At 70.2% G+C, this 229335-nt stretch carries 194 protein-coding genes and 2 pseudogenes (1 of these 196 only partly in view); 87 read left to right on the forward strand and 109 right to left on the reverse strand.

The window, feature by feature from the left end:
• The first annotated feature begins 324 nt into the window (after nucleotides 1-324).
• The 3 genes from OP79_RS49635 to OP79_RS06155 all read left to right on the forward strand — a co-directional run bounded on the left by OP79_RS49635 (nucleotide 325) and on the right by OP79_RS06155 (nucleotide 3098).
• Nucleotides 325-1437, forward strand: a complete 1113-nt coding sequence (locus OP79_RS49635; protein WP_157857285.1) for a hypothetical protein — start codon at nucleotides 325-327, stop codon at nucleotides 1435-1437.
• Complete coding sequence (locus OP79_RS06150; RefSeq protein WP_245685232.1) at nucleotides 1434-2474, forward strand: aminoglycoside phosphotransferase family protein; 1041 nt, start codon at nucleotides 1434-1436, stop codon at nucleotides 2472-2474. Before OP79_RS49635 ends, OP79_RS06150 begins: the two co-directional genes overlap by 4 nt.
• 87 nt (nucleotides 2475-2561) lie before the next feature.
• Complete coding sequence (locus OP79_RS06155) at nucleotides 2562-3098, forward strand: GNAT family N-acetyltransferase (RefSeq protein ID WP_245685233.1); 537 nt, start codon at nucleotides 2562-2564, stop codon at nucleotides 3096-3098.
• Nucleotides 3099-3288: 190 nt separating this feature from the next.
• Here the strand turns inward: OP79_RS06155 and OP79_RS06160 are convergent, their stop codons facing one another.
• The 5 genes from OP79_RS06160 to OP79_RS06180 all read right to left on the reverse strand — a co-directional run bounded on the left by OP79_RS06160 (nucleotide 3289) and on the right by OP79_RS06180 (nucleotide 7488).
• The gene (locus tag OP79_RS06160; protein ID WP_033318965.1) at nucleotides 3289-4140 is read right to left on the reverse strand and encodes an alpha/beta fold hydrolase; all 852 of its coding nucleotides are present in this window, start codon (nucleotides 4138-4140) and stop codon (nucleotides 3289-3291) included.
• 195 nt (nucleotides 4141-4335) lie between these two features.
• Entirely contained in the window at nucleotides 4336-4815 is a 480-nt protein-coding gene (locus OP79_RS06165; RefSeq protein ID WP_033318966.1) for a cupin domain-containing protein, read from the reverse strand.
• 33 nt (nucleotides 4816-4848) lie between these two features.
• The gene (locus OP79_RS06170) at nucleotides 4849-5832 is read right to left on the reverse strand and encodes an alpha/beta fold hydrolase (protein ID WP_211270744.1); all 984 of its coding nucleotides are present in this window, start codon (nucleotides 5830-5832) and stop codon (nucleotides 4849-4851) included.
• 28 nt (nucleotides 5833-5860) lie between these two features.
• The gene (locus OP79_RS06175) at nucleotides 5861-6649 is read right to left on the reverse strand and encodes an SDR family NAD(P)-dependent oxidoreductase (protein WP_033318967.1); all 789 of its coding nucleotides are present in this window, start codon (nucleotides 6647-6649) and stop codon (nucleotides 5861-5863) included.
• 41 nt (nucleotides 6650-6690) lie between these two features.
• Entirely contained in the window at nucleotides 6691-7488 is a 798-nt protein-coding gene (locus OP79_RS06180; RefSeq protein ID WP_033318968.1) for an alpha/beta hydrolase, read from the reverse strand.
• A gap of 233 nt (nucleotides 7489-7721) precedes the next feature.
• On the opposite strand from OP79_RS06180, the gene OP79_RS06185 reads away from it, so the two are divergent.
• The 3 genes from OP79_RS06185 to OP79_RS06195 all read left to right on the forward strand — a co-directional run bounded on the left by OP79_RS06185 (nucleotide 7722) and on the right by OP79_RS06195 (nucleotide 12425).
• Nucleotides 7722-10514: a helix-turn-helix transcriptional regulator gene (locus OP79_RS06185; protein WP_063741878.1), complete on the forward strand. Its 2793-nt coding sequence runs from the start codon at nucleotides 7722-7724 to the stop codon at nucleotides 10512-10514.
• Nucleotides 10515-10664: 150 nt separating this feature from the next.
• The gene (locus tag OP79_RS06190) at nucleotides 10665-11399 is read left to right on the forward strand and encodes a hypothetical protein (RefSeq protein ID WP_051744439.1); all 735 of its coding nucleotides are present in this window, start codon (nucleotides 10665-10667) and stop codon (nucleotides 11397-11399) included.
• 216 nt (nucleotides 11400-11615) lie between these two features.
• Nucleotides 11616-12425: an SAM-dependent methyltransferase gene (locus OP79_RS06195; RefSeq protein ID WP_033318969.1), complete on the forward strand. Its 810-nt coding sequence runs from the start codon at nucleotides 11616-11618 to the stop codon at nucleotides 12423-12425.
• A 64-nt stretch (nucleotides 12426-12489) separates the two neighbouring features.
• On the opposite strand, the gene OP79_RS06200 is transcribed toward OP79_RS06195, so the two are convergent.
• The 3 genes from OP79_RS06200 to OP79_RS06210 form a co-directional block, all read right to left on the reverse strand.
• A complete protein-coding gene (locus OP79_RS06200; RefSeq protein ID WP_033318970.1) occupies nucleotides 12490-13473 on the reverse strand; it encodes an aldo/keto reductase in 984 nt (327 codons plus the stop codon).
• A gap of 101 nt (nucleotides 13474-13574) precedes the next feature.
• Nucleotides 13575-17246, reverse strand: coding sequence for a substrate-binding domain-containing protein (locus OP79_RS06205; RefSeq protein WP_033318971.1), 3672 nt, complete (start codon nucleotides 17244-17246; stop codon nucleotides 13575-13577).
• A gap of 193 nt (nucleotides 17247-17439) precedes the next feature.
• Entirely contained in the window at nucleotides 17440-18411 is a 972-nt protein-coding gene (locus OP79_RS06210; protein WP_033318972.1) for a pectate lyase family protein, read from the reverse strand.
• Between the two features lie 237 nt (nucleotides 18412-18648).
• On the opposite strand from OP79_RS06210, the gene OP79_RS06215 reads away from it, so the two are divergent.
• The 6 genes from OP79_RS06215 (at nucleotide 18649) to OP79_RS06240 (ending at nucleotide 23690) form a co-directional block, all read left to right on the forward strand.
• Nucleotides 18649-20028 (forward strand): TrkH family potassium uptake protein, encoded by a 1380-nt coding sequence (locus OP79_RS06215; RefSeq protein ID WP_051744440.1) that lies wholly within the window; start codon nucleotides 18649-18651, stop codon nucleotides 20026-20028.
• The gene (locus tag OP79_RS06220; protein ID WP_078491637.1) at nucleotides 20021-20743 is read left to right on the forward strand and encodes a potassium channel family protein; all 723 of its coding nucleotides are present in this window, start codon (nucleotides 20021-20023) and stop codon (nucleotides 20741-20743) included. Before OP79_RS06215 ends, OP79_RS06220 begins: the two co-directional genes overlap by 8 nt.
• A gap of 148 nt (nucleotides 20744-20891) precedes the next feature.
• Complete coding sequence (locus OP79_RS55200) at nucleotides 20892-21305, forward strand: hypothetical protein (RefSeq protein ID WP_033318973.1); 414 nt, start codon at nucleotides 20892-20894, stop codon at nucleotides 21303-21305.
• A gap of 45 nt (nucleotides 21306-21350) precedes the next feature.
• Nucleotides 21351-21812, forward strand: a complete 462-nt coding sequence (locus OP79_RS06230; RefSeq protein WP_033318974.1) for a CBS domain-containing protein — start codon at nucleotides 21351-21353, stop codon at nucleotides 21810-21812.
• A 188-nt stretch (nucleotides 21813-22000) separates the two neighbouring features.
• Nucleotides 22001-23299, forward strand: coding sequence for an ArsB/NhaD family transporter (locus tag OP79_RS06235; RefSeq protein ID WP_033318975.1), 1299 nt, complete (start codon nucleotides 22001-22003; stop codon nucleotides 23297-23299).
• 121 nt (nucleotides 23300-23420) lie between these two features.
• Nucleotides 23421-23690, forward strand: a complete 270-nt coding sequence (locus OP79_RS06240) for a DUF1876 domain-containing protein (RefSeq protein ID WP_033318976.1) — start codon at nucleotides 23421-23423, stop codon at nucleotides 23688-23690.
• Between the two features lie 108 nt (nucleotides 23691-23798).
• Here OP79_RS06240 and OP79_RS06245 read toward each other — a convergent pair whose 3' ends face one another.
• A complete protein-coding gene (locus OP79_RS06245) occupies nucleotides 23799-26675 on the reverse strand; it encodes a SpoIIE family protein phosphatase (protein WP_033319148.1) in 2877 nt (958 codons plus the stop codon).
• Nucleotides 26676-26966: 291 nt separating this feature from the next.
• Nucleotides 26967-27563: a DM13 domain-containing protein gene (locus OP79_RS06250; RefSeq protein WP_033318977.1), complete on the reverse strand. Its 597-nt coding sequence runs from the start codon at nucleotides 27561-27563 to the stop codon at nucleotides 26967-26969.
• A 200-nt stretch (nucleotides 27564-27763) separates the two neighbouring features.
• On the opposite strand from OP79_RS06250, the gene OP79_RS06255 reads away from it, so the two are divergent.
• Nucleotides 27764-28135: a nuclear transport factor 2 family protein gene (locus OP79_RS06255; protein ID WP_033318978.1), complete on the forward strand. Its 372-nt coding sequence runs from the start codon at nucleotides 27764-27766 to the stop codon at nucleotides 28133-28135.
• A 93-nt stretch (nucleotides 28136-28228) separates the two neighbouring features.
• Here the strand turns inward: OP79_RS06255 and OP79_RS06260 are convergent, their stop codons facing one another.
• The gene (locus tag OP79_RS06260; RefSeq protein WP_033318979.1) at nucleotides 28229-28891 is read right to left on the reverse strand and encodes a TetR/AcrR family transcriptional regulator; all 663 of its coding nucleotides are present in this window, start codon (nucleotides 28889-28891) and stop codon (nucleotides 28229-28231) included.
• 169 nt (nucleotides 28892-29060) lie between these two features.
• Here OP79_RS06260 and OP79_RS06265 point away from each other — a divergent pair, with 169 nt between their 5' ends.
• Nucleotides 29061-30332 (forward strand): PQQ-binding-like beta-propeller repeat protein, encoded by a 1272-nt coding sequence (locus OP79_RS06265; RefSeq protein ID WP_033318980.1) that lies wholly within the window; start codon nucleotides 29061-29063, stop codon nucleotides 30330-30332.
• Between the two features lie 152 nt (nucleotides 30333-30484).
• Here the strand turns inward: OP79_RS06265 and OP79_RS06270 are convergent, their stop codons facing one another.
• Together OP79_RS06270 and OP79_RS06275 are read right to left on the reverse strand one after the other, a co-directional pair.
• On the reverse strand, nucleotides 30485-32344 hold the full coding sequence (locus OP79_RS06270; RefSeq protein WP_033319149.1) for a cellulase family glycosylhydrolase: 1860 nt from the start codon (nucleotides 32342-32344) through the stop codon (nucleotides 30485-30487).
• A gap of 126 nt (nucleotides 32345-32470) precedes the next feature.
• The gene (locus tag OP79_RS06275; RefSeq protein WP_033318981.1) at nucleotides 32471-34453 is read right to left on the reverse strand and encodes an elongation factor G; all 1983 of its coding nucleotides are present in this window, start codon (nucleotides 34451-34453) and stop codon (nucleotides 32471-32473) included.
• 295 nt (nucleotides 34454-34748) lie between these two features.
• Between OP79_RS06275 and OP79_RS51380 the strand changes: the two are divergent.
• Nucleotides 34749-34985: pseudogene (locus OP79_RS51380) on the forward strand (hypothetical protein); the annotation flags it as partial.
• A gap of 33 nt (nucleotides 34986-35018) precedes the next feature.
• On the opposite strand, the gene OP79_RS06280 reads toward OP79_RS51380, so the two are convergent.
• Together OP79_RS06280 and OP79_RS06285 are read right to left on the reverse strand one after the other, a co-directional pair.
• Entirely contained in the window at nucleotides 35019-35567 is a 549-nt protein-coding gene (locus OP79_RS06280; protein WP_342669495.1) for a metallophosphoesterase family protein, read from the reverse strand.
• A gap of 35 nt (nucleotides 35568-35602) precedes the next feature.
• On the reverse strand, nucleotides 35603-38056 hold the full coding sequence (locus tag OP79_RS06285) for a SpoIIE family protein phosphatase (protein WP_033318982.1): 2454 nt from the start codon (nucleotides 38054-38056) through the stop codon (nucleotides 35603-35605).
• A gap of 190 nt (nucleotides 38057-38246) precedes the next feature.
• On the opposite strand from OP79_RS06285, the gene OP79_RS06290 reads away from it, so the two are divergent.
• Nucleotides 38247-40448 (forward strand): SpoIIE family protein phosphatase, encoded by a 2202-nt coding sequence (locus OP79_RS06290; RefSeq protein ID WP_051744442.1) that lies wholly within the window; start codon nucleotides 38247-38249, stop codon nucleotides 40446-40448.
• Between the two features lie 202 nt (nucleotides 40449-40650).
• Here the strand turns inward: OP79_RS06290 and OP79_RS06295 are convergent, their stop codons facing one another.
• Entirely contained in the window at nucleotides 40651-41940 is a 1290-nt protein-coding gene (locus OP79_RS06295) for a S1 family peptidase (protein ID WP_211270746.1), read from the reverse strand.
• 582 nt (nucleotides 41941-42522) lie between these two features.
• Here OP79_RS06295 and OP79_RS06300 point away from each other — a divergent pair.
• The 4 genes from OP79_RS06300 to OP79_RS06315 all read left to right on the forward strand — a co-directional run bounded on the left by OP79_RS06300 (nucleotide 42523) and on the right by OP79_RS06315 (nucleotide 48783).
• Nucleotides 42523-42738 (forward strand): hypothetical protein, encoded by a 216-nt coding sequence (locus tag OP79_RS06300; protein ID WP_033318983.1) that lies wholly within the window; start codon nucleotides 42523-42525, stop codon nucleotides 42736-42738.
• A 135-nt stretch (nucleotides 42739-42873) separates the two neighbouring features.
• Complete coding sequence (locus OP79_RS06305; protein WP_033318984.1) at nucleotides 42874-43680, forward strand: HlyD family efflux transporter periplasmic adaptor subunit; 807 nt, start codon at nucleotides 42874-42876, stop codon at nucleotides 43678-43680.
• The gene (locus OP79_RS06310; protein WP_425428552.1) at nucleotides 43677-45941 is read left to right on the forward strand and encodes an NHLP family bacteriocin export ABC transporter peptidase/permease/ATPase subunit; all 2265 of its coding nucleotides are present in this window, start codon (nucleotides 43677-43679) and stop codon (nucleotides 45939-45941) included. The genes OP79_RS06305 and OP79_RS06310 overlap by 4 nt, the downstream gene beginning before the upstream one ends.
• 1 nt (nucleotide 45942) lies before the next feature.
• Nucleotides 45943-48783 (forward strand): NHLP bacteriocin export ABC transporter permease/ATPase subunit, encoded by a 2841-nt coding sequence (locus tag OP79_RS06315; RefSeq protein ID WP_051744444.1) that lies wholly within the window; start codon nucleotides 45943-45945, stop codon nucleotides 48781-48783.
• A gap of 85 nt (nucleotides 48784-48868) precedes the next feature.
• Here the strand turns inward: OP79_RS06315 and OP79_RS06320 are convergent, their stop codons facing one another.
• Nucleotides 48869-51934, reverse strand: coding sequence for a helix-turn-helix transcriptional regulator (locus OP79_RS06320; RefSeq protein WP_078491639.1), 3066 nt, complete (start codon nucleotides 51932-51934; stop codon nucleotides 48869-48871).
• A 232-nt stretch (nucleotides 51935-52166) separates the two neighbouring features.
• Between OP79_RS06320 and OP79_RS06325 the strand changes: the two genes are divergently transcribed.
• The 3 genes from OP79_RS06325 to OP79_RS06335 all read left to right on the forward strand — a co-directional run bounded on the left by OP79_RS06325 (nucleotide 52167) and on the right by OP79_RS06335 (nucleotide 54200).
• Nucleotides 52167-52805, forward strand: coding sequence for a hypothetical protein (locus OP79_RS06325; RefSeq protein WP_051744445.1), 639 nt, complete (start codon nucleotides 52167-52169; stop codon nucleotides 52803-52805).
• A 34-nt stretch (nucleotides 52806-52839) separates the two neighbouring features.
• A complete protein-coding gene (locus OP79_RS06330; protein ID WP_051744446.1) occupies nucleotides 52840-53595 on the forward strand; it encodes a dienelactone hydrolase family protein in 756 nt (251 codons plus the stop codon).
• A 107-nt stretch (nucleotides 53596-53702) separates the two neighbouring features.
• A complete protein-coding gene (locus OP79_RS06335) occupies nucleotides 53703-54200 on the forward strand; it encodes a methyltransferase family protein (protein ID WP_033318986.1) in 498 nt (165 codons plus the stop codon).
• Between the two features lie 33 nt (nucleotides 54201-54233).
• On the opposite strand, the gene OP79_RS06340 is transcribed toward OP79_RS06335, so the two are convergent.
• Both OP79_RS06340 and OP79_RS06345 read right to left on the reverse strand, forming a co-directional pair.
• A complete protein-coding gene (locus OP79_RS06340) occupies nucleotides 54234-54770 on the reverse strand; it encodes an SRPBCC family protein (RefSeq protein ID WP_033318987.1) in 537 nt (178 codons plus the stop codon).
• A 6-nt stretch (nucleotides 54771-54776) separates the two neighbouring features.
• Nucleotides 54777-55118 carry an ArsR/SmtB family transcription factor gene (locus OP79_RS06345; RefSeq protein ID WP_033318988.1) on the reverse strand — a complete coding sequence of 114 codons (342 nt, stop codon included), beginning with the start codon at nucleotides 55116-55118 and terminating at the stop codon, nucleotides 54777-54779.
• 206 nt (nucleotides 55119-55324) lie between these two features.
• Here OP79_RS06345 and OP79_RS06350 point away from each other — a divergent pair, with 206 nt between their 5' ends.
• A complete protein-coding gene (locus tag OP79_RS06350; protein ID WP_033318989.1) occupies nucleotides 55325-57301 on the forward strand; it encodes an RICIN domain-containing protein in 1977 nt (658 codons plus the stop codon).
• A gap of 47 nt (nucleotides 57302-57348) precedes the next feature.
• Nucleotides 57349-58695, forward strand: coding sequence for a glycoside hydrolase family 43 protein (locus OP79_RS06355; protein WP_051744465.1), 1347 nt, complete (start codon nucleotides 57349-57351; stop codon nucleotides 58693-58695).
• Here the strand turns inward: OP79_RS06355 and OP79_RS06360 are convergent.
• The 4 genes from OP79_RS06360 to OP79_RS06375 all read right to left on the reverse strand — a co-directional run bounded on the left by OP79_RS06360 (nucleotide 58689) and on the right by OP79_RS06375 (nucleotide 63963).
• Nucleotides 58689-60014 (reverse strand): MDR family MFS transporter, encoded by a 1326-nt coding sequence (locus OP79_RS06360; RefSeq protein WP_078491641.1) that lies wholly within the window; start codon nucleotides 60012-60014, stop codon nucleotides 58689-58691. The two genes, OP79_RS06355 and OP79_RS06360, sit on opposite strands and share 7 nt — an antisense overlap.
• The gene (locus tag OP79_RS06365) at nucleotides 60011-61852 is read right to left on the reverse strand and encodes an ABC transporter permease subunit (protein WP_245685234.1); all 1842 of its coding nucleotides are present in this window, start codon (nucleotides 61850-61852) and stop codon (nucleotides 60011-60013) included. Before OP79_RS06365 ends, OP79_RS06360 begins: the two co-directional genes overlap by 4 nt.
• A gap of 15 nt (nucleotides 61853-61867) precedes the next feature.
• Complete coding sequence (locus tag OP79_RS06370; RefSeq protein WP_033318991.1) at nucleotides 61868-63361, reverse strand: ABC transporter substrate-binding protein; 1494 nt, start codon at nucleotides 63359-63361, stop codon at nucleotides 61868-61870.
• Nucleotides 63362-63429: 68 nt separating this feature from the next.
• Entirely contained in the window at nucleotides 63430-63963 is a 534-nt protein-coding gene (locus OP79_RS06375; RefSeq protein ID WP_033319159.1) for a GNAT family N-acetyltransferase, read from the reverse strand.
• Nucleotides 63964-64176: 213 nt separating this feature from the next.
• On the opposite strand from OP79_RS06375, the gene OP79_RS06380 reads away from it, so the two are divergent.
• Nucleotides 64177-64617 (forward strand): STAS domain-containing protein, encoded by a 441-nt coding sequence (locus tag OP79_RS06380; protein ID WP_033318992.1) that lies wholly within the window; start codon nucleotides 64177-64179, stop codon nucleotides 64615-64617.
• Here OP79_RS06380 and OP79_RS06385 read toward each other — a convergent pair.
• From OP79_RS06385 to OP79_RS06410, 6 genes are all read right to left on the reverse strand, one after another.
• Entirely contained in the window at nucleotides 64535-66505 is a 1971-nt protein-coding gene (locus OP79_RS06385) for a DUF2264 domain-containing protein (RefSeq protein WP_051744447.1), read from the reverse strand. The genes OP79_RS06380 and OP79_RS06385 overlap by 83 nt on opposite strands.
• Before the next feature lie 18 nt (nucleotides 66506-66523).
• Entirely contained in the window at nucleotides 66524-67591 is a 1068-nt protein-coding gene (locus OP79_RS06390; RefSeq protein ID WP_033318993.1) for a LacI family DNA-binding transcriptional regulator, read from the reverse strand.
• 79 nt (nucleotides 67592-67670) lie between these two features.
• On the reverse strand, nucleotides 67671-69329 hold the full coding sequence (locus tag OP79_RS06395; RefSeq protein WP_033318994.1) for a type 2 periplasmic-binding domain-containing protein: 1659 nt from the start codon (nucleotides 69327-69329) through the stop codon (nucleotides 67671-67673).
• 109 nt (nucleotides 69330-69438) lie between these two features.
• Entirely contained in the window at nucleotides 69439-70326 is an 888-nt protein-coding gene (locus OP79_RS06400) for a carbohydrate ABC transporter permease (protein WP_033318995.1), read from the reverse strand.
• Nucleotides 70323-71177, reverse strand: coding sequence for an ABC transporter permease (locus tag OP79_RS06405; RefSeq protein ID WP_033319161.1), 855 nt, complete (start codon nucleotides 71175-71177; stop codon nucleotides 70323-70325). The genes OP79_RS06400 and OP79_RS06405 overlap by 4 nt, the downstream gene beginning before the upstream one ends.
• A 422-nt stretch (nucleotides 71178-71599) precedes the next feature.
• Nucleotides 71600-72037 (reverse strand): protease inhibitor, encoded by a 438-nt coding sequence (locus OP79_RS06410; protein ID WP_033318996.1) that lies wholly within the window; start codon nucleotides 72035-72037, stop codon nucleotides 71600-71602.
• 334 nt (nucleotides 72038-72371) lie between these two features.
• Here OP79_RS06410 and OP79_RS06415 point away from each other — a divergent pair, with 334 nt between their 5' ends.
• A complete protein-coding gene (locus OP79_RS06415; RefSeq protein ID WP_033318997.1) occupies nucleotides 72372-72956 on the forward strand; it encodes a hypothetical protein in 585 nt (194 codons plus the stop codon).
• Between the two features lie 52 nt (nucleotides 72957-73008).
• Here the strand turns inward: OP79_RS06415 and OP79_RS06420 are convergent, their stop codons facing one another.
• From OP79_RS06420 to OP79_RS06430, 3 genes are all read right to left on the reverse strand, one after another.
• Complete coding sequence (locus OP79_RS06420) at nucleotides 73009-74664, reverse strand: RICIN domain-containing protein (protein ID WP_033318998.1); 1656 nt, start codon at nucleotides 74662-74664, stop codon at nucleotides 73009-73011.
• A gap of 367 nt (nucleotides 74665-75031) precedes the next feature.
• Nucleotides 75032-75412, reverse strand: coding sequence for a hypothetical protein (locus tag OP79_RS06425; RefSeq protein ID WP_033318999.1), 381 nt, complete (start codon nucleotides 75410-75412; stop codon nucleotides 75032-75034).
• A gap of 3 nt (nucleotides 75413-75415) precedes the next feature.
• Nucleotides 75416-75661: a hypothetical protein gene (locus OP79_RS06430; RefSeq protein ID WP_033319000.1), complete on the reverse strand. Its 246-nt coding sequence runs from the start codon at nucleotides 75659-75661 to the stop codon at nucleotides 75416-75418.
• A gap of 242 nt (nucleotides 75662-75903) precedes the next feature.
• On the opposite strand from OP79_RS06430, the gene qcrB reads away from it, so the two are divergent.
• Nucleotides 75904-77595, forward strand: coding sequence for a cytochrome bc1 complex cytochrome b subunit (gene qcrB, locus OP79_RS06435; RefSeq protein ID WP_051744448.1), 1692 nt, complete (start codon nucleotides 75904-75906; stop codon nucleotides 77593-77595).
• A 306-nt stretch (nucleotides 77596-77901) separates the two neighbouring features.
• Complete coding sequence (locus OP79_RS06440) at nucleotides 77902-80316, forward strand: SpoIIE family protein phosphatase (protein WP_051744449.1); 2415 nt, start codon at nucleotides 77902-77904, stop codon at nucleotides 80314-80316.
• Between the two features lie 42 nt (nucleotides 80317-80358).
• Here OP79_RS06440 and OP79_RS06445 read toward each other — a convergent pair whose 3' ends face one another.
• Nucleotides 80359-82218: a ricin-type beta-trefoil lectin domain protein gene (locus OP79_RS06445; protein WP_051744450.1), complete on the reverse strand. Its 1860-nt coding sequence runs from the start codon at nucleotides 82216-82218 to the stop codon at nucleotides 80359-80361.
• A 257-nt stretch (nucleotides 82219-82475) separates the two neighbouring features.
• Nucleotides 82476-83396, reverse strand: a complete 921-nt coding sequence (locus OP79_RS06450; protein ID WP_033319001.1) for a helix-turn-helix domain-containing protein — start codon at nucleotides 83394-83396, stop codon at nucleotides 82476-82478.
• A gap of 64 nt (nucleotides 83397-83460) precedes the next feature.
• On the opposite strand from OP79_RS06450, the gene OP79_RS06455 reads away from it, so the two are divergent.
• Nucleotides 83461-84291 (forward strand): phytanoyl-CoA dioxygenase family protein, encoded by an 831-nt coding sequence (locus tag OP79_RS06455; RefSeq protein WP_033319002.1) that lies wholly within the window; start codon nucleotides 83461-83463, stop codon nucleotides 84289-84291.
• Nucleotides 84292-84832: 541 nt separating this feature from the next.
• Here OP79_RS06455 and OP79_RS06460 read toward each other — a convergent pair.
• On the reverse strand, nucleotides 84833-85480 hold the full coding sequence (locus OP79_RS06460) for an HAD-IA family hydrolase (RefSeq protein WP_033319003.1): 648 nt from the start codon (nucleotides 85478-85480) through the stop codon (nucleotides 84833-84835).
• Nucleotides 85481-85490: 10 nt separating this feature from the next.
• On the reverse strand, nucleotides 85491-86507 hold the full coding sequence (locus tag OP79_RS06465) for a hydroxyacid dehydrogenase (protein ID WP_033319004.1): 1017 nt from the start codon (nucleotides 86505-86507) through the stop codon (nucleotides 85491-85493).
• Between the two features lie 146 nt (nucleotides 86508-86653).
• Between OP79_RS06465 and OP79_RS06470 the strand changes: the two genes are divergently transcribed.
• The 3 genes from OP79_RS06470 (at nucleotide 86654) to OP79_RS06480 (ending at nucleotide 89748) form a co-directional block, all read left to right on the forward strand.
• The gene (locus tag OP79_RS06470) at nucleotides 86654-87493 is read left to right on the forward strand and encodes an endo alpha-1,4 polygalactosaminidase (protein WP_033319005.1); all 840 of its coding nucleotides are present in this window, start codon (nucleotides 86654-86656) and stop codon (nucleotides 87491-87493) included.
• A 254-nt stretch (nucleotides 87494-87747) separates the two neighbouring features.
• Nucleotides 87748-89208, forward strand: a complete 1461-nt coding sequence (locus tag OP79_RS06475) for an aldehyde dehydrogenase family protein (RefSeq protein WP_033319006.1) — start codon at nucleotides 87748-87750, stop codon at nucleotides 89206-89208.
• A gap of 90 nt (nucleotides 89209-89298) precedes the next feature.
• The gene (locus OP79_RS06480) at nucleotides 89299-89748 is read left to right on the forward strand and encodes a nitroreductase family deazaflavin-dependent oxidoreductase (RefSeq protein WP_033319007.1); all 450 of its coding nucleotides are present in this window, start codon (nucleotides 89299-89301) and stop codon (nucleotides 89746-89748) included.
• A gap of 152 nt (nucleotides 89749-89900) precedes the next feature.
• Here the strand turns inward: OP79_RS06480 and OP79_RS06485 are convergent, their stop codons facing one another.
• Complete coding sequence (locus OP79_RS06485; RefSeq protein ID WP_078491643.1) at nucleotides 89901-90923, reverse strand: cation diffusion facilitator family transporter; 1023 nt, start codon at nucleotides 90921-90923, stop codon at nucleotides 89901-89903.
• A 48-nt stretch (nucleotides 90924-90971) separates the two neighbouring features.
• Here OP79_RS06485 and OP79_RS06490 point away from each other — a divergent pair, with 48 nt between their 5' ends.
• The 3 genes from OP79_RS06490 (at nucleotide 90972) to OP79_RS06500 (ending at nucleotide 92892) form a co-directional block, all read left to right on the forward strand.
• Complete coding sequence (locus OP79_RS06490) at nucleotides 90972-91988, forward strand: glutathione S-transferase family protein (protein ID WP_033319008.1); 1017 nt, start codon at nucleotides 90972-90974, stop codon at nucleotides 91986-91988.
• Between the two features lie 65 nt (nucleotides 91989-92053).
• Nucleotides 92054-92359, forward strand: coding sequence for a DUF4235 domain-containing protein (locus OP79_RS06495; protein ID WP_033319009.1), 306 nt, complete (start codon nucleotides 92054-92056; stop codon nucleotides 92357-92359).
• A gap of 71 nt (nucleotides 92360-92430) precedes the next feature.
• Nucleotides 92431-92892, forward strand: a complete 462-nt coding sequence (locus tag OP79_RS06500) for a peroxiredoxin (protein ID WP_033319010.1) — start codon at nucleotides 92431-92433, stop codon at nucleotides 92890-92892.
• A 34-nt stretch (nucleotides 92893-92926) separates the two neighbouring features.
• Here OP79_RS06500 and OP79_RS06505 read toward each other — a convergent pair whose 3' ends face one another.
• Complete coding sequence (locus OP79_RS06505) at nucleotides 92927-93319, reverse strand: VOC family protein (protein WP_033319011.1); 393 nt, start codon at nucleotides 93317-93319, stop codon at nucleotides 92927-92929.
• Nucleotides 93320-93642: 323 nt separating this feature from the next.
• On the opposite strand from OP79_RS06505, the gene OP79_RS06510 reads away from it, so the two are divergent.
• Nucleotides 93643-94674, forward strand: coding sequence for a 7-epi-alpha-eudesmol synthase (locus OP79_RS06510; protein WP_033319012.1), 1032 nt, complete (start codon nucleotides 93643-93645; stop codon nucleotides 94672-94674).
• Between the two features lie 94 nt (nucleotides 94675-94768).
• On the opposite strand, the gene OP79_RS06515 is transcribed toward OP79_RS06510, so the two are convergent.
• From OP79_RS06515 to OP79_RS06535, 5 genes are read right to left on the reverse strand one after another with little or no spacing between them, the layout of a single operon-like run.
• Nucleotides 94769-96022: a cytochrome P450 gene (locus OP79_RS06515; protein ID WP_033319013.1), complete on the reverse strand. Its 1254-nt coding sequence runs from the start codon at nucleotides 96020-96022 to the stop codon at nucleotides 94769-94771.
• On the reverse strand, nucleotides 96019-96639 hold the full coding sequence (locus tag OP79_RS06520; RefSeq protein WP_033319014.1) for a GTP-binding protein: 621 nt from the start codon (nucleotides 96637-96639) through the stop codon (nucleotides 96019-96021). The genes OP79_RS06515 and OP79_RS06520 overlap by 4 nt, the downstream gene beginning before the upstream one ends.
• Entirely contained in the window at nucleotides 96620-96991 is a 372-nt protein-coding gene (locus tag OP79_RS06525; RefSeq protein ID WP_033319015.1) for a DUF742 domain-containing protein, read from the reverse strand. The genes OP79_RS06520 and OP79_RS06525 overlap by 20 nt, the downstream gene beginning before the upstream one ends.
• On the reverse strand, nucleotides 96988-97398 hold the full coding sequence (locus OP79_RS06530; protein WP_033319016.1) for a roadblock/LC7 domain-containing protein: 411 nt from the start codon (nucleotides 97396-97398) through the stop codon (nucleotides 96988-96990). The genes OP79_RS06525 and OP79_RS06530 overlap by 4 nt, the downstream gene beginning before the upstream one ends.
• A 5-nt stretch (nucleotides 97399-97403) precedes the next feature.
• Complete coding sequence (locus OP79_RS06535; protein ID WP_033319017.1) at nucleotides 97404-99089, reverse strand: ATP-binding protein; 1686 nt, start codon at nucleotides 99087-99089, stop codon at nucleotides 97404-97406.
• A 370-nt stretch (nucleotides 99090-99459) separates the two neighbouring features.
• Here OP79_RS06535 and OP79_RS06540 point away from each other — a divergent pair, with 370 nt between their 5' ends.
• Nucleotides 99460-100965, forward strand: coding sequence for a cytochrome P450 (locus OP79_RS06540; protein WP_033319018.1), 1506 nt, complete (start codon nucleotides 99460-99462; stop codon nucleotides 100963-100965).
• A 37-nt stretch (nucleotides 100966-101002) separates the two neighbouring features.
• Here OP79_RS06540 and ccrA read toward each other — a convergent pair whose 3' ends face one another.
• Genes ccrA through OP79_RS06560 form a run of 4 tightly spaced genes read right to left on the reverse strand, consistent with a single transcriptional unit; the run spans nucleotide 101003 to nucleotide 109255 of the window.
• Nucleotides 101003-102307, reverse strand: coding sequence for a crotonyl-CoA carboxylase/reductase (gene ccrA / locus OP79_RS06545; protein WP_033319019.1), 1305 nt, complete (start codon nucleotides 102305-102307; stop codon nucleotides 101003-101005).
• 28 nt (nucleotides 102308-102335) lie between these two features.
• Nucleotides 102336-103340, reverse strand: coding sequence for an alpha/beta hydrolase (locus OP79_RS06550; RefSeq protein WP_033319020.1), 1005 nt, complete (start codon nucleotides 103338-103340; stop codon nucleotides 102336-102338).
• Between the two features lie 24 nt (nucleotides 103341-103364).
• The gene (locus tag OP79_RS06555) at nucleotides 103365-107558 is read right to left on the reverse strand and encodes a type I polyketide synthase (RefSeq protein WP_033319021.1); all 4194 of its coding nucleotides are present in this window, start codon (nucleotides 107556-107558) and stop codon (nucleotides 103365-103367) included.
• A complete protein-coding gene (locus OP79_RS06560; RefSeq protein WP_245685236.1) occupies nucleotides 107555-109255 on the reverse strand; it encodes a fatty acyl-AMP ligase in 1701 nt (566 codons plus the stop codon). Before OP79_RS06560 ends, OP79_RS06555 begins: the two co-directional genes overlap by 4 nt.
• A gap of 271 nt (nucleotides 109256-109526) precedes the next feature.
• On the opposite strand from OP79_RS06560, the gene OP79_RS06565 reads away from it, so the two are divergent.
• From OP79_RS06565 to OP79_RS06575, 3 genes are all read left to right on the forward strand, one after another.
• Nucleotides 109527-111008, forward strand: coding sequence for an MFS transporter (locus tag OP79_RS06565; RefSeq protein ID WP_051744451.1), 1482 nt, complete (start codon nucleotides 109527-109529; stop codon nucleotides 111006-111008).
• Between the two features lie 161 nt (nucleotides 111009-111169).
• Nucleotides 111170-111532 carry a DUF1304 domain-containing protein gene (locus OP79_RS06570; RefSeq protein ID WP_033319023.1) on the forward strand — a complete coding sequence of 121 codons (363 nt, stop codon included), beginning with the start codon at nucleotides 111170-111172 and terminating at the stop codon, nucleotides 111530-111532.
• On the forward strand, nucleotides 111529-112092 hold the full coding sequence (locus OP79_RS06575; protein WP_033319024.1) for a TetR/AcrR family transcriptional regulator: 564 nt from the start codon (nucleotides 111529-111531) through the stop codon (nucleotides 112090-112092). The genes OP79_RS06570 and OP79_RS06575 overlap by 4 nt, the downstream gene beginning before the upstream one ends.
• A gap of 97 nt (nucleotides 112093-112189) precedes the next feature.
• Here the strand turns inward: OP79_RS06575 and OP79_RS06580 are convergent, their stop codons facing one another.
• Together OP79_RS06580 and OP79_RS06585 are read right to left on the reverse strand one after the other, a co-directional pair.
• Complete coding sequence (locus OP79_RS06580; protein WP_033319025.1) at nucleotides 112190-113296, reverse strand: NAD(P)-dependent alcohol dehydrogenase; 1107 nt, start codon at nucleotides 113294-113296, stop codon at nucleotides 112190-112192.
• Between the two features lie 166 nt (nucleotides 113297-113462).
• Nucleotides 113463-114917, reverse strand: a complete 1455-nt coding sequence (locus OP79_RS06585) for an aldehyde dehydrogenase family protein (protein WP_033319026.1) — start codon at nucleotides 114915-114917, stop codon at nucleotides 113463-113465.
• 103 nt (nucleotides 114918-115020) lie between these two features.
• Here OP79_RS06585 and OP79_RS06590 point away from each other — a divergent pair, with 103 nt between their 5' ends.
• The gene (locus OP79_RS06590; protein WP_033319027.1) at nucleotides 115021-115461 is read left to right on the forward strand and encodes a MarR family winged helix-turn-helix transcriptional regulator; all 441 of its coding nucleotides are present in this window, start codon (nucleotides 115021-115023) and stop codon (nucleotides 115459-115461) included.
• Nucleotides 115462-115642: 181 nt separating this feature from the next.
• Nucleotides 115643-116023, forward strand: coding sequence for an anti-sigma factor antagonist (locus tag OP79_RS06595; RefSeq protein WP_033319028.1), 381 nt, complete (start codon nucleotides 115643-115645; stop codon nucleotides 116021-116023).
• Between the two features lie 43 nt (nucleotides 116024-116066).
• Here OP79_RS06595 and tuf read toward each other — a convergent pair whose 3' ends face one another.
• A complete protein-coding gene (tuf, locus tag OP79_RS06600) occupies nucleotides 116067-117260 on the reverse strand; it encodes an elongation factor Tu (RefSeq protein WP_033319029.1) in 1194 nt (397 codons plus the stop codon).
• A 484-nt stretch (nucleotides 117261-117744) separates the two neighbouring features.
• Between tuf and OP79_RS06605 the strand changes: the two genes are divergently transcribed.
• A complete protein-coding gene (locus OP79_RS06605; protein WP_033319030.1) occupies nucleotides 117745-118395 on the forward strand; it encodes a DUF4230 domain-containing protein in 651 nt (216 codons plus the stop codon).
• Nucleotides 118396-118429: 34 nt separating this feature from the next.
• Here the strand turns inward: OP79_RS06605 and OP79_RS06610 are convergent, their stop codons facing one another.
• Genes OP79_RS06610 through OP79_RS06635 form a run of 6 tightly spaced genes read right to left on the reverse strand, consistent with a single transcriptional unit; the run spans nucleotide 118430 to nucleotide 122214 of the window.
• On the reverse strand, nucleotides 118430-120199 hold the full coding sequence (locus OP79_RS06610; RefSeq protein ID WP_033319031.1) for a complex I subunit 5 family protein: 1770 nt from the start codon (nucleotides 120197-120199) through the stop codon (nucleotides 118430-118432).
• Nucleotides 120199-120549: an NADH-quinone oxidoreductase subunit K gene (locus tag OP79_RS06615; protein WP_033319032.1), complete on the reverse strand. Its 351-nt coding sequence runs from the start codon at nucleotides 120547-120549 to the stop codon at nucleotides 120199-120201. Before OP79_RS06615 ends, OP79_RS06610 begins: the two co-directional genes overlap by 1 nt.
• 7 nt (nucleotides 120550-120556) lie before the next feature.
• Nucleotides 120557-121330, reverse strand: a complete 774-nt coding sequence (gene mbhE / locus OP79_RS06620; protein ID WP_033319033.1) for a hydrogen gas-evolving membrane-bound hydrogenase subunit E — start codon at nucleotides 121328-121330, stop codon at nucleotides 120557-120559.
• A complete protein-coding gene (locus tag OP79_RS06625) occupies nucleotides 121327-121581 on the reverse strand; it encodes a Na(+)/H(+) antiporter subunit B (protein ID WP_033319034.1) in 255 nt (84 codons plus the stop codon). Before OP79_RS06625 ends, mbhE begins: the two co-directional genes overlap by 4 nt.
• Nucleotides 121574-122032: an MrpF/PhaF family protein gene (locus OP79_RS06630; RefSeq protein ID WP_033319035.1), complete on the reverse strand. Its 459-nt coding sequence runs from the start codon at nucleotides 122030-122032 to the stop codon at nucleotides 121574-121576. Before OP79_RS06630 ends, OP79_RS06625 begins: the two co-directional genes overlap by 8 nt.
• Complete coding sequence (locus tag OP79_RS06635) at nucleotides 122029-122214, reverse strand: hypothetical protein (protein ID WP_033319036.1); 186 nt, start codon at nucleotides 122212-122214, stop codon at nucleotides 122029-122031. The genes OP79_RS06630 and OP79_RS06635 overlap by 4 nt, the downstream gene beginning before the upstream one ends.
• Before the next feature lie 229 nt (nucleotides 122215-122443).
• Here OP79_RS06635 and OP79_RS06640 point away from each other — a divergent pair, with 229 nt between their 5' ends.
• On the forward strand, nucleotides 122444-123097 hold the full coding sequence (locus OP79_RS06640; protein WP_078491645.1) for a VanZ family protein: 654 nt from the start codon (nucleotides 122444-122446) through the stop codon (nucleotides 123095-123097).
• 30 nt (nucleotides 123098-123127) lie between these two features.
• Here the strand turns inward: OP79_RS06640 and bla are convergent, their stop codons facing one another.
• Together bla and OP79_RS06650 are read right to left on the reverse strand one after the other, a co-directional pair.
• Nucleotides 123128-124051, reverse strand: a complete 924-nt coding sequence (gene bla, locus OP79_RS06645; RefSeq protein WP_033319168.1) for a class A beta-lactamase — start codon at nucleotides 124049-124051, stop codon at nucleotides 123128-123130.
• Nucleotides 124052-124156: 105 nt separating this feature from the next.
• On the reverse strand, nucleotides 124157-124393 hold the full coding sequence (locus OP79_RS06650; protein WP_033319037.1) for a hypothetical protein: 237 nt from the start codon (nucleotides 124391-124393) through the stop codon (nucleotides 124157-124159).
• A 273-nt stretch (nucleotides 124394-124666) separates the two neighbouring features.
• Here OP79_RS06650 and OP79_RS06655 point away from each other — a divergent pair, with 273 nt between their 5' ends.
• On the forward strand, nucleotides 124667-125848 hold the full coding sequence (locus OP79_RS06655; RefSeq protein ID WP_033319169.1) for an FUSC family protein: 1182 nt from the start codon (nucleotides 124667-124669) through the stop codon (nucleotides 125846-125848).
• Between the two features lie 165 nt (nucleotides 125849-126013).
• Here OP79_RS06655 and OP79_RS06660 read toward each other — a convergent pair whose 3' ends face one another.
• Nucleotides 126014-126991, reverse strand: a complete 978-nt coding sequence (locus OP79_RS06660; RefSeq protein WP_033319038.1) for a phosphotransferase family protein — start codon at nucleotides 126989-126991, stop codon at nucleotides 126014-126016.
• Nucleotides 126992-127161: 170 nt separating this feature from the next.
• On the opposite strand from OP79_RS06660, the gene OP79_RS06665 reads away from it, so the two are divergent.
• The 3 genes from OP79_RS06665 (at nucleotide 127162) to OP79_RS06675 (ending at nucleotide 130383) form a co-directional block, all read left to right on the forward strand.
• A complete protein-coding gene (locus tag OP79_RS06665) occupies nucleotides 127162-127656 on the forward strand; it encodes an FBP domain-containing protein (RefSeq protein WP_033319039.1) in 495 nt (164 codons plus the stop codon).
• A 147-nt stretch (nucleotides 127657-127803) separates the two neighbouring features.
• Nucleotides 127804-129054 carry an aromatic acid exporter family protein gene (locus tag OP79_RS06670; protein ID WP_033319040.1) on the forward strand — a complete coding sequence of 417 codons (1251 nt, stop codon included), beginning with the start codon at nucleotides 127804-127806 and terminating at the stop codon, nucleotides 129052-129054.
• Nucleotides 129055-129144: 90 nt separating this feature from the next.
• Nucleotides 129145-130383 (forward strand): lactonase family protein, encoded by a 1239-nt coding sequence (locus OP79_RS06675; RefSeq protein WP_033319170.1) that lies wholly within the window; start codon nucleotides 129145-129147, stop codon nucleotides 130381-130383.
• On the opposite strand, the gene OP79_RS06680 is transcribed toward OP79_RS06675, so the two are convergent.
• Nucleotides 130351-131076 (reverse strand): DUF2470 domain-containing protein, encoded by a 726-nt coding sequence (locus tag OP79_RS06680; protein WP_033319041.1) that lies wholly within the window; start codon nucleotides 131074-131076, stop codon nucleotides 130351-130353. The two genes, OP79_RS06675 and OP79_RS06680, sit on opposite strands and share 33 nt — an antisense overlap.
• Nucleotides 131077-131290: 214 nt before the next feature.
• Between OP79_RS06680 and OP79_RS06685 the strand changes: the two genes are divergently transcribed.
• Nucleotides 131291-133363 (forward strand): zinc ribbon domain-containing protein, encoded by a 2073-nt coding sequence (locus OP79_RS06685; RefSeq protein ID WP_157857286.1) that lies wholly within the window; start codon nucleotides 131291-131293, stop codon nucleotides 133361-133363.
• An 83-nt stretch (nucleotides 133364-133446) separates the two neighbouring features.
• Here the strand turns inward: OP79_RS06685 and OP79_RS06690 are convergent, their stop codons facing one another.
• Nucleotides 133447-134277 (reverse strand): pentapeptide repeat-containing protein, encoded by an 831-nt coding sequence (locus tag OP79_RS06690; RefSeq protein WP_033319042.1) that lies wholly within the window; start codon nucleotides 134275-134277, stop codon nucleotides 133447-133449.
• Between the two features lie 175 nt (nucleotides 134278-134452).
• Here OP79_RS06690 and OP79_RS06695 point away from each other — a divergent pair, with 175 nt between their 5' ends.
• Nucleotides 134453-134653, forward strand: a complete 201-nt coding sequence (locus tag OP79_RS06695; protein ID WP_033319043.1) for a DUF5999 family protein — start codon at nucleotides 134453-134455, stop codon at nucleotides 134651-134653.
• A gap of 26 nt (nucleotides 134654-134679) precedes the next feature.
• Here OP79_RS06695 and OP79_RS06700 read toward each other — a convergent pair whose 3' ends face one another.
• From OP79_RS06700 to OP79_RS06740, 9 genes are all read right to left on the reverse strand, one after another.
• On the reverse strand, nucleotides 134680-135423 hold the full coding sequence (locus OP79_RS06700; RefSeq protein ID WP_033319044.1) for a PIG-L deacetylase family protein: 744 nt from the start codon (nucleotides 135421-135423) through the stop codon (nucleotides 134680-134682).
• Nucleotides 135424-135487: 64 nt separating this feature from the next.
• Nucleotides 135488-136789, reverse strand: coding sequence for an alpha/beta fold hydrolase (locus OP79_RS06705; RefSeq protein ID WP_033319045.1), 1302 nt, complete (start codon nucleotides 136787-136789; stop codon nucleotides 135488-135490).
• A gap of 53 nt (nucleotides 136790-136842) precedes the next feature.
• Nucleotides 136843-137868, reverse strand: a complete 1026-nt coding sequence (locus OP79_RS06710; protein ID WP_033319046.1) for a LacI family DNA-binding transcriptional regulator — start codon at nucleotides 137866-137868, stop codon at nucleotides 136843-136845.
• A gap of 79 nt (nucleotides 137869-137947) precedes the next feature.
• A complete protein-coding gene (locus OP79_RS06715) occupies nucleotides 137948-139372 on the reverse strand; it encodes a BNR repeat-containing protein (RefSeq protein WP_033319047.1) in 1425 nt (474 codons plus the stop codon).
• A 54-nt stretch (nucleotides 139373-139426) separates the two neighbouring features.
• A complete protein-coding gene (locus OP79_RS06720; protein WP_033319048.1) occupies nucleotides 139427-139747 on the reverse strand; it encodes an L-rhamnose mutarotase in 321 nt (106 codons plus the stop codon).
• A gap of 17 nt (nucleotides 139748-139764) precedes the next feature.
• Entirely contained in the window at nucleotides 139765-140850 is a 1086-nt protein-coding gene (rhaS, locus tag OP79_RS06725) for a rhamnose ABC transporter substrate-binding protein (protein ID WP_033319049.1), read from the reverse strand.
• Between the two features lie 113 nt (nucleotides 140851-140963).
• Nucleotides 140964-141974, reverse strand: coding sequence for an ABC transporter permease (locus OP79_RS06730; RefSeq protein ID WP_033319050.1), 1011 nt, complete (start codon nucleotides 141972-141974; stop codon nucleotides 140964-140966).
• Entirely contained in the window at nucleotides 141967-143004 is a 1038-nt protein-coding gene (locus tag OP79_RS06735; protein WP_033319051.1) for an ABC transporter permease, read from the reverse strand. Before OP79_RS06735 ends, OP79_RS06730 begins: the two co-directional genes overlap by 8 nt.
• Entirely contained in the window at nucleotides 143001-144518 is a 1518-nt protein-coding gene (locus OP79_RS06740) for a sugar ABC transporter ATP-binding protein (protein WP_033319052.1), read from the reverse strand. The genes OP79_RS06735 and OP79_RS06740 overlap by 4 nt, the downstream gene beginning before the upstream one ends.
• A 274-nt stretch (nucleotides 144519-144792) precedes the next feature.
• On the opposite strand from OP79_RS06740, the gene rhaI reads away from it, so the two are divergent.
• The 8 genes from rhaI to OP79_RS06780 all read left to right on the forward strand — a co-directional run bounded on the left by rhaI (nucleotide 144793) and on the right by OP79_RS06780 (nucleotide 154050).
• The gene (gene rhaI, locus OP79_RS06745) at nucleotides 144793-145953 is read left to right on the forward strand and encodes an L-rhamnose isomerase (protein WP_033319053.1); all 1161 of its coding nucleotides are present in this window, start codon (nucleotides 144793-144795) and stop codon (nucleotides 145951-145953) included.
• Nucleotides 145954-146090: 137 nt separating this feature from the next.
• Complete coding sequence (locus OP79_RS06750; protein WP_033319054.1) at nucleotides 146091-148130, forward strand: bifunctional rhamnulose-1-phosphate aldolase/short-chain dehydrogenase; 2040 nt, start codon at nucleotides 146091-146093, stop codon at nucleotides 148128-148130.
• An 8-nt stretch (nucleotides 148131-148138) separates the two neighbouring features.
• Nucleotides 148139-149602 carry a rhamnulokinase gene (locus OP79_RS06755; RefSeq protein ID WP_211270747.1) on the forward strand — a complete coding sequence of 488 codons (1464 nt, stop codon included), beginning with the start codon at nucleotides 148139-148141 and terminating at the stop codon, nucleotides 149600-149602.
• Nucleotides 149603-149699: 97 nt separating this feature from the next.
• Nucleotides 149700-150455: a (Fe-S)-binding protein gene (locus OP79_RS06760; protein ID WP_033319055.1), complete on the forward strand. Its 756-nt coding sequence runs from the start codon at nucleotides 149700-149702 to the stop codon at nucleotides 150453-150455.
• A gap of 40 nt (nucleotides 150456-150495) precedes the next feature.
• On the forward strand, nucleotides 150496-151974 hold the full coding sequence (locus tag OP79_RS06765; protein ID WP_211270748.1) for a LutB/LldF family L-lactate oxidation iron-sulfur protein: 1479 nt from the start codon (nucleotides 150496-150498) through the stop codon (nucleotides 151972-151974).
• Entirely contained in the window at nucleotides 151971-152666 is a 696-nt protein-coding gene (locus OP79_RS06770) for a LutC/YkgG family protein (RefSeq protein ID WP_033319056.1), read from the forward strand. The genes OP79_RS06765 and OP79_RS06770 overlap by 4 nt, the downstream gene beginning before the upstream one ends.
• 116 nt (nucleotides 152667-152782) lie before the next feature.
• The gene (locus OP79_RS06775) at nucleotides 152783-153091 is read left to right on the forward strand and encodes a hypothetical protein (RefSeq protein WP_033319057.1); all 309 of its coding nucleotides are present in this window, start codon (nucleotides 152783-152785) and stop codon (nucleotides 153089-153091) included.
• Between the two features lie 149 nt (nucleotides 153092-153240).
• Nucleotides 153241-154050, forward strand: coding sequence for an SAM-dependent methyltransferase (locus OP79_RS06780; RefSeq protein ID WP_033319058.1), 810 nt, complete (start codon nucleotides 153241-153243; stop codon nucleotides 154048-154050).
• 40 nt (nucleotides 154051-154090) lie between these two features.
• On the opposite strand, the gene OP79_RS06785 is transcribed toward OP79_RS06780, so the two are convergent.
• On the reverse strand, nucleotides 154091-155173 hold the full coding sequence (locus OP79_RS06785) for a sugar ABC transporter substrate-binding protein (RefSeq protein ID WP_033319059.1): 1083 nt from the start codon (nucleotides 155171-155173) through the stop codon (nucleotides 154091-154093).
• A complete protein-coding gene (locus OP79_RS06790) occupies nucleotides 155170-157596 on the reverse strand; it encodes a SpoIIE family protein phosphatase (RefSeq protein WP_425428553.1) in 2427 nt (808 codons plus the stop codon). Before OP79_RS06790 ends, OP79_RS06785 begins: the two co-directional genes overlap by 4 nt.
• Nucleotides 157597-158256: 660 nt before the next feature.
• Here OP79_RS06790 and OP79_RS06795 point away from each other — a divergent pair.
• Genes OP79_RS06795 through OP79_RS06805 form a run of 3 tightly spaced genes read left to right on the forward strand, consistent with a single transcriptional unit; the run spans nucleotide 158257 to nucleotide 161447 of the window.
• Nucleotides 158257-159345: a substrate-binding domain-containing protein gene (locus tag OP79_RS06795; protein WP_033319061.1), complete on the forward strand. Its 1089-nt coding sequence runs from the start codon at nucleotides 158257-158259 to the stop codon at nucleotides 159343-159345.
• A gap of 39 nt (nucleotides 159346-159384) precedes the next feature.
• Nucleotides 159385-160167, forward strand: coding sequence for an ATP-binding cassette domain-containing protein (locus OP79_RS06800; protein WP_078491646.1), 783 nt, complete (start codon nucleotides 159385-159387; stop codon nucleotides 160165-160167).
• A 5-nt stretch (nucleotides 160168-160172) separates the two neighbouring features.
• A complete protein-coding gene (locus tag OP79_RS06805) occupies nucleotides 160173-161447 on the forward strand; it encodes a sugar ABC transporter permease (protein WP_033319175.1) in 1275 nt (424 codons plus the stop codon).
• Between the two features lie 23 nt (nucleotides 161448-161470).
• Here OP79_RS06805 and OP79_RS06810 read toward each other — a convergent pair whose 3' ends face one another.
• Complete coding sequence (locus OP79_RS06810; protein ID WP_033319062.1) at nucleotides 161471-162436, reverse strand: pirin family protein; 966 nt, start codon at nucleotides 162434-162436, stop codon at nucleotides 161471-161473.
• A 134-nt stretch (nucleotides 162437-162570) separates the two neighbouring features.
• Between OP79_RS06810 and OP79_RS06815 the strand changes: the two genes are divergently transcribed.
• The gene (locus tag OP79_RS06815) at nucleotides 162571-162918 is read left to right on the forward strand and encodes a tetratricopeptide repeat protein (protein WP_033319063.1); all 348 of its coding nucleotides are present in this window, start codon (nucleotides 162571-162573) and stop codon (nucleotides 162916-162918) included.
• 6 nt (nucleotides 162919-162924) lie between these two features.
• On the opposite strand, the gene OP79_RS06820 is transcribed toward OP79_RS06815, so the two are convergent.
• The 8 genes from OP79_RS06820 to OP79_RS06855 all read right to left on the reverse strand — a co-directional run bounded on the left by OP79_RS06820 (nucleotide 162925) and on the right by OP79_RS06855 (nucleotide 174665).
• The gene (locus tag OP79_RS06820) at nucleotides 162925-164142 is read right to left on the reverse strand and encodes an MFS transporter (RefSeq protein ID WP_033319064.1); all 1218 of its coding nucleotides are present in this window, start codon (nucleotides 164140-164142) and stop codon (nucleotides 162925-162927) included.
• Nucleotides 164139-164705, reverse strand: coding sequence for an ArsR/SmtB family transcription factor (locus OP79_RS06825; RefSeq protein ID WP_033319065.1), 567 nt, complete (start codon nucleotides 164703-164705; stop codon nucleotides 164139-164141). Before OP79_RS06825 ends, OP79_RS06820 begins: the two co-directional genes overlap by 4 nt.
• A gap of 128 nt (nucleotides 164706-164833) precedes the next feature.
• Nucleotides 164834-166249, reverse strand: a complete 1416-nt coding sequence (locus tag OP79_RS06830) for a PepSY-associated TM helix domain-containing protein (RefSeq protein ID WP_033319066.1) — start codon at nucleotides 166247-166249, stop codon at nucleotides 164834-164836.
• 362 nt (nucleotides 166250-166611) lie between these two features.
• Nucleotides 166612-167139: a hypothetical protein gene (locus OP79_RS06835; protein ID WP_033319067.1), complete on the reverse strand. Its 528-nt coding sequence runs from the start codon at nucleotides 167137-167139 to the stop codon at nucleotides 166612-166614.
• Complete coding sequence (locus OP79_RS06840; protein WP_033319068.1) at nucleotides 167136-168350, reverse strand: hypothetical protein; 1215 nt, start codon at nucleotides 168348-168350, stop codon at nucleotides 167136-167138. The genes OP79_RS06835 and OP79_RS06840 overlap by 4 nt, the downstream gene beginning before the upstream one ends.
• Nucleotides 168347-171328, reverse strand: a complete 2982-nt coding sequence (locus OP79_RS06845) for a DEAD/DEAH box helicase (protein ID WP_033319069.1) — start codon at nucleotides 171326-171328, stop codon at nucleotides 168347-168349. The genes OP79_RS06840 and OP79_RS06845 overlap by 4 nt, the downstream gene beginning before the upstream one ends.
• A gap of 20 nt (nucleotides 171329-171348) precedes the next feature.
• A complete protein-coding gene (locus OP79_RS50355; RefSeq protein ID WP_078491647.1) occupies nucleotides 171349-173061 on the reverse strand; it encodes a phosphorylase family protein in 1713 nt (570 codons plus the stop codon).
• 173 nt (nucleotides 173062-173234) lie between these two features.
• The gene (locus tag OP79_RS06855; protein ID WP_033319070.1) at nucleotides 173235-174665 is read right to left on the reverse strand and encodes a dihydrolipoyl dehydrogenase family protein; all 1431 of its coding nucleotides are present in this window, start codon (nucleotides 174663-174665) and stop codon (nucleotides 173235-173237) included.
• Nucleotides 174666-174805: 140 nt separating this feature from the next.
• Between OP79_RS06855 and trxA the strand changes: the two genes are divergently transcribed.
• Nucleotides 174806-175183, forward strand: a complete 378-nt coding sequence (gene trxA, locus OP79_RS06860) for a thioredoxin (protein ID WP_033319071.1) — start codon at nucleotides 174806-174808, stop codon at nucleotides 175181-175183.
• Between the two features lie 10 nt (nucleotides 175184-175193).
• Here the strand turns inward: trxA and OP79_RS06865 are convergent, their stop codons facing one another.
• Together OP79_RS06865 and OP79_RS06870 are read right to left on the reverse strand one after the other, a co-directional pair.
• Nucleotides 175194-176378: a 4-hydroxybenzoate 3-monooxygenase gene (locus OP79_RS06865; protein ID WP_033319072.1), complete on the reverse strand. Its 1185-nt coding sequence runs from the start codon at nucleotides 176376-176378 to the stop codon at nucleotides 175194-175196.
• A 27-nt stretch (nucleotides 176379-176405) separates the two neighbouring features.
• The gene (locus tag OP79_RS06870) at nucleotides 176406-177440 is read right to left on the reverse strand and encodes a LacI family DNA-binding transcriptional regulator (protein WP_033319177.1); all 1035 of its coding nucleotides are present in this window, start codon (nucleotides 177438-177440) and stop codon (nucleotides 176406-176408) included.
• A gap of 178 nt (nucleotides 177441-177618) precedes the next feature.
• Between OP79_RS06870 and OP79_RS06875 the strand changes: the two genes are divergently transcribed.
• Nucleotides 177619-179061 carry an amidase gene (locus tag OP79_RS06875; protein ID WP_051744454.1) on the forward strand — a complete coding sequence of 481 codons (1443 nt, stop codon included), beginning with the start codon at nucleotides 177619-177621 and terminating at the stop codon, nucleotides 179059-179061.
• A 47-nt stretch (nucleotides 179062-179108) separates the two neighbouring features.
• A complete protein-coding gene (locus tag OP79_RS06880; protein WP_033319073.1) occupies nucleotides 179109-179570 on the forward strand; it encodes a type II toxin-antitoxin system PemK/MazF family toxin in 462 nt (153 codons plus the stop codon).
• Here OP79_RS06880 and OP79_RS06885 read toward each other — a convergent pair.
• Nucleotides 179555-180481 (reverse strand): TIGR02452 family protein, encoded by a 927-nt coding sequence (locus OP79_RS06885; protein WP_078491648.1) that lies wholly within the window; start codon nucleotides 180479-180481, stop codon nucleotides 179555-179557. The two genes, OP79_RS06880 and OP79_RS06885, sit on opposite strands and share 16 nt — an antisense overlap.
• 234 nt (nucleotides 180482-180715) lie before the next feature.
• On the opposite strand from OP79_RS06885, the gene egtA reads away from it, so the two are divergent.
• The 5 genes from egtA (at nucleotide 180716) to OP79_RS06910 (ending at nucleotide 185463) form a co-directional block, all read left to right on the forward strand.
• Nucleotides 180716-182092 carry an ergothioneine biosynthesis glutamate--cysteine ligase EgtA gene (gene egtA / locus OP79_RS06890; RefSeq protein ID WP_078491649.1) on the forward strand — a complete coding sequence of 459 codons (1377 nt, stop codon included), beginning with the start codon at nucleotides 180716-180718 and terminating at the stop codon, nucleotides 182090-182092.
• Nucleotides 182089-183417: an ergothioneine biosynthesis protein EgtB gene (gene egtB, locus OP79_RS06895; protein ID WP_033319074.1), complete on the forward strand. Its 1329-nt coding sequence runs from the start codon at nucleotides 182089-182091 to the stop codon at nucleotides 183415-183417. The genes egtA and egtB overlap by 4 nt, the downstream gene beginning before the upstream one ends.
• On the forward strand, nucleotides 183417-184208 hold the full coding sequence (gene egtC, locus OP79_RS06900) for an ergothioneine biosynthesis protein EgtC (protein ID WP_033319075.1): 792 nt from the start codon (nucleotides 183417-183419) through the stop codon (nucleotides 184206-184208). The genes egtB and egtC overlap by 1 nt, the downstream gene beginning before the upstream one ends.
• Nucleotides 184205-185167, forward strand: a complete 963-nt coding sequence (gene egtD / locus OP79_RS06905) for an L-histidine N(alpha)-methyltransferase (protein WP_033319076.1) — start codon at nucleotides 184205-184207, stop codon at nucleotides 185165-185167. The genes egtC and egtD overlap by 4 nt, the downstream gene beginning before the upstream one ends.
• Nucleotides 185168-185247: 80 nt before the next feature.
• Nucleotides 185248-185463, forward strand: coding sequence for a dodecin (locus OP79_RS06910; RefSeq protein ID WP_033319077.1), 216 nt, complete (start codon nucleotides 185248-185250; stop codon nucleotides 185461-185463).
• 50 nt (nucleotides 185464-185513) lie between these two features.
• On the opposite strand, the gene OP79_RS06915 is transcribed toward OP79_RS06910, so the two are convergent.
• Nucleotides 185514-186005 (reverse strand): phosphatase domain-containing protein, encoded by a 492-nt coding sequence (locus tag OP79_RS06915; RefSeq protein ID WP_033319078.1) that lies wholly within the window; start codon nucleotides 186003-186005, stop codon nucleotides 185514-185516.
• A gap of 593 nt (nucleotides 186006-186598) precedes the next feature.
• Nucleotides 186599-189004 (reverse strand): SpoIIE family protein phosphatase, encoded by a 2406-nt coding sequence (locus OP79_RS06920; protein ID WP_051744455.1) that lies wholly within the window; start codon nucleotides 189002-189004, stop codon nucleotides 186599-186601.
• A gap of 183 nt (nucleotides 189005-189187) precedes the next feature.
• On the opposite strand from OP79_RS06920, the gene OP79_RS06925 reads away from it, so the two are divergent.
• Nucleotides 189188-190195, forward strand: a complete 1008-nt coding sequence (locus tag OP79_RS06925) for an LLM class flavin-dependent oxidoreductase (RefSeq protein ID WP_033319079.1) — start codon at nucleotides 189188-189190, stop codon at nucleotides 190193-190195.
• On the opposite strand, the gene OP79_RS06930 is transcribed toward OP79_RS06925, so the two are convergent.
• From OP79_RS06930 to OP79_RS06950, 5 genes are all read right to left on the reverse strand, one after another.
• Entirely contained in the window at nucleotides 190192-190971 is a 780-nt protein-coding gene (locus tag OP79_RS06930) for a lysophospholipid acyltransferase family protein (protein ID WP_051744468.1), read from the reverse strand. The two genes, OP79_RS06925 and OP79_RS06930, sit on opposite strands and share 4 nt — an antisense overlap.
• A gap of 257 nt (nucleotides 190972-191228) precedes the next feature.
• Nucleotides 191229-191999 (reverse strand): GNAT family N-acetyltransferase, encoded by a 771-nt coding sequence (locus OP79_RS06935; RefSeq protein WP_033319080.1) that lies wholly within the window; start codon nucleotides 191997-191999, stop codon nucleotides 191229-191231.
• A gap of 255 nt (nucleotides 192000-192254) precedes the next feature.
• Nucleotides 192255-193004 carry a succinate dehydrogenase/fumarate reductase iron-sulfur subunit gene (locus OP79_RS06940; protein WP_033319081.1) on the reverse strand — a complete coding sequence of 250 codons (750 nt, stop codon included), beginning with the start codon at nucleotides 193002-193004 and terminating at the stop codon, nucleotides 192255-192257.
• Complete coding sequence (locus tag OP79_RS06945; RefSeq protein WP_033319082.1) at nucleotides 193001-194953, reverse strand: fumarate reductase/succinate dehydrogenase flavoprotein subunit; 1953 nt, start codon at nucleotides 194951-194953, stop codon at nucleotides 193001-193003. The genes OP79_RS06940 and OP79_RS06945 overlap by 4 nt, the downstream gene beginning before the upstream one ends.
• A gap of 1 nt (nucleotide 194954) precedes the next feature.
• A complete protein-coding gene (locus tag OP79_RS06950) occupies nucleotides 194955-195662 on the reverse strand; it encodes a succinate dehydrogenase (protein ID WP_078491651.1) in 708 nt (235 codons plus the stop codon).
• 83 nt (nucleotides 195663-195745) lie between these two features.
• Here OP79_RS06950 and OP79_RS06955 point away from each other — a divergent pair, with 83 nt between their 5' ends.
• Nucleotides 195746-196639 carry a LysR family transcriptional regulator gene (locus OP79_RS06955; RefSeq protein WP_033319084.1) on the forward strand — a complete coding sequence of 298 codons (894 nt, stop codon included), beginning with the start codon at nucleotides 195746-195748 and terminating at the stop codon, nucleotides 196637-196639.
• 251 nt (nucleotides 196640-196890) lie between these two features.
• Here OP79_RS06955 and OP79_RS06960 read toward each other — a convergent pair whose 3' ends face one another.
• The 3 genes from OP79_RS06960 to OP79_RS06970 form a co-directional block, all read right to left on the reverse strand.
• Entirely contained in the window at nucleotides 196891-199029 is a 2139-nt protein-coding gene (locus OP79_RS06960) for a putative bifunctional diguanylate cyclase/phosphodiesterase (RefSeq protein ID WP_033319085.1), read from the reverse strand.
• A complete protein-coding gene (locus tag OP79_RS06965) occupies nucleotides 199026-199838 on the reverse strand; it encodes an SAM-dependent methyltransferase (protein WP_033319086.1) in 813 nt (270 codons plus the stop codon). The genes OP79_RS06960 and OP79_RS06965 overlap by 4 nt, the downstream gene beginning before the upstream one ends.
• Before the next feature lie 333 nt (nucleotides 199839-200171).
• Nucleotides 200172-201161 carry an SCO0930 family lipoprotein gene (locus OP79_RS06970; protein ID WP_033319087.1) on the reverse strand — a complete coding sequence of 330 codons (990 nt, stop codon included), beginning with the start codon at nucleotides 201159-201161 and terminating at the stop codon, nucleotides 200172-200174.
• A gap of 341 nt (nucleotides 201162-201502) precedes the next feature.
• Here OP79_RS06970 and OP79_RS06975 point away from each other — a divergent pair, with 341 nt between their 5' ends.
• Nucleotides 201503-202021, forward strand: coding sequence for a hypothetical protein (locus OP79_RS06975; protein ID WP_033319088.1), 519 nt, complete (start codon nucleotides 201503-201505; stop codon nucleotides 202019-202021).
• A gap of 71 nt (nucleotides 202022-202092) precedes the next feature.
• Here the strand turns inward: OP79_RS06975 and OP79_RS06980 are convergent, their stop codons facing one another.
• Entirely contained in the window at nucleotides 202093-202587 is a 495-nt protein-coding gene (locus OP79_RS06980) for a hypothetical protein (protein ID WP_033319089.1), read from the reverse strand.
• 332 nt (nucleotides 202588-202919) lie between these two features.
• Between OP79_RS06980 and OP79_RS06985 the strand changes: the two genes are divergently transcribed.
• Nucleotides 202920-203582, forward strand: a complete 663-nt coding sequence (locus tag OP79_RS06985) for a class F sortase (RefSeq protein ID WP_033319090.1) — start codon at nucleotides 202920-202922, stop codon at nucleotides 203580-203582.
• 93 nt (nucleotides 203583-203675) lie between these two features.
• Here OP79_RS06985 and OP79_RS06990 read toward each other — a convergent pair whose 3' ends face one another.
• Entirely contained in the window at nucleotides 203676-204524 is an 849-nt protein-coding gene (locus tag OP79_RS06990; RefSeq protein WP_033319091.1) for a polysaccharide deacetylase family protein, read from the reverse strand.
• Nucleotides 204525-204717: 193 nt separating this feature from the next.
• Between OP79_RS06990 and OP79_RS06995 the strand changes: the two genes are divergently transcribed.
• Entirely contained in the window at nucleotides 204718-205191 is a 474-nt protein-coding gene (locus OP79_RS06995; protein ID WP_033319092.1) for a universal stress protein, read from the forward strand.
• Nucleotides 205192-205279: 88 nt separating this feature from the next.
• Nucleotides 205280-206734, forward strand: a complete 1455-nt coding sequence (locus OP79_RS07000) for an amino acid permease (RefSeq protein WP_051744456.1) — start codon at nucleotides 205280-205282, stop codon at nucleotides 206732-206734.
• 8 nt (nucleotides 206735-206742) lie between these two features.
• Here the strand turns inward: OP79_RS07000 and OP79_RS07005 are convergent, their stop codons facing one another.
• The gene (locus OP79_RS07005) at nucleotides 206743-207837 is read right to left on the reverse strand and encodes a CapA family protein (RefSeq protein WP_051744457.1); all 1095 of its coding nucleotides are present in this window, start codon (nucleotides 207835-207837) and stop codon (nucleotides 206743-206745) included.
• A gap of 336 nt (nucleotides 207838-208173) precedes the next feature.
• On the opposite strand from OP79_RS07005, the gene OP79_RS07010 reads away from it, so the two are divergent.
• From OP79_RS07010 to OP79_RS07020, 3 genes are all read left to right on the forward strand, one after another.
• Nucleotides 208174-208719, forward strand: a complete 546-nt coding sequence (locus tag OP79_RS07010) for a sigma-70 family RNA polymerase sigma factor (protein ID WP_033319094.1) — start codon at nucleotides 208174-208176, stop codon at nucleotides 208717-208719.
• A gap of 135 nt (nucleotides 208720-208854) precedes the next feature.
• Complete coding sequence (locus OP79_RS07015) at nucleotides 208855-209370, forward strand: hypothetical protein (RefSeq protein ID WP_033319095.1); 516 nt, start codon at nucleotides 208855-208857, stop codon at nucleotides 209368-209370.
• A 219-nt stretch (nucleotides 209371-209589) separates the two neighbouring features.
• A complete protein-coding gene (locus tag OP79_RS07020) occupies nucleotides 209590-210234 on the forward strand; it encodes a zf-HC2 domain-containing protein (protein ID WP_033319096.1) in 645 nt (214 codons plus the stop codon).
• 130 nt (nucleotides 210235-210364) lie between these two features.
• On the opposite strand, the gene OP79_RS07025 is transcribed toward OP79_RS07020, so the two are convergent.
• Entirely contained in the window at nucleotides 210365-212443 is a 2079-nt protein-coding gene (locus OP79_RS07025; protein WP_033319097.1) for a SpoIIE family protein phosphatase, read from the reverse strand.
• 149 nt (nucleotides 212444-212592) lie between these two features.
• Here OP79_RS07025 and OP79_RS07030 point away from each other — a divergent pair, with 149 nt between their 5' ends.
• On the forward strand, nucleotides 212593-214011 hold the full coding sequence (locus OP79_RS07030) for a lipase maturation factor family protein (RefSeq protein ID WP_033319098.1): 1419 nt from the start codon (nucleotides 212593-212595) through the stop codon (nucleotides 214009-214011).
• On the opposite strand, the gene OP79_RS07035 is transcribed toward OP79_RS07030, so the two are convergent.
• The 8 genes from OP79_RS07035 to OP79_RS07070 all read right to left on the reverse strand — a co-directional run bounded on the left by OP79_RS07035 (nucleotide 213999) and on the right by OP79_RS07070 (nucleotide 222016).
• A complete protein-coding gene (locus OP79_RS07035; protein WP_033319099.1) occupies nucleotides 213999-214850 on the reverse strand; it encodes an amidohydrolase family protein in 852 nt (283 codons plus the stop codon). The genes OP79_RS07030 and OP79_RS07035 overlap by 13 nt on opposite strands.
• A complete protein-coding gene (locus tag OP79_RS07040) occupies nucleotides 214847-215161 on the reverse strand; it encodes an L-rhamnose mutarotase (RefSeq protein WP_033319100.1) in 315 nt (104 codons plus the stop codon). Before OP79_RS07040 ends, OP79_RS07035 begins: the two co-directional genes overlap by 4 nt.
• A complete protein-coding gene (locus tag OP79_RS07045; RefSeq protein ID WP_033319101.1) occupies nucleotides 215158-216171 on the reverse strand; it encodes an aldo/keto reductase in 1014 nt (337 codons plus the stop codon). Before OP79_RS07045 ends, OP79_RS07040 begins: the two co-directional genes overlap by 4 nt.
• 5 nt (nucleotides 216172-216176) lie before the next feature.
• Entirely contained in the window at nucleotides 216177-216941 is a 765-nt protein-coding gene (locus OP79_RS07050) for an SDR family NAD(P)-dependent oxidoreductase (protein ID WP_033319102.1), read from the reverse strand.
• Entirely contained in the window at nucleotides 216938-218311 is a 1374-nt protein-coding gene (locus tag OP79_RS07055) for an L-fuconate dehydratase (protein WP_033319103.1), read from the reverse strand. Before OP79_RS07055 ends, OP79_RS07050 begins: the two co-directional genes overlap by 4 nt.
• A gap of 72 nt (nucleotides 218312-218383) precedes the next feature.
• On the reverse strand, nucleotides 218384-219421 hold the full coding sequence (locus tag OP79_RS07060) for an ABC transporter permease (RefSeq protein WP_033319104.1): 1038 nt from the start codon (nucleotides 219419-219421) through the stop codon (nucleotides 218384-218386).
• A complete protein-coding gene (locus tag OP79_RS07065; protein WP_033319105.1) occupies nucleotides 219414-220943 on the reverse strand; it encodes a sugar ABC transporter ATP-binding protein in 1530 nt (509 codons plus the stop codon). The genes OP79_RS07060 and OP79_RS07065 overlap by 8 nt, the downstream gene beginning before the upstream one ends.
• A complete protein-coding gene (locus tag OP79_RS07070) occupies nucleotides 220940-222016 on the reverse strand; it encodes a sugar ABC transporter substrate-binding protein (protein ID WP_033319106.1) in 1077 nt (358 codons plus the stop codon). The genes OP79_RS07065 and OP79_RS07070 overlap by 4 nt, the downstream gene beginning before the upstream one ends.
• A 164-nt stretch (nucleotides 222017-222180) precedes the next feature.
• Here OP79_RS07070 and OP79_RS07075 point away from each other — a divergent pair, with 164 nt between their 5' ends.
• Both OP79_RS07075 and OP79_RS07080 read left to right on the forward strand, forming a co-directional pair.
• A complete protein-coding gene (locus OP79_RS07075) occupies nucleotides 222181-222921 on the forward strand; it encodes a FadR/GntR family transcriptional regulator (RefSeq protein ID WP_211270750.1) in 741 nt (246 codons plus the stop codon).
• Between the two features lie 71 nt (nucleotides 222922-222992).
• The gene (locus tag OP79_RS07080) at nucleotides 222993-223505 is read left to right on the forward strand and encodes a MarR family winged helix-turn-helix transcriptional regulator (RefSeq protein WP_033319107.1); all 513 of its coding nucleotides are present in this window, start codon (nucleotides 222993-222995) and stop codon (nucleotides 223503-223505) included.
• A 77-nt stretch (nucleotides 223506-223582) separates the two neighbouring features.
• On the opposite strand, the gene OP79_RS07085 is transcribed toward OP79_RS07080, so the two are convergent.
• Nucleotides 223583-224353 carry a DUF4142 domain-containing protein gene (locus OP79_RS07085; RefSeq protein WP_033319108.1) on the reverse strand — a complete coding sequence of 257 codons (771 nt, stop codon included), beginning with the start codon at nucleotides 224351-224353 and terminating at the stop codon, nucleotides 223583-223585.
• A gap of 414 nt (nucleotides 224354-224767) precedes the next feature.
• Here OP79_RS07085 and OP79_RS07090 point away from each other — a divergent pair, with 414 nt between their 5' ends.
• A complete protein-coding gene (locus tag OP79_RS07090) occupies nucleotides 224768-226111 on the forward strand; it encodes an amidase (RefSeq protein ID WP_033319109.1) in 1344 nt (447 codons plus the stop codon).
• 67 nt (nucleotides 226112-226178) lie between these two features.
• Nucleotides 226179-226676, forward strand: a pseudogene (locus OP79_RS58445) (alpha/beta fold hydrolase); the annotation flags it as partial.
• A gap of 395 nt (nucleotides 226677-227071) precedes the next feature.
• On the opposite strand, the gene OP79_RS07100 reads toward OP79_RS58445, so the two are convergent.
• Together OP79_RS07100 and OP79_RS53725 are read right to left on the reverse strand one after the other, a co-directional pair.
• Nucleotides 227072-227554, reverse strand: a complete 483-nt coding sequence (locus OP79_RS07100; protein ID WP_033319110.1) for a GNAT family N-acetyltransferase — start codon at nucleotides 227552-227554, stop codon at nucleotides 227072-227074.
• Nucleotides 227555-227613: 59 nt separating this feature from the next.
• On the reverse strand, nucleotides 227614-227790 hold the full coding sequence (locus tag OP79_RS53725) for a hypothetical protein (protein ID WP_106972312.1): 177 nt from the start codon (nucleotides 227788-227790) through the stop codon (nucleotides 227614-227616).
• Between the two features lie 405 nt (nucleotides 227791-228195).
• On the opposite strand from OP79_RS53725, the gene OP79_RS07105 reads away from it, so the two are divergent.
• Complete coding sequence (locus OP79_RS07105) at nucleotides 228196-229284, forward strand: S-(hydroxymethyl)mycothiol dehydrogenase (protein ID WP_033319111.1); 1089 nt, start codon at nucleotides 228196-228198, stop codon at nucleotides 229282-229284.
• Nucleotides 229284-229335 carry the beginning of an MBL fold metallo-hydrolase gene (locus OP79_RS07110; protein ID WP_033319112.1) on the forward strand. 578 nt of this gene lie beyond the right edge of the window, so only the first 52 of its 630 coding nucleotides appear in the window; it begins with the start codon at nucleotides 229284-229286; its stop codon lies beyond the right edge, outside the window. Before OP79_RS07105 ends, OP79_RS07110 begins: the two co-directional genes overlap by 1 nt.

The following is a 229335-nucleotide window of genomic DNA, read 5'->3' on the forward strand; positions in this document are numbered from 1 at the left end:
TCCGGCGGTTGGGCGGGGCGCCTACGGGGGTGGTGGGTTCGGTTTGTTGGCGACTGCGGGCCGTCTGTGGCTGGTCGCGCAGTTCCCCGCGCCCCTGGGGTGGGTGGGGGGTGCGGGGTCGTGGGCCGGTGCGTCAGCCCGTCGCAGGGCGGGCATACGGCCCTGGACTGGTACAAGGGCCTGGTTCTCCGAGACCGGAGCTACGCGACGGGCATACGACGCACCGGCCCACGACCCCTCCCGCCGGAGGGAAACCGCGGGCACATCGTGGCTGGTGGTGAGTGGAGCCGCGGGCTTTTGCTTTTCAGCAAGGAGACCAAGGACTTGCCCGGCGCCCGGGAGAGTCCGGCGCGCCGGTCCGCCACCGTGACCACGGCCATGTTCGAACACGCCGTCCGTGCCCACCTCGTCAGTGGCGAGCCTCTGGACCAGGACGAGGAATGGGCCGTCGCGCGGAAACTCGCCAAAGGGTGGGATCCTCGTGATCCTCTTCTCCAGGTCAGCCTCACGGCGCTTGCCCGCGAGAGCGGGGCCTGCTCCCGCTCCGGCGGTCCGTTCAAGCCCGCAGCGGGCTTCAGGCAGGACCCGAGGTTCACGGCCCTGCGCCCACTGATCGAACAAGCCGTCCAGCAGGTCGGCCTCACACCCCGCTGGGGCCGGCAGGCGGCACTGATCACCCGCGCAGACGGCCAGGGCGACGTCCCCTGGACCCTGCCCACCACTCGCGAAGGACTCGCACGGCTCCTCATCCACATCCGCACCGGCTGCATCATCACCATTGCCGCCCTCAGCGGGATGCGCAGCAGCGAGCTCGTCGAACTCCCGGCGGACTGCCAGCTCCCGCTGCAACCCCTGGGGCCCGGCCGGGTCCGGCACCGCCTCAAGAGCAAGGTCCTCAAAGGGCGAGGACCCGGCGGCACGTGGGACGAATGGGTCGTCATCCCGGAGGCATACGAGACCGCCGGCATCGCCCGTGCCCTGGCCAGGCCCGGCGCCGCCCACCTGGATCTGTGTCGCCACTACCGGGACCTGCGGGCGTGGATCAACGGGCCCGAGGGACAGCGTCTGGGCTTGCCGCCCCTCCCGGACGAGGTCGTGCACCTGCGGATCCTGCGCCGCACCCTGGCTCTCGAACTCGCCCACCGCCCCGGCGGGTTGTTCGCCGCCAAGCTCCAGCTCAAACACCTGTCCGTGACCACCACCGAGGGCTACGCGCGACCCGGCGGAGCCCAAGCCAAGCTCCTGGCCGAGGTCGGCAAGGAAGAAGAGACCCGCAACCTCTCGCTGACCTTCAAGCGTTCCGCGACTTCCAGGACGGCAAGCATCCCTCCGGGCCCGGAGTTCGCGACCTGCTCGCTTTCTTCAACGCCGTCGAGACCCAGCTCCACGATCTGGCTCCCACGGCGCCAGCCGTCAGGCACAGCGACCAGGAAGTGATCAACCTGCTCGCGCAGCGAGCCAGCGCTCTGCATCTCGGACTGGCAAACTACTGCTGGCTCCTCGACCTGGACAAGGCCCTCTGCCTCAAGCTCGCCAACGCCAACGCCACCGACCGCAGCCGGCCGCTGGCCGGGATGTGCGACTCGGCCCGCTGCCCACAGGCCACCCACCACCTCTGCCACCGCCCGGTCTGGGCCGACTCCGCCGCCCACACCTGCGATATCGAGATGCCGGTGCTCGGCCGGACCTGTAACTTCACCGGGATGGCGCGCGAGGAAGTAATGCAGGACGGGGCTCATCGGCAGGTCGTACGGATCGGTGACACCGTCCGCAGGCCCGCCCAACCATGGACGCCCACCGTCCACGCGCTCCTGCAGCACCTGGAGGAGGTCGGCTTCCGCTACGCACCCCGCCCGCTGGGATTCGACGACGAGGGCCGCGAGGTCCTCACCTACATCGACGGCGATGCCGGGCCGCTGGCCTGGGAGAAAGTCGTGTCCGACGACGGCCTGCGCGCTTTCGCCCGGCTGCTGCGTGACTACCACGAAGCGTGCGCGGACTTCTCGCCCCCGTCCGGGGCGACGTGGTCCGGGGGCGGTGCCGACCTCGGCGACGAAGACGTCGTCTGCCATGGAGACTTCGGCCCCTGGAATGTCGTCTGGCAGGGTGACCGGCCGGTGGGAATCATCGACTGGGACTTCGCCCGCCCCGCGCCGCGGCTGCACGACGTGGCCTACGCGCTGGAATACGTTGCCCCGTTCCGCGACGACGCCGAGTGCCTGCGCTGGCTGCACTACCCCGCGCCGCCCGACCGCCGCCGACGGCTGGAACTCTTCTGCACCGTCTACGAGATCAACTCGACTGAGGGGATCGTCGACGCCGTCATCACCCGACAGCGCGACAACGCCGACCTCGTGCGCCGCCTTGCCGAGCAAGGACACGAGCCCCAGGCCACTTGGGCATCCAACGGCCTGCTGAGCCAACTCGGCGACAGAATCACCTGGAGCCTGACCCACCGGCACCTGTTCGAGTAGCGGGTCGCCCGTCACGAACCGTACTTCCGGCCCTTCAGCCCGCATATTCCATTGCGCGTGACGAGCCAAGGAGTTGAGAGTCGGCACGTGCATGATCTGATGTTGACCGACGGCGCCATCACGCTGTCCCCCCTGAACCTGGACGACGTCGACGACCACCTGGCAGGCGAGGACGAACGCCTGGTGCGCTGGCTCAACGGAGGGCCGGGAACCAGGGCCGGCATCGAGGCATACATCCGCCACTGCCTCGAACAGTGGGCAGACAGCGGACCGTTGCGGGCCTTCGGAGTCCGCACAGGCACCCCGCCCAGCCTCGCCGGCACAATCGACCTCCGCTTCCAGGCGCCGGACCTGGCCCCCGGGCAGGTCAACATCGCCTACGGGCTCTACCCCAGTTGGCGAGGGCAAGGGCTGGCGACACGTGCGGTCCATCTGGTCTGCCGGTACGCGGCAGCCGAAGGAGCGGCCGAAGGGGTGATCCAAGTGGACCCGGAAAACCCCGGGTCGGCGGCCGTCGCACGACGCGCGGGCTTCACCTACGTCAAGCGAGCCCGGGAAGCGGAAGGCAACCGACTCGACTGGTACGTCCGCGACTTCACCATCGGCACCGTCCCTGGGCGCTGACCACAGCACGGGATCGATCGTCTTGGATTCCAGTGCCAGGCCGTCCTGACACGCCCATCCCCGGAGGGGATTCCGCAGGCCGCGACAGCCGGGCTTACCGATACTTGCGCGGAGGATCCCGGCGATGGATCGGCGTGCCGCAGCGCGAGGCCACGTCGCCTGAGCGGCGCGGCCCCGCTGGGAGTGCTGATCAACGGGTCGCTTTGGCGGCGGTGGTGATCAGCTCCGCGGTACGGCGAGGGTGGGAGATCATGACGGCGTGCGAGGCGTCTTTGATCTTGACGGTGTGGGCGTTGGCGCGCTTGGCCATGAACTCCTCGGCCGCAGCCGGGATGGCCTGGTCGGATCCGGCGACCATGTACCAGGACGGGATGGTCTTCCAGGCAGGGACGCCGCTGGGGGTCTGGAGGGCAGCCAGGCTCACCGGCCGCTGGGTCGCGGCCATCAGGTCGGTGGTGGCGACCGGCAGGTCGGCCGCGAACACCGCGTGGAACTTGGCCGGGTCGACGTAGCCGTCCGCGCCACCGCCTCCAGCCCCCTCGTAAGGCCGGACGAGCAGCGCCGCGCCGAGCCGGCTGCCCGGGAACCGTGTGGTCAGTCCCAGCCCGGTCTCTCCCTGGTCGGGTGCGAAGGCCGCGATGTAGACCAGGGCCTTGACGTTGGCGTGCCCGACCGCGGCGTTGGTGATGACTTCGCCGCCGTAGGAGTGGCCGACCAGAATCACCGGGCCGGGGATGGTGTCCAGGAGGCTGGAGACGTACGCCGCGTCGTTGTCCAGGCCGCGGAGCGGGTTGGCGGCGGCGATGACCGGGTAGCCGTCGTGCTGGAGCCGGGCGATGACGCCGTTCCAACCGGAGGAGTCTGCGAAGGCGCCGTGGACCAGGACCACGGTGGGCTTGGGACTGTGCTGCGCCGGTGCGGCAACGGAGGCAGGAACACGCTGCGCCGCGGCCGAGGCCGGGGAGACGACGGGGACGACCAGCGCGGCGACGGCCAGCGCGGCCGGGAGCACCAGTCTCCTGTCGGACCAGCGGTGGGACATGCTCGCTCTGGTTGAGAGCTTTTCGAACATGGCGGAACCTTTCGGTTCGGTCTGCGAGAAGGCCAGGAATGGGCCGAGAGGAAGTCAAGAAGACTCAGCCAAGGCCGAGTTGAACTCCTCCGGGTGGTGATGCCGAGCCTGTGTGAGCCGAGTCGCTGCGGTCTGCGGGGCCCGGCCCCGTTCGTCCGGTCGCGGTCACTCTGTCGGCGGGGGTCCCTCGACGCGCAGGTGGAAGGCTTCGGCGGACGCGATGATCGTCGCGATGTCGAAGGCCGCGGGCGCCTCGTCGATGCTGGAGACGGGCGTGCCGTTCGCGGTGAACCACTCCTCGATGCACGAGGGTGCGAAGGCCACGGCCATCCGCGCGGTCTGCGAGCGGACAAGGTAGCTGTGGGGAACGCCGCGCGGACCGTAGGCGACCTCGCCGGGCTGCAGGTCGTGGCGTTGGTCGCCGACGAAGAACGAGATTTTCCCGTCGAGCACGATCCAGATCTCCTCTTCGTCCTCGTGGACGTGGTGCGGGGGGCTGTGGCCGGCCGTCTCGGAGAACTCCATGATGCTCAACGCACCCCTGGTCTCGCTGCCGGGCACGAGAACCCGGGTCCGGGAGCCGAGGAACCAGAAGGGCTCATGCGCGGTGCCGGTGCGGGCGTCGGGGAACCACAGGTCAGTCATGATCTCTCCCTGGTGATTCGGCGGGATGGGCGGTCACCTGTTCAGGAAGCCGAGGAGTGTGCGGGTGAGCTCCTCGGGGTGTTCTTCGTAGATCCAGTGGCCGGAGTCCGGGACGACGACGCCGGTCACGTTCGTCGCGTACCGGCACACCTGGCGTACCACTTGGGCACCGAGGCTGCCGTCGGCGCCGATCGCCAGCACCGGCATGGTGAGCTTGGTCTGCCGGTAGACCGCGTTGTCCTGGATGTCCTGGGGGAAAGCCCGGAACCAGGCGAAGCTCGCCCGCAGATGGGCGGGGTCCTTCAGGTAGTGCGCGAACACCGCAACGTCACCGGGGGTCACGGAGCCCTTCTGGACTTCGAGGCCGTCGATGAACTTACGGACCCACAGCGCCTCCCGCCCGCTCACAACCCCCTCCGGGAGGCCGTTGACCAGGGAGAAGAAGCCGAAATTCCAGACGCCCGGGCCCCGCGCGGTGAGAGCCGGGAACTGGTAGATGCCCGGGTCCGGTATCGGGGCCTCACTGAGGACGAGTTGGGTGACGTCCGCCCGATGCGCGGCGGCGTAGGAGTAGGCGACCATGGTGCCGATGTCGTGCCCGACCAGCCGGATGTCATGGTCGCGCCCGATGCTGGCGAGCATCGCGTGGATGTCCGCGGCCATGGACTTCTTGTCGTAGCCGGCGGCCGGGGCGTCGCTTTGGCCCGCACCGGGCAGGTCGGGTGCGATGACGGTGTAGTGCCTGGCGAGAGCGGGAAGGATGTCGTGCCACTCGTACCAGGTCTGCGGATAACCGTGCAGGAGGACGAGGGTCGGGCCGTGGCCGCCGATCACATAGTGGATGCCGACGGCCTTGTGCTCGCTGAAGCCGGCCGGCATCTTCTCGGCGGCCGGGGACGCCGCCCCGGACGTGACGCGTGCGTCCGCGCTGACGCTGGTGGTTGCCAGTCCGATCGCCGCGGCCATCGCGAGGGGCAGCAGGACCCTGCGCCGGAAAACGGCGTACGAGTACTTCACCGGGAACTCCAGAGGGTTCAGGGGGGTACTACAGGGTGCTGACGAGGCCGCCGTCGATGACGAAGTCGGCGCCGGTGATGTTCGCGGCGCGCTCGCTCGCCAGGAACAGGACGAGGTCGGCGACCTCCTCGGGGCGGGTGAAGCGGCTGGTGGGTGCGTCGGCTGCGGCTTGCTCGGCGATGTCCGCCGCAGTGCCGCCCGCTGAGCGCGCCACCGTCGCTGCGACGCCTTCGTCGGCCAGCCACAGGGCGGTGGAGACCGGGCCCGGGCTGACGGTGTTGACCCGCACCCGCTGGGGACCGACCTGCTTGGACAGCGCCTTGCAGAAGTTGGACAGGGCGGCCTTCGCGGCGCCGTAGTCGATGACGAGGGGGTCGGGCAGGAAGGCGTTGACGGAGGAGACGGTGACGATGCTCCCTCCGTCACGCTCCAGCAGGTACGGGAGGGCGGCGCGGGTGGTGCGCACGGCGGCCAGGAAGTTGACGGCCAGGGTCCACGTCCAGTCGTCGTCGGTCACCGCCAGGAAGCCGTCGACACGTGGTCGGACGGCGCCGACGTTGTTGACGAGGATGTCCACGCCGCCGAATGCCGAGACGGCAGCCTCGACAAGCGTGGCGGGGCCGTCCCGGTCGGTCAGGTCCGCCTCGACCGGGAGCACGCCGCGGTCGTCGGCGAGCGCCTTCAGCTCAGCGGTGATCTCACGTGCCCCGGCGACGACGCGCACGCCCGCGTCGAGCAGGCCGCGGGTGACGGCCAGGCCGATGCCCCGGCTCGCGCCGGTGACGACAGCGGTCCGGCCGGTCAGCAGGAGGTCCATGTCAGCTCCCTGAGGGGTGGGGTGAATCAGTGGGCCGCGGTTCACAGGGACTGCCGCCTCAGCCAGGCCAGCGCGGTTTCGGCGATCTCGCGCCAGCCGCCGTCGATGGTCAGGGAATGGCCGCGGTCGGGGAAGCCGACGATGTCGGAGATCGCCTCGGAGTGCCGGTACTGCTTGAGAGTGGCCCGGACGACGACCTCCGGCACCGTGTGGTCCTTGCCGCCGGCCATCAGCAGCAGCGGTCCGCGCCCCTGGTTGCCGGTGGCGACCTTGGCGGGCGAGTGCGGGTTGAAGTTGGCGGACGCCGCCTCGAACAGCGGCTTGCCGGGCGCGGGGATCGTCCACCTCTCGTAGAGCCGCGTGGACTCCTCTTCCGACAGTGCGTTGCCGAACGCGAAGCGGAACTGCTCCACCGTCAGCGACACCGCCCGGTGCTTGTTGCCGGGGTTCTTGAACACCGGCAGCGTGGCGCGCAGTGCCGACAGCGGCAGCGGGAGCACGCCCTTGATCTGGGCGGCGTCGATCGCGATGGCCGCGGCCGCCAGGTCTTGGCCGAGTAGTTTCTGCGCGATCATGCCGCCGAAGGAGTGGCCGATCAGGATGGGCTTGGTGTCCAGCTCGCGGATGATCGTGGCGTAGTGGTCGACGACGTCGTCGATGCCGTGGTCGGCGATGCTCTCGGGATTGTCGCGTGCCTCCTGCACGGTGTCGGGGTCGCCCGGCCAGCCCGGGGCGCACGGTGCGTAGCCCTCGTCCCGGAACCGGTCGATCCACGGGTCCCAGGACGTGCCGTGCAGCCACAGTCCGTGGATGAAGATGACGGGGAGCGCAGTCGTCATGTCGGCCTCTCAGTGCGGCGGGGGTCCTCGGCGTAGGGCCAGTAGGGCCAACAGACCACACGGATACGGGCGTTCGTACTGGGGAAACTCCCCAGTCCCGCGAAGTCACCCCTGGGGTTCGACTGGGGTGGACCTGCGGCGGAACCCCTGGAGTGCTCTGCCCGCCCCGTGAGCGGTGGACCGCAGTCGTGCAACGCCCCGCGAAGTCCGCATGTGCTCCGTAATGTAGCCTTATGACCTCTCTCCGCTCTTCGGACCAACAGCCCTCTGCGCCGCGGCAGTTGCTGGGTCGGGATGAGGAGAGGCAGACGCTCGACGAGCTGATCGACGCGGTCCGCGAAGGGCTGAGCGGCGCCCTTGTGCTGGCCGGCGAGGCCGGCATCGGCAAGACGCGTCTCCTGGAGTACGCGCTCGAGGCCGCCGACGACCTCCGCACGGTGAAGGTCGTCGGCATGGAAGCGGAGGCGCGGCTCGGTTTCGCCGCACTGCACCGCCTGCTGCTGCCGTTCCTGGGCGGGCTCGACCAACTTCCCGCCCCGCAGCAGGACGCGCTGCGCTCCGCGTTCGGACTGGTCGCGGGTCCTCCGGCGGACCGCTTCCTCACCGCCCTGGCCACACTCACCCTGCTGTCGGACGCCGCCCGGCCCCGTCCGCTGCTCTGCCTCGTCGACGACGCCCAGTGGCTGGACCGGGAGTCCATGGAGGTGCTGGCCTTCGTCGGTCGCCGCCTGCACGCGGACGGCATCGGACTGCTGCTCGGCGTCCGGGACGGTACGGACGGCCGGACAGGCTTCGCCGTCCTCGACGGACTGCCCGCCCTTCGGCTGAAGGGGCTGCCCGAGCCGGATGCCCGCCGTCTGCTGGCCTCCACCTCCACCGGACCGTTCGCCACCCCGGCGTTCACGCGGATCGTCGCCGAGACCCAGGGAAACCCGCTCGCCCTGATCGAACTCGCCGGGGAGCTGATGGCCGGACCCCTGCCGTCCGCACCGCTGCCGATCGGCCCGCGTCTGGAAGCCCACTTCCTGCGTCAGGTCCGTGCGATGCCACAGGAAACGCAAGCGCTGCTGCTCGTCGCCGCGCTCGCGCCCTCCGACGACCCCGCGGTGCTCTGGCGGGCGGCCGCGCAGCTCGGCCTGTCGGCTCACGCCATGGATCCGGCCATGACCGATGGCATCCTGGCTCGCGGCCGCCACCCCGCCTTCCGCCATCCCCTCATCCGCTCGGCGATCCATGCCGGCGCGCAGCCGGCGGAGCGCCGTCAAGTCCACCGGGCGCTCGCTGCGGCGACCGATCAGGACGCCGCACCCGACCGGCGGGCATGGCACCTGGCAGAGGCCGCCCTGGGACTCGACGAAGAGATCGCGGCGGAGCTGGAACGCGCATCCGAACGCGCGAAAAGTCGTGGCGGCTACGCGGCGCAGGCGAACTTCCTGGCCCGCGCGGCCGAGCTGACACCCAATCCGCGCAGCCGTGCCGAGCGCTACTTCACCGCCGCCCAGGCGCACCTCGTCATCGGCGACGTGCCCATGGCCCGGGCGGTGCTCCAACAGGCGGTGCCCGGGCTCGGCACGCCCGTCACGCGCGCCTCCGCGCAGCGGTTGCACGCGACGATCGAATGGTTTCAGGGCCGTGCGCAGAAAGCTCCGTCCATCCTGATGGCCGCGGCTGCGGAGGTCCTGCCGTTCGACGAACGGCTGGCCCGCGACATGGTCTTCGAGGCCCTCGCCGCCGCGACGATGATGCGTCAGCACATGGTCGGCATGACCCTCGACGAACTCGCTCGTACGGTACTCGCCCTGCCCTGGAACCATGCCCTGCCCGCATTGCCCCCCGACACGGTCGTCGACGCCTACAGCACACGCATCGCGGGAGGGTACGCGCCTGCTGTGCCCAAGCTTCGAGCCGCGGTCGAGTCCATGAGCACCGGTGAACTGGTGGAGACCGGCATGCCCATCGCCCTGCTGGGCTACGTCGCCGCAGAAGAGCTCTGGGACGACCGGGGGCTCAGGGCGGTGGTCGAGCGCCTGTCCGCGGCCAGCCGCGCGCAGGGTGCCCTGCACGCTCTCCACGCCACGCTCAACACCCTTGCGGCCACCGAACTCTGGGCCGGCCGGTTCAAGGGCGCTGAAGCGTGCTTCGACGAGGCGGACGAGATTTCCCGGGCACTCGGGATGCCGCCGCAGGGCACCGCGCATCGTGTAGAGCTGCTGGCCTGGCAGGGCCGTGACGCGGAGACCCGGGCGGGCGCGGACATCGCGGCTCATGTGTGGGACGAACAGCTCGGCTACGCAACCATGGCCAACCACGCGCACTACGCGCTGACCATTCTGGAACTCGCCTCCGGCCGCTATCCGGAGGCACTGGCCTGGGCTCTTCTCGGCTACGACAACGACGTGCCGGGGCAGGGCAGCCGCCTGCTCCCCGACCTGGTCGAGGCCGCCACCCGGGCCGGTAACCTCGCGGCCGCCTCGGCGGCCATCGCCCGGCTCTCCGAGCGAGCGACGCTCAGCGGTACCCCGTGGGCACTCGGCGTGCTGGCCCGCAGCCGCGCGCTTCTGACTGACGGTGACGAAGCCGAAACCCTGTACGAGGAGGCCGTGAAGCACCTGGGCAACACCAGGGTCGTCACCGAACTCGCCCGGACCCACCTGCTCTACGGCGAGTGGCTGCGGCGTCGCAAACTCCGTACGCATGCGCGTGCGCAACTGCGGACCGCTCACGACATGTTCACCACCATGGACGCCCACGCGTTCGCGGAGCGGGCCCGCCTGGAACTCATGGCCACCGGCGAACACGCCCGCAAGCGCACAGGACCGGGGCAGAGCGACCACGCCCTGACACCCCAGGAGAGACAGGTCGCCGGCCATGCCGCCGCCGGATCCACGAACGCCGAGATCGCCACGCGGCTCTTCATCACCGCATCGACGGTCGAGTACCACCTCAACAAGGTCTTCCGGAAGCTCAGTATCACGTCCCGTCGCCAGCTGGCCACTCTGCTCCGCGACGAGGATCAGCCGAGGTGACACCGAGTCGATGGATCGCCACAACGCGGCACACACGATGGCCTCCGGCCTCGTGTAAGCGACACGACATGCATGGGACGCGGTGTGTGCTGACACAAACAGGGAGACAAGGGCCTGGTGGGGAAAAATTGAAAATGTCAGGGTTGGTGCATGCCAACTGCCGGGCTGCTCGGCTGGACCTGCCGCCGCACCACGGGCGGTACGGCGGCGGAGGCCGTCGGCCGCCTGCGGGAGGCGACCGGGCAGGGGCCGGTGCTGGTCGGCCCCGTGGACGTCGGACTGCTTCTGCACCAGCCCTGGTCGAGTGGCACCGCCAACGGCGGCGACCACTGGGTGGCGGTACTCGGCGTCGACGACCGTACGGTCCTCTTCCACGATCCCGCCGGCTTCCCCTTCGCCACGTTGCCCATCGATGCCTTCGTCGCGGCCTGGCAGGAGCAACTGCCGGACTGTGCGGGCCCGTTCATCATGCGCAGCGGCTTCCGGCGTAACGAGCAGGTAGACGTGACCACAGCTCTTCGTCGGTCCCTGCCCGCCGCCTTGGGATGGCTCACGGGGCAAGGCAGCGGAGTTGGCAGGCCCTTGAAGGACGGCGGTGCCGCCGCGGTGGAGCGGCTCGCAGACGACGTACAGGCCGGGTTGGCCGACCGTACCCTCACCCACCTCACCGAATTCGCTGTCCGGGTCGGCACCGGGCGTCTCGCCGATGCCTCGCTCTGGCTGGCCGAGATCGGCGAGATACGCGCCTCCCAAGTTGCGGAGCGTCAAGCGCGGCTGCTCGGCAGCGTGCAGTACGGATTCGTCGTGGGCGACACGCGGTCGGCCGCCAGCGCGCTGCGGCAACTGGCGGACGGGTACGACGAGTTGGGCGCCGCGCTGATGTGATCCCTTGGCGCGGCTACACCAGGAAGAGCAGTTCGACGGCGACGAGTACGTCTATGACGCCGCTATGACGCCGCACCACTCGGCGAAGGGCCGTACTCGACCTGGAGATGCCGCCCACCAGGTCTGGCAGCAGGGCTGGATCCGACCTGCAACTCCCCCTCGTTCGACTAAGTTTGGTGTTCGTTGACCGCACAACGATGCGCAGGAGGCACTTTCGTGTCCGATCAAGACCCCCAGCTCGCCGCCGCTGCCGAGATACGTTCCCGGATCGACACGAGCAAGCCGCACTCCGCGCGTTTCTGGAACTACTTCGTGGGCGGCAAGGACAACTACGAGGTGGACCGCGAGATCGGGGACCACATCAAGGAGATCTTCCCCGGCCTCGTGGACGTGGCGCGCACGAGCCGCCAGTTCCTCGGGCGGGCCGTCCGGCACCTGGCCGGCGAACAGGGCATCCGGCAGTTCCTCGACATCGGCACCGGCCTGCCGACCGCCGACAACACCCACGAGGTGGCCCAGAGCGTGGCGCCGGACTCACGGATCGTGTACGTCGACAACGACCCCATGGTGCTCGCCCACGCCCGCGCGCTGCTCACCAGCACGCCCGAGGGCGAAACGGCGTACATCGACGCCGACTTCTACGAGCCCGAGGCCATCCTCAAGGCGGCGGCGAGCACGCTGGACTTCTCGAAGCCCGTCGCCCTGATGATCCTCAACACCCTGGGCCACGTGGCTGATTACGACCAGGCCCGGGCACTGGTCGCGCGTCTCATGGCCGGTCTGCCGTCCGGCAGCTACCTGGTCATCAGCGACAGCACGGCCACCAGCGAGGGCATGATCGCCGCGTCGAACGCGTACAACGAGAGCGGGGCCGTTCCGTACTACGTACGCAGCGTCGAGGAGATCGCCGGGTTCTTCGACGGGCTGGAACTGGCCGAGCCCGGCGTCGTCCAGGTCACCGAGTGGCGCCCGGAGTCCGGCGTGTCGGTGGTCGACGCCTACGGCGGGGTGGGCCGCAAGCCGTAGCGGTACGGCGCCGGGGCGGTCAGGTGGCGAGAGGGTCCGTACGCCTGCTGACCGCCCCTCCCCGCTACCAGCGGTGGTGGACCTGCGCCCGGATGCTGCGGTCGTACAGCTCCCGTACGGCGTCGAGCGTCGCGTCCGGCAGTGGCGCCAGCGCGGCAGCCTCCGCGTTCGCCCGTGCCTGCTCGGGAGAGCGGGCGCCGGGGATGACCGAGGTCACGCCGGGCTGCTGGATGATCCAGCGCAGAGCGGTCTGCGCGGGCGTGGCTCCCTCCGGGGCGAGTGCCGCGAACTCCGCGGCCGCTTCGAGCCCTGACTCGTAGTCGACGCCGGAGAACGTCTCGCCCTGGTCGAAGGACTCGCCGTGCCGGTTGAACGTGCGGTGGTCGTCGGCCGGGAAGACGGTGTCCTTGGTGTACTTGCCGGACAGCAGCCCGGAGGCCAGCGGCACGCGCGCGATGATGCCCACGCCCGCCTCGGCGGCGGCCGGGAGCACCGCCTCCAGCGGCTTGAGCCGGAAGGCGTTGAAGATGATCTGGACGCTGGCCGTGCCGGGCCTGGCGATCGCGGTCAGCGCCTCCTCACAGGTCTCCACGCTGACGCCGTACGCGGCGATGCGCTGCTCCTCGACGAGGGTGTCCAGGGCGTCGAAGACCGCGTCGGATGAATAGACGGGTGTGGGCGGGCAGTGCAGCTGTACGAGATCGAGCGTGTCCACACCCAGGTTCGTACGCGAACGGTCCGTCCAGGCACGGAAGTTGTCCAGGATGTAGTGCGCCGGCTCCTGCGCCACACGGCGGCCCATCTTCGTCGCGACGAAGAGGTCCGCGTCCGGGCGTTCGCGCAGATAGCGGCCGATGAGCTGCTCGCTGCGCCCGTCGCCGTACACGTCGGCGGTGTCGAAGAAGGTCACACCGCTGTCGACGGCGGCGTCCAGCACGGCGAGCGCGTCCTCCTCCTTGACCTCGCCCCAGTCGGCGCCCAGCTGCCAGGTGCCGAGGCCGACGACGGAGACCTGCTGATCGATCCTGCCGATTACCCGCTGTTCCATGGTGTCTCTTTCAGTGGTGCCCGTGGGACTTCAGTGCGATGCCGAGCCTCCAGCATCGGGCCTGAGAAGATCGCCCGTCCAACAGAAGAACCCGCACGCATTCATGAGCCGGCCTTCTCAATGAGCCCCGTGTCCGCGTCCCGCGGCTGAGGGCCGACCGCGGGACAGGCCGTGCGGTAGGCGTGCGGCGCGACGCCGGTCACCCTGCGGAACACACGGCTGAAGTACGCCCGGTCGGTGAAACCCACCGCCCGCGCCACGCTCTGGATGCTGTCCTCGCTGCCGCGCAACTGCTCGCACGCCCGCTGGATCCGAAGGCGCGTCAGGTACTCCCACACCGTGAGGCCGTACTGCTGGTGGAAGAGCCGGCCCAGGTGATCGGCGCTGACGCCGACGGCCTGGGCGATCTGCCAGCGGGAGATCCGCCGGCGGTAGTGCGTCTGGAGGCAGACCAGGGCCTGGTGGACGAGAGCCCGGTTCCGTCCGGCGGCCTGCGCCCCGTCGCCCGTCATCGCGACGACCAGCCGGACGGTCTCGTCCGGGGTGAGGATGTCGCGGTCGAGGAGGACGAGACCGGGATGGGACTTGGCGCGGTGGGCGTCGGCGTGGGTGAACCCTTCGGTGCTGAGCAGCAGTACGGGGCACGGCGGTCGTCCTCCGAGAAGGTGCCCGCCGGCCAGTCCCTGTCCCTGTCCCGGTCCCTCGAAGCTTCCTTCGGCGAGCCGCCCTTCGGAGAGGCGTCCTTCCGCCACCCGTATCCGGTCGACGAAGTCGAACCCGTCCATGTCCGCGAGCGTCCGCTGCGCGATCACCAGGTGCGGTTCCTCCTCGGCGATCAGGGCGAGCGCCGTGGTGCCGTCGGCCGCGGTACGGACCGGGTGGCCGCGTAACGCCGTGGCCACCGAGCGTCTGAGACGTTCCCGCGACGGTGTCGCTCCATCGACGACGATGACCGGCCGCGGACTCTTGCTGGGCCGCTGTCCCCGTAGCGCCTGCGCGAGGTCCTCGCCCGTCGCCCCGAACAGCACGAACGGGGTGCCGCTCAGCGCCGGTTCGTCGTGCAGGCGCTGTGCCACCCACCACTCCTCGGGCCCGGCGGCTTCGGCGTCCCACACCACCGCGGCCACCGTGCGCTCGCCGGTGGGCGGGCCGGCGTCCGCGTCGGGGTCGGGGTCGGGGTCGACCGGACGGAGCCGTAGCCGGTGCTGCCTGGCGAGGGCGGCGACATCCCCGGCGGGCCTGCCCGCACCGACGGCCAGCAGGGTGCGCCCGGCTCCGGCCGAGGGCGCCCGTGGCCCCGGCGCGGCGGGCAGCGGCAGGTCCACGGTCAGCCGGATGTGCGGCGGGCTGTCGCCGACCGCGTACGAACCGCCGTGCAGCATCACCAGACGACGTGCCGTGGCCGACCCGAGGCCCGCCCCTTCGGCCTCGCCGGAGCGCGGGTCCGCGGACGGATCGGCCACCGCCGTGACGGTGACCCTGACGGACGTCGGCGCGGTGCGCGCCGTCAGCACCACGCCTCCCTGCGTGTCGGCTCGCGCCGCGGCGTCCAGTACATGACAGACAGCTCTGGTCAGCTGTTCCCGGTCGGCGAGCACGGCGGGCAGCCTACGGGGCAGTACGAGTGACCAGTCGGCCCCGCCAGGTGCGGTGGCGGCGACGGCACGGAACGCCTTCACCAGTACGGGACGCGGGTCGATCAGCCGTGGGGACAGGCCGAGTTCGTCCGTCCCGGTGCGGGACCACTCCAGCAGATCGTCGACCAGCCGCAGCAGCCGGTCGGCATCGCGATGCACCAGCTGAAGCGCTTCGCCCTCGCCCGCTTCGGTGCCCGCATGCCGCCGGATCTCCTCCAGCGGTCCGCGCAGCTCCTGGGTGACCTGGGTCAGCAGCCGCGTCTTGAACGTGCTGGCCCGTTCCGCGGCGTCACGGGCCCGGCGCACCTCCGCGAACAGCCTGATCCCCTTCAGCGCCGCGCTGATCTGGTCACCCAGCGCCCGGTAAAGGCTTCCTCGCCGGTCCGCCTCGTGCCCCGTGCCGGATTCGAAGACGGCGAAGCCCAGTTGCTCGTCACCGACGTGGAGGGGTTCGAGCACGAAGGTGAACCGGTCGGCCTCGGGCAGCAGTTCGTCGGGAAGCAGCAGGTGCGCGGGGTACGGATCCGGCTCGGGGCGCGCCCCGTCACGGTCGCCCGATGCGGACGGGACCGGCAGGACCCGCGCCAGTCCGCGGCCGGGGCCAGGGCCGGAGAGCCGGTCCCACGCATCCTCGTAGAGCGCCACCCGGCACCCCGGCAGCCCGCCCGCCACCGCGTGCCGCTCCAGCACCTTGCCGAGCCCGTCGAGATCGACCACCGTGGCCAGCGCCGTGCCGAACTCCCGTAGTCGGCCCGCCTCCTGAGCATCCAGCCACCGCTCGTACTCCAGCAGCCGCCGGGAAGCATCGGCCGCCAGCAGCCGCGCCTGCGCGAGGAGCCGCTCCCCACGGACACGCGCGGGCTCTGGCAGACACCTCACCGCGTCGTCCCGTATCTCCAGCAACGCCCGCTCCCATGCCGCCACCGTGTCCGGCCTGCGCACCTGCTGGCCCAACAGGCGCTCCAGCATGGGCAAGAAGCCCTGGGGGCCGGGGCCATGCACGCCGGGGCCATCGGCGTCAGCCGCGGGACCGGCATCCGCCGGCGCGGGATCGGCATCCGCACGGAACGCCGCCGCCAACTCCCGCCCGGCGCAGGGAAGCACCGCGAACACCTCGTCGTACGAGCCCGGCCCTTCCGAGCCCGACCCGTCCGAGAGCCGCCCGTCCGCGGGCGACCCACCGCCCACCGACGCCTGCGCCACCAGCGGCGAAGGGCACCCACAGGAACGGCGTACGACCACGGCACCCGCGACCGCCGTACGGTCCGGCGCGCGATCGCCCCGCAGCCGAGCCACCAGCGTGTCCACGGCCAGCCCGCCCAACTCCGCGAAGGGCAACGAGACCGAGGTCAACGGCGGCTCGGAGAGCCGGGCTTCAGGGGAATCGTTGAAGCCGACCACGGCGACGTCCTCGGGTACCCGGATACCCCGCTCGGCGAGCAGCCGCAGCGCGTCCGCCGCCAGTACGTCGCTGCAGGCGACCACGGCGTCGAAGTCGATGCCGGGCCGCAGCCCGCGGGCGTCCAGCAGCACCCGCATCGCCGAGGCGCCGGCGCCCGCCGCGAAGTCGCCCGCAGCGCAGACGAGTTGGCGTTCCGCGGGCAGACGGTACTGGGCCAGGGCCTGGGTGTAGGCGCGGTAGCGCCCGAAGGAGACCGGGTTGGTGAGCGGCCCGCGGATGCACGCGGGGCGCCGTACACCGTGCCGTGCGACCAGATGACCGACGAGTTCCCGCATACCCGCGTACGAGTCAAGTGTCAGGGTTTCGTGGTCGTCGACGCCCTCCAGGGCGTGGTTGAGGCTGACGACCGGCAACTGTCTCAGCGAGCGCAACAGCCGTTCGGCGTGGTCGCCGGACGCCGGCAGGCCGAGGGTGGAGCTCCAGCAGACGACGCCGTCGAGCCGTGCCTGGTCGACCAGTTCGTACAGTGCGCTCCGCGACGCCTCGCCGCCCGGGCGCAGCGGTCCTCCCGGGAAGCACACGAGGTTCACGTCGCCGCGTTCCGCGGCCCTCAGCGCCCCGGACCACAACGTGGCTCCGACTCCGAGATGGATGTTCGCCGTGACCAGCCCGATCGTGAGCCGTTCCGCTGCCTCCCGCCGCCCCGCGGCTGCGGCGGGTCCATGTTCCGCCATAGGTTGCCTCACTCGTCAGGGGTGCTCCCGGGTGCCTGCCCGGGGATGTCCCGTCGGGTGGAGGAACGTAGGGGAAAGCGCTTACCGGGGCAAGACCTGCGGCACGGCTCGTCCGCGGGTCCTGCCCCGGTGTCCGTGCGGCCATCAGGTGCCGCACGGTGGGAATCCGGCGTGTACCGGATCGAATGGTGCGTCAGATCTTGCCCACTCCGGCGCCCGCCATCACCGCGGCCTTCACGCCGGAGGCGGCGTCGGCGGTGTAGTCGTACGGGATGCTCGCCACGCTGCCGCCGGCCTGGCCCTCGCCGGAGCCGACGAAGTGGTTGTCCTTGGCCACGAGCGTGCCGGGTCCGGAGTCGCCCTCGCCGAGATGGAAGGGGTCCTCGGTGTTCTCGAAGTAGTTCCCCTCGACGAACACACCCGCACCCTCGGTGGACGCCACGCCGTAGGACCCGATGTCGCTGAAGTAGTTGTTCAGCACGTGGACCGGGTTGCCGAAGCGGACGCGGGGGTTGCGCTGGCCGGTGCCGTCGAACCAGTTGTGGTCGTACGTCACCTTCAGCTTGCCGCTGTCCTCACTGCCGTTGTCGTCGGAGTGGCCCAGCAGCATGTTCTTGTCCTGGTCATGACTGCGGTTCCACGAAACGGTGATGTTGTTCGAGGCCCGCTTGATGTCGACTCCGCCGTCTTTGGCGCCGGAGATCTCGTTGTGGTCGATCCAGACTTTCTCGGCGTACTCGACGTTGATCGCGTCGTCGCCGGAGCCCGAGAAGGCCAGATTCTGGATGATCACGTTGTTGACCTTGCTGACGTTCAGACCGCCACCGGTGATCTTGCCGTTGGTGCCGACGCCGACGATGGTCTTGTTGCCGGCGACCTTCGTCATACCGCTCAGCGAGATGGTGCCGTCGACCTTCACGATCGCGGCGCCGCTGCCCTGAACGGCCTCGGTGAAGGCGGAGGCGTTGGACACGGTGACCGTGCTGCCGCCCGCGCCTCCCGTCGTACCGGCGCCGAAGCCGATGGGGCCCGCTGCCGCTACCGCTTTGTCGCTTTCCGACTCGGTCGGGGCTCCGTTCGCGGTGGTCGCCGCGGTGACGGCCAGTACGACGGCCGTACCGGCGGCGACGCTCATCAAGGTGAACCTTGCGCTCGTCCTGCGCATGGGTTTCTCCATCCGTGGGGGTTTGGAGAGCTGATGTACGCGTACGTGTGAGTGAGCCGCGCGACTGGCTTTGCACGATGCTAGAGCGACCGTTGTGGACGATGACGGCGGCTGTGTGGACTATTGCGCGCAGCGGACGAAGTAACGTGTGCGGCGGGATCTTGACGAGCCTTTGACGAGTGCTTGACGCCGGGGATACACGGCGACAGCTTTCGGGATACGGGGAAGGAACGGGCGGTGGCGGGACTGCTGACGCGGCTGCGGTCATGGTCGTCGCTGCTCGCGGCGCATCCCGCGCGTGCGGTCGTGGTGGCGTTCGCCGTCGTGGTGCTGGGCGGTGCGGTGCTGCTGACGCTGCCGGTCGCCGCCGAGGACCGCTCCGCCACGGCCTTCGTGACGGCGTTGTTCACGTCCACCTCCGCGGTCTGCGTCACCGGTCTGGCGGTGGTCGACACGGGAACGTACTGGAGCGGCTTCGGCGAGGGCGTGATCCTCGCGCTGATCCAGGTCGGCGGCTTCGGGATCATGACGATGGCCTCGCTGCTGGCGCTGCTGGTCTCGGGCCGGCTGCGGCTGCGGCTTCAGCTGACCGCGCAGGCCGAGACGAAGAGCCTCGGCATCGGGGACGTACGCCGGGTGCTGATCGGTGTCGCCGGTACGACCCTGATCGTCGAGCTCGCGGTGAGCGCCGTCCTCGCGCTGCGTTTCCGCTTCGGATACGGCAACGGCTTCGGCGAGGCGGCGTATCTGGGCTACTTCCATGCCGTGTCGGCGTTCAACAACGCCGGGTTCGGGCTGCACGCCGACAACCTCACCCGCTATGCGCAGGACGCCTGGGTCACGCTGCCGATCGCCGCCGCCGTGATCCTGGGCGGCATCGGCTTCCCCGTCATGCTGGAGCTGCTGCGCCATCGCAACCGGCGGCGGACGACCGGGCGCCGCAACTGGACGCTGCACACCAGGCTGACGCTGATCATGACGGCTGTCCTGCTGGTCACGGGGGCCGTGCTGACGTGCCTGCTGGAGTGGACGAATGCGGCGACGCTGGGCCCGCAGGGCGTGGCGCACAAAATCCTCAACGGCTTCTTTCACTCGGCCGTGTCGCGCACCGCCGGGTTCAACTCGCTCGACATCGGCGCCCTGCACGCCTCGACGCTGCTGATGACCTGCGTGCTGATGTTCATCGGCGGCGGCAGCGCCGGAACCGCGGGTGGCATCAAGGTCACCACCTTCGCCGTCCTGTTCGCCGCGATCATCGCCGAGGTGCGCGGCGAGAGTCACTCCGTGGTGCTGGGCCGTCGGCTGTCCCCGCAGGTGCTGCGTCAGGCGCTGACCGTGGCGCTGCTGGGCATCGGCCTGGTCATCGCGTCCACGCTCGCCCTGCTCACGCTCACCGAGGAGCGGCTGGAGGCGGTGCTGTTCGAAGTGGTTTCCGCCTTCGCCACGGTGGGCCTGTCCACCGGCATCACCGCCGATCTGCCGACGACCGGTCAACTGCTGCTGATCGCCCTGATGTTCGTCGGCCGCCTCGGCCCCATCACCCTCGTCTCGGCCCTCGCCCTGCGCGAGCGCACCCGCCGCTACGAACTGCCCGAGGAGCGACCCGTCATTGGCTGACTACCTACGCTCTCTGCGTGAGCGGCGCCGCAAACGCCGCGCCGACACCCACGCCCGCGGCGGCGCCGACCAGCGCGTCGCCGTCATCGGCCTGGGCCGCTTCGGCTCCTCACTGGCCGGCGAGCTGATGCGGCGCGGCTGGGACGTCCTGGGGATCGACACCGACGCCCGGCTGGTGCAGAAGTACAGCGACAGCCTCACCCACGCCGCCGTCGCCGACTGCACCGAAGCCGAAGCGCTGCATCAGCTCGGTGTCCACGAGTTCACCAGTGCCGTCGTCGCCATCGGCAACGACGTCGAGGCGAGCATCCTGGTCAGCTCGAATCTGCTGGAGGCGGAGGTGCCCAACCTGTGGGCCAAGGCCATCAGCCGCCAGCACGGCCAGATCCTGGAACGCCTCGGTGTGCACCATGTCGTCCTGCCCGAGCACGAGATGGGCGAACGCGTCGCGCACCTGGTCACCGGCCGGATGCTGGACTTCATCGAGTTCGACGACGACTACGCCCTGGTGAAGACCGTCGCCCCTCAGGTCGTCACCGGCATGCCGCTCGGCGAGAGCCGGGTCCGCGCCAGGTACGGCGTCACGGTCGTCGGTATCAAGCGGCCCGGCGAGGGTTTCACGTACGCGACCGCCGACACCGTCGTCCAGAAGGGCGACGTCCTCATCGTCACCGGCAAGACCCACGCGGTGGAGTCCTTCGCCGAGCTGAGTTGAGGCTCAGCTCCGTGACGTACGTAATCCGTCAACGAGCCGTACGGGATCCATCAAGCCGGCCCGAGGTGGTCGACGAACGAGGCTCGCGGTGCGTATCTATGGGAGAGCGGCAACCGCGTACGGACAGCGACGGGTGAGGAGAGCAGTCATGGTGGAGTGGTACCCGCTGCGGACTCCCGTCGTCAGGCCCGTGCCCGAGCCGGTGGCGACCGGCTTCGTCTGGATGGCGGCCTTCGCGGGGTCCTGTCTCCTGGTGGCCGTGCTCGGTGCCGTAGGCGGACTGTCCAGCCCGTCCTTGGCGCTGGGTGCGTTGTGCGGGCTGGCGGTGCTGCTCGGGTTGCCCGCCCGTTTCCGCGCGGCACCCGGTATCGCTCTCGTGTGCTGGCTGTTCCTCAACAACTTCGCCATCGCACCCCGCGGCGAACTCACCTGGGACGGCCACCTCGACGCCGCCCGGCTCGTCCTGCTCCTGTCCGCCGCGTTCCTCGGCACGGTCGTCGCCCGGATCATGCACGCCCGCGGCGCTCACCACCGCGTCACCCCGAGGCGGGAGGGACAATGAGCAGTACGGCGGCCGAGGAGGAGACAGAGGAGACAGGAGCCGATCGTGCGGGCACGTGACCTGGCAGTGGAGTACGAGACGGTCGGTCTCGACACCGACGCCTTGGAGGCGGCACGGCTGATGGCCAGGCACCGGCTGCCCGCGCTCCTGGTGGTCGACGAGTCGGGCGCGCCGAAGGCGATCCTGCCGGCCTCCCAGATGATCAAGATCCTGGTGCCGGAGTACGTCATAGAGGACCCGACGCTGGCCGCCGTGGTCGACGAGCGCCACGCCGACCGGCTGTGCCAGGCACTCAAGGGCCGGACCGTACGGGACTGCCTGTCGAAGTCCGTGCCCGCACCGCCGGTCGCCGCGCCGGACGACACCGCCCTCGAGGTCGCGGCGCTGATGGCACAGGTGCGCAGCCCGCTGGTGGCGGTGGTGGAGAAGGACAAGGCCGGTCTGCATCTGCTCGGAGTGATCACTGCCTCGCATCTGCTGGACCGGCTGCTCGGCGCCGTGTCGTAAGGGCGGCATCCCGTTCCGTACTTCCGGAACCCGGTCCGTAATGCCGGAACCCGGCAGGATTCCGGCTACTCCCCTACGCAGAGGCCATCTGCCGAAGACGCGTCAAGGACGGGTAGGGTTTCTCCCGGTGTGCCGGGAAGTCTGGTCGGCGAGCAGAGGATCACTCTCTCTTCCGATCGGTGTGAATCGTGAACGACTGGCACAGCTGGGCCGCGATCGTCGTGTTCGTCGGCGCGTACGCCCTGATCATCAGCGAGAAGATCCACCGCGTCGCCGTGGCCCTGGGCGGTGCGGGCCTGATGCTCGCGATCGGGGCGACCGACGACGTCTCGGCGTTCTACTCCGAGCACTCCGGCATCGACTGGAACGTCATCTTCCTGCTCATGGGCATGATGATGATCGTCGGTGTGCTGAAGAAGACCGGCATGTTCGAGTACCTGGCGATCTGGTCCGTGAAGAAGGCACGCGCCAAGCCGTTCCGGGTGATGGCGATGCTCGTCGTCATCACGGCGGTCGCCTCGGCACTCCTCGACAATGTCACCACGGTCCTGCTGATCGCCCCCGTCACCCTGCTGGTCTGCGAGCGCCTCGGCCTGCCCGCCGCGCCGTTTCTGATCGCCGAGGTGCTGGCCTCCAACATCGGCGGCACGGCCACCCTCGTCGGCGATCCCCCGAACATCATCATCGCCAGCCGCGCCGGTCTGACCTTCAACGACTTCCTGATCCACCTCGCCCCGCTGTCCGCGTTCCTGATCGTCGTACTCGTCCTGCTGTGCCGGGTGATGTTCCGCAAGACCTTCGTGTACGACGAGGACCGGGCCGCCGAGATCATGGCGCTGGAGGAGCGGGAGGCCATCCGACATCCACGGCTGCTGATCCAGGGGCTGGTCGTGCTCACCCTGGTCGTCGCCGGGTTCGTCCTCCACCCGGTGCTGCACTACGAGCCCAGCATCGTGGCCCTGCTCGGCGCCGGGCTCCTCATCGCCATCTCCTCGGTGGAGACCAACGAGGTCCTGGCCGAGGTCGAATGGCCCACGCTCGCCTTCTTCGCCGGCCTCTTCATCATGATCGGCGGACTGATCGACACCGGCGTCATCGGCGAGGTCTCCAAGACCCTGGCCGACGCGATCGGTGACAACGAACTGGGCGGATCCCTGACGATGCTGGGCGCCTCCGCGGTCCTGTCGGGTGTCGTCGACAACATTCCGTACGTCGCCACGATGGCGCCCATCACCGGTGACCTGGTCGAGAACATGGGCGGCGGCAGCGATCACGTCATGTGGTGGTCCCTGGCCCTGGGCGCCGACCTGGGCGGCAACGCCACCGCGATCGGCGCCTCCGCCAACGTCGTCGTCCTCGGCATCGCCGAACGGAACCGCCAGCCCATCTCCTTCTGGCAGTTCACCAAGTACGGCCTGATCGTCACCGCGGTCACCGTGGCGTTCGCCCTCGTCTATGTGTGGCTGCGGTACTTCGCCCTCGCGTGACGTACGTGCCTGACGTACGGGTGGTACGCCGATGCCTGCAAGCCCCGACGCATACGGCCCCGGGATCCGGGCACTCGTCGCGACTGCACGGAACCTCGGCGGGTGCGAAGGGGCGAGCGCCATGCAGGCACACCTCAACTGGCATATCGACCTGGACATCGAGCAGTCCGACATCGAGAGCGAGGCGACCGCCACCCTGCGGTTGCCCGACGCCACGCGGCTGACGACCCGCGGTCATGCCCGGCGCAACCCCAGCGATCCGGAACAGGACCGGGTCGGTGAGGAGCTCGCCGCGGCCAGGGCGCTCAACGACCTGGCCCGACGGCTGCTGCGCAAGGCCGCCCACGAGATCGAGGAGACCACGCACGCCCCGGCCCACCCACACCTGTGACGTGGGCTGTTGACCGTCTCGTCCGCAGACCGCGCGGTCGATCAGCTCGATGATGGCCTTGGCCTGCTGGACGACCCGGTTCTCAGAGCGATCACGTTCTCAAAGCGATCACGGCAGTGGCTGTTCGGTCCAGATGATCTTTCCGTTGGTGGTGTAGCGGGTCCCCCATCGCTCGGTGAGCTGGGCGACGAGGAAGAGGCCGCGCCCGCCCTCGTCCTCGTTCCTGGCGCTGCGCAGCCGGGGCGAGGTGCTGCTGCCGTCGGAGATCTCGCAGATCAGCGCCCGGTCGCGGAGCAACCGCAGCTGGACGGGGCCGGTCGCGTGCCGGATGGCGTTGGTGACCAGTTCGCTGGCGATGAGTTCGGTGCTGAAGGCCAGTTCGTCGAGACCCCAGGCGGTCAGCTGGTCGGTGACCGCCGCACGGCAGCGGGAGACGACCGCCGGGTCGCTGGGCAGCTCCCACTGGGCGACCTGCTCGGGCCCCATCGCTTTCGTACGGGCGACGAGCAGGGCCACGTCGTCGCTCGACCGGCTCGGGAGGAGGGCGTCGAGGACCGCCTCGCAGGTGTCCTCCGGGGCGCGGTCGGCCTGGGCCAGGACGGTGCGGAGCGTGTTCAGTCCGGCGTCGATGTCCCGGTGCCGGTCCTCGATCAAGCCGTCGGTGTACAGCACCAGTTGGCTGCCTTCGGCCAGTTCCAGCTCGACGGTCTCGAAAGGCAGCCCACCGAGACCGAGCGGCGGCCCCGAGGGCAGATCGACGAAGTCCACTGCTCCGTCGGGTCCGACGACCGCGGGGACCGGGTGCCCGGCGCGGGTGAGGGTGCAGCGCCGGGAGACCGGATCGTAGACGGCGTACAGGCAGGTGGCGCCGACGATTCCGGCGTCCGCCTGGGCGTTCTCCACGGCCCAGCCCTCGCCCCGGTCGAGCCGTCCGACCAGGTCGTCGAGATGGGTGAGAAGTTCGTCGGGCGGCAGGTCCAGGGCGCAGAAGTTGTGCACGGCGGTACGCAGCCTGCCCATGGTGGCCGCGGCGTGCAGGCCGTGGCCGACGACATCGCCGACGACCAGCGCGACCCGGGCGCCGGACAGCGGGATGACGTCGAACCAGTCGCCGCCCACCCCGGCCTGGGCGGGCAGATAGCGGTAGGCGACCTCGACGGCGTTCTGCTCGGAGCGGCCCCGGGGCAGCAGGCTGCGCTGCAGGGCGAGTGCGGTGTTGTGCTCGCGGGTGTAGCGGCGGGCGTTGTCGATACAGATCGCCGCGCGGCCGACCAGCTCCTGCGCCAGGTAGAGGTCGTCGTCCTCGAAGGGGCTGGGCTTCTCGGAGCGGTAGAAGCTGACCACGCCGAGGGTGGCGCCGCGGGCCCGCAGCGGCACGGTGATCAGGGAGTGGATGCCGGCCTCCAGCACCCGTTCGAGCCGTGGCGGGTCCTGGGCGATCCAGCCGCCGGCCTCGGCCAGTACGGGTTCGAGTACGGGCTGCCCGCTCTCCAGGCAGCGCGCCTGCGGCGTGGAGGGGACGTACCGGACCGCATCGCCGACGCCGTACAGATGGGATTCCTCATGAACGGCGCCCATCGCGATCCGGCGCAACGCGCTGTCCCCGCCGATCGGTTCCGGCTCCTCGCCACGCAGTACGCATTCCGGCAGGTCTACGGCGGTGACGTCGGCGAACCGGGGAACGGTCACCTCCGCCAGTTCCTCCGCGGTGCGGGTGACGTCCAGGGTGGTGCCGATCCGGACGCCGGCGTCGTGCAGCAACTCCAGCCGCCTGCGGGCGAGTACGGCCAGCCGGCCGACGCCTGGCTCGCCGACGAGCAGCGGCCAGCCGTCGGCTCCGGCTCCGTTGCCGTTGCCGTTGCCGTCCGTTCCGGCCCGGCCGTGGGGTGCCGGCCCGGCCGTGACAGGCGTCTGCGGGACGGTGATACCTACGCCGACCGGGGGCGTTCCGGTCGGCCACGGCGCCTGCGAAGCCGAGGCGACGGGCACGGCCGGGGCGTTCACCGGAGTTGAGCCGGCCGGCGTGGCCTGTGCCTCGAGTGCGGGATGACGTAGCCGGGGGCCGCCGAGAAGGCGGGCCTCGACGACCACGCCCGTCTCCCCCGCCGCTCCCCTGACCTGGCGACGCAGCAGGGTGGCGATCCGCCCGCCGGACAGGCGCACCTCGTCGAGGGTGCGGTTCGGTGAGGCGATGAGTTCCTCGGCCCTCTCCCTCAGCACGGCCAGGTCGACCGGGCGGAGGTGGCCGCCGTCGTCGGCGCTCCCGTGCCTCGAAGGCGCGTGCCCGGGCCGCCCGAGCCAGCCGCCGGCGCCGCCCGTGGTGTGGGAGGCCCGCCGGTACGCGGCGAGCAGCGCCCGCTCCCGTGCCGTGGCCTGCTCCAGCAGTCGTGTCTCTATGTCGCGGGCGGCTTCCCGAACCAGCCGCACCATGGCGGGGTCGCCGTTGTCGCGCAGGCAGGTGATGTCGAGGACGGCCTCGATGCGTCCGCTGAGCGGGTCCCGGACGGGCGCGCCCGCGCAGGCGAACGGCTGGAGGCAGTCGGCGAAGTGCTCGCGGCCCATCACGTAGCAGGGACTCCGCTCCGCCAGCGCGGTGCCGACGCCGTTGGTGCCCGCGGTCTGCTCGGAGGCGTCGAAACCAGGAGCGAAGCTCACCTCGTCGAGGCGTTCGCGCAAGCGCCGGTCACCGCCGAGGCGCAGGACCATGCGGGCCTGCGCATCACAAAGGGCGACCGTCATGCTGACCTGGGTGAGCGCCGCGCTCAGGCCCTTCAGCACCGGGTCGGCCGCGCGCAGGAACCGTTCGTCCAGCGCCAGCCCCGGCGCGTACGGGACCACGAGGCGGTGCGGCTCCACCCCCGCGGACCGGCTCCGCTTCCAGGAGTCGAGTACCGGACTCCGGACGTCCGAGTCGACCCGTACACCGGCCATGAAGCGCTCGTGGGCATCGACAAGTCCGCCGATGTCGTCCCAGACGACGGACAACGGGATCACTTCCTCGCCTGAAGGCGTCCCCGCAGCACACCGCTCCTCGGCTCGCCGCCGGGGTGAGCCTCCAAGTGGTTTCACCCTAGACCTATTGTAATACAAATCACAAGTTTGTCCGCTTATGGATTCAGTCCGGCCTTGGTGAAGTCCGGTGCGCTACCACGCTCTAAAGGAGGCCGCAGGCCTTCCTTTAGGGGCGCGGGGCTGTTTCGATATGCGGCTCCGCCGCGTGGGCGCGACCAGCCCCCACCGGCCCGCAGCCGAATCACTGCACCCCCAGCGGAGCGCCTACGCACGGGCCAGTTCCGCCGCGCCGAACGAGACGTTGAAGCGGTCGCACCAGATGCTCACGCTCGTGTACGCGGCCGGGTCGGTGTCGGCGGGCAGGACGTAGTTCTGGTCGCCTTTGTTCCCCTTGAGCTTGCCGAGGCTCACGTACTTCCCGTCGTCGAAGACACCCCAGCCGGCCCTCCCCTCCTTGACCGGCGCGTCGGTCAACCACACCCGCAGATCAGGGCCGTTGCTGGTGTCGAGGTTCTCCAGCCGCAGTACGTGGGAACCGTCGGCCAGCCGCAGCACCGTCGCCGTACCGGACGTCGTGTGCTCGTGGCTGATCAGGTCGCCGCGCGCCAGCGTCCGGGGTCCGGCCGGTTCCGGTGGCGTGGAGGCGGCCTTCGAGGGTTCGGCCGCGGGGGGTTCGGCCGCGGGATCCGATGTGGAGGGGGCCGGTGTGGCGGCAGCAGCGGGCAGGGACTCCTGCACGGTCTCGTCCTGCCACAGCTTCCACGGCTGGAACCAGTACAGCCCCGCGCCGACCGCCACGACGGCCATCACCACAAAACCCGCGATCACCGGCCTGCTCAACACCCTGCGCACGCGCTCCACCCTGCCTTCCACAAGCTCAGAACATCTCTCCCTCATTCAAACCGACCGAAGCCCCCACAACACCGATCAAGAGATGACGGAAGACTTACGGCTGCGCTTGCTGAGGCCCGGAAGCGGGAGGAGCCTCGAAGGGAGAGGCCGTTCGCGGCCCGTTCCCCGCCGGGCCCGGCCTTCGAAGACGGTCCACCAGGAGGTTCCTCATGGGCACAGCCGCAGCCCCCGGCTTCGACACCGAAACTCTGCGCCGGGCCATCGAAGACCAGAACGCGGAGGCACTCCTCGCGCTGTACGACGACAACGCCGAGCTCCGCGTCGTCGACCGCAACACCCAGCCCAGCCACCCGAAAGTCATGCACGGTCGCGACCAGATCAGCGACATGCTCAACGACGTGTACAGCCGCGACATGACCCACAAGGTGGAACAGTGCGTCGTCCAGGGCGACCACCTCGCGTACACGGAGTCGTGCCAGTACCCCGACGGCGTCAAGGTCCTCGCCAGCTCGATGGTGGAGCTGCGGAACGGCAAGATCGTCGACCAGACGCTGCTCCAGGAATGGGACGACGAGAGTTAGAAAGCGACGCACCCGGGGCCCGGGTCACCTCCCGTCCGACCCGGGCCATCTCCGCTCGCCAGGACAGGGCGACATCCGCCCCCGGAGCGGGACTTACGCTTCCTCCACCCGCCACCACACCGGCCGCAGAACCCCCAGAAGCAGCTGCACGAGTTCGTCGACGACCTCGTCGAGCGTCGCGTCGACCCAGCCCGAACTCCAGTCGTGCAGCAGGCCGTTGACGCTGCCGATGAAGGCCGCGGCGGCGACGCGGTAGTCGCGGGGAGCCGCCTCGCCGCGTTCGGCGGCGGCCTTGGCCTCGCCGCAGATGAAGTCGATCCAGCGGGAACGGCGGGCCAGCCGCTGGCGTTCCAGGCGAGGGCTGACGCCGATGATCTCGACGAAGGCGATACGCAGGCGTCGTGGATCGCCGGTGACATTGGCGGCGTAGGCGCGGAAGGCCGCGGTGGTGCGCTCATCGACGGGTCGGCCGTCCGCCTCGGCGAGTCCGGACAGGGCGGCTTCCTCGGCCCAGTCGTTGACCTGAAGGTGGAGGGCGGCCAGTACGTCCTCCAGGTTGCGGAACTCCTCGTAGAACTGACGGGTCGACAGCCCGGCCGCCTCGCTCAGGGCTGCGACGGTCGTGGCGCGGTAGCCGGGGCTGTCGCCGAAGAGCTGTAACCCGGCGTCCAGAAACCGTCGGCGTCGCTCGGCCTGCCGCTCCTGAGCGGATTTGCCGCCATAGCGGCCGGTCGGCGCTTTGAGCTTGCCCGCCACTGGGGCCTCCCAGGTCTCAGTTGTCACTCAGGTGACCAATTTTGTCGCCTTCGACGTCTTGTGTAGAGCGGCTTCGACTCCTTACTTTCCAGTAAGTAACTCTGAACGCCCGTGTCTTCAGATTCCCCTCCCGTGCCCCTTGTCATGCGCCAAACAATCAGGAGTAGTCATGACCGCCTTCAAAGCCCGGCACGTCGGCTCCCTCGCAGCCGCCCTCGCCCTGACCGTCGCCGGGTCGGCGGCGGCCACGGCCGAAACTCAGGACGCCTCCGACAGCACCAGGAAGGCCGCCGCCGACCTGCGCGAGGTGATGTTCGTCGGCAACAACTGGGACGGCACCGCCGACGTCATCAAGTCCGGCGGCGACCTCGCGAAGATCGGCCGGATCAACGTCATTCCGGACAAGGAGGAGCGGCTCGCGGAGATCAACGCCGACCCGATCAAGTGGATCTACTTCACCGCCATCCGCAACGGCGTCGGCGAAGGCCACGACCAGTACGTCGACGACATGTACTCCACGCCGGACGGCTCGGCCATGGTGGTCTCGCGGCCCAGCTTCGCCGATGTCGTCTCGATCGACCTCGCCACCGGGAAGATCAACTGGCGCTTCCCCGTGTCCGGTTACCGCTCCGACCACATGGCGGTCTCCCCCGACGGCAAGCGCGTCGCCGTGTCGGCCTCGATCTCCAACACCGTGCACGTCCTCGACATCGCCACCGGCAAGCAGCTCGGCTCGTTCAAGACCGGCGACAAGCCGCACGAGAACGTCTTCTCCGCGGACGGCAAGTACTTGTGGAACATGTCGATCGGGGACGTGAACACCGGCCTCGACGACTCGTGGCTGGACTGGACGAAGGGCGACCGCAAGATCACGGTCGTCGACGCGAACACGTACGAGCAGGTCAAGGTCATCGACATGCGCGAGCGGCTCGACGCCTTCGGCCGCAAGGACCTGTCCGACGCCGTACGTCCCGTCGCCTTCACCCCGGACGAGTCGAAGCTCTACTTCCAGGTGTCCTTCTTCAACGGCTTCGCCGAGTACGACGTCGCCACCGACAAGATCACCCGAGTGAAGACACTGCCCAAGAACCCGGCGACCAGCGAGGACCGTACGACCTGGGTCAACGACTCGCGCCACCACGGCATGTCGATGAGCCCCAAGGGCGACAAGCTGTGCATCGCCGGGACGATGGACGACTACGCAACCGTCGTCAACCGCTCCACCCTCCAGGAGGGCCCGCTCGTCACCGCCTCGAAGCCCTACTGGGCCACTGTCAGCGGTGACGGCAAGTCCTGCGTCATCTCCGAGAGCGGCTCCGACCGGGTCACCGCCATCGACTTCGCCACGGGGCAGAAGACGGCGTCGGTGGAGGTCGGCGACCACCCTCAGCGCGTACGCCTGGCGAAGGTGCCGGCGGACTGGACGGGCCCGTCCACGTAAGCGCTCCGCTGGTTAGGCAGTTCAAAGCTGCGGGCCCGTCGTGGCTGGTCGCGCCCGCGCGGCGGAGCCGCAAATTTGATACAGCCCCGCGCCCCTAAGAGGCCTGCGGCCTCTTAGGGGCGCGGTACCGCAACGGATCTCAGTAGACCCGTTTAACCGGCCTTCGACGCGGCCCAGTTGGCCAGCTCCGTCCGCGCGGCGCTCAGCAGCTCCGCGGACGGAGCCTTCGCGCCATTGGCGACCAGGGCGTAGTGCGTGCCCGAGCCGGGTGCGGTCAGAAGCAGTCGACGGCTGCCGGTGCCGCCCGGCTCGTCCGCGACCGCGATCGGGGTGGTCTTCGTGTACGAGGGCGGGGCCGCCGTCGTACCGAGGTCCGAGACCACCGTGGTGGACGAGGTCGGGAAGGACGCGGGCAGGTGCAGTTCGGTGGGGGCCGAGCTGCCGTCGGAGCGCCACATGTGGAGGGCGTACTGGCCCGAGCCCACGAGCTCCTTCACGCGCGGGAGCGAGTTCGGCACCGGGTTCCAGGTCAGGGTCGTGGAGCCGTCGCGGGAGCGGTCCTCGTAGGTGAACGCGACGGTGCTGCCCGCGGTGGCGGTCGGGTAGACGCGGTCGAGGAGCCGGGCGTCCTGGCGCAGCACGGCCTTGCCGGAGTCGTCGAGGCGTACGGCGGACAGGTCCTCGTCGTTCCAGGCGTCGCCGTGGGTGAGCACCTTGTCGGGGTTGCCGTTCATCAGTTCCTTGTGGCGACCGTTGTAGATGTCCCACTGCCACTGCGAACCGGAGAGCACCGGCCCGGAGTCGGTGGGCTTGGACCACCAACTGGCGCCCGGCAGACGGGAGTCGAGAGCCTGGTACATCCCCTTGAGGACGGTCGGGGCCTTGTCGGACACGCCGCCCGCCAGCGGATGGCCGAACTCGCTGATGATTCCCGCCGTGCCGGCCGCGGCGGCACGGTCACGCACCACCCCGAAGTCGGTGGAGTACTGACCGTCGCCCGCCTTGCCCGGCATGAAGATGCCCGAGATCGCCTTCTGGTCGTAGAAGTGCGTGTTGAAGACGTAGTCCGGACCGATCTTGCCCGCGTCGAGGAGGCCGCCCTCCTGCTTCTGGAAGTCGAGGTTGGCGTTCCAGAAGAGGTTCGGCTCCACGAAGGCGGGCTTGTCCTGCCAGCCGGCCGCGTCCATCCGGGCGCGGAACTTCTCGTAGAACGGCCACAGCACGTCCTTCTCCCACGTCCGGCTGGTCTGCCCGGAGTCCAGCGTGCCCGGGTGCGGTTCGTTGTACGGGTCGAAGCCGATGACGCCTGCGAACTGGGCGTCGGTCAGGTTCTGTTGGACGTACGCCATGGTCTTCTGGGCGGTGGTGAGGAAGGCCTCCTGGAGGCCGTGCTTGTTGTGCCAGAAGTCGTGGGTCGCCTGCGTCACGGCCGCGTTCTGAGTGATGTTCTGGCCCCAGAAGGGACAGATCCCGCAGTACTCGTCCGGGTAATTGCCCGCGTCCACGGCCCACTTGGGGGCTCCGTCGCCGGTGTACCAGCTGTCCGGGTCGAAGAGGTGGCGCGAGTAGAGGTCCTGGTGGAAGTCCGGGTACACGCGGATTCCGGCGTCGAGGAAGGCGCGCATCTGGTCGGTCGCGGCGGCGAGGTACTTGGTGTCCACCTGACCGCGCACCGGCTCCGCGTATGCCCAGGAGAGCAGGAATCGGACCGAGTTGCCGCCGCCCAGTTCCCGGAGCGCGGTCGCGGACTTCTTGGCGTCGGCGACCGAGGCGAAGGGCAGGCCGTTGTTCTCCGCCAGTTTCGTCTCGCCGGAGACGTTGTAGCCGCGGAGCACCACCTCGCGGCCGAGGCCGTCGGTGAAGCGGCCGTTCTTGACCGTGAGGGTGGCCGCGGCGGGTCCGTCGAACCAGAGGTCGCCGGGGAGAGCGGTGGCGCGCTGGGCGCCCGCCGTGGTCAGCAGGCCGGTGAGCAGCAGGAACACACCGAGCACAGGCATACGCAATCGGAACATGTCCGTCATCTTTGACATGCGCATTACATTCGCAATGCTTCAGCGGCCCGTCAACACCTCTGACTCCAGAGTAAGTACCCAATTTACTCGGGAGTAAGTGACCTTTCCCTCAAGGGGAGTTCGCGTTCACCCGCCGACACGTCGCGTCACGTTGAGTAGGTACTCCTTCCGGTCCAGGGGGTTGTGATCGGTCCGCTCACGCTCGGGGACCACGCCTCGGGCGGCCGGTGCGTAGTGGTCGAAGGCGGTCTCCAGCTCGCCCTCGCCGCGGGTCAACGCCGGGAGCTGCTGCTCCAGTTGGTGCACCTGGGCTGCCGGGATCCGGCCCTCGAGGACGGACGCCGTGCCCCGCGCCTGAGTCGTCTGCGGTACGGCGCGCAGCTTCGCCAGGACGGGCAGCACCGCGCCCAGCGTGTCCGCCGGGGCCTCAAGGCGGAAGGCGTGCATCGGCTCGTGCACCAGGGTGCCCGCCTGCCGCAACGCGTCCATCAGCACGAGCGGCGTCAGTCCGCGGAAGTCCGCGCCCGTGCTCGACATGCTCTTGTCGAAGCCCTGGTGCGCATGGCTCTGCCGCGGCGAGTAGCCGGAGTGCGTCATGGTGACCGTGCAGTCGGTGACCTGCCAGCCGTGCGGTCCCTGGCCGAGCGCCTCCCGCACGGTGTCCTCGACGGCCTTGAAGAAGGCGTACGGCATCGACCCCAGCTCGACCTCCAGCCGGAACTCCACGCCGGAGCCGACCGGCGCCGGATCGACGCGCAGTCCGACGGTCGCGAGAAACGGGTTCGGGTCCTTGCCGTTGAACTCCACGGCCGCACCGGTTCCGACCGGCCGCTCGATGCACAGGGGCGTCGTCTCACGGAAGCCGACGTCGAGGCCGAACTCGTCGGCCAGGGTGGCCTGGATGACCTCCTTCTGCACCTCCCCGTACAGGGACACCGAGGTCTCCTGCCGGATCTCGTCCTGCCGCAGGTTGATCAGTGGGTCCTGCTCGGCGAGTTGGGTGAGCGCGAGATGCAGGGCACCCTTGTCGGTCTTGTCGCGGGGCACGACGACGGTTTCCAGGGTCGGTGGTGCGAAGTAGTGCTCGTCCGTCCCTTTCCGCGGTACGCCGAGGGTGTCGCCGATACGGATGCCGGTCAGCCCCCAGAGCCTGCCGATCCGGCCCGCGGGCACCTGACCGTCCCTGAGGTCCGAGCCCCGGTCGAAGACGGTGATGCCGGTGACCTTCCCGTCCTCGCCGTCGCCGAAGGTCACGCGGTCGCGGGTGCGCAGCGTGCCCGAGAACATCCGCACATACGCGATCTTCTCGCCCGCCGGTCCGCGCTCGACCTTGAAGACGGTGCCCGAGACCGGACCGTCTGCGTCCCCCTCGGCCGAGGGCAGCAACTCCCGGATCCCGCCGATGAGTTCATCGACCCCCGCGCCCGTGACAGCCGAGCCGAAGAACACCGGGTGCACCAGTGACTGCCCGGTCTGCACGGCGAGTTCGGTGCGCAGCCGTTCCTGCGAGACGGTTGCCTCGTCGTCGATGTACGCGGCCAGCAGCGCGTCGTCGTGCTCGGCGAGCAGTTCGAGCAGGCGTGGCGGGAAGCCGTCGTACGGGGTGAACTGGGCACCCCGGGTACCCAGTTCGCCGACCTCGCCCATCGGGACGATCGCCGGGGTGAGCCGCGTGGAGATGCTCTCCAGCAGGTCCGCGTAGCGTGCTCCGGCGCGGTCGATCTTGTTCACGAAGATCAGGGTCGGAATGCGCAGGCGTTGCAGCGTCCGCATGAGGACACGGGTCTGTGCCTGTACGCCTTCCACGGCCGAGATCACCAGGACCGCGCCGTCGAGCACGCTCAGTACCCGTTCGACCTCGGCGATGAAGTCGGGGTGGCCGGGGGTGTCGATCAGGTTGACCGTCACGTCGTCGATCGCGAAGGAGACGACGGCGGACTTGATCGTGATGCCGCGCTGCCGCTCCAGCGCGAGGGAGTCCGTCTGCGTACTGCCGTCGTCGACGCTGCCGATCTCGTCGATGACCCCGACAGTGTGCAGGAGCCGCTCGGTCAGGCTGGTCTTACCGGCGTCTACGTGGGCGAGAATTCCCAAGTTCAGCGAGTACAACTGGCGTCATGTCCTTTGGAGTGAGGAGGATTCCTTCCTGGGGGGACATAAACGCTGCTCGCATCGCTGCTCCTTGATCTTCCGGACGGCTCGTCCCCCGTAGTGCAGCAGGCGGTCATAGGCGACAGCAACGGATTAACGCTCAACAAGACCTGTCGCAGCACTCGCCGCCCTCGCGACGCGGTCATAGAGTGACGTATGTCACGCCATGTGGCTGATTTTCCCTCGCGTTCCTTGGGAGGGCACATGACCCGAATCCCGGTGACGGGAGGTCGGCCGCGCCCGGCCCCGCCCCATGGCGCACGCCCGTATCGACCGGATCGACGTCTCGCCCGCGCTTGAGTGGCCGGGTGTGATCGCTGCGTTCAGCGGTGGTGATCTCGCGGAGGGGATGGGATCGCTGCCGTGCGCGTGGCCGGTGACCGAGGACATCATGCTGCCGCCCGACCACCCGCCGATCGCTGTCGACGAGGTGCGCTACGCGGGCGATCCGGTGGCGGTCGTGGTGGCCAGCGACCAGTACGCCGCGGCAGCCGTCTCCGTGGTCCTCGCCCTCCTGAGCGGCTCAGGCGTCGTCGCGGAAGTCGGCGGTAAGCGCGCCGTCTGCCGGGTTGCGGGGCGGCAGCCGGTGCAGGCGTACGTCCGTCAGCCGGCCGCCGTCCACGAGCGCGGTCATGTACGTGCAGTGGGGCTGGCGGCGGCGGTCGGTGGGTGAGCCGGGGTTGAGCAGGCGCAGGCCGGTCGGTGCCGTGGTGTCCCAGGGGATGTGGCTGTGGCCGAAGACAAGGACGTCGAGGTCTGGGAAGCGGGCGGCGCAGCGGCGTTCGCGGCCGGCGGCGGCGCCGGTCTCGTGGACGACGCCGAGACGCAGACCGTCCAGTTCGGCACGGGCCACTTCGGGCAGGCGAGCCCTGAGTTCGGGGCCGTCGTTGTTGCCGTACACGCCGATCAGCCGCTGCGACCGGCTTTCCAGGAGGTCGAGGGTGACGGCGTCCACCCAGTCGCCTGCGTGGATCACGGCGTCGGCGCGCGGGAGTTCGGCGAGGAGCGGGGCCGGGAGTTCCTTGGCGCGCTTGGGGAGGTGAGTGTCGGACATCAGCAGGAGGCGGAGCACGCCTCAAAGCGTAGGCCGGTCAGGGGGCGTACGCCTCAGTCCAGGGCGATCTCGCTCCAGACCTGTTTGCCACCGCTGACCGGGACTGTTCCCCAGGTCGCCGACAGGGCCTCGACCAGGAGGATGCCTCGGCCGCCGGTTGCCTCCCAGCCGATGCTGGTGGGCTTGATGGGTGTGCGGGGTGAGATGTCGGCGACCGCGACGCGGAAGCGGTTGTTGATGAGGGTGAGGTCGAGGCGGACCTGGCCGTCGGTGTGGACGAGGGCGTTGGTGACGAGTTCGGAGACGACCAGGAGGATGGCGTCGGTCTGCTCGGTCACGCCCCAGGCGCGCAGGGTGCGCTTGGTGAAGCGGCGGGCGTGGCCGACGGCCTGGGGTACGCGCCACACCGTCCAGCTTTCGCGCTCGGGGCGCAGCGCCATGCCGTCGTAGCGCATGAGCAGCAGGGCGACGTCGTCACTGCGGTTGGCGTAGGTGAGCAGGGCGTCGGCCACGAGGCCGAGGTGGGTGGGGTCGGAGGCGGTCATCTGGTCGGCCATGCGGCGCAGGCCGTCCTCGAGGTCGAGTTCGGCGGACTCGACGAGACCGTCCGTGGTCAGTGCCAGCAGCGCGCCGGGGCGCAGCGGTATCCCGGTCATCGGGAAGTCGGCCTGGGTGACGACGCCGAGCGGGGGTCCGCCCTCCGTGACCACGATCTCGGTGCTGCCGTCGGGATGGCGAAGGAGCGGGGGCAGATGTCCGGCCCGTACGCACCAGGCCATGCCCTCCTCCATGTCGACGTCGACGTAGGCGCAGGTGGCGAAGAGGTCGGTCTCCATGTCCACGAGCAGCCGGTTGGCGTGCGAGACCACCACGTCCGGGGGGTGCCCTTCGACGGAGTACGCGCGCAGGGCGGTGCGCATCTGACCCATGAGGGTCGCGGCTCCGGCGTTGTGCCCCTGGACATCGCCGATGACGAGGGCGACATGGTTGTCGGGCAGCGGGATCACGTCGTACCAGTCACCGCCGACCTCCAGGCCCGCGGTGGTGGGCAGGTAGCGGGCGACGGCGACCGCGCCGGGCAGGGTGGGCAGCCGACGCGGGAGCAGGGTGCGCTGGAGGGTGCCGACCAGTTCGTGTTCGGCGTCGAAGGCGTGGGCACGCATCAGAGCCTGGCCGGCGAGCCCGGCGGAGGCGGTGAGCAGGGCGCGCTCGTCGGGGCCGAAGTCGTGCGGGGTGTCCCAGCCGATGAGGCAGGCTCCTGCCATGCGTCCGCCGGCCGGCAGTGGGAGGACGGCGAGGCCGCCGGGCCCGACGTCGGCGAGCGCGGGTTCCAGCGGTGTCCCGGCGGGCCAGATCGCGGCGCGGCCCTCGCGCAGGGCGGCGGCGAGGGTCGGCATGGTGCGTACGGGCGCGTCGGGCCACTCCGAGCGCCATTCGCTGCGCCACAGCTCGGGCCAGGCCTCCGGTTCGGGCGGGTCGAGGACGGTGACGACGAGCCGGTCGCCCTCCAGTTCGGCCAGCGCGATCCGGTCGGCCAGCAGGGGCTGGCGCAGGGCGGTGACGACGGCCTGGCTGACGTCGCGGACGGTGCCCGCGGTGGCGAGGGCGGCGGCGAGGCGCTGGACGCGGGCCACCTCGTTGACGCCGGACCGCAGTTTGGAGGCGTCCGCGACGGTGCCCACGAGCCGGTCCGGGCCCCCGTCACCGGCGATCAGCAGCCGTCCGCGCAGCCTGAGCCACTTCTGCTCGCCGGAGGGTCGGCGGATACGGAACTCCAGCTCGCGGTCGCCGGTGGACATGTGGTCCGCCTCCACCACGGACATCAGCGAGGGCAGGTCCTCCGGCACGGTCATGCCCAGCAGGGTCTCGACCTTGCCGTCGAAGTCCTCGCGGCCTATGCCGAACAGCTCCAGCGTCTCGTCGTCGACCTCGACGCGCCCGGTGTCCATGGCCAGGCTGAACGAGCTGTGGGGCAAGTCGTCCTCGGCGTTCTGCGGCGGGGGCCGGGCCGACTCCGGGCAGACCATGGCCTCGGCCAGCAGCCGGAGGCACTGCCGGTCCTCGATGTCGAAGCCGCCGGGGCTGTCGCTCACGGCGAGCAGACAGCCGCCGTCGCGCGGAGCCGGGGGCAGCGGCACGGCGGCCAGCCAGAAGTCCCCCATGGACGTCCGCCGGGTGTCGGGGCTCACGGCGAGTTCCTCGGGGCCGAGCCACTGCGGCTGTCCGAGGCGGTACGCGTCCACCGCGGGCGAGCCGTCGGCGAGCGGATAGCTGTCGCGCAGCCCGTACAGGATCCGCGGTACGCCCGCCGACTCGACGAGGGTCAGCCGGTCGTCGTCCTCCTCCGGCGCGTACACGGCGGCGACGACCGCGCCGCTGAAGACGAGGGCCAGCTCGATGACGCTGTGTAGCCGCTCGCGGGAGCCGGGCTCCGTCTGGAGGGTCTTGAGGGCAAGTTCGGCACGCAGCGTTCTCCTTCTGCGTCCGGCGCCGCCCTCACTGACCACGTCCGCAATTACAGCGCGTCCTGGACGCTTGCGCAGCCCCTGTGACTGTTCGGAGATCCCGGGCCCGGGTCAGGCAGCGGTATGCGGCGGTATGTGGACTGATCGTCACCCTGGGTACTCCCTATGCGGGAACCGCGTGCAAGGAGGAGCCTTGACGCCTGGGGCTGCTTCACAGCTGCCGTGGGAGGAGGTGGTCGGCGTGTCCGACCAGACGTCCGGACGGCAGTCGGAGCGCCCGGCGGCACCGGTGGGCCGGCCGCTGCTGTCGCTGACGCTGGCCGCGATCATGGACGATGTCGGCGCCCACTCCGGCGCCGTCTATCTGCTGACCCCGGGCGAGCAGGTCCTGGAGATGGCCGTGATGGCCGGTCTGCCGCGGGCCTTCGCGGCGCCCTGGGAGCGGGTGGGGCTGAGCGCTCCGGTACCGGTGGCGAAGGCGGCGCGCGACCGGCGGCTCGTCTGGGTCGGCGGCGAGGAGGACATGGCCCGCGACTATCCGCGGATCGCCGTCGTCCTGCCGTATCCCTTCGCGCTGGCCTCGGTACCGGTGGCGACCGAGCGTGCCGTGTACGGGGCGATCTTCGTGACCTGGCCGGGCACGCGTCCGGCGGAACTGTCCGACCGGGAGCGGGACCATCTCACCGCCGCCTGCGGCCGGCTCGCGCTGCGCCTTGAGCGGGCCGCCGAGGAGGGCCACCCGGTACGCCCCGAGCCGGATCTGCTCGCCCCCGCGTCGGCGGCCACCGTGACGGGGACGCTCGGCGCGGTGGAGGCCGTGCGGATGGTGGCGCGGCTGCCGTACGGGCTGTGCGCGCTCGATCTGCACGGCCGGATCAGCTTCGCCAACGCGGCGGCGGGCGAGTTGCTCGGCCTGCCGGTCAGCGCTCTGCTGGGCTCGCATCTGTGGGCCTGCCTGCCATGGCTGAACGACCCGGTCTTCGAGGACCGATACCGTGCCGCGCTGTTCGGCCAGCAGGTGACGTCGTTCGTGGCGCTGCGCCCACCGGCCGACCGGCTGTCGTTCCGGCTGTATCCCAGTACGAATGGGCTGAGTCTGCGGATCTCCCGGGCGCGGGCGGCGGAGGGGGCCGACCGCACCGAGCAGCAGCCCGGAGACGGTGCCGAGGGCGGTGGCTCGCGTCTCGTCACCATCTCGCACGTCCTGAACCTGACCGGCGCGCTCACCCAGGCGGTCGGCGTCCAGGATGTGGTGCAGCTGGTCGCGGACGAGATCGCGCCCGCCGTCGGCAGCCAGGCACTGGTCCTGCTCGGCTCGCAGGGCGGCCGGCTGCATGTGCTCGGGCACCGCGGCTATCCGGACGCGCATGCCGTGGAGCGGTTCGACGGGATGCCGCTCACCGCGCAGACCCCCGGGACCCACACGCTGACCAGCGGTGTGCCCGCCTTCTTCGAGTCCCGACGACAGCTGGACCGCCTTTATCCGGAGCTGCCCGCGGCGGCCGGCGACATGAAGGCCTGGGCGTTTCTGCCGCTGATCGCGTCCGGCCGGCCGGTGGGCACCTGTGTCCTCGCGTACGCCGACCCGCATCCCTTCCCCGCCGACGAACGTGCCGTGCTGACCAGCCTCAGCGGGCTGATCGCGCAGGCGCTGGAGCGGGCGCGGCTGTACGACGTGAAGCACCAGCTGGCGCACGGCCTGCAGGCGGCCCTGCTGCCGCACTCGCTGCCCTCGCTCCCCGGCATCGAGGCCGCTGCCCGCTATCTGCCCGCCACCCGGGACATGGAGATCGGCGGCGACTTCTACGACCTGGTGCCGACGCCCGGCGGAGCCGTCGCGGTGATCGGCGACGTACAGGGTCACAACGTCACCGCCGCCGGGCTGATGGGACAGATCCGTACCGCCGTACGCGCGTACACGACCGTCGGCAAGCCGCCCGAGGAGGTCATGAGGAGCACCAACCGGCTGCTGATCGACCTGGGCAGCGATCTCTTCGTCAGCTGCATCTATCTGCGTCTGGACCCCGCGCACGGCCAGGCCGTGATGGCCCGGGCCGGACATCCGCCGCCCCTGCTGCGAAGGCCCGACGGGCAGGTTCGGGTGCTCGATCTGGCCGGCGGTCCGCTGCTGGGAATCGACGCGGCGGCCACGTATCCGACGACTCGGGTGTCGCTCGCCCCCGGGTCCGTACTCGCCCTCTACACCGACGGGTTGGTCGAGTCCCCCGGTGTCGACATCGAGGACGCGCTGGCCGGGCTCGCGGGGCGGCTCACCGAGATCGGCGACCAGCCGCTTCAGGAGCTGGCCGACGCGCTCGTACGGCACAGCGGGACGGAGCGGGAGCGGGTCGACGACGTGGCGCTGCTGTTGCTCCGGGCGACGGCGCTCCGCGGCGGCGCTCCGCGGGGCGCTCCGCTGGAGACCGGTGATTAACCTGCGGGCCGGTGGGGGCTGGTCGCGCAGTTCCCCGCGCCCCTGGGGGCCTACGGCCCCCACAGGACGCGGTATTGCGCCCCCATACGCGGGGCGGCCCGGCCCCCCCCCGCCCATACGCGGGGCGGCCCTGCCCTCCCGCCGGAGAGCCGGACCGCCCCGCCACGGCCGCTGTGAACGTACGGCCGGAATCTGTGGCGCGTCAGCCTGTCAGGCCCTCGATCAGACCGGTTTCTTCGTCGGCGTCCGCTTCTTCACCAGTACCGGCTTCTTCACCCATGCCTGCCTCTTCACCAGCGCCCGCTTCCTCACCGGCACCGGCCTCTTCACCGGCGCCCGCGCCATCGCCACCGGCTTCTTCGCCGCCACCGGCACCGCCGTCGCCGATCGTCGCGCCGACCGCCTCGAGGGCGGTGGTGACCGGCTGGAAGAAGGTCTCGCCGCCGACGGTGCAGTCGCCGCTGCCGCCGGAGGTCAGGCCGATCGCGCTGTTCTCGTTGAACAGCGAGCCGCCGCTGTCGCCCGGCTCGGCGCAGACGTCGGTCTGGATGAGACCGGTGACCGTGCCCTCCGCGTAGTTCACGGTGGCGTTGAGGGCGGTGACCGTGCCGGAGTCCTGGCCGGTGGTGCTGCCCATACGGGTGACCGGCATACCGACCTCGGCCTCGGCGGCCTGCGCGATGTCGACCTGCTCGCCGCCGAGGTTCACCGTGCTGGGCGCCTCGGTGGCCGGGTCGTCGTAGTTGACGAGCCCGAAGTCGCCCTCACCGGGGAACGTGGCCGTCTGAGCGTCGACCGTGCCGATCGGCGCACCGCCCTCTTCCTCCGACCACTCGGCGGCCGCGACAGCACAGTGACCCGCGGTCAGGAACGCGGGGTTGCCCTCGGAGTTGGTGACGTTGAAGCCGAGCGAGCAACGCGAACCGCCACCGAAGATGGCGTCGCCGCCCGCGGCGAACGTCTTGAACTCACCGGCGGACCTCTTGACGGACGCCATGTCCGAGCCGAGCGACTTGACCGTCGACTCCACCTGGTCCCAGTTCGAGCCCGTGACCGTGCTGTCGGCGGTGACCTGGATCTTGTTGGTCCTCGGGTCGACGGACCAGGCCGTACCGGGGACGGTGGCCTCGGACTTCAGGGTCTGCTCGGCGGCCTTGAGTTCGGACATGCTGTTGTCGACTTCGCGTACGACCGCGCCTGCCTGCTCGGCCCCGACGATGACGTTGTTGTTGTCGCCCACGACGTTGATGATCAGCTGCTGCTGGTCCTTGTCGTAGTACGAGCCGGCGAACGCCTCACCGAGCAGCGACTCCAGCTGCGAGGACAAGTCGGACGCCTGCGCGGCATTGACCGTCTTGGGGGCGGCGGAGGAGTCGGTTCCTTCGTCCTGCGACGCCATCGCGTTGGGCAGTATCAGTGCCGCCGCTCCGAGCGCCACCACGCTGCCCGCAGCTATTACGGCCTTGCGCTTTGGTGTTCGCTTGTGACTCAACTTCTTGACCTCCTGTGGGGACGGGGTCCGCGCTACCGCTAGGCAGCTGATGGCGGCGCCTGGATGCCGACTGGTACGGATGCGGCGTGTGGGGTGTTCAACTCCCCTGCCGAACTTCCTCGTTCACTCGCCCTCCGCTACCGCGAAGTGACAGCGCGTCCCCGCGAGCAACCGGAATCCTGGCTTCAGGAAATCTGCACACCGATTACGCAGCCGGGTCACGGCCGGTGGTGAATCTGCACAGCGGATCGGCGCCTGCCGCCTCATTGGTTCGGGAGTGTCTGTTTCGCCAGTACGTCCGCAAGGGCATCGGAGCGATCACACCGGGGATCGTGTGAAGAAGTCGCTACCGAGCCGTGCGCAGGCATGCACGCTTGGGCTTCTTCGGGCCGCAAACGCCCTGATCACATGGGCCGTTGATTGGAAGCGTGGCGCGGCAGCGTGCTTTGATCCATCGCACCGCAGGGTCACCCCACGGTTCCCGGCAACGGGTGCCTGATGCCTGCGGACGCGGCCGACCATCTGTCCCCCAGAGGGGGCCGCTCCCCCCTTGTGAATACCAATAGGAAGGGAAGTTCCATCATGAACTCCACCCCCCAGGTCGAGACCGTCGAGATCTCTGACGCCGACCTCGACACCGTCTCCGGCGGCCTGTCCGTCAACGCCCTGGGCACCGTCACCGGCGCGCTGGACTCCGTTGCCCCGGTCTCGGGCATCGTGGACACCGCCGTCGGCACCGTCGAGGGCGCGACCGGCCTGAACACGGCCCCGGTCACCAGCCTGGTCGCCGGTCTCTGATCGCATCAGCGTGCCGTGAGTCCCGGAACCGCTCCATGGTTCCGGGGCTTCCGGATGTCGTAAACCAACTGGCCGTACGGCAGGCGTCCGCCGTGGCCGTACGTCACGTCGTCCGCAGGTGAGGGAAAGTTCCCCGTGCAGTTCCGCCAACAGGCCCTCGCCAAGCTCCAGTCACCGGAGGAGCTCGACCTTCCGGTGCGCTTCGCCCGCCCGCAGGGCTGGCTCGTGCTGTCCGTGACGGTGGTCGTGATGGCTGCCGCCTCCGTCTGGGCCGTCACGGGATCCGTCGCCTCCACGGTGACCGCGCCCGCCGTCCTCACGCACGGGCAGGGCAGTTACGTTCTGCAGAGCCCCGTCTCCGGCCAGGTCACCGCGGTTCTCGCCGAGCAGGGCGAGCGGCTCGCCGCCGACGCCCCCGTACTGAAGGTCCGTACGGCGAAGGGCGAGGCGGTCGTGCGCACCGTCGCCGCGGGCCGGGTCAACGCCTTCGCCGCCACGATGGGCGCCATCATCCAGACCGGCGCGAACGTCGCCTCCGTCGAGAAGGTCGCAGGCGCCAAGGACCCGCTGTTCGCGACGGTGTACGTGCCCGCCGAGAACGCCGCCACGATTCCCGACGACGCGGCCGTGGACCTTACCGTCCAGTCGGTGCCCACACAGGAGTACGGCGTGCTGCGCGGCCGGGTGAAGAAGGTCGACCGCAACGCCCAGACGCCGCAGCAGATCGCCGCCTTCCTCGGCGACGACCAGCTGGGCGAGCAGTTCACCAAGGACGGCAGGCCGGTGGCCGTGCTCGTCCGCCTCGACCGTTCGTCCGGCACGAAGTCCGGCTACAAGTGGTCGTCCGACAAGGGCCCGCCGTTCCGGCTCGACTCCATGACCATGGCCTCCGGCTCGATCCGGATGGCCGACGAGCGCCCGATCGATTGGCTGCTGCCGTGACCGCCCCCCAGGAAACCGGCACCGGCACCGGCACCGATCGGTCCCAACTGCCGCCGCCCGTACGGGGCCGACGCCGCGCCGCGCCGCCGAAGCGCACCGTCCCCAAGGGCCGCAAGAGCGTCCGCACGCCCACCGTGCTCCAGATGGAGGCCGTGGAGTGCGGCGCCGCCTCTCTCGCCATGGTGCTCGGCCACTACGGGCGGCACATCCCGCTCGAAGAGCTGCGCATCGCCTGCGGTGTCTCGCGGGACGGCTCGCGGGCCAGCAACCTGCTGAAGGCGGCGCGCAGTTACGGCCTCACGGCCAAGGGCATGCAAATGGACACGGCGGCGCTCGCCGAGGTGCGCGCCCCGGCGATCCTGTTCTGGGAGTTCAACCACTACGTCGTCTACGACGGCATGGGGCGCCGCTTCGGCCGGCGCGGAGTGCACATCAACGACCCCGGCAAGGGCCGCCGCTTCATACCCATGGAGGACTTCGACACCAGCTTCACCGGTGTCGTCCTGGTCATGGAGCCGGGTCCCGACTTCGAGAAGGGCGGCCGCAAACCGGGTGTCCTGGGCGCCATGCCGGCCCGGCTGCGCGGGACTTCGGGCACCATGCCCGCCGCAGTGCTGGCGAGTCTGCTGCTGGTCGCGGTCGGGGCCGCGGTGCCCGCGCTCAGCCGTACGTACATCGACATGTTCCTGATCGGCGGGCAGACCTCGCTGCTCACCGTGCTGTTCGCCTCGATGGGCGCGACCGTGCTGCTCACGGTCGTGCTGACCTGGTTGCAGCAGGCGAACCTGCTGCGCGGGCGCATCATCTCCTCGACGCTGAGCAGCGCGAAGTTCCTGCGGCATCTGCTGCGGCTGCCCGTCACGTTCTTCGCCCAGCGCAGTCCGGCCGACCTGGTGCAGCGGCTCCAGTCGAACGACGCGGTGGCCGAGACGCTGGCCCGGGACCTCGCGGCGGCGGGCGTGGACGCGGTCGTGGTGGTGCTGTACGCGGTCCTGCTCTACACCTACGACCCGCAGCTCACAGCCGTGGGCATCGGGGTCGCGCTGCTCAACCTGGTGGCGATGCGGGTGGTGATCCGGCTGCGGGCGACGCGTACCGCCAAGCTGCGCGCGGACAGCGCACGGCTCACCAACACGGCGTACACCGGGCTGCAGTTGATCGAGACGATGAAGGCGACCGGCGGTGAGGACGGCTACTTCCGCAAATGGGCCGGGCAGCACGCCACCACGCTCGAGGAGCAGCAGCGGCTCGGGGTGCCGAGCGCCTGGCTGGGTGTGGTCGCGCCGACGCTGGCGACGCTCAACAGCGCGCTGATCCTGTGGATCGGCGGAATGCGCGCCGTGGAGGGCCACATATCCGTCGGTCTGCTCGTGGCGTTCCAGGCGCTGGTGACCCGCTTCACCGCGCCGATCACCCGCCTCAACGGCGTCGCGGGCCGCATCCAGGACTTCGCCGCCGACGTGGCCCGCCTCAAGGACGTCGAGAACTTCGCGGCGGACCCCCTCTACTCACGACCGGGCGCGGGCGACAGCACCCGCCGGCTGCACGGCCATGTGGAGCTGGAGAACATCACGTTCGGCTACAGCCCGCTCGACAAGCCGCTGCTGTCCGGCTTCTCGCTGACGGTCGGGCCGGGTCAGCAGGTGGCGCTCGTCGGCGGTTCCGGCAGCGGCAAGTCGACCGTGTCCAGGCTGATTTCGGGACTCTACGCTCCCTGGGAGGGCGTGATCCGGATCGACGGACAGCGGCTGGAGGACATCCCCCGCGGCGCGCTCGCGGCCTCCGTGTCCTTCGTCGACCAGGACGTCTTCCTCTTCGAGGGCACGGTCCGCGACAACATCGCACTGTGGGACCCCTCGGTCCCGGACGACGCCGTGGTCGCGGCGCTCCAGGACGCGGCGGTGTACGACGTCGTGATGCGCCGCCCCGGTGGCATCCACAGCAAGGTCGAGCAGGACGGCCGTAACTTCTCCGGCGGCCAGCGCCAACGCCTGGAGATCGCACGGGCGTTGGTGCGCAGGCCCAGCATCCTCGTCCTCGACGAGGTGACCAGCGCCCTGGACGCGGAGACCGAGCAGACCGTGATGGACAACCTGCGCAAGCGCGGCTGCGCCTGCGTGGTGATCGCGCACCGGCTCAGCACCGTGCGCGACAGCGACGAGATCGTGGTCCTCCAGCACGGCACGATCGTGGAACGCGGGCGTCACGACGCCCTGGTGGCGGCCGGCGGCCCGTACGCCGAGCTGGTCAGGGAGCGCTGAGATGACATCCGTACCCGACCAGCAGCATCAACAGCCCGTCGCCGAGGGCGACTACGTGCTCGCCGCGCTCGGCGGCATGGGCACTCCGGTCGACGGCTCCGGCCTCACCCGCCTGGACCTCGAAGGCCCGCACGTGCTGTGGCTCGTCGCCTCCGGCGCCATGGACCTCTTCGCGGTCGACGCGGTCCAGCAGGGCCACTGGCACCACCTCGGCCGCCTCGAAGCGGGCACACTGCTGCTCGGCCCGGTCGCGGGACCGCAGCACAGCCTCGTCGGCAGGCCCCTGCGCGAGTGCGTCCTGCGCCGTATCGAAATGCGCGAGCTGTACCAGCCGCCGCAGACCGAGACATGGACGTACGACCCGTACGGCAACCCCGTGTTCGTACCCCCGGCCACCAGCCCCCTGGAGTACGCCCTCTCCCTGGGTGTCGGCCGGGGCCTGGCCATCCTCTTCGAGGCGCCCCTCGCGACCGAGCGGGGCGCGGCCCTGACCGACGACGACATCCTGTGGATGCAGGTGCCGCCGGGCAGTGTGCAGTACGGGGCGGTGTACGGCGCCGAGGCCGCCGCCGATCTGCTGGTGGACCCGGCGATGTGGCAGGCCATGGTCGACCAGCAGTACCGGCTGCTCGCCACCCTCGACCGCTGGATCGAGCAGCTGGAACGCACCCACGAGGACCGTACGGCCGAGGGCATCAAGGCCGGTGAGGAGGTCCGCGCTCGGGCCGACCGCACCCTGATCGCCTCCATCTCCAAGCGCTCGTCATCGACCGGGCCCGCGGCGGACGCCGACGCCACCTACGCCGCCTGCAAGCTCGTCGCCCGCGCGGCCGGGCTCGCGCTCGCGGACCCCGCGCAGAGTGGCACGGAGAGCGACCGGCTCGACCCCGTCGAGCGGATCGCGCTCGCTTCCCGCGTCCGCACCCGGGCCGTACGCCTGGACGGGCGCTGGTGGCGCGACAACATCGGTCCGCTGGTCGGCCACCGGTCCGCGTCCGGCGCCCCGGTCGCCTTGCTGTGGCGGCGCGGCGGCTATGTGGCCGTGCACCCGAGCGGTCGTGAGACACCGGTCGAGAAGGCCAACGTGGCGGAGTTCGAGCCGCGCGCCGTCATGTTCTACCGGCCGCTGCCGGAACGCCGGCTGGGCCCGCTCGGTCTGCTGCGGTTCAGCCTCCGCGGCACCGGCGGCGATCTGCGCAATCTCGCGCTCAGCGGACTTGTCACGGTGGCGCTGGGCGCGCTGGTGCCGATCGCGACCGGGCAGGTGCTCGGGGTCTATGTGCCGAAGGCCCAGGAGAACCTGATCGTGCAGTTCTGTCTGGCCATCATGATCGCCAGTGTGGTGTCGGCGGCGTTCATGCTGATGCAGAACCTCACCATCCTGCGGATGGAGGGGCGTATCGAGGCCACGCTCCAACCCGCCGTGTGGGACCGGCTGCTCAGGCTGCCCACGAAGTTCTTCACCGCGCGCTCGACCGGCGAACTGGCCAGCGCCGCCATGGGCATCAGCTCGATGCGCCGGATGATGGCGGGCATCGGCCCGGTCGTCGTCCAGGCGGGCACGGTCGGCCTGATGAACCTCGTCCTGCTGCTCGTGTACAGCGTCCCGATGGCGCTGGCCGCGATCGGCATGCTCGTCGTGATCGCCGCGGTGTTCCTCGGGCTCGGACTGTGGCAGGTGCGCTGGCAGCGCCGCCTCGTCGTGCTGAGCAACAAGCTCAACAACCAGGCCTTCCAGACGCTGCGGGGCCTGCCCAAACTGCGGGTCGCGGCGGCCGAGAACTACGCGTACGCGGCCTGGGCGAGCGAGTTCGCCCGCAGCCGTGAGCTGCAGCAGCGGGTCGGGCGGATCAAGAACCTCAACACCGTGCTGGGCGCGGTGTATCTGCCGCTCAGCTCGCTGATCATCTTCATGCTCCTTGCGGGACCGGCACGCGGGTCGATGTCGGCCGGCGCCTTTCTGACCTTCACCACCTCGATGACCATGCTGCTGACCTCGGTGACCCAGCTGACCGGCGCGTTCGTCTCGGCGGTCGCCGCGCTGCCGATGTTCGAGGAGATCAAGCCGGTCCTCGACGCGACGCCCGAGGTCCGTGTGGCGAGCACCCGCCCCGCCGCGCTGTCCGGCGCCATCGAGGCGAAGAAACTGTCCTTCCGGTACACCGACGACGGCCCGCTCGTCCTGGACGATGTGTCCTTCGCGATCCGGCCGGGCGAGTTCGTGGCGATCGTCGGCCCGAGCGGCTGCGGCAAGTCCACTCTGCTGCGGCTGCTGATCGGCTTCGACAAACCGGTCTCGGGCAGCGTCCTGTACGACGGTCAGGACCTGGCGGCCCTCGACCAGTCGGCCGTACGCCGTCAGTGCGGTGTCGTCCTCCAGCACGCGCAGCCGTTCACCGGCTCGATCCTGGACTGCATCTGCGGCACCGAACCGTACACACCCGAGGAGGCCATGGCCGCCGCCGAGATGGCCGGACTCGCCGAGGACATCAAGCGCATGCCGATGGGCCTGCACACCATCGTCTCCGGCAGCGGCGCGATCTCGGGCGGCCAGCGCCAGCGGCTCATGATCGCCCAGGCGTTGATCCGCCGACCGCGCATCCTCTTCTTCGACGAGGCCACCAGCGCCCTGGACAACGAGACGCAGCGCACCGTCATCGAGAGCACCCACGCCCTGAACGCCACACGTGTCGTGATCGCGCACCGACTGTCGACCGTGCTCGACGCGGACCGCGTCATCGTCATGTCCGAGGGCCGCGTGGTGCAGCAGGGCCCGCCCGCGCAGCTGCTCGCCGACACGGGCGGACGCCTGCACGAGCTGGTACGACGCCAGATGGCGTGAGCGCTACTCAAGTCCCGTACGAGCGCTGCGGGTTCAGGCACTGGGATGCGTTCCCCGGGCGGTCGGGTGCCGGCGCGCACCGGAGTCACTGCCCGTGCGCGTACCGGCGAGCCAGGGTGCGCAGGGCGGTCCTGCTGTTCTGGCCGGTGCGGTCGCGGAGACTCGCCAGGTGCTTTTCGACGGTGCGTGGCGAGAGGAAGAGCTGCTCGGCGATCTCCTGGTTGCCCAGCCCCCGGCCGAGCAGGCGCAGCACCTCGTACTCCCGGGCCGTCACCCCCGTCCGCCGCAGCTCCTGCGGAATCGTGTCGTGGCCCTCACGGCGGCGGGGAACGGGAGAGCCCGCTTCCCGTAGCAGGGCGCGGCAGGCCGCCGACACCCGTGTCGTGCCCCGGTCATGGAAGAAGTGCTCGGCGGCGCGCAGCCACTCGACGGGCCTCCCCCAGTTGTCGGTGAGTGCCGCCTGAGCGCCCAGGCGCAGACACAGGTGGCGGGCCAGGGGTATGACGTCCGTCCCGGCCAGGGCCTCCTCGGCCGCCTTGGCGGCCTCGGCGGCGCGGCCTTCGCGGCCCAGGAGCACGGCCCGGGACCAGCCGACGTAGGGCCGGTCCGAGTGGGCCTCGGAGAGCCGGCCGGCGACGGCCCCGTCCAGCTCTGCCCAGCCGGCCGCGCCCCGTACAGTCCGCAGGAGCAGGTACGGGCCCAGGAAACCGGTGACTCCCCGGGTGCTGGGCAATGCCTTCATGACCTGGTCCGCGTCGGTGAACTCGGCCATCGCCCGGTCGTGTTCCTCCCTCAGCAGGGAGCAGATGCCCTGGGCCCAGCCCCACACGGAGGTGTCGGCGTAGCCCCAGACCGCTCCGGCGCTCCCGCCGGCCAGTGCGTTCTGAAGGACGTGCAGCGCGGTCTGAAGTTTCTCCCGCTCCCCACGGACGGCGGCGATGATGCCGTCCACTCCGGCACCGAGCAGCTCCACTTCGTCCAGCCGCAGTCTGCGAGCCGTCACCCGGAGCCGCCGGGCGGAATCCGCGGCCTCGTCCAGTTCGTCGCGCAGCACATGGGCCAGCGTCAGATGCATGTCGGCCCAGGCCGTCATCAGCACCGCGCCGGTCTCGTCGGCCGCCTTCCTCGCGGCCAGCAGCCGTTCGATCCCCGTGAACCGGACCCGGTCGAGCGCGCCGAGTTCCAGCAGGCCGCGTATCCGCCAGACCGGCAGCCCATGGGTCTCGGCCGTGGCCACCAGGCGTTCAAACACCTTTTCCGACTCGGCCAGGTCCAGGGGCCTCAGGCAGTACCCGAGCATGTTCAGCGCCTTGCAGCTCACTTCCGGCAGCCCGACCGCCTCGGCGGTCGCCACGGCTCCTTCGGCCAGGGCTCTGGCGCTCTCCAGCCGGTCCGGGCGCTGCGAATTGAGCATCAGGTGCGCGGCGACCGCGTCCAGGGCCGCGCGGGACGCCGGGTCGGGCTCGGCGCCGAGCAGCTCTCGGGCCCGCCGGACGGCGGTCAGTCCCTCCTCCCAGCGCTGGACGGTGGCCGCGGCCCCGGCCTGCGTCAGGAAACCCGCGGCTCGCCGGGCGGGCGGCGCGCCCCACGCGGTCAGAATGTGGTCCAGCCGGTCGCCGAGTTCCGGGACGCGCTGGACGTCGCCCGTGAGGACGAGTGTCCGCAGCAGTTCCTCCAGCAGCCGGGCCACGGCCTCGGGCGGGGCGTCCGTGGCGTCGGCGGTCAACTCCAGGCCCCGGTCGAGGAGTTCCACCGCGGTCAGCAGCGCGCCCCGCTGGACCGCCTGCCGGCCGGCTCGGGTGAGCAGTACGGCCGCCCGTGCCCGCTGCCCACCGGCGACGCACAGCTCCGCGGCCAGGCGGTACAGGTCGTCGCCCGAGTCACCGCCGATCAGACCGTGGGGCTCGCCGGGCCGGCCTGCGCCTCCCGTCCTCCGCTCCGACGCGTCGGTGGACTCGGTCGCGTGGTTCGCGTGGGCGGACTCGGCCGCGTGGCCGGACTCGATGGCATCGGCGGCGGCGAGACAGAGCGCCGCCCGTTCCGCGGGCAGCAGCCGGTGGGCGATGGCGTCGGCGGTCAGGGCGTGGCGGAAGGTGTGCCAGCCGGGTTGCTCCGCGGTGGGGCCGTGGGTGGTGCCGTCGGCGACCAGGTGAGCGCGTGCCGCGTGCCGCAGCTGGCGGTGTGCCGTCGGCCGGTCGAGTCCGGCGACACGGGCGGCGACGTCCACGGGGAAGCGCCTGCCCAGGACGGCCGCCGCTTCCAGGAGCGTGACTCCGGGCGGTTCCAGGTGGTCCACGCGCTGGAGGACGGCGGCGGCGACCGTCGCGGGTACTCCGGCGTTCAGCGCGCCGGTCACCGTCCAGCCGGCGCCCTGCCGCTGGACGAGATCGCCGCTGTCGACCATGGCCCGCAGTAGTTCCTCCACCACGAAGGGGACGCCATCGGAGACGGAGTGCAGCCGGTCCAGTACGGCCGCCGGTACCGCGCCCGCGTCGTCGTTGCCCAGACAGCGGGCGGCCAGTTCCGCCGTTTGGGCGGGCCCGAGACGGGCGAGGCGCACGGTGCGGGCCGTACGGCGGGAGGCCGCGGCCTCGGCGAGGTCGAGGGCGGGTCCGGGCCCGCCGCGCAGGGTGGCCAGCAGGACGGCACGCTGGCCGGGGAGGTTGTCTGTGAGGTAGTCGACGATGGTGAGCGTGTCGGCGTCCGCGTCGTGCAGGTCCTCCAGCACCAGCACGCAGCCGCCGGTGCGTCCGAGGACATCCAGGAGCCGCAGCACCGCCTCCGCGTAGCCCACCAGCGGCGCACCGTCCTGCGGCGCCAGCCCGCACAGCCGCGACAGCAGCGGCTCGTAGGGGCCCAAGTCCCCGTCCGCGGGTGCCCCTTCACCCCGCAGCCCGGAGAACACGGCCTCCGCCAGCGGGCGCAACGGCACCGCGCGCCCGGCGGACGCGGCCCGCCCGCGCAGCACCCGTAACCCGGTGCGTACGGCCGCGGCCGCGGCCTCCTCGACCAGACGCGACTTGCCGATGCCCGGCTCGCCCAGCACGAACACCGACGAGCCCCGCCCTTCGCCCGCCGACCGGCCTGCCTCGGTCAGCAGGTCCAGCTCCGGTCCTCTGCCGACCAGCGTCGGTGACGACAACGACGACACTCAGGCCCCCTGCGCCCTCTTCCGGGATGCCCCGGCCGCCCCCTCGAATGCTCCTTCGAGTTCAGACAGCGTAATACCCACGAGTCACAGGGGCCGCACCACTAGATGGGGGCTCTTCCCCCATGCCCGCGGCCGAGGCGCACGGCACGCTCTTCTCCAGCAGGTAGGGGGGACAGGGCATGTCCGGGGGACATGCCCTGCTGCTGTTCTTTCTTCGATGGGGGGGGTCCCAATGTCTGTGCTTTCAAGGTCTTCGATTCTGGTCACCGCCGGGGTTCTGGGTGTGGTCCTGTGCGGATGCTCGTCGCTCACCGAAAGCTCGGAAGTTGGTGCCGACACGTCGTCGAAGGGTTCGGCAGCGGACGGGCCGGAGGTGCCGGACTCCGTCCTGGATCTGGAGCGGGTGTGCGCGGACGGGCTCGGTTTCTCGGGGATGCCCACCTACGACCGTACGAAGAAGACCGTGCACCCGGCGATGCTCATGAACAACCCCGGCGACGACTGGTCACAGTTCGAGCCGCCCGCCGGAGACTTCCCCAAGGGCTGGTTCCTCGGCTACTCCGACAAGCCGGCCGCCGCCGAACTGGTCGTCTGCCTCGAGCGCACCAAGGCGACCGCGACCGGCAAGGTGTGCGACATGGAGACCGAGGACGGCAAGCCGCTGAAGATAAGCACGTACAACACCTCGTACCAGCTGAAGGTCGTCGAAGCGCGGACGGGCAAGGCACTGCACGAGTACAACGGTGAGGTCAAGTCCGACGAGTGCCCGGTGTACATCCTCACCTCGGAGGGCGAGGACAAGAACAAGTACTACAACGAAGTGCGGCCCAAGGACTACCGCAAGCGCGTCCAGCCCTTCATCGCGCCGTAAGCCGTCCCGCCCCCACCCTCCCCTGGAGGACAGCGTGCCCGCCACGACCACCACCGTCGATCTCACCGAGTTCAGCGCCGCCCTCGGCGGCTCCCGTCAGCTCAGAGGCCATCTCACCCGGCCCACCGGGCCGGGCCCCTGGCCCGGTGTCGTCGTGATCCATGAGGCCTTGGGCGTCAACGACGTGATGCACCGTCAGGCGGAACGACTGGCGAGAGCCGGGTACCTCGTCGTCATGCCCGACCTGTTCACCGACGGAGGCGCCGTACGCTGCCTGGTGCCGACCTTCCGGGCCGCCCTGTCCGGACATGGCCGAGCCTTCCATGACATCGAGGCGGCCCGTACCCACCTCGCTCGGGATCCCGACTGCACCGGGCGGATCGGCATCATCGGCTTCTGCATGGGCGGTTCCTTCGCCCTCCTCGCCGTGGCCGGCGGCGACTACGACGCCGCCTCCGTCAACTACGGCCGCCTGCCGAAGCATCTCGAACAGGCGCTCACCGGTTCCTGCCCCGTAGTCGCGAGTTACGGAGCCCGCGACCGGACGCTGAAGGGCGCGGCCTCCGATCTGGAGGCGTCACTCGACCGGCTCGGCATCGTCCACGACGTCAAGGAGTATCCGGAGGCCGGCCACTCCTTCCTGAACGACGCCGAGGTCGGGCCACGCGCCCTGCGTCCGCTGATGCGTGTCGCCGGAATCAGGCCGCACCCGGAGTCCGCCGTCGATGCCTGGCGACGCATCGACGGCTTCTTTGCCACGCACCTCAAGTCGGAAAGCCAGGAGGGCTGATCGACCGAGGGGCGGCTGCACGAGCTGGTGCGGCGGCAGATGGCCTGATGGAGCGAAAGAGCCCCACCAGGGTTCACAACTTGTCGTGCGGCGCCCATGGTGACGGTATGCGCAGATCCGCGGCGGCTGTCGGCAGTTCGCTGTTCCTCGCACTCGCGCCCGGCACGGTGGCCGTACTGGTTCCGTGGTGGCTGACGGGTTGGCGGGCAGGGGACTGGTGGCCACCCCTGCGAGGGCTGGGGATCGTGCCGCTGGTGGCGGGCGCGGTGGTACTGCTGTCCGCGTTCGTGCGGTTCGTGGTGGAGGGGCTGGGCACGCCCGCCCCCGTCGCGCCCACCGAGCACCTCGTCGTGGGCGGGCTCTACCGGCACGTACGCAATCCGATGTACGTGGCGGTCGTCGCCGTCATCGCGAGTCAGGCACTGCTGCTGGCGCGGCCGGTGTTGTTCGTCTACGGCGCGCTCGCCGGGCTGGGGATGTGGGCTTTCGCGAGGGGGTACGAGGAGCCGGCGCTCTCGCGGCAGTTCGGCGAGGAGTACGAGCACTACCGGGACGCGGTGCCCGGCTGGTGGCCCCGGCTGCGCCCCTGGCGCGAGCCTGAGTGACGCGCACTCGTGTACGGGCGGTAGCCGACAAGGTCAGCTCGCGTCGTCCATACCGGGGACCGATGCGCCCGAGGGGACTCCGGCCCCGATGTAGCCGCGGTAGAACTCGTGCCACGGCGCGGTGTCACCGGCGTGCGGCCCCTCGAACCGCTCGCCGCGGGCCCATGCGTCAAGGGCCCTGAGGCACACCTCCCAGCCGGCGCCGTTGCGGGCGGCGGTGTTCTCGTCCACCAGCACGTTGGTGAGCGTGAAGCGGGTGCGCTTCTCATCCAACTCCTCGAGGTGGAAGTGGAGTTCGTCGCCTTCCCAGCTGAAGGAGAGGTGCCGGGGTGCGTCGACGGCGAGCACCCGGCCCGTCGAGTCCACCGTGTTGGGGTCGTCGCTGAACTTGATCGTGCCGCCGACGCGCAGCTCGATCTCGGCGCGGGACGGGAACCAGTGGGCCAGTTCGTCCGCGTCGGTCACGAACTGCCAGACGCGGTCGATGGGGTGGTTGTAGGTGCGGGTGAACCGGACGGCCGGGCGGCCGTCGTCCAGGGTGAGGTAGGTGCCGGTGAGTTCGGCGGACATGGTGGCTCAGTCCTTCGGTGAGGGGTCCTCGGTGTCGTCCGGCGGTTCATCGAGGCGTCGGCCCAGCGCGTCGAGGCTTTCGTTCCACAGCTTCCGATAAGGGGCGAGCCAGGCGTCGAGCTCGGCGATGGGCGCCGGTTCGAGTGCGTACACCCGCCGCTGCGCGTCCTGCCGTACGCGCACCAGGCCCGCGTCGCGCAGCACCTTCAGGTGCTTGGACGTGTTCGGCTGGCTCAGTCCACACGCTTCGACGATCTCCCGTACGGGCCGTGGCCGCTCCAGCAGCAGACCGACGATGGCCCGCCGGTGCGGGTCGGCGAGTGCGGTCCACGGGGAGGCGTCGGACATGGATTCAATATGCCCCGTCAGTTATATGCCAGTCAAGTCATACAGGGCTCTGAAGTAGATCGAAACAGCATGTGCCACATTCGTTGACATCCGCCTCACGCGGCTCTACGTTCAGCGCGCTCGGCCGTTCGGTTCACCGATCTGCGTTCGACATATCGACCACACCTCCCGGAGGCCCGCCCCCCTGCCCTCCGGAAAGGAGCCGCATGTTCCCCCCTCGGTTCAGATCCGCCGCCTTGAGAGCACTCTGCCTGGCGACCGTCGCAACGGCCGCCCTGCTCTTCGCCCAACCGGGCCAGAGCCCCGCACCCGAGACCGAACTCGACGCCAGACCCGTCGCAGTGACGAACCGTCAAATAGCCGTACCGGAGGCTCCCATGGGCTGGGCCTCCTGGAACGCCTTCGCCGCGAAGGTGGACTACAACGTCATCAAGCAGCAGGTCGACGCGTTCGTGGCGGCGGGGCTGCCCGAGGCCGGCTACGAGTACATCAACATCGACGAGGGCTGGTGGCAGGGCACCCGCGACAGCGCCGGCAACATCACCATCGACGAGGCCGAGTGGCCCGGCGGCATGAAAGCCATCGCCGACTACATCCACAGCAAGGGCCTGAAGGCGGGCATCTACACCGACGCCGGCAAGGACGGCTGCGGCTACTACTTCCCCACCGGCCGCCCCGCCGCGCCCGGCAGTGGCAGCGAAGGCCACTACGAGCAGGACATGCTCCAGTTCTCCCGGTGGGGCTTCGACTTCGTCAAGGTCGACTGGTGCGGCGGTGACGCCGAGGGCCTCGACCCGAAGACGACCTACCAGGCGATCAGCGACGCCGTGGCCGAGGCCACCGCGACGACCGGACGCCCGCTCGCTCTCTCCCTGTGCAACTGGGGCTACGAGAACCCCTGGAACTGGGCGCCCGGCATGGGCCCGATGTGGCGGACGAACACGGACATCTTCTTCCACGGCAACACACCGTCGTACAGCTCGGTCCTGACCGCCTTCGACCGCAACATCCACCCCACGGCCCAGCACACCGGCTACTACAACGACCCAGACATGATGGTCGCCGGGATGACGGGCCTCACCGCCACCCAGAACCGCAGCCACATGAACCTGTGGGCGATCTCCGGCGCCCCGCTCCTCACCGGCCTCGACCTCACCACCATGACCACCGAGACGGCCAACATCCTCAAGAATCCCGAGGTCATCGCCGTCGACCAGGACACCCGCGGCCTTCAGGGCGTCAAGGTCGCCGAGGACACCTCCGGTCTCCAGGTGTACGGCAAGGTCCTGTCCGGCAACGGCAACCGTGCCGTCGTCCTCCTCAACCGAACGTCGACCACGCAGAACATGACGGTCCGCTGGTCCGACCTCGGTCTGACGAACGCCGCCGCCACGGTCAGGGACCTCTGGGCGCGGCAGAACGTCGGGACGCCCGGCACCAGTTACACCACCAGCGTCCCGGCGGGCGGCTCCGTGATGCTCACGGTCACCGGCGGCACCGAGCAGTCGGCGAGCACGTACAACGGCACGTCCAGCTTCTCCGGCGTGGTCGCCGGGAGCACCGGTCTGAAGACCGTCGACGTCTCCTACACCAACAACACGTCCGCCGCCCGCGTCGGCACCCTCACGGTCAACGGCAGCCAGACCCCCACCAAGGTCTCCTTCCCGCCGACCGGTTCGACCCCCGGCAACATCTCCGTCCAGGTCGGGCTCTCCAAGGGCTCCACCAACACGATCGCCTTCTCCGGCGCGCCCACTCTCGAAGGCATCGTCGTACGGCCACTGCCCGGCACCAACAGCACTCTCATCACCGGTACGGGCTCCGGCCGGTGCGCGGACATCAACGACAACACCCTCGTCAACGGCACCGACGGCCAGCTGTGGGACTGCAACGGCGGCCAGAACCAGGCGTGGACGTACAACACCTCCCGCAAGCAACTGGTGGTGTACGGCAACAAGTGCCTCGACGCCTACAACCGCGGCACCACCAACGGCACCCGGGTCGTCATCTGGGACTGCAACGGCCAGACCAACCAGCAGTGGAACGTCAACAGCGACGGCACCATCACGAACGTCAACGCCGGGCTCTGCCTCGACGCGTACGGCGCGGCCACGGCCAACGGCACCAAGCTCGTGCTGTGGGCCTGCAACGGTCAGAACAACCAGAAGTGGAGTCTGACGTGACCAGCGGACCTCTCTCCTCCGGCCCCTCCCGGCGGCTCTTCCTGAGCATGGCGGCGACCGTTCCCCTGGCCGCGACCGGCGCGCTGACCCTCGGCGCCGGCACCGCCCACGCCGCCGACTCGGCGTACGCCATGGTCTACTTCACCGAGTCCAACACCATGCTGGAGGCCAACTACGGCCTTCACCTGGCCGTCAGCACCGACGGCCTGCGCTGGACGCCGCTGAACCAGAACGCCCCCGTGGTCACCCCGACCGCCGGCGCCGGCGGGCTGCGCGACCCCTTCGTGATGCGCAAGCAGGACGGCACCTTCGTCGTGCTGGCGACGGACCTGAGCGGCACCGACTGGACCCGCAACAGCGTCAACATCCACGTCTGGGACTCGACCGACCTGCGGACCTTCACCGGCTACCGGCTGCTGAAGCTGCACGACATGACCAACACCCACAGCTGGGCGCCGGAGGCGTACTGGGACGCGGGGCGCGGCCAGTACGGCATCCTCTATTCGTCGGTGAACAGCAGCGGCCACAACGTGATCATGGTCAGCTACACCACCGACTTCCGGACCACCACCAACCCCCAGGTCTTCTTCGACCCCGGGTACGACATCATCGACGGCAACCTCACCATCGGTGTCAACGGCGTCAACTACCTGTACTACAAGAGGAACCAGCAGCTCGTCGGAGCGCGGTCGACCTCCCTGAACCCCGGCAGCTTCACCCCGTTCAGCACCCCCGTCGCGCACGGCGGCACCGAGGCGCCGACGGTCGTGAAGTCGCTGACGTCCAACGCCTGGTACCTGTGGGGCGACACCTACACGCCCAACGGCGTCTTCTACGTCTGGCAGTCCAACGACCTCGCCTCCGGCGCCTGGACGGCACTCGACCAGAAGCTCTACACCCAGCCGCTCAACTCCAAGCACTGCGGCATCCACCCGATCACCTCCACCGAGTACACCAACCTGCTCGCGAAGTGGGGCGCGCCCACCTGGAACCGGCTCAAGTCCTACAACTACCCGGCCCATTACGTCCGGCACAGCGGCTTCGCCGGCCGGATCGACGAGTACCCCTTCGACCCGTTCCCGGACTCCCAGTGGAAGCTGGTGCCGGGCCTGGCCGACTCCTCCGGCATCTCCTTCCAGTCCGTCAACTACCCCACCCGCTACCTACGGCACTACAGCTACAACCTGCGGCTCGACGAGAACAACGGCACATCGTCGTTCGCCGCGGACGCCACCTTCGTACGAACGGCCGGGCTCGCGGACTCCTCCTGGGCGTCCTTCCGTTCGTACAACCTCCCGACCCGCTACATCAGGCACAGCGGGTTCGCGCTGCGGATCGACCCGGTCTCGACGGCGACGGAGCGGGCGGACGCGACGTTCCAGGTCGGCTACTGACGCCTGGCCGCCGCTGCCCTCTTCTGGGTGCGGCGGCCCCGTCGCGACGACTCCGGGTGACGAGGCAGCAGGGCGACGGACGCGACGGGGATCGCGGCGAGGACCAGCCAGGGCACGGCGGGTGGCAGGCCCACGTCGAGCAGTGAGCCGGTGCCCGCGCTGCCGACCAGGACGATCAGGCCGGATACGGAGGACAGGGCGCCCATGTAGAGGCCGAGGCGCCCGTCCTCGGCGAGATCCGGCACCCAGGCGCGGGCGGCGGGCGCGACGAGCATCTGGCCGAGCGTGAGCAGCACGACGAAGCCCGCCGCGGGCAGCAGCCCGGCGTTCCCGGTCCACGCGGCGGGCCGCGCCGCGGCCACCACCGCGAACCCGGCGGCGATCAGCAACAACCCCGCGGCCATGGACCGGCGCAGGTCGAGCCGGTCCCCGGCCCAGCGGGTGAGGGGCAGTTGGGCAGTCACGACGAGCAGCGAGGACAGCGCGAACAGCCACGCCAGCGGCGCCTGCGAGCCCGCCGCCCGCTCCACCTCGTCGGGGAGGATCAGATACAGCTGGTTGTACGCCAGCAGGTAGGCGCCGTACGCACAACACAGCGCCAGGAAGCGCCGGTTGCGTACGAGCACGCGGGCCCCGCCCTTGACGGCGACCCGCTGCCGCCCCGGGATGTGCTGGGGCAGCAGCCGGAGATGCCCGGCCAGGACGAGGACGAAGACCCCCGCTCCCGCGAGGCACGCCACCCGGAAGTCCACCCCGAGCAGCAGCGCACCGAGGAACGGACCGACGAACGCCCCGGCCTGCCCGGCCACGGTGAACAGCGCGAGCACGTTCGTACGGGAGCCACCGCCCGCCTCCTCCCACACCACAGCCTGACGGGCGACCTCCGACTCGACGGCCGGGGAGAACAACGCGGCGGCGAACCCGATCAGCAGGACGGCCCCGATGACCGCCCAGGTCCGGTCCGCGTACCCGAGCCAGACGAACCCGGCGATGCGCAGGACACAGCCCGCGAGCACCACGGGCCGTACGCCGTAGCGGTCAGCCAGCGCGCCGCCCACCACGAACAGGCCCTGCTGGCTGAAGGTCCTGAGGCCCAGGACGAGTCCGACCATCCAGCCCGCCATGCCGATCGCGGTGCCGAGGTGTTCGGCGAGGAAGGGCAGAACGGCGTAGAAGCCGATGTTGAAGGCGAGTTGGGTGAGGATCAGCAGGCGGAGCAGCGGGTTCAGCCTGCTCCAGGTACGCAGGCGCGAAGTACCGGCGGCGGCACCGGTCGGCCGGTCCGCCGCCTTGGCCTGCTTGGTGGGCTGCTGGGTCATCGCGACTCCTTGATTGCGGTGGTGGCGGGTTGCTGTGCGGCGGGCGAGGACACGAGTGCGACGCGTGTGGCTGGTGGCTGCGCGGCCAGTGACTTCACGGAGCGTCGGCGTCGCGGCCGACCGGGCCACCGCACCTCTCCCCCTGCCGTCACCGCCACCGCCCCCAGCAGGGCGAGCACGGCGGCCGGGGCCAGGACGGCCCAGGGGGCGCGTTCGGCGTACGGCTGGTTCTCGGCGAGGAGCAATCCCCATTCGGGGGACGGCGGTTGGGCGCCCAGGCCGAGGAAGCCGAGGGCCGCGAGGGCGAGGGCCACGCCCGGCAGGCGCAGGAGGGCGTGGCGGGTGACCGGGGGCAGGACGGCGGGGAGGAGTTCGTGGCGGAGGAGGTAGAGCCGTCCTGCTCCGAGGCCTCGGGTGGCGGTCAAGTGGGTGGTGGCGCGCTCTTGTTGGAGCAGGGCCGAGGTGTGGGCGGAGAGGGGCGCCCAGGCGACGGCGGCCACGGCGAGGGCCGGAGTGGAGGCACCGCTCCCCGAGACTCCGGCGACGAGGAGGCCCGCGAGGACCGGCGGTACGGCGTTGACCGTGTCGAGCAACGGTCCGGACAGCCGCGGCAGCAGCCCCAGTACGACACCCAGCACGAGCGCCGCCGCGCTCACCGCGACGGCCAGGGCCAGCGTGTCCAGCGCGCCGTGTCCGACCCGGGCCAGCACATCGCGGCCGAGCGCGTCCGTGCCGAACGGGTGTGCCCAGGAAGGCGGTTGGAGCCGTGCCGTGGTGTCCAGCTTCTGCGGGTCCCGTGCCAGTCCGAGCGCGATGACGGCGAGCAGCAGCGCGCCGTAGAGGAGGGGCAGTGTCGTGGGACGCGGCGGCGTCGGGCGGTGCAGCGAGGAGAGCGCGCCGTCGCGCAGGGCCGGTCCGACGAGGAGCCGTGCCGCGAGCCGGGCGAGGCCTCCGGCAGCCGCCGCGAGGAGGACGAGGGCAAGGGTGCCGACCTGGAGTACGGGCAGGTCCTGCGCCACCGCGGCCTGCAGGCTCAGCCGTCCGAGCCCGGGGATGTCGAAGATCTGCTCCACGGCGACCGCGCCGCCGGTCAGGCCGACGACGAACAGCCCGAAGTTCGGCAGCAGTCCGGGCACGCAGCGGCGCAGTGCCTGCCGGGCGATGCTCCGGCCGCGGACTCCGCGGGCGGCGGCCGCCAGCGCCCAGGGTTCGGCGAAGGCGCCCGGCAGCATGTCGTCGAGCAGCCGCCCGAGCAGCGCTCCCGCGGGCAGACCCAGCGACAGCGCGGGCAGCACCATCCACTGGGGCCCGTACCAGCCGAGCGCGGGCAGCCAGCCGAGTTGTACGCCGACGACGGCGGCCAGCACGGACGCGGTCAGGAAGTCGGGCAGCGTGGACAGGAGCGCCGAGCCGGTGCCTCCAGAGGGACGCCCGTCGAGTTGCCGCCGCGCCCCGAGCCTCAGCGTCCGCGCGCACACGGCACCCGCCGTGACCACCGCGACGGCCAGTGCCCCGGCCATCAGCAGCAGCGAGACCCCGAGCGCCTGGAGGACCGCGGGCGTGACCTCCGCCCCGGAGATCCACGACCGGCCCGCGTCACCGCGCAGCAGCCCGCCGAGCCAGCTCCCGAGCAGATGCAACGGCCCTGCGTCCAGGCCGAGTTGGGACCGAACGGCCTCCAGTGCCTCGGGCGTGGGGTCACGTTCCGCGGACCGCGCCTTGAGCACGGTGAGCGCCGGATCGGTGCGCGACAGCCACGGCAGTAGCCCGACCCCGCACAACAGCGCACCGACGAGCACGGCACGCCACAGCGGAACGAGCCCCCGTACGACAGTCACGTACTCCGCCGCCCGTCAGCGCCGCGTCCCGACCCCGACGAGACCGCGCTCGTACGGGTCGAGCTGCACACCGCTCACCTCGGCGCCGACGCCGGTGATGATCCGCTGATGGACGAGCGGCACGACCGCGTCCGTGCCGAGGACCGCCGCCTCCGCGGCCATCGCCGCGTCCTGCCGCTTCGCGGTGTCGGTGATCGACTCTGCCGTGGCGACGGCCTTGTCGACCGTCTTGTCGCACAGCAGCGGCAGGTTGTAGCTGCCGTCGCAGGTGAAGTCGCTGGCGAGGACGGAGACGGGGTCGCCGGTGTCGAGCATGGTGTTGCGGGCGGAGACGACCGCGTCGAACTTCCCTTCCAGGGCGTCGCTTTCGAGCCGTGAGTACTCCCGCACCTCCAACTCGACCTTGAATCCGGCCCGTTCGAGCTGCTGCTTGAGCACCTGGGCGGCCTCGGGCAGTTCGGGCCGGTTGTCGTACGTCGCAACGGTGACCGAAGTCCCGTCCGCGCTCCCGGCATTGGCCCGACCGACCGGCTTGACGCGCTTGTCGGCCGCCCAGGTCAGGGCGGGTCCGTAGATTCCGGCGCCAGGATCGGCGTACCCCTCGTACACGCCCTTGGCGAAGGCGGAGGTGTCGATCGCCTCGCGTGCGGCGGCGCGTACCTTCGGGTCCTTGAAGGGGCCTGAGTCGGTGTTGAGCAGCAGGCTCGTGGTGCGTGTGGTGGCCGTGTCGCGGCGGGTCGCCTTGTCCAGGGAGGCGGCCTGCGAGACCGGGACGGCCTCGGCGATGTCGGTCTCGCCGGTGCGCAGCGCGTTCGTACGGGCCGTGCCGTCGGCGATGAACTTCGCGTCGATCCCGGAGGCCTGCGCCCGGCCGCCCCAGTAGTCGTCGAAGCGGTTCAGGGTGGCCGCGGTGGTGCCGGTGACCTTGGTGAGCTCGAAGGGTCCGGTGGCGGTGCCGACGGGGCCGACGGCGTCATTCTTCGCGTACGCCTTCGCCGACAGCACGGCCAGACCGGGGCTCGACAGACGCAGTGGCAGTACGGGATCCGAGTCGGCGCTGGTGACCCGTACCCGTCCGCCGTCCGCGGCCTCGGCGGTCAGTTCGACCCCGGACAGTGCGGCGGTCACGGGCTTGGCGCGGGTGGCCCGGGTGAGGGAGGCGGCGACGGCCTTCGGGGTGACTTCGGTGCCATCCTGGAAGGTGGCCTCGCGCAGGGTGAACAGCCAGCTCCGGTCGTTCTCACGGCTCCACGACTCGGCGAGCGCGGGGACCGCCGTGCCGTTCGCGTCGAGTCGGGTCAGTCCCTCGGTGACGCCGAGGCGGCTGAGGAGGGTGGCGTCGGCGCCGTACGGGGAGTAGTTCTCGGCGGGCGGGAAGGCGAGCGCGACCCGCAGCCGGGAGCCGTCCGAGGTGTCGGAGGCTTCCCCGCCGTCGGAGGCGAAGCAGCCGGTGAGCAGCGGGGCAAGCAGCAGGCCGGCGAGGAACCGACGGCGAGGCAGAGAGCGCATGGTCTCTTTCTTCGTGGGCTTCGTGGGGGTTTTGTGGGGGATGCCGGTGGGTGCGAAGGGTGTTTCCGTCAGGGCAGCGGGACCTCGAAGTGCACGATCCTCTGGCCGCCGCCGGGTTCCTCGCGCTCGTCGAGCACCGCCTTGCCCAGCGAGCGCCAGAACGCCTCGGCGCCCGGCACCGCCGGGTCCGTGTGCAGATAGACGGAGCGGTAACCGCCGTCCGCCGCCGCGAAGTTCAGCAACTCGTCGACCAACTGCCGGGCCAGGCCCCGCCGTCGATGCCCGGGATGGACGTACACGCGGCGCAGCTGGGCGGTCTCGCCCGAGGGGTAACGCTCGGCGAGATGGCGCGGGTTGGGTGGATGGGCCGGCCCGCGGGAGTCGAGCGCGCCGGTCGCGACGACCGTGCCGTCCCGCTCGTCGACCGCGACGAGCAGGATGTGCCGGGCGGGCGCGACATAGGCGTGGTCGAGATCGACGATGTCGCGATGCCAGCGCGGTACGTAGCCGGTGCCGAAGTCGCGGTAGACGGTGTCGAGCATGACGGACCGCGCGCCGTCCAGGTCGTCGGGGGTGGCCGCCTTTATGCAGTAGTCACGCACCTGCACATCATATGCATTAAGCTCCCGGCGTTCCGTCGGGGGCACAATCTGCGGGCCGCCTGTAACCTGACCCCTAAAGTCAATGGTCACGCCCAAGATTCATCAGTTCGGGTGAGATTGGATCTTACGGTCGGCGTGGCGGGGATGGTTCCCGACCTACCGGGTAACTGCCTGGACCAAGCGCGCCCTCCCCTGCACGAGGTGGAGCCCGACATGCCGCCGGAAACCAATGACCGTGCCGCGCAACTGCCCGAGGGCAGTGCGGCGTACTACTCCGGTCTCCCCGCAGTGAACCCGTACGCCCACAGCCGGGTGAGCGGTCCGTTCACCGTGGTCGTGGTGCGCGGCGAGATCGACATGGCGGCGGTCGACGCCCTGACCGAGCACCTGGACGCCGCGACCTCCCGTCCCGTGCCGCAGGTCCTGGTGGACCTGCGGTCCGTCGACTTCCTCGACTGCTCGGGGCTGCGGGTGCTGTGCCGGGCCGAGCGCCGCGCGAAGGAGCGCGGCGGCAGCCTGCGTCTCGTCTCCGATCAGCCCCGCATCCACCGGCTGTTGCGCGTCTCGGGACTCATCGGACGTTTCCCGCCGCTTGCGGAACTTCCTCCTGAGTGCCGTCCGGAAAACGGATCAGGACCCTGCCCTCAGGAGTGACCCGAGCCTCCGCCTGCGCCCTCAACTCCCTTGGCTCACAAGGCCGTTCGGGATCGGCGCTGAGGACGACGAGGCTGACGAGAAGGTGGCTGCGCCCCGGGTGGACGGGCAGCCGGAGGCAAGGCGTGGCCGAGTACTCGCCATAGGCGTTGGCGCCCCTGGCGTGCGCGACCGCACCCTCGGCCGCCTCCCACCCGTGCAGCGCGACGATCGCGCTCGTCAGCCCGTCCCCCGGTCGTCGCGCCAGCGCCCAGCCCTCCCCCGTCGCCTCCTCCAACGGCCCGCTGTCGTCGGCCACGGCCCACCCCCCTTCGCGTACGACCGCTCCGTGCGGCCCTTCGACGCGATGGACCCGCACCTCCCAGGGACCGTGCACCACGCTGGTCGTCTCGATGCGGTGCCCCTCGTCGGTGTCCGGGAGGACAGCGCGGTGCCAGGACGCCGCATGCCGTCCGCTCACGCCGAAGGGATGGATCCGGCCCCGCTGGGAGGCCGCCGTGCCGTCCGCCGTGAGGAGTGCGATGTGGTTGTCGGGGCCGAGAGCGAGATCGTCCGGCGGAGTGTCGGGGGCCGCCGCGCTCGCGTACGCGAGCTTCGCGTAGTGCGGGCTGTCGTCGGCCTCGGCCGGAGGCGGGGGCAGGCGGTCGCTGCCGTGGTTGACCAGTCGTACGATGCCGTCGGCCGCCGTCGAGTGCAGCAGCCAGCCGGGGGCGGGCAGCGCCAGCGTCGAGTCGGAGGTGTCCACCGGTCCTGGCTCCTCGGGCGCCGTCCACACGGGATGGTCGGCGGGCAGCAGCAGACCGAGGAACGCCTTGCTCGCCCAGTACGGCGAGGCGGGCCCCGAGTACCGCTGGGTGACCGGGAGAAAGGGCCGGTACCAGCCGAGGCTCAACAACCCCCGCTCGTCGGGCACTTGGCGCTCCGCGAAGTGCTTCAGCGCGCCGGAGGCGAGGCGCCGGGTGCGTCCCGGCGGCAGCGGGGTGGCGTCCGCGAGCGCTCCGGCCCACAGCGGGGCGACCGTCGCGAAGCGGTACGTCAGCGAGCGGCCCTGGTGGACGGGTGCGCCGTCGGAGCCGAAGAAGTACTGGTACACGCCGAGGAATTCACGCAGGCGGGAGCGGTGGGCGGCGACCAGGGCCGGGTCCGCGCGCGGTCCGGCCATCCGGGCCCACAGGACCGGATACAGGTGCAGGGCCCAGGCGTTGTAGTAGTCGAACTTGCGGCCGTCCCCGTCGGTGTACCAGCCGCCGCCCCGGTACCAGTCCTCCAGGCGCGCAAGCCCTCCGTCGATGTCGGCCCGGCTGTGCGGGGCGTCCACGGAGGCGAGGAACTCCTCCGTGATGACCTGGAAGAGCCGCCAGTTGGAGTCGTTCGCCCGGGCGCCGACGAAGCCGCCGAGCCAGTCGGCCACCCGCTGGCGTACCGGGTCGTCGAGCTTGTCCCAGATCCAGGGGCGGCTCTCGTGCAGAGCGATTGCGATGGAGGCGGCTTCGACCATCGGCTGGGCCCGGTCGGTGATGGGCGGCCAGCGGTCGGCGCCCTCCGGGTCGGTGCCCGCGGCGAGCCCGGCCGCGTACCTCTCGATCAGGGCCTCGGAGACCTGTCCGCCGGAGCCGGCGATGCGGAAAGCGGCGAGCAGAAAGGAGCGCGCGTACCCCTCGAGGCCGTCCGACCAGTCTCCGGAGTGGCTGGCCCGGCCGGGCAGCCGGTAGTGCGCCAACTCCTTTGACGCGTACGGCAGCAGGCCATCCAGCAGGCGGTCGGCGATCGTCTCCCAGTGGGCGCGGGTCCAGCCGGTGACGGGCGAGCCGACGGGGTCGAGGGAGGGCAACTGTGGAAGGTGGGGAAGGTGCGTCGGGTCGGGAAGCGACACATGCGGCGCGGTCATACGGGGGCGGATCCTCCGTCACTTGGGGGCGCGCCCCGGCGGGGGCGGCGAGACGCTGTCGCGTACGACGATGTGGGTGCCGAGCAGATGGTGGGCGCCCGCGGCGTGCTCGGGGTCGCGCAGGGCGATGCGCACGGCGGCCCGGCCGAGTTCCTCGGCGGGGGTGCGCACGGTGGTGAGCGGTGGGCTGAAGTCCTCAGCGAGCGGGATGTCGTTGTAGCCGACGACGGAGATGTCGTCGGGCACGCGCAGCCCGGCGTCGGCGATGGCCCGCAGGGCGCCGGCGGCGACCATGTCGTCCCCGGCGAACACGGCGGTGAACTCCCCTGTGTCGCCTGTGCTCTTGAGGAGCTCGGTCATCGCGCGATGGCCCGCCGCCCGGCCGAGCCCGCAGTCGACGACATGCGCGGTCTCGGGCGGCAGCCCGTGCTCGGCGAGCGCGGCGCGGTATCCGGCGACACGCGCGTCGAGGGCCGTGTTGCCGGGCAGCCCGCCCAGGAAGGCGATGCGGCGGTGGCCCGCGGACAGCAGATGGCCGGTGATGGCGCGGGCCCCGGCCTCGTTGTCGAACTCGACGACCAGCGCGGGGATGTCGGGGTCGGGCGCGGGCCGCCCGCACAGCACGAGGCGCGCTCCGGACGAGTCGAGGGCGTGCGCGTAGTGCGCCACCCGCTCCCGGTAGGCGTCGTCCTCGACGACCCCGCCGACCAGGATCACCAGCCGGGCGCCCTCTTCGCGCATGAGCTGCACGAAGTCCATTTCCCGCTGCGGATCCCCCGCGGTGGCACCGAACACGCAGACCCAGCCGCGTTCGGCCGCTTCCGCCTCGACTCCCTCGGCGACCTGCGCGTAGAAAGGGCTGGTCACCTGGCGCAGCACGACGGCGACCATCTTGCGTCCGCCGCCGACCAGGGCGCGGGCGTGCGCGTTGGCGACATAGTCGAGCGCACGCGCCGCGCGCATCACCCTGGTGCGGGTGGCCGACGGGACCGGGTAGTTGCCGCTGAGCACCCGCGAGACGGTGGCCACGGACACGCCCGCCCGTTCGGCCACCTCGCGGATCGTGACCCGCCCCTTTGCCGCCATGTCGTTCCCCGTTCCTCTGGTTCACTTCGCCCGTGACCTGCCGGTCCTTGCCACCTGCCGGTCCATGCCACCTGCCGCCTCATGTGTTGGCGGCGTGGTCCTCGGCGAATTCCTCGGCCATTCTGTCGCCACCTCGCTGACGCCATGTCTTGACCGTCGCGTCCCACTCGGACAGCGGCGTGCGTCCGGCGATGATCCCGGTGGCGGTGTCCTTGAGGAGCGTTTCGAGGGTGGTGCCCTGGGAGGTGTGGGTCCGGGACTGGAGTCCGAACGAGGCATTGCGGATGGCGTGCGGGACGGTCTTCACCTGCCAGGCGTGCAGGGCCTTCACCGCGTCGGGCATGCCGGGCACGAACAGCACCTGGGGTCCTTCGGCGAGGTACTTCAGCGGCAGGTTGGTGTTGTTCTCGACCTGACCGAGGTCGTTGGGCTCGGGCGAGCCGTCCTTGGCCCGGGTGAAGTGGGTGCCTTCCAGGCCGTAGTGGACGAGTTCCCACTCCTTGCTGCCGAACGGCGCCGCGAGATAGTCGAGTACGCGCAGCAGCAGCTGGATACGCTCCTTCTTCGCCTTCTTGAGGATGGTGTAGCCGAACGAGCGGCGTGCCCCGACGATGCCCCCCGGCGTCCCGCCCACGCTGTACGGAAGAGCCGGCGCCGGTGTGAACTCCCGGCCCTTCTCGAGGAACTTGGGGAGATAGCCGCCGAAACCGTCCTGTATGGAGCCGACCGTCCCGTTGTAGTAGAGGTCGATCATCTCGGGCTGTGCGCTCGAGGTCGCGTCGGGGTGGTAGGAACCCGCCTTGCGCAGCCGGAGCTGGAAGTCGAGCATCTGCTTGTAGCGCTCGTCGGCCGCGGACGGGAGGAACGTACCGTCTTTCTTCACCGACCAGCCCCGTGCGTGGACGCCGTGCGCCGCGGAGTGGAAACCGTCGCCGAACACGGACCCTTCCGCCGCCCCCAGGGCGTACTTCTTCCCGCCCGTGCCCTTCTTGGCGACCGCCGCGAAGTCCTGGTCCGTCCAGCCTTCTTTCATCCCGGCGGCCCCGAAGGACTCCTGGTTGAGCCAGAGCGTGGAGCCGGGCAGCGGGCGTTCCAGGGGTATGCCGTAGATGCGGCCGCCGATGCGGCCCATGTCGCGCCAGGCCTGGGTGGGGATGTTCGCCAGGTTCGGGTAGTCCGCGACCGCGTCTCCGGAAAGGAACGGTGTGAGGTCCTCGGCGCGACGCTGCACGAACTGGGCCTCGCGCGGCAGCACGAACCCGGAGAAGACGTTGATGATGTCCGGGAGCTGACCCGGGTCGCCGGCCATCACCGTGGCCATCTTCTTCTGGTAGTCGGGCTGCGAGATGATCGTGTACTCGATCTTCACGCCGAGGGCCTTCTCCACGGCCTGCCAGAACCGGTTCTCCCCCCGCCCCTTCGGGGGCACGCCGAAGCTGATGGTCATCACCTTGACCGTGGAGCCGTCCCCGGGGGTGCCGGACACCGACTTCGCCAGGTCGGACGGGTAGGAGGTGTAGCCGGGCTGGACTCCTTCCGCGGTCGGCGCCAGGTCTGGCTTGGGCCCTGTGAAGGCCTTGAACGTGGGCCAGGGCGCCAGCTTCTTGCCCGCGTTGGAGACCCCGTCATCACCGGACTCCGTGGAGCAGGCGGTCAGGGCGGCCGGAGCGGCGAGCGCGAGACCGCCCACGGCGGCGGTGCGCATCAGGGCACGGCGGGACAGAGGGGTTCCGGACATAGGTGTTCTCTCCCAGCTCTGGATGACTGCGCCCCGTAAGGGGCGCGGGGAACTGCGCGACCAGCCACAGACGGCCGGCAGCCTCATGACTGCACTTCCAGTGGAACGCTCAGCTCTTGATGGCGCCCGTGAGCACGCCCTTCGTGAAGTACTTCTGCAGGAAGGGGTAGACGAGCAGGATCGGCACGGTGGCGATCACCAGCACCGCCATCTGCACGGTCTGCGGAGCGTTGACCGTGCCCTCGCTCGTGGCGGTGTCAGTGAGGTCCGTACCGGCCACCACATAGGTACGCAGCACCTGTTGGAGCGGCCAGTGGTCGCTCTCCAGGTAGAGGGAGGCGTAGAACCAGGAGTTCCAGTACGCCACCGCGTAGAACAGGCCGACGACCGCGAGTGCCGCCTTCGACAGCGGAAGCACGACCGACCACAGCACGCGCCAGTCCCCCGCCCCGTCGAGGCGTGCGGCCTCGTACAACTCCTCGGGGATGCCCTGGAAGAAGCCGCGCAGGACGACCAGGTTGAAGACGTTCACCAGCACCGGCAGCACCAGTGAGGAGTACGAGTCGAGCAGGCCGAGCTCCTTGACCACCAGGAAGCTGGGGATCATGCCCGGCGGGAAGAGGAAGGTGAACAGCACCAGCAGCAGAACGGGTTTGCCGCCGAAGACGCCGGGGCGGGACAGCGCGTAGGCGAGGGTCACCGTGCAGGCGAGGCTGAGCAGAGTGCCGACGACCGTCACTCCCGCGCTCACGCCGAGGGCGTGGGTGACGATGCCGCCGTCGAGGATGTCCTGGTACGCCTTGAGTGTCGGCTCCTGCGGCCACAGCACCCAGCCACCGCCCTCGACCACCTCGCGCTGCGAGGCCAGCGAGGTCGACACGATGACCAGGAAGGGCACGCACACCAGCAGGACGACGGCGACGAGGGCCACGGCCTTGGCGGCCTGGGTGAGCGGCTTCGGCTTCTCCATCCAGCCGGGCCGGACATGGGCGCTCACTTGTAGACCCCCTGTTCGCCGAGGCGATGGGCGACCTTGTTGGCCGCGTAGACGAGGAGGGCGCCGATGACGCCCTTGAACAGGCCCGCGGCCGCGGCGAATCCGTAGTCGCCGCCGACGATGCCCTGGTAGTAGACGAAGGTGTCGATGATCTCGGCGGCCTCCGGGCCGACCGCGTCGCGCTGGAGCAGCATCTGCTCGAAGCCGACGGAGAGGATGTCGCCGAGCCGCATGATGAGCAGCAGGACGATGACCGGGCGGATCGCGGGCAGGGTGACGTGCCAGAAGCGCCGCCAGGGTCCGGCGCCGTCGATGGCGGCGGCCTCGTACTGCTGCTCGTCGACCTGGGAGAGCGCGGCGAGGAAGATGATCGTGCCCCAGCCGGCGTCCTTCCAGATGACCTGGGCGACGGTGAGCGGCTTGAAGGCGTCCGGGTTGCCGATGATGTCGACGGTGCTCAGTCCAGCGTCGCCGAGGTAGCTGTTCACCAGGCCGGTGTCACCGAGGACCTGCTGGAACAGGGCGACGACGATCACCCATGAGATGAAGTGCGGCAGATACGCCACCGACTGCACGAAACGCCGGACGGTGCTCCAGGTGAGGGTGTGCAGGAGCAGGGCGAGCGCGAGCGGGACGGGGAAGTAGAAGACGATCTGCAGGACCGCGATCCAGAGGGTGTTGAGGACCGAGTCCCAGAACGCGGTGTCCTGGAACATCCGCTGGAAGTTCTCCAGGCCGACCCACGGGCTGCCCCAGATGCCGTCGAACGGCACGTAGTCCTTGAACGCGATGACGTTGCCCACCAGCGCGCCGTAGTGGAACACAAGGAAGTACACGAGCCCGGGCAGCATCAGCAGGAACAAGGTCCGGCTTCTGCGGGCGTGTAAGCCTTTTCGCTTCGTACGCGCATCAGGCGGACGACGGCGAGAAGGGCTCACCGCCTCCTTGCCCGTGCGCTCCTGCAACACCGCGGCCACGGAGCCTCCTCACCTCTGGCTGTCGGGTGCGGAGAAAATTAAAACGTTTCCAACGCGGGGTCAACACTTCTGACACAGCTGACAGTTGGGGCTTGGGGTGGCTTGCGCCCCGACCTGCGTTGATCCCTGAAAACGTTTTAGGCCGTGGATGCCCGTGAATGCCGAGGGCCGGCAGGACGGCCCCACTCCGTCCCTGCCGGCCCCCGGGTGAGATCGCGTGGCGTCCGCGACAGGGCCGCACTCCCCAGCTACGGGCCCCGGGTCGAGGTTCGCGGGCGGTGCGCGATCCCGGTCTCTCAGAACGTGAAGACGGCTCTCCCCTGAGAGTTGTTCTTCACGCACTCGTTCGGGAAGGTGCGCTCGTAGGAGACGCGGCGGCCCTGCCAAACGCCGTCGACCGTGACGACCACGGGCCGGTACTCGCGAGTGCACATACCCTCGCCTCTGCCGGCCAGGGTGTCGAAGTCCCCGCCGGACGCGCGCAGTTCGGCACAGGCCCGGGCAGCGTCCGGGTGCGTGCCCGAGGCGACGGGCGCACAGGTCAGAGTGACCGCGCGGTCCGGGGCGGCAGTGGTCGCGCTCTCGCCTCGGCCCACGGTGAGCACGAGGGCCGAGGGGGCGTAGAGGGTGGACGGGGCGGGCTCGGGGGCGGCGTGGGCGGCTCCGGCGAGGGGGCCGCAGACGGCGGTGGCCGTCAGGGTGAGGGTCGCTGCCCAGCGCGCGGTGTTCGGCATTGTGTGCATCCTTCCGCTTGGGTGGCATTCCGGATCGTTTGCGTTCCGGAACGTTCGGGTGCCGGTTCCTGAGTGCCGGACCGGCGAGCGCGAGTCTGCCGAGTCCGCGACGGAAACACACGTCCGCCCCACGCGTTTCAGTAACGTTTCGTGTTGAATCAGTGGCGTGAAGTGACGGAAGTTGAGCACGCCAAGCCTGTAACTGAGCGGGTGCCGCGGCGTGGAAGACGCGTTCTGGCCGGATTCGCACCGCTCAGCAATAGGCCGGAAACATTCCGCTTCCAGCGGAAGCGAAACTCTTGCCTTCACTGTGCGTCGAAGTAAGGCTCATTACATGATTACAACTGAGCAGCACGAGAAACTGCGCGGCTGGTTCGCCGGCCGGCTGCCCGACGATCTCTTCGAGAGCCTCAGTGAAGTGACGGTCGACCGCGAGGAGATCACCGTCATCGGCCGCATAGCCGAGCCCCGGCTCGCCGAGGGCGTCTCGGACGCCGAGAAGGAGGCGGCCGTCGAGTCCCGTATCCAGGAGTTCCGGGAGCGCACCCGCGACGACCGCGTCGCGGTGGCCCGCGAGGCCGAGCACCGCTTCCGCAAGAAGGTCTCGTGGGGCGTGGAGTGCGGGGGCGAGCGCGCCCTGTTCACCCATGTCGCCGCCCCCGTCATGACCCGGCTGCGGCAGCCCCAGCGGCAGGTTCTGGACACCCTGATCGCCGCCGGTGTCGCCCGAAGCCGCAGTGACGCACTCGCCTGGTGCGTACGCCTCGTCGAACGCCACGCGGACGACTGGCTCACGGAACTGAGGGACTCCCTGGAACACGTCCAGCGAGTGAGGGCCCAGGGGCCGGACGCCGAGGACGCCGCGGCCCACGAAGCCGAGCCGGAGGACGCGCCTCGCGACGAACAGACCGAGAACTGACCGGAGTTGGCCGGCGGCCGGGCGGCCTGAGGCACCCGGCCGGGCGCAGCCCTCAGTCCGAGTCGCTCACCGTTTTCGCCACCGACAAGGACTCCGGGCTCGCCGAGGACGTGCTGCCGTCCGTGCGCCAGCGCTGCTCGTCCGACCTGTCGCGGATCTTGACGACCACGTCCGCGTCCTCGTCCTTGGCGGCGGGGGCGACCGCGAGGTCTTCCTGCCAGCGCGGCAGCAACTCGCCCTGGACGGTGAGGTCGTAGCGGACGTCGTCGCCCCGCTTGGAGCCCGCGGAGGCGCAGCTGCCCAGGACCACCACACCGGCGTCCACGTGGGAGTCCACGCACAGGTCGGAGTTCGCGACACTGCGCAGCAGTCCGTCCTCCTCGTAGGACCACTCTTGGGTCTCGGCGGAGGAGCACGCCTCCAGCTTGAGCGAAGCACCGGACTGCGCCTTGCCCCCCTTGATGTCCAGGCAGAGATCCGCGGCGAGATTGCGCAGCCGGGTCTGCACGGGAGGCGTGGGAAGCGCGGGCGGCGGGGACGTCGACCCGGCGGGCGGCGCCTGGGGGCCGGGAGTCGCGCTCTGGCCGGGGCCCGGGGTGCCGGAGGCGGAGGGGTCACCGCCGTCGTCCTGCGGCCACAGGGTGGTGATCAGTAAGGTTGCCAGCAGCGCCCCGGAGACCACGCCTATGCCGGTGAGCATGGCCTTCGAGTTCCCCGGGCCCGGCGCGGCCCTCCGGCCCCCGGAGGAGAACTGGGGCAGCACGCGCCCGCGATGACGGCCGCCGCCGCCCTGCCGTCTGCCACCGGAACGACTGGGCCGCCCTGCGGACTGGCCCCGACCCGGACGGGAGTCGAGATAGCGGCGGGCGCCCCAGCCGAGCACCGATTCGGCGAGCAGCACGCCGAGACTGCCCTGACCGCCCTCGAAATGGCTGAGCTGTTCGGCCGCGTAACGGCAGAAGCGGCACTCCAGCAGATGCTGCTGGACATCGGGGAGCAAGGTGCCGCCGCGCCGAATCGGGACGTCCAGGAGACGGTTGTAGTAGCGGCAGTCCTTGTTCGGCGCGAGTTCGCGGTGGGCCCGTACGCAGCCCTGGCGGAATTGCTCCCGTGCCTGGTCCAGAGCGGCCGACGCGGTGTCGGGATCCATACCCAACAGACCAGCTGGTACGGATATGTGTTCTGCCTCGACCTCGGTGTGCCACAGCACGCACTGGGCGAGTCCCGGGAGGGCCTGGAAAGAACGTTCGGCGAGCTTGCGATTTTCCGGCGTCATCGACTTCGTGGCGCGCATACCACGGCCTCCGGCGGGTTTCCGGAGTTCCGGCAGAACGCCGGATATGCGATCCGCGGCGGACCAGGCCCGGACCGTGTCCCGCACGGTCACCAGGAGGTGGGGGCGCAGTGCGGCGGCGGACTCGGCGCGTTTGAGGCGGTCGAGGACCTGCTGGAAGGCGGCCGCGGTGACCATCGAGGCGACGCTCGCCGAGGTGGCCAGGCAGATGACCGCGTAGTCGTACGCGGGCTGCCAGTGCCGTGCCATCAACAGCGCGACGGACTGGGCGAGTTCGCCCTCCGGCTGCGCCCGCAGGAGAGCGGCGAGGCTCTCGTCCGACTCCCCGGGAGCGGTGGCACCCCCGGGAGTGGGAACGACGGCGATGCCGGGGCGCGGGGGGTATGTAGGACGAGGTGGGTGGGGGGTGTGCACTGAGCGGGGTCCTTCCAAGGCACAAGGTGGCACACAGAAGTTCTGACCGCCGAAAGGTGCTCCTGGTTGGTGCATACCTTTCTGGCTTGGCGCATGGAAAGCGGCCGGAGGGGTGGTCCGGTCGAGCCGTCGGCCGCCCGCCTTTTGAGCAAAACCGGCAGAACTAAAACTCGAGCATCGAATCAGACCCGGCCCTTAACCATGTACGGGGAAGTTCACCCTTGCACAAATCCCACACAGCCAACAAGCCACTCACGCGACTTGTGCAACATCCGACCTCTGAAGGAAAGTCAAGGTCGGTCCGTCAAGCCGCCCCGCCCCGCTGTGCAACGGTTTTCAAAATCGAACTGCCGACAGGCGTACGCCTTCAGATCTGCCAGGAGCGCAGGCGGTCGGCCGCACCGAAGACGTCCGCCTTGCCGGACATCAGGTCGCGCGCGAGGTCGACGAGGGCCCCATAGGGCGGGTCGATGCCGACGCCGCTGACGAACATGTACGAGACCGCCGTCGCACAGGCGAAGCGGGCGTTGGCGGACGGCAGGGGCTTGAGCAGGGCCAGGGTGTGCAGCAGCGCGGCGGCGCGCCAGGCCGGGTCCGAGTCCACGCCGAGCCGCGGCGGGTCCACGCGGTGCCGGGCCACGGCGGCCACGAGCACGGAGAAGTCGTTCACCGTGGGCTGGTCGGGCAGGACCTCTTCGTGGCGCTGGAGCAGCCACGGAACGTCGATATGGATGACAGGGGCGGCCATGGGTCAGGCGACCCGCCCCTCGCCCTTGCCGGCTGGTTCGTCCTCGGGGAAGGCGGCGGCGAACTCATCGGCGTGCGCCGCGAAGAACCGGCGGAAAACGTCCGCGCCTTCCTGCAACGCGCGGTGCCGCACGATGTCGGCGGCCGCCGCCTCGCGTACCAGGGCCTTCATCGACGTACCGCGCTCCTTGGCGATCTGCCGCAGATCCTCGAGCTCGCGCTCGCTGAATTCCACGTTGAGAGCTGGCATGCCCCTCACGGTACCGCGCGGGTACTTACTCGTAAATAGTCGCAGGTCAAGTGATACGCGTGACGGTACCGGCGGGTGGTGCAACGGCATCCCGGGCCCGTACATGCTGAGACGTACGTCACTCTCCCCCGCCGGATGTCACATTCCGGGCCCCCGCAGCCCTCGCAGTAGTGAGGCGCACTACGGGAGACAGGCATGTCCAGAAGTCCGGTACCGGGGACGGCGACCGACGAGGTCCTGAAATGACCACGTACGAGAAGGCGCCCTCGCACCGTCCCGCGGCTGACGAAGCGTCCTCGGGTCAGCGCGTGGCCGACTGGGTCGACGGCCGCCTTGGCATCCACAGCCTCGGCAGGAAGTACCTGCGCAAGGTCTTCCCGGACCACTGGTCGTTCCTGCTCGGGGAGATCTGCCTGTGGAGCTTCGTCGTACTGATCCTCACGGGTGTCTATCTGACGCTGTTCTTCCATCCGTCGATGAACGAGGTGACGTACCACGGCAGTTACGTCCCGCTGAAGGGCGTGCGGATGTCGGAGGCGTACGCCTCGACGCTGGACATCAGCTTCGACGTACGGGGCGGACTGCTGATCCGGCAGATCCACCACTGGGCCGCGCTGATCTTCATCGCCGGGATGCTCATGCACATGATGCGGCACTTCTTCACCGGCTCGTTCCGCAAACCCCGTGAGATCAACTGGCTGTTCGGCTGGACGCTGCTGTTCCTCGGCATCTTCGAGGGGCTCTTCGGCTACTCCCTGCCGGACGATCTGCTGTCGGGCACCGGGATGCGGTTCGTGGACGGCGCCCTTTTGTCGGTGCCGATCGTCGGGACGTATCTGTCGTTCTTCACGTTCGGCGGCGAGTTCCCCGGGGACGATGTCATCGCCCGCTTCTACTCGCTGCACGTCCTGGTGATCCCCGGCATCATGGCGGCCCTGGTGGTGGCCCATCTGATCCTGGTCTTCTACCACAAGCACACACAGTTCCCAGGGCCAGGGAAGACCGAACGGAACGTCGTGGGCGCGCCGTTCATGCCGGTGTACATGGCGAAGGCGGGCGGCTTCTTCTTCCTGGTGTTCGGGGTGATCACGCTGATCGCGGCGATCGCGACGATCAACCCGGTCTGGTCGTACGGCCCTTACCGCGCCGACCAGGTGTCCACGGGAGCCCAGCCGGACTGGTATCTGGGCTTCGCGGAGGGGCTGGTGCGCATCATGCCGGGCTGGGAGATCAACGTGGCGGGTCATACGCTGGTCATGGGCGTGCTGATCCCGATCATCGTTTTCCCCCTGCTTCTGGTCTTCATCGGCGTGTATCCGTTCCTGGAGTCCTGGGTCACCGGCGACAAGCGCGAGCACCATCTACTGGACCGTCCGCGCAACCGACCGATCCGTACCTCCATCGGCACGGCCTGGATCAGCCTCTATCTGATCCTGTTCGCGGCCGGCGGCAACGACATCGTGGCCACCCGCTTCCATCTGTCGATCAACACGGTCACCTGGGCGGCCCGGATCGCGGTGCTCGTCGTCCCCGTCCTCGTCTTCATCGTCACCCGGCGCATCTGTCTGGGGCTGCAACGCCGGGACCGCGAGCTGGTGTTGCACGGTCGCGAGACCGGCGTGATCAAGCGCCTGCCGCACGGCGAGTTCGTCGAGGTGCACCAGCCGCTCTCCCCCGCCGAGTTGCACACGCTGACCCAGCACGAGCAGCCCAGGCCGCTCGATGCGGGCCCGGCACGCGACGCGAACGGCGTGCCGAGCCCGAACGGCTCGAAGGGGCGGCTGCGGGCTCTCCTCTCCCGCGCTCTGTACGGCGCCGGAGCGCAGGTGGCGAAGCCGACGGCCGAGGAGTACCGCGAGGCCCATCCCGATGAGGAGGTCGAGGAACGTCAGGAAGCCCGCACGATCAGCGAGGCGGGGCCTCCAGACGGCTGATCCGCTGCGCGTCACCGTCATGACGGGTTTCCTCATCGTCGACAGCTCAGGAAAACTCACAACTGCTCGCAATCAAACAGATTCTGACGGTCCGACACTCTGGACCGTCAAGACTCCGACAGGCTTGCTCTGTCCGTCGCGTCACATCGGCCGGAAACCCCCGGTGACGGACGGGCCCGCGAACGACAGGCGGTGCTGGTGTGCTCCAGGCGGTGTGCAGACCCCCTCCACGGACTACCCTGGGACCCAAGTGACGCAGCTGATCACTGTCAGTGTCCGCAAGGGACGCAATGGAGTGTGGCGACGATGAGGAGCCACGACGACACACCGCCGCCCGACGGTCCGGACTACCCCTTCGACGAGACCGCCACGGCACGGGCCGTCCTCGACGCGGACGGCATCATCGTCGAGTGGAGCGAGGGCGCCCGGCGCCTGCTCGGCCATGCCCCGGCCGATGTCCTCGGCCGGCCCGCCGCGGATCTGCTGGCCCCGGGCGGCGAGGCCGCGGGGCCCGAGTCGACGAGCGCTCGCTGGAGCGGAGAGCTCGCGCTGCGCCATCAGGACGGCCGCCCCCGGAACGTATGGCTGCTCGCACACCGGCGACGGCCCGAGCGCGGCGACCGCAGCGACTGGCTCCTCGTCGCACCCCTCGACGGCAGGGACCCGCTGCCCGACGGCGATCCCCTGACGACCGCGCTCCTGGAACAGTCCCCCTGCGCCACGGCGATCTACGACGAGCGGCTGCGGCTGCGCCGGATCAACGAGGCGATGGCCATCGCGATCGGCCTCCCGGAGGAACGGATCCGCGGACTGCGGCTCCCCGAGATCGGCGGTAGGCCGCAGAGCGAGGACCTCGAACGGCATCTGATCCGGGTGCTGCTGTCCGGGCAGCCCGAGGATGTGCAGACGTACATGAGGATGGGCAGTGAGCGGGAGCCGCACGCCTGGCTGGCCCGTATCGCGCCGCTCACGGACCCCGAGGGCAGGGTGCGCGGCGTCTGTCTGACCGCCCACGACTTCACCGAGCAGCACCTGGCCCGGGAGCGCCTGCAGCTCGTCAACGAGGCGAGCATCCGTATCGGCTCCACCCTCGACGTCAGACGCACGGCGCAGGAACTGGCCGACGTGTGCGTGCCCGCGCTCGCCGACTTCGTCAGCGTCGACCTGATCGATGTGGAGGGCCGGAGCGGCGAACTGTCCTCCGGGCGGCTGTCCGCCCCCGTCAGCCTGCGCCGTGCCGCCCACCGGTCGGTGAACCCGGGCAACCCGGAGGCGGTGGTCAAGCCGGGCCAGGTCGACGTCTACCCGGCATCCTCGCCGCAGGCCGACTCCCTGCTGGCGGGCCGGCCCATCGTGGCCTCGGACCTCGCGTCCACGCTGTCGGAGTGGCTCGCCTGGGACCGGCCGCGCTTCGAGCGTGTCAAGGAGTACGGCATCCACTCGACGATGTCGGTCCCGATGCAGGCCCGCGGCGCGCCCCTGGGCGTCGTCGTCCTCACCCGGTTCCGGCGGGCCGAGCCCTTCACCCCCGACGACGTCCTGCTGGCCGAGGAGATCGCGGCCAGGGCGGCCGTCTGCATCGACAACGCCCGCCGCTACACCCGCGAACGCGCGACCGCGCTCGCCCTGCAGCGCAGCCTGCTGCCCCGGACACTGCCGCGCACGGCCGCCCTCGAAGCGGCCTCCCGCTATCTGCCCGCGGCCCAGGCCGGGGTCGGCGGCGACTGGTTCGACGTGATCCCGCTGTCGGGCATGCGGGCCGCCCTGGTCGTCGGGGACGTCGTCGGCCACGGCGTCCAGGCGTCGGCCACGATGGGGCGCCTACGGACCGCCGTCCGCACGCTCGCCGACATCGACCTGGCTCCGGACGAGCTGCTGACCCACCTCGACGACCTGGTCCTCAAGCTGTCCACCGAGGCAGGCGGCGACGGCACGACGGGCGAGGTCGGCGCCACCTGCCTGTACGCGGTGTACGACCCGATCAGTCGCCGATGCACCCTCGCACGGGCCGGGCATCCGCCCCCGGTGATGCTGCCGCCGGACGGCCCGCCCCAGGAGATCCACGTACCGCCCGGGCCGCCCCTGGGTCTGGGCGGGCTGCCGTTCGAGTCCATCGAGCTCACGCTCAACGAAGGGACCGTGCTCGCCCTCTACACCGACGGCCTGGTGGAGAGCCGCGACCGGGACATCGACATCAGCCATCGGATGCTGTGCCAGGCGCTGGCCCGCCCCTCGAGCTCCCTGGACGACACCTGCCACCACGTCCTCCAGTCGCTGCTCCCGCCGACCGGCGTTGCCGACGACGTGGCCCTGCTCCTCGCCCGTACCCGCGGACTTCCGGCCTCTCAGGTGGCGACCTGGGACATCCCGGCCGACCCCGCCCTCGTGGCTCCTGTCCGCAAGCAGGTCGTCCATCAGCTGGGCACCTGGGACCTGGATGAGGCGGCGTTCACGACGGAGCTCGTGGTGAGCGAACTCGTCACCAACGCCATCCGGTACGGCGAGCGCCCCATCCGGCTGCGCCTCATCCACGATGCCGACACGCTGATCTGCGAGGTGTCGGACGCCAACCACACGGCTCCGCATCTGCGTCGCGCCAAGACCTTCGACGAGGGCGGTCGCGGACTGCTTCTGGTCGCCCAGCTCACCCAGCGGTGGGGCAGCCGGTACACGCCCGAGGGGAAGACGATCTGGGCGGAGCTGACGCTGGACGAGGACTGACGGTTCGGATGTGACGTGGCTTCTCCGGCGGTGCCTTTCGGGTCATCGTCGGCCGCCCTCGCCTCCGGACCAGCCGCCGCCTCCGGGCCAGCCGCCTCCATACCCGTCACCTCCGTACCCGCCGCCGTGCCCGTCGTACCAGCAGTAGTAGCCGTAGCACGGCTGGCCGGGGTCGGGGGTGGGGGTCGCCGGAGGCACAGTCGGGGACGCCTCCGACGGTGTGGGGGGCGGCGTGCGGGTCGGGGTGGGCCGGTCACTGCGCGTCGGTTCCGGCGAGTCGCCGTCCGTGTACGCGTTGATCCACTCCATCTGGAGCGAGTCCACCGAGGTGTCGAACTGCCAGCGCTGGATTTCGCTGTCGTCCCGGGTTTTGAGGACGAGGTCCGTCTTGCCTTCCGGCGCGGCGGGTGTCAGGGCCAGTTCCGCGCGTGCGAGCGGCACCAGGCTGTCGTCGAGGGTGAGGTCGTACCGCACGTTCTTGGTGTCTTTCTTGGTCCGGCCCTCGCACTTGCCCAGCCGGACCGAGGAGGCGAGGCGGGAGTCGAGGCACAGCTCGGGGACGTCGAGGCTGCGGAGGAGGCCATTGCTCTCGTACGACCACTGCTGCCGGGCGGAGGAGGTGCAGGTGGTGAGCACGGCCTCCGCGTCCTTGACCGCCTTGCTGCCGGCGATGCCGACGCACAGATCGTTCCCGGCGTTGCGCAGCCGGCCGCGCACTGTGCCGGACGGCGAGTCGTCCGAGCCGGCTCTGGACGGATCGGCACCGGGCGCCTGGGAACCGGGTGTCCTGGACGCCGTCCCCGTTCCCGCGTCGGAGGGAGGCTGAGTGTCGTCCCTGTCGCCGGCCCACAGGGCGAGCGATATGGCGACGCCCGCGCTCACGGCGAGCGCGGCCAGGGCGAGGGTTCTCCGGCCGCGCGAGCGTCTTCTGGGCTCGAAGGGGTGAGGTTCCGTGGGGTGGGGCTCCGCGGGAGGAAGGCCGAAGTGCTGCTCGGTGGGGTCGTCGGGGTACGGGGAGGCTTGCGCCTCGTGGTGGTAGGCGCCCGCGGGGTCGGCAGTCCAGGATTCGCCCGAGGTCACGGCCACGACCGGACCCGGCGGCGGCTCCTCCATGAGCGGGCCCGTGGGTGCCCGGGCCACGACGGGGCCCGCCTGTGCTTCCTCGAAACGGGCACGGCGGCCGGGCCGGGAGTCGAGATAGGGCCGTGCTCCCCAGCCGAGCACCGCCTCGGCCAGCAGCACCGGCAGCCGGCCGCCGGACTGGTCCAGCTGGTCGGCCGCGTACCGGCAGTACCCGCATTTGTTCATGTGCCGCAGCAGGTCGCGGCAGGTATCGCCGCCGCGCCGGAGCGAGGCGTCCAGCAGTCGGTTGTAGCGACGGCACTCCTCCCGGGGGGCGAGTTCGCTGTGCGCCTCGAGAGTGCCCACACGCAAGAGGTCACGCGCCCGCTCCAGCTGTGCGGGAGCGTCGGCGGCGGTCAGGCCGAGCAGTTCGGCCGGTATCGCGAGGTCCTCCGCCTCGACTTCCACGTGCCACAGAATGCAGCGGGCGGGCTCCGGCAACTCCTGAAATGCGCGGGACACCAGGCGCCGGTTCTCCGGCGGAAGAAGCCGTGCCGTGGCGCGGTCGCCGTCCTCGGGGCCGGAGTGGAGATCGGGGTGGAGCTGGGAGCGCCGGTGGTCCGCGTCCCATTCGGCCGCGATACCGCGCACGGTGACGAGCAGCCGCGGCAGCCATGCCACGGTCGATCCCGTCCGCCGCTCGTATTCACCGAACGCTCGTGTGAATGTGGCGGTGGTGAGCATTCCGGCGTACTGCGTACTGCTGGTGCACAGTCGCGCGTACGAGTGGACCGCTGCCCAGTGTCGCGCCAGCAGTTGCTCGTCCGTCGCGCCGCTCACGTGCACTTTCCTCCAAGGACCTTGCCGAAATCAGTGCATACCAGTCGGTATGGAATTACCGCACACCACCAAACGCACCCTTGCACAGCGCACCGTCCCGGTACAAGCGGAACCCCTCAACCTCCTTTTCTACCCGAGTAGTTGTAGCCGACAAGGCGTCAACAAGAGTTCGCCTCCAGGTGATTCGAATTTCGTTTCCTGAAGTTACCTGGAGTATGTGCCGATTTGCCGTCCGGGAAGGGCAGACCTCGGATGTTCTACGGGGCGCGGAGTCCGGCCCGATACGCACCGGGAGGCGTCCCGTAACGCTGCTTGAAGACGCGGTTGAAGTGGAACGGGCTGGTGAAGCCGGAGGCCGCCGCCACCCGTTCCACCGGCAGGTCGGTGGCCTCCAGGAGCCGGGCGGCGTGCAGCAGTCGTGCGGCGAGCAGGGCCCGCATCGGGGACTGGCCGAGCTGCTGACTGAACAGGTGCGCGAACCGGGAGGGCGACAGCGACACGCCCGCGGCCAGCGACTCCACGGTGTGCGGCGCGCCCGGGTCCGCCGCGATCAGCGCCTCGGCCCGGCGGATCCGTACGTCGATGCCGGACCGCTGCGGCTCCGAGCGCGCGGTGGCGGCCGTGAGCAGCACGATCGACTCCAGGGAGCACAGGGCCAGTTCGCGGGCCGCGGCTCCATGGGCGACGGCGACCTGACCGGCCTCTGCGGTGCCCGGCGCGGCGGTCCGGCCGGGTGGTGCACCCTGGCCCGTCCACCGCGCGTCGGTCAGCATCCGCCGGAACGTCGACTCCACGCGTTCGGGTACGCCGCCCGGGGCCGGCGGCACCACGTACAGCCGGTCCCCGCGTGCGTACGGCCGCAGCCAGCCCGCCCACGACGGCCTGGCCTGGCAGTGCACCCACCAGAACGCCCAGCGCCGGGCGCCCGGCGCGACCGCGTACCGATGGGGAACGTCCGGTCCGAGGACCACCAGGTCCCCCGCGCCCGCCCGCGTTTCGACGGCGCCCTGGCTCAGCCGTCCGTGTCCGCCCGTGGTCCAGGTGAACAGCCAACTGTCCGCGCCGCGCGGCCGGTTGACGTTGTAGCCGGGCCGTTCGTCGAAGCGGCCGACGGTGACAAGACCCGGTGGCGGGGCCGGGACAGCAGGCTCGGGCAATCCCTCAGCGTCCACGGGCATCCTCCCGAAAGACGCGGCGGCCTAGCGTGGGATGGACGGAGCCTGAGCCGGAAAGGGTGAACGCATGACAGTCACGGACATCGGCGCCTTCCATGAGCCCATCCTGCCCGAGGCCGGCCACCGGCAGTTCGAGGAGGACGGCTTCACGGTGCTGCGCGGACTGTTCGGCCGGGACGAGATCGCCGAGCTGAACGCGGAGTTCATGGCCCTGCACGCCGCCGGTCCGGTGCCCGGCCACTTCGAGCCGCGCGTCTCGGAGACCCTGGGGCCCGCCGATCCGCTGCACCGCTACCCCCGCGTGATGCACCCGCACCGCATCAACGACTTGGCGCTGCGTTTCCTCCTCGAACCGCGGCTGCGCGGCGTCCTGGAGACCCTCTTCGGCGAGGAGGTCCTCGCCGCCCAGAGCATGTTCTACTTCAAGCCGCCGGGCGCCCGGGGCCAGGCCCTGCACCAGGACAACTTCTATCTCCGTGTCGAGCCGGGCACATGCGTGGCCGCGTGGATCGCCTGCGATGTGATCGACCGCGAGAACGGCGGCCTGAAGGTCGTTCCCGGCACGCACAAGATGGACCTGTTCTGCCCGGAGGAGGCCGACGAGGGGCTGTCGTTCGCGCGGGAGTACGTACCGCCGCCGGCCGGCCTTGCCGCCGTGCCGGTCGACATGTCGCCGGGTGACGTTCTGTTCTTCAACGGCACGCTGGTGCACGGCTCGCAGCCGAATCGCTCCGCTGACCGGTTCCGCCGGTCGTTCATCGCCCACTACGTGGGGCGGTCGGCCGAGTGCATCGGGAGCCACTACCGCACGCTGACTATGAGCGGTGATCCGGTTCCGCTGCGGGAGAGCGAGGGGGCGGGGCCTTGCGGCACGGAGTTCGCAGCGGGACCGCACTAGGCGCTCCGCTGGGTTCGTTTTTGGGTGCGGGTGCGTTGTGGCTGGTCGCGCAGTTCCCCGCGGGGTGCCTCCGGCGGTTGGGCGGGGCGCCTACGGGGGTGGTTCGTTTGGTTCGTGGGCGAGTGCGGGTGTGTGGGTGGCTGGTCGCGCAGTTCCCCGCGCCCCTGGGGTGGGTGGGGGTGCGGGGTCGTGGGCCGGTGCGTCAGCCCGTCGCAGGGCGGGCATACGGCCCTGGCCTGGTACACGGTCCTGGTCCTCCGAGACCGAAGCTAAGCGACGGGCATACGACGCACCGGCCCACGCCCCCTCCCGCCGGAGGGAAGCCGCGGGTAGTCGGGGGTGCGGGCTTCCCCAGGGCGCCTGGGTAGGCGCAGGCTTTTGCTTTTCAGGGGCGCGGGGAACTGCGCGACCAGCCACGACGCACCCGCAGCCGCAACACGCAGTGTCACCCACCACCCCCTTGGGGGGTCTGGGGGCGCAGCCCCCAGTTTCGGGAAGGGGCGGGGTTGGGGAAAGGAACCCTCCCCCACCCCGGTAGGCGTCAGGACCGCAACAGTCGCGCAGCGGTTAGGTCCAGGACGCCGTCCTGCCAGGTCAGCCCTCGCAGGTCGGGTACGACGACGGAGGCGTCCGTGGCCAGACCCCGCTCGCCGACTCCGATGACGTACGCCCCCGCCGTGGCCCCCGCGGTCGCGCCCGCGACGCTGTCCTCGAACACGACGGCTGTCGCCGGGTCGAGTCCGAGCTTCTCGGCCGCCGTGCGGTAGCCGTCCGGGGCCGGTTTGCCGTGGGTGACGTCGTCCGCAGTGATGAGTACGAGTGGCAGCGGCAGACCCGCGGCGATGAGGCGGGCCCGGGCGAGGGCGGTGACGCCGGAGGTCACGATGGCCCAACTCCCTTGCGGCAGGGCCGTGAGGAGGTCAAGGGCGCCGGGCAGTGCGGTCGTGAGGGCGGCGGCCTCGATTTCCAGGCGGTCGATCTCGGCGAGCGCCGCGGGCCGCTCGGCCGGATCGTCGACGAGCAGCGCGACGGTGTCGGCGGAGCGCCGCCCGTGCACCATCGCGGTGACCTCCTCGGCAGGCAGGCCGCGTTTCCGGGCCCACCGGCTCCATGCCTGGTCGACACCCTCGTCGGAGTCGACCAGGACGCCGTCGTTGTCGAAGAGGAGGCCTTGGCAGGGGATCTTCATGTGGGGTCCTTCAGCTGACGGGACGGTTGCGGTAGCGGCCGACGAGTTCGCGTGCGGCGACCTGCATACGGGCGGGCGGCAGGCCCCGGGCGATCAGGGTCAAGTCGTCGACCACCATGTCGCCGATGGTCCAGAACGCCTCCGGGATGCCGCCCGCGCGGTGGGCGGAGAGCACCAGCCCTTCCAGGCCGCGAGCGGGGTCGTCGGCGGCGACGGGTTCCTCGGGCCAGACGTCGATGCCCGCCAGCAGCCGACCCTCGGCGACCCGCGCGAGCAGCGCCGGGAAGTCGACGACAGGTGCCCGGCTGATGAGCACGAGCCGGGCACCGTCCGGCAGCAGGTCCAGTTCGCGCTCGCCGAGCAGATGGCGGCTCTCGTCGGTGACGGTGGCCAGCACGAACACGAACCGGCTGCGGGTCAGGGTCTCGTCCAGCGTGGCGGGCACAAGGCCCTGCTCGCGCAGGACGGCGGGCGGCAGCCAGGGGTCGTACACCCGGAGCGTGGGGCGGAAGGCCGCCAGCAGCGGGTGGAGGGCACGGCCGAGTTGGCCGAAGCCGATCAGGCCGATGTCCGAGCCCCGCAGCAGTACGGCATCGGCGTTGCCCTCGTACACGTACCGCTCCCGTCCGGCACGGAAGGCGCGGTCCTCGCGGCTGATGCCGCGCGCCAGGTCGAGGGCGAGCCCGAGTGCGTACTCGGCGACGGCCTGGGCGTATGCGGGGCCGCAGTTGAGGAGGTGGATGCCGCGCTCGAAGCAGGAGTCGTAGTCGACGTGCGGGTAGAAGTTGCCCTCGACGTTGAGTACGGCCTTCAACTTCCCTGCCCGGGCGAGCCGTTCGGCCGGCAGTTCGGGCTGCCCGACCACCGCGAAAGCATCGGGCAGGGCATCGTCGAGAGCTGCTTCGGAGTCCGGTTCGATGACGGTGAAGCGGTCGTGCAGCCGGGTGAGCGCGTCCGGCGTGAAGATGCGGTCGGTGGGGTGGGGGGCGGCGCGCAGGATCACGAGCGGCTTGTCGGGGGTGCTCACGGCTCTCCTTGCATCCGTACGGGAACAACGGGCGGCGACCTCCCGAAACGGTAACCGGGTCTGAGACGGGCCGCTGCCGTGCCAACTTGACGTGTGCGTTGCCCGCTGGCTTTGATCCTCGCGTGTCGAGGCGCGCAGGACTTCCGATGGACCGAACAGGCATGCCCGTCAAGCGCGTTGCCGCTGCCCTGGTCGCCCTTGTGGCACTGGCCGCCTGTACGTCCGGGTCCGGCAAGAACGGCGAGGACACGGCCGGCAGCGCCGCACCGCCGAAGCCCGGGAAGGTTCGGCTGCCGCCCCGGAACGCCGGCTTCGACTACCAGATCGGCGGCGCCTATCCCCCGCCGTCCGGCGTCCGTGTCGTCGCCCGCGACCGCGCGGCGGACCCCGCTCCGGGCCTCTACAACATCTGTTACGTCAACGCCTTCCAGGCCCAGCCGGACGCAGGGGACGACTGGCCCGCCGACCTGCTGCTGCGCGACAAGAAGGGTGCGGTCGTGATGGACGGCGACTGGGACGAGGCGCTGCTCGACATCGGCATGCCGGCGAAACGGAAGCGTATCGCCGTCCGGATCAACCAGTGGGTCGACGACTGTGCGGCCAAGGGGTACGACGCCGTCGAGCCGGACAACTACGACAGCTACACCCGTTCCCGAGGCCTGCTCACCGCGGACGACGCCATGTCGTTCATCAAGCTGCTCTCGGCGCACGCGCACGCCCGTGGTCTGGCCGTCGCGCAGAAGAACACCGTGGAGCTGGCCGGCCTCAGGTCCCGTACGGGGCTGGACTTCGCGGTGGCGGAGGAGTGCGGTGCGTACGACGAGTGCGGCGCGTACGCGGAGGCCTTCGACGACCGGGTCGTGGTGATCGAGTACACCGACCGCGGTCTGGAAAAGGCCCGTTCGGGCTTCGGTGACCGGTTGAGCATCGTGCGCCGGGATGTGCAGGTGTCGACGCCGGGCGACGACGGCTACGTCCGCGAGTGAGTCAGCAGCCCGGCGACTCCGGCAGCGCGGACGCCGACGTGGAGGAAGGGTTTCCGGGCTGGATCAGGCACCCTGGAAACCGTGCTCGACAGACCGGGGGTCCGGCGCACGGTTGATCAACGTCGCCGATTGACTGCGACCGGGGCACGCTGCAGAATCAATCCAACATTCAACGAAGAAATGTTCACCAGGCGGACAAACGGCTGAGCCTCGGGGGCCTGGTCGTCTTGCCCCGCACGACGGGAAGAGCCCCCATGACCCTCCATCGTGATCTGCTGATCGGCGGCAAGGACCTGCCCGCCGCCTCCGGCCGTACCGCTGAGGACGTGAATCCGTACAGCTCCCAGGTGTACGCCACGGTCGCCGCGGCCGGCGTCGAGGATGTCACGCGCGCCGTGGACGCCGCGGATGCCGCGTTCGCCGGCTGGGCCGCGACCAGCCCGGTGGTCCGGCGCAAGATCTTCCTCGACGCGGCCGACCTGCTGGAGTCCCGCGTCGAGGACGCCGTACGGACGATGGCGGGCGAGGTCGGCGGGACCCGGCCCTGGGCCATGTTCAACGTCGGCCTCGCCGCGAACATGCTCCGTGAGGTCGCCGGCGCGGTGACCGCCCCGCGCGGCGAGGTGCTGAACGCCCAGACGGAGGGCGCGCTCGGCCTCGCGGTCCGGGAGCCCGTCGGCGTCGTGGCGGCGTTCTCGCCGTGGAACGCCCCGGTCATCCTCGGCGTCCGCGCCGTCGCCGCCCCGCTCGCCGCGGGCAACACCGTGGTGATGAAGCCGAGCGAGGACGCACCGCTGGCCTGCGGTCTCTTCGTCGCGGACGTCCTGCGGGACGCGGGCCTGCCCGACGGCGTACTGAACGTGATCACCAACGCCCCCGAAGACGCGGCCACGGTCGCCGAGGCGCTGATCGCCGACCCGCGTGTACGGTCGGTCAACTTCACCGGTTCCACCGGCGTCGGCCGCATCATCGGCGTCCACGCGGCCCGGCACCTCAAGCCCGCGGTCCTCGAACTCGGCGGCAAGAACTCCGTGATCGTGCTCGCGGACGCCGATGTCGACTACGCGGTCGACGCCGCCGTCTTCTCCGTGTTCATGAACGCCGGCCAGATCTGCATGTCGGCCGACCGGCTCCTCGTCCACGAGAGCCTCGCCGAGGAGTTCACGGCCAAGTTCGTCGCGAAGACCGAGTCGCTCGCGTCCGGCGACCCTGCCAACCCGCACACGGTGGTCGGCCCGCTGGTCACCCCGGACGCCGCCCGCCGGGTCGCCGCGCTGGTCGAGGACGCCGTCGCCAAGGGCGCCACCGTGCTGACCGGCGGTACGGCTCCCGAGGGTGCCGTACACCCGGCGACCGTGCTCACCGATCTGCCGGAGAACGCCGAGCTGTACCACGGAGAGGCCTTCGGCCCGGTCGCCGTGATCAGCACGTTCGCCACGGACGACGAGGCGATCGACTTCGCCAACGCCACCGAGCACGGGCTGACGTGCGGCATCATCACCGAGAACGGCACTCACGGGCTGAAGGTCGCCCGCCGGATCCGTACCGGCATCGTGCACGTCAACGACCAGTCCGTGGCCGATGAGCCGAACGCTCCCTTCGGCGGCTTCAAGGCCAGCGGATACGGCCGGTTCGGCGGGCGCTGGGGCATCGAGGCGTTCAGCAACACCCGGTGGGTGACGCTGGCTACGCAGCACGCGCACTATCCGTTCTGAGCCGTTCGTTTCACCAGGTGCTGTGGGGTAGTAAGTGGTGAGTGCGCCTCCGTGGTGGTTCACCACGCACACGACGATGGGAACGATGGCATGCCTCTTGAGGGTGAGTACGAGCCCAGCCCCACCGGCTGGGTACGTGAGCAGGTGGAGTTGATGGAGAGCTCCGGCGGGACCGAGGGGACGACGTTGATGGACACGGGAATGCCCGTGATCCTGCTGACCACCCAGGGCGTCAAGAGCGGCAAGCTGCGCAAAACGCCCCTCATGCGTGTGGAGCACGAGGGCACGTACGCCGCCGTCGCCTCCCTGGGCGGCGCTCCCAAGCACCCGGTCTGGTACTTCAACGTCAAGGCCGACCCCCACGTGGAGCTCCGGGACGGCACGGTCGTCAAGGACATGACGGCACGCGAAGTGACCGGCGAGGAAAAGGCGGTGTGGTGGGAGCGCGCCGTCGCGGCATACCCGCCCTACGCCGACTACCAGAAGAAGACGGACCGCGAAATCCCGGTCTTCGTACTGGAACCGGTCGACGACAACTGATCCCGTAGCCACGGTGCTCGGCAGGCCCGGCCGGTTCCTTCGATCCGGTAGGCATGAAGCGCCGTGCGCCGGGCACACGACCCTCAGGCCCCGCCGCGCTCCCCCGTCGCGGCGGGGTCGCCCGCTGTCTGAGACAGGGGCGAACCCGCAGGTCAACTGCCTCGTGGCTGGCGGCGGGCGGTTCGCTTCGCGGTCAGTGCGTCCGTGATGTCGAGGAAGATCTGGTCGGCCTCCGGAATCGCGTAGGACACGGTCCGCTTGATGCGTTCGGCGACCAGTTCGACCTCTTCGCTGTCCAGGCCGGGGGTCAGGTCGATCCGGGCGGCCACCAGGGTCGAGTCCAGGCCCAGCTCCATCGTCAGCAGGGACTCCACGGAGTCGATCTCCGGCTGCGCCTGAAGCAGGGCACGGATACGGCGGCTCTGCTCGGGGTCGGCGGCCCGGCCGATCAGCTGGTCGCGGGCGTCGCGGCCCAGGCGGTACGCCACGTACACGAGCAGCGTCCCGATGGCGCACGAGGCCAGTGCCTCCCAGACGACCTGGCCGGTGGCCATGTGGAGCGCCATCCCGGCGATCGCGAGGGTCACGCCGAGCACGGCGGTGCCGTCCTCGGCCACGACCGTCCGCAGCGCCGGGTCACGTGCCCCGGAGGCGCCGCCCTGGATACGCACCTGGTGCAGGGCCCGCAGCAGGGAGATCCCCTCGGAGACGAGGGCGACCCCGAGGACGACGAGCCCCGCCACGTAGCCGTCGTACGACTCCGCCGCGCCCCTGCGCAGGGCTTCGAAGGCCTGGAAGAAGGAGAAGCAGCCGCCCATCACGAAGATGCCGACGGCTGCCAGGAGCGACCAGAAGAAGCGTTCCTTGCCGTAGCCGAAGGGATGGCGGCTGTCGGCGGGGCGCCGGCTGCGGCGCAGGGCGGCGAGGAGGAACACCTCGTTCATGCTGTCGGCCACGGAGTGCGCCGCCTCCGACAGCAGTGCGGGCGAGCCCGCGATCAGGCCGCCCACCGTCTTGGCCACGGCGATCACGACGTTCGCGGCCAGCGCCACCAGCACGGTGACACGGGTCCTGCGGTCCGAGGTGGTCAACGGCTTATGGCTCACTTCGGCCGATTGCCCCAGTCGGGCGCCCTCACACGGAGGTGAGCGCCGAATTCGGGGAACTCCTGTCATCAGGGCAGGTCGGCGCACACCTCAGGAAGGACAGGAAGGACAGCAGCCATGAGCGACACCGACGGCAACGAGGCGTACGGCAGGAAATCGTTCAAGCGGTCCAAGAGCCACTTCACGGACCGCATCACGGCGGGCGCCCGGGAGGGCTGGCCGCTCGAGGCCGGACGGTACCGGCTGGTCGTCAGCCGGGCCTGCCCCTGGGCGAGCCGCGCGGTGATCTCCCGGCGGCTGCTGGGTCTTGAGGACGCCCTGTCGCTGGCCATCGCCGACCCCCTCCAGGACGACCGCAGCTGGCGCTTCACGCTGGACGCGGACGGCCGCGACCCCGTGCTCGGCATCCGCTTCCTCAGTGAGGCGTACGACGCACGCGAGACGGACTATCCGGGCGGCGTCAGCGTCCCCGCGATCGTGGACGTGCCCAGTGGCCGCCTGGTCACCAACGACTTCCAGCAGATCACCCTGGACCTGGCCACCGAGTGGACGGCCCTGCACCGGGAGGGGGCGCCGGACCTGTATCCGGCCCGGCTGCGCGACGAGATCGACGAGATCATGGAGGAGGTGTACGAGGACGTCAACAACGGGGTGTACCGGGCCGGCTTCGCCACCGAGCAGGAGGAGTACGCGGCGGCCTGTGAGCGGCTCTTCCGGCGGCTGGAGCTGCTGTCGGCGCGACTCGCCCGCCGGCGCTATCTTGTCGGCGAAACGATCACGGAGGCGGACATCCGGCTGTTCACCACGCTGGTCCGCTTCGACGCCGTCTATCACGGCCACTTCAAGTGCAACCGCTGGAAGTTGACGGAGGATGAGGTGCTGTGGGCGTATGTCCGCGATCTCTACCAGACGCCCGGCTTCGGCGACACCGTCGACTTCGACCACATCAAGCGGCACTACTACCAGGTCCACACGGGCATCAACCCGACCCGCATCGTGCCGCTCGGCCCCGATCTGTCCGGCTGGCTGACGCCACATGGCCGCGAGGAGCTCGGTGGCCGCCCGTTCGGCGACGGAACCCCGCCGGGGCCCGTGCCCGAGGGCGAGCGGGTGCCGGCAGCCGGGCGGCCCTGACCCGCGCGGACAAGAACACGGTCGACTACATATGGACAAAGGCATAAGGACACAAGGAGTCAGCGATGCCGAAGAAGCAGAAGAAGATGAAGCTGCCCCTCGCCTACAAGCCCCTCGGTTTCCTGCTCGGCTGGACGAGCGGAACCCTCGCCACCACGGCCTTCCAGAAGACGTGGAAGGCGATCCGGCACGAGGACGACGCGCCCGACGCGTTGGACAAGGAGCGGAGTTGGGGCGAGATTCTGCTGGCCGCGGCCGTCCAGGGGGCCATCTTCGCCGTCGTCCGCAGCGCCGTGGACCGTACGGGTGCCGCGTTCATCGAGCGCAGGACCGGAGTGTGGCCGTCCGGCGAACAGGGAGGCCGGGACTGAACTCCCTTACCGTCGCGTAAGGTTGGCTTCCGGATCGGCGGCCGGAAGCCGGGTAGGCAGGAGAACGAGCTGTGAGCAACCAGCCAGAAGTGGGCGACACCGTCGAGGACTTCGCGCTGCCCGACGAGACCGGCGCCTCCCGGAAGCTCTCCGAGCTCCTGGCCGAGGGTCCTGTCGTCCTCTTCTTCTATCCGGCCGCTCTCACACCGGGCTGCACCGCAGAGGCGTGCCACTTCCGCGATCTGGCCGCCGAGTTCGCCGCCGCCGGGGCTCGGCCGGTGGGGATCAGCGGCGATCCGGTCGACCGGCAGCAGGAGTTCGCCGGGAAGCACACACTCGGGTTTCCGCTGCTGTCCGACCCGGACGGCGCGATCCGGGAGCGGTTCGGTGTGAAGCGCGGTTTCACGATGGCACCCACGAAGCGGGTCACCTTCGTCATCTCCCAGGACCGGAAGGTACTCGAGGTGGTGCGCAGCGAGTTCAGGATGAGCGCGCACGCGGACCGCGCCCTGGCAGCCCTGCGTTCAGCCTGACTGCCACTCTGCGTTCGGCCCGACTTGGCGGCGCTCAGCCCGACTTGGGCGCCGTGGCGCGTGTGCGGCGCAAGGTGAAGGAGTGGCCGGCCGGATCGGCGTATCCCCGCTCCTCGAAGGGGCCGGACGCCTCCTTGGTCTCCAGCGGCCGTCCGCCGAGTGACACGACCCTGCGTTCCGCCTCGTCGAGGTCTTCCACATGGAAGTCCAGGTGTACCTGGAGGGAGTTCTCGGGGCGCGGCCAGCTCGGTGGAGTGGCCGCCATGTCCCGGCGGAACGCCATCCGGATCCCGTCGGCGCCCTTGATCTCCACGCGGTTCGCGGTCGCGTCCGTCTGCTCGGCCTCCAGCAACTCCTTGTAGAACAGGGCGAGCTTCTCGGGCTCGGCACAGTCCAGCACCACGACGCCTGCCACTACGAGTGCCATGTCTCCTCCGTACGGGGACCGAACGCGGTGGCGTTCCCAGCCGCCGCCCCGTCGTCCACGGGTACCCCGCACCCCGGATTCAGTCGTCCCCGACCAACGGGCCGACCGGCGTAGGCATTTCGCCAAGGTCGCCGGAAGAGTAACGAAGGTCACGGAGAAGTCACGGAGGTCACGGCATAGATCATTTACGATCAGGGCAGCCTCGTAGCGAATTCGAGTCAACTTTCGTCTCCGGAAACGCAGTTCGAGTCAGCGGGGATCGGTCCCGATCGCTCGCTCGCAGGGTGGGGGGCCCTGTGAATCGTCTCCAAGAGAGGATGCGAATGCCGCAGGACGTCAAATTCGACCTCCCCTTCACCACCCCCATCAGCGAGCATCTCGAGTACGCCCGGGCGCGTCATCTGCGCTGGGTCTGGGACCGTCGTCTGGTCCGCAGCAAAGAAGGTTTCGAGGAGTACCGGTCCTGGGATCTGCCCCAGGCCGCTGCCCGAACGTATCCGCACGCCTCGGCCGAGGACATGGTCGTCCTCATGAACTGGTTCTCACTGGCCTTCCTTTTCGACGACCAGTTCGACGCCGCCAGGCCGGACCGCGCCGACCGCATAGCGGACGTGGCACGCGAACTCATCGTCACGCCGCTGCGTCCCGCGGGGAGCACGCCCCGGGTGGACTGCCCGATCACGGTGGCCTGGGCGGAGGTCTGGGCGCACCTTTCCGAGGGCATGTCGCTGACGTGGCGTACGAGGTTCGCGGCCTCCTGGGGCCGGTTCCTCGTGGCGCACACCGAGGAGGTCGACCTGGCGGCCCGCGGCCTGGAAGGCACACTCGGTCTTGAGGAGTACGCCGAGTTCCGCCGCCGTACGGTCGGCATTCACCACAGCATCGACGCCGGTGAGCGCAGCCGTGGCTTCGAGGTTCCGGCGCAGGTGCAGGCCCATCCGCTGATGATCCAGATGCGGGATCTGGCCGCGGACACCATCGGCTTCATGAACGACATCCACTCCTTCGAGCGTGAGAAGCGCAGAGGAGACGGACACAACCTCATAGCCGTGCTGCACCGGGAGCGCCGGTGCAGCTGGCAGGAGGCGGCCGACGAGGCGTTCCGGATGACCACGGACTGTCTCGACCGGTACGTCGAACTGGAGGCCCAGGTACCGCAGATGTGCGACGAGCTGGGGCTGGAGGAGGAGCAGCGGGACCAGGTGCGGATGGGCGTCGAGGCCATCCAGCACTGGATCAACGGCAACTACGAGTGGGCCCTGACCTCGGGCCGGTACGCCGCGGACAAGGAAAGCCCGGCGGCCGCCGCGGAGTTGGCGGGCCGGGGGTCGCTGGACGACTTGCTCGCGGTCTGAGACGTACGGCACTTACAGGCACGTGGGGAACGGTTCGGCCGGCCACCCTCGTTGGTGACCGGCCGAACGAACTCCCAAGCCGCCGTACGGACTTCTACGCGGTGAACTCCACCGGCAGACGGTCCAGCCGCGCCTCCCACGTGGAAGCCGTCGACGTGAGTTCCTCGGGCGCCACCGCGAGGCGCAGACCCGGCAGGCGGTGCAGCAGGACGTCGACGGCCGTCTCGATGATGGCCTGGCCGATGTTCTGCCCCGGGCACTCGTGCGGGCCGCCGCTGAAGGCGAGATGCGACTGGTTGCCGTGCACGGAGATACCTACGTCGGGCCGGACCTCCGGATCGACGTTGCCCGCGGTCAGGCCGAGCACCAGCAGGTCGCCCTCCTGGAGCTGGTGTCCGCCGAGTTCGAGGTCGGCGGCGGCGAACCGGCCCGGCAGGACGGCCAGCGGCGGGGTGTTCCACATCACCTCCTCGACGACCGCGGAGATGTTCAGCTGCCCGCTGACCAGACCGGCGAGCCGGGTGGTGTCGGTGAGCACCAGTTGCAGCACCCTGGCGAGGAGGTTGCTGGTGGTGATGTGCGCGGTGATCAGCACCAGTCGCAGGTGGCTGAGGACCTCGTCGTCGTCGAGGTCGGCGTGGTGCTCGAGCAGCCCGGTGGTGAAGTCGGAGCCGGGCTCCAGGCGCTTGCGCTCGGTGAGTTCGCCGAGGATCTGCATGATGCGGTCGTTGTGCAGGACGGCGTCCTCGCCGCCCTTGAGCACCTGCGCGGAGGATTCGGCCAGCCGCCGCCCCTCCCCCTCCGGGAGTCCGTAGATCCTGGTGAGTACGAGCATCGGCAGGTACTCGGCGTACTCGGCCACGAGGTCGGCGCTGCCCGTGCCCGCGAAGGCGTCGATCTGCTTGTTCGCGAAGTGCGTGACATGGCGACGTATACCGCGGCCCGTCACGGCCTGCAGGTTGTCGGTGACGGCGCCGCGCAGCCTGCGGTGCGGTTCGCCGTCCTGGGACACGCAGTCCGGTCGCCAGCCCAGCATCGGGATCAGCGGTGAGGTGCTCTCGACGCGGCCCTCCTTCCAGTCCCGCCAGATCCGCGCGTCGCGGCTGAACTGACGGGGGTTGTCGAGGACCCGTCGGTTCTCCCGGTAGCCGAGCACCAGCCAGGCGGGGATGTCGCCCTCAAGGAGTACGGGTGCGACCGGCCCGTGTTCCTTGCGCAGCCTGGCGTAGATGCCGTGCGGGTCGCTTGCCGCCTCGGGCCCGTAGAGGCGGGTGAAGTCGTCTCCCCCGCCGTGCGCGACGGGGCAGCCGCGCGGGGCATCCGGACCGTTCGAGGGCTGATCGGTCATCGGGTCTCCAGAGCGACGGCAGAGCGTTCCTTGAGATGACGTATCAGGGCGATGAGTACGTCGCGACTTGATTCCCGGTCGCGGGCGTCGCAGGCCACGATCGGGGTGTGCGGGGAGATGTCCAGGGCGTCCCGGATCTCCTCGACCGGGTGGTCCTTGGAGTCGGGGAAGACGTTGAGGGCGATGACGAAGGGGACGTTCTGCCGCTCCATCTCCTCGATGGCCCGGAAGCTGGAGGCCAGCCGACGGGTGTCGACCAGGACGACGGCGCCGAGCGCGCCCTTGAACAGGCCGTTCCACAGGAACCAGAACCGCTCCTGCCCCGGCGTCCCGAACAGGTACAGCACCAGCTGCTCGTTGATGCCGATCTTGCCGAAGTCGAGGCTGACGGTGGTCTCCTGCTTGTCGGCCACCCCGATCAGATTGTCGACGCCGGCGCTTGCCTGGGTCAGCGTCTCCTCCGTGGTGAGCGGCTTGATGTCGCTGACCGAACGGACCATGGTGGTCTTTCCGGTGCCGAATCCGCCGGCGATCATCACCTTCACCGAGCGGGCACCGGCCGGCAGGGTGCCGTCCGCCGTGCGCCGGTCGGGATGGTCAAAGCCTTTCAAGTCCACTGAGTACCTCCTCAAGGAGCGCGAGGTCGGGCCCGCGACCGGCGCCGGACGCCGGGATGGGATCACGGGCTTCGATACGGCCTGCGGCCAGCAGATCGGTCAGGAGCACCGCGAGAATGTTGAACGGCAATCCGAGGTGGGCGCCGAGTTCGGCGACCGACAGCGGATCGCGGCAGCGCCGGAGGATCTCCTCGTGCTCGTGCTGCATGCCGGGGACGGCGGCGGCGCGGGAGATGATGAGGGTCGCCACGTCGAGGCTCGACGCCGAACCGCCCGGTCCGCTGCGGCCGCCTGTGAGGACGTAGTAGCGCTCCAGACCGGACGGGTTCAGGGGTCGGCTGGGACCACTCATCCAGAGTGCTCCTCCAGGCGCGGAGTGGTCCCGAGGAGCTCACCCATTCTGCGGGCCAGATCCCTCATCTGATGACCGAGCAGGCCCTGGTCGAGGCCTTCCCTGGCGAGGACTCCGAGGTACGTCTCCACGCCGGCCCGCACCACGAAGAGGTGGCCGCCGTCGACCTCGATCATCGCGAGGCGCAGCTGCCCGGCGTAGGCGGGGAACTGCCCGGCGACCGGCTGGGCCAGCGCCTGCAGTCCCGCCACCACGGCGGCGAACCGGTCCACGTCGTCGGGGTCGTCGGCGCCGTAGGAGGTGATGGCCTTTCCGTCGCTGGAGGCCACCAGGGCGAAGCGGATCTCCTTGATGCTCTCGACCAGGTCGCGGAGCGCCCAGCTCACATCGGTTCCCTGTTGCGTCATGTGGACTAGTCGCTCTCTTCAGTGCGGTGCTCGGTGGACTCGCGTCCCGCGTCGGACTCACGTCCCGCGGTGGACTCGGGTCCGTCGGTCGGCTCGCGTCCGGCCGTGGCGAAGGCGGCCAGGCCGACGAAGGACGCGTCCGGTGGCACGGCGTGCGAGGCCGTGTTCACAGATGTCGCGGCCGCCTCGTCGCGTACGACCGGCTTCGGCCGTCCCGGCTCCGTTCCCGGCTCCGTGCGCCTGCGGCGCCTGGGCAGACCGCCGGGTGTGGTGTCCTCGGCGGCCCCGGCAGCCCAGCCGTTCCCGGTCTCCTCGGCCGAGGCATGAGCGGGCTCGGCCTCGGCGGCCTCGGTGCTCGGCGCCGCGGACGTGGCGGAGACCTGTGCGGCCGGAGCCGGGGTCGTGACGGCGGTGGGCAGCGGGCTGAAGTACTTGTGCGGTACGACCACGACGACCGAGGTGCCGAGCCAGGGCGAGTCCGCGAACGTGACCCTGATGCCGTAGCGGCGGGCCAGTGCGCCCACCACGCGCAGCCCGAGGTGGGCGTCCTCGGACACACCGCCGAGACCGGGTCCCGTCGCTTCGCCCGCGAGCGCCGCGAGCGCCTCCTGCTTCTTCTCCTCGTTCAGGCCCTTGCCGGAGTCCTGGATCTCGATACCGACGCCGTTCGGCACCTCCTTGCCGGAGACGACCACGGGCTCGGTGGGCGGCGAGTAGCGCGCGCCGTTGTCGAGAAGGTGGGCGAAGATCAGCGTGAGATGGTCCACCAGTCCGCCGTCGACGCCGAGTTCGGGCAGATGGCGGACCTGGACCCGGTCGAAGTCCTTGATCCGGCCGATGCCGCCACGGACCACGCTGAGCAGCCGCTGCGGCTCCTGCCACTGTCGGCCGGGCCGGTCCGAGCCGCCGAGCACGCCGATGCTCGCGGCCAGACAGTCGGCGGGGCCGATCTCCTGGTCGAGTTCCATCAGGCCCTGGGCCACGGCGGGCAGCCTGCCGTGCTCGCCCTGCATCTCGTGCAGGCGGCCGCGCAGCTTGCTGGTCAGCACGTGGATACGGCTGCCCATGCTGATGACGGCCTGTTCGGCCGAGGTGGAGCGGTTGAACTCCTCCTCCACACCGATCAGCGAGGTCCTGAGCACCTTGCGCAACTCGGCCCGCAGGTCGGCGCTGACCTCCGCGCACTGGTTGACGGTGGGCAGCACATCGTCGATGGCCTCACCGCTGCGCAGCCGCTTCAGCGCGTCCGGCAGCTGGGTGTCGGCGAGCAGCGCCACAGCGGCCTGCTGGCGGTCCAGTTGCACCTGCCAGGCCTGGGCCTGCTCGGCGATCCGCGTCTCGTACGCCTGGGCCTGCTCGCCCAGTTGGGCCTCGCGGGCCGCGCGCTCGGCGGCGTACTTCCGCTCAAGACCGGCCACATGCTGCTGCCACTGCTGGGCGTGCTCGGCCTGCGCGGTCCTGAACTCGCCCGCGCTTCGGCGCAGTTGGTGCTGGGAGCGAACGAGTAAACGTACGCAGAAGGCACTTGCCGTCGTCGTCAGAGCCCCGGCGACGATCGCGGCTATTCGGGTCTGATCGGATTCCGCGAAAGCGGCGACCACGGTCCCGGCGCCCAGGCTCAGGGGCAGCAGCCACCAGCCGTACCAGGAGACCGGAGCCCGCGCCGCCGGTGGCGGAGTGGCAAGTTCCATCTGCATCCTTCGAAGCAACACGGTTGAACAGGGGGGTGGAGAAGCTCGGGGACGCACTCGACGCGCGGCGGTCGACCGCGCGGCGGACATGCGTGGACAGCGAGCCGACAACGGAGTGCTACCGAGCCAACTCGCCGCGCCACAGGGAACCTTATCGGGTCCGATCTCCTGACTATCAACCTCCCGGCCCACATCCATACAGCTTTCACCGTGCTCCGACCTGGGACGTTCGAGTCGACAAATCCCTTTACCCGTCTCCCCGACCCTTCATGACGGTGTGACACAAGCGCGCGGATACGCCGTGGGACACACGGGCATGCATTCCAAGATCGCCCCTCCTGCCCCGGGTTGACCTTGAGGAGATGTACCAATGAGCGGCATATCAGGCACTTCCGCGGCGGCTCCCACCGCGCCCGGTCGCCTGCCCCTGATCGGGCACGGGCACCAACTGGCCAGACGTCCCCTGGAGTTCATGGACTCGCTGCGCAGTCAGGGCAGCGTCGTCAAGATCCTGATAGGACCTACCGCCGCCTATGTGGTCACCGATCCGGCCGTCACCCGCCGGGTGCTGGTGACTGAGGTCGACGCGTTCGCCAAGGGCGGCAAGATCATCGATGCGCTGCGGGTGTTCTTCGGCGACGGGCTCGCCACGATCGCCGACGGCGACCTGCACCTGAAGCACCGGCGGCTGATGCAGCCCATGTTCAACAAGGCACACATCGCCACCCGGGGCGACGTCATGATCAGCCACGTACGGACCGCGACCGAGGCGTGGGCGGAGGGGGTCGCGCGGGACACGTACGAGGACATGAACGATCTGACGCTGTCGACCTTCCTCGTGGCACTCTTCGGTTCGGGACTGCCGGGTCACGTCGAGGGGGAGTTCCAGAGCCTCATGCCGGCGATCATGCGCGGCACGATCCGGCAGACCATCCTGCCGGGCTGGGTGACGAAGCTGCCGCTGCCCGCGAACCGCGCGCACGAGCAGCGGGTCGCGCGCCTGCGGGCGCTCATCGACCAGGCCATCGACCATCACCGCGCCCAACTGGCCGCGGCGCCGGACACGTCGGCCGGGCCACCCGCCGGCTGCCCCGCGCACACGGGCAGCTCGACGGACGGACCGACAGACAGCTCGACGGGCGACTCGACAGTCGGCTCGACGGGCAATTCGTCCGAGGGCGGCCTCTTCTCCACCCTCCTCACCGCCGACGACCCCGAGACGGGTCCCTTCTCACGCCAGCAGCTCCAGGACGAGGCGATCACGCTCCTCACCGGCGCCATCGAGACCACGGGGACGACGCTCGCCTGGACCCTGTACGAGATCAGCCGGAACGCGGAGATCGAGCGGCGGCTGCACGACGAGCTCGACGCCGTGTGCGGCGACCGGCCACTGCGCCAGGAGGACGTGGGCTCACTGCCGTACATGCGCAGCGTCCTCAAGGAAGCGATGCGCATGTACGGCCCCGCCTGGCTCGTCACACGCACCACCACGCGCCCGGTCGTCCTCGACGGACACCCGATCCCCGAAGGCGCGGACGTCGTCTACAGCCCGTACGTCCACCAGCACGACCCCGACGTCTACGCCGACCCCAAAACCTTCGACCCGGACCGCTGGGAGCCGGAGCGCGCCAAGAGCATCAACCGCACCTCGTTCCTCGCCTTCGGCGACGGCCGCCGCAAGTGCATCGGCGAGGAGTTCGCCTGGACCGAGCTCCTCATCGTCCTGGCCACCGTCGTCCAGCGCTGGCGCCTGACCCTGACCTCGGCTCCCCCACGCCCGCAGGCCATCGTCACGGTCAAGCCGGACAAGCTCTCGATGACACCGCAGCTGAGGGTGCCGAGGACGACGGAGGAGAAGGCGGAGCAACCCGCCTGATGGCGCGTGTACCGCGTATATCGCGTGTATGACGCGCTCACGCCTGAGCCATGAGGCGTTCCCGGCGCTCGGGGTCACCGACTCCGAGGCCGGGGGCGGGCACCAGGGAGAGGACACCGACCTTGCCGAGGTGCTCGTTGTTCTGGACCAGCCGGGCGGCCTCCGCCGTGGCGGTGAGGGGGTAGGTCTCGGTGAGCGCGGGGGCGATGTGCCCGAGGTCCAGGAGGCGGCCGACGGCGGCCTGTTCCTGCAGATTGGAGCCGTGGCTGCCGATGACACGCTTGAGCCGCATCCACAGGTAGCGGTTGTCGAACTCGTGCTGGTAGCCGGTGCTGGAGCCGCAGGTCACGACCGCGCCACCACGCCGTACGACGAACACGGAGACACCGAAGGTGGCCCGGCCCACATGCTCGAAGACGATGTGCGGATCCTCGCCCGTCGCGGCCCGGATCAGCTTGCCGAGCCGCTTGCCGATCACCGTGGGATCGGCTGGCGCCTCACTGCTGGTGAGACCGATCTCCTCCCGGTTGATGACCACGTGACAGCCCAGACTGCGGGCGTACTCCGCCTTCCGCTCATTGCTGACGACGCCGACGGCGATCCCGCCGCCGTTACGGACGAGTTGGACGGCGTACGCGCCGAGCCCGCCCGCCGCTCCCCAGATCAGCACCACATCGCCCTGCGTCATCCGGGCGCCCCGGTCGCTGACGAGCATGCGGTACGCCGTGCCCGCGCACAGCGGGTTCGAGGCCGCCTCCTCCCACGTCAAGTGGGCTGGCTTGGGCAGGAGTTGGCTGGTGCGCGCGACGCAGTAGTGGGCCAGCGCGCCGTAGTTGGTCTCGAAGCCCCAGGCCAGCATGCCCGAGCCGAGCATGCCGTCGGCGTGGGTCGCCGGGTCCTCCTCGTCGACGTACACCGGGCTCACGACGACCTGGTCGCCGACCCGCCACCTGCGCACGCCAGAGCCGGTGCGCACGACGACCCCGGACGCGTCCGAGCCGATCACATGGAACGGCTGGTCGTGCCGGGCCGCCCAGCGGTCCTGGCGGCCGAAGTGCTTCAGGAAGGTGAAGGTCGGGATGGGTTCGAACATCGCCGACCAGACGGTGTTGTAGTTGATGCCGCTGGCCATGACGGCCACCAGCACCTCGTTCGGGGCGAGTTCGGGCATCGGTACGGAGCCGAGGTGGATGGACTTGCGGACGTCCTTGTCCGCGACTCCGGTGAAGCTGTCGATGTCCTCCGCCCTCAGATGGGCGGCGGTGTAGTGACCGGGCAGGGGAAGCTGTTCCAGTTCGGCACGGGTGGCTCCCGCCACCACGGCCTGGGCCAGCGCGTCCATGTTTCCTCCTTGGTGGGGCCTTGAGAGGTCAGCTCAGGCCGAGGCCCGCTGCGAGCGTCGGCCACGAGGCCTTGAACTCCTGCCGCCAGTTCGGCCAGTTGTGCACTCCGCCGTTGTAGAAGTGCACCTGCGCCGGGATGTTCAGAGCCTCCAACTGCCTTGCGAATCGGTGCGCTTGGGACCACAGAACGCCTTCGAGCACCGCTCCTTCGATGTTGCCGAGGTCGTCGCTGGGCAGTCCGCTGCCTTGGGAGACATACAGCTTGGTGCCCTTGAGGTGACGTGCCTGGGCGTAGGGGTTGTGCCGGGTCCAGTTGTCACGCTGGAACAGCGGGCTGCCCCACAGCGTCTGGGGCGGCAACTGTTCGCGGGCGACGATCGCGTTGAGGACGGTGGGCATGCCGAAGGCGGTGGTATCGAGGATCCCGCTGTACGAGGCCGCCGCCCCGAAGGTGCCGGGGTGCCGTGCGGCGAAGGCGAGGGCTCCGTAGCCGCCGGTGGAGACTCCGGCGACGGCACGCTTCGTACCGGCCCTGAATCTCTGTGCCAACAGCCCCATCAGCTCGTCGACTTGGAACGTCTCGTAGTCCGGTGCGTCGGCGCTGCCGTTGTTCCACCAGTCGGTGGGGATGCCGGTGGGGCCCGAGGAGGGCATCACGGTGAGGACGTCCTTGTCCGCCATGAAGGCGGCGACGTCCGTCTCGCGGGTCCAGGAGGTGTAGTCGTCGTGGGCGCCCTGGAGGAGGTAGAGGACGGGCCAGGTGCGGTTCGGCTGCGCGGCGTAACGCGTCGGCAGGATCACGCGTACGGGCAGGGTGGCGCCGACCGCCGGGGAGTCGACCATGAGGTCCACGGTGCGGGCGTCCAGCCAGTTCTCCCCCACGATGGCGGCGCCGTCCGCGTCTGCCGCGGTCGCCGCCGTGGGTGCCGCGGACGACTGCGGGGCGAGCACAACTCCCGTACCGAGCAGGGAGGTTGTGAGCGCGATGGCGAGAGCGCAGCGGCGTTGCAGGCGCGGTATCGGACGCGGCATAGGTGTAGTCCCTTCAGGATTCCTTCAGGAGTCCCGCAGATCGCGTGTCAGCAGTCCGGCGAGTACGTCGACGACCGGTGGGTCGAGCAGTGACAGGTGGTGGCCGGGCAGCGGGACGACGGTGAGGTCGGTGCAGTGGGCGTCCCAGCCGAGCGCCTGGTCGTCGCGTTCGTAGCGGGGGTCGCGGACCGTGTGCGGGGCGGGCTCGCTCGCCCGGTAGAGGAGGGTGCGGCCGGTGTAGGGCCCGGGTGTGTGGCGTTCGCCGCTGCGGAGGTCCAGATACGAGGTGCGCTGGTGCTCCAGTACGGAGTCCGGCAGCTCGACGGTGTCACCCAGCACCTTGAGGACAAGGTCGATGCGGCCCGTGTCGTCGAGTCCGGCGAGTTCGTCGTACGGCAGGTCGAGGCGGGTGCCGTAGGTGCGTTCCACGTAGGCGGCGAAGTCCTGGAAGTGGCGCAGGGCCCGCTCGGTGGCGGTGAGTCCGGTCGGCAGCGGCAGCACCGAGTCGAGCAGGACCAGGGCGGAGACGGTGCCGTGTGGGGTCAGGAGCCGGACCGCCTCCTGGGCGACGACACCGCCGTACGACCAACCGCCCACCGCCCAGGGCCCGTTGGGGCTGACCTCCCGTATGCGCCGGGCGAACTCCGCGGCCCGGCCCGGCACATCGTCGGGGTCCGGCTGCCGGTCGAAGCCGTGGACCGGGCGGTTGCCGTCGAGGCGTGCGGCCAGCCGGGCGTAGACGTCGGCGGATCCGCCGGCGGCGTGGGCCAGGAAGAGGGGGGTGTGCGGGCCGGTGGCGGGGAAGGCACGGAGGTGATCGGAGGCGACGGGTCGCGCTTGCACGGGGAGGGCCGGGTGTGCCAAGTCCATGTCGCCCCCGAGCAGTTGGGCGACTCTCCGCAGAGTCCCTTGTTTCAGCAGCACTCCGGGCTCGACCTCGACATCGAACTCCCGCTGTACGACGGCCCGGATGCGCACGGCCGTGAGCGAGTCCAGGCCGAGGTTCGTCAACGGCGTGTCGGGGTCGATGTGTTCGGGGCTGTACCCCATCACTCCGGCCACGCACAGCCGCAGCCGTTCGACGGGACTCATGGCGCGGTCGGTGGACCCGACCTGGGGCTCGGCCGGGTCCACCGCCGTCTCCTCCCCCACCCAGAACCGGCGGTGCCGCCAGCGCGGCGGCGGTACGTCCACGATGCGGCCCTCGGGGTGCAGGACCTCTCGCGGCCGGGCCGTCCGTACGCCGTGCACGAGAAGGGTGGCGAGCGAGGTGCGGAAGGTGAGTGCGTCGTCGGTGTCGCGGCGCAGGGTGGGGGTGACCAGCGAGTCTTCGGCGCCGGCCGCGCGCAGGGTTTCCGTCAGGGGGTGCAACTGCGTTGCGTGCGGGGACACTTCGACGAAGACGCGGTGTCCGTCCTCGGCCGCCGCGCGCACGGCCTGGGTGAAGCGGACGGGGTTGCGCAGATTGGCCGCCCAGTACGCCGTGTCGACGGGCGCGGCCTCGCGGGGGTCGTCGAGCACGGTGGAGTAGCGGCGGCAGCGGGGGGCCTGCACGGGGGGCCGGATCTCGCCCAGCTCGCGGGTGAACTCACCCAGCAGCGGCTCGACTTCGCGCGAGTGACCGGCTGCGGACACGCCCAGCGCACGGGCGAAGCCGCCGTCGCCGTTCACCCGGGCGACCAGTGCGGCGACGTCCTCGGCCGAGCCGGTGACCACACACTGCACCGGCGAGGCGTGTACGGCGACGTCGAGTGTGCGCAGCTCCCTTGCCAGTACGGGGATTTCGGTGGCCGGTAGGTCCACGACGGCCATGGATCCGCCGGTGAGCCGGTCCAGCAGCCGGGAGCGCACGGCGACGACGCGGGCACCGGTGGCCTCGTCGAGGGCTCCGGAGACGACCGCCGCGGCGATCTCGCCCAGGGAGTGGCCGATGACGGCGGCGGGTTCGAGGCCGTACGAGCGCCAGAGCTCGGCGAGGGCGACCTGGATGCCGTACAGGACGGGCATGACGGTGGCGGGGCTCGACAGGACGGCGTCGGGGTGGAGCCCGGCGCGTAGAGAGACGCCCGCGTGTTCAAGGAGCAGCGGTTCCAGGCGGTCGACGGCGGCGGCGAACTTCCCTTCCGTGGCGAGGAGTTGGCTGCCCATGCCGGGCCACTGGGAGCCGTAGCCGGAGAACACCCAGACCGGGCCGGTGCCGCCCGGCGTCCCCTCCCCCGTGATCAGGTGCGGGGACGGGGCGCCGGTGGCCAGGCGGGTGAGCGCGGTGACGGTCTCCGCGCGGTCGCGGGTGACGAGGGCTGCGCGGTGCCGACCGCGTCCGGTGCGGCCTGCGAGGGTGCGGGCGAGGTCGGCATCGCGTACGCGCCGGCTGCCGGGGGTGTTCAGCCAGGCGGCGAGCTCAGCCGCGTACGCGCGCACCCTTTCTTTGGTGGACCCGTCGAGCAGCAGCAGCCGGGGACGCTCCGGCGCGCTGCTCGCCCGACGGGCCGGTCTGTGTTCGGGCTCGGCGAGGACGACATGGGCGTTCGTCCCGCCGAAGCCGAAGGCCGAGACGCCCGCGGTCGCCGTGCCCGAGTAGCGGGGCCACGGTTCCGGGGCGGTGACCACGCGCAGGCCGAGTGCGTCGAGGTCGGCGTGCGGGCCCTGGCGGGTGAAGTGGAGCTGGCCGGGGATCTCGCCGTGGTGCAGCGCAAGGACGGTCTTGATCAGGCCCGCGATGCCCGCCGCGGCTTCCAGGTGTCCGAGGTTCGTCTTGGCGGAGCCGATCAGCAGGGGCTGGTCGGCGGGGCGGCCCCGGCCGAGTACGGCACCGAGGGCGCCCGCTTCGATGGGGTCGCCGAGGGCGGTGCCGGTGCCGTGCGCCTCGACGTAGTCGACGGTCGTGGGGGCGGGGTGCGCTTCGGTGAGGAGGGCGCGTTGGGCTTCGGCGTTGGGGGCGGTCAGCCCGTTGGAGCGGCCGTCGGAGTTGACGGCTGTCGCGTGGATGACGGCCAGGACCCGGTCGCCGTCGCGTTCGGCGTCGGCGAGGCGTTTCAGTACGACCACGCCGCAGCCCTCGCCGCGTACGATCCCGTCGGCCTCCGCGTCGAACGCCTTGCACCGGCCGTCCGGGGCGAGGGCGCCCGCGCGCTGGAGGCCGAGGGTCACGGCGGGGCTCAGCAGCAGGTTCACCCCCGCGGCGAGCGCCGTGTCGCTCTCGCCGCTGACCAGGCTCCGTACCGCATGGTGCACCGCGACCAGGGACGACGAGCACGCCGTGTCGACGGACATGCTGGGCCCGCGCAGGTCGAGGGCGTACGACAGGCGGCCCGCGGCGATGCTCAGGGAGGCGCCGGTGGCGGTCCAGGCGTCCACGGCGCCGGGGTCGGCGGTGGTGAGGTGGGCGTACTCGTTGCCGCTGATGCCGACGAAGACACCGGTGCGGCTGCCGGCGAGCGCGGGCGCGGGCAGGGCCGCGTGGTCAAGGGCCTCGCGGGCGACTTCGAGGAGCATGCGGTGCTGGGGGTCCATGGCGACGGCCTCGTGACCGGCGATCCCGAAGAACTCGGCGTCGAACCCGGCGATCTCGTCGAGGCCACCGAGGAAGGCGCCGTGCGGGCTCACGTCGTCCGGCAACCGCGCCGGATCGTGCACGAAGGGCTCCCACCGCCCGTCCGGAACCGTGCCGACCGCGTCCCGCCCCTCGGCGAGAAGCCGCCAGTACACCTCGGGCGAGCGGACTCCGCCGGGGAAGCGACAGCCGAGGCCGATGACGGCGACGGGGGTCGGGGCCCCGCCACGGTCCGCGGCGCGCGGGGTATGGGCGCCAACGTCGGGCATGTGGCGGACAGTTGGGCCCCCGGGCACGCGACCGTCCGCTGTCGCGGCGTCCGCCGCCCAGCCGCCGGCCGGCGCGAGCCGCATGTCGCCTGGCGTCGGGCCGCCCAGTGTCGGCGGAGGTGCGGCTTGCGCCTCGGCGGCATCGGCCGACGATCCCGCTTCCTTGGCCAGGCGCATCACCATCGCGTCGATCGTCGGCGCGTCCCACAGGAACGTGTTCGGGAGGCGGCGGCCGGACAGTTCGCTCAGGGCGGCCGTGAGTGCTACCGCGTCCCGGGAGGTGAGGCCGGTTTCGGCGAGGGGCAGGTCGTCGGGGAGTTCGGAGGGGGCGAGGCCGTACCAGGTGTGGAGCCGTTCCGTCACCAGAGCGCGGATCGCCGTACGTGACGCGGTCATCGGGCGCCGAACCCTCCCTCCAGGAACCGTGCGCGGGTCGCCGTGCGCGAGACCTTGCCGCTGCTGGTGCGGGGCACGGAACCGGGCGGGACGAGGAGGAGGGTGCCCAGGCGCAGGCCGTGGCGGGTGGAGACGGTGGCGCGTGCGGTGCGTTCGGCCGCCCAGGCGTCCTCGGCCGTCGGTTCGGTGTCGCGGCGGTGTTCGGCGATCACGACGAGTTCCTCGCCCGTGCGGTCCGGCCGGGTGACGCCGAACGCGGCGAGCCGGTCGCGGCGGATCAGGGGGACGGCCGTCTGTACGGTCTGCTCGATGTCCTGGGGGTAGTGGTTGCGCCCGTCCACGATGATCACGTCCTTGTGCCGCCCCGTGACGAGGAGTTGCCCCTCATGCAGGGCGCCGAGATCGCCGGTGCGCAGCCAGTCGCCCGTCGCGCCGAAGCCGAAGGTCTCGGCGGAGAGTTCGGCGCGCTTCCAGTAGCCGAGCCCGACGTTCGGCCCGCGTACCTGGATCTCGCCGACCCGCCCTTCCGGGAGTACCGCACCGTCCGCGCCGACGACCCGCACCTCCTGCCCGACGGGCGTCCCGCACGAGACGAGCACAGCCGCCGTCGCCGCGTCCGGCGCCTCCTCCACGCGCCCTTCCGCGAGCGCGTCGGCATCACAGGCCACGGTCGAGGGCGCGGCGTCCGAAGCGTCCGCGGTCACGAACACCGTGGCCTCCGCCAGTCCGTACGCCGGGCAGTGCGCGGCCGGGTGGAGTCCGGCGGGCGCGAACCTGGTGCGGAAGCGGTCCACCGTCCCCGCGCGCACCGGCTCACTGCCGTTGATGAGCACCCGTACGCGGTCCAGGTCCAGTTCGTCGGCCAGCGCCGGATCCGTACGCGCCACGCAGTAGTCGTACGCGAAGTTCGGAGCGGCGCTGACGGTCCCCTCGTACGAGCCGAGGAGGCGCAGCCAGCGGGAGGGGTCCTGGAGGAAGTCGGCGGGGTCCATGAGGACGGACGGGAAGCCGCCGACCACGGGGGCGGCGATGCTGAGGACCAGGCCCATGTCGTGGAAGAGCGGCAGCCAGCCGACCGTCGTGGTGATCCGCGGATCGGCGATGAACGCGTCGATCGCCTGGCGGGCGTTGGCGACGACATTGGCGTGGCTGATCATCACGCCGGACGGGCTGCGGGTGGAGCCGGAGGTGTACTGGAGGTAGGCGATGTCGCCGGGCTCGGGCCTCGCTCCCGGCTCGTCCTCAGGGTCGGATCCGGTGCGCCGGCTGGGCAGTTGGTCGACGGGGACGACCGGCACGTCCGGCAGTTCGCGGTCCCGTACGAAGGCGCGTACGGAGGATGCCGTGGCGGAGTCGGTGAGCAGGCAGGCGGGTTCGCAGTCGGCGAGGACTCCCGCCAGTCTTCCTTCGTGACCCGGGATCCCGGGGCCGAAGAGGGGTACGGCGATCACGCGGGCGTACAGGCAGCCGAGGAAAGCGGCCGCGTAGTCGAGCCCTTGGGGCAGGACGAGGGCGGCGCGTTCGCCGGGCGAGGCGATCGTGACGAGGTGGTCGGCGACGGCTCTGGCGCGGGCGTCGAGGGCGCGCCAGCCGAGGGAGCGGTGGCGTCCCGTGGGAGCGGTGTCGGGGAAGTCGACGTGGCTGAGGGCACGTTGCTGCGGCCGGTGCCTTGCCCAGTGCCGCAGATGGTCCGTCATGAGAGTGGCTTCGGTTGCTTCGACAGTTGGCTGGGCGGGCGGCATGGCGACTCCAACTGTGAGGGGGACGGCGCGAGTTGAGACTGCGCGAGTTGAGGCGGTGCACCAGGTTCCGCCTCTGCGGGCTGAGGGGTTAGGGGACGTACTGACAGTTCGTCTGCCGCGTTCTGTCAGTTCGCTGACAAAGTCGGCCGCCGATTCCATGCCGTGGGCCAGAGCCAGTGCGAGGCCGCGCCGCCGACAATCCGGTGACGGCGGAAGGAGCCGATTCGTGGGACGTGCACGGCTGTTCGCGCTGCTTTCCCTGATCACGCTGACCGGGTTCATCACGACCCTCGACAACACGGTCATCAACGTGGCCCTGCCGACCGTGCAGCGCGAACTGGGGCTGAGCGTCACGGACTTGGAGTGGGTGGCCAGCAGTTACGTACTCAGTTTCGGCGCGCTGCTGCTGCCCGGCGGACGGCTGACCGATCTCTTCGGGCGCCGGTCCGTACTGACGGTGGGGGTCGTGGTCTTCACGGCGGCGTCTGCGGCTGCGGCCGTCGCGGACAGCGGTGGCACGCTGATCGCGGCCCGTACGGTGCAGGGGGTCGGGGCCGCGCTGATCATCCCGGCGTCGCTGGCCCTGGTCGCCGCCGATCTGCCCGCGCGACGGCAGTCGATGGCCATCGGCCTGTGGACGGCGGCGCTCGCGGTCGCGCTGGCGATGGGGCCCGTGGTCGGCGGCTTCGTCACCCAACAGTGGAGCTGGGGCTGGGTGTTCGCGCTGAACGTACCCTTCGGGATCGTCGCTCTGCTGCTGATGCCGGCAGTGCCCGCCAGACCGAAAGAATCTGGGTCTGGGGCCGGGTCTGCGTCCCGGCGCGGCGGGCTCGATCTGCCGGGGGTGCTGTTCTCCGTCCTCGCGCTCTATCTGCTGACGTACGGGCTGGTGCGGGGCACAGAGCACGGGTTCGGCGCCGCGCCCGTACCGCTGTGTCTGGGTGTTTCCGCCGTCGCCACCTGTGCGTTCCTCCTCGCGGAGGCCCGGACCAGTCGCCCCCTCCTCGAACTCGGGCTGCTGCGCGACCGGTTCCTCACGGGCGGGGTGATCGCGCAGGTGCTGTGGGGCATCGGCGTGAACGGGGTCTTCTTCTTCACCGCCCTCTACCTCCAGCGGGTGCTCGGCTTCTCACCGACCAAGGCGGGGCTGGCCTTCCTGCCGCTGGCGGGAGCGCTGCTGCTCTGCACACCGCTGGCCGAGCGGGCCGCTCGCGTACTGGGCGCCCATGTGTCGATCGCGGCGGGGCTCGGCGTGGTGGCGGCCGGTCTGCTGTACGTCTCGGGGACGGGCGCGAACGCCGGCTACTGGGACCTTCAGCCGGGGCTGCTGATGATCGGCGCGGGTTCGGCGCTCACCACTCCGCTGACGGTGCGCTGCCTCGCCCGGGTCCCGGACGCCCGTACGGGCATGGCGACGGGTCTGGTGAGTGCGGCGCGCGAGGTCTCGGGGGTGTTCGGGGTGGTGCTGGTCGGTGTCGTCCTCACCCGGCGCGAGCGCTCCGAGCTGCGGGCGGGCACGGATCCGCGCAGCGCGTTCCTGGAGGGGTACGACATCGGACTGCGGCTCGCGGCATGCTCTGTGCTGGCGGGCGCGATCGTCACGCTGGTGACACTGCGCCGTCGAGGACGCCATCGGCGGGTACGGCAGCGGTGGGTACGGTCGCGTCGCGAGCCGGCTCGGACCGGAACTCCCCTTGTCCTGAAGTGACAAACCCCTCCCCCACCCCTTTCAGTAGCGGGCGAGTCTGACGACGGGTCGCGAGGAGCCCCGCGGCAGTTCCTGGGCAGCTGTCCATGTATGGTGGACACCTGTCCAGGAAATCTCCAGGGCAACAGGCGACACCCACCCCCTCAGAGGAGCCCCTCGTCATGGCAGTGCTCGCGAACGTATTGGTCGGGCTGGTGGCTGCCCTGCACGCCTACATCCTGGTTCTGGAGATGTTTCTGTGGGAGCGGAAGCCGGGACGGGGGCTGCACGGGTTCGATCCGGAGATGGCGCGGGCCACCGCGCCGATGGCCGCCAACCAGGGGCTCTACAACGGGTTTCTCGCCGCGGGCCTCGTGTGGGGACTGGTCGCAGGGGATCCGACCGGGTTCGCCGCGCAGGTCTTCTTCCTGGTGTGCGTGATCGTCGCGGGCGTCTACGGAGCCGTGACCGCGAACCGCCGCATCCTGTTCGCCCAGGCACTGCCCGGCACGCTCGCCCTGATCGCCGTCCTCGTCTCCCAGTGACCCCGGTCCCGGCCCCCGACCCCCGAGCCGAACGCACCCGGGCCAAGCTGCGCCGCGCCCTCCTCGACGAGTGCGCGCGGCGCCCGCTGTCGGAGGTCAGCGTCGCGGCCCTGGTGCGCGGGGCCGGAGTCGGCCGGGCCACGTTCTATCTGCACTACGCCGACCTGGAGGCGCTCGCGGTCGACGCCTGCGCCGATGTCGTACGCGATGCGGTGGACGCCCTGCACGCCTGGCGCGGCCGGCCCGACCCCAGGTCCGCGCCACCCGCGCTGCTGGCGTTCTTCGAGGGCCTGCCCCCACACGCCCCGCTCTACCGCGCCCTGTTGAGCCCGGGCGGCCAGGGCCCGCTGGGCCGCGTACTGCATCACGACCTGCGCGCCCGCAGCCAGGCCGAGCGCGAACTCGTCGGCGCCCCTGAGGCACCGCTCATCGCCTCCGCCGTGGCCGCGACCTTCGCCGGTGTCCTCGCCGACTGGCTGCACGGACTCATCGAGGCCACACCGGAGGAGATCGCACACCGGGTGTGGCGCCTGCTCGTCACCCTGAACCTCAGCCAGTAGGGAGCCAGTAGGGGCTGCGGTCACCGCTGCCACCCGGCCCGGCCCGGCTGAAGGGGCGCCCCTCGCAGGGCATCGTGGGGCGCCCCTCGCTCACCCGTCAGCCGAAGGTCAGTACCGGCTTGATCGCCTTGCCCGCGCCCATGTCCTGTACGGCCTGCCCGATGTCCTCGAAGGCGTACTTGCTGATCAGCCTGTCCAGCGGCAGGCGGCCCTCGCGGACCAGCTTGACCAGGGCGGGAATCGCGGTCTGGGTCTCGTTGTCGCCGAGGGTCAGGCCCACCACGCGCTTGCCGCCGAGCATTCCGTTGACGTCCAGGGCGACCTCCGAGCCGAACGGCGGGGCGCCGACGATGACCACCGTGCCGCGCGCGGCGAGCGCGTCCACGCCCGTGCGCAGGACGGCGACGCTGCCGGTGGTCTCCACGACCCCGTCGGCCCCGGCGCCGTCGGTGATCAGCTGGATCGCCTCCAGGATGTCCCCGTCACCGGCGTTCACGGTGTGCGTGGCGCCCAACTCGCGGGCCAGCTCCAGCCGTTCGGCCACCTTGTCGACGGCGATCACCGTGGTCGCGGGTGTCATGGCGGCGGCCATCACCGCGGACAGACCGACCGCGCCGGCCCCGAGGATCACCAGCGTGTCGCCCGTGCGGGGCTCCAGTACGTTCCACACGGCTCCCACGCCGGTCTGCACGCCGCAGCCCAGCGGTGCGATGGTCTCCAGCGGTACGTCCCGGTCGACCTTGACGAGGCTGCGCTGGTCCACCAACGCCCGCTCGGCGAACGAGGACTGGCCGAAGAAGTGGCCGCCGAGGGGTTCGCCGTCGCGGCTGATGGGGCTGGTGCCGTCGGGCCGGCGCCCGCCGATCAGGTTCAGCGGCAGCCAGGTGGCGCAGTAGGCCGGGTGGCCGTCGCGGCAGTTCTTGCAGCTGCCGCAGGAGGTGAAGGACATCAGGACGTGGTCGCCGGGCTCGATGCCGGTGACGTCCGAGCCGACGGCCTCGACGACGCCCGCGCCCTCGTGCCCGAGGACTCCGGGCAGCGGGAAGGGCAGGCCGCCGCCGGCCACACCGAGGTCGGTGTGGCACAGCCCGGCGGCGACCATCCGGACGAGCGCCTCGTTGGGGCGCGGTTCGTCGAGTTCGACGGTGGACAGCGTGAACGGCGCTCCCCCGGACTCGACCACGGCTGCACGAGTGGTGGACATACTCAACTCCTCTTTTCAATTGTGAGCCTCCGGAGCGCTACAGCCGGTGTCGAGAGCGCGACCGTGCTCAGCCCTCCTTCGTCGGGCCTCCGCGCGCTCACGCTCTCGACACCGTCGCGCTCCTGCGGCTCACTGGTTGCAGGGATTGCGGGGGTTGCGCTTGCGCTCAGTCGAGCGAGATGACGACGGACTTGACCTTGGTGTACGCGGCGAGCGCCTCGGGCCCGTACTCACGGCCGAAGCCGGAGGCCTTGACCCCGCCGAAGGGGACGTTGGGGTCGAGCATCGCCCAGTCGTTGACCCAGACGATGCCGGCCTCGATACGGTCGGCGACGCGGTGCGCGCGGGCGAGGTTGGTGGTCTGGATACCCGAAGCCAGGCCGTACGGCGTGGAGTTGGCCATCTCGACGGCCTCGTCCTCGGAGTCGAAGGGCTGCACGGTCAGGACCGGGCCGAAGATCTCCTCCTGGACGAGACGGGAGTCGTTGCTCACGTCCGCGATCACCGTGGGCTTGTAGTAGAAGCCGCCGTTCAGGTCGAGGCGCTCACCGCCGCAGACGATGCGGGCGCCCTCCTTGCGGGCCAGTTCGACGTACTCCTCGACCTTCTTGAGGTGCTTCTCCCCCGCCATCGGGCCGATGACGGTCTCGGGCTGCCGGGGGTCGCCGATGGGCACGCCGGGCACGGCGTCGGCGAGGATGCCGACCACGGTGTCGTACAGCGGGCGGGCGACCAGCAGGCGGGGGCCGCCCATGCAGAACTGACCCGTGTTGAAGACGAAGCCCTTGATGACGGCGCCGATGGCCTTCTCGAGGTCGGCGTCCTCGAAGACGATGTGGGCCGCGTTGCCGCCGAGTTCCATCGTGACCGGCTTGAGGGCCTCACCGGCGACGCTCGCCGCGTGCCGGCCGACCGCGGTGGAGCCGGTGAAGGCCACCTTGTCGATGCCGGGGTTGCGCAGCAGCGCCTCACCGGCGACCGGTCCAGTGCCGGTGACGACGTTGTAGACGCCGTCCGGGACGCCTGCCTTCTTCAGCAGACCGGCCATGTAGAGAGCGCTGAGCGGGGTCTCGTCGGCGGGCTTGTGCACCACCGTGTTGCCGGCCGCGAGCGCCGGGGCGATCTTCGAACCGGCAAGGATCAGCGGGAAGTTGAAGGGTGTGATCGCGGCGACCACCCCGAGCGGACCGCGCCGGGTGTAGGCGTGGGCGTTCAGCGGGGTGTCACGGGTCGCGCCGTCCAGGGTCCAGGCCAGGGAGGCGTAGTACTCGTAGTCGTTGGCCGCGTTCGTGACGTCGACGGCGTGGCACAGCGAGATCGGCTTGCCGACATCGAGGCTCTCGAGGTTCGCGATCTCGTCCGCGTTCTCCCGGATCAACTCGGCGACCCGGTGCAGCACACGGCCCCGCTCACGGCCGCTCAGCGTGGCCCAACCGCTGTTGTCGAAGGCGTCGCGCGCGGCCCGTACGGCCGCGTCGACGTCGGAGGCATCGGCTTCCGCGACCGTCGTGACCACCTGCCCGGTGGACGGGTCGATCACGTCCGTGCGCGCCCCACTGGACCCGTCCCGCCACTGCCCGCCGATGAACAGCTGTCCGGGCTCGCTCTCGAAGGTGGTCATACCCACTCCCCAGCCTTGTTCGCCAAGATTCAATCAACAGGATTCCTGTTGGTTCGCAGTCTCATTACAGACAGGTTTCCTGTCAATGCCCTAGGCTGACCTCATGGTCGGCACCAAGGCATCCACCAAGGCACCTCCGTCGCTCCTCTACATGATCAAGCAGGTGGAACTCGTGGTGCGTTCCCATCTGGACGAGTTGCTCAAGCCGGCGGGGATCACGGCACTGCAGTACACCTCGCTCACCGTTCTGGAGCGGCACGACGGTCTGTCCGCGGCGCAGCTCGCGCGTGACTCGTTCGTCACCGCGCAGTCCGTGGCCGATGTGGTCCGGGCCCTGGAGAACCGCGGCCTGGTACGCCGCGAGCGCAACCCCCGCAACCGACGGGAACTCCTCATCCTTCTCACCGAGTCTGGCCGCGATCTGCTCGCACGGCACGCCGAACCCGTGAGAGAACTCGAGGACCGCATGATCCGGGATCTCACCGCGCACCAGGCCGACCAGTTCCGGCTTGCACTGTCGAAGGCGTGGCACGCGCTGTCGTAGCGGCACGGCCGTCCCGTCACAGCGATCCGGCCGTACGGATCCGGGCCCATAACCGTTGGGCGTCGAACCCCCGCAAACCCAAGACGTATGTCAATCGAACATGCTGGAATTCATCCCATCGGGGTCGAATTCCAGGGTGCTCAGGGTCTTCCAGGGCGGGGAACGGTGAGGTGATGTCGGCGTGCGCAACGGAACCGAGACCCTCACCCCGCATCTGCACGTCCACCGGGACCGCGGGTACACCGTGCTGGAGTTCCACGGCGAGATCGACATCATCGCGGCGCTGGAGATCGTCCCTTTCCTGGACGCGGCGACGGGGCGGCCCGGCGCGCAGGTCGTGCTCGATCTACGGCACATCGAGTTCTTCGACTGCTCGGGACTGCGCTTACTCCACCGGGCCCGGCTCCGGGTCCTCAACCGCGGCGGGCGGCTGCAACTGGTCTGCACCCACCCGCTGGCTCTGCGCATCTTCCAGGTGACCGGTCTCGACGCGCTTCTGCCCCCGCTGTCGACTCTGGACGAGGCACTGGGGCAGTCCGAGGCCACCTCCGGCTCCGTATGACCTGCCTGCGACCTGCCCCGGAGGCACTTCGGAGGACCCGGGGCTACTTCACGATCTTGGTGACCTGACCGGCGCCGACCGTCCGGCCGCCCTCACGGATGGCGAACTTCAGCCCCTCCTCCATGGCGACGGGCTGGATCAGCTCGACATTCATGGTGGTGTTGTCGCCCGGCATGACCATCTCGGTGCCCTGCGGCAGGGTCACCACACCGGTCACGTCCGTCGTACGGAAGTAGAACTGCGGACGGTAGTTGTTGAAGAACGGCGTGTGCCTTCCTCCCTCGTCCTTGGACAGGATGTACGACCGCGCCTCGAACTCGGTGTGCGGAGTCACCGAGCCCGGCTTGATGATGACCTGGCCGCGCTCCACGTCCTCGCGCTTCACGCCGCGCAGCAGCAGACCGCAGTTCTCCCCGGCCCGCCCCTCGTCGAGGAGCTTGCGGAACATCTCGATGCCGGTGACCGTGGTGGTGGTCTTCTCCGGCTTGATGCCGATGATGTCGACGGTCTCGTTGACCTTGAGGACACCACGCTCGATACGGCCGGTGACGACCGTACCGCGGCCCGTGATGGTGAAGACGTCCTCGATCGGCATCAGGAACGGCTGGTCGACATCGCGTACCGGCTCGGGCACGAACTCGTCGACGGCCCTGAGGAGTTCGAGGACCGACTGGCCCCACCGCTCGTCGCCCTCGAGGGCCTTGAGCGCGGAGACGCGGACGACCGGGACGTCGTCGCCCGGGAACTCGTAGTCGGTGAGCAGCTCGCGCACCTCCAGTTCGACGAGTTCCAGGATCTCCTCGTCGTCCACCATGTCGGCCTTGTTCAGGGCGACGACGATGTACGGCACGCCGACCTGACGCGCGAGCAGGACGTGCTCCTTGGTCTGCGGCATCGGGCCGTCCGTGGCGGCGACGACGAGGATCGCCCCGTCCATCTGCGCCGCGCCCGTGATCATGTTCTTGATGTAGTCCGCGTGACCGGGGCAGTCGACGTGCGCATAGTGCCGGTTCTCCGTCTGGTACTCGACATGCGCGATCGAGATCGTGATGCCGCGCTGACGTTCCTCCGGCGCCTTGTCGATCTGCTCGAACGGCGTGTACGGGTTCAGGTCGGGGAACCTGTCGTGCAGCACCTTCGTCATGGCTGCCGTGAGGGTCGTCTTACCGTGGTCGATGTGACCGATGGTCCCAATGTTCACATGCGGTTTGGTCCGCTCGAACTTCGCCTTGGACACTGCAGGCCCTCCTGATCACCTGGGTGACGCCGAGCGCGCTTCGCTTGGTCCTGTCGCCGCGTTCTCTCACTGTTTGCAGCTTTTGCGGCCTTTTCTTCAGAATACGCGGGTAGGCCGAGCCGCACCGAGCGGCGGCTGCGGACCTCGCGCCAAAGCCCCCGGTCACTGGCTCACCCGCTCACCGGCTCGCCGGCAGTCGCAGCGGGCACCCCTTCAGGGGCGCGGGGCTGTATCAATGTGCGGCTCCTCCCCACTCTCGGCTCCTCCCCCACTCTCGGCTTCGCTCGAGCGGGGGGACCCCCATGAGCGGGGAGATCCCCATCGTGGGCGTGACCAGCCACGACCCGCCAGCAGCTTCGAACCGCAGTCCCAGCGGAGCGCTCAGTGCGCCGTCAGTGACCCCGTCATCGGTCGTATTCGACCAAGAGAGCGGTCTCCCAAGGGATTTGAGGGGTATTCATCAAACGGGAAGGAGGTCGTTCACATGACGACGTCCCTGAAGCGCCTGCCCGGATGGGCGAAGCTCCTGAGCGCGGTACTCCTGGTACTGGTGGTGCTCTTCGCCGGACTGCGGCTCAGTCTGCTGCCCGGACTGGGCGATGTGTTCCGCGAGGACACCCACGACCGTTCGGGGCCCACGCTCCTCAAGTCGATCCAGGACATCAGCCGTTACGACGCCGCCTCCGGCAACTTCCAGGTGGTGGTGGATCTGGAGAAGGACGCCCGGTTCCTGCCCGACGCACTCCGCGGCACCCGCACCCTGTACGTGGGTGCCGGCACCGTGGACGCCTATGTGGACCTCGGAAAGGTCGGCGAGAACGACGTGACGGTCAACGAGGACCGCACGTCCGCCACGCTCAAACTCCCGCACGCCGCACTGGGCAAGCCCGCCCTCGACCCCGACCAGTCGTACGCCGTGTCCAAGCAGCGCGGTCTCCTGGACCGGCTCGGCGACATCTTCTCGGACAACCCGAACGACGAACGCGCCGTGCAGCGGCTCGCCGCCCGGCACATCGGCGACGCGGCGAAGGACAGCAAGCTCACCGCCCGCGCCGAGGAGAACACCACCGGCATGCTCAAGGGACTGCTGGGCTCTCTGGGCTTCAAGGAGGTGAACGTGACCTACGGGGCGTGAGCCCGCCGCCCCCGAACGGTGACCCGTGCTGTCCTCAACCGGTATGGATGCCGGGCAGGGCCAGGCCGCCCAGCAGCGCCGCGCCCGCAAGCAGCCAGGCCACGTAGTCCCCGATGTGGCCGGACTGCAGGCGGCGCAGCGGTCCGGCCCAGGCCTCGCCCGGCAGCCAGGTCCGCCGGGTGACGGCGAGCCCGGCGAGGCCCACGGCCAGCAGGGTCGAGGTCAGGCCCAGCAGCACTCCGGCCGGGGTCCAGTGGGGTGAGGCGAACGCTGCCCCGGCGCCTGCTTCGTTCACCGCGTGTTCCACGACGGTGGCGAAGCCCGGCGCCACGCCGGCGGTGAGCGAGGCGGCGAGCAGCACCGCGGGGACGGTCGTCATGGTGTCCGGTACGCGCCTGAGCCGCCGCCGGGTCTCGGGCGGCTCACCGGCGCCGGTCGTCTCGTACGAGGCGTGTTCCTCGGGTTTCGGACCGAGCCCGAGGAACACGCGCGCGGCGACCCGCAGCACCGCGCCCGCGGTCACCGTCGACACGGCCACGTACAGCACGGTCAGCGCGGGCCCGGCCGCCTCCTCGGTGACCGCCTTGCCCAGTGCGGTGCCGAAGGGCGGCAGTCCGGCCAGGCCCAGCGCGCCGACGACGAAGAGCACCGCGACGCCGCGCAGCTCCCGGGCACGCCCGTGCAGCGCGTACTCGTCGACGCTGCCGAACCGGTCGAGGACGATGCCCGCGCAGGCGAAGAGGGCGGCTTTCACTCCGGCATGGCCGAGGATGTAGAGCGCGACTCCGCCGTCCGACGCCGGGGTGAGTACGCCGACACCGGTGAGGAACAGCCCTATGTGGGCGACCGTCGAGTACGCCAGCAGGCGCTTGATATGCCGCTGGTACCAGCACATCACCGCGCCGACCACCCCCGTCAGCACGCCCAGCACCAGCAGCACACGCTGAAGGTCCGCCGCCGGGATGCCGCCCGGGCCCGCGAAGACGTCCCCGTACACCCGCCAGACCCCGAACACGCCGAGCTCGACCATCACGCCGGACAGCAGCATGCACACCGGTGTCGGCGCGACCGCGTGCGCGTCCGGCAGCCAGAAGTGGAAGGGCACGGCCGCCGCCTTGACGAGCAGCCCGGTCAGGACGAGGACGAAGGCTGCGAGGACCAGCGCGTCGGGCGGCCCTTCCGCGTCCAGCCGCCGTCCGATGTGCGTCATGGCGAGCTCGCCGGTACGCGCGTACAGCAGCCCGATGCCCATCAACATGGCATACGCGCCAAGGGAGTTGATCACCCCGAAGGTCAACGCGCCCTGCACCGCCCTGGCCTCCTCGACCCGATGGCCCGTCAGCGCGTAGGCCACGACGCTCATCAGCTCGAAGAAGACGAAGGCGTTGAACAGGTCCCCGGCGATCGCGAAGCCGCACATACCGCCCTGGAAGAGCAGCATCAGCGCAGGGAAGGAGCCCGCATGGCGGCGTGGCGGTTCGTCGAAGTAGTGCCAGGAGTACGCCAGTGCCGCCAGGGTCAGCAGAGACGCGAGCGCGGCCATGCCGAGGCCCGGCCCGTCGCCGACGAGCATGATGCCCACGCTCACGCCGTCGCGGGGCACCCAGTCGCCCGCCCATTCCACCAGGGGTGGCGAGGACTGGAGGACCAGGAAGATCGCGAGGCCCGCCGTGGCCGCCGACACGGCGCAGCCCGCCGACTCGGCCCAGGCACGCGGCAGTCGGCGGCCGCCGGCGACGAGCAGGGCGGCGCCGAGGAGCGGGACGGCTACGAGCAGCGGCAGCAGATGGTTCGGGTGGTTCATCAGCCGCGCAGCTCGGAGAGTTCGTCCGGGTCGAGGGTGCCGTGGCGTTTGGCGATCTGCAGGACGAGGGCGAGCAGCAGGGCGGTGACGGTGGCGCCCACGACCACATCGGTGAGGGCCAGGGACTGCACGACCGGGTCCACCACGGGCCGGGAGCCGGGCTCGATGTCGGAGTACACGGGGGCGGTGGCGCCGTCGCGGTAGCCCACGGCGAGCAGCAGGACGTAGGTGGCCGCCTGGCAGACGGACAGGCAGCCGACGGCGTGGATGAGATTGCGGCTGGTGGCGAGGCCGTAGCAGCCGACGAGGAAGATCCACGCGGCGACCAGGTACGGCAGGACGGACATCATGGTCGGCTCACTCCCCGTTCTCCTCGCTTGTCGGTTCGGCGGGCGTCCCGTTGTTCTCCTCGATCTCGACGGCCTGGTCCAGGAAGCGGGCGAGCAGGACGACCACCGCGCAGGCGACCTCCATGCCGATGGCCGCGTTCAGCAGCGGGACGGCGCCGCCGGAGGACAGTGTGTTGAAGGTCCCGTACGGCAGCAGCGTGTTGGCCAGGAAGGCCGTGCCGGCCAGCACCCCCGCGACGCCCAGGACCAGATACGCGGACGCCGCGAGCGCGTCGCCGACCTCGTACAGGCCGACGGGCCGGATCCGCTCCAGGGCGCGGTAGTCGGCGCCGAGGTACAGCAGGTGCAGGGCGGTCGCGGCGACCACGCCGCCCTGGAAGCCACCGCCGGGGCTGAGCTGTCCGTGGGCGATGACGTACAGGCCGGTCAGGAGGGCCACCGGGAGCGTGAGGAGCGCGTAGCGGCGTACGGGGACGGCCACTTGCGCGGGTGCCGGGCGGGCGCGGTGTTCCTCGCGGGTCTGGCGCAGCAGCACGACGGTACCCAGGACCGCCGAGAAGAGGATGGTCATCTCGCCCAAGGTGTCGAAGCCACGCTGGTCGAAGATGACGGACGACACCGTGTTGGCGGTGTGCCGGGCCAGCGACTCGCGCACCGCCCGGTCCCCGTAGGGGTGTTGGCCGCCGCCGAAGCCGGGCAGTTCCAGGCAGGCGGCGACGAGGAGCACCGCGAGGCCTGCGCCGCCGACGGCGAGGATCCACAGCCGTACGCGCCTGGTCATTCTGTACGCCCCTTCCGCTGCCGCCGCACCTTGCGCACCGAGAGGAGCAGCAGGAGCGGGGTGAGGGCCGATCCGACGGCGAGTTGGGAGAGGGCCACGTCGGGGGCCTGGAGCACGGTGAACAGCAGGGCGAGCGCGACGCCGAGCACGGCCAGGACCAGGGCCTGGCGTACGGGATCGCGGACCGCGACGGCGGCGGTCGCGGTGGCGGCGACCAGCAGCAGGGCGACGGCGATCACCGCATCATCCATGGCGGTCCTCGCCCTTGGGCATGCCGTGGGCCAGCGCCCGGGACGCGACGAGGGTGCCGCCGATCAACAGCACGCCCGTCACCAGGAGTTTCACCATGGCCCGGCCCGGTCCGGTGGCCACGCACACCACGAGGACGACCGCCGCGCCGAAACCCGCGGCCACCCAGGTGAGCGCACGGGCGCGCGGCGGATCCTCGTCCAGGTCCTCGGCGAGCAGCCGGGCGAAGACGAGGGTTCCGACGGGGCCCAGGAGGGCGAGGACCAGGGCGATATCGACGTACGACGGCCTGCCGTAGCCCTGGGCGAGCAGCAGCAGAGCGGGACAGAACAGAGTGGTGGACAGGTTCTGTGCGACGGCCCGGCGCCGCAGCGGGCCCGTGGCCACCCCCCACACCACCGCCGCGCCGCCCCCGGCGAATGCGGCCGTCGCCGTGGCGGTCCAGCCGTTCATCCCGCACTCACCGCCCGGCGCGCGGCGCGCGCCGCGACGGCCCCGACGAGGGCGGCACCCGCGCCCACCACCAACTCCAAGGCGTCCACGGTGGTGATGAACACCAGCCAGAGAACGGCCAGGGCGACCCACCAGGCGAGGACTTCGGCCAGGGCGCGGATCAGGGTCGTACGTCGCGTCATGCGCACCACCTCCGAACCACTGACTCTTTTCACCCGGTATGCCCGACACGTCATCCAAACACCGTCCGGGGGGCGTCCGGCGGCGGCGCGCGACGCGTTTATGCCCGGAGTCCCCCGGTATCGCAGGGAAAAACTCGGAGTTACCGGTTCGGACCCGGTCGTCGGCATCGTCGACCGTTTCGTGGGTAACTGTCTTGGCTGAAGCGTCACTTGAACGCTGGAGGGTTGCATGGCCCGTGCTCAGAAGCCACGTACTAGCGCCCCGAAGTCCCGTTCTGGCACCCCGAAATCAGGCTCAGGTGCCCCGAAATCAGGCTCTGGCACCCCGAAGTCCCGCTCAAGCGCCTCAAAGTCCCGCTCCCGTACGGCTCGTACGGCGAAGCCTGGCCGCAAGCCGGCGCCCGCGCCGAGCGGCCGACGTCCCCTCCCCCTCGTCGTACGCCTGCTGGTGCTGGTGGTAGCCGTCGCCGCCATGGTGGCGTTCGCCGCCGCGCTGGCCCGGATCACGCTCCAGCCCTCGCCCGCCTCCGAAGCGCTGACGCACAGCAACCTGCACCCCGGCCGCTCCCTGCGGGCCTACCTGGACCAGCCCGAACTCCGCGACGCGGCCAGGCAGATCGGCGGCAACCTCCTCCTCGGCATCCCCTTCGGGATCCTGCTGCCCGTGGTACTCCCCCGGGCGCGCGGCATCCTGCGGGTGCTCGCGCTGACCGCGGCGGTGATGCTGCTCGTCGAGCTGGTGCAGGGGGCACTGATCACCGGGCGCGCCTTCGACATCGATGACGTACTGCTCAACACCACCGGGGCGATGGTCGGTTATCTGCTCCTCGGCAGGCGGATGGGCCGGGCCGTGCACCCGCGCAAGCCCAAGGGCACGGCCTGAACCATGTCCGGTTCGCTCGCCTCGCGACGGCTAGACCAGCGCCTTCGCGAGGAGGGCGGCGGTCTTGGCGACGAGTGGTTCGTCCATCGGGGTGTCGGGTTCGCCATCGGGCTTCGTGGACAGGACGGCCAGCACGATCGGTGTGCCGTCCGGTGTCCAGGCGATGCCCGCGTCGTTGGTGGTGCCGTACTTGCCGGTGCCCGTCTTGTCGCCGAGGGCCCAGTCCTCGGGCAGGCCCGCGCGGAAGCGGTTGGTGCTGGTGGTGTTGGCGAGCAGCCATGCGGTCAGCTGCCGCCGGTCCCGGGGCGTAAGGGCGTCGCCGAGGGCGAGCTTCGCATACGTCCACCCGATGGCGGCCGGGCTCGAGGTGTCCGTCACGCGCCCTGGTTCGGCCGAGTTGAGTTCGGGCTCCCAGCGGTCGAGCCGGGTCGTCCTGTCCCCGATCGAGCGGCAGAAGCGGGTGATGGCCGTCGGGCCGCCGAGTTCGCGGAGCAGGAGGTTCGCGGCGCAGTTGTCGCTGTAGGCGACGGCGGCCTCGCACAGCTCGGCGACGGTCATGCCGTTCGCGAGGTTCTCCTCCGTGCCGGTGACCGGGGCGCCGCCCGATTCTTCGACGTCCTGCTCGGTGTACCTGATGCGCAGGGCGAGGAACTCGCCGTGCCGGTCGAGGTCCCTCAGGACGGCGGCGGCAGCGAGCGTCTTGAACACCGAGCACATCGGAAAGGATTCGTCCGCGCGGTACAACACGCTCCGGCCGGTCACGGTGTTGCGTCCGAACACCCCGAGCCGGGCGGAATGCTCCCGCTCGAGATCGTTCAGCGCCCGCGAGATGTCGTCCACCGCGCCCGACGAGGCCGCATGGGCCGATCCGTTCGCGGACACGGCGGCGAGGGCCGTACCGGCGCCGAGGGCGAGCACCGCGCGGCGGCTGGGACGTACTGCCGATAACTCCACGTTCACTGTCTCCTCGTATCGATGATCAGTGTTCGCAGAGGCAAGACTCCCCGCCGGCTCCTCGCGGTTCCCTCACTCACGGGGTGTCGTGGGCCACAGCGGACGCTAGTGGATCGTCCACGTGTGCTTGTCGCCGCCCACCCAGCGGACGGCCTCGGGGTCGTCGGCGTCGTGCACCGGGATGCCGTACGCCGCGGCGGCGACCAGGACGTCGGTGAAGGACTTGGCCTCCCCGATGACGGCACCGTCGATCTCCACGATACGGAAGGGCGGATTGCCGGGCTGTACGCCCAGCACCATGATCCGCGGGTGCGAAATGTAGGGGCTTGCGATTTCAGTCATGATCCCACCGGTTCCACACGCGTGCCGCCGGTAAGCCTGCCGGAGCGGCGATGTCAGTCGTGGCACTGGGCTGCGCCGACAGGGCCGGCGTCCGAACGAGGTTCCCACTTCATGGTGGCACAGCGGGGCTCCGGTGGCCGCTGTGCGGAGCCGTTCCGAGTGACGCGACACTGCCGGCGTGGGTGCGGCATCGGGAAGTGCCGGCCGGTGTGACCTCGTAGCGCCGAGGGCCGGGATGTGTGCGCGTCCCGTCTCTCCGGTTACCCGGACCTGATGATCCGTGTGACCGAGGCCAAGGACCGGGTGCGGAACGAGTTGCTGACCGTGGCCGATGCCGCGCGGCGGGCCCGGCGGGAGCCGGGCAGGGAACGCGACCTCGTCGTGCAGTCGCTCAAGGCCGCCGCGGCGGCGCTGCTCGCGTGGATCGTGGCGGACGAATGGCTCGCCGATCCGATGGCGCTGATGGCGCCCTGGGTGGCCGTGGTCCTGGTGCAGGCCACGGTCTACAGCTCGCTGCGGCAGGGGGCCCAGCAGTTCGCGGCGATCTGCGTCGGCACGCTGCTGGCCTCGTCTGCACAGGCCCTCACGGGCAACACCCTGGCCGCCCTCGCGCTGTCCGTCCCGGTGCTGATGCTGCTCGCCAACTGGCCCCGCTTCGGCGACCAGGGCATCTACGCCACGACCACCGCCCTGTTCACGCTCTCCTCGGACACCGTGACGACCTCCGCGATCAGCCACCGGCTCGCTCAGGCCGCCCTCGGAGCCGCCATCGGGATCGCCGTCAACGCCCTGGTCCTGCCGCCGGTCCACCTGCGCGACGTACGCGAGAACCTGGCGGCTCTCGCGCAGGAGACGGGTGACGTGCTGGCCGATATCGCCGAGGACCTGAGGCAGGGCGACTGGGACGCGTCGATCACCGCGCACTGGTCGCGCGCCTCCGCCCGGCTGGCACGCCGGCTCGACGGTCTGCAGGCGGCCAGGGGCTGGAGCCAGGAGAGCCTGCGGCTCACGAGGGACTGGCTGAGGGCGTTCCACCGGGTGCCGCTGGACGTTCCGGCGGCGGACGAGGACGAGCGGTGGAGCAGGATCACCGGGCATGTGGCGGCACTGATCCGGGCGCTTGCGGTCGCGGCCGACAGCGAGCGGACCGCCGACCTGCCGGACGGCACGGCGCTGCGCAGCTACGCCCGGCTGCTCGCCCTGCTCGGGGAAGCCTGCCACCGCGAGAGCTGTTGGCTGCTGGAGCCGGGCGGACGCCAGGACGGTTCGTACGCGTACGGCACTGACCGCCGGGCGGAGGCGACGATGCGGGAGCTGCACGAGGCGCTGCAGGCGAGCCTGCGCGACCACGCCGGTCTGGGCGCCCCCCGCGCCGCCGTCCTGGGCACCCTGCTGCTCCAGGCCGAGAACATCTGGGCCGAGACCGAGCGACCGGGCCGGGCGCACCGCACGTGAGGCATCGATCATGAGACATCGATCGTGATGCATCTCACGATTGACCTGCACGGACCTGGAAACACCCGCCAGTAGTTTCCCGTTGAATAAGTCGTGGGACCCCGACCGTGATTCCCCCGTCCGGTCGGGGTCCCTTTCCGTTCCGGGCTCGCCAAGGCCGGAGGCTTACACCTCGAGTTCGGCCAGGGCAGCGGTCAGTTCCGGAGAGACGACCTTGCGGACCCAGGACTCGTTCTCCTTGCCCGAGGCTCGGGGAACGAGCTCGATATGCATGATCAGGTAGAGGTAGCTGCGGTAGAGGGCGAGACGTCGACGGGCAGCGGGGGTGAACTCGGCGTGGCCGCCCGCCTCTTGGTAGCCCGCCAGGAACGCCTCGTCCTGCTTGATGTCGCCGAGCAGCGCCAGAGAGACGAAGTCCGCCAGCGGATCGCCCCAGAACATGCGCTCGCCGTCGATCAGTCCACCGATCACGGGTGACGCGCTGCCCTCCGGGCGCTCGACCAGGATGTTCCCCTGCCACAGATCGAAGTGCACGAGGCACGGCTCCGAGACCTCGTCGAGCGCGTCGTACGCGGCCTTGGCCGTCCGGGCCACCTCGTCCACCGGCCGGGGCAGCCACGCACGATAGCGGCGGGCGTCGTCCAGAACGGCGTCGTACATCGTGGTGAAGGCCGTACGCCAGTCTTCGACCAACGGCCCGAGGGCACCGGACGGGTATCCGTAGCCGGGCCCGGTCACCCGGTGGAGTCGGGCCACCTGCCGCCCCAACTCCCTACGAAGGCCAGCCTGTTCGCCGTCCGTGATGGAGGAGTCCCACGGTTCCCCCGGGCATGCCGCCATCAGCAGATAGCGCCCGGTGGACGCGGACTCGTCGAGACAGAAGCCCACCACACGCGGTGCGACCACGTCGACTGCGGCGGCGGCACGATAGAACTCCGCCTCGGAGGCGAGCAGTTCACGCTCGTGACTCATACCGGGGTCGGCAGACGGGGGCGGGACCTTCAGTACGTACCGACTGCCGTCGTCGAGCAGCAGCTCCTCGACGGCGTTGTACGTTCCCCCGTCCAACGACCGGCAGCGGGCAAGCCGTTCCCCCGCCACCCCGACCGCCTCAAGGATCCGCTGAGCCCGCTCCTCCGACATCCTGCCCCCACCCCGTTCATGGTCCGGCCTCCGGTTCGGGTACAGCGTACGATCCCCGAAATCCATTAGCGCACCTCGATACGGCTATGTAGCGTAGGCCAAAACCTAGGACTTCTAGGTTTCGCCATCGGCCCGACCGACAGCCCCGACCCCCCAGAAGGACCCGCACGATGAGACCACTCACCGAGCAGGACATACGCAACTCATTCATCAACTGCTCCAAGGGAGAGGCCAAACGCCTGGCGATACCGCGCGACCTGGCCGAACGCCCGTGGAACGACCTGGACTTCCTCGGCTGGCGAGATCCGGGAGCGCCCGACCGCAGCTATCTCGTCACCGAGCGCGAGGACCGGCTCGTCGGCGTGACCCTGCGCTTCCCGTCCTCGCAGCGCGGTTTCCTGCACCGCAGCATGTGCTCCCTGTGCATGACGACCCACCCGGGCAGCGGGGTCTGTCTGATGACGGCGCGCAAAGCGGGCGCGGCAGGCCGCGAGGGCAACTCCGTCGGGGTCTACATGTGCGCCGACCTGGCCTGCTCCTTGTACGTACGCGGCAAGAAGATCCCGGAGTCCGGACTCCGCATCGAGGAGAGCCTCACGGTGGAGCAACAGATCGCCCGGACGACGGGCCGTCTCTCCGCCTTCCTGGACAGGCTGTACACCTGACCCCGGCCGGCCACCCGGCCTGGCCCCGGCCCGCCATCAGGGCCGTGTCAGACTGACCGCTCGGCCGGTGTGTCCCCGCCGTCCCTCCGGGTGAGCCGCACCCTCAGGACACGTTCGGTGCGGCTGCGGAACGGGAAGTGGCCAAAGATGCGGGATGTACGTGAGGCATGGGCCGCCGCCGCGGCCCAGGTCGCGAAGTGGCGCCAGGAGCCGGTGATCGTCCAAACCGTGCGGTCGGCCGCGGCCGCGACGGTCGCGTACGTGGTCGCGCTGCAGTTCAGCCCGGAGGTGGCACCGCTCACCGCTCCGCTGACCGCACTCCTCGTCGTCCAGGTGACCCTCTACTCCACGCTCACCACGGGCGTACGCCGGGTGAACTCCGTGGTGGCCGGCGTGCTCCTCGCCATCGCGTTCAGCGCCATCGTCGGACTCACATGGTGGAGCCTCGGCCTGCTGATCCTCGCCTCGCTGGCCGTCGGCCACCTGGTGCGGGTCAGCGAGTTCGTGCCCGAGGTGGCGATCAGCGCGATGCTGGTCCTCGGCGTCACCAGAGTCGGCGACACGGCCTGGGCGCGAGTGCTGGAGACCGTCATCGGAGCCGTGGTCGGGCTCGGCTGCAATCTGCTCTTCTCTCCCCCGGTGTGGGTGGGCGCGGCCGGCGACTCCATCGAGGATCTGGCCCGCCGTATGCGGCAGTTGATGCTGCTGGTCGGCGAGGAGGCGGGCGGGCGCACCCCCGTGGCGTACGCGGCGGAACGCCTGTACGAGGCCCGCCGCCTCGACCACGACATCGTCGAGGTGGACGCGGCCCTCAAGCAGGCCGAGGACAGCCTGAAGCTCAATCCCCGGGTACGCGAAGGGCTGCTGCACCGGGTCGTTCTGCGGACCGGACTCGACACGCTGGAGATCTGCACGGTGGTCCTGCGGGTGCTCGCCCGCAGTCTCACCGACCTCGCCAGGCTGCGTGAGCCCGACGAGCGGCTGTTCGAGCGGGAGACCGGCGCGGCGGTGGAGCAGCTGCTGGCCGAGGTCGGCGATGCCGTGGTCAGCTTCGCCGTCCTGGTCACCACCGACGTCAGCCGCAGCGCGGAGTCCGCGGAGGCCCGGCTCGCCACCGAACTGGCCTCGGCGACCGCCACCCGCGACAAACTGGCCCAGCTCATGCTCGACGAGGTGCAGCGGGACGCGCGCCAGTGGCAACTGCACGGCGCGGTGCTCACCGAGGTCACCCGGATCCTCGACGAGCTCGACATGGAGCGCCGCTCCGATCGGCTCCTGGAGGAACTGGACCGCTGCACTCGCGAGCAGAGCGAACGCATGCCCAGCCTGACCCGCATGCGCCACCGTCTGCGGGGGCTCCGGCGGAAGCCACGTACCTCCTCGGACCGAGCTGCCTGACCCGCCACTCGGAGCCGCATTTGCCCCGCACCGCCGCGAGCGGCCAAGGTGGCTGTCACGGCCGTGGCGATCGAGACCAGAGGTGCGGGCATGAGCAAGGGTGCGGAACCGGCGCGAGGCGCGCTCAGCAGGCGCCGTTTCGTCAGGGTCGGGGCGTTCGCGGCTGCCGCGGTGACCGCCCCGGCCGGCTGCGGCACCCAGGAGGACACCCCGGACAGCCCCGAGGCCGCCACCACCTCCACCCCCGCGCGTGCCACGTCCCCCTCCACCTCCGCGAAGCCCCGCCCCACCGGCCCCCGCCCGCTCTTCCTCGGCACGTACACCTCGGCCGAGGGCGGCGGCACCGGCATCGGACTCGCGACGTACGACATCACCACGGGCCGTATCACCGGCACGGGAACCCTCACCGGCATCGGCGACCCGTCCTATCTCGCGGCGCACCCGGACGGCCGTACGCTCTACGCGGTCAACGAGCGCGAGGACGGCGGCGTGACGGCGGTCCGGCTGTCAACAGGCGGGCAGCACAAGGTACTTGGTACACGCACTACGGGAGGTGCCGCTCCCACCCATCTGTCCGTGCACCCCGGCGGGCGCTGGCTCCTGAGCGCCAACTACGGGTCCGGCAGCGTGGCGGTGCACCCCATCGAGGCCTCGGGCGCGCTCGGCGAGCGTACGGATCTGGTGACGCACTCCAGCCCGCCGCCCGGCCCCGGACAGGAGGGGCCGCACGCGCACCAGTTCATCACCAGCCCGGACGGCGGCCATGTACTCGCGGTCGATCTGGGCACGGACACGGTCTACACGTACCGCCTGGACGAATCCGCGGGCACCCTCCGCCCGGTCTCCCAGGCACGCACACGCCCGGGCGCGGGCCCGCGCCATCTCACCTTCCACCCCGGGGGCCGCTTCGCCTACCTGGCGAACGAACTCGACAACACGGTCACGGTGTGCGGCTACGACCCGGCGACGGGACGGCTGACGCCGGGCGATCCGCAGCCCACGGGCACGGGCGAGGGCACGAGTTACCCGGCGCAGCTGCTCGTCACGCCGAACGGCTCGTACGCGTATCTCGCCAACCGCGGCCACAACAGCCTGACCCGGTACGCCGTCGAGGCGGACGGGGCCCGGCTGCGCCTGCTGGACACCGTGCCCGTGCGCGGCGACTTCCCGCGGCACATCGCCTTCTCGCCGGGCGGGAATCTGCTGTTCGCCGCGAACCAGAAGTCGAGCACGGTCAGCGTCTTCCACGTCGACGGGAAATCCGGCGAACTACGGCTCGCGGGCGAGCCGTTCGCGTCACCCGTCGCCGTCTGTGCGCTGCCGCTGTAGCGCCCGGGGGCAGGTTCCGGCGCTGGCCTGGGAGAGGAGGATGTGCATGCGTTCCGTCAGCTGGCCGAGGTCGTCGGCGGGCCGGTGGAAGGGCAGCCGTACGTCGCCGTGGTCGCGTGAGCGCTCGATGCGCAGGGTCAGCGCGTGCCGGTCGACGGCGAGCGGCTGGACGCGTACCGCGCCGTGCAGGTTGTCGGGCTCGACGAGGCGGGTGAGCCGCTCGACGGCGTCCGGGTGGCAGTCGGCGAGGTGGGTCAGCAGCCGGGCCTCGGCGGTGGCCAGCGGGTCGGGTTCGGTTCGGGCGTACTCGTCGCGGTCGACCACGACCGCCCCGCCGCCGTCGCGCAGCACGATGCGGGTCGGGCTGAACGCGAGGTGTCCCTCCTCGGGCTTGAACCAGCCGGCCATCCAGAGCCGGGCGCGGATGCGGTTGCGTACGGGGACGGGCGCCACGTCGGCGAACTCGAGGACGGCGGACGGCTCTCCGCGCGGCGCGCAGATCGCGGCCGCAGTGAGCATGCTGTCGTCCGGCAGGTGCAGCAGCACGCGGCCGTCCTCGGCGACGGTGTGGACGCCGATGAACTCCTCGCGGCCGCCCTCGGCGGTCACCGCGCAGGACCAGGCCGTGGCGAGCACGGAGCGGGCACGCTGAGCCGTTGCCGGCACGGCGGTCCACGTGTGACGGTCACCCATCCCAAACCTCCCTTAGGTAAGCCTTGCCTAACTTACCTAAGATCTGGGCTCAGGCCAACCAGTTCAGGGTCTTCAACTGTTGGCGGTTTTGCTGCGTTTTCCTGTGCGATTCGGGCGTGGTCGGTCGGGTGCGTGTCTTTGTGCGGAGGTCGGTCGTTAGGCCGATCGGGTGCACGGATGTGCCCCGTTCGGGACCGGGCAGGGGGTGGTGGGCGTGGGACGGTTGGTGGCGACGGCGCCGTGCACCGCCTTCGGCGGCGTGGTCGAGGGCAGCGGCGAGCATGTCGGCCAGGCCCTGCTGCATGAACGGGTGGGGTTTCTCGCCAAGTTGAGCCGCGAGCTGACCTCCGCACTGGTGGCCGCCCGGTGGGACGAGGCCTCGCTGCAGGTGCTGGCCGCCGGGGTCGACGGGCGGGGCGAGCCGTTGCCGTCCAAGGGCTGGATGGCGCTGCGCCGCCTGGGCTGGCAGCACACGGCGGCTCTCGCGGAGGGGGTGTACGTGTCGGACCGGGTGCGCCGCGGGGCGGAGGAGTACGCGGCGCGCACCCTGCGGCTGGCCGGGCACCGGCGCGCCCTGCTGGCGGCCGTCCTGGCGACCTGGCCCGCCGACCCCCACCGGCGTACCGGGGCGGAGTGGGAGGCACTGCGGGCCCTGCTGCCGACCGGGGTCAGCAATGCGGAGATCCGCAACCGCACCCGGCAGGTGCGCGCGTATCTGGCCGAACACGGGAAACTGCCCGCCGGTTTGTGTGAGCTGGAGGAGCCGCCCGAGATCGCCGCGCAGGTGTTGCTGGCGGCGATGGACCGCCAGCAGGTCACCCTGCAGCGGGTGGATGCAGGGCTGGCCCGGCTGCGGGTGAAACTCCCGCTGTGCGCCGCCCCCGGCTCCGGCCGGGACTGGGCCTGGCACGTGCTCGACCTACGCCTGCCGGGCACCGTCGAGGCGGATGCGGTGCTGCACACCCCGACCCTGCGCCCCACCCGCGGCGGGCGGATCGCCGTGGACCTGCCGCACTCCCGGCCGCTCTCCGCCGCTCCGGTCGCCGGGCACACCGTGACGGTGGGCTTCGACTGGGGGGTCAACACCCTGCTCACCGGCACGGTGGGCCGCCTGACCGGCAGGGCCGGGCAGGCGCGGGTGGTCACCGACGGTCGCCCCCTGCTCTTCGACGCCACCGCCGTCAGCGCGAAACTGCACCGGCTGCGCCGCCACCGCGAACACCTCGCCGCCCGACGCGACCACTACCGGGCCCTCGCGGACGGACTCGGCTCCCCGCACCTCGCCTGGGGTCGGCTCCTTGACCGGGCCGCGGTGCTGGAGGTCGAGCACGCGCGGGTGTGTGCCCGCATCCGCCACCTCAATCAGGCGCTGGTCTGGTCCGCGGCCCGCTGGGCCGTCGACCAGACCCTCACACTCGGCGCCACCGTCATCTACCTCGAAGACCTGGCCACCCTCGAGACCCGCGGCAAACGCCAAGGCAACGCGAGGCTGTCGGGACAGGTGCGCGGCACCCTCGTCGAGGCCATCCGGCACCTGGCCGCCAAGGCGGGCCTCGCGGTGGTCACCGTCCCCGCAAGGGGCACCTCCGCCCGCTGCCCGCAATGCCTGGGCCCGCTGGGCCACCACCCGGCCCCGGACCGGCTCCACGTGCGCGGCTGGGCCTGGGCCCACTGCCCCGGCTGCCACCTGTCGATCGACCGGGACCACGCGGCCGCCCGCCGGATCGTCTCCCGCGGCCTGCTCGCCCAGGCCCACACCACCACCGACCGCACCACCGGTGCCCGCACCCTCCGCACCACCGTCGACGGCACCGTCACCGCGGTGCGCCGCCCGAAGAAGACCACCCGCCGCCTGCGCCGCGCCCGCCGACAGGCAGCCGCGCCGCCCCGGCCGGCTGGGGCAAAGGCCACCCCGGGAAAATCCCGCCCCACTCCGGCCCGGCCCTCCCCGGTCAGCCGGTCTCAGACTTCCCGTCGTATGCCCGAGGTGCGTACGGTCCCCGCCACCACCCCCACCGGGGCGGTAAAGCGTCCGGCGGGGCATGACACCCAGGCACCAGCCCATACCGGGCCGGTGCCAGGTCATGGAGTACCCGCCCCCGACAACCGGCCGGAGCTTGCTCCGGCCGGCAGGGTGCGGCTCTCCCGCGGAACCTGTCGGCGGCGCACCCGCGCCGCCCAGCGGACCGGCTTCCACCACGTGCACGCCACCGAGGTCCACCCCCTCACTCCGAGGTTCGGACCCCACCACGGCGGCACACGGCCACGCCGCGCCCGAAAAGCCTGAAACCCTCAGGCACACACAGAGTTCCCGAGACGCTCTTTTCACAGGAAGGAGGCCCATCGACCTCAGCGGACGGGCGATCGTCCTCAGAGCTGCGCTGTCCAGTGCACGGGTCGGGTGACCGTCTCCGGAAGCCTCGTACTCCCGCTCCCTCGAGCCGAGTTGAGCTGGGGCTGGGTCAGGAAGAAGGCGCCGGTCAGGTCCGCGTCCGTGAGGTCGGCGTCGCGGAGATCCGCGCCGATGAGGTCCGCGCCCCGTAGGTCGGCGCCGGTCAGGTCGGCGGCGATGAGGTAGGCGCCGCGCAGGTTGGCGCCCCGGAGATCGGCTCCCTTGAGGCGGGCGCCCATGAGGTCTGCGCCCCGGCGGTCCTTCTTGCGGCCACGGGTGCCCGCCCGCACCAGCTCGCTCGTCCGCAGCAGGAGTTCGTTGACCTGTTGCCGGTGCGCACCCACGTCCAACTCGCCGAGTTCCTCCGGGGTTTGGCGCGTGAGCCGCTCGGTCTCGCGGAGCAGTCGGCGGAGGTCGGCGTGCACCGGGCGGGCGGCGGGCAGGGTCAGCGCCTCCGACAGGTACCAGAGCAGTTCATGCAGCTGCCGTACGACCGGAAAGACGTCGAACATCCGCCGGGCGCGCTCCGGCGTCCCCGACCGCCAGTCCTGGCCGCCGAAGGTGACCTGCGAGACCTGCTGCCCGGCGCCGAAGCAGTCGTAGACGGTGCAACCGGTGAAGCCGCGCTGCCGCAGCTCGGTGTGGATGCCGCAGCGGGAGTCGGTGCGCAGGTGGGAGCAGGGCTTCCCGGCCTCCTTGTCGACCGCGAAGTCCGCCGAGGCCGAGAAGGGCAGCGCGACACAGCAAAGGCCGAAGCAGCGGGTGCAGTCCGCGCGCAGATCGTGGAGGTCAAGGGGGTGGTCCGGCATGCCGGACAGCCTACGTCGGGCTCGGCCGGACCCATCCGGCTCCCCTCCGCCGAACGAATCCTCACCGATGAATTTCCGGCCTTGTGGGGGTCTCCACATACAGAGGAAAACAAGCTCCGCTACTACAGAGATACGAGCCCATAGATACGAGCCACCCGAACCCGAGGAGAGCGTCATGTGCACCCACCAGCCGCCGTGCCCGACCGCCGAGAGCCCCGACCACCACGCCGCCGTGATCGTGTCCGCACATCCCGAGCAGGGCTGGTACCGGCTGTGCAACGGCACCATCGTCTTCGACGACACCGGCGAGATCCTCCCCGACGGCCGCGTCGTCAACCCGCACCGCGACCTCGGCCCGCTGACCGTGGCCGCCTGACCTACCAACTGAAGAGCTCGAAGGACCTACCGGCCGAACAGCTCGAAGGCCACGGCCGGCTTCCCGCCGAAGCGTTCGCCCATCTCCTGCGCATAGCCGATCAGGAAGCCACGGACGTACGTCTCAGGATCCTCGTCCGTCAACACCTCGATGTACGTGCGGTGCTCGAGCAGAGACCGCACCGCCCGCTCAAGCCCCGGCGTCGCGTCCACCGCGTGCGTGGGGCTCGCCGAACCGGCCACGGCGACCCAGCGGACCCCGTTCCAGGGCTCGAGGCCCTGGTCGGCCAGCTCGGGAAAGATCCAGCGGTTCCCCGCGTCAGCGGCGGCGTCGAGCGTGGCCCGTCCCACGGCGACATGGTCCGGGGTGTTCCAGCCGGCCCCGCCCCAGGTGTCCCGGTGGTTGAGAGTGATGACCAGTTCGGGCCGGTACTTGCGGATCGCCGCCGCGATGTCCCGCCGCAGCGCGATCCCGTACTCGACGACCCCGTCCCTGTGGTCGAGGAACTCCACCTCACTCACCCCGACGACGGCCGCACTGGCCCGCTGCTCCCGCTCCCGCAGCGGCGCGCACTCGGCAGGGTCCAGCGTGTCGATGCCCGCCTCACCACGGGTCGCCAGCACATACGCGACCTCCCGGCCCGCGTCCGTCCACACGGCGATCGCGGCCGAGCAGCCGTACTCGAGGTCGTCCGGATGGGCCACCACGGCGAGAGCGCGCTGCCAGTCGTCGGGCATGAGCCTCAGCTGGTCGTTCGTCGGCTCCGTCATGGTGCGCAGATTAGTGGGGCCCGGTCGTGCGCGCCGGACAAAAACCGGGCAGAGCGACAACCGTTCAGACCTCGTCCCGCGACATGGCGATCAGCCGGTCCAGTACGCGCGGACCGCCCGCCCGTACCCCGTCGTGCTCGAACTCGTTCGTCACCCACGTACGCAGCCCCCGGATGCTCCGCGCCGTCCGCAGCGAGTGCTCGGTGTCGACGTACATGTCGTCGTGATACACGGCCGCGGCGACGGGGACCTCGTTGGCGGCGAGGCGGGCTGGGTCGTACAGCGGGGGCCAGCCCCTGTTCTCGGCCAGGTCCCCAGCGGTCTCGCGCAGCGGGCGCAGTGCCGGGTCGTTGTCGAACATCCACGGGTGCACGGACTCGCCCGTGAACAGCAGCGGCCCGTCGCCCGCGAGCGTCTTGGCCGCGTCGAACTGCGGGAACTCGGCACGCACCCGCTCCGCAGCCCAGTCGGTGGGCCGAGGGTCCTGCCCGAAGCAGGCCTCGTGGACGAGCGCGTACAGCGGGTGACCCGCGAACGACAGGAGCCCCTGGGCCTCCTCCTGGAAGGCGTCGGAGAGGGCGGGGCCCTGCGGGGTGCGGACGAAGGCGTCCTCCAGGAGGTAGTGGAGGCGGTGGCTGCCGTCGCTCTTGCCGAGGACGTTGCCGAGGGACTGGAAGGCCTCGACGGTGAGCCGGTAGCCGTTCGGCAGGACGACCTCGTGCGCCAGCAGGTACTCGGCGATCCGTCGGGCCCGTTCGACGTCCTGCGGGTAGCGGGCGTAGTGCGCGGCGACCTTGCGCTCGATGCGCGGGTACGCGGCCCGGTAGATGTCGTCCACCTGTGCGTCCAGGGAGGGCAGCCCGCCAGTGATCAGCGCGGCGCGCAGGCCTTCGGGCGCGTACGACAGGTAGGTCACCGTGCAGAAACCGCCGAAGCTTTGACCGAGAACCGTCCAGCGGTCGCCGCCGGTGACCGTGGGGCGGATGGCCTCGCAGTCGCGGACGATGGAGTCGGCGCGGAAGTGCGCGAGATAGTCGGCCTGTTCGCTCGGGCCGCCGCGCAGCGGGAGCGTCTGACGGTTGGCGGGTGTGGAGTTGCCGGTGCCGCGCTGGTCGAGCAGCAGCACCCGGTACTCCTTGAGGGCGCGGCCGAGCCAGGCCTGCTTGCCGATGAAGCGGTTGGCGCCGAAGCCGGGGCCGCCCTGCAGGTAGACCAGCCAGGGCAGGTCAGCCTCGGCTTTGTCGGTGGCGACGACTTCACGGGCGTACAGCTCGATCGTCTCCCCGTCCGGGGCGTCGTGGTCGAGGGGCACCGTGAAGCGGCGGTCGATGAGGACGGCGCCGGGCTGACGGTAACTGACGCTCACTGCGGCTCCCGAGGATGTACGGACGCTTTCGGGGCCAGTTCAGCACATGGTCCTCAGCGCGGGGGCAGGCTGGAGCGGCGTACGACGAGTTCCGGCTGGAGTACGACGTTTCGGTGCTGGTGCGGGACCGGTGCCGTCTCGGACTCGGTCTCCTCCAGAAGGAGTTCGGCGGCGAGGGCGCCCATGGTCACGGCGGGCTGCCGTACGGAGGTGAGGGGGACGGCGGCGGCGGCCGCGAACTCGATGTCGTCGTAGCCGACGATCGCGAGGTCGTCGGGGACGGAGACGCCGGCCGCGAACATGGCCTGGAGGACGCCGAGCGCGAGCAGGTCGTTGGCGCAGAAGACGGCGGTCGGGCGCTCGGCGAGGCCGAGGAGCCGGGCGCCGGCGTCGCGGCCCGCGGCCACGTCGAGCCGCTCGGTGGGCAGTTCACGAAGACGGTCGGCGCCGAGCCCGGCCTCGGCCAGCGCGTTCAGCGCGCCTGTGCGCCGGTCCCTGACCTGGTTCAGTCCGGGCGGCCCGCTCACATACGCGATGGAGCGGTGCCCGGCGTCGATCAGATGCCGTACGGCCAGTGCGCCGCCCGCCACGTCGTCGACCGACACCGAGCACTCGGTGGTGCCCTCGGCGACCCGGTCGACGAGCACGAACGGGATGCCGTGGCGGCGGAACGTCGCGATGTTCCGCCCGGTCGCGTCGGCGGGCGTGAACAGCACGCCCCGTACCCGCTGTTCGGCGAACAGCGACAGGTACTCGGCCTCCTCGCCCGGGCTCTGCGCGCTGTTGCAGACCATCACGCCGAGCCCGGCGTCGCGGGCGGCGCGCTCGGCGCCGCGTGCCACGTCCACGAAGAACGGGTTGCCCATGTCCAGGACGAGCAGGCCCATGATCCGGCTGCGCCCGGCCCGCAGCTGCCGTGCCGACTCGCTGCGGACATAGCCGAGCCGGTCTATCGCGGACAGCACGCGGGCACGGGTCTCGGAGGCCACCGTGTCCGGCCGGTTGATCACGTTCGACACGGTGCCCACCGAGACTCCGGCGACACGGGCGACGTCCTTGATACCCACCGAATGAGCCATCAGGCAGGGACCTCCAGGGTGACGAGGGACGGCGGGCAGGACCTCACATTACCGGCGCGCCCACCGCCACGAGCTGCGCTCACGCGGGCAGCCGGAAGTCGACGACATGGAGCGCCGAGGGTGTCGTACCGCTGGACTTCTCCTGGTACATGACCGACAGGACCCCGTCCTGCGCGATCCGCATCTCGTCGATCACCACCTCGCCGAAGGCATTGAGCCCGGCGCCGTCGAACAGGATCGTCCAGTCGGTGTGTCCGGAGGCCACCGAGGCACCGGCGATCCGGCCGAACGGGAAGATCGCGTACGCGTTGTTGTACTTGTCGAGGACGAGCTTCGTGCGCTGGCTGGAGTTCAGCGGCACCGGTATCTCGGTCTTCTGCCAGGCGCCGGAGGAGCTCTTGCGGACAAGGAAGGCACGGCCGTTGGCGGTCCGGTTCGCGACGTAGTTCGTCGTGCACTGGCCGAAGCGGCCCGGTACGTAGCTGATGATGGCGTGCGGGCGGCCGGCCGAGTCGATGAACTGGCTCTCCTGGTTCATCAGCGAGTGGTCCGGGTTGAGCGGATCCACGACGAGCCCTGCGTCGGTGACGGAGACGCGGTCGGAGCTTCCGGTGGTGCCGACGACCGCGCCCGCGTTGTTGCGCCAGGTGCGGCCACGGTCGTCCGAGTAGACGTAACCGGTGTCGTGGTTGGTGATGCCGCCGCCGTTGCACATCACGGCGCCGTTCTGCTCACGCCACGTGAACATGGCGTGCAGGCGCCCGTTGCCGTCGTAGTCGATGCCGTGCAGGTACATGTTGCGGGCCGTGCTGGAGCCGTGCTCGCTGCTGTAGGTGCCGGTGGAGCTCGTCCACTCGCCGAGGTTGGTCCACCTGGTGCCGTCGTACTCCGCGAGGGCGTTGCGGCCGTTGCCGGAGACCGCCACGCGGTAGCTGAGCTGGAGCCTGCCCTCGGGAGTGGAGATGAACTGCGGGTATGTGAACTGCGAGGTGAGCGCCAGCCCGTCGAGGGTGGACTGCGGTGCGCCGAAGCGGCTCGTGGTCCAGCTCAGCCCGGCGGGGTTGTCGAGGAGCCCGGCCACCGACTTGACGTAGGTGAAGCCGTCGCTGTGCGAGTCCATGTTGAGGTGGAGCCGGCCGTCGGTCTTCGAGACGCCCATGGAGATCACGTTGTGGGAGTCGTTGTAGCGCAGGGTGTGGCCGACCTTGACGGTGGACCAGGTGCTCGCGCCGAGGGCGCGGCGGCCGACGACGGCGTTGCGGTCGGCGGTGTACCAGGCGGCGTACTGGTAGCCCTTGTACGTGAACAGGCCGTTCTTCTGGAACGAGTTGTTGTTGACCAGACCGTCGTACGACACGAAGAAGAGGGCCTGCGCGTCGAGGCGGCTGCTGCCGATGCGGGTGACCGAGGGGCCGGGATCGGCGGCCCGTGCGGCACCGGCGCCGATGACCGGGCCGGCCACGGCACTGAGGATGGTGCCGGCCAGCAGCGTACGTCTTCTCATCTCGGGGGACTCCTTTGTCGGGCGAGATCGAGCACTTCCGTGGGGCGGGTTGCGTCAGGCGAGGTGGAACACCTCGGTGAGCGGTTTCATGGCCTCGTCGGGGCGGGCGCCGTCCAGCGACTCGAAGAACGGCGCCATCTCCGCCTGCCAGCGGGCGTTGACCTCGGCGGCTTCCATGCCGGCCTGGGCCGCCGCGAAGTCCTCGGTCTCCAGATAGCCGACGAGCAGGCCGTCCTCGCGCAGGAAGAGCGAGTAGTTGTGCCAGCCGGTGGCCGAGAGAGCTTCGAGCATCTCCGGCCACACGGCGGCGTGCCGCTCGCGGTACTCGGCGATCCGGTCCTTGCGGACCTTCAGCAGAAAGCACACGCGCTGCATCAAGGACCCTCCGGGGCCTAGAAGTTGAAGTCGTCGATGTTCTTCGCGTCGAACACGGTCGGCTTGCCGAGGTTGATCACACCGTCCTTGCCGATGGTGTACTCGCCCATGTCACCGGCGGTGAACTTCTCGCCCTCCTTGCCGGTGATCTGGCCCGAGGCCAGCGCCACGGACGTACGCGCGGCCAGCTCGCCGAGCTCCGCCGGGTTCCACAGCTCGAACGCCTCGACGGTGCCGTTCTTGACGTACTTGCGCATGTCGTTCGGGGTGCCGAGGCCGGTCAGCTTGACCTTGCCCTTGTACTTGGAGCCGGACAGGTACTGGGCGGCCGCCTTGATGCCGACGGTGGTCGGGGAGATGATCCCCTTCAGGTTCGGGTACTCCTGGAGCAGGCCCTGGGTCTGCTGGAAGGACTTCTGGGCGTCGTCGTCACCGTAGGCGACCTTGACGAGCTTCATGTCCTTGTACTTGGGATCCTTGAGCTCGTCCTCCATGAAGTCGATCCAGACGTTCTGGTTCGTCGCCGTCTGCGCGGCGGACAGGACCGCGATCTCGCCCTTGTAGTCGATCTGTTCGGCGAGCAGCTGCACCTCGGTACGGCCCAGGTCCTCGGCGCTGGCTTGCGAGACGAAGGCGTTGCGGCAGTCGGGCTTGGTGTCGGAGTCGTAGGTGACGACCTTGATGTCGTTGCTCATGGCCTGCTTGAGCGCGGTGCACAGGGCACCCGGGTCCTGCGCGGACACGGCCATCGCGTCGACCTGCTGCTGGGTGAGCGTGTTCACGTAACTCACCTGTCCTGCGGTGTCGGTGGCGCTGGACGGGCCGACCTCCTTGTACTTCGAGCCCAGCTCCTTGAGGGCCGCCTCGCCACCCTTGTCGGCGGTGGTGAAGTACGGGTTGTTGACCTGCTTGGGCAGGAACCCGACGGTCAGGCCCTTCTTCAGTTCGGCGTTCGGGTCGGCCTTGCCGGCGGTGGCGGCGGCGCCGCCCTCCTTGCTGACGTCCTCCTTGGTGGTGCCGCCGCCGCAGGCGGTGGCGGCGAGGGCGAGCGAGGTGACGGCGGCGAGCGCGACGGCGCTGCGGCGGATCGATGACTTGCGCATGGTTGGGTTCCTTATTAACGGAGGTGAGCGGGAGCGCCCCTTCAGGGGCGCGGGGAACTGCGCGACCAGCCACAACGGATCCGCAGTTTTCGAATGGCCTTTCAGCGGAGCGGTTACGTCGGGGTGGGGGCCTTGGAAACAGGCGCCGAGGCGGCTCTTCGGCCCGCCCTCGCTGTGGAGATCTGCCGTGCGACCCGGGGGCCGAGCACGGAGACGACGAGCAGTACGCCGGTGACGACGATCTGCGACTGGGCGGAGACGTCCTGGATGCTCATCACGTTCTGCAGCGCACCGAGCAGGAAGACTCCCGCGATCGCGCCGCCGAGCGTGCCCTTGCCTCCGTCGAAGTCGATGCCGCCGAGCAACACGGCGGCCACGACGGAGAGCTCGAGGCCCGTGGCGTTGTCATAGCGGGCGCTGGCGTAGTGCAGCGCCCAGAAGATGCCGGTGAGCGAGGCCATCAGGCCGGTCAGGGTGAACAGGATCAGCTTCTGCCGCCTCACACGGAGGCCGGCGAACCGTGCGGCCTCCTCGTTCGCGCCGATCGCGAAGAGCGAGCGCCCGAACGGGGTGGCGTGCAGCGCGACCACGGCGATCGCGAGCAGCACGAGGAAGGGGAAGAAGGCGTACGGGATGAAGGTGTCCCCGATGCGTCCGGACGCGAAGTCCAGGTACTGGGCGGGGAAGTCGGTCACCGCGTCCGAGCCGAGCACGATCTGTGCGATGCCCCGGTAGGCGGCGAGGGTGCCGATGGTGACGGCGAGGGAGGGCAGCCCGAGCCGGGTCACCAGCAGGCCGTTGACCAGCCCGCAGACCACGCCGAGCAGCAGGCAGATCGGGATGATCGTCTCGATGGTCATGCCCTGGTTCCACAGCGCGCCCATCACGGCACCGGAAAGGCCGGCCGTGGAGGCGACCGAGAGGTCGATCTCGCCGGCTACCACGAGCAGCGTCATCGGCAGGGCGATCAGCGCGATCGGCAGGGTGTTGCCGATCAGGAACGACAGGTTGAGGGCGTTGCCGAAGCCGTCGACGGTGGTGAAGGACAGCAGCAGTACGACGATGAGGAGGGCGCCGACGACCGTGTCCCAGCGGACGGCGCGCCCGAGCAGCGAGTCAGCCATGGCGGGCGTTCCTCTTCTTCAGGGCGGACGCCACGCGCAGGGCGACGATGCGGTCGACCGCGATGGCGAGGATGAGCAGGATGCCGTTGATGGCGAGCACCCAGACCGAGCTGACGCCGAGGGCGGGCAGCACGCTGTTGATGGAGGTCAGCAGCAGGGCGCCGAGCGCGGCGCCGTAGACGCTGCCGGAGCCGCCGGTGAAGACGACGCCACCGACCACGACCGCGCTGACGACGGTGAGTTCGTATCCGTTGCCGGTGCCGGAGTCGACGTTGCCGAACCGGGCCAGGTACAGCGCGCCGGCGAGACCCGTGAGGGCTCCGCAGAAGGTGTACGCGACCAGGATCCGCTTGCGCACCTGGATGCCGGCGAGCCGTGCGGCCTCCGGGTTGGAGCCGAGCGCGTACAGCTCGCGTCCGCTGCCGAAGTGCTTGAGGTAGTAGGCGGTGGCGATCAGTACGGCCAGCGCGATCAGGGCGAGATAGGGCACCGCCCAGATGCCGCCGGAGCCGAAGTCCGCGAAGCTGTCGGGGAGGTCGGCCGCCGTGATCTGCCGTGAGCCGACCCAGATCGAGTCGACGCCGCGGATGATGTAGAGCGTGCCGAGGGTGACGACGAGGGCGGGCACCTGGCCGAGGCTGACGAGCAGTCCGTTCAGCAGCCCGATGCCGACACCGAGCAGGACGGCCAGGAAGATGGCCACGACGGAGTTGCCGCCGCCCTGGAGATACGTACCGGCGGCGAAGGCGCTGATGCCGAGGGTCGAGCCGACCGACAGGTCGACGTTCCGGGTGATCACGACCAGGGACTGACCGGTGGCCACCAGCATCAGGATCGTCGCGTTCAGCAGCAGGTCCTTGATGCCCTGCTCGGACAGGAACTCGCTGTTGCCCGCCTGGGTGACGGCGATCATCACCAGGAAGACGACCAGGATGGCAAGTTCGCGCATCTTGAAGACCCGGTCGACAAGTCGCGTACCGCTCGACTTCTCCACTTCGGCGGGGGGCGCGGGGGGTGCGGTCACCGTCATGCGGCGGCCCTCCCCGTTGCTGCGGCCATCACGGTTTCCTCGGTGGCTTCGGTTCGGGGGATCTCGGCGGTGATCCGGCCCTCGTGCATCACGAGCACGCGGTCGGCCATGCCGAGGATCTCGGGCAGGTCGGAGGAGATCATCAGGACGGCGACGCCGTCGGCGGCCAACTCGCTGAGCAGCCGGTGCACTTCGGCCTTCGTACCGACGTCGATGCCGCGCGTCGGCTCATCGACGATCAGTACCTTCGGGCCGGTGGCGAGCCACTTGGCGAGGACGACCTTCTGCTGGTTGCCGCCGGACAGTGTGTTGACGGTGTCGGCGATGCGGGCGTACTTGACCTGGAGCTTGACGGCCCAGTCGAGGGACCGGCTGCGCTCGGCGCCGCGGTCCATGAGGCCCGCCTTCACGGTCGTACGCAGCCCGGTGAGCCCGATGTTGCGCTCGATCGACATGTCCATCACGAGGCCCTGGGCCCGCCGGTCCTCAGGGACGAGGGCGAGCCCGGCGGCCATGGCGGTGGACGGCGCGCCGTTGGTCAGCGCCTTGCCGTCGATCTCGACCTCGCCGGCGTCCCACCGGTCGACACCGAAGACGGCTCGCGCCACCTCCGTACGACCGGCTCCGACAAGCCCGGCGAGTCCGACGATCTCGCCGCGGCGGACGTCGAAGGAGATGTCGGTGAAGACGCCCTCGCGGGTCAGCCGGCGCACGCTCAGTGCCACCTCGCCCGCCCGCACCTCCTGCTTGGGGTACAGCTCCTCGAGATCGCGGCCGACCATGCGGCGGACGAGATCGTCCTCGGTCATGCCGTCCAGCAGCTCGCTGGAGATCAGGGCGCCGTCGCGCAAGGTCGTGACCCGGCGGCAGATCTGGAAGATCTCCTCCAGGCGGTGAGAGATGAACAGCACCGCGGCGCCCTGCTCGCGCAGGGTGCGGACGACCCCGAAGAGACGGGCCACCTCGCTGCCGGTGAGCGCGGCGGTCGGCTCGTCCATGATCAGGACGCGGGCGTCGAAGGAGAGCGCCTTGGCGATCTCGACGATCTGCTGATCGGCGATGGACAGTCCGCGTGCGGGGCGGTCGGGGTCGAGTTCGACACCGAGGCGCTGCATCAGGGCCAGCGTCGCGGTGTGCGTGGCCTTGTGGTCGATACGGCCGAGGGCGCGGCGGGGCTGGCGGCCCATGAAGATGTTCTCGGCGATCGACAGATCGGGGAAGAGCGTGGGCTCCTGGTAGATCACGGCGATGCCCGCGTCCCGGGCGTCGGCCGGGCCGTGGAAGACGGTGGGCTCGCCGTCCAGCAGCACCTGGCCGACGTCCGGTCGGTGCACCCCGGCGAGCGCCTTGATGAGGGTCGACTTGCCCGCGCCGTTCTCTCCGGCGAGGGCGTGCACCTCTCCGGGGAACAGCTCCAGGGACACGTCCCGCAGGGCGCGTACGGCACCGAAGGACTTCGAGATGTCCTTGAGCGCCAGCACGGGGGCCGGACCCGTGTCGGACGGGTGGGTCATGAGGGGCTCCTCAGCGACGCGGGGCGGGGGCCTCACGACGTTGTGAAAGGTTTCAACTGGATTGCCGGGACGTTAGACAGGTCACGCAGGTCACGTCAATGGGTCCCGGGCGAAAATTTCGATAGCCAGAGGTCACAACCGAGTCACGGAACGAAGTCCTTGCAGGAGGGCTTGACAGTCTCCCGGAGGGCTCATAGCTTCGCGTTCTGAATCGTTTCAGATCGATGCCCTTCAGACCGACGTCTTCCAGACCCGAAGTCACAGGAGTCCCGAAGTGACCGAGCTCGCCGCGGTGAAGGCCGCTCTCAAGACCCAGGCCGTAGAGACGCCGTCATGGGCGTACGGGAATTCGGGGACCCGCTTCAAGGTGTTCGCGCAGGCCGGAGTGCCGCGCAATCCCTTCGAGAAGCTGGACGACGCGGCGCAGGTACACGCTTATACGGGCGCCGCGCCGACCGTGGCGCTGCACATCCCCTGGGACAAGGTCGACGACTACGCCGCGCTGGCCAAGTACGCCGAGGACCGCGGCGTGAAGCTCGGCACCATCAACTCCAACACCTTCCAGGACGACGACTACAAGCTCGGCAGCGTCTGTCACGCCGACCCGGCGGTGCGGCGCAAGGCCCTTGATCATCTGCTCGAGTGCGTCGACATCATGGACGCCACGGGGTCCAAGGACCTGAAGCTGTGGTTCGCGGACGGCACGAACTATCCCGGCCAGGACGACATCCGCGAGCGCCAGGACCGGCTGGCGGAGGCGCTGGCCGCCGTGTACGAGCGGCTCGGTGACGACCAGCGGATGCTCCTCGAGTACAAGTTCTTCGAGCCCGCCTTCTACACGACGGATGTCCCGGACTGGGGTACGGCGTACGCGCACTGCCTCAAGCTCGGGTCGAAGGCGCAGGTCGTGGTGGACACCGGGCACCACGCTCCCGGCACCAACATCGAGTTCATCGTCGCGACGCTGCTGCGTGAGGGGAAGCTCGGGGGGTTCGACTTCAACTCGCGCTTCTATGCCGACGACGACCTGATGGTGGGGGCGGCGGATCCGTTCCAGCTGTTCCGGATCATGTACGAGGTGATTCGGGGCGGTGGGTTCACGCCCGACGTCGCGTTCATGCTCGATCAGTGTCACAACATCGAGGCGAAGATTCCGGCGATCATTCGGTCGGTGATGAATGTGCAGGAAGCGACGGCTAAGGCGCTCCTGGTGGACCGCGACTCTCTTGCCTCCGCGCAGCGGTCGGGTGACGTTCTTGAGGCGAACGCCGTGCTCATGGATGCGTATAACACTGACGTGCGGCCGTTGTTGCGCGAGCTGCGGGAGGAGATGGGGTTGGACCCCGATCCCATGGGGGCGTACCGCGGCTCCGGCTGGGCGCAGAAGATCGCTGAGGAGCGGGTTGGTGGGGAACAGGCCGGCTGGGGCGCCTGATCGCTGGGTCTCGTCTGCCGAGTAAGGCCTGTTGCAGGCTGCGGGCCGGATGTGGCTGGTCGCGCAGTTCCCCGCGCCCCTAATGGGGCGCTCCCGTCACCCTCCGCTCACAACATCACGTAAGGATTGATCACTTCATGGCACCCCACCCCGAAGCCGACGCCCTCCTCTCCCGTTCTCACCGGCTCGGCGCCGACCCCCGTAACACCAACTACGCCGGCGGCAACACCTCCGCCAAGGGCACCGACACCGACCCCGTGACCGGCGGTGACGTCGAGCTCATGTGGGTCAAGGGATCCGGTGGCGATCTCGGCACCCTGAAGGAGTCGGGGCTGGCTGCTCTCCGCCTCGACCGGCTGCGGGCGCTTACCGATGTGTACCCGGGCGTCGAGCGCGAGGACGAGATGGTTGCCGCGTTCGACTACTGCCTGCATGGGAAGGGCGGCGCGGCTCCCTCCATCGACACCGCCATGCACGGGCTGGTGGACGCGGCGCACGTCGACCACCTCCACCCGGACTCCGGTATCGCGCTCGCGTGTGCCTCCGACGGGGAGAAGCTGACCGCCGAGTGCTTCGGTGACACGGTGGTGTGGGTGCCGTGGCGTCGGCCGGGCTTTCAGCTCGGCCTTGACATCGCGGCCGTGAAGGAGGCCAATCCTCAGGCCATCGGGTGCGTCCTCGGTGGGCACGGGATCACGGCGTGGGGCGCGACCTCCGAGGAGTGTGAGCGCAACTCGCTGCACATCATCCGTACCGCCGAGGCGTTCCTGGCCGAGCGCGGCAAGGACGAGCCGTTCGGGCCGGTGATCGAGGGGTACGCGGCTCTCGGCTCCGTCGAGCGGAAGGAGCGGGCGGCTGCGCTGGCGCCGGTCATCCGTGGCATCGCCTCGCAGGACCGTCCGCAGGTCGGGCACTTCACCGATTCCGAGGTGGTCCTGGATTTCCTCGCGAGTGCGGAGCACCCGCGTCTCGCGGCCCTCGGCACCTCCTGCCCCGACCACTTCCTCCGTACGAAGGTCAGGCCGCTCGTCCTCGACCTGCCGCCGACCGCTTCCGTCAATGAGTCGATCGCCCGTCTCAAGGAGCTGCACGCCGAGTACCGCGAGGAGTACGCCGCGTACTACGAGCGGCACGCTCAGCCCGGCTCCCCCGCGATGCGCGGCGCCGACCCGGCGATCGTGCTCGTGCCCGGTGTCGGCATGTTCAGCTTCGGCAAGGACAAGCAGACCGCGCGGGTGGCCGGCGAGTTCTACGTCAACGCGATCAACGTGATGCGCGGGGCCGAGGCGGTTTCGACGTACGCGCCGATCGAGGAGTCGGAGAAGTTCCGTATCGAGTACTGGGCCCTTGAGGAGGCCAAGCTCCAGCGGATGCCGAAGCCCAAGCCGCTCGCGACGCGGGTCGCGCTGGTGACGGGTGCGGGCAGCGGAATCGGCAGGGCGATCGCGCAGCGGCTCGCGGCCGAGGGCGCGTGTGTCGTGGTCGCGGACCTGAACGCCGAGGGGGCCGCGCAGGTCGCCGAGGAGCTGGGCGGCCCCGACAAGGCCGTGTCCGTCACGGTCGACGTGACCTCCGAGGAGCAGATCGCCCAGGCCTTCAAGGCGGCGGTGCTCGCCTTCGGCGGCGTCGACCTCGTCGTCAACAACGCCGGTATCTCCATCTCCAAGCCTCTGCTCGAGACGACGGCGAAGGACTGGGATCTCCAGCACGACATCATGGCCCGCGGTTCGTTCCTCGTCTCGCGCGAGGCGGCCCGGGTGATGACCCAGCAGGGCCTGGGCGGCGACATCGTCTACATCGCCTCCAAGAACGCCGTCTTCGCGGGCCCCAACAACATCGCGTACTCGGCGACCAAGGCCGATCAGGCGCATCAAGTCCGGCTGCTGGCAGCCGAGTTGGGCGAGCACGGGATCCGCGTCAACGGCGTCAACCCGGACGGTGTAGTGCGCGGCTCGGGCATCTTCGCGGGCGGCTGGGGCGCACAGCGCGCCGCCACCTACGGGATCGAGGAGGAGAAGCTCGGCGAGTTCTACGCCCAGCGGACCATCCTCAAGCGCGAGGTACTCCCGGAGCATGTGGCGGGCGCCGTATTCGCCCTGACCGGTGGGGACTTGACCCACACCACGGGCCTGCACATTCCTGTCGACGCCGGCGTCGCCGCCGCTTTCCTGCGATGACGGATCCGATGTCGGCTCCGGTGAAGTCGTACGCGGCGGTCGACCTCGGCGCGTCCAGCGGGCGCGTCATGGTCGGCCGCGTCGGGCCGGGCTCCCTCGGCCTCACCGAGGCGCACCGCTTCCCGAACCGGCCGGTGCGCACCCCCGAGGGGCTGCGGTGGGACATCCTCTCGCTGTACGCCGGTGTCCTCGACGGGCTGCGTACGGCAGGGCAGGTGGCAGGGCAGGTCGACTCGGTCGGCATCGACAGCTGGGCCGTGGACTACGGCCTGCTGGACGCGGACGGAGCGCTGCTCGGCAACCCGGTGCACTATCGCGACACGCGCACCGAGGGTGTCGCGGAGAAGGTGTGGGCGACGGTTCCGGCGGACGAGCTGTATGCGCGTACGGGCCTTCAGTACGCACCGTTCAACACTCTGTACCAGTTGGCGGCGGCTCGCGAGTCGGCTCAACTGGCCTATGCCGGGCGGCTGTTGCTCATCCCGGACCTGCTGACGTACTGGCTCACGGGCGAGGCGGGCACGGAGCTCACCAACGCCTCGACGACCCAGCTGATCGATCCGCGCACCCGCGAGTGGGCCCACGATGTCGCCTCGCGCCTGGGCATCGACCTAGGGCTGTTCGCACCGCTGCGGCGGCCCGGAGATCCGGCGGGCCTGCTGCGCCCCGAGGTCCTGGAGGAGACCGGGCTGACCGGTCCGGTCCCGGTGACCACGGTCGGTTCGCACGACACGGCGTCCGCAGTCGCGGCCGTCCCGGCCACGGGCGGCGAGCGTTTCGCGTACATCTGCACCGGCACCTGGTCGCTCGCGGGCCTGGAACTGGACGCGCCCGTGCTGACCGAGGCGAGCCGGGCGGCCAACTTCACCAATGAGCTGGGGCTCGACGACACGGTCCGTTATCTCCGGAACATCATGGGGCTGTGGCTGCTCCAGGAGTGTCTACGGGCCTGGGGGGACCCGGAGTTGACCGAGTTGCTGCGCACGGCTGCCGACGTCCCGCCGCTCAGGTCCGTCGTGGACGCCGGGGACGCGGCGTTCCTGGCCCCCGGCCGCATGCCCGCACGGATCGCCGACGCGTGCCGGGACTCGGGCCAGCCCGTGCCCGAGTCCCCCGCCGAGATCACGCGCTGCATCCTCGACTCGCTCGCCCTCGCCCACCGCCGGGCGATCACCGAGGCCCAGGCCCTCGCCGACCACCCGGTCGATGTCGTCCACATCGTCGGCGGCGGCACCCGCAACACCCTCCTGTGCCAGCTGACGGCGGACGCCTGCGGGCTCCCGGTGGTGGCGGGCCCGGCGGAGGCCGCGGCTCTGGGCAACGTCCTTGTCCAGGCGCGGGCCGGCGGCCTGGTCGGCGACCGTACGGCGATGCGGCAACTCCTCGCCCGTACGCAGCCGTTGGAACGGTACGAACCGCGGGGTGACACGGCGGCGTGGCGTGCGGCGGAGGCCCGGCTCACCGCCCGGTGAGCCGGAACCGCTGAACGGGGCCCGGCGGGCCCCCTCCCCATCGGCGCGTCCACGTCGTAACCTCCACTCATCCGATGATCGATCCCAAGGAGCCGCGATGCGTGTCGCCCTGTTCCTGACCTGTGTCAACGACACGCTGTATCCGGAAACCGGCCGTGCCGTGGTGAAACTGCTGACCAGGCTGGGCGTCGACGTCGACTTCCCGATGGGCCAGACCTGTTGCGGGCAGGCGCACTACAACACCGGCTATCGCCACGAGGCCGAGCCACTGGCCCGGCATTTCTCCGATGTCTTCGGAGAGTACGAGGCGATCGTGACGCCCTCCGGCTCCTGTGGCGCCATGGTCCGGGAGTTGTATCCGCGCATGGGCGAGCGGGCCCGCGCGGAGGGCCGCGGCGACACCCTCGCGCGCACGCTCGCGCCGGTCGTGCCCAAGACGTACGAGCTCACGGAGTTCCTCGTGGACGTCCTGGGCGTGACCGACGTCGGCGCGTACTACCCGCACACCGTCACGTATCACCCGACCTGTCATGGTCTGCGCAGCCTGGGCCTCGGCGACCGTCCTCGCCGGCTCCTCCAGGCGGTCAAGGGCCTCGAGCTGAGGGAGCTTCCCGGCGCCGACGAATGCTGCGGCTTCGGCGGCACGTTCGCCATGAAGAACTCCGATGTCTCGGCGGCGATGGGCGCCGACAAGGTCCGTAACGCCGCGTCGACGGGCGCGGACGCGCTGTGTGCCGCGGACAACTCCTGTCTGATGCACATCGGCGGCACGATGGCCCGCCTCAGAACGGAGATGCAGCCGGTGCACATCGCGGAGATCCTGGCGAGCACGGAAGAGGAGCCCCTGACATGACCCGTGGCATGAACGGGAGCACCGTAGAGGAGTCGAGCGCATGAGCGGCACCTTCGTCGGTATGCCGGCCTTCCCCGAGGCCGCGCACGAAGCCGTCCACAACCAGACCCTGCGCGGCAATCTGCGGCACGCCACGCACACGATCCGCGCCAAGCGCGCCAAGGCGGTCGCGGAGGTGTCCGACTGGGCGGAGCTGCGCGAGGCGGGCAAGCAGATCAAGGACCACACTCTTCGTCATCTCGACCGGTATCTCGTGCGGTTGGAGGAGTCGGTCACGGCGGCGGGCGGCATCGTGCACTGGGCGGCCGACGCCGACGAGGCGAACCGCATCGTCACGGACCTGGTGAAGATGACCGGCGAGAGCGAGGTCGTGAAGGTCAAGTCCATGGCCACCCAGGAGATCGGCCTCAACGAGGCGCTGGAGGCCGAGGGCATCCACGCGTACGAGACCGATCTGGCCGAGCTCATCGTGCAGTTGGGCAAGGACCGGCCGTCCCACATCCTCGTCCCGGCGATCCACCGCAACCGCGGCGAGATCCGCGAGATCTTCGCCCGCGAGATGAGCAAGTGGGGCCGCCCGGCCCCGGAGGGGCTCACGGACACCCCCGCCGAACTCGCCGAGGCCGCCCGTCTGCACCTGCGCGAGAAGTTCCTGCGCGCCAAGGTCGGCATCTCCGGCGCCAACTTCATGGTCGCCGAGACCGGCACCATGGTCGTCGTCGAGTCCGAGGGCAACGGCCGTATGTGTCTGACCCTCCCCGAGACGCTGATCTCGGTCGTCGGCATCGAGAAGATCGTGCCGACCTGGCGGGACCTGGAGGTCTTCCTCCAGACACTCCCCCGCTCCTCGACGGCCGAGCGCATGAACCCGTACACCTCGATGTGGACCGGCACGACGGACGACGACGGGCCGGGGACCTTCCACCTGGTCCTCATCGACAACGGCCGCACCGACACGCTGGCCGACGAGGTCGGCCGCCAGGCCCTGCGCTGCATCCGCTGCTCGGCGTGTCTCAATGTCTGCCCGGTGTACGAGCGGGCGGGCGGCCATGCGTACGGCTCGGTGTACCCGGGCCCGATCGGCGCCATCCTCAGCCCTCAACTGAGGGGCACCGCAAGCGAGATCGACGCCTCGCTGCCGTACGCCTCCTCGTTGTGCGGCGCCTGCTACGAGGTGTGCCCGGTGGCGATCGACATCCCCGAGGTGCTGGTCCATCTGCGGGAGCGGGTCGTCGAGGGAGGTGCGGTGACCCGGGACGGCAACAAGGTCGTACTCAAGCCCGCGAAGGGACACGCCGCCGAGCGGGCCGCGATGCGTGCGGCGCGCTGGGCGTTCAGCCACCCGGGCGCGCTGCGCGCCGGCCAGCGGCTGGCTTCGCGGAGCCGCCGCTTCCATCCTCGGTCGCTGCCGGGCCCCGGCAAGGCGTGGAGCGCGACGCGCGATCTGCCGGCGGTGCCGTCGGAACCGTTCCGCGACTGGTGGCAGCGTACGAACGGCGGAAAGGACACCGGCAAGTGAGTACCAGGGATGTGATCCTCGGCCGCGTGCGCCGCGCGCTGGCCGACGTGGGACAGGACGACACTCCCCCAGTGCCTGAAGGGCCTGGGAGGGACCCCCAGTACGAGCGGGCCGTTGACCGGGGCTATCTGCCCGAGCACGGGGACCGGAGTGTCGAGCAGACGGTGGATCTGCTGGCCGAGAACCTGGCGGACTACCGGGCGATCGTGCACCGCTGCGAGGCCGACGGTCTTGCGGCGCTGATCGCCGGGCTGCTCGCCGAGCGAGGCTCGACGTCGGTGGCCGTGCCGCCGAGCCTGGATGAGGAGTGGCTGGCGGCGACCGATGTCACGCGCGTTCCCGACAGCCGCGCCAGCACCCCGCACGAGCTCGACCAGGTCGACAGCGTGATCACGGCATGTGCGGTGGCGATCGCCGAAACCGGCACCATCGTGCTGGACGGCGGACCGGATCAGGGTCGCCGTCGCATCACGCTCGTCCCGGATCACCACATCTGTGTCGTACGCGTACCGGACCAGGTCGTCTCCTCGGTGCCGCAAGCGCTTCCGCGTCTGGACCCGACACGCCCGCTGACCTGGATCTCCGGCCCTTCGGCGACCAGTGACATCGAACTCGACCGGGTCGAGGGGGTGCACGGTCCGCGCACCCTCGAGGTGGTGCTGGTGAACGGCCGTACTGTCAGCGGGAATTGAACGGATCGCCTCCGGGTTTCGTACTTCATGGAGACAACGGGGCGGCCGGCAGCCGTGGCTCATGGCCATGGCACAGCGGGCCGACCCGTTTGCCGCGCCAAGGAGGAACCCGTCGGATGACCGCACACCGCCGCATCGCCGCCCTCGTCGGAGTGGCTCCGCTGCTGCTCACGGTGTGGGCCGCCTGCCCCGCCGCAGCGCAGGGAGCCCCGGAGGGCGCCACCCCCGCGAAGTCGTCGACGATCGTCACCACCACGCCCGCCGAGTCCCCTGTCAGCGTCATAAACGGGCGCGGTGAGTCCGTGTCCTCCGAGGACTCCGTCGTCGACGACCGTGCGAGTACGGCCCTGCCCCTCGTGGCGGGCGGCGCGGCGGGCGTGCTCATCACGGGGGGCGCGGCCTACACCTTGCGGCGGCGCCGCTGAGCAGTCACTGAGCTGTTGCTGGGCTGTCCCTGGGACACGGAACTCGTTCGGCCGACCGCACGTTCTCGGAAAGATCACACAACCGACGACGTACGCCGCCCACCGGCTCTATCTTGGGCGGTAACTTCAGGCCAACTCGGAGATGCCCCATGCCTCATGACGTTCCGTTGATCAACAGCAGCGTGCCGCACTCCGCGCGTATCTGGAACTACTGGCTCGGGGGCAAGGACTGCTACGAGATCGACCGCGAGGTCGGTGACCAGATCCGCGGGGTGAACCCGGAGATCGTCCAGATCGCCCGGGCCCAGCGGGCGTTCCTCAAGCGGACTGTCACGTATCTGGCCGGTGAGGTCGGCATCCGCCAGTTCCTCGACGTCGGCACAGGACTGCCCACGTTCGACAACACCCATGAGGTCGCCCAGCGGATCGCCCCCGAGGCGCGGATCGTGTATGTCGACCACGACCCCATCGTGCTGGCCCACGCCACGGCGCTGCTGACCAGCACACCCGAGGGCGCCACCGACTACATCGACGCTGACCTGCGCGACCCCGCGGCCATCCTGGAAGGCGCCGCCAGGACGCTGGACTTCGAGCAGCCGGTCGCCCTGATGCTGCTGGGCATCGCCGCCCACGTACCCGACGACAGTGCCTACGGCATCGTCGAGCGCCTGCTGGACGCGCTGCCGTCCGGCAGTCACCTCGTGTTCTGCGACAGCACCGAGGTGTTTCATCCCGAGGAGATGCGCGCCATGGTCGAGCAGTGGAACCAGGCGAGCGACAACCCGCGCACCAACCGCAGCCCCGACCAGCTCGTCCGCTTCTTCGGCGGCCTCGAACTCCTCGATCCCGGCCTGGTGTCCGTCGCCCAATGGCGCCCCGTGGACGAGCCGGACGAGCCGCAGAAACCGGCGAAGCCTCAGGAGGTCGACAGCTTCGGCGGGGTGGCGCGCAAGCCGTAGCGTCACGCGGGCGCCGGTCAGCCGGCCTGCCGAGTGTGGGTCAGCGGGTAAGTCCGGTCGTGTCGCAGGCGGGCCGGAGCTCCCGGATGCAGATCTGGTCGATGGTGTACACGCCGTCCTTGACGAGTGTCTGCTCGATGTTGCCGACCGTCACCTCACGTGGGGTGAGCAGGACGGACGGGATGTCCTTGGTCGTGGGGCTGTCGGTCGTCGTCGTGGCGACATCGCGGAGCTCCTCGCCTCGCCCCAGGGCGACGGCCATCGCGGCGGCTGCGTCGGCTTCCGCCTTGAAGGGTTTGTACACCGTCATGTACTGCTCGCCCTTGACGATGCGACGCACAGCGTCAAGGTCGGCGTCCTGGCCAGTGACGGGAGGAAGCTCCCTGACATCGGCCTTCTTGAGAGCGGAGATGACGCCTGCGGCTATGGCGTCGTTGGCCGCCAGGACGCCGCCGATCCGGTCCGGGCCCAGAGCCGCGATGGCGGCGGACATGTTGGCGTGGGCGTTCTCCGTGCTCCAGCCCAGGGTGTCGTACGACCTGCCGATCTTCACCTTGCCGGTGAGGACGGACAGCGTGCCCTTCCTGTACCACGCCGCGTTGGGACTGGTCGGATCTCCGTTCATCATGACGACGGTTCCGCCGTTCGCCTTGTCGCCCATGGCCTTCAGGAGCGCCTCGCCCTGGAGCCTGCCGACCTGCCCACCGTCGAAACTGACATAGCCCGAGATCGGGCCTTCGGCGAGCCGGTCATAGGCGACGACCGGTACCCCCGCCGCCTTCGCCTCCTGGATCGAGGAGCGGAGCGCCTTGGTGTCGGCGGCGTCGAGGATCAGGACCCCGACCCCTTTGGTGATCATGGAGATCATCTGTTGCCGCTGCCTCGTCGCGTCGTTCTCGGCGTTGGCGTACTCCATGGTGCAGCCGGAACACAGCTCCTTCAGCCGCTTCTCGATCAGCGGCTTGTCGGAATGCTCCCAGCGGGGGACCGCTTTGCTCGGGAGCAGCAGACCGACGCTGAAGCTGTCCGTGCCCGCCTCGTCGTCTCCTCCGCAGGCGGCCAGGGGCATCGCGATGAGTCCCGCGGCGAGTACCGCGATGACATGCCGCGTACGGGTCCTCATGGCAGGTCCTCTCGTTCCGTTCGGGACCCCGAGTCCGTGGGTGCCGGCGCGGGCGGCGGCACAGCGATCTCGCTCCACACCTGTTTGCCGCCGGCCACGGGCACCGTGCCGAAGGACTCCGACACTGCTTCGACCAGAACCAGGCCTCGGCCGCCGGTGGCCTCCCAGTCCACGATCACCGGCTTGGCAGGCGCGCGCGGCGAGGCGTCGTTCACACTGACTCGCAGCCGGTCCCCGCGGAGCGTCAGGTCGACGCGGACCTCACCCTGGGTGTGCACCAGGGCGTTGGTGACCAGCTCGGAAACGACCAGCAGCACCGCGTCGGCCGCTTCCTGGACCTTCCACCGACGCAGAGTGCGCGTGGTGAAACGGCGGGCGTGCATGACGGCGTCGGGCAGCCGCCACACCGCCCAGCCGGCCCGTATCGGCCGGATCTCCATACCGTCGTAGCGCAGCAGCAACAGCGCCACGTCGTCCTCACGACGGCCGATGTCGCCGAGCAGTTCGTCGGCCATCAGCCCCGGATCCGCCGGATCGGCCGCGGCGAGCGCGGTGCGCGTGCGGAGCATGCCCTCGTCCAGGGGCAGGTCCGAGGCCTCGACCAGGCCGTCGGTGACCAGGGCGAGCACCGCGCCGGGGGCCAGTGCGGCCGCGGTCATGGGGAACTCCGCCTCCGCGAGAATGCCCAGCGGGGGGCCGCCCTCGACCTGTACTTCCTCGGTGCTGCCGTCGGGATGGCGTACCAGCGGTGAGAGGTGCCCGGCCCGGACGAACAGGATGTTGCCCTCCTCCATGTCCAGTTCGGCGTAGCAGCAGGTGGCGAACAGGTCGGTCTCCATACCGACGAGGAGGCGGTTGGCGTGTGAGACGACCACATCGGGCGGGTGGCCCTCCACGGCGTAGGCCCTGACCGCGGTACGCATCTGGCCCATGATCGTCGCGGCTCCGGCACTGTGTCCTTGTACGTCCCCGATGACCAGCGCCACGCGTTCCTCGGAGAGGGCGATGACGTCGTACCAGTCACCGCCCACCTGCAGCCCCCGCCTGGCGGGCAGATAGCGGGCGACGGCCGTCCCGCCGGGCAGTTCGGGCAGGCGCCGGGGCAGCAGACTGCGCTGCAGCATCGTCGCGAGTTCCTGCTCGGCGTCGTACGCGTGCGCACGTCTGAGGGCCTGCCCGACCAGCGCCGCGGTGGCGGTCAGCAGGGACCGTTCCTCGGGGACGAACTCGTGCGGCCGGTCCCAGCCGACCAGGCAGACGCCGGCGACCCGGCCCTTTGCGGGGAGGGGCAGGACGGCCAGGCCTCCGGTGCCGATGCCCGCCAGTCCGGGTTCGAGGGCTGTGCCGGCGGGCCACAGGTCCATACGTCCGTCCCGCAGAGCCGCCTGAAGGGTGGGCAGGGCACTGACCGGCGCGTCGGGCCACTCCGAACGCCACTCGGGTCGCCATATCTCCGGCCAGGCGTCGGGCTGCGGCGGGTCGAGCACACTGACCATCAGCCGGTCGTCCTGCAACTCGGCGAGCACCACCCGGTCGGCGCCCAGCGGACCACGCAGCGCGGTGACCACCACTTGGCTGACGTCACCGACTGTCGCGGCATCGTCGAGTGCGGCGGTCAGCCACTGGATCCTGGAGACGTCGTCGGCGCTCCGGCGCAGGACCGAGGTCGCCATCACCAGGCCCAGCACCTGCTCCGGCCGGTCATCGGTGGCCGCCGCCACCCTGCAACTCAGGCTCAGCCAGCGCATTTCGCCGGTGGGGCGGCGAACGCGGAACTCCAGCTCCCGCCGACCGAACGCCTGGCCGGACGGCTCCAGGACCGACATCAGCGCGTGCATGTCCTCCGGCAGGGCATGCGCGATCAGGGTGTCCACCTTGCCGTCGAAGTCGTCCGGCGCGATCCCCACCAGCTCGAGCAGAGTCTCGTCCGCCTCGATCAGGCCGGTGTCCGGCACCAGGACGAAGGTACCGACGCGCAGACTCCGCAGGGCGGGACTCAGGAGCGACGACGGCGCGGGGCGGCCGCTCCCGGCCTGGAGTATGCCTGCGACCGCGTCGGCGTACCGCTCCAGGAAGCTCCGTTGCTCGGCCTCGAAGCCGTCCGCGGGATGCCCCACGACGACGAGGCAGCCCAGTCGCCTGCCTCCCGCCCGCAGCGGCAGCGCACCCAGCGACGTCTCCGCCTGCGGCGGCGTCGGCCCGCCCTCGGAGTAGGAGGCGAGTGCCGCGGGGTTGAGCCACAGAGGCCGGTCGGTGCGGAAGGCCTGCGCCGCGGGTGAGTCGCCGGACAGGGGCAACCGTTTCGGCAGCCCGTACTGGGAAGTGGCGCATCCGGCCGCTTCCACCAGCCGGAGCTCTTCGGTCCCGACACCGTTCCCCACACCGGGCACATAGACCGCTGCCAGCGCCGCTCCGGCGAACATCAGGGCCCGGTGACTCACGGCGGCCTCCGGCACCGGAGGCGGAGAACCGGTGTCGGCGGCGCCGGCCTCGGATGCCCGCAGCTCCGTGACTCCGGCCCGGGCATGGCCGTCATGAGGCATCTCCGCAGCCCACCTCCCGTCCATGCCGCAGGTACCGACAAGATCGGGGCACCCACTACCAGAATCGCACACAGGAACTAAACGGACATATCCGCTTCATCGGTGCCTGCACCGGACATCGATGGCCGACGCCGCTGCGATCGCGGATCACCACAGCCGGTGTCACACTGACGACGTGGTCGTCTGCCACTTCCACTCGGTACGCTCCAGGCGGACGTTCGGCCTTGGGCCGAGGCCCCACTTGGCCCCCTGCGCCATCGTGCCGCGCCACACGCGGCCCATACGGCCGGGCCGCCCCGCACCACGCGTTCCCGGCAGCGCGGTGCGCTCGCGCCGTTTCCCCACGCGCGCACCGCTCCGGACGAACCCGGCGGGAGAGGTCGGCGTGGCCCCGCCGGTCCTCCATGAGCCGGTCGCCGACCACCTGGTGTACGCCGATGGGGCGCAGGACCCGGACCTCGTACCCGTTGAAGGCCGGTCGCGGGTGATCCGTGAGCGCCCTCTCACCACGCAGGGTGAAGGACAAAGGAGGTCTCGCACATGAAGGCCTGCATACGGGACGCGGCCATTGCCATGGCCGCCGTCTCGACGGCCGTTGCTCTCGCGGCGTGCGGGGCGGGTGCCGGGAATGACTCCGACGAGGGGGGCACTCCGAAGATCGGTCTGCTGCTGCCGGACGCCACCACGGATCGTTGGGAGGCACAGGACAGGCCGGCGCTCGAGAAGAAGGTCAAGGAGTTGTGCGACGACTGCACGGTCGAGCACGGCAATGCCGAGGGCGCCGTGGCCGTCCAGCGGCAACAGATGGACTCGATGATCACCAAGGGGGTCGATGCCATCGTGCTGGTCGCCGTGGACGCCAGATCGCTCGGCGCCGCGGTCAGGCAGGCGGATCAAGCGGATATCCCGGTCATCGCCTACGACCGCCTCGCCGAGGGCCCGGTCTCCGGCTATGTCTCGTTCGACGGCGAGGAGGTCGGCAGGCTCCAGGGCAGGGCTCTGCTGAAGGCCATGGGTGACAGGGCGGACGGCGGCCAGATCGTCATGGTGAACGGCGATCCCAGCGACCCCAACGCGGTGGCGTTCAAGAAGGGCGCACTGTCCGTGCTCGAGGGGAGAGTGAAGATCGGCAAAGCGTACGACACACCACAGTGGAGGACAGAGATCGCGAACATGAACATGTCCCGCGCCATCTCCGCCCTCGGCGCCGCGAACATCGACGGGGTCTACGCAGCCAACGACAGCCTCGCCGCCGGCAGCATCTCCGCCCTCAAGGCGAACAAGGTCAACCCGCTGCCCCCCGTCACCGGGCAGGACGCCGAACTCGGAGCCCTGCGGCGCATAGTCGCCGGCGATCAGTACATGACCGTCTACAAGCCCTTCGGCCCCGAGGCCTCCGCCGGCGCCGCCATGGCCGTGGCCGCGGCCCGCGGTGAAAGCCTCGACCGCGTTGCCACGGGCACGGTGAAAACCAGCGGTGGGGACGCCGTTCCGGCCGTCCTGCTCACCCCCGTGTCCGTGACCGTCGACCACATCAAGGACACCGTGGTGAAGGACGGCGCGTACACGATCCAGCAGATCTGCACCCCCCAGATCGAGGCCGCGTGCAAGAGGGCAGGGCTGATCTGACAGGCCGGTTTCCGACCAGGTCCGGGCCCCGGGAAGGAGATGGTTTCCGTGCCGGCTCCTCCGTTGCTGGCGCTGCACGGCGTGTGCAAGCGCTTCGGCGCCGTCGAGGTCCTCACAGACATCGAACTGGAGATTCACGCCGGCCAGGTCGTCGCTCTGCTGGGCGACAGCGGGGCCGGCAAATCCACCCTGGTCAAAGTGATCTCCGGCGTCGCCCCCGCGGACAAGGGCGTCATCGAGTGGGAGAGCGGAACGGTCCAGATCAGGCGCCCCCACGATGCCCGGGACCTCGGCATCGCCACCGTCTACCAAGACCTCGCGCTGTGCGGGAACCTCGACGTCGTGGGCAATCTGTTCCTCGGACGGGAGATCCGCAGGTTCGGGTTCCTCGACGAGATGGAGATGGAGCGCCGCACCAGACACCTGCTGGAACGCCTGACCAGGGATGTCCCCGATCTGCGCGCCCGCGTCGTCTCACTGTCCGGCGACCAGCGGCAGGCGGTCGCCATCGCTCGCTCGCTCCTCGGCGACCCGCGGGTCCTCCTCCTGGACGAACCGACCGCGGCTCTGGGAATCGACCAGGCCAACGAGGTCCTTGACCTCGTCGACGAGTTGCGTGACCGCGGCAAGGGAGTGCTGCTCATCAGCCACAACCTGGGCGATGTCAAAGCTCTCGCGGACCGGGCCGCCGTGCTGCGGCTCGGTCGCAACAACGGCTTCTTCGACGTGAACACCGCCCCTCAGGAAACGATCCTCTCTTCCATCACCGGCGCCACGGAAAACGTGCCGCGCCGGACGGCCTCCCGGGATGCGGGGTGGTGAAAGCGATGCACGACATGGCGGACAAAGAGACACGGACCGAACCCGCCACACCCACCTCCGAGGCCCGTCGGCCACACCGCGGGCGGGCCGTCGCCCGGGCCGTGGAGAACTGGGTCGCCGCCTTCCGGCGCAGGCTGAGCACCGGCGAAGTGGGCTCGCTCCCCATCGTCCTCGTCCTCGCCGCGGTCTGGATCACCTTCCAGTCCCTCAACGAGAACTTCCTCTCACCCCGGAACCTGTCCAATCTCAGCGTGGACATCGTGGGCACGGGTCTGATCGCGGTCGGCCTCGTCTTCGTGCTGCTGCTCGGCGAGCTCGATCTGTCGGTCGGCTCGATCAGCGCCCTCGCGGCGGCCGTCTTCGCCGTTCTGAACGTGAACAACGGCGTGCCGGAATGGCTGGCCCTCATCGTCGGAGTACTCGCGGGCACCGTGGCGGGAACCGTCCAGGGCTTCTCCTTCGCCAGGACCCGGGTGCCGGCGTTCGTCGTCACACTCGCCGGGCTGCTCACCTGGAACGGCCTCATGCTCTACGTCCTCGGGACCAGCGCCACCGTCAACCTCGACGAGAACGGGCTCGTCGCCAAGCTGACCAGCCATTACTTCACCAACGACGCCGCCGCCTACGGTCTGGCGGCAGTCGGCGTGGGCCTCGTCTTCCTCATGTCCTACCTGGACAGGCGGCGCCGCAAAGCCGCCGACATGCCGCACCGCTCACTCAAGGAAACAGCGGTGCGCACGGGAGGCCTCGCGGTGATCGCGTTCACCTCTGCTTATCTGCTCAACCGGTTCCAGGGGCTGCCGCTCGCCCTCCTGGTCTTCCTCGTGGTAGTGGCCGTCCTCGACGTCATTCTCCGCCGCACGCGCTACGGGCGGCAGGTCTACGCGCTCGGCGGCGGTGTCGAGGCAGCCCGTCGCGCCAGCCTCAGCGTGGCGCGGGTGCAGACCGCGGTGCTCGCGGTCTCGGGCACCATGGCCGCGGTCGGCGGCCTGTTCCTGGCCTCGCGCATCACTTCGGTGAGCCAGGGTTCGGGCTCGAGCATCCTGCTGCTCAATGCCATCGCCGCAGCCGTCATCGGTGGCACCAGCCTGTTCGGAGGACGGGGTACGACCTGGTCAGCGGTGCTCGGCATGCTGGTCATCCAGTCGATCGCCTCGGGCATGGCCATCACGGACACCCCCGCCGCCGTCCAGTTCATGATCACGGGCGGGGTGCTCTTCGCCGCGGTGGTCATCGACTCACTGTCACGACGCTCGCAGGAAGCGCATGGGCGGGCTTGACGCGCCTGCCGGTTCCTCCCGGTTCAGCGCACCCTTCCCCGCGGCTTCAGCGGCACCGGCGGCAGTTCGGGAGCGGCCAGCGGATCGCCGTCGTACCCCTTCACCTCACCGAAGCGCGAGCCCGCCACCCAGTCCGAGCGGGCCTGCTCGATGTCGGCCTGCGTACGCCCGATGAAGTTCCACCACATGATCAGCTCCTCCTCGAAGGGCTCACCGCCGAGGAGCATCAGACCCGCGTCCGACTCGGCGCGCAGGGGCAGTTCGGAGCGGCCGCAGCCGAGGTAGAGCATGGAGCCGGGCAGCAGCGGTACGCCGTCCACGTGGGCCTCGCCGGACATGGACAGGACGGCGTACTCGAAGTCCGGCTCCAGCGGCAGGCGTACGTCACTGCCATGGTCGAGCGCGAGATCGGCGCCGACGATCGGGGTGTACGTCGTGCCGGGTGAGGCGGCGCCGTCGACCGAGCCGAGGATCAGTGTGGCTCTGAGGCCGGGGGCGGTGACGACGGGCAGTTCGGCGTGGTGCTCGAAGAGCGGGTCGGTGTGGCGGTGGGTGTCGGGCAGCGCCACCCACAGCTGCGCACCGTGCAGAAAGCGGGCGTGCGAGCGCGGGCTCTCCTCGGAGTGGCTGATGGCCCGGCCGGACGTCATCAGGCCGAGTTCGCGCGGGCGGATCGCCTGAAGGCTGCCGGTGGAGTCGCGGTGCAGCACCTCGCCCTCGTGCAGCCAGCTGACGGTCTGCAGTCCCATGTGCGGATGCGGCGGCACCTGCATACCGGGCTCGTCGGCGATGTCGTCGGGCCCGTAGTGATCGACGAAGCACCAGGCGCCGACCATACGTCGACCCAGGTTGGGCAGCAGCCGCCGAACTTCACTGGACTCGCCGAGCTTGACCTTGCGCGGACTGAGGAGTTCCCGCACCGGCTCGGCCACCACGAAACCCCGGCCACCACAGAGAGCGGGAACTGCCTCGCGATCAAGATTGCTCATGGCGCACAACCTAGACCCGCGGGGGCCTCTCCGTCAGGTCGCGTGTGCCGTACAGCAGCTCACGTGTGGACACTGAGCAGGGTCGTGGAATATTCAATAAAACTGGGCCGTTGTGGTCGTCGAAGGAGGCCGAAGTGAACACGACGTACTACGACCACGGGACGGCCGCGGAGCGCTGGGAGCGCGCCCGGATGTTCTTCGACGCCAAGGAGTACACCGCGGCAGCGCGGATCCTGGACGGACTGGTCGAGGAGGTGCCGGAGCAGGTCGGACCGCGTCTCCTGCTGGCCCGCGCGTACTACCACTCGGCCCAACTCCACCGCGCCGAGGCCCAGTTGCGGGTACTCGTCGAGCGTGACCCGGTGGAGCACTATGCCCGGCTGATGCTCGGCCGCACGCTCGAGCGGCAGGGGCGGCACGAGGAGGCGGAACCTCACATGCGGCTCGCGTCGGCTCTCGCTGGGGATTTCGAGTCGCTGTGAGCGTCCTCAAAGGCGCGCGCCGCGCAGGGGCGGCGTGAGCGCGGTCGCAGCCGCCAGTACGCAGATCACGCCACACCCCGCGAAGAAGGTCGCCGTGCCCCAGGCCGCGGCGACGAGGCCGGTGAGCGGGTAGAGAAGAGGGCTGAGCCCCAAGGTGCAGAGGGTCGTCACCGAGGTGACGCGCCCCAGGTACCGGGGCTCGGCCTCTTTTTGCAGTAGGGCATTGCCGAGCACCATCGCGACACCGCTGACGACGCCGAGCAGCCCGCCCAGCGCGATGGCGCTTCCGGGTGTGCCGGTCCGGCCCAGCGCCGCGACCACTGCGGCGGTTATGAGCAACGATCCCGCCAGTACGGCCCCGGCGCCGGGCACGTGGCGCGCGACCGCCATCGTCAGCGCACTCACAGCTCCGCCGACACTGAACGCGGTCAGAATCCAGCCGAGCGCGGCAGTGCCCCAGCCCTGCTCGTCGGCAAGCAGCACGAGCCCGGTCATCAGCGGGCCGCTGAAACACATCTCGCCGAGTGCGATCACCCAGACCAGACGGCGCAGCCGCTGATGGCCGCGCAGGTGACGGAGGCCATCCCGCAAGTCGTCCAACAAGGGCCGTCCGGCATCCGCATCCCGCCCGGCCCTCACCCCGGCCACCGGACCCACCCGCACCGCCCACAGCAACACCACCGACACCCCGAACAGCACCCCCACCACGGCGAACGCCCCCGCAACACCCTGAACCGCCAGCACGAAGGACGCGATCAGCGGCCCGACCGCGTTGCTGAAGCGCACCGCCAGCACCCGCATCCCCTGTACCCGGGCCAGCTGACCTTGGTCCGTGAGCCTTGGCGGGAGGGCGCCCACCGCCGGCATGAAGACTGAGTCGACGACGCCGAAGAGCAGGGCCAGGACGTACAGCGGCCACAGTAGAGGGCCGTCGGTCCAGGTCAGGGCGGCGGCGCCGAGTACCACCACGCACCGTACGACGTCGCTGGCAAGGAGAACGCGGCGTGGGCCGAAGCGGTCGGCGAGCACGCCGCCGCCGAGCATGAGGACGGCGCGGGGTATGGCCCCGACGGCGAGAACGGCGCCGACCTGGGCGGGACCGGCGGCCCGGGCGGTGGCCCAGGTCAGGGCCAGGTAGTAGGCGACGTCGCCGGTGACCGACGTGGTGTAGGCGCCGAGCCAGCGCAGGACGTTCGGGTCGCGGAAGGCGGGTCGGGCGGTCATGCCTCGTCGTCGAGCAACGGGAACAACTGAAGGTTTACGGCGACCCGTTCGGAACCTATCGTGGCCTGCTGATCGCGGTACCGCTCGACCACGCCCGCCAACTCACCCTTCATGGCGTCGAGTTCACCGGGTGTCAGATGCAGCATGTAACTCATGAACCCGCTGACGGCGAACCACTCGTCGGGCATGACCGGCACCACCTCGGCGGCCGCCCTGCGCAACATCTCCCCGTCGGCCAGGGCCACGGCCTGCGCGTACGCCCGACTGGCGGCGGCGTCCGGTGACGTGGCCGGATCGTGCAGCGAGATCCGGTGCAGCGCACGCCACCAGCGGTCCCGCTTCGTCCCCCGCTCCGTGTCCTCCTCGATGAGCCCGCCCGCCGCGAGCCGCCGCAGATGGTAGCTGGCCGCACCGGAATCCAGCTCGAAGCGCGCGGCCAACTGCCGCACGGTGGCCGGTCCTTGCTGTCGCAGCCGGTTCAGCAACGCGAGCCGCGTGGGGTGCGCCAGTACGCGCAGCGCGGCCGTGTCGAGGGTGATGTTGGTCGTGCCGTCATCCGCCATGGCGCGCAGCGTAGAACGCGAAGAACTCTTCCGGAAGACTTGTTCGCGAACATCCCTTCGCGAACAAGTCTTCCTCAACAACCGACTCGCGGTCCGTTCTTCGGCGACGGCCGAACCCTTGGCCACAACTACCGCGCGTACGTCCGCTTTCCGCGTCGGTAAGCGATCTCCCCCAGCACCACGTCCACGGCGATGAAGGCCGCCAGCGGGATGCCGAGGAGCGGTACGAAGTAGCCGACCACGGCGACGGTCGCCATCAGGGGGACGAGGACGTACGGCGGGACCTGTTGCCAGGCGCCGCGTGGGATGGGGCGGCCGAAGGCGGAGGCGCGGCCGCGTTGCCACCACATGCGGTAGCCCCACAGGATGAGCAGGATCAGGCAAAGCGCTAGGCCCATCAACGCGATCTGGTTGACGATGCCGAACAGGACGCCGGTGTGCGCGTCGATGCCCCAGCGGCTCAGCTTCGCGAGGACCGGGTAGTCGGCGAACCGCACCACGTCCGTGACCTGGCCGTTCGTCGGGTTCACGGCGACCGCGTCCTGCTTGGTGGGCCAGCTGCGCTGGACCTGCTGCACGACGTACGCGGACGAGGCGTCGGCCGGCGGCACGATCTCCACCGGGTCGCCCAGCCCTTCGGCGCGTCCGGCCGCGAGAACCTTGTCGAGGCCGACGCCGTGGTCGGCATCTCCCCCGGCGGAGGAGGACTCGTGCTCGGCGTGCTCACCGCCCGCCGACGCCGACACGGAGGGCGTGGCCTGGTTGAGGGAGGTGCGCAAGGCGTCGATGTGGGATCCGGCGTACGCGGACCAGGTCAGGCCCGTGGCCGACAGGAAGAAGAACCCGGCCGCCGCCCAGACGCCGACCGTGCCGTGCAGGCCCAGTGTGCGGCGGCGACCGCTGGTGCCGCGCACCTTCCGCTGCTTACGACGGCGGCTGAACCACAGCACCAGACCGCCGCCCGCGATCACCCACAGCCAGCTGGCCGCCAGTTCGCTGTAGAGCCGGCCGGTCTCGCCGAGGTGCAGATTGCGGTGGAACTCGCTGATCCAGGTGCGCAGCGGCAGCGCGCCGGTGGATCCGTACTGCTCGAGTGCGCCGCGCACCTCCGCGGTGTACGGGTCGACGAACACGGCGAGCTTGTGCTCCGGGTCGACGCCCGGGACCCCGGACAGCAGCACCCTGGTGCTCGCGTCCGCCTCCGGTGAGGGCCATATGGCGGCGACGGTGCCCTGCGGGTGCTCTTCGCGCGCGGCGGCCACCTGCTCGGAGATCGGCAGCTTGCTCTCGCCCACGGGGACGGTCATCTCATGCGCGTACAGGATCTTCTCGGCCTGGAACGAGGCCGCGTACAGCAGCCCGGTCGTGGCGGCGACGAGCAGGAACGGGGCGACGAGCACTCCGGCGTAGAAGTGCAGCCGCAGCACCAAGGGGCGCAGCGGCGCCCAGACACTGCGCCGCGGCGCGGGGGTGCCGGATTCCGGGGAATCCGGGGATTCCGGGTCCGGGGAGTCATCCGTCTCGGTCGAGGGAGCGGTGGTCATCGGCGGGCTTCTCCGGTGGTGCGGGGACGGGCCGTGCGGCCGTGTTCGGTCGCGGCGGTCCAGTAGTCGGCCGGAGGGAGCGGGGAGTTCCCGGGCGCGCGTGTGGCATGGGTCACACCGGTGAGGTCGCTGGTCACCGGACCTGCAGGTACCCATAGGGAGGAACCCGGCTCGCGTAGTGCGGTCCAGCTTGGCATGCTGACGCGATGGCTTCTTCCGTCGCCGGAAGAGGCGCAAGCCGAACGGTGGCCCCAGTCGAAGCGGAGGAGACCGCCCGCACAACTCAGCTTCGATGGGCGGGAGATGGGACGAGGGCATCAGGCCGATGTGCCCTATTTCGCATTGCTCTTCCTCAAGGGCTGTCAGTGGCCCAGGTCGGCATAGCGAACGATCTGGTGAGCGAGTGCGATGACTGCGGCCAGCTCTGCCGCCGAAACCACGAGCAGCGGCCAGTGCAGCGAGCCGAGCGCCCAGTACACGACGAGGGCGGCGAGGGGAGCCACGCAGAACGCCAGCAGATCCACGGCGAGCTGGATCTGCTTTCGTGAGTGGCGGCGGTGGTCGCTGCGGTGCGCCGATTCCCAGCCGAAAACCTCGGGATTGCCCGGCGCGAGTTCCTTGAGCCGCGGGGCCAGTTCGTCCCGCACGTAGCGACCGATCGCCGAGATCTTTTCGTCGTTGACCAGATAGGTCCAGCCGAGGAGCACCGAGAGCGGGGGCAGCAGTAGGAGCATTTCGACATGACCGGCGCGGGCCAGTGCGGAGCCGATGACAGCTGCCATGACGCCAAGCGTGGCATACAAGAGGTTGTCGCGAAAGCCGATGCGGGCCCGCTGTTCCTGCTTGACCTGTTCGTATTCGGCGAGCAGGAGCTGACCAGTGTCGATCAATGCTGTTCTTTCTCGAGTCGGGCGAGTTGAGCCGCCAGGCCCCGCAGGCCAATCTTCTCGGCTCCACGACGCAGCTGGGAAAGGCTGGGAGCTTCGAGCCGCAGCTGGCGCGCCAGACGGGCGACGAGTTCGCTCGCTTCCTCGTGGGTGACGTGCCGCCGGGCTCCGAGGCGCTGGTCCAATCGAGCCAGCAGAGCACGCTTGCGCAGGTTGGCGTCCGGGCACCACAAGCGGAAGAAGCGGGTGCCTGCCATGCGGTATGAGCCGACGCGGGACACCGGTAGGCCGTTCTCACCGAAGGCAGTGGAGGGCAGGAGGACGAACCAGGTCCCGTCGTCGTCCCGTTCCGGGCTGATCGCGTCCAGACCTTGCTGTCGAAGCCAGTTCTCGGCCGATCTCACGGTGCGTTCATCCGCCGAGTCCGGTTGTTCTTCGTTGTCCAGGGCACTGGTCAACTGCGGGATCTGGGCGCAGAGTTCACTGAGCTCCGGGTCGGGTGTGGATCCAGCGCCTGCCTGGCCGTACACCAGCAGTTCGCCATGGCCGCGTACGAGGTAGACGGGAAGGTAGACGATTTCCTCGCCCAGACTTCGTATCCCCTCCAGGGCGACCGGCAGATTGAAACGGGCCTTGTCCTGCCGGTGGTTGAGGCGGTCGAGTGCCGTGCGGTCGAAGCCGGACGTCACGCTGATGGGCGTGAAGCGGGGATACCGCTCGCTGCTCAGCACCCCGTCCAGGTCCTCGCCGGACAGCAGTGTCACGGTCTCCGCGTCATAGTGGGCTCGGGTCAGCGGGGTGCAGCTCAGCGCTTCGAAGTAGAGCTTGCGGCGGTCCTCGCGGGTGAGCACATAGCGGATGTCGTCGTCCACGGAGCGCGTCCCGAGCGGCGTCAGGGAGAGGCGACCCTCGTGCTCCTCAATGTGGCCGATCGCCATCAGGAAACGTACGGCCTGCGCCACCAGGGCGTTGTCCAGGACGAAGAACGCGGCCAGTTCGTCGATCGTGTGCAGGGCGCCGTGGCGCAGGCCGCGCTCCAGGAAGCGGTCGATGAGGGCGAAGTCCTCCCCTTCGGTGATGTCGGCACGGACTTCCGCCTCCCAGACGGGCAGCAGCAGGGCATGCAGACGTGTGGGGACGATGCCGTGGCCGAAGGCGGCATCCTCCAGAACCCGTTCCTCGGGAAACGGCATCAGGCGCGGGGCGGTGGTCACGTCCCGTCTCCTTCCGGATCCGGGGCCGCCGCACGCAGTCGGTCCATCACATCCTGGTAAGTGCGCAGGTCGCCACGGCTGTTGAGGTGCCGGTGCAGATCGTCGGCCATCCTGCGGAAGTCCGGGTCGTCCGCGCGGAGCAGCGTACTCAGATCGCCGGTCATCACCAGCTGGCGCTGCGCGCGGCTGAAGGCGACATTGGCACGGCGCAGTTCCTTGAGGAAGCCGATCTGGCCGCGTGGGTTACTGCGGGTGAAGCCGTACAGAACGACCTCGCACTCCCCACCCTGGTAGGAGTCGACGCTGCCGACTGAGGCGTTTGCCAGCTGAGAGTCGCCGATCAGCGGGATGAGTTCCCGGATGACCGCCGCGCGCTGCGCGAGGTAAGGGACGATCACCACCCACTCGGACCCGCGCCGGTGATAGAAGGCGGCAAGGCGGGCCAGTAGGCGGGCTTCGCAGGCGTTGAAGAAGCCTTTGCGGCCGTACCGATTCTCGGCGAGTCGGCCGCCCGATTCGTACCGCACACGGTCGGGCTGTGCAGAGGTGTCGACGAAGGCCATCGGACTCGCGAACAACGGATCGGTGTGCCGGTGTTCCTTCTCGGTGAGCAGCCGGCCCTGGTAGAAGGCGTACGAGATGAAGTCGGCGATCTCAGCCGGCATGCGGCGCTGCCGGGTCAGCTGGACGACGTGGGAGGCGGGCAGCCCGGACCTCAGCCGTTCCAGGGCGCTCTGGGACATCAGGCGCAGCAGTGCGGGGTCGCCGATGCCCTCGCCCCAGTCCTCCACCTCCGAGTCGAGAAACGGAGGCAGTTGGCGGTCGTCGCCGACCAGGACCCCACGGCGGACCCGGCTCAGCGGCACCAGCGCGTCCGCCACCCCGATCTGCCCGGCTTCGTCAATGATCCCCAAGTCGAAGTCGACACCGGACAGTTCGGCACGGGACGCGGCTCCGATGCAAGTGGCGCCGACCACTTGGGCATAGCGGACGAGTTCGGGGACCAGCTGCCCCGGATCCTGTACGACGGCGGCGTGCCACTGCTCGGCCAGCTTCCGGCGCTCGGCAATCAAGGGCAGCCACTGCTCGAGCCGGCCATGCAGGTCGTGCAGCACGGCGGCGGCCTCGGCCGGATCCCGCCGGCGGGCGGGCTGGGGCTGCCCGGGTATCACGGCGGACAGGGCCGCAAGCGCCATGTCGGCCGCTATGTATGCCTCTTGGATGCCGGCTTGCAGGGTCTGGGCCACCTTCTCCCGGGTGTCCCGGGCGGTGCGGACGGCGGGGTCTTCGCGCACGGCCCGGTCCAGATCGGTACGCGCCGCTTCGACCCCTTCCTGAAGGCCCGTCAGCCGCACCCCGACCTGTAGCACCCCGTCCCGCACTTCGCCGAGCTGTCGTTCCCGGCGACGCGCCATGGACCGGTGGAACCAGCCGGTCGGCCAAGCGTCAGATCGCTCCCGCGCGGAACGCAGCTTTGCCTGGACCTCCGCGGAGCGCTGGTCAAGCCGGTCTCTCACTGCCTCCTGGTCGGCCTGTTGCCGTTGCAGCTCTGTCAGGCGCTCCTGGTGAGGCGCCGCGACTGCCTGAATCGATGCATCGAGCCGCAGAGCCGCCGTCTTCTCGTCCTGGACAAGAGCGTCGACGTGGTCGAGGCGAACGGCGAGTTCGGTGGTCCACGGCTGAGCGGCCTCCGCGTCCCGGTAGGCCTGTTCGCGCGCGGTCGTGGTGTGGTGGATCTCCTGGGAGAGACTCTCCGTCTGCCACTCCAGGAGCAACGGCTTTACGTCCTCGTGGACCTTGTCCTCGACTCCGACCCGGATCACCACCAGATCGTCCGGCAGCCGGGCCAGCACATTGTCCACGGCACGGTTGGTGTGGGACGTGACAAGGGTCCGGCCGCCGCCCAGGGCACCGGCGGTCGCGCAGGTGTGCGCGATCTCGGTGATGGTCCGGGTCTTGCCTGTGCCGGGCGGCCCGAGCACCACGAGCAGGTCCTCGGTGGTCAGTGCCCTGCGGAAGGCTGCCAATTGCTCGGGATCGAGTTCCTGTCGCGGCAGCATCGCAGTGGCGGGGATGTCGCGCACCTGGTGTTCTACCAGGGCAGGAAGTAGCCCGGAGTTCTTGGTGTCCCGGGAGCGGAATCCCGCCACGGCCTGCCGCTGTTTCTGGAAGACGACGGTGCTCGGCGTGATTTCCAGGGCTCCTTGCTGTGGCAGCTTGTCCCATGAGACGGGCTGGTCGAAGCGGACGGTGACGGACCGTCCCTCGGCCCGGTTCACCTGTCCGCGGGCCTCCTCCTCACCCTGGATCCGGACGAATGATCCCGGTGGCGGGAGGTCTCGTCCGACGAGTTGGAACTCGTACATCGCGCGTGGGGTGTTCCGCTTACCGCCGGTGGCCGAGATCGCGCGGTAGGGAAAAGGTGCCGCATTGCGCTGCTCCCGAGTGGTGATCTCCTCGGTGGCATCGATCAGGCGGTCCACGGTGCCGAGGAACTCCGCCTGGACTTCGCTGATCGCTGGGACCTCGTGCTTCTCGGCTTGGGCCGTGCCGAGGCGTTCCCAGGCCGTCGCGATGTCCTGCCACTGGGCACCCGAGCCGTCCGGCACAGCTCTCAGTTCGAGGACCATCTGCCAATGGGGCGGGCGCACCAGAAGGCAGGACCTGGAGAGTCTTGCATGGTCGGACAGCCGCAGGGGATCTATGGACTTGACGAGGTAGCCGGTGCCCCGCTTCGTCGGTTCGAGCCGCAGCCGATAGGTGCGGGTATGGACCAGGAGGCTCGGCGAGTAGTTGGCGCGTCCTGGATCAAGCAGCACAGCCGCGCCGCTGTGGAGCTGGTTCAGATCGTGTGCGACCATGCCGACCGAAGATGGCAGCCCCGCACAGGTCTCCCCTTTCTTGCGCAGCTGGTCGTCGAGCGAGAACCCCGGTATGAGCACCAGCGGGGCACGCAGGGCGACGGTGGCGAGGGACATTCGGCGCTCCTCAGCGAGTTTCAGCGGACGAGTGGCAGCTCGCGGGCGGCGGCCAGCAGTTCCAGCCGGAGGTCGCGGATGCCGGGGCGGGCGGCGGGGTCCTGCTGCAACGCGTCGACGACCGCCTGCGCGAGGCGGGGCGGCACAGAGCCGGCCGGGCGGTACGGCGGCAGCCCGGGAGCGGGTGGCCGACCGGTCACCGCATGCTGCAGCAGTGCTCCGAGCTGGTAGACGTCGGTGGCGGGGCCGGGGCGGACGGCCGCGCCGTGCCGCTGCTCGGGAGCCTGGTAAGGCCCCGCGTTCTCCCCCGGACGCGGCGGAACGGCGGCGAGTCCGAGGTCACGCAACACCATTCGGGGCCGGTCCATGACGACCGCGGTCGGCCGGAGCGCCCGGTGGGAGCACCCCTTGCCGTGCAACCGGCCGAGGAGCTCCGCAACCGCGGCAAGACCCTGCACGGTCAGGTGCAGCCGCAAGGGGTCCGGTGGGGCTGAGGGCTCGGGCAACAGCTCGCGCAGGGTGTCCAGCGGGCGCCCCGACTTGGCGTCCGCCGGCCACTCCAGGGCGAGGGTCGCCGTGTTCCGCTGGCGACCTAGATACACGACCTCGGGTCCACGGAAATCGCGGCACAGCTCTGCCTCCCGCTCCAGCGCCGACAGGGGGGTGAGGCCCGAGCCGCGCTCCGGTCGCAGCAACTCCACCTGGCGCAGCCAGACATAAGTACCACGAGTGTTACGGTCCGGCACGAGCCGCGCCCTAGCCTGACGGCGGACCACGTCGCCATCACGCGACTCGTGGAGCAGGTCACCCGGTCCTTCGTAAAGGAGGTACTCCTGGCCTCCGGCCTCGACCACGGGCTGGCTCTCCCAGGTCTTACGGCCGGTGTCCCGGCCGGGACCGGTCACCACGACGGCCGCGGGGCGCCGCGGCGGCTCTTCGTCCGCCGTCGACGGCGGCGGCTGCCCGGCGGGCCGGAGATCGCGCAGCACCCGGAGCGCGAAGGCGGCGGCGTGCCGCGACGCCGTCCGCTGGGACCCCCGAGCGTCGGCCACCGCCTTCTCGCCGTCCGCGAAGTCGCTGATGCCGCGGACAGTCAGCATGTGCACGCCGTGGTGCATCCTGGCTGCCTGGGCGGCCCCGTGGCTCTCCATGTCGACGGCCACGGCGTCGTTGTAGTGCCTTCGGATCCGGCGGACCGTCTCTGAATCGCGCCAATCGATCAGTACGTCACCCGAGGTGAGCGGTTCGAAGCGCACGTCGGGCTGCGCGGAGGGGTGCGGGGCGGGCGCCAGGAAGGACCAGGGTCCGTTGCGGCAGGCGGAGCGAACCAACTGGTCCATGTCGTACGCCGGTTCCCAGGCCACCGGCCGGGCGCTGAACCCGTCTTCGCTCTCGCGGCCGCCGTGATAGCTGTAGATCTTGCTGGCGACGACGACGTCACCGAGGCGCAGGTTGTCCTTGAGAGCAGCGGCGACGCCGACGAAGAAGACCGCGGCGGCGGTGAAGTGGTCAACGGCGTGCTGGGTGATGAGCGCGGCGCGGGTGTTGGTGGGGCCCGTCTCAGCCAGTGCTATCTGCCAGTCGAGGCCGGATATCCGCCCGACGTCGAAGCGGGTGCCCTGCCGTGACCCGACCTCGCGGACATCCTTCAGATGCCGCCGCACCGCCTCATACTCCACCGGCAAAGCCGTGAGCACGACGACGGTGGGCAGCCGTGTCCTCGCTCCCCCCAACGGAACACCTCACCTTTCACGGAACCTCATGGCACGGACAAGCGGCTCAAGTGACGGGAGGGATCACTCTAGCCACGATGATCCGCAACCGTTCGGCAACTCCGTGCCTGTTCCCTCCCCGATCGCTTTGTTCCGTATGCGCTCACCACCTTTTCGATTTCGTGCGGCAGCTGCTAACCCCTGTACGCCTCCAGCAACCGCAACCACACCTCACTCACCGTCGGATAGGCCGGCACCGCATGCCAGAGCCGGTCAACCGGCACCTCCCCGGCCACCGCGATCGTCGCCGAGTGGAGGAGTTCGCTGACGCCGGGGCCGACGAAGGTGACGCCGCGGAGGGTTTCGGTGTCGAGGTCGACGATCATGCGGGCCCGGCCGCGGTAGCCGTCGGCGTAGAGGCCGGCGCCCGCTACCGAGGCGAGGTCGATGTCGACCGCGCGGACGCGGTGGCCGGCCTGTTCGGCCTCGGCGAGGGAGAGGCCGACCGCGGCGGCCTCCGGGTCGGTGAAGACGACCTGGGGGACGGCGGCGTGGTCGGCGGTCGCGGCGTGGGCGCCCCAGGAGTTGGACTCCAGGAGGGGGACGCCTGCGGCGCGCGCGGCGATCGCGGCGCCCGCGATACGGGCCTGGTACTTGCCCTGGTGGGTCAGCAGCGCACGGCGGTTGACGTCCCCGACTCCGTACAGCCACTTGCTGCCCGTCACCAGGCAGCTGTCGTCGACCGTGAGCCAGGAGCCGGGTTCCAGACCGACCGTGTCCAGGCCGACGTCGTCGGTGCGCGGAGCGCGGCCGGTGGCGAAGAGGATCTCGTCGGCCTCGATACGGTCGCCCTTGTCCGTCATGACCACGACTGCCGAGCCGTTCCGCGTCACCGACTCCACCGACGTGCCGGTCCGCACATCCGCGCCCGCCTCGATCAGCGCCTCGGCGACCAGTTCCCCGGCGAAGGGCTCCATGCGGGGCAGCAGGCCCTTGCCGCGGACGAGAACCGTGACCCGGGAGCCGAGGGCCTGCCAGGCAGTGGCCATCTCGACGCCGACGACACCGCCGCCGACGACCACGAGAGAGCCCGGCACCGCCTGCGCACTGGTGGCTTCGCGGCTCGTCCACGGCTTGATCTCGGCGATTCCCGGCAGTTCGGGCACGACGGCACGGCTGCCGGTGCAGACGGCCACGGCGTGCCGGGCGGTGAGCACATGCTGCTCGCCCCCGGGTCCGGCGACCGTGACCCGGCGCGGCCCGGCGAGCCGCCCGTGCCCGCGGTAGAAGTCGGCGCCGATGCTGTCCAGCCATGCGATCTGGCCGTCGTCCTTCCAGTTCGAGGTGTAGTAGTCCCGGTGGGCGAGGACCGCGGCGGCGTCGAGGGGCCCCTGCACGGACTGCCGCAGGCCGGGCACCCTGCGTGCGTCAGCCCGGGCGATCACCGGGCGCAGCAGGGCCTTGCTGGGCATGCACGCCCAGTACGAGCATTCGCCGCCGACCAGTTCGCTCTCCACGACCGCCGTGGAGAGGCCGGCCGCGCGCGTGCGGTCGGCGACGTTCTCCCCCACGGGACCGGCTCCGAGCACCACGACGTCGTACGCGATGGTTTCCGTTTCCGTCATGGGCCCAGTCTGGTTCATGAGCTCAGTCTGCTGGGTGGTGTGCGCCGAAGCCACACGGGTACGCGCGCGGAATACGCCACCGACAGGCACCGTTGTGCACAGCGGCCACGCCCCGAAACCAGGAAGTGGGAATCAACGCCATGAGCAGCACCGTGGAGCTCACCAAGGACAACTTCGACCAGATGGTCACGGACAACGAATTCGTCCTGATCGACTTCTGGGCGTCCTGGTGCGGGCCCTGCCGGCAGTTCGCGCCCGTCTACGAGAAGGCCGCGGAGTCCAACCCCGACCTGGTCTTCGGCAAGGTGGACACCGAGGCTCAGCCGGAGCTGGCCCAGGCCTTCAACATCCAGTCGATTCCGACGCTGATGATCGTCCGCGACCAGGTGGCGATCTTCGCCCAGCCCGGGGCGCTGCCCGAGGCCGCGCTGACGGACGTCATCGGACAGGCCCGGAAGCTGGACATGGAGGAAGTCCGCAAGTCCATCGAGGAGCAGCAGGCTCAGCCGGAGCAGTGACCGGGCCGACTCACAGCGGCAGAGGCAGCGGCAGCCCCGTGTAGTTCGCAGCCAGTTCCGCGGCCGCGGGGCGGGACGCCGTGATCCGGCGCAACCTTGCGAGTTGCAGCCGGTGTTCGAAGGCGTCCCCGTCCGGGTCGGTGTGCAGCATCCGGGTCATGTCGTACGAGAAACGTGTCGCCTGCCATACCCGGTCCAGGCACAACTCCGAGTAGCGGTCGAGGAGTTGGGCCGAGCCGGTGCGGTGCAGCTCGATGAGGGCTCGGGCGAGGACGCGTACGTCGGACACCGCGAGGTTGAGCCCCTTCGCGCCGGTCGGCGGCACGATGTGCGCGGCGTCCCCGGCGAGCAGCAGCCGTCCGTGACGCATCGGCTCGTGTACGTAACTCCTCATCGACGTAACGGACTTGGAGGTGATCGGCCCACGCTCCAGGTGCCAGTCGGCGTCGATCGCGAAGCGGGCGGACAGCTCGTCCCAGATGCGGTCGTCCGGCCAGTCGTCCGGGGACGTGTCGTTGGGGACCTGCAGATACAGCCGCGACACCGATGACGAGCGCATGCTGTGCAGCGCGAAGCCTCCCTCGCCGCGCGCGTAGATCAACTCCTCGCAGGAGGGCGGCACATCGGCCAGGACGCCGAGCCAGGAGTACGGGTAGTCGTGCTCGTATGTGCGGCTCACGGCGGGCGGGAACGTGTCGCGCGAGATGCCGTGGAAGCCGTCGCAGCCGATCACCCAGTCGCAGGTGAGGGTCTGTTCACGGCCTTGGTGTACGAAGCGTACGGCGGGTGTGTCGCTCTCCGGCCGCTCGACCGCGAGGGCCTCCGCCTCGAACAACAGCTGGGGGCCGTCGGCGAGTTGGAGCGCGATGAGGTCCTTCACGATCTCCGTCTGGGCGTAGATCGTGACGGTACGGCCGCCGGTGAGCACCGGGAAGTCGATGTGGTGCCGCTCGCGGTCGAAGCGCAGCTCGATGCCGTTGTGGACCAGGCCGTCGACCTCCAGCCGGTCGGCGGCGCCGCACTCGCGCAGCGCGTCCACCGTGCCCTGCTCCAGCATTCCGGCCCGCTGGCGCTGCTCGACGTACGCGCGTGTTCTGCTCTCCAGGACGACACAGTCAAGACCTGCCCGGTGCAGCAGCCGGGCGAGCAACAGCCCGGCGGGGCCGCCACCGATGATGCCGATCGTGGTCCGCATGAACACGCCTCCCACGTACGCGAGTTGTCAGGTGGACGCACGGTGTACGACGGTCGCTCCCAGTACCCCGTGCGTTTCGGGTGCGGCGCTCGAGTCACGCACCGCGCGGTCGACCAGTTCGGCGAGCTCCTGTCCGGACGGAAGCTCGATATGGACGGTGCTCAGGCGCGGACGCAGCAGCCGGCCAAGCATCAGGTCGTCGGCGCCGATGACGGCCGTGTCGTCCGGGATGCGGATGCCCTCGTCCTTCAGGGCGCTCATCAGGAGCATGGCGTACTCATCGTTGTACGCGAACACGGCGTCCAGGCCCAAGGAGCTCCAGCCCTTGGCGAGTTGGGCCGCGGCCTCCTCCTCGTAGGCCAGCGGCACCTCGGTCACCGTGGCGTCCTTCCCGTGCAGCGCCTGTCGTACGCCTTCGAGCCGGGGCTTGGAGAACAGTTCCAGCTCGGGGTCCTCGGGCATCACGACGCCGACGCGGCGGCGGCCCCGGGCCAGCAAGTGCGCGCCGGCTGAGTGGCCGACGACGCTGTGGTCCATGAGCAGCGCGTGGGCGCCCTCGACGCGCTCGGGTCCGAGCGTGACGACGGCGCGCGCGCCGGAGCGTTTGAGGACGGCCACGCCCTGCGGGCCGAGTCCGCTGCCGGGCACCAGGACGGCGACCGGTCGCAGCTCCGCCCAGGCGCGGGCCGCCTCGTCGCCCTGGAGGCCGACACTGCCGTACTGCACGACGGTGTAGTCGAGGCGGCTGAGCGCCCACTGGAGTTCGTTGAAGAACTGGCTGTAGAGCGGGCCCGCCGGCACGGTCGGCGCGGGCATCAGCACCATGCGGCTGTGCCCGGCGCGCAGGCTGCGGGCGGCGGCGTGCGGAACGTATCCGAGGTCCCTGGCGGCCTGATGGACGCGGCGGCGCGTGGGCTCGCTGATCCGTACGGCGCCCGTGTTGTTCAGGACGTAGGAGACGGTCGCGCGTGAGACTCCCGCCAGGCGGGCAACGTCGGAGCTCGTCGGCACGGAGCGCTGCGCGGGCAGGGGCGGGGCGGGCTGTTCCGGTATCTGCACCATGACGTAACGCATCTTTCCAGAAGCCCTCCGTGGCGCCTGTTGTGGGTCTCGGTTCGCCTCCGGGGCGCGGCAGCACGTACGGAATCCCCTGGCTTACGAGGGAAGTTGCGCATCCTGTACCGGAAATCGAGCCTGGGGGTTACCGTTCGGTAATCACTGTGCTTCCGGAGGTGTCTGTATGGCTCCCGACCGTGCCCCAGGGCTGGCTGAGTGCGCTCGCGCCCTTGCCGACGGCAAGGTGTCGTCGCGCGAGCTGGTCGAGGAGGCGCTGGCCAGGATCGAGGCGACGCAGGGCACGTTGAACGCGTTCCGGCTGGTGCGGGCCGAGGCGGCGCTCGCCGAGGCCGAGGCGGCGGACAAGGAGCTGGCGGCGGGAGTGCGGCGGCCGTTGCTCGGGGTGCCGGTGGCGGTGAAGGACGACACGGACGTGGCGGGCGAGCCGACGGCGTTCGGCTGCCGCGGGGAGTTCGAGCCGGTGGCCGAGGACGGCGAGGCGGTACGAAGGCTGCGGGCGGCCGGGGCGATCGTCGTGGGCAAGACGAACACCTGCGAGTTCGGGCAGTGGCCGTTCACCGAGGGGCCCGCCTTCGGGGAGACCCGCAACCCGTGGCACACCGGGCACACGCCGGGCGGCTCGTCCGGCGGTTCGGCGGCGGCGGTCGCGGCGGGCCTTGTGCCGGCCGCGCTGGGCTCGGACGGCGCGGGTTCGGTACGGATCCCGGCCTCGTGGACGCATCTGATCGGGATCAAGCCGCAGCGCGGCCGGATCTCGACCTGGCCGCGCGCGGAGGCCTTCCAGGGGGTCACGGTGAACGGCACGCTGGCCCGCACCGTCGAGGACGCCGCGCTGCTCCTGGACGCGGCGAGCGGCTCTCACGCACGTGATCTGCACCGGCCGCCCGCGCTGTCCGTGTCGGACGCGGTGGGCCGGGAGCCGGGCCGGCTGCGGATCGCGCTGTCGCTGAAGCCGCCGTTCACGGCGTTCCCCGCGCGGCTGCGGCCGGATGTACGGGCGCGGGTCGTCGCGCTCGCGGAGCGGCTGACCGCGCTCGGGCACGAGGTCGAGGAGGCCGATCCGGCGTACGGGCAGATCGGGTTGACGTTCGTCCCGCGTGCCACCGCCGGGATCGCCGAGCGGGTGCGCGAGGCGCCCCACCCCCAGCTGCTCGACCGGCGTACGCGTGAGACGGCTCGCGTGGGCCGGCTGCTCGGCGGGGCTCCGCTGCGGCTGGCGCGCCGTGCGGAGGCGATGCTGCACCGGCGTATCGGCGCGCTCTTCGAGACGTACGACGTGGTGCTCGCGCCCACGACGGCTGCTCCCCCGCCGCGGATCGGCGCCCTCGCGCAGCTGAACGGTCTGGGCACCGACCGCGCCATGATCGCCGCCTGCCCGTACGCCTGGCCGTGGAACGTACTGGGCTGGCCCGGCGTGAACGTCCCCGCGGGCTTCGTCGACGACACTCTGCCCGTGGGTGCGCAGCTCCTCGGCCCGGCGAACAGCGAACCGCTCCTCGTGTCGCTGGCCGCGCAGCTGGAGGCGGACCTGCGGTGGCACGAGCAGTGGCCGGCGCTTGAATTCGACGGCGCTGTACGGGAGTTCAGGCCGCCTGCCGCTTCGTAGGCGCCCCGCTCGGTGGGCGGTTACGTGGGGGCTCTACCGTGACTCGGGTGACTGCCTTCACCGATGACGCTGCCCATGCTTCCGACGTCCCCGGCCGCTACGGGCCCTCGGCGACCACCGAGGCGGAGCCCCGCGAGGTGGGGCGGGTCCGCACGGAGTACTCGCCCGCGCACGACGGCGACCCCGATCCGGGGGAGATCGTCTGGACGTGGGTGCCCTTCGAGGAGAACGACGGCCGGGGCAAGGACCGCCCGGTGCTCGTGGTCGCACGCGAGGCCGCCGGTACGTTTCTCGCCGTGCAGTTGTCCAGCAAGCGGCACGACGGCTCCCGCGAGTGGGTGCCGATCGGCAGTGGGCCGTGGGATCGGTCGGGGCGCGACTCGTGGGTTTCGGTGGACCGGGTGCTGCGGCTCCATGAGGCAGGGATGCGGCGGGAGGCGTGCGCACTGGACCGGATGCGGTTCAACTCCGTGGTGCACCGGCTTCGGGAGCGCTACGGCTGGCGCTGAACGCCGTGCGTGGCCTCCGTGCCCGTCGCCGCCCCCGCGCCCGTCGCGGCTCCGGCTCCGGCTCCGGCTCCGGCTCCGGCTCCGGCTCCGGCGAACGCTCGCTCGAAAGCGCCCCGGACCACGGCCCCCCGCGTGCGATCGAGCACGCCGAACACGACGTGCTCGAAGGAGCCGGAGAACCGGCCACCGTCGCCGAGCAGGGCACGGAACGCGCCCGCCACCTGATCCGGATCGTTCTGGAACACCCCGCATCCCCAGGCGCCGAGCACCAGCCGTCGGTAGCCGCCCGCCACGGCCGTCTCCAGAACCCGCTCGGCCCTGGTCCCGAGGGCGCGCGGGAGTTCAGCCACACGCTCCGGCGTGGTGCGCAGCACGACTCCGGCGTTGGGTGCGGCGGCGGTCAGGAAGCCGACGGTGTACGGCTCGTCGAGCAGGCGTCCCCGGTCGTCGCGGAAGACCGGCACCGCCGGTGAGTGAATCACCCGGTCGCTGTAGAACGCGTCGCGGTGTTCGCGGTGATGGTCGTAGAACTCGCGTGCCCGCAGCACGCACGCGTACAGCGCGGAGGCCCGGCACAGGGCCTCTTCCTGGGCCTGGGCGCCGTTCAGATAGCCCCCGCCGGGGTTGCGCGCCGAGGAGAAGTTCAGGACCGCGACCGGGCCGGTGCTCCGTACGGAGCCGGTGAGCCGACGGGCCGCCTCCAGACTGCTCTCGCCCGTGACCTCGAAGAACGTGGGTACGGGAGCGGCCCGCGGAATGTCCACCGGACCGGGCCCGTACATGCGCGTGCCCTCCTGGGCGGCGGCCACCGCCGCGGCGATCGAGACCTCGCGCCCGTCGGACGCGTGGTACGAACCCGCCGCGACGATCTCCTCCGTCTGCCGTGCGATGCCCCTCAGGCGCGCGCTCATGGCGTCACCCCCGTGAACGCCGCGATCGCGCCCCGCGTGATCTCCCCCGTCGTGCTCATGAACGCATCGTGAGCGATCCTTGTACTGCGCCGCAACAGAGTTTCCCAGCCCCAAGAACACCGATGCGCACTCTTGTGCGAAACGGCGTGAGCGTCTTGGGTGGATGGGTGATTGCCGGGCCGGCCCATCCGACACCGGGCCGGCGGCATGGTGGAATCTCAGGAGGATCCCGACATGTCCGATTCGGAAAGTGACTGTACGGAGCGCCGCTCCGCCGTCACCGAGGCCGAAGTGGAGGCCCTGGTCCGGGGCATCTGCTTCAAGACCGGGCCACCCCGTTTCCTCGGTGTCGAAGTGGAATGGTTCATCCGCGAGCTGCGCTTCCCGCGGCTCCCCGTAAGACCGGAACGACTCGAAGCGGCGTACGCCGCACTGCGGGCCCTGCCCTTACGGTCGGCGCTCACCGTCGAACCCGGCGGCCAGTTGGAGCTCAGCTCCCCCGCCGCCGCCTCCCTGATGGAGTGCATCGGGTCCGTCTCCGCCGACCTCGACGCCGTACGCGCGGTACTGCGCGAGGCGGGTCTCGGCCTCACCGGAATAGGCCAGGAGCCCTGGCACCCGCCCACCCGTTTCCTCCATGAGCCGCGCTATGACGCCATGGAGAGGTACCTCGACCGTACGGGCCCCGAGGGCCGCGCCATGATGTGCAGCTCGGCCTCCGTCCAGGTGTGTCTGGACGCCGGGTACGAGGAACCGGGCCCCCTCGGGCACGGGCGGCGTTGGTGGCTGGCGCACCAACTGGGTGCGGTTCTGGTGGCCGCCTTCGCCCACTCGCCGCTGGCCCAAGGGCGGCACACGGGCTGGCGCTCGTCCCGGCAGTCCCTGTGGACCGCGATGGACCCGGGGCGATCGAGTGCCCCGCCCCTCGACGGCGATCCGCGGACGGCCTGGGCACGGCATGTGCTCGACGCGCCGGTGATGTGCGTACGAGGTCGGGACGGCGACACCTGGGACGTACCGGACGGCATGAGTTTCCGGGCGTGGACCCGGTCCGGCGCGCCGCCGGGCCGGGAGGACCTCGACTACCACCTGACGACTCTGTTCCCGCCGGTCCGTCCGCGTGGCCATCTGGAACTCCGCATGATCGACGCGCAGCCGGGCGACGACGGATGGATCGTGCCGCTCGCCGTGGCGGCGGCGCTGTTCGACGACGCGGAGGCCGCCGAGACTGCGTACAGGACCGTCAAACCCCTTGCGGAGCGGGCCGATTCACTGGCTGCTCCGCGCAATCCGCTGTGGATCGCGGCAGCCCGGTCGGGCCTTGCCGATCCGGAGCTGCGCGAGGCGGCAGTCACCTGTTTCGCGGCGGCGGCCAAGGCCCTGCCCCGGCTCGGTGCCACCGCCGAAGTCCAGGAAGCCGTAGCTCAGTTCACCGACCGCTACGTGGCCCGGGGCCGCTGCCCGGCCGACGACCTGCTCGACGCCATGGAACTCGACGCCACCGAAGTGGACGCCGCCGAACTGGAGGCCATCGGCCTGGACACCACCGCCCTGATCGACCGCGCCCACGGCACGCAACACCCGCACCACGGGAAGGACATCCGCTCATGACCGCCCCCGACCTCACCGACCCGGAGACGCTCAGGGAGCGCGCCCTGGCGGCGCTGACCACGGCCCGCGACCGCACCGCCCTGCTGACCTCGTGCGTGGAGGATCCCGATCTCACCGCGCAGCACTCGCCGTTGATGTCCCCACTGGTCTGGGACCTCGCGCACATCGGCAACCAGGAGGAGATGTGGCTGCTGCGGGAGGTCGCGGGGCGTGACGCGATACGGCCCGAGATCGACGGCCTGTACGACGCGTTCGAGCACCCGCGCGCCGAACGGCCCTCCCTGCCGCTGCTGCCGCCGGACGAGGCCCGCCGCTATGCCGCCGAGGTGCGCGGCCGGGCGCTCGACGTCCTGGAGGGCACGCGCTTTCGCGGTACGCCGCTGACCGAGGCGGGCTTCGCCTTCGGCATGATCGCCCAGCACGAACAACAGCACGACGAGACGATGCTGATCACCCATCAGCTGCGCAAGGGACCCGCCGCTCTCACGGCACCGGATCCCACGCCCGCGCCGCCGTTCACCGGACCGGCCGAAGTCCTGGTCCCCGGCGGCCCGTTCACGATGGGCACGTCGGCCGAACCATGGGCGCTGGACAACGAGCGGCCCGCACACCGGCGTCTCGTACCGCCGTTCTTCATCGACACCACGCCAGTGACGAACGCCGCGTACCAGGCGTTCATCGCGGACGGCGGCTACGGCGATCCCCGCTGGTGGGACCCCGACGGCTGGGCCCACATCCGTACGCACTCCATCGAGGCGCCGCTTTTCTGGCGCCGCGACGGCGGCCAGTGGCTGCGGCGACGCTTCGGCGTCACCGAGGTCGTACCGCCCGACGAGCCTGTGCTGCACGTCAGTTGGTACGAGGCGGACGCCTACGCACGCTGGGCCGGGCGGCGGCTGCCCACCGAGACCGAGTGGGAGAAGGCGGCCAGGCACGACCCGGCGGCCGACCGCTCCACGCGCTATCCGTGGGGTGACGCCGACCCGACGCCCGAGCACGCCAACCTCGGTCAGCGCCATCTGCGGCCGGCCCCCGCCGGAAGCTATCCAGCAGGGGAATCACCGCTGGGCGTACGGCAGTTGATAGGCGACGTCTGGGAGTGGACGGCGAGCGACTTCCTGCCGTACCCGGGGTTCACGGCCTTCCCGTACAAGGAGTACTCGGAGGTGTTCTTCGGGCCGGAGCACAAGGTGCTGCGCGGCGGCTCGTTCGCGGTCGACGCCGTGGCCTGCCGGGGGACGTTCCGCAACTGGGACTATCCGATCCGGCGGCAGATCTTCTCCGGATTCCGTACGGCGCGCGACGCTGCCGCGGAGATCGCCTGATGTGCCGTCACCTCGCCTACCTGGGGCCCGAGGAGCCGCTCGGCAGACTCCTCGTGGAACCGGCGCACAGCCTGTTCCGCCAGTCGTGGGCGCCGCGCCGGCAGCGGCACGGGACCGTCAACGCCGATGGTTTCGGGGTCGGTTGGTACGCCGAAGGGGACCCGAGACCTGCGCGGTACCGGCGTACGGGTCCCATCTGGGGCGACCAGTCCTTCACCGACCTGGCTCGGGTGGTGCGCTCGGGCGCGCTGCTCGCCGCGGTACGCGACGCGACCGTGGCGGGCGCGGACGGGGAGGCCGCGGCAGCGCCGTACTCCGCGGGCCCCTGGCTGTTCAGCCACAACGGCGCGATCAGCGGCTGGCCGCGTTCCCTGGCCCCGCTCGCGCAGACCCTGCCGTCTGCCGAACTGCTGTCACTGGAGGCGCGCTGCGACTCGGCCCTCGTCTGGGCCCTGATCCTCAACCGGCTCCGCGCCGGCTACGAGGAGGGGCAGGCGCTAGCCGACACGGTCCTGGACGTCGCGGCAGCCGCGCCCGGCTCGCGGCTCAACCTCCTTCTCACCAACGGCGAGACGATCGCCGCGACCGCCTGGGGCGACACCCTCTGGTATCTCACCGAGCCCGGCCGCCGCACCGTCGTGGCCTCCGAGCCGTACGACGACGATCCGCACTGGCAGGAAGTACCCGACCGCACCCTGCTGGCCGCAAGCCGCACAGACGTCCTGCTCACACCACTCAAGGACGTCGACGAACCCATGGCATCCGACCTGTACAAGGAGCCCCGTACGTGAGCACGTTCCTGGTCACCCGCACCCTGCCCGAGGACGCCACCGAGGCCGCGCTACGCGCCGACGTCCTGCACGGCCTGAACCGCACGCCCAAAACGCTCCCGCCGAAGTGGTTCTACGACGCCCATGGCAGCGAGCTCTTCGAGAAGATCACCGAACTGCCCGAGTACTACCCCACACGCGCGGAGCGCGAGATCCTCGTCGCCCGCGCCGCCGAGATCGCCGACGCGACCGGCGCGCGCACCCTGGTCGAACTGGGCTCCGGCTCCTCCGACAAGACCCGGCATCTGCTCGACGCACTGCCTGCTCTGCACACGTACGTGCCGGTCGACGTGAGCGAGAGCGCGCTCACGCAGGCCGGGCAGGCGCTGATCGCCGAGCACCCGTCGCTCAATGTGCACGCGCTGATCGCCGACTTCACCGGCGGCCTCACCCTGCCCGGCACACCCGGGCCGCGGCTCGTCGCGTTCCTGGGTGGCACGATCGGCAACCTGCTCCCCGCCGAACGGGCCACGTTCCTGGCCTCCGTACGCACCCTCCTCTCCCCCGGCGACGCCCTGCTGCTGGGCACCGACCTGGTGAAGGACGAGTCAGTACTGGTCGACGCCTACGACGACGCGGCAGGAGTGACGGCCGCGTTCAACAAGAACGTCCTCTCCGTCGTCAATCGCGAACTCGGCGCCGACTTCGACCCCGACGACTTCGCCCATGTCGCCCTCTGGGACGCCGAGGAGGAGTGGATCGAGATGCGGCTGCGCGCGCGTTCGCGGCTGACCGTGAAGATCCCCGCGCTCGATCTCGCCGTCGACTTCACGGCCGGTGAGGAGCTGCGGACCGAGGTCTCGGCAAAGTTCCGCGAGGACGGCGTACGCGGTGAAATGGCCGCGGCCGGGCTGGAGATGACGCACTGGTGGACGGACGAGGAGGGACGGTTCGCGCTGTCGCTGAGCATGGCCCGGTGACGGGTCGCGGTCCTCCGCCTCGTACGGCACCTTGGGAATGACGCGGTGGCACACCCGCCACCACGGAGAGGAGCACCCGCATGACCAACCACACGTACCGGGTCACCGAGATCGTCGGCACTTCACCCGACGGCATCGACCAGGCGATCCGCAACGGGATCAGCCGGGCGTCACAGACGCTGCGCAACCTGGACTGGTTCGAGGTCACGGAGGTCCGCGGTCAGATCGAGAACGGGCAGATCGAGCACTACCAGGTCGGTCTGAAGGTGGGCTTCCGGCTGGAGGAGGGAGAGTGACCTGGGAGTGACCGCTCCCGGTCCCGCCCTCCTTCAGCAGCCGAACCGGCTCAGGTGCGTCCCTCTCGCTCCTGCGCCACTTTCAGCACCGCGGACTGGGTAGCCCAGCGCGCCCGTACGACCGTGAAGCCGGCCCGCTCGGCGTCCTCGCACACCAACTCGTCGTCGTCCACGAGCACCCGGACCTCGCGGTTCCGGGCGAGCCCGCGGAGGATCTCCAGCTTGGTGCGCCGGGCGGGCCTGCGGTCGTTGTCGCGCCGCATCCAGATACGGCCCTCGGGCAGTCCGTGCGCGGCGAGCCACTCCGCCGTGTCCGCCCGGCACCGCTCGGGCCGCCCGGTGAGGTAGACGACCTCACACTCCTCGGCGTGCTCCAGCACCAACGCCACGCCCTCGGTCAGCGGCGGATCGTGCGGCGCCGCCGCGAAGAAGGCGTCCCAGTCGCGTGGCCTGCGCTCCAGAAACCGCTGCCGGTGCGCGGTGTCGGCGAGCGTGTTGTCGAGGTCGAACACGGCGAGTGGTTTGCGGTTGTTGTCTGTCACGCGGGGTGCCTCCGGCGGTTGGGCGGCTGGGTTCGTTTTCGGGTGCGGGTTGAGTGTGGCTGGTCGCGCCGTTCCCCGCAGGGTGCCTCCGGCGGTTGGGCGGGTGCGGGTGCGTTGTGGTTGCTCGCGCCGTTCCCCGCGCCCCTGGGTGGTCGGTGGGTCGGGGTCGTGGGCCGGTACGTCAGCCCGTCGCCAACAGGGCATACGGCCCTGGCCTGGTACACGGTCCTGGTCCTCCGAGACCGAACCTACGCGACGGGCATAGGACGCACCGGCCCACGCCCCCTCCCGCCGGAGGGAAACTGCGGGTCGTCGGGGATGCGGGCTCCCCCCGGGGCGAGCTTCCCCGGGGCGGGTCCCCCGGGGCAGGCTCGCCCGGGGCGCGGACTTGCTCGGGGCGCGGGCAGGCGCAGGCTTTTGCTTTTAGGGGCGCGGGGCTGTGACATATGCGGCTCCGCCGCGGGGCGCGACCAGCCACGACGCACCCGCAGCCGCGACACGACCTGTCACCCCACCCCCTGGCGGGGGGCCTTGGGCGCAGCCCCAGTTTCGGGAAGGGGCGGGCCTGGGGAAAGGAACCCCTGGTAGTCCCCTCAAACCTCAGGGGTCACACTCAGCTCGGCCCAGATGATCTTGCCGAACGGGGTCTGGCGCGTACCCCAGCTTTCGGTGAGCTGTGCAACAAGAAGGAGACCCCGGCCACCCTCGTCGAAGACGCGGGCGCGGCGCAGATGGGGTGCGGTGTTGCTGCCGTCGGAGACCTCGCAGATGAGGACCGCGTCCCGGATCAGGCGGAGCCGTATGGGGTCACCGCCGTAGCGGATGGCGTTGGTGACGAGTTCGCTGACCACCAGTTCCGTGGTGAACACGGCCTCTTCCAGTCCCCAGGCGGCGAGTTGAGCGGACGCGAACTTGCGGGCCTCGGCGACGATCTGCGGGTTGTTCGGCAGGTCCCAGGTCGCCACTCGGGTGGTGTCGAGGACACGGGTCCTGGCCAGCAGGATGGCGACGTCGTCCACGGGACGGCCGGGCAGCAGCTCGTCCAGCAGGTCGTCGCACAACTTCTCCAGGGAGCGGACGGGTTGCCCGAGCACCCGGCCCATGAGGGCCAGGCCCGTATCGATGTTCCGGTCCCTCGCCTCGATCAGTCCGTCGGTGTAGAGAGCGAGCAGGCTGCCTTCCGCAAGCTCGAACTCCGAGATCTCGAAGGGCAGTCCACCAAGACCGAGCGGCGGGCCGACGGGCAGGTCCGGAAAGGCGACCGTGCCGTCGGGCGTCACCACGGCGGGCAGCACATGCCCCGCGCTGGCGAGCGAGCAGCTCCGGGAGACCGGGTCGTACACCGCGTACAGGCAGGTGGCGCTCAACTCCGTGACCGGCCGGGCCCCGGCGACGGAGCCGGGTGCGCCGGGCTCCTCACGGGCCAGCCGGATCACCACGTCGTCGAGCTGCGTGAGCAACTCGTCCGGCCGCAGGTCGACATCGGCCAGCGTACGCACCGCGGTCCGCAACTGCGCCATGGTGGCCGAGGCCCGCAGCCCGTGACCGACCACGTCGCCCACCACGAGCGCCACCCTGGCACCGGACAGGGGGATCACGTCGAACCAGTCGCCGCCCACCCCCGCGCGCGTGCCGGCCGGCAGATAGCGGGTGGCCACGTCCACGGCGGACTGCACCGGCGTGCCGCGCTGCAGCAGGCTGCGCTGGAGGGTCACCGCGGTGGCCCGCTCACGGGAGTAGCGGCGGGCGTTGTCGATGCTCAGGGCCGCCCTGGTCGCGATCTCCCGCGCCAGCAGCAGATCCTCGTCGTCGAAGGGCTCGGTGATGCGGTGGCGATGGAACTGGGCCAGCCCGAGCGTCACACCCCGGGCCTGCAGCGGAACGACCAGCAGGGCATGCATCCCGTGGGTGATGACGCTGCGCGCACGGTCCGCATCCGCGGTCAGCCACGCCGGGAGGCTCGCGCTGTCGAGCCGGTGCTGGGAGGGACGGCTGACGGCGAGGGCTTTGGCCTGTGGTGAGTCGGCGGCGTAGACGTGCCGCTGTCCGATCTCGACGGTGGCTTCCGGGCAGCCCTCCAGTACGGACGCCTGGGCGCACCGGCGGAAGACCAGCGGGCCCGCGCCCGGCGTGAGGTCCGTCTCGGCGTTCTGGAAGAGGTCGTCGAGCAGATCGACGAGGACGAAGTCGGCGAACCCCTCGATGCCGATCTCGGCGAGTTCCTGGGCGGTGCGCGTGACGTCGAGGGTGGTTCCGATGCTGAGGCTCGCCGCGTTCACCACGGACATCCGTCGCCGCGCCCAGTACTGCTCGGTGGTGTCGTACACGGCGGCGGCGACGCCCCGGGCGCGGCCCTGCGGGTCCTTGAGCGGGAACAGCAGGGAGGACCAGGAGCGCTCGCGTCTCGTCCCCAGGGTCCGCACATAGGCCTGATGGCGGACGACGTCTCCGGTTCGCATGGCCTCTTCGGCCAGACGGGGGAGCTCCTCGAGGCCGTCGACGACCTCCCCGGTGGTCCGCTCGGCGAGGCCGCGGCCCCGAAGCTGATCCTCTGTCGCTCCCGACATGGCGGTGAAGGCTTCATTGGTGCGTACGATCCTGCCGTCGTCGTCGCACACGACCACGGCGATGGGCAGCTGCTCGATCGCCCAGCGGTTCAGGGTCTCGGGGGCGGGCTCGTCCGCCGCGGTGGCCGCGACGATCCACAGCGGGTCGTCGTCGGCGCCGGTCAGCGGGCGGAGGTGGACGAGCAGCTCGAGGCGCCGCCCCTCGCGGGTGCGAACCACGGCGCCACCGCTCCACGCCGTACGGGAGGCGCAGGCGCCGCGGACCGCGTACGGAAGCTCGGCGGCCAGCAGTTCCCGGGCGTCACGGCCCACGGCGTCCGCCGAGTCGTGACCGAGCATCCGCCGGGCATCCTCGCTCCAGGCCAAGATCCGCCCGCCGCCGTCCACGACGGCGGTCGCTTCCCACCCCGAGCCGAATACGTCTGGGTCCATGGACACGTCTCTCGCCCGCCACGGGAACACCCCGGGGCCATGCCCTCAGCATGGCCCCATGGGAGGGCGTACTCAACGGGACTGTCTGTTCTCCTCGGGCTCGCGGGGACAGGTACGCGGCTCGCGGGACGCCCGCACGCCCCATGCCGGGAATCCTGACGCGCCGCGGGCGTTGAAGTTCATGTGAATCCAGTGATCGCGGCGACCCGTTTCTCCGTCCTCGACCGCTCGCGCACCCGGGAGGGGCACGACGGCCCCGAGGCGCTGCGTGACACCGTGCGGCTGGCCCAAGAGCTCGAGCGGCTCGGCTACCACCGGATATGGGTCTCGGAACACCACGGCGTGCCCGGAGTCGCCGGTTCCGCGCCGACCGTGCTTGCCGCCGCGGTCGCCGCCGCGACGCGCACGATCCGGGTCGGCACGGGCGGGGTGATGCTGCCCAATCACCAACCCCTGGTCGTGGCCGAGCAGTTCGGCGTCCTCGAGTCCCTGTTTCCGGGACGTATCGACATGGGTCTGGGCCGCTCCGTGGGCTTCACCGACGGTGTACGCAAGGCGCTGGGCCGGGACAAGGACGTCGCCGACGATTTCGCGGGGCAGCTCGACGAGTTGCTGGGCTGGTTCCGCGGCACCTCTCCGACGGGTGTGCACGCGCGTCCGGCCGAAGGTCTGACCGTGCCGCCGTTCGTGCTGGCCATGGGCGAGGGCGCCACCATCGCCGCCCGGGCGGGCCTGCCGATGGTCATCGGCGACCTCCGCGGCCGCGAGAAGATGCGGCGCGGCATCGATCACTACCGCGCGACCTTCCGGCCCTCCGCCTGGGCGAGCGAGCCGTACGTCGTCATCTCCGGCACGATCGCGGTCGCGGACAGCCCCGAGGAGGCCCGCCGTCTGCTGCTCCCGGAGGCCTGGTCGATGGCGCACTCCCGCACCCGCGGCACCTTTCCGCCGCTGCCGCCCGCCGAGCGCGTGGAGACGCTGAGGATGAGCGACAAGGAGCGCGGTTTCTACGAGTCCGGGCTCAGGGGACACATCGCCGGCACCGAGGAACAGGTCGCCCACGAACTGGAGACGGTGCTCAAGGAGACCGACGCGGACGAGGTCCTGGTCACGACCAGTACGTACGACCGCGGCGCCCTCCTGGACTCGTACGAGAGGCTGGCCCGGATCGCGGGACTGGGCGCCACTTAGGCAGCGACAGGCCTGTGATCTTCCTCCGAGTTCGCGCAGGTCCGGTGGGTGGCGGCCGTCTCGGCGGCGCGGGCCAGGGTCCGCCGGTCGGGTGCGCTGCCCGGCGCCAGCACCGGCTGTACGCGTACCTCGGCCACGAGGCCGCGCGCCGACACGACCCGCCACACCGAGGCGAGCAGCGAGTCGCTCCCGACGAACGCGGGTGCCGTGGTCGCCGCTCCCCCGTCGAGCCGGTAGTGCAGGCGTACCGGCTGGACGGGTACGGCGGCGTCCAGTGCGGCCTGGAAGACGGCCCTGCGGAACTGCCCCTGGGCCCGGCCGCACCAGGTGCTCCCTTCTGGGAAGACCACGACCGCGGCGCCGTCGCGCAGAGTGTCCGCGATCCGCGCGACCGTCGTCGGCAGCGCGCGCAGCCGGTCCCGCTCGATGAACAGCGCCCCGCCGCGCGCGGTCAGCGCGCCCGCCACGGGCCACTGCCGGATCTCGGCCTTGGCGAGCATCCGCCCGGGACGGACGGCCGCGAGCAGCGGAATGTCCAGCCAGGAGATGTGGTTGGCGACCAGCAGCAGACCGCCGGTGGGCGGGGCGGCTCCGGTGGCCTGTACGCGTACGCCCACCGCGCGCACGATCGTCCGGCACCAGAACCGGATGGCACGGTCGCGCCGCACACCCGCGAGCCGTCCGACGACCGGGATCAGCACGATCCCGACGAGGAGCACGGCCACGACCACGGTCAGCCGCAGCACGGCCCTCGGTACGGCGGCCAGGGACCCCATGGACTCCACGCAGGCCCCCGGGGTGCACGGGGCGCTGGGCAGCCAGGCACTGACCGGGGCGGCGCCCGAAGGCGTCACAGCGGGACGGTCCGCGACCTGCGTCCCGGCACGGCGTACGCGGGGCCGGAGTACCGCCCGGCGGCCCGGGAGCGCGGCCGTGCCCGCGCCCGGGCTCACGAGGGCCGCGATACCGCGCCGCGGACGGAGCAGCACGCCGATGCGGAACGCGCCCGTCACATTCATGCGGAAGGCGTTCATCAGGCCGGCACGAGCGACAGGAAGTGCCGCAGGTAGCGGGAGTTGACGCGGTGCATCGGCAACAGCACGTACAGGTCGGCCACGCCGAAGTCGGGGTCGTGGGCGGGTTCCGCGCAGACCCAGGCGCCGAGGCGGAGGTAGCCGCGCAGGAGCGCGGGGAGTTCGGTGCGGGCCGGGCGCTGGATGCCCTCCGGGTTCCAGGGCAGCAGCGGGCGTACGCGGTACTCCTCGGGCGCCAGGTACTTCTCCTGTACGCGGTCCCAGGTGCCCGCGGCGAGCGTGCCGCCGTCGGCCAGCGGGATGGAGCAGCAGCCCGCGAGCCACTCGTGGCCGCCCTCGACCATGTAGCGCGCGATACCGGCCCAGATGAGACCGATGACGGCGCCGTCCCGGTGGTCGGGGTGGACACAGGAACGGCCGACCTCGACGAGCCCGGAGCGGATCCCGGCGAGCGGCCCGAGGTCGAACTCACTCTCCGAGTACAGCCGTCCGGCGACCGCGGCGCGCTCCGGCGGCAGCAGCCGGTAGGTGCCGACGACCTGCCCGCTCACCGTGTCGCGGACGAGCAGGTGGTCGCAGTAGGCGTCGAAGGCGTCGATGTCGAGGCCCGGCTGCGGGGAGGACAGCAGAGCGCCCATCTCCCCGGCGAAGACGTCGTGGCGCAGCCGCTGCGCGGCCCGCACATCCGCCTCGTCGCGGGCCAGGGTGACGGTGTAGCGGGTGGGTGTGGTCGCCTGCGGTGGGCTGTCGAGCGTGGTTACGCCGGTCATGGCTGGCTCTCTCCTGGGGACGTTGGCCGGTGTGCGGCGGGAGGTGAGCGGAGCGGAAGGTGAGCAGGCCGGTTGGGTACGGCGTGCTCGCTCCTGTTCTCCCGACGCCGGCTGACCGGCGCGTAACCTACGCGGAGAGGTGGGATGTGGGCTTGTTGAATGCCCGGGTGCGGCAACCCTGACAAAGCTTGGCGGGGCCGGAGAGCACCACTCCCGGCCCCGCCCGTCCGCACCTTGACGGCGAACGACGTACGGCTAACGCTTGCCCGACTTGCGGGTCGCGCGCAGCCACTCCTTGTTCATGCCGGTGATGGAGACCAGCGGAATGCCCTTCGGGCAGGCCGTTGCGCACTCGCCGGTGAGCGTGCAGCCTCCGAAGCCCTCCTCGTCCATCTGCGCCACCATGTCGAGCACGCGGGTCTCGCGCTCAGGGGCGCCCTGCGGCAGGACGTTCAGATGGTTGACCTTGGCCGAAGTGAACAGCATCGCGGCCCCGTTGGGGCAGGCCGCCACACAGGCCCCGCAGCCGATGCACTCGGCGTGCTCGAACGCGAAGTCCGCGTCCGGCTTCGGTACGGGCGTGGCATGGGCCTCGGGCGCGGCGCCGGTCGGCGCGGTGATGTAGCCGCCGGCCTGGATGATCCGGTCGAAGGCCGACCGGTCGACCACCAGGTCTTTCACCACCGGGAAGGCGGAGGCCCGCCACGGCTCGATGTCGATCGTGTCGCCGTCCTTGAAGGACCGCATGTGCAACTGACAGGTGGTCGTACGCTCCGGACCGTGCGCGTCGCCGTTGATGACGAGCGAGCAGGCGCCGCAGATGCCCTCACGGCAGTCGTGGTCGAAGGCGACGGGGTCCTCGCCGCCCAGGATGAGCTCCTCGTTGAGGGTGTCGAGCATCTCCAGGAAGGACATGTCGGGCGAGATGTCGTCCACTTCGTACGTGGACATCGCTCCGTCGGCGTCGGCGTTCTGCTGCCGCCAGACGCGCAGGGTGAGCTTCATGCGTAGCTCCGCTGAGTGGGGTGGACGTACTCGAAGACGAGGTCTTCCTTGTGGAGAACCGGCGCATCGCCGGTGGCGGTGAACTCCCAGGCCGCCGCGTACGAGAACTCCTCGTCCCGGCGCTCCGCCTCACCGTCCGGGGTCTGGGACTCCTCCCGGAAGTGACCGCCGCAGGACTCGCCGCGGTGCAGCGCGTCGAGGCACATCAGCTCGGCGAGTTCCAGGTAGTCGACGACGCGGTTCGCCTTCTCCAGCGACTGGTTGAACTCCTCGCCGGTGCCGGGGACCTTGATGCGCCGCCAGAACTCCTCACGGATCTGCGGGATACGCTCCAGTGCCTTGCGCAGCCCCGTCTCCGTACGCGCCATTCCGCAGAACTCCCACATCAGTTCGCCGAGTTCACGGTGGAAGGAGTCGGGGGTGCGGTCACCGTCGACGGCGAGGAGCAGGCTGAGGCGGTCCTCGGTCTCGGCCAGCACCTCCTGGACGACGGGGTGTTCGGCCGTGACCTTCTCGTGGTGCGGATTGCGGGCGAGGTAGTCGTTGATTGTCGAGGGCAGTACGAAGTAGCCGTCGGCCAGCCCCTGCATCAGCGCCGAGGCGCCGAGCCGGTTCGCCCCGTGGTCCGAGAAGTTGGCCTCGCCGATCGCGAACAGGCCGGGGATGGTGGTCTGGAGGTCGTAGTCGACCCACAGTCCGCCCATCGTGTAGTGGACGGCGGGATAGATCCGCATCGGCACCTCGTACGGATCCTCGTCGGTGATCCGCTGGTACATGTCGAAGAGGTTGCCGTACTTTGCCTCGACCGCCTTGCGGCCCATGCGCCTGATGGCGTCCGCGAAGTCCAGGTAGACGCCCTGGCCGCCGGGGCCCACTCCCCTGCCCTCGTCGCAGACGTTCTTGGCGGCCCGGGATGCGATGTCGCGGGGCACGAGGTTACCGAAGGACGGGTAGATGCGCTCCAGGTAGTAGTCGCGCTCGTCCTCGGGGATCTCGTTCGCGGGCCGCTGGTCGCCCTTCGCCTTCGGGACCCAGATCCGGCCGTCGTTGCGCAGCGACTCGCTCATCAGCGTGAGCTTCGACTGGTGTTCGCCGGTGCGCGGAATGCACGTCGGGTGGATCTGCGTGAAGCAGGGGTTCGCGAAGTACGCGCCGCGCCGGTGCGCCCGCCAGATCGCGGTGGCGTTGGAGTTCATGGCGTTCGTCGACAGGTAGAAGACGTTGCCGTAGCCGCCGCTCGCCAGGACGACGGCGTCCGCGAAGTACGTGTCGATACGGCCCGTGATCAGATCGCGGGCCACGATCCCGCGCGCCCGGCCGTCGACCACGATCAGGTCGAGCATCTCGGTGCGCGCATGCATCTCGATATTGCCCGCGGCGATCTGCCGCGACAGCGCCTGATACGCGCCGAGCAGCAGCTGCTGGCCCGTCTGCCCGCGGGCGTAGAAGGTGCGGGAGACCTGTACGCCGCCGAAGGACCGGGTGTCGAGGAGGCCGCCGTACTCGCGGGCGAAGGGCACGCCCTGGGCCACGCACTGGTCGATGATCTCCACCGAGATCTGCGCCAGGCGATGGACGTTGGACTCACGGGCCCTGAAGTCGCCGCCCTTGACGGTGTCGTAGAACAGCCGGTGGATCGAGTCGCCGTCGTTGCGGTAGTTCTTGGCGGCGTTGATGCCGCCCTGCGCGGCGATCGAGTGGGCGCGACGCGGCGAGTCCTGGTAGCAGAATTGCACGACGTGGTAGCCCTGTTCGGCCAGCGTGGCCCCTGCGGAGCCGCCGGCGAGCCCGGTGCCGACGACGATCACCGTGTGCTTGCGGCGGTTGGCGGGGTTGACCAGCTTGGCCTCGAAACGGCGGGTGTCCCAGCGCTCGTTGACGGGTCCGGACGGGGCCTTGGTGTCGGCGACCGGCGCACCGGTCGCGTAGTCGGCGTACTCAGCGGTCATGTCAGCTCACCACTCCGGTCATCACGGCCACGGGTACGGAGACGAAGCCCACCGTCAGCACCAGCGCGAGCACGTTGGCGATGGTCTTGAAGGCACGGTCGCGGGTACGGCTGCCGACCCCGAGGGTCTGCGCCGCGCTCCAGAAGCCGTGCCTGATGTGCAAGCCGAGCGCGAGCACCGCGACGATGTAGACGACGTTGCCGTACCAGGTGGAGAAGGTGTCGATCACGTTCTGGTACGGGTGCCCGGCCTCGAAGCCGCCCGGGTGCACGGTGCCGGTCGTCAGGTCGAGGATGTGCCAGACGATGAACAGGCCGAGGATGATCCCGCCCCAGCGCATCGTCCGTGTCGCGTAACTGGCCCGCGGCTTCTTGTGCACGTACTTGGTGGGCCGCGCCTTGATGTCGCGGCGGCTCAGCTGGTACGCGGAGACGGCGTGCGCGACGACAGCGGCGACCAGGACGACGCGAATGATCCACAGCGCCCACTCGTAGTGCAGGAAGGGTTCGCCGAGGGTACGCAGGGCGTGCGCGTACTCGTTGAACTCGTCGGATCCGAAGAAAATCTTCAGGTTGCCCAGCATATGGACGACCAGGTACGCCAGCATGATCAGACCGCTCACGGCCATGACCGTCTTCTTGCCGACGGAGGAGTCCCACATCGTGCGGGTCATGGACGGTTTTCGGTCCGTCCGCGTTAGCAGAGCCATGGGACGCACGCTAGGGCCAGAGGCCCCGATCGGTCCAAGACATGGTATGGCTGGTTTCGATAGCCAAGGCCTATGGTGGTGGAATGCAGTTCCAGCAGCTCCAGTACTTCGTGGCCGTCGCCGAGACCCGGCACTTCACCCGGGCCGCGGACCTCGTCCATGTCGCGCAACCCTCCCTCTCCCAGCAGATCAAGGCGCTGGAACGGGAGTTGGGGGCGGATCTGTTCCTGCGCGCACGCGGCAACATCACACTCACGGACGCGGGCGAGGCGCTGCTGCCGCTGGCCCGTCGCATCCTGGCCGACGCGGAAACGGCTCGGCACGAGGTCGGGGAACTGGTTCAGCTGCGCAGCGGGCGGGTCCGTCTCGGTGCGACCCCGAGCGTGTGCACGGGGCTGCTGCCCGATGTGCTGCGCGCCTTCCACGACCGGTACCCCGGCATCCGGCTGCTGATCGAGGAGGGAGGTTCGCACGATCTCGTACGGGAGCTCGCTCGCGGTGCGCTCGATCTCGCCCTCGTGGTGCTGCCGCTGCCTTCGCCGTCACCCGCGCTGACCACGGTCGAGGTGCTGCGAGAGGACCTGGTGGTGGTGTCGTCTCCGGACGCACCCGCGCCGGGGCGGGGTCGTACGGTCCGGATTGGCGACCTGGAGGGTGAGCGGCTGGTCATGTTCCGGCACGGGTACGACCTGCGGGAACTGACCGTCGCCGCGTGTCGCTCCGCTGGGTTCGAGCCGGACTTCGCGGTGGAGGGTGGGGAGATGGACGCGGTGCTGGGGTTTGTGCGGGCGGGGCTCGGGGTGGCTGTGGTGCCGCGGATGGTGGCTACTCGGGCGGGGCGGGGTCTGCGGGTGACTCCGCTGGCGCGGCCGGGGCTGCACCGGACGATCGCGCTGGCGCACCGGAGCGATGTGGCTCCGCCACGGGCTGCACGGGAGCTCCAGCGGATGCTGCTCTCGACGACGTCCGGCTCGTGAGGCCGGGGGGTCTCGCCCCCGCCGCCCCCTACCCATTCCCGTCACTTTCTCGGGGGCTCCGCCCCCGAACCCCCGCTCCTCAAACTCCCCCAGCTACCGCTGGGGGACCCCCAAGGGGCTCAATTTCAGCCCGTCCGGCGTTTGAGGACGAGGCCGTTCAGGCCGATACGGGGGTCTGGGGGCGCAGCCCTCAAGGAACGGGAATGGGTAGGGGCGGCGGGGGCGGAACAACCCGACCCCCCACCCGGCGGTCAGCCCGTCGCGTCCACCAATGCCAGTTCGTGCAAGCGGTCCGGCGGACCAGGGCGGGCGTAGTACCAGCCCTGGGCCGTGTCGCAGCCCAGGATCTTCAGTTGTTCTGCCTGGGCGCCCGTTTCCACGCCCTCTACCGTGACCGTGAGGTCGAGGCTGTGGGCGAGGGAGACGATGCCGTCGACGATCTTCAGGTCGACCGGGTCCGCCGGGAACTGCTGCATGCTCCGGGTGAAGGAACGGTCGAGTTTGAGGATGCTGACCGGGAGGCGGCGCAGGTTGGCGAGGTTGGAGTAGCCGGTGCCGAAGTCGTCGAGGGCGATGTCCACGCCCATCTCGGCCAGGCGGCGCAGCGGCTTGAGGAGGTCGTCGTCGGCGCCGATCAGGGCGGACTCGGTGACTTCCAGGCAGAGGGAGTTCGGTTCGAGGCCGGCGCGCTCCAGGATGTCGACCGTGTCCGCAACCAGGCCGGGGTGGGTCAGCTGGCAGGGCGAGAGGTTCACGTTGATACGGAACGGGCCCGCCTGTTCGCCGTGACGTTCCTGCCAGTCGCGGGCCTGGCGGACCGACTGCTCCAGCACCCAGCGGCCGAGCGGGACGATGAGGCCGGTGTGCTCGGCGAGCGGGATGAACCGGTCAGGACCGAGCACGCCGTGCTGGGGGTGCAGCCAGCGGACGAGGGCCTCGGCGCCTCGTACGCTGTCGTCGCCGAGGTGCACGAGCGGCTGGTACTCGATGAAGAACTCGCCGCGGTCCAGGGCCGCGGGCAGTGCCGTGGTGAGTCCGTGGCGGGTGATGGCGCGGGCGTCGGCCTCGGGGTCGGCGAGTTCGTAGCGGTTGCCGCCCGCCGACTTGGCGCGGTACATCGTGATGTCGGCGCTGCGCAGCACCTCCGCAGGGCCGCGTTCGCCGGCCGGGCCCTCGACGATGCCGATACTGCCGCGGACGGTCAGTTCCCGGCCGTCGATACGGACCGGGGTGACGAGGGCGTTCATGATGCGGTCGGCGAGCGCGTCGACCTCGGTCTCGGTGTCGGGCCCGGTGGTCAGCGCCACGAACTCGTCGCCGCCGAGCCGGGCGACCATCTCGCCGGGCGCGGTCGCGCAGGACTGCAGCCGGTCGGCGACCTCGACGAGCAGCCGGTCACCGGCGGCGTGCCCGAGGCTGTCGTTGATGGTCTTGAAGCCGTCGATGTCGAGATAGCAGAGCCCGAAACGCATGCCCTCGCCCGCGGACAGCGCCTTCTCGAGCCGCTCGAAGAACAGCGTGCGGTTGGGCAGTCCGGTGAGGGCGTCATGGGTCGCCTCGTACCGCAGCCGCAGATTGAGCAGCCGACGTTCGGTGGTGTCCTCCATGAGGGCGAGCTGGTACTGGGGCCGGCCGTCGGCGTCACGCAGCAGGGACACCGTCAGATTGGTCCACAGAACCGTTCCGTCAGGGCGGTAGAAGGCCTTCTCCACGTGGTAGTGCTCACGCTCGCCGCGCACCAACTCCTCGTACAGACGCCAGACTTGAGGAGCGTCGTCGGGGTGCGTCCAGTCGACCACCTTACGGCCGCGCACCGATTCCTCGGTGCCGCCGAACATCCGCAGCAGGGCCTTGTTCACCTGCAGGACGTTGCCGTCGAGGTCCGCGATGCCGATTCCGATGGCCGCGCCCTCGAACACCGCTCGAAGCCGCGCCTCGGTCGCGTGCAGCGCCTGAGCGACCACCCCCTGGGCCTGGAGGGCCGCTCGCGCGATGGCTTCCTGTTCGGCCAGCGTCCGCTCCCGCAGCGCCTCGGCGAACCCGGCGGCCATGGCGTGCTGCAACCGCGCCGAGCGGCTGCGCAGGTCCTCCTGGGGTCCGTCCCCGCCGCAGTAGAGCACCAGGTAGGCGTCCACGCAGTCGAGTGCGCGGCTGAGCGCCTCCGGTTCGGTGCAGTGGGCGTCGATCAGTGCGGCGCCGACCGCCCGGCCCTCGGCCGCGTCGAACGTCCTGGCCCGCAGGGCCTCGCTCAACCGCCGGGCGAGCGGCAGCAGTTCCCGCTCGAGCTCGGGGCGGGTCAGCGATGTCGCCGTGTGCGGGAAGACCGCCCGGCTCCAGATCGTCGCGAATCTGCGGAGTCTGTCTTCCGGCCCGTCCGGCTCCGCGGTCACGCCGTGCGCCCCACGCCGGCGAACCCGGAATAGGCATACGGATCCTCGTCCTCGAGTGCCGTGTCGGGCCGCCATTCCGGCATCGGCACCAGTCCGGGTTCCACCATGTCGTACCCCTCGAAGAACCGCGCGATCTCGTCGCGCGAGCGCATGATCAGCGGATTGCGAATGTCCTTGTAGACGTCGACGGCACCTTCGGCCCGCTCTGGGGGAAGCGGGATGCCCTCATAGGAAGCGTGCGTGACGACGAGCAGGCTGCCCGGCGCGAGCGCGTCGCGCAGCTGGGCCACCGCCTCGTACGGGTCGTCCTCGTCCTCCACGAAGTGAAGTATGGCAACGAGGAGAAGCGCTACTGGCCGATTCTGGTCGATCAGGCGCTCAAACTGAGAACTCGCCAGGATCTCCTGGGGCTTGCGCAGATCGGCGGCGACTACGTCCGCGTCCTCCTTGCCCTCCAGGACGGCCTCGCTGTGGGCGACGGCGACCGGGTCGTTGTCGACGTACAGAACGCGCGCTCCGGGACTGACGCTCTGGGCGACCTCGTGGACGTTGCCGAAGGTGGGGATGCCTGAGCCGATGTCCAGGAACTGGGTGATGCCCTCGTCCGCCGCGAAACGGACGGCCCGGCGCAGGAAGGCCCGGTTCGCCTGCATGATCTTCGGAAGGCCCGGCATGAACTCCATCGCCTTGCGGGCTGCTTCCCGGTCGACGTCGAAGTTGTGCGATCCGCCCAGGTAGTAGTCGTAGATGCGGCTCACGCTGGGCACCGAGATGTCGATGCCACGTGGGGCCCAGGCGGGACGCTCCATCTATCTCTCCAAGGCGTAGGCGATCCGGTGTTCGAGCTGAGGCTACTGATCGCCTGCCAACGGGGCGAGCAGAAACGGAAATTGACCATCCGTTCCCGGTCACTGCCGGAGGCACATGCGCAATTGACGTCGTACGAAATCGCCCCGAAGCCCTGAGAGCGGTGAAAAACGGCCAACCCCCTCCGTGCGGTGCGGAGGGGGTGGACCGGGGGTTGTGCGGCTCGGCCCCTTATCTGGGGCGCGTCAGTTGTCTGCCTCCTGTCGATTCCTCCCTTCCGTTCCTTGAGTGCTGCGTGGTCTGTCGCGTGCGTGGTCTGTCGCGTGCGGTGATGCCTACTTCTTGATCGCGCTGCCGTCGGGGGCCATGGCGTACCAAGTGCCGCCCACGCCCTGGCCGTTGATGTCGCCGGGCTTCTTGTCGCCCGCGAAGGTGTACATCGGCCAGCAGTCGATGCTCTGCTGCTTGAGTCCGTCCGGACGGTTCAGGACGACGTAGCCGCGGCGGCCCTCGACCTTGTTCTCGATGCCCTTGGTGTCGGCGGCGTCGACCGGGTCGACAGTCGGCCACTTCTCCAGGCACTCACCGACGCAGTTCGACTTCATCGGCCACGGGACGTCCTTCTCGAAGCGGTAGACCGTCATACCGTTCTTGTCGACGACGACCTCGCCCAGCTCAGGGTCCTGTCGGGTCGAAAGGCCGGGCCTGTCGGCGGCCTCCGCCCCGGCGTCTTCACCGGCTCCGGCCTCTGCGGCGTCCGCCGCCGCCTTCTTGCCGTCGGGCGCCGATGCGTACCAAGTGCCTTGCACACCCTGGCCCTTGGTGTCACCGGCCTTCGTGTCCTTCGCGTACCGGTAGAGCGGCCAGCCGTCGAGGGTCAGCTGCTTCGTACCGTCGGCACGGGTGACCTCACCGAGCAGCGTCTTGTCCATGCCCGCCGCAGCGGTGGCGTCCGAGGCCGGGACCGGGGGCCAGGCCGTGGCGCAGTCGCCTTCGCAGTTCGTCTTCGGCGGTGAGGCGGTGTCCTTGTCGAAGCGGTAGAGCGTCATTCCGGCGCTGTCCGTGAGTACTTCGCCGAGAGCCTTGTTCTCCTTCACGGCGAGCTGGCCGGCGGTCTGCGCCTGCGCACCGGCGCCAGCCTGCTCCGCACCTGGAGTGGGTGTGCTCGTACCGGCCCCGTAGTCATTGCCCACCCCGTTGGCGGCGGGCGCCGCCCCCACGTTCTGGCTTCCCGTGGACTGTGGGGTGTCCGAGCCGCACGCAGTCGTCAGCGCCAGGGCCGCAGCGGCCGCTACGAGGGAGGCGCTCCGCCAGGAGGTCTTCATTTTGGGTAACTCCCCGCTAATCACTCAGATGTTGCGGCGCACCACTGCGCCGCGTATGGCCCTAGGTACGGGTGAGAGCGCCGGGAGCGTTCAAGCGGCTCGCAAAATTCTTTGAGCAACGCCTGTGAAACATGCGGCGTATGTGACTCGGCTGTGCCTCGGCATCCCCGAAATGGCTTGTTCTCGCCCCCTGGACGCGTCGCGAGGGCAGCCGCTGCCCCATTCGAACTCCTGCGATCGCGCCCGGTTCCGGACCTTTTTAGCGTTTCGACCATCGAGGTGCATGTACGACGCAAGCGGAAAAGGTCCGCGGCTGCTCCTCGGGACCAGGAGGATTCACCATGCGCGCGGTACACCTCGCTTCAGCCGCACTGCTGGGCGTCGGCGCCCTGACCCTGGCCGCTCCGGCGGCCTTCGCCGTGGATGGCGGCGACCGCGGGAACTCGTTCGGTTTCGATGTCTCCCCCACGACCGCCGCCGCGGGTGACCGCGTCACGCTGTCCGTCTGGGGCTGCGAGACCGAGGTCGAGGCGTCCTCGGGTGTCTTCGACCCGGTGGTGATCCCCAAGGAGCAGCACTCGGCCGAGGCCGTCGTCGGCTGGGCTGCCGAGCCCGGCGCCGGGGAACAGGTGACCTTCCAGTGCGGGGAGGAGTACGGCCACAAGGACCTCACCATCGAGGCCGGGCAGCAGCCGGGTCAGTCCCACGTGTACGCCCACAAGGGCGTCAACGCCGGTGTCGGCGGCACCTTCGCCGGCTTCGACCTGAGCGACATCGGCCTCGGCCTCGCCCTCGTTGCGGGCTCGGTCGGTGCGGCGTACCACTGGTCGAACCGCCGCACCGCCGACGAGCACAACTGACGACTTCCAGCCCTTCGCCCCGGACCGTGCGGTCCGGGGCGAAGGGCTGGAAGTCGTCAGGCCTTGCTTCGTCAGGCCCTGATCTCGGAGCGGCGGCGCATCCAGAACACCGCACTGCCGACGAACGCGAGGCCCATCAGTCCGCCACCGATCGCCATGTCGGTCGGCGTGGCACCGTTGGTGATGCTGCCGCCGAGACCGCCCTGGGTGCCACCAATGACGGTGAACGCGTTGTCCTTGGTGAGCGTCTTTCCGTCGCAGTCGACCGTGATGTGGTGGGCACCGGGCCTGGCGTTCCGGTGGATGGTCGCAACCCCCTTGGACGTGTCGCTGCTGTGGTGGATCGGCCTGAGTTCCGTCTTCGGGAACGCGTCCGACGTCATGTGGCCGCCCCTGGGGCACCCGTCGACTGTGACCGTCAATTGCCCGCCCGGGGCGACGGCGCTGGGTGTGGCGACGATGTTGCTCGGGTGGTCAAAGCCATCCCGGGCCGCGGCCGAGGGGGCAGCGAGACCGAGGGCGAGGACAGCTGTCGCAGAGACCGCCAGGGCACGAGTGATACGCATGTGATCCTCCGCGGAAGGCGCCCCGGGAACCGTCCCCGGGTCGATCGGCGAGAGAACGCCTCCCATACAGACCCTCAGATGCCGTGCGCGGGGCCGCATTTCGAGAATGCTCCGTCCTGGTGATTGGACACGCCGCGAGAATGGCACGTAATCGGATATTGCCGCAGGTCACGGACTGTCAGAAATTTCTTGAACGCGGCGACTCGGATGGCGCACGGCCTTCGGAACGGCCACCCGTTCGCGCGTCTCCCGTCGCCTGCCGAGAGCCTTGGACTTAGCTTTCTCGTACGCGCGAGTGACGTGGCGACGGCCACGTCGAGAGGGGTTTGCGAATGTCTGCGTCCGAGCTGGCCGAAGAGGAGGAGTGGCAGAGGAAGCGTGCTCCCTGGGGCGTGCTGGCGCTTGTTCTGCTGACCGGTCTCGCACTTATTCGCAATGGTTCGGGAGAGTTCGACGTGGGTCCTCCGCAGCCCGCGACTGCCGCGGCCGCGGAGAGCAGCGCGCCCGCGAAGGTCCGCCCGAGCGGACCGGCTCCGCTGCCGTTCTCCGAGGTCGACCGCATCAGCATCCCCGCGATCCAGGTCGACGCCCCCGTCATGCCGGTGGGGCTCGACATGGCGGGCTGGGTGGACGCGCCCCCGCCGGAGGACCCGAATCTCGCGGGCTGGTTCACCGGCGCGGTCTCGCCCGGCGAAAAGGGCACGGCCGTCGTGGTCGGGCATGTGGACAACAAGCAGGGCCCCGCCGTCTTCTACGGTCTCGGGTCCCTCCAAAAGGGGCAGCGCGTGGAGGTCATGCGCAAGGACGGGAAGCTCGCCGTATTCGAGATCTACGGCATCGAGGTGTTCGAGAAGAACAACTTCCCCGGCGACCGCGTCTACGGCGACACCGGAGTTCCCGAATTGCGCGTCATCACCTGCGGAGGCGGTTTCTCCCAGCAGAACGGCTACGACGGGAACGTCGTCGTTTTCTCCCGCCTGATCGAGGTTCGCTGAGCGTTCCCCGGCTGGGCGGGCGAAAGTCTCGTAAAGTCCCGTGGAATTCCGCCGGCCCTCGTTGAGCCGGCGGATTCTCGTCTTCTCGTCGGTCTACGTGAACTGTCGCCGGGGCACGGTGAGGTGATAACCCGAGTCCAGCAGTCGCGGCAGATAGTCGCGCAACGCGCGGACGCTCTGCGAACGGTCGCCGCCCGCGTCGTGCGCGAGGATCACAACACCCGGGGCCGCCCCCTTCATGACCCGGCGCTCGATGGAGCGGGCACCGGGTGACTGCCAGTCGAGGGTGTCGACGGTCCAGGCCAGCGGTTCCATGCCGAGCTCGGCGCCGAGCTCGAAGACGGCCCGGTTCCAGGCCCCGTACGGTGCGCGGAACCAGCCCGGCCATTCCCCGTACGCCTTCTCGATGATCTCGCTGGTGCGTTCCATCTCGGAGCGGATCGCGGACCGGGTCAGCCGGGTCAGCAGCGGGTGGGACCAGGTGTGGTTGCCGACGATGTGTCCCTCGTCGGCCATCTCCCGGAGCATGTCCTTATTCTCGACGACCATCGAGCCGCACACGAAGAACATCGCGCGGACGTCGTGGGCCTTGAGGGTGCGCAGGACGTGGGGGGTGTAGCGGGGGTCGGGGCCGTCATCGAAGGTCAGCACCATGCTGGGGCCGCGCCCCGCGATACGCAGGAACGGTTCGTGCCGTACGAGGGTCCGCCCCGGCGCGCTGGGCACGGGGCCGTGTCCGGCGATGGGCTGAAGCCGGTAGGCGGAGGCCCGCCGGGCGCGGCCCTGCGGGGCGCCGCCGGCGGGGTTCGCGGAGGGTCGGCCCGGTGGCTGGGCCGGATCGGCGGCGAGGAGGCGTGCCGTACCGGCCGCTCCCGCCGCTCCCAGGACGGCGGCGCCAATGAGCAACGCCCTGCGCCGGGAGAGCATTTGATCCTTTTTCATGATTAATGAGTCACCCGGCCTAGGCCCTGACACGCGCACCGACACCGGTCCGGCCGCACGAAAACACCCGTTGGGACCAGCTCGGCGCGACGCACAGGCGCAAACGGCAGTACGCCTCACGCACCGTCAGCGCGTGCACCCGGCCGGTTCCCCGCCCGCGGCAGGGTCTGCGCGTTCCGATAGCCTCGGCGCCGTGACGGAACAGCACTCACCAGGGCAATCACAGGGCTTCGAGCGGGGCACGGACGGGCCGAAGGTCATCGTGGCCGGTGTGGACGGCTCCGACTCCTCGCTGCGCGCCGTGGCCTACGCCGCCGGTCTCGCCCGGCGGCAGCGGGCACTGCTCGCCGTGGTGTACGTCCAGCCGGTGCTGGCGGCGGGCACCGCGGCCGGGGTTCCGGTCGCCGACACGACCGATGAGATCGCCCGAGGGCTCGTCCGGGACATGCACGAAGCGACCGAGCAGGTCAAGGACATATTCGAGGTCCGCTGGGAGTTCCACACCTTTCGCGGCGACGCGTACAACGGTCTGGTCACCGCGGCGGACCAACTCAAGGCGGACGCCGTCGTGGTGGGAGCGTCCGAGCAGGCGGGGCACCGCTTCATCGGCTCGGTGGCCGTACGCCTTGTGAAGGCCGGGCGATGGCCTGTGACGGTTGTGCCGTAACCGACGCGTAGCCCCTTCCGTCACGACTGCCACCGGGCCATCATGATCCCGCCAAAAGCCGGTTGCCGTCTGCGAAGAGGTGAGGCACATGGCCGGGCTCAGAATGGGCGAAGGGATTCTCCGCCGCAAACCCATCGAACGTATCGAGGAGACGGAAGCCGGCGAGGGCGCACGTCTCGATCGCTCGCTCGGCCTGTGGCAGCTGACCGCGATCGGGGTCGGCGGCATCATCGGCGCAGGCATCTTCACGCTCGCCGGCACGGTGGCGAACGGGACGGCAGGGCCCGCGGTCCTCGTGTCGTTCCTCATCGCGGGCGTCGCGAGTGCCGCGGCGGCGCTGTCGTACGCCGAGTTCGCGGGCCTCATCCCGAAGGCAGGCTCGGCCTACACGTACGGCTACGCGGTCCTCGGCGAGTTCGCGGGCTGGTTCATCGGCTGGGACCTGCTCCTCGAGTACACGGCGATCGTCGCGGTGGTCGCGATCGGAATCTCCGGGTACTTCAGCTTCCTGGTCGGTGAGATGGGTGCCGATCTGCCCAACTGGATGCTGGGCGCGCCGAGCACCGGTGACGGGCACAAGGTCGACCTGTTCGCGGCGGTGCTGTGCCTGCTCATCGCGTACCTGCTGAACCTGGGCATCAAGAACGCGGCCCGCTTCGAGATGGTCGTCGTCATCCTGAAGGTCGCGGTGGTGCTCCTGGTGATCGGCGTCGGCGTCTTCCACATCGACACGGCGAACTACAACCCGTTCTTCCCGTACGGGGTCGGCGGGGCGTTCACGGGCGCGGCGACCGTCTTCTTCGCGGTCTTCGGGTACGACGCCATGTCGACGGCCGCCGAGGAGTCGAAGGACGCCCAGCGCCACATGCCGAAGGCGATCATCTACTCCCTGGCCATCTCGATGGTGCTGTACGTGCTCGCCTGTCTTGTCCTGACGGGTATGCAGGACTACCCGGACATCGACAAGGAGAGCGGCTTCTCCACGGCGTTCCAGTCGGTGGGCCTGGGCGGCCTCGCGAACGTCATCGCGGTCGGCGCGATCATCGGCATTCTCACCGTGATGTTCACGTTCATGCTGGGTGTCACCCGCGTCTGGTTCTCGATGTCCCGCGACGGGCTGCTGCCCAAGTGGTTCGCGAAGACGCATCCGACGCGGCATGTGCCCACGCGCGTGACCTGGATCGCGGGCGTCGCCTCGGCCGTCATCGCCGGGTTCCTGCCGATCGGCGAGGCGGCCGAACTGACCAACATCGGGATCCTGCTGGCGTTCGTCGTCGTGTGCGTCGCGGTGATCGTGCTGCGCTACAAGCGGCCGGACCTGCCGCGCACCTTCCGTACGCCGTGGATGCCGTTCGTACCCGCGGTCGGCATCGTCTTCTCGATCTGGCTGATCACGTTCCTGCAGTGGCAGACGTGGGCCCGGTTCGCCGTGTGGTTCCTGCTCGGCCTCGTCTTCTACTTCGCGTACTCGTACCGGCGCTCGGAGCTGGCCAAGGCGGAAGCGGAGGCGAAATCGGAGACGACTGGGCCCACCTCCCCATGACGCGGGGACTACTTCCCCATGACGAGTCCGTCCTCGGCCGCGCCCCGGCTGAGGACGACCTGGCGGATCCGGTCGCGTACCGCGCTCTGGGCCGGCGCCTCGTTCAGGTTCACGACGCGGTGGGAGCCGGTGTCGAACCACTGCGGTACGAACTCGGCCTTCTCGACCTTCCACCGTCCGCCGGGTCCGGCGGGCGGGGCGAAGGTGAAGCGGCCGATGGTGCTCTCGTTGCCGCGGGGGTCGTGGGCGCCGCTGTGGTTGACCATCGCTCCGGCGATCTGGTCGCCCATGCCGTAGATGACCCAGGTGCCGTTGACCTTCTCGTACGCCTGCGGGACATGGGCGTGGGTGCCGAGGATCAGATCGACGGCGGGGCGGCCGTCCGTGCGGGCTTCGGTGAGCTGCCTGCTCAGCAGCAGTTGTTGCGCGTCGGGCGCGTCCTGCCATTCGGTGCCCCAGTGCAGGGAGAGGACCACGACGTCGGCGCCCGCCTTCCGGGCGGCGCGGGCGTCCGCGAGGATCTTGTCGCGGTCGATCAGGTTCACCGACCAGGGCCTGTCCTCGGGGAGCGGGATGCCGTTCGTGCCGTACGTGTACGCGAGGTGGGCGACCTTCGCGGGGCCCGCCCGCAGGAGGGTGGGCGTGCTCGCCTCGGCGGCGGTGCGGGCGGATCCGGCGTGCCGTACGCCCGCCCGGTCGAGTGCGTCGAGGGTCCGGTGGATGCCTGTGGCGCCGGCGTCGAGGGTGTGGTTCGAGGCGGTCGAGCAGGCGTCGTAGCCGGTGGCGGCGAGGCCCGCGGCCACCTCGGGCGGGGACTTGAAGAGGGGGTAGCCGGAGTAGTCGCCGTCCGCGCCGTACACCGTCTCCATATGGCAGATCGCCAGATCGGCCCGGGTCACGACGGGTTTGACGCCCGCGAGCATGGGCCGGAAGTCGTATCCGCTGCCGCCCGCGTCCGAGTTCGCCTGGCGGATGACCGAGCTGTGCGGCAGGACGTCGCCGGAGGCGACGAGCGTGAAGCGGGTGTCTCGGGCGTGCGGTGCGGGATCTCCGGTCCGTGTGGGCGGCTCCTGCGTCTGCTGGCAGCCGGGGGCCGCCGCCATGAGGAGCAGGACTGCCAGGGCCAGGGTCGTGGGTCGCCTGTGTGAAGTTTTCAAGTCCGCTCCGGTTTAGTCGTATTTGAGTATTAATAGCTACGAATCCACCCAGAGGCGACACAGGAGTCAAGGAGCCATACCGGCCAGGTAGCCCAGACGGGCCCCTCCGGCCCCTCCGGCCTGGCGAACGAGCCGTTCCGGCCAGTCGGAGACTGCCGGCGTCAGCCACCGGCCACCCCCGATCGACCGTTCATCGCACCGTTCGTCGACAGGTTCGACCGTCCGCCGACGATCCGCGCGCACGGCCTGTCCCGGCGGAGCGACCTGCGCTGACATACGGCCATGACGGCCGCCACGACCATCACGAGCAGGACGACCGCCGAGCACGAGCTGGCCGAGTTGCAGCGGGAGCACGGCGCACCGCTCTTCGCCCTGTTGCTGAGGCTCTCGGACGGAGACCGGCAGCGCGCCGAGGATCTGGTGCAGGAAACACTGGTACGCGCCTGGCAGCACCCCGAGGCGCTACGGGCCGACGACTTCGACTCCGTACGGCCCTGGCTGCTGACCGTCGGGCGGCGGCTCGCCATCGATGCGCGCAGGGCCCGTCAGGCGCGGCCCGCCGAGGTCGGGGACGCCGTACTGGAGAGTGCGCGGGTCTGCGCCGATCACGCGGAAAGGTCAGCGGCCACCCTCGATGTGCGCGAGGCTGTGAAGACACTCACTCCCGAGCACCGGGAAGTTCTGGTGCAGGTGTATTTCCGCGGTGCGAGTGTGGCGGAAGCCGCCGCGGAGCTCGGTATCCCGCCCGGTACGGTGAAGTCCCGCGCGTACTACGCGCTGCGGGCCCTGCGCCGGGTACTTCCGGGATACGCGGCCGACCTGCGGTGAAACCAATGGTCGAGTCAAACCTCCGTAAAGCGCCTTGCCGAGACCCTCTGTTGAGTAATCGGCTGTCCTCATCCGTGTTCCGGAATGGGGCCCGGGGTCGGGCGACGCGCATGCACCGGAGGAAGGCAGGAAGGGATGCTGCACAGAGGCCACGAGAGCACGGACGGCACCGGCGGCGGTGAACTCGTCGTACCCATGGCGTGGTTGTACGCCGAGTACATCGCCGATGAGCTGTTGCGTACCGGGGACCTGATGCCACCGACGTCATTCGAGTTCCGCGCCGGGCGCGATGCGCTGGCGCTGACCATCTTCCTGTCGGACACGAGCGGTGAGCTTTCCGGCATCCGCGTCGTCTCGCAGCTGGAGACCTGGCTTTCGCTGACGGCGTACGACCAGCCGTGGCAGGACTGGGTGCGTGAGCGGCTTGCGGGGCTGGCGGCCGAGGCGGTCGGATCGGGCGGTCCCGCACCGGACCTGGAGCTGGCGACGGCGGCCTGGCGCTGGCTGGAGGAGACCGAGCTCCTCGCACCGGACCTGGACGCGGTGCCGGGCGGCGGTCCGGTGCCCGGCGAGGACGACGGCCCGAAGGTGTGGACGCCGGCCTGGCGGCTGGGACTGCCGCTGGGGCATCTCGCGATCCACCTTTTCTGATCCGTGACCTCCGTGACCTTTCCGTTCTCCGAAGTTTTCTGATCCGCGACTTTTTTTGGTTCGCGACCAATCCGCAGGCGCTCCGGCTCCGAATCTCCTGGTTGGTTTCCGACGGGGCTTGAGTGATTCGGCGTTCTCCTGCGTACCGGTGGGCAAGCAGCTACTCCTGGCTCTCACCATCGTCACGAGTAGCTCTCACCATCGCCACGAGGATGAGGTATGAGGTCCCTGGAACGCCATCGCGACGTCGGCGCCTATGCGCTCGGCGTGTTGGACGCCGCGGATGCATTCCGCTTCGAGGACCACCTCATGGAGTGCCCTCAGTGCGCAATGCAGATACGCGAACTCGCCCCCACGACACGGTCCCTGCGGGCATATGCCGAGGCGACTCCGCGCACGATCAATCCCATGACCAGGCCCGGCCCGGCGCTCCTCGACCGGCTGCTGGAGGACGTGGGCAAGTCACGCCGGAAAGGGCGTACACGCTGGCTGTTCGCCGTCGCCGCCGCGGTGGTGATCGCGGTGGGCGGGCCCGCGGTCGCGGTGCTCGCCGGCGGATCCGACGCGGACGGACAACGGGTCGCCGCGACCGACCCCAGTACGGGTGTGTGGGCCGAGGTCACCGGCCATGACCGGGCCTGGGGCAGCGACGTGGATTTCATGGTCAAGGGCATCTCCGAGCCCCAGCCCTGCCAGTTCGTCGCCATCGGCAGCGACGGTTCGGAGGAGACCTTGATGAACTGGCAGGCGGGCGGCGGCACACCCAGTCCCATGCAGGCCTCCGCGTCGATGCACACCGACGAGATCGTCCGGTACGAAGTGCGCACGGACGACGAGACGCTGGTGAAGCTCAAGGCCCCCTGATCCCTAGGGCCACTCCTGGCCCCAAGGGCACTTCAGGAACTTGGACAGCTCTTGAGCGCCTCGACCTCGGAAAGTCCCGGCATACGTCCAGAGCGCCGTCCGGCGCAGACGATGCCGTGCGCGGCAGTTGTCAGTTCCGTTCCGGCACGATGAACTCGCACCACACGCACTTGCCGCCGCCGCGCGCCTCCACACCCCACACGTCCGCGAGCCGGTCCACCAGCAGCAGTCCGCGCCCCGAGACCCCGGACTCCCCCGCCTCCCGGCGGCGCGGCAGAGCGCTGGAGGCGTCCTCGACCTCGACGCGCAGCCGGCGGTCGGAGCCGGTGAGGGCGCGCAGGGTGACGACCGCGGAACCCTCGGTGTGCATCAGGGCGTTGGTGATCAGCTCGTCGGCGACCAGCTCGACCTCGTCGGCGCGGTCCTCGGCACCCCAGGCCGCCACCGCGGCGCGGATCATGTGCCGGGCACCCGCGAGCGCCTCCGGATCGCCCGGCCCGATGTGCTGCTGGAGCCGTCCGCCGGACTGCTGCGCGACATCATGGCCGAGGCGGCGCAGCAGGAGCAGCGCGACGTCGTCGTCGCCGCCGCGTTCCTCGGCCACGTCGATGAGCCGGTCGGCGAGGTCGCGTACGTCGTCGGGGCCGGTGTGCACGAGTGCCTGGAGCGTCTTCATCCCCTCGTCGAGGTCCACTCCGGGCTGTTCGACGAGTCCGTCGGTGTAGAGCAGCAGGGTCTGGCCCGGGTCGAGTTCGAAGGTGTCGACCTGGTAGTGCAGCCGCCCGAACTCGGCGGACAGACCGAGCGGCAGTCCCCCTTCGACGGTCAGCCGGTGGCAGCTGCCGTCCGGGTCGCGTATCAGTGGGTCGATATGGCCGGCCCGCACGATCTGGACCACTCCGGTGGACAGGTCGGCCTCCGCGTAGGTGCAGGTCGCGAAGCGCTCGGTGTCGAGTTCGTCGAGGAACACCGAGGCGCGGGCCATGACGGTGGCGGGTGTGTGGCCCTCGGCGGCGTAGGCGCGCAGCACGATGCGCAGCTGGCCCATGACGGCTGCCGCGTGGGTGTCGTGGCCCTGCACGTCACCGATGACGGCGCCGACCCGGCCGCCGGGCAGCGGGATGACGTCGTACCAGTCGCCGCCGATGTCCCGGCCGAGCGAGGCCGAGCGGTAGCGGACGGCGATGTCGGCGCCGGGGACGGCGGGGATGGAGCGCGGCAGCATGGCCTGCTGAAGGCCCTGGGCGAGGTCCTTCTCCTGCTCGTAGAGCATGGCCCGCTGGAGGCTCTGCGCGATGCTGCTGCCCAGGGCGACGAGGACGTTGCGGTCCTCTGCCGTGAAGCCCCGTTTGTCGTGGTAGAGCAGGCCGAGCGCGCCGATGGGGCGGGCCTGCGCGATCAGCGGCAGATAGGCGGCCGAGGTGATGTGGAGGTCGGTTATGTGCGGCCACAGCAGGGGGTACGACTCGGCGAAGTCCTCCGGTGACTCGATGAAGCGCGGGGTGAGGGTGCGGACGACCTCGCTCATCGGGTACTGCTCGTCTATGCGCGTGACCCGGGTGCCGGGTACGAAGCTGCCCACGGGCCCTTCCGCGACGAGGCGTATCCGGCCGGCCTCCACCAGGCCCATGACCAGGCTCGTCGCCCCGAGGTGGGTCAGCCCGTGGGTGTCGGTGAGGACGTCGATGACGTCCTGGACGGTGCGGGCGTGCGCGAGCGCGGCGGTGGCGATCTGCACGACGTTCGTCTGCCGGCGGCGGAACTCGTCGAGGGCCGCCTGCTCGCGCTGGGCCTCGCTCTCGATCAGCTCCTGGGTGGCGTCGCGGATGATGCCGATGACGCGGCGCGGTCGGCCCGTCTCGTCGCGCCGGATGTAGCCCTGAGTGTGGGTCCAGCGGAGAGTGCCGTCGCGGCGGCGGATGCGGAAGTACGCCCCGTAGTTCTCGCTGCCGTCCTTGATGGCCTGGGAGACATGGGTGTCCAGGCGGTGGGCCTCGGCCGGGGGCACCCGCGGGGACAGGGTCTCGATACGGCCGTCGTACTCGCCGGTGGGCATGTCGAAGATCTCGTGGGCCTGGGGGTCCATCTGCATGATCCCGGTGTCCAGGTCCCAGTCGAAGCTGCCCATACGGTTGAGCGCCAGGATCGGGTCCGGGTGGGCGGGCCAGTCGTCCGGGAGTGACAGGGCGCTCGCTCCCCGATCAACCATGGGCCATACCTTGCCAGGGATTGGCCAAATCTTCGACTTCTTGTCACGGCCCAAATGTGAGCGGATCGAGTTGCCCGCGGCCGGTCCTGGGCACCCCATAAGTGAAGGCGTCACGCAGCGTCACAACGGGAGAGAAGGGAGCTGGCGAGATGGAGTGGTTCACCGCCCCCGAGTACTGGATGAGCCGGCTGGTCTTCCAGCGGGCGCTGGCCGTCGTGTATCTCTTCGCCTTCCTGAGCGCGGCGCTGCAGTTCCGCGCGCTGATCGGCGAGCGGGGCATGCTGCCCGTGCCCCGTTTCGTCGCCCGGGTGCCGTTCCGGCGGGCACCGAGCGTGTTCCACCTCCACTACTCGGACCGTTTCTTCGCGGCCTGGGCCTGGACCGGCTGCGCGGTCTCGGTCGCCCTCGTCGCGGGCCTGGACGGTCAACTGCCGCTCTGGGGCGGCATGCTGCTGTGGCTCGTCCCCTGGGTGATGTATCTGTCGATCGTGAACGTCGGCCAGACCTGGTACTCCTTCGGCTGGGAGTCCCTGCTCCTGGAGGCCGGCTTCCTCGCCGTCTTCCTGGGCAACGACGAGGTCGCCCCGCCGATCGTGGTGCTCTTCCTGCTGCGCTGGATCCTCTTCCGCCTCGAGTTCGGGGCCGGTCTGATCAAGATGCGCGGCGACGCCTGCTGGCGGAAGCTGACCTGCCTCGACTACCACCACGAGACCCAGCCGATGCCGGGCCCGCTGAGCTGGTTCTTCCACCATCTCCCGAAGTCCTTCCACCGGGCGGAGGTGGCAGCCAACCACTTCACCCAGCTCGTCGTCCCCGTCCTCCTCTTCGCCCCGCAGCCCATCGCGACGGCCGCGGCGTCCCTGATGATCGTCACCCAGCTGTGGCTGGTCCTGTCGGGCAACTTCGCCTGGCTGAACTGGATCACGATCGTTCTCGCGCTGTCGGCCGTGGACTACGGAGTGACGCGGGGACCGTCGGCTACTCCGCTCTGGTACGAGATCGTGGTCCTGGCCGTCGCCGCCGGGCTGGTCGCCCTGAGTTACCGTCCGGCCCGCAATCTGGTCTCGCGCCGCCAGGTCATGAACCGCTCCTTCGACCCGCTCCACCTGGTGAACACCTACGGGGCGTTCGGCAGCGTCAGCCGCCTGAGGTACGAGGTGGTTCTCGAGGGCACGCTGGACGAGGTGCCGCGCGCGGACTCCGACTGGCGGGAGTACGAGTTCAAGGGCAAGCCGGGTGATCCACGGCGCTGGCCGCGCCAGTTCGCCCCGTACCATCTGCGGCTCGACTGGCTGATGTGGTTCGTGGGGCTCTCCCCCGCGTACGCCGGCTCCTGGTTCGGCGCCCTGGTGGAGCGGCTGCTGGAGAACGACCGGGACACCCTGCGGCTGCTGCGCCGCTCCCCGTTCCCGGCCGACGAGCCGCCCAGGTACGTACGCGCCAGCTTCTACCGCTACCGCTACACGACCTGGCGCGAGCTGCGGGAGACGGGCGCCTGCTGGCAGCGGACGTACGTACGAGAGTTCCTGCCGCCCACACGCCTTGAGGTCTCCGTTCAGAGGGCGTAGACGCGGCTCGCGGTGCCCGAGAAGACCTCGGCTCGCTCGCTGCCGCTCAGCCCGGCCGTCAACTCCTCGGCGGCGCCCAGGACTTGGGCGTACGACGCGGCCAGTGTGCACACCGGCCAGTCCGAGCCGAACATCAGCCGGGACGGGCCGAAGGCTTCCAGCACCGTGTCCGCGTAGGGCGCCAGATCACCCACCGTCCAGCTCTTCGGGTCCGCCTCCGTCACCATGCCGGACAGCTTGCAGACGGTGTTGGGCTGTGCGGCGAGCGCGCGGACGTGTGTGGCCCAGGGTCCGAGCTCGCCGGAGGCGATGGGCGGTTTGCCCAGGTGGTCGAGTACGAAGGTGAGTTCGGGGTGGCTTTCGGCCGCCTTCACACAGGCGGGGAGCTGGTGCGGCAGGACGATCAGGTCGTGGACGAGGCCCGCCGTAGCGACGGCGGTGAGTCCTCGGCGTACGTCCGGACGCAGCAGCCACTCGGGGTCGGGCTCGCCCTGGACCTGGTGGCGAATGCCTCGCAGGTACGCGCCGCCCGGGAATGCCGCCAGCCGTGCCAGCTCTTCGGTGACGTCCGGCCGGGTCAGGTCGGTCCAGCCGACGACGCCCCCGATCAGCTCGGTCTCCTCCGCGAGGGCCAGGAACTCCGGGGTCTCCTCGGGCACGGTGATCGTCTGCACGAGGACGGTGCGGCCGACTCCGGCGGCCCGTGTCTCGGGTTCGAGGTCCGCGACGGTGAAGTTCCGTCGGAGGGGCTGGAGTTCGGGGCCGGTGATCCAGTCCTGGTCGCGTACGGAGAGGTCCCATACGTGGTGGTGCGCATCGACGATCGTACGTTCCGTCATGGCAGCTCCCAGACGACCGGCAGGCCCGCCTCCGCGCCCTCGGACGAGTAGTCGTGCACCACGTCAAGGAGCTCCGCCATCCGTGCCTGCCAGACGATGTTGACCGGCAGCTTCTCCAGCTCGGCGAGGAGCCGCCCGTAGTCCTCGCACTCCAGGACGTGGAAGAGATCGGTGCCGCTGCGCCAGATCGTCCAGGAGGTGACGCCGGCCGCGCGGATCGCGTCCGTGAGCTCGACCGGCACCTCGCGGTGGGCGGCCTCGTACTCGGCGATGCGGTCGGCGCGGACCTTGGTGTGCAGGGCGATTCTCATGTGGGCTCCTCTCCTGCGACGGGGGCATGTACGGGGACTGGCGCCTCCTCGGGCAGCAGCTTGGCCGCCCGCAGCTCCTGCCAGAACTCCGCGGGTACGTCTGTCGTGAACTGCCGTACGGTGTCGCGGACTTCGTCCGCCGAGCGGGTACCGACGAGAACGCTCGCGACGGCGGGGTGGGCGAGCGGGAAGGCGAGGGCGGCGGCGCGCAGGGTGGTGCCGTGGCGTTCGGCGATCGCCTTGATCGCCAGGGCCTGGTCCAGCAACTCCTGTGGCGCGGAAGCGTAGTTGTACGTCGCTCCCGGCTTCGGGTCCGCCAGGAGCCCGGAGTTGAAGACGCCGCCGATGACGACGGACGTGCCGCGTTGTGCGGCGGACGGCAGCAGTTCGGTGAGGGCCCGCTGGTCGAGGAGCGTGTAGCGGCCCGCGCACAGCACCACGTCGACGTCGGTGTCGCGGACGAAGCGGGTGAGCATCTCGGCCTGGTTCATACCGGCGCCGATCGCGCCGACGACGCCTTCGGAGCGCAGCCGTTCCAGGGCGGGGTAGGCCTGGCCGAAGGCTTCGTCCGCGTGGTCGTCCGGGTCGTGGAGGTAGACGATGTCGACGCGGTCGAGGCCGAGCCGCTCCAGGCTCTCCTCCAGGCCCCGGCGTACGCCGTCGGCGCTGAAGTCCCAGACGCGGCGGTGGGTGGCGGGCACGGCGAAGCCGTTGGCGAGGTCGTCGCCGGTCACCTCGTCGACCGGCTCCAGACGTCGGCCCACCTTGGTGGACACCGTGTACCCGGACCGCCCGCGCAGCATCGCGCCGACGCGCCGCTCGGAGAGGCCGAGCCCGTAGTGCGGCGCCGTGTCGAAGTAGCGGATCCCCGCGTCCCAGGCGGTCTCGAGTGCGGCGTACGCCTGCTCGTCGCTGACCGGCGTGAACAGGCCCGCGATGCCCGCGGCGCCGAATGCCGGCTCGGTGACCTGGACGCCGGATCGCCCCAGGCCCCGGGACCGCATCGGCATGCGCATCACTGCCCCGCGGGCCGCAGTCGCAGCCCCTGCATGCCGCCGTCCACGGCGAGTGCCGTGCCGGTGGTCGCGCCGGACAACGGGCTCGCCAAGTAGGCGATGGCGCCCGCGACTTCGGGCGCGGAGACGAGCCGGCCGGTGGGCTGGCGGGCTTCCAGGGCGGCCCGTTCGGCGGCGGGATCCGCCGCGGCGTCCAGGAGGCGGCCGACCCACGGGGTGTCCGCGGTGCCGGGGTTCACGCAGTTGACGCGGATGCCCTCGCGGACGTGGTCGGCTGCCATGGCGAGGGTCAGCGACAGCACGGCGCCCTTGGACGCGGAGTACAGGGCGCGCTGCGGCAGGCCCGCGGTGGCGGCGATGGAGCAGGTGTTCACGATGGCCGCGTGCGCGGACTCGCGCAGGTGGGGCAGGGCCGCGCGGGCCGTACGCACCATGCCGAGGACGTTGACGTCCAGGACCCGGTGCCACTGGGCGTCGTCGTTGTCCTCGACGGTGCCCTGGGCGCCGATGCCCGCGTTGTTGACCAGTACGTCGAGTCCGCCGAGGTCGGCGACGGCGGCGGCGACGGCCTGGCGTACGGAGGTGTCGTCGCTGACGTCCGCCTGGTATCCGAGCAGGGGCTTGTCGACGCTCGACGGGTCCAGGTCGAGGACGGCGACCTGGGCGCCGCGGGCGGTCAGAAGTTCCGCGGTGGCCCGGCCGATGCCGGACGCGCCGCCCGTCACCAGCGCCTTGAGCCCCGCAAAGTCCCGGGTGTCGGTCATGCCGCTGCTCCCTTCCGGCCGGTGAGCTTCTGATCGGTGAGTGCCTGCTGGGCGAGGTCGGCGGCCCAGAACGTGCCGCCGGGGAACGTGAACTCGGCGAGGGACTCGGGTCGCATGGTGGCCGAGAAGCCCGGCGCGGTGGGTGCCATGTAGTGACCTTCCCTGATCACCACCGGGTCGAGGAAGTGGTCGTGCAGATGGTCGACGTACTCGATGACGCGGTCCTCGGTGGTGCCGGAGAGTGCCACGTAGTCGAACATCGAGAGGTGCTGGACGAGTTCGCACAGGCCGACACCGCCCGCGTGCGGGCAGACGGGCACGCCGAACTTGGCGGCGAGGAGCAGGATCGCGAGGTTCTCGTTGACGCCGCCGACGCGGGCCGCGTCGATCTGCAGGACGTCGATGCCCCCGGCCTGGAGCAGTTGCTTGAAGATGATCCGGTTCTGGACGTGCTCGCCGGTGGCGACCTTGACCGGTGCGACGGCCTCGCGGATCTTGGCATGGCCGAGGATGTCGTCCGGGCTGGTGGGCTCCTCGATCCAGTACGGGTCGAACTCGGCGAGCGCCTTGGTCCACTCGATGGCCTCGTCGACGTTCCAGCGCTGGTTGGCGTCGATGGCCATACGGATGCCGGGGCCGACGACGGAGCGGGCCACGCGGCAACGGCGTACGTCGTCGGCGAGGTCCGCGCCGACCTTCAGCTTGATCTGGGTGAAGCCGTCGGCCACGGCCTGGCGGGCGAGCCGGGTGAGCTTCTCGTCGGAGTAGCCCAGCCAGCCGGGCGAGGTGGTGTAGCCGGGGAAGCCTCGCTCCTTGAGCAGTTCGGTGCGTTCCGCGGCCCCCTCTCTGCCGCGTCTGAGCAGGTGGAGGGCGTCCTCGGGGGTGAGCACGTCCGCGATGTAGCGGAAGTCGACCTGGGAGACGAGGAACTCGGGGGTGGCGTCGGCAAGCAGCTGCCACAGCGGCTTGTGGGCACGCTTGGCGGCGAGGTCCCAGACGGCGTTCACGACGGCGCCGATCGCCATGTGCATCACGCCCTTCTCGGGTCCGAGCCAGCGCAGTTGGCTGTCCCCGGTCAGATCCCGGGCCAACGCCCCCGGGTCCGCGCACAGTTCGTCCACCGGCCGCCCGAGGACATGCGCGCGCAGCGCGTCGATCGCGGCGACCTGGACATCGTTGCCCCGCCCGATGGTGAAGGTGAATCCGTGCCCCTCCAGGCCGTCGGCCGCATCCGTGCGGAGCACGACGTACGCGGCCGAGTAGTCGGGGTCCGGGTTCATCGCGTCGGAGCCGTCGAGCTCGCGCGAGGTCGGGAAACGGATGTCGAAGGTGTCGACCGCGGTGATACGGGGGGCGGCAGGTGAGGCCACAGAAGTGCCTTTCGGTCCGGGACAGAGGTCGTGCGTCGGCGTCGTACGGGAACGGCGGCGGCCAGGGAGCTTCTAGTCCTGGGCGCGGCCGGTCGTAACACGGGCGATCATGAGGGCTACCAGGATGATTCCTCCGTAAATGGCCTGGATCCAGAAGGACGGGACCTGGGCGAGCGTGAGCAGGTTCTGGACAACTCCAAGAAGGAGGACGCCCGTAAGGGCGCCGAACATCGTGCCCTTGCCGCCGTCGAGGCTGATGCCGCCGATGACCGCGGCGGCGAACACCGTGAAGATCATGTTCTGGCCCTGGTTGGCGTTGATCGCGCCGACGTAGCCGGTCTGCATCAGCCCGCCGACCGCGGCGAGTGCCCCGGCGATGATGAACACACCGAGCATCACGCGCTCGACCCGGATGCCGGCCGCGCGCGCCGCGTCCGCGTTGCCGCCGATCGCGTACAGGGCGCGCCCCCAGCGGTGGTACCTGAGCATGAGGCCCGCGGCACCGAACGCGGCCGCCGCCAGCCACACCGAGATGGGCACCGTCAGGAAGGTGGTGGTGGCCAGCGTGTAGAAGGCGTCGGGCATGCCGAACAGCGTCTTGCCCTTGGTCGCGCCGACCAGCAGACCGCGCAGGACGATCAGCATCGCGAGCGTCACGATGAACGCGTTGAGCTTGAACTTCACCACGAGGATGCCGTTGAAGCCGCCGATGACCGCGCCCACGCCGAGGATCGCGAGCAGGGCCAGCCCTGCCGGGAGGTCGGTGCCCCAGCCGGAGGCCGCGGCGGGCAGCACGAGCAGCGCGCCGACGGCGGGCGCGATGCCGACGACCGACTCAAGGGACAGGTCGAACTTCCCGGTGATGAGCACCAGCGACTCGGCGAGCACGACCATCGCGAGGGCCGCGGAGGCCCCGAGGATCGAGATCAGGTTGCGCTCGGTGAGGAACGAGTCGTTGACGAACGCACCGAGTACGAGCAGGAGCAACAGCGCCGGTACGAGGGCGAGTTCGCGGGCCCTTCGCAGGAATACGGACTTGGCGTTGGCGCTGCTCTTCACCGGCTGTTTGGAGGTGGCGGGCGAGGCCGACGGGGCCTTCGTGTCAGCCATGGTCCACTCCTTCTATGGATGCGATGAGCTCGTTGTCGCGCCAGCCCGCAGGGTGCTCGGCCACGACGCGGCCGTGGAAGAGGACGAGGACGCGGTCACAGCGGCGCAGATCGTCGAGTTCGTCGGAGACGACGAGGACGGCGGTCCCGTCGTCGCGGGCCGAGTCCATGCGGGCGAGCAGGGACTCCTTGGACTTCACGTCGACGCCCGCGGTGGGGTTGATGAGGACGAGAAGCCGTGGGTCGGAGGCGAGGGCGCGGGCCATGACGACCTTCTGGGCATTGCCGCCGGAGAGGTCGGAGACGGGCTGGTCGGGGCCCTCGGCGTGGATGTCCAGCCGGTGGATCAGTTCGGTGGCGAAGCCACGCTTGCGGGCGGTGCCCACGAACCCGTACTTCCCGAGCCGGTCCAGGATGCTCATGGTGGCGTTGTCGCCGATGGACATGCCGAAGACGAGCCCCTGGCCGTGCCGGTCACGCGGGACACAGCCGACGCCGGCCTTCAGAGCTCCCTGGACATCGCCGAACGGCAGCGGCGTGCCGTCCAGGAGTGCGGTTCCCGAGGTGGGGGTGTGCAGTCCGGCGAAGGACTCGGCGAGCGTGATCTTCCCACTGGCGCTGGAACCGGCGAGGCCGACGACCTCGCCGCGGCGAACGGTCAGGTCGACGTTCTCGTACGTGTCGGAGGTCAGGCCCTTCGCCTCCAGCACGACCGGCGCGTCGGCACCCTTGTCCTCCAGCACCGTGTCCGCGTGTTCCAGCACCGCGTCCGCGGCAGCCGCCTGCTGTTCGGCGACCGCCTCCCCCGCCATCGCCTCCACCAGCGCGCCGCGCGGCAGTTCGGCGACCGGTGCCGTGGTGATCCAGCGCGCGTCGCGCAGCACCGTGACGGTCTGGCACACCTCGTACACCTCCTGAAGGTGATGGGAGATGAACAGGAAGGTGACGCCGGATTCCTGGAGCGCGCGCATACGCGTGAAGAGGCGCTCGATCTCCCGGTTGTCGAGCTGCGCGGTGGGCTCGTCGAGGACGATGAACCGGGCGCCGAAGCTCAACGCCCGGGCGATCTCGACCATTTGACGGTCCTCGACCTTGAGATCGGCGGTACGCGCATCCGGGTCGACGTGCACGTCCCAGGTCTGAAGGACCTCGGCCGCCTGGTCCTTCAGCCGGCGCCAGCTGATGAAGCCGCCGCGCCCCAGGGGCTGCCGGTTGATGAAGAGGTTCTCGGCAACCGTCAGCTCCGGGACCACCGTGGGCTTCTGGTAGACACAGGCCACCTTGCGCCGCCAGGCGTCCCGGTCGGCGAGCGCGGGCGCGGGCTCGCCGTCGAAGCGGACGGTGCCCTCGTCGGGGGCCTGGAGTCCGGTGAGGATCGTGACGAGCGTGGACTTGCCCGCGCCGTTGCGGCCCACGAGGGCGTGGGACTCGCCGGGGAGGACGGTGAGCTGACCGTCTTGGAGGGCGACGGTGGGACCGTACCGCTTGGTGATCCCCCGCGCCTCCACGAGTGGTGTGCTCATCCGACCGTGTTCCCCCACAGCTTGGGGTCGTCGACGTTCTCCTTGGTGACCAGCGGCGCGGGCAGCTGGTCCTCGAGGATGCCGCTGGGCAGCTTGACGATCGTGGAGTCGTGGTCGGTCGGACCCGGCTTGAACGTCTTCCCCTGCATCGCCTGCTTGATGTAGTACATGCCGTACTTGGCGTACAGGTCGGCGGGCTGCGAGACGGTGGCGTCGATCTCGCCCTTGCGGATGGCTTCGTACTCCTGCGGGATGCCGTCGTTGGAGACGATCGAGATGTGGCCCTTCTCGCCGGCCTTCTTCAGCATCCCCTTGGACTTGAGGGTCTGCAGCGTCGGCGCGAGGTAGACGCCGCCCGCCTGCATGTAGATGCCCTTGATGTCGGGGTTGGCGTTCAGCAGAGTGTCGAGCTTGGAGGCCGCGGCGTCGGACTCCCACTTGGCGGGGATCTCCAGGACCTTCAGCTTCGGGTAGTTCTTCTTGACGCAGGAGCGGAACGCCTCGGAGCGGTCTCGGCCGTTGACCGAGGCGAGGTCGCCCATGATCTGCACGACCTTGCCGGAGGGGATCTGCTTGCCGAGGTACTCGCAGGCCTTCTCGCCGTACGCGACGTTGTTGGCGCGTACGACCATCGCGACCTTGCCCTTCTCGGGCGCCACGTCGACGGCGACCACGGGCACGCCCTTGCGCTCGGCCTGGTCGAGTCCGGCGGAGATCGCGGCGCTGTCCAGGGGGGCCACGACGAGGCCCTTCACGCCCTGGTTGAGCTGGTTGTTGATGTCGGTGATCTGCTGCGAGGGGTCGCTGTTGGAGTTGACGGTCTTGAGGGCGTCCACGTCCTCGGACTTCGCCATCTTCGGCACGTAGTCGTTGTACGACTGCCAGAACGGCGAGGTCAGCAGGGGCAGGATCACCCCGACCTTGCCTTCGCCGCCGCCCTCGCCACCGGAGGCGACGCTGTCCTCGGTGCTGCCGCATGCCGCGAGCACGAGGCCGGCGCAGGCCACCGCGGCCGCCGCTCGCAGGGGGGTCCGCCTCTTCCGCAGTCTCATACCGGCTGTCTGTCGGCTCATCCGTCGGCTCCTCATCGAGCGAGATCAAGCAAGTGCACGCATATTTATCAGACCACTTCCCCCTGACAACACCCTCAGGCATCAAAATCTCGCCGTTTTGAGCGTAGTGGTCAGACCACTGAGCTGATTAGACTGCGGGCGCACCCGGCGACAGGAGGAGTGGCGTGGACGAGGCCCTGCCCAGGCAGACGGAGCCCGCACCGCAGACGGAGCCCGCACCGCAGAAGGGCACCGTGACGCAGCGCGCCATCGAGCAGATCAAGGCGATGATCGGCGAGGGACGCCTTGAACCGGGTGCGCGACTGCCGACCGAACGTGAGCTGGCGGTCCAGCTGGGCATCTCGCGCAGCTCGATGCGTGAGGCGATCCGCGCGCTGACCGTCCTGGGTGTGCTGGAGGCCCGGCACGGTTCGGGTATATACGTCACACAACTGGAGGCCGGGGATCTGCTGGAGACCTTCGGTGTGGTCGCCGATCTCTCCCGCGGCCCCCAGCTCGTGGAGCTGCTCGAGGTGCGGCGGATCCTGGAGTCGACGGCGACCGCGCTGGCCGCCGCGCGGATCACTCCCGGTGAACTCGCCGAGGTCGAGAAGCACTTGGCGGCCATGCACGCGACGGACGATCCGGAGGAGATCCTCTCCCACGACCTGGCGTTCCACCGCGCGATCGTGGCGGCGGCGGGCAACGACACGATGGCGGCGATCCTGGAAGGTCTGTCCTCGCGTACGTTCCGTGCCCGGGTCTGGCGGGGCTATCAGGAGGAGGGCGCCTTCGCGCGCACCCGCCGCGAGCACGCGGCCATCCATCGCGCGCTGGTCGCCCATGATCCGGAGGCGGCCCGGGCTGCTGCCGCCGCGCACGTGGGCGAGGTGGAGGAGTGGCTGCGGACCCAGCTCAGACAGTGAGCGTCACAGGAGAGGAAAATCTGTTCGCTTCATTTGAGCACTCAAGTGGATCGACGCGATAGAAAGGACCCATGCCCGAGCCTGAGGCACCCGTGCTGGGTGGGGACGACGTCGACGCGGTGACCCGCGCGGTGCTGACCGCGTCGCGGTTGCTGGTCGCGGTGTCCGCCCGCTCACTGTCCGTGGTCGAGGAGCGGGTGACACTCCCTCAGTTCCGGATGCTGGTGGTGCTGTCGACGCGGGGCGCCACCAAGCTGGTCACCCTGGCCGAACTGCTCCATGTGGCGCCGTCGACGGCCATGCGCATGGTGGACCGGCTGATCGCGGCCGGTCTCGCCGACCGGCAGACCAACCCCGCCGACCGCCGGGAGACCCTGCTGCGGTTGACCGGCGAGGGCCGGCGCACGGTGCGGGAGGTCATGGCCCGGCGCCGCGCCGACCTCGCCGAGATCGTCAAACGGCTCGACCCCGGGCAACGGGTGGAGCTCATCGAGGCACTCACCGCCTTCAACGAGGCCGGCGGGGAACCTCCCGCCCCGGCGGACGACCCCGAGTACCATCCGCTGGGCTGGGCGGACGCCTAGCTGGAACGCGGAGCCTGAAACTCCGCGCCGCCGGTGTGCGGCCGCCCTCGTACGGGCCGAGGGCGGGCCGACAGCCGTCACCCACCCAACGCCGGGTTGGACGTCGAGTTGACCGACGACCCGGGGGTCGGCGGGCCGGGCGTCTTGATGTTCAGGTCCGGACGCGGCTTGAGGACCAGGACCGGCGCTCCCGGCTGCGGCGGGGGCGGGGTGGTGTCGTCCTTGGGGAGCTTCGGCGGGGCGGTCTGCTGGAAGTTGTTCTGCTCGAAGTTCACCAGCTCGGTCTTCTCCAGAATCGTCATGTGGTCGAGGACCGTGGCATTGGCCAGGTCGGCGAGCTGACGAATCAGACTGTTCTGGGTGGAGGCGCGGATCTTGGCGATGACCGGGAAGATCTGACCGTGCGTGACGCGCATGATGCTGACCGCGGTGGAGTCGAACTGCTTGCCGCTGCTCCCGTCCACGGACGCCACGAACTGCTGCTGCTGCGGGGACGCCTGGTTGGGTAGCGTGATGCCCAGCTCCGGGGCGATCTGACGGCACATCACGTCGAGGTTGCCGTGCCCGACGACCAGATGCTTGCCCGCCTCCTTCATCGCCGCGGTCGTGCCTCGCTCCATGGCCAACTCGCCCAGGGGGTACTCCCACAAGCCTGCCGCGCGCACCTTCACCACGAAGTCGCGGTCTGCCTCGGTTATCGGTCCGTAGCGGGTGTTGGCGATGACACGCTCCGTGTTCGTGGACGCGTTCTCGAGTCCCAGCATCGCCGGGTAGGCGAGTGCGGCGATCGTCATCGTCATGCCGCCGACCACGAAGACAGTTCCCGCTACGTTTCGTGATATGCGCATACATCCTCCTGGCGTGACTGGCGCTGACGCCAGAAGGTACGGACGAACCAGGTGCGGCGATCATTGCACCCGGTAAATTTTGCCGTCCGCCGTGTGATTCGTACCACACGCGTTTAAGACCTATGAGCGATACAGCGCGAACCGCACCATACGCATGGCCCCGCGCGACGGCGTAATCCGCAGCCCCGGCGCCGCCCGCCGCCAAGTGCCGCAGCTGTGAGCATCCATGACGCCCCCTCCACCTGCCGACAGCACCGAGTTCCGGAAGCAGCCGCAGGTCAACTGCTCGACGCCGTGGGCGGTCCAGGGCCTCCAACCCCTCGACGTGAAGCCCCGCCCCGGGCACAGTGCTCCTCATACCAGTGAGTAAGTTCACGCGTCACCCGTACTTCTGACCACCGACAAGGAGCCTCCGTGACCACCTGGGCCGGCCGGACCGCCACCGAGATCGCCGCAGCCGTACGCGAGAAGCGGGCCTCGCCCCGCGAGGTGGTGGCCGAGCATCTCGCGCGGATCGAGCTGCTCGACGCCCGCGTGGGCGCCTTCCGTCAACTGCGCGCGACGGCGGCACTCGCCGAGGCCGACGAGGTGGCGGCGCGCGCCGATCTTGCCGAACTCCCCCTGGCGGGCGTGCCGGTGGCGGTCAAGGACAACCTGGCCGTACGCGGCGAGTCCACCCGCCTCGGTTCCGCCGCGACTGACGAAACCCCGGCCGACCACGACCATGTCACGGTGGCCCGGCTGCGTGCGGCGGGCGCGGTCGTCGTGGGCCTGACGAACGTGCCGGAACTCTGCGTCTTCGGCACCACGGAGGGCGTGCACGGCACCGCCCGCAACCCCTGGGACACCACGCGCACGGCGGGCGGCTCGTCCGGCGGCAGCGCGGCCGCGGTCGCCGCCGCGATGGTGCCGCTCGCGCTGGGCAACGACGGCATGGGCTCACTTCGGATACCGGCCGCCAACTGCGGGCTGATAGGCCTCAAGCCGGGCTTCGGCACGGTCCCGGCGGGCATCGGCCACGGCGACTGGTTCGGCATGTCGGAGAACGGTCCGCTGGCGACCACGGTCGAGGACGCCCGACTGATGTTCTCAGTCCTGGCCGCCACCGAGGTCGTACGCGCGGCCGAGCCCGTCACGCGCAAGGTCGCCGTCTCCGTACGCAGCCCACTGGTCGGCGTCAAGGTCAGCCGCCCCTACGCGACCGCGGCCAGAGAGGCGGCTCAGCTGCTGGCCGAGGCGGGTCATCGGGTACGGCGTGCCGACCCGCCGTACCCTCTGTGGCTGGGCACGACCTCGCTCGCGCACTGGACAGCGGGGACGGCAGTGGACGCGGCGGGCCTCGACCCGCGGCAGCTCACGCGACGCACGCGCGTGCACGCGGCTGTGGGGCGCCGCTTCGTGGCCTCGGTGCGCGAGGGTGCGCGCAGGGAGCAGTTGCGCAGACGGATGGAGCCGTTCTTCGCGGAGCACGACGTACTGCTCACTCCGGCTCTCGCCCGGCGAGGGCCCGCCGCCGCGGACTGGCACGAGCGCGGCTGGCTGCGCAATCTGCTGGCCAACACGAACTACTCGCCGCTGACTCCGCCGTGGAATCTGACCGGCTGGCCGGCGATGGCGGTGCCGTTCGGGACCCTGCCGTCGGGTGCCCCGTGCGCCGTACAGCTGGTGGGGCGGCCCGGCTCGGAGACCGAACTCCTGGAGCTGGCGGGGCAGTTGGAGGAGCTGCGGCCGTGGCGGCGTACGGCGCCGCTGGCGTAGCTCCCTAATAGAAGGGGACACCGTAAACGGCTTGCTGCGACCGTCGCCCGCCGCTCAGGATGACGCCATGCCCGCCTTCGCCGCCGATGACGGAACCGAACTCGCCTATCACGTCATGGGCGAGGGCGAACCGCTGCTCTGCCTGCCCGGCGGCCCGATGCGCGCCTCCGCCTACCTGGGCGATCTCGGCGGGCTGTCCAGACATCGGCAACTGGTCCTGCTCGACCTGCGGGGCACGGGTGACTCCGCGGTCCCCGCCGACCCGTCCACGTACCGCTGCGACCGACAGGTACCCGATATCGAGGCCCTGCGCCGCCACCTCGGCCTGGACCACATCGACGTGCTCGCGCACTCGGCGGCCTGAGACCTCGCCCTGCTCTACGCAGCCGGGCACCCCGAGCGCGTACGGACCCTCACGCTGATCACCGCCCGTGCCCGCGCCCTCGGTGTCGACTTCACCGAGGAGCACCGACGGGAGGCCGCGGCCCTGCGCTCGGCCGAGCCGTGGTTCGCGGCCACCCGCGACTCCTTCGAGGCCTGCTTGGCCGGTACCGCGACCAACGCCATCGCCTCCGGCGGTTGAGCAGGGGCGCCTACTGGGAGGGTAGGTTCTGTTCATCGGCGAGTGCGGGTGCGTTGTGGCTGGTCGCGCCGTTCCCCGCGCCCCTGAAAACCTGCGTCTACCCGGGCGCCCGGGGGAAGCCTGCACCCCCAACAACCGGCGCCCTCCCTCCGGCGGGAGGGGGCGTGGGCCGGTGCGTCGTATGCCCGTCGCGTAGCTTCGGTCTCGGAGAACCCGCGCCCTGTACCAGCAAAGGGCCGTATGCCCGCCCTGTGACGGGCTGACGCACCGGCCCACGACCCCGCACCCCAACGAACCCAGGGGCGCGGGGAACGGCGCGACCAGCCACCCACACACCCGCACCCGACAACTAACCCACCCGCCCAACCGCCGGAGCGCTAAAGCGCCCGGTACATGATGTGCAGGCCCACCAGCCCGTGCCGCGGATGCTCGAACGCCCCCGGAACGGTGCCCAGGACCGTGAAGCCGAGGGACGTCCACAAGCGCACGGCGGGGTTCGTCTCCACGACGGCGTTGAACACCATGCCCCGGTACCCCTCGGCCTTCGCCGTGCTCAGGACGTGTTCGGCAAGGCGGCGGCCGATGCCGCGGCCCGCATGGTCCGGGTCGACCATGAAGCCGGCGTTGGCGATACGGGCCGCGGGGCCGCCGTAGTTGGGCGTGACGTAGGCCGAGCCGACGACCGCTCCGGTGGCGTCCTCGGCGACGTACACGCGCTTGCCCGGTGCCATCCACAGGGCGCGGGCGTCCTCTTCGGAGGTGTCCGGGTCCCAGGCGTAGGTCTCGGCGGCGGCGACGATGCGGTGCCAGAAAGGCCAGATCCGCGGCCAGTCGTCGGCCGCGGCTTCTCTGATCAGCATGGGCGTGAGTCTGGCACGCCCATGCCGTCAGCAATCGCGCTGTTTCCTCGGTGAACGTCTCAGTCCACGCTGGGCAGGATGTGCGGCTCCGCGAGGTCGTCCTCGTAGCCCGCCAGGCGGATCGGGGCGGACCTGGACCACACATCGAGACTGCCGAGCGCCTCCTCGGGCCCGCTGCCTTCGCGCCCCATACGTTCCTTGGGACGCTGATCGCTGTTCTTCGTCTCCGGTGTCACCGCGCACTCCTTATGTGTCGGATCACCCTCGGGACAGGCAGGGCCGGTCTACTACCGGTCGCCTGACGCCCGCTCGGGTCTGGATTACAGGCAGTACGGACGCGGTGGCGCCGGTAACTCAAGTGAGAGCAGGCCGTGGTGACCGGCTTGTCCCGGGACGGACCGTGGGTGTGGGTGGGACCCAATTATGCTGTCCGTTCCGGTACAGGGTACACAGATGAGCGGAGGTCCGCTCGATGGGGCTGAAAACAAGAGGTAACTGTTTCGAGTCGTTCCGCGACAAACTGGACTTTAAGCCCACTGACCTCCCTGGGTTCTCCACTGGTTGTCCACAGGCACGGAGCCAGTCGTCCGGCCCTGTGCCAACATGATCAAACGCGCCACTTTTACGCGAAGGAGCCCGACATGGCCGCCCAGCAGGTACGGGGTGTCATCGCCCCCGGTAAGAACGAGCCGGTTGAGGTCCGCACGATCCTGATCCCGGATCCGGGTCCGGGCGAGGCCGTGGTCCAGGTGCAGGCCTGCGGGGTCTGCCACACGGACCTGCACTACAAGCAGGGCGGAATCAGCGACGAGTATCCGTTCCTGCTCGGCCACGAGGCCGCCGGGATCGTGGAGTCGGTCGGCGAGGGCGTGACCGAGGTGGCGCCCGGCGATTTCGTGATCCTCAACTGGCGTGCGGTGTGCGGCCGTTGCCGGGCCTGTCTGCGCGGGCGGCCCTGGTACTGCTTCGACACGCACAATGCCAAGCAGAAGATGACCCTGGAGGACGGCACGGAGCTCTCGCCCGCCCTGGGGATCGGCGCGTTCGCGGACAAGACCCTGGTCGCGGCCGGGCAGTGCACGAAGGTGGACCCGGCCGTGTCCCCCGCGGTCGCGGGTCTGCTCGGCTGCGGAGTGATGGCCGGGATCGGCGCGGCCATCAACACCGGTTCGGTGACACGTGGCGACTCAGTGGCGGTCATCGGCTGCGGCGGCGTGGGCGACGCGGCGATCGCCGGGGCCCAGCTGGCCGGCGCGGCGCGCATCATCGCCGTCGACATCGATGACAAAAAGCTGGCCACGGCCCGGACGATGGGCGCCACTCACACGGTGAACTCGAAGGAGACCGACCCGGTCGAGGCCATCCGCGAGTTGACCGGCGGCTTCGGGGCGGACGTGGTCATCGAGGCGGTGGGCCGCCCGGAGACGTACAAGCAGGCGTTCTACGCCCGCGATCTGGCGGGCACAGTGGTCCTGGTCGGCGTCCCGACACCGGACATGAAGCTGGAGTTGCCGCTGCTGGACGTCTTCGGCCGGGGCGGGGCGCTCAAGTCGTCCTGGTACGGGGACTGTCTGCCCTCGCGCGACTTCCCGATGCTGGTCGATCTGCACCAGCAGGGGCGTCTGGACCTGGCGGCGTTCGTCACCGAGACGATCGAGCTGGGCGCGGTGGAGCAGGCCTTCGACCGGATGCACCAGGGCGACGTGCTGCGTTCGGTGGTGGTGCTGTGATGGCCGCCCGTATCGAGCACCTGGTCACCTCCGGCACGTTCAGTCTGGACG

The organism is Streptomyces yerevanensis (assembly GCF_000716805.1).
GTDB classification, from domain to species: Bacteria; Actinomycetota; Actinomycetes; order Streptomycetales; family Streptomycetaceae; genus Streptomyces; species Streptomyces flaveus.

What these genes read in the sequence shown, in the direction of transcription:
- OP79_RS06160 (WP_033318965.1), bottom strand. Translation starts at nt 4,140, where the DNA reads ATGTCCCACCGCTGGTCCGACAGGAGACTGGTGCTCCCGGCCGCGCTG.
- OP79_RS06165 (WP_033318966.1), bottom strand. Translation starts at nt 4,815, where the DNA reads ATGACTGACCTGTGGTTCCCCGACGCCCGCACCGGCACCGCGCATGAG.
- OP79_RS06175 (WP_033318967.1), bottom strand. Translation starts at nt 6,649, where the DNA reads ATGGACCTCCTGCTGACCGGCCGGACCGCTGTCGTCACCGGCGCGAGC.
- OP79_RS06180 (WP_033318968.1), bottom strand. Translation starts at nt 7,488, where the DNA reads ATGACGACTGCGCTCCCCGTCATCTTCATCCACGGACTGTGGCTGCAC.
- OP79_RS06185 (WP_063741878.1), top strand. Translation starts at nt 7,722, where the DNA reads ATGACCTCTCTCCGCTCTTCGGACCAACAGCCCTCTGCGCCGCGGCAG.
- OP79_RS06190 (WP_051744439.1), top strand. Translation starts at nt 10,665, where the DNA reads ATGCCAACTGCCGGGCTGCTCGGCTGGACCTGCCGCCGCACCACGGGC.
- OP79_RS06200 (WP_033318970.1), bottom strand. Translation starts at nt 13,473, where the DNA reads ATGGAACAGCGGGTAATCGGCAGGATCGATCAGCAGGTCTCCGTCGTC.
- OP79_RS06205 (WP_033318971.1), bottom strand. Translation starts at nt 17,246, where the DNA reads ATGGCGGAACATGGACCCGCCGCAGCCGCGGGGCGGCGGGAGGCAGCG.
- OP79_RS06210 (WP_033318972.1), bottom strand. Translation starts at nt 18,411, where the DNA reads ATGCGCAGGACGAGCGCAAGGTTCACCTTGATGAGCGTCGCCGCCGGT.
- OP79_RS55200 (WP_033318973.1), top strand. Translation starts at nt 20,892, where the DNA reads ATGGTGGAGTGGTACCCGCTGCGGACTCCCGTCGTCAGGCCCGTGCCC.
- OP79_RS06240 (WP_033318976.1), top strand. Translation starts at nt 23,421, where the DNA reads ATGCAGGCACACCTCAACTGGCATATCGACCTGGACATCGAGCAGTCC.
- OP79_RS06255 (WP_033318978.1), top strand. Translation starts at nt 27,764, where the DNA reads ATGGGCACAGCCGCAGCCCCCGGCTTCGACACCGAAACTCTGCGCCGG.
- OP79_RS06265 (WP_033318980.1), top strand. Translation starts at nt 29,061, where the DNA reads ATGACCGCCTTCAAAGCCCGGCACGTCGGCTCCCTCGCAGCCGCCCTC.
- OP79_RS06270 (WP_033319149.1), bottom strand. Translation starts at nt 32,344, where the DNA reads ATGTTCCGATTGCGTATGCCTGTGCTCGGTGTGTTCCTGCTGCTCACC.
- OP79_RS06300 (WP_033318983.1), top strand. Translation starts at nt 42,523, where the DNA reads ATGAACTCCACCCCCCAGGTCGAGACCGTCGAGATCTCTGACGCCGAC.
- OP79_RS06315 (WP_051744444.1), top strand. Translation starts at nt 45,943, where the DNA reads ATGACATCCGTACCCGACCAGCAGCATCAACAGCCCGTCGCCGAGGGC.
- OP79_RS06325 (WP_051744445.1), top strand. Translation starts at nt 52,167, where the DNA reads ATGTCTGTGCTTTCAAGGTCTTCGATTCTGGTCACCGCCGGGGTTCTG.
- OP79_RS06335 (WP_033318986.1), top strand. Translation starts at nt 53,703, where the DNA reads ATGCGCAGATCCGCGGCGGCTGTCGGCAGTTCGCTGTTCCTCGCACTC.
- OP79_RS06340 (WP_033318987.1), bottom strand. Translation starts at nt 54,770, where the DNA reads ATGTCCGCCGAACTCACCGGCACCTACCTCACCCTGGACGACGGCCGC.
- OP79_RS06345 (WP_033318988.1), bottom strand. Translation starts at nt 55,118, where the DNA reads ATGTCCGACGCCTCCCCGTGGACCGCACTCGCCGACCCGCACCGGCGG.
- OP79_RS06350 (WP_033318989.1), top strand. Translation starts at nt 55,325, where the DNA reads ATGTTCCCCCCTCGGTTCAGATCCGCCGCCTTGAGAGCACTCTGCCTG.
- OP79_RS06355 (WP_051744465.1), top strand. Translation starts at nt 57,349, where the DNA reads ATGGCGGCGACCGTTCCCCTGGCCGCGACCGGCGCGCTGACCCTCGGC.
- OP79_RS06360 (WP_078491641.1), bottom strand. Translation starts at nt 60,014, where the DNA reads ATGACCCAGCAGCCCACCAAGCAGGCCAAGGCGGCGGACCGGCCGACC.
- OP79_RS06370 (WP_033318991.1), bottom strand. Translation starts at nt 63,361, where the DNA reads ATGCGCTCTCTGCCTCGCCGTCGGTTCCTCGCCGGCCTGCTGCTTGCC.
- OP79_RS06380 (WP_033318992.1), top strand. Translation starts at nt 64,177, where the DNA reads ATGCCGCCGGAAACCAATGACCGTGCCGCGCAACTGCCCGAGGGCAGT.
- OP79_RS06385 (WP_051744447.1), bottom strand. Translation starts at nt 66,505, where the DNA reads ATGACCGCGCCGCATGTGTCGCTTCCCGACCCGACGCACCTTCCCCAC.
- OP79_RS06390 (WP_033318993.1), bottom strand. Translation starts at nt 67,591, where the DNA reads ATGGCGGCAAAGGGGCGGGTCACGATCCGCGAGGTGGCCGAACGGGCG.
- OP79_RS06395 (WP_033318994.1), bottom strand. Translation starts at nt 69,329, where the DNA reads ATGTCCGGAACCCCTCTGTCCCGCCGTGCCCTGATGCGCACCGCCGCC.
- OP79_RS06405 (WP_033319161.1), bottom strand. Translation starts at nt 71,177, where the DNA reads ATGCTGCCCGGGCTCGTGTACTTCCTTGTGTTCCACTACGGCGCGCTG.
- OP79_RS06410 (WP_033318996.1), bottom strand. Translation starts at nt 72,037, where the DNA reads ATGCCGAACACCGCGCGCTGGGCAGCGACCCTCACCCTGACGGCCACC.
- OP79_RS06415 (WP_033318997.1), top strand. Translation starts at nt 72,372, where the DNA reads ATGATTACAACTGAGCAGCACGAGAAACTGCGCGGCTGGTTCGCCGGC.
- OP79_RS06425 (WP_033318999.1), bottom strand. Translation starts at nt 75,412, where the DNA reads ATGGCCGCCCCTGTCATCCATATCGACGTTCCGTGGCTGCTCCAGCGC.
- OP79_RS06430 (WP_033319000.1), bottom strand. Translation starts at nt 75,661, where the DNA reads ATGCCAGCTCTCAACGTGGAATTCAGCGAGCGCGAGCTCGAGGATCTG.
- qcrB (WP_051744448.1), top strand. Translation starts at nt 75,904, where the DNA reads ATGACCACGTACGAGAAGGCGCCCTCGCACCGTCCCGCGGCTGACGAA.
- OP79_RS06440 (WP_051744449.1), top strand. Translation starts at nt 77,902, where the DNA reads ATGAGGAGCCACGACGACACACCGCCGCCCGACGGTCCGGACTACCCC.
- OP79_RS06450 (WP_033319001.1), bottom strand. Translation starts at nt 83,396, where the DNA reads ATGCCCGTGGACGCTGAGGGATTGCCCGAGCCTGCTGTCCCGGCCCCG.
- OP79_RS06455 (WP_033319002.1), top strand. Translation starts at nt 83,461, where the DNA reads ATGACAGTCACGGACATCGGCGCCTTCCATGAGCCCATCCTGCCCGAG.
- OP79_RS06460 (WP_033319003.1), bottom strand. Translation starts at nt 85,480, where the DNA reads ATGAAGATCCCCTGCCAAGGCCTCCTCTTCGACAACGACGGCGTCCTG.
- OP79_RS06470 (WP_033319005.1), top strand. Translation starts at nt 86,654, where the DNA reads ATGGACCGAACAGGCATGCCCGTCAAGCGCGTTGCCGCTGCCCTGGTC.
- OP79_RS06475 (WP_033319006.1), top strand. Translation starts at nt 87,748, where the DNA reads ATGACCCTCCATCGTGATCTGCTGATCGGCGGCAAGGACCTGCCCGCC.
- OP79_RS06480 (WP_033319007.1), top strand. Translation starts at nt 89,299, where the DNA reads ATGCCTCTTGAGGGTGAGTACGAGCCCAGCCCCACCGGCTGGGTACGT.
- OP79_RS06485 (WP_078491643.1), bottom strand. Translation starts at nt 90,923, where the DNA reads ATGACAGGAGTTCCCCGAATTCGGCGCTCACCTCCGTGTGAGGGCGCC.
- OP79_RS06490 (WP_033319008.1), top strand. Translation starts at nt 90,972, where the DNA reads ATGAGCGACACCGACGGCAACGAGGCGTACGGCAGGAAATCGTTCAAG.
- OP79_RS06495 (WP_033319009.1), top strand. Translation starts at nt 92,054, where the DNA reads ATGCCGAAGAAGCAGAAGAAGATGAAGCTGCCCCTCGCCTACAAGCCC.
- OP79_RS06505 (WP_033319011.1), bottom strand. Translation starts at nt 93,319, where the DNA reads ATGGCACTCGTAGTGGCAGGCGTCGTGGTGCTGGACTGTGCCGAGCCC.
- OP79_RS06510 (WP_033319012.1), top strand. Translation starts at nt 93,643, where the DNA reads ATGCCGCAGGACGTCAAATTCGACCTCCCCTTCACCACCCCCATCAGC.
- OP79_RS06515 (WP_033319013.1), bottom strand. Translation starts at nt 96,022, where the DNA reads ATGACCGATCAGCCCTCGAACGGTCCGGATGCCCCGCGCGGCTGCCCC.
- OP79_RS06525 (WP_033319015.1), bottom strand. Translation starts at nt 96,991, where the DNA reads ATGAGTGGTCCCAGCCGACCCCTGAACCCGTCCGGTCTGGAGCGCTAC.
- OP79_RS06530 (WP_033319016.1), bottom strand. Translation starts at nt 97,398, where the DNA reads ATGACGCAACAGGGAACCGATGTGAGCTGGGCGCTCCGCGACCTGGTC.
- OP79_RS06535 (WP_033319017.1), bottom strand. Translation starts at nt 99,089, where the DNA reads ATGGAACTTGCCACTCCGCCACCGGCGGCGCGGGCTCCGGTCTCCTGG.
- OP79_RS06540 (WP_033319018.1), top strand. Translation starts at nt 99,460, where the DNA reads ATGAGCGGCATATCAGGCACTTCCGCGGCGGCTCCCACCGCGCCCGGT.
- ccrA (WP_033319019.1), bottom strand. Translation starts at nt 102,307, where the DNA reads ATGGACGCGCTGGCCCAGGCCGTGGTGGCGGGAGCCACCCGTGCCGAA.
- OP79_RS06550 (WP_033319020.1), bottom strand. Translation starts at nt 103,340, where the DNA reads ATGCCGCGTCCGATACCGCGCCTGCAACGCCGCTGCGCTCTCGCCATC.
- OP79_RS06555 (WP_033319021.1), bottom strand. Translation starts at nt 107,558, where the DNA reads ATGACCGCGTCACGTACGGCGATCCGCGCTCTGGTGACGGAACGGCTC.
- OP79_RS06560 (WP_245685236.1), bottom strand. Translation starts at nt 109,255, where the DNA reads ATGACGGACCATCTGCGGCACTGGGCAAGGCACCGGCCGCAGCAACGT.
- OP79_RS06570 (WP_033319023.1), top strand. Translation starts at nt 111,170, where the DNA reads ATGGCAGTGCTCGCGAACGTATTGGTCGGGCTGGTGGCTGCCCTGCAC.
- OP79_RS06580 (WP_033319025.1), bottom strand. Translation starts at nt 113,296, where the DNA reads ATGTCCACCACTCGTGCAGCCGTGGTCGAGTCCGGGGGAGCGCCGTTC.
- OP79_RS06585 (WP_033319026.1), bottom strand. Translation starts at nt 114,917, where the DNA reads ATGACCACCTTCGAGAGCGAGCCCGGACAGCTGTTCATCGGCGGGCAG.
- OP79_RS06590 (WP_033319027.1), top strand. Translation starts at nt 115,021, where the DNA reads ATGGTCGGCACCAAGGCATCCACCAAGGCACCTCCGTCGCTCCTCTAC.
- OP79_RS06605 (WP_033319030.1), top strand. Translation starts at nt 117,745, where the DNA reads ATGACGACGTCCCTGAAGCGCCTGCCCGGATGGGCGAAGCTCCTGAGC.
- OP79_RS06610 (WP_033319031.1), bottom strand. Translation starts at nt 120,199, where the DNA reads ATGAACCACCCGAACCATCTGCTGCCGCTGCTCGTAGCCGTCCCGCTC.
- OP79_RS06615 (WP_033319032.1), bottom strand. Translation starts at nt 120,549, where the DNA reads ATGATGTCCGTCCTGCCGTACCTGGTCGCCGCGTGGATCTTCCTCGTC.
- mbhE (WP_033319033.1), bottom strand. Translation starts at nt 121,330, where the DNA reads ATGACCAGGCGCGTACGGCTGTGGATCCTCGCCGTCGGCGGCGCAGGC.
- OP79_RS06625 (WP_033319034.1), bottom strand. Translation starts at nt 121,581, where the DNA reads ATGGATGATGCGGTGATCGCCGTCGCCCTGCTGCTGGTCGCCGCCACC.
- OP79_RS06630 (WP_033319035.1), bottom strand. Translation starts at nt 122,032, where the DNA reads ATGAACGGCTGGACCGCCACGGCGACGGCCGCATTCGCCGGGGGCGGC.
- OP79_RS06635 (WP_033319036.1), bottom strand. Translation starts at nt 122,214, where the DNA reads ATGACGCGACGTACGACCCTGATCCGCGCCCTGGCCGAAGTCCTCGCC.
- OP79_RS06640 (WP_078491645.1), top strand. Translation starts at nt 122,444, where the DNA reads ATGGCCCGTGCTCAGAAGCCACGTACTAGCGCCCCGAAGTCCCGTTCT.
- OP79_RS06650 (WP_033319037.1), bottom strand. Translation starts at nt 124,393, where the DNA reads ATGACTGAAATCGCAAGCCCCTACATTTCGCACCCGCGGATCATGGTG.
- OP79_RS06655 (WP_033319169.1), top strand. Translation starts at nt 124,667, where the DNA reads ATGATCCGTGTGACCGAGGCCAAGGACCGGGTGCGGAACGAGTTGCTG.
- OP79_RS06660 (WP_033319038.1), bottom strand. Translation starts at nt 126,991, where the DNA reads ATGTCGGAGGAGCGGGCTCAGCGGATCCTTGAGGCGGTCGGGGTGGCG.
- OP79_RS06665 (WP_033319039.1), top strand. Translation starts at nt 127,162, where the DNA reads ATGAGACCACTCACCGAGCAGGACATACGCAACTCATTCATCAACTGC.
- OP79_RS06670 (WP_033319040.1), top strand. Translation starts at nt 127,804, where the DNA reads ATGCGGGATGTACGTGAGGCATGGGCCGCCGCCGCGGCCCAGGTCGCG.
- OP79_RS06675 (WP_033319170.1), top strand. Translation starts at nt 129,145, where the DNA reads ATGAGCAAGGGTGCGGAACCGGCGCGAGGCGCGCTCAGCAGGCGCCGT.
- OP79_RS06680 (WP_033319041.1), bottom strand. Translation starts at nt 131,076, where the DNA reads ATGGGTGACCGTCACACGTGGACCGCCGTGCCGGCAACGGCTCAGCGT.
- OP79_RS06690 (WP_033319042.1), bottom strand. Translation starts at nt 134,277, where the DNA reads ATGCCGGACCACCCCCTTGACCTCCACGATCTGCGCGCGGACTGCACC.
- OP79_RS06695 (WP_033319043.1), top strand. Translation starts at nt 134,453, where the DNA reads ATGTGCACCCACCAGCCGCCGTGCCCGACCGCCGAGAGCCCCGACCAC.
- OP79_RS06700 (WP_033319044.1), bottom strand. Translation starts at nt 135,423, where the DNA reads ATGACGGAGCCGACGAACGACCAGCTGAGGCTCATGCCCGACGACTGG.
- OP79_RS06710 (WP_033319046.1), bottom strand. Translation starts at nt 137,868, where the DNA reads ATGGCTCATTCGGTGGGTATCAAGGACGTCGCCCGTGTCGCCGGAGTC.
- OP79_RS06715 (WP_033319047.1), bottom strand. Translation starts at nt 139,372, where the DNA reads ATGAGAAGACGTACGCTGCTGGCCGGCACCATCCTCAGTGCCGTGGCC.
- OP79_RS06720 (WP_033319048.1), bottom strand. Translation starts at nt 139,747, where the DNA reads ATGCAGCGCGTGTGCTTTCTGCTGAAGGTCCGCAAGGACCGGATCGCC.
- rhaS (WP_033319049.1), bottom strand. Translation starts at nt 140,850, where the DNA reads ATGCGCAAGTCATCGATCCGCCGCAGCGCCGTCGCGCTCGCCGCCGTC.
- OP79_RS06730 (WP_033319050.1), bottom strand. Translation starts at nt 141,974, where the DNA reads ATGGCTGACTCGCTGCTCGGGCGCGCCGTCCGCTGGGACACGGTCGTC.
- OP79_RS06735 (WP_033319051.1), bottom strand. Translation starts at nt 143,004, where the DNA reads ATGACGGTGACCGCACCCCCCGCGCCCCCCGCCGAAGTGGAGAAGTCG.
- OP79_RS06740 (WP_033319052.1), bottom strand. Translation starts at nt 144,518, where the DNA reads ATGACCCACCCGTCCGACACGGGTCCGGCCCCCGTGCTGGCGCTCAAG.
- OP79_RS06750 (WP_033319054.1), top strand. Translation starts at nt 146,091, where the DNA reads ATGGCACCCCACCCCGAAGCCGACGCCCTCCTCTCCCGTTCTCACCGG.
- OP79_RS06755 (WP_211270747.1), top strand. Translation starts at nt 148,139, where the DNA reads ATGTCGGCTCCGGTGAAGTCGTACGCGGCGGTCGACCTCGGCGCGTCC.
- OP79_RS06760 (WP_033319055.1), top strand. Translation starts at nt 149,700, where the DNA reads ATGCGTGTCGCCCTGTTCCTGACCTGTGTCAACGACACGCTGTATCCG.
- OP79_RS06765 (WP_211270748.1), top strand. Translation starts at nt 150,496, where the DNA reads ATGAGCGGCACCTTCGTCGGTATGCCGGCCTTCCCCGAGGCCGCGCAC.
- OP79_RS06775 (WP_033319057.1), top strand. Translation starts at nt 152,783, where the DNA reads ATGACCGCACACCGCCGCATCGCCGCCCTCGTCGGAGTGGCTCCGCTG.
- OP79_RS06780 (WP_033319058.1), top strand. Translation starts at nt 153,241, where the DNA reads ATGCCTCATGACGTTCCGTTGATCAACAGCAGCGTGCCGCACTCCGCG.
- OP79_RS06785 (WP_033319059.1), bottom strand. Translation starts at nt 155,173, where the DNA reads ATGAGGACCCGTACGCGGCATGTCATCGCGGTACTCGCCGCGGGACTC.
- OP79_RS06790 (WP_425428553.1), bottom strand. Translation starts at nt 157,596, where the DNA reads ATGTTCGCCGGAGCGGCGCTGGCAGCGGTCTATGTGCCCGGTGTGGGG.
- OP79_RS06795 (WP_033319061.1), top strand. Translation starts at nt 158,257, where the DNA reads ATGAAGGCCTGCATACGGGACGCGGCCATTGCCATGGCCGCCGTCTCG.
- OP79_RS06800 (WP_078491646.1), top strand. Translation starts at nt 159,385, where the DNA reads ATGGTTTCCGTGCCGGCTCCTCCGTTGCTGGCGCTGCACGGCGTGTGC.
- OP79_RS06805 (WP_033319175.1), top strand. Translation starts at nt 160,173, where the DNA reads ATGCACGACATGGCGGACAAAGAGACACGGACCGAACCCGCCACACCC.
- OP79_RS06810 (WP_033319062.1), bottom strand. Translation starts at nt 162,436, where the DNA reads ATGAGCAATCTTGATCGCGAGGCAGTTCCCGCTCTCTGTGGTGGCCGG.
- OP79_RS06820 (WP_033319064.1), bottom strand. Translation starts at nt 164,142, where the DNA reads ATGACCGCCCGACCCGCCTTCCGCGACCCGAACGTCCTGCGCTGGCTC.
- OP79_RS06825 (WP_033319065.1), bottom strand. Translation starts at nt 164,705, where the DNA reads ATGGCGGATGACGGCACGACCAACATCACCCTCGACACGGCCGCGCTG.
- OP79_RS06830 (WP_033319066.1), bottom strand. Translation starts at nt 166,249, where the DNA reads ATGACCACCGCTCCCTCGACCGAGACGGATGACTCCCCGGACCCGGAA.
- OP79_RS06845 (WP_033319069.1), bottom strand. Translation starts at nt 171,328, where the DNA reads ATGTCCCTCGCCACCGTCGCCCTGCGTGCCCCGCTGGTGCTCATACCG.
- OP79_RS06855 (WP_033319070.1), bottom strand. Translation starts at nt 174,665, where the DNA reads ATGACGGAAACGGAAACCATCGCGTACGACGTCGTGGTGCTCGGAGCC.
- trxA (WP_033319071.1), top strand. Translation starts at nt 174,806, where the DNA reads ATGAGCAGCACCGTGGAGCTCACCAAGGACAACTTCGACCAGATGGTC.
- OP79_RS06865 (WP_033319072.1), bottom strand. Translation starts at nt 176,378, where the DNA reads ATGCGGACCACGATCGGCATCATCGGTGGCGGCCCCGCCGGGCTGTTG.
- OP79_RS06870 (WP_033319177.1), bottom strand. Translation starts at nt 177,440, where the DNA reads ATGGTGCAGATACCGGAACAGCCCGCCCCGCCCCTGCCCGCGCAGCGC.
- OP79_RS06875 (WP_051744454.1), top strand. Translation starts at nt 177,619, where the DNA reads ATGGCTCCCGACCGTGCCCCAGGGCTGGCTGAGTGCGCTCGCGCCCTT.
- OP79_RS06885 (WP_078491648.1), bottom strand. Translation starts at nt 180,481, where the DNA reads ATGAGCGCGCGCCTGAGGGGCATCGCACGGCAGACGGAGGAGATCGTC.
- egtA (WP_078491649.1), top strand. Translation starts at nt 180,716, where the DNA reads ATGTCCGATTCGGAAAGTGACTGTACGGAGCGCCGCTCCGCCGTCACC.
- egtB (WP_033319074.1), top strand. Translation starts at nt 182,089, where the DNA reads ATGACCGCCCCCGACCTCACCGACCCGGAGACGCTCAGGGAGCGCGCC.
- egtC (WP_033319075.1), top strand. Translation starts at nt 183,417, where the DNA reads ATGTGCCGTCACCTCGCCTACCTGGGGCCCGAGGAGCCGCTCGGCAGA.
- OP79_RS06910 (WP_033319077.1), top strand. Translation starts at nt 185,248, where the DNA reads ATGACCAACCACACGTACCGGGTCACCGAGATCGTCGGCACTTCACCC.
- OP79_RS06920 (WP_051744455.1), bottom strand. Translation starts at nt 189,004, where the DNA reads ATGGACCCAGACGTATTCGGCTCGGGGTGGGAAGCGACCGCCGTCGTG.
- OP79_RS06930 (WP_051744468.1), bottom strand. Translation starts at nt 190,971, where the DNA reads ATGGGGTCCCTGGCCGCCGTACCGAGGGCCGTGCTGCGGCTGACCGTG.
- OP79_RS06935 (WP_033319080.1), bottom strand. Translation starts at nt 191,999, where the DNA reads ATGACCGGCGTAACCACGCTCGACAGCCCACCGCAGGCGACCACACCC.
- OP79_RS06940 (WP_033319081.1), bottom strand. Translation starts at nt 193,004, where the DNA reads ATGAAGCTCACCCTGCGCGTCTGGCGGCAGCAGAACGCCGACGCCGAC.
- OP79_RS06945 (WP_033319082.1), bottom strand. Translation starts at nt 194,953, where the DNA reads ATGACCGCTGAGTACGCCGACTACGCGACCGGTGCGCCGGTCGCCGAC.
- OP79_RS06950 (WP_078491651.1), bottom strand. Translation starts at nt 195,662, where the DNA reads ATGGCTCTGCTAACGCGGACGGACCGAAAACCGTCCATGACCCGCACG.
- OP79_RS06955 (WP_033319084.1), top strand. Translation starts at nt 195,746, where the DNA reads ATGCAGTTCCAGCAGCTCCAGTACTTCGTGGCCGTCGCCGAGACCCGG.
- OP79_RS06965 (WP_033319086.1), bottom strand. Translation starts at nt 199,838, where the DNA reads ATGGAGCGTCCCGCCTGGGCCCCACGTGGCATCGACATCTCGGTGCCC.
- OP79_RS06970 (WP_033319087.1), bottom strand. Translation starts at nt 201,161, where the DNA reads ATGAAGACCTCCTGGCGGAGCGCCTCCCTCGTAGCGGCCGCTGCGGCC.
- OP79_RS06975 (WP_033319088.1), top strand. Translation starts at nt 201,503, where the DNA reads ATGCGCGCGGTACACCTCGCTTCAGCCGCACTGCTGGGCGTCGGCGCC.
- OP79_RS06980 (WP_033319089.1), bottom strand. Translation starts at nt 202,587, where the DNA reads ATGCGTATCACTCGTGCCCTGGCGGTCTCTGCGACAGCTGTCCTCGCC.
- OP79_RS06985 (WP_033319090.1), top strand. Translation starts at nt 202,920, where the DNA reads ATGTCTGCGTCCGAGCTGGCCGAAGAGGAGGAGTGGCAGAGGAAGCGT.
- OP79_RS06990 (WP_033319091.1), bottom strand. Translation starts at nt 204,524, where the DNA reads ATGAAAAAGGATCAAATGCTCTCCCGGCGCAGGGCGTTGCTCATTGGC.
- OP79_RS07000 (WP_051744456.1), top strand. Translation starts at nt 205,280, where the DNA reads ATGGCCGGGCTCAGAATGGGCGAAGGGATTCTCCGCCGCAAACCCATC.
- OP79_RS07005 (WP_051744457.1), bottom strand. Translation starts at nt 207,837, where the DNA reads ATGGCGGCGGCCCCCGGCTGCCAGCAGACGCAGGAGCCGCCCACACGG.
- OP79_RS07010 (WP_033319094.1), top strand. Translation starts at nt 208,174, where the DNA reads ATGACGGCCGCCACGACCATCACGAGCAGGACGACCGCCGAGCACGAG.
- OP79_RS07015 (WP_033319095.1), top strand. Translation starts at nt 208,855, where the DNA reads ATGCTGCACAGAGGCCACGAGAGCACGGACGGCACCGGCGGCGGTGAA.
- OP79_RS07020 (WP_033319096.1), top strand. Translation starts at nt 209,590, where the DNA reads ATGAGGTCCCTGGAACGCCATCGCGACGTCGGCGCCTATGCGCTCGGC.
- OP79_RS07025 (WP_033319097.1), bottom strand. Translation starts at nt 212,443, where the DNA reads ATGGTTGATCGGGGAGCGAGCGCCCTGTCACTCCCGGACGACTGGCCC.
- OP79_RS07030 (WP_033319098.1), top strand. Translation starts at nt 212,593, where the DNA reads ATGGAGTGGTTCACCGCCCCCGAGTACTGGATGAGCCGGCTGGTCTTC.
- OP79_RS07035 (WP_033319099.1), bottom strand. Translation starts at nt 214,850, where the DNA reads ATGACGGAACGTACGATCGTCGATGCGCACCACCACGTATGGGACCTC.
- OP79_RS07040 (WP_033319100.1), bottom strand. Translation starts at nt 215,161, where the DNA reads ATGAGAATCGCCCTGCACACCAAGGTCCGCGCCGACCGCATCGCCGAG.
- OP79_RS07045 (WP_033319101.1), bottom strand. Translation starts at nt 216,171, where the DNA reads ATGCCGATGCGGTCCCGGGGCCTGGGGCGATCCGGCGTCCAGGTCACC.
- OP79_RS07050 (WP_033319102.1), bottom strand. Translation starts at nt 216,941, where the DNA reads ATGACCGACACCCGGGACTTTGCGGGGCTCAAGGCGCTGGTGACGGGC.
- OP79_RS07060 (WP_033319104.1), bottom strand. Translation starts at nt 219,421, where the DNA reads ATGGCTGACACGAAGGCCCCGTCGGCCTCGCCCGCCACCTCCAAACAG.
- OP79_RS07065 (WP_033319105.1), bottom strand. Translation starts at nt 220,943, where the DNA reads ATGAGCACACCACTCGTGGAGGCGCGGGGGATCACCAAGCGGTACGGT.
- OP79_RS07070 (WP_033319106.1), bottom strand. Translation starts at nt 222,016, where the DNA reads ATGAGCCGACAGACAGCCGGTATGAGACTGCGGAAGAGGCGGACCCCC.
- OP79_RS07080 (WP_033319107.1), top strand. Translation starts at nt 222,993, where the DNA reads ATGCCCGAGCCTGAGGCACCCGTGCTGGGTGGGGACGACGTCGACGCG.
- OP79_RS07085 (WP_033319108.1), bottom strand. Translation starts at nt 224,353, where the DNA reads ATGCGCATATCACGAAACGTAGCGGGAACTGTCTTCGTGGTCGGCGGC.
- OP79_RS07100 (WP_033319110.1), bottom strand. Translation starts at nt 227,554, where the DNA reads ATGCTGATCAGAGAAGCCGCGGCCGACGACTGGCCGCGGATCTGGCCT.
- OP79_RS07105 (WP_033319111.1), top strand. Translation starts at nt 228,196, where the DNA reads ATGGCCGCCCAGCAGGTACGGGGTGTCATCGCCCCCGGTAAGAACGAG.